This is a genomic window from Billgrantia antri, from assembly GCF_017868935.1.
GTDB classification, from domain to species: domain Bacteria; phylum Pseudomonadota; class Gammaproteobacteria; order Pseudomonadales; family Halomonadaceae; genus Halomonas; species Halomonas antri.
Genome location: NZ_CP053383.1, coordinates 1243176 through 1473861 on the forward strand (window position 1 = coordinate 1243176; position 230686 = coordinate 1473861).

Here is a 230686-nt window from a genome sequence, read left to right on the forward strand (position 1 = left end):
GCTGCTGGGGTTCTGGCTGGGCTAGGCATGCCGACGCATCGCTTGCGTTCGTGCTTCGGTCGGGCAGGACCCAGGCCCGGCGCTTGCCGGACCTGGCGCTCGGTTTACATCAGTTCCTCACCCGCCAGGGCCAGGCGTGAACGCTCGACGCTGCGTAGCGTCACATGGCCGGCGTGTGGCCAGTTGCTGAAGCGTTCCACCACCGCCGCCATGCCGCAGGTATTGGCGGTGAGATAGGGCGTGTCGATCTGGCCGACGTTGCCCAGGCAGACGATCTTGGTGTTGCGCCCGGCCCGGGTGAGCAGGGTCTTGAGCTGCTTGGGCGTGAAGTTCTGCGCCTCGTCGATGATCAGGAAGGTGTCGTTCAGGGTGCGACCGCGCATGAAGCCGGGAGCGCGAATCTGCACGCGGGAGCCGATCAGGCTGCGCGTGGCGTCCTGACTCCAGCTGGTGCTGCCGTCGTGTTCGTCGCGCAGCAGATTATCCATGTTGTCGTGGAACGCGCCCATCCACGGCGACATCTTCTCCTCCTCGGTACCGGGCAGGAAACCGATATCCTCGCTCATGGAGATCGGCGCCCTGGTGAAGACGATGCGCTCGAAGCGCTTGGCATCCAGGGTTTGCTGGAAGGCCGCCGCCAGCGTCATGTAGGTCTTGCCGGTGCCGGCACTGCCGGCAATGGTGACCAGGTCGATGTCGTCGTCCATCAACAGGTTGAGGGCAAAGTTCTGGCGGCTGTCGTGGGCGTGCACGCCCCACACGCCGTCCTTGTGGCGATAATTGGTCAACAGCTGCAGCCGCGCCTGATTGGGGCCCAGTTCGCGCACGATGGCCTCGAAGCTGGCACCGTTCTCGCTGTCGGACACCAGCATGCCCAGGTGCCAGCCGTTGGGAATCTTGCCTTCCAGGCGGTAGAAAGTGTGATGGTCGACGCGCTCTACCTCGACGTTGACGTCCATCTGATCCCAGGGACCGCTACCGCCCTCCGCATCGGGATAGATGCGTACCCCTTCCAGCATGACGTCGCTGTCGCTGAAGGCGCGGTCGGTCAGGTAGTCCTCCACCGGCACGTGCAAGGCGGCGGCCTTCACCCGCAGGTTGATGTCTTTGGTGACCAGTATCACCGAGGCATCGGGGCGCTCGTCGCGCAGCCGGCAGGTCTCGGCGAGCAGCACGTTGTCGGGGCTCTCGGCCAGGTTTTCCAGCGGTTCGAGCTCGGGGTAGCAGAGGAAGCGCAGCTTGCCGAGGGTGGTGCCATCGGCGCGGGGAATCGGAATGCCTCGCTGAATTTCGTCGAAGGTGACCTGATTGGTGAGGTCGGAAAGGGTACGGCTGACCTGGCGGGCGGTGCGAGCGATCTCGCGCAGGCCATTCTTGTGCTTGTCGAGTTCCTCGAGCACGGTCATGGGAATGACCACCTCGTGTTCCTCGAACTGATACAAAGCAGCGGGGTCGTGGATAAGGACGTTGGTATCCAGCACGTATAACCGCTTGGCTTTCTTGTCGAGTCGTACCATCGGGGCAGCGCTCCTGAGTTGACGGCACCTACAACACTGGCCTTCATATCATTCCGTGGTATGACAGTCCCGGCTCGCTGGCGGCCAGTGTCACTTGGATTGGTATGGCTCCCTTTGACTTCGTTATACCTAGCATGGGGGGTTAACGCGCCGACTTCCATCGAAATACTTCAACGCAAACCACAGGGTGAAGCTGGTAAGGTGGATGACCGGCCCATCGAGAAACTCATGCGGTGGCGGGAAAGACGTTGGAGAAACAACACTTCATCGGCGCAATGGAAGCAAACGGGCACCTCCAGCGTTGATTGCGCAGATAGCGATGCATTGCATATCGGCGTAATCTGCAGGAAAACAACAATGACCCGATAGGGGCGTTGCCCGTGTGAGCGTGACCGATGTGAAGGCAGGGAAGGTCGCGGAAGTGGGAAATGCCCGTGGGCCAGCGAAAGTAGGGGTGCGCAGGATGGATCCGGTCGTAGCGGTACTGATTGTGGCGGGAGTGGCGTTGCTGCTCGCGCTGGTGTGCATGGTGGCTTTCATGAAGAGCCGCCAAGCGCGTAACGAACTCGAAGAAGCGCCAGTGGCGACGCCCCACGTGGTGCAAGAGCCCCCCGTCGTCCGTACGGAGGAAACGCCTCGGCCGGAAGCGGGAGGGCAAGCGGAGCCGGATGCGCCGGAGCCGATGCATCGCTTCAAGGTCGCCTCGGGCGATGAGATCAAGCAGTGCCTGTTCGTGATTCTGGACTGGCCGGGGCTGGACACCAACCGCCGCCTTGCTCGCCTGCTCAGGGAGTACAACGCCGGCTACGACGCCAAGCTGGGCGTCTACACGATTCGCGACCCGCTTGCCGGCTACAAGCTCACCATTGCCAACTCGTCGCCGCCTGGCACCCTGCCGCCCATCCATGAAGGTGACGATCAACCCACTGTGCCTGGTGTCTCCATCCTGATCCACTTCATCAACAAGCGTAGCGTGGCGCGCAACCCGGAGACGCTGATCCATATCACCCAGGCCGTTGCCGCCATCGGCGGGCATATTCTCGACGCCGAGCGCAATGCCGTCAGCAATGAGGAGTTCGAGCAGTTGCGACAGCATGCGGGGATGTCACCGGCCGTTTCCAGTGCACGGCACACCTCGTAAGGTGGGGCGAGCGGCAACAGAAGCCGCCTCGATGCCGCATCTCGCTCGGCCTTGTTCTAGACTGATGAGTGATCCGTGCCAGGCCGTTTACTAGCCGTGATGCTGCCAGGGAGGCCATGATGTTCGATTTGGAAACGCCGCGTCTACGGCTTCGCCCGCTGGCGACCGGCGATGTACCGGAATTGGCCGCGATGCTGGCCGATCCTGAGGTGATGCGCTATTCATTGCGCGGCGTTTGCGATGAGATGGCGACCCGCGTCTTTCTCGACTGGTGTTTCGACTGTTATATCAACCATCGTACGGGGCCGCTGGCACTCGTCGACAAGGACGAGCGGAACTTCGTCGGCTTCTGCGGCGTATCCCCTGAACGCGTGAAGGGCACCGCGGAGTTGAGCCTTGGCTATCGGCTCGCCAGGCGCTACTGGGGCCAGGGGCTGGCGACTGAAGCCGCGACCGCCGTGCTCGGTCATGCCTTCGAAGACCGACGTTTCGACTCGGTCGTCGCCATCGTCGAACCCGAGCACAAGGCCTCGTTGCGAGTGGCGGAGAAGGTCGGCTTCGAACGCTTCGAAGCGTCCGAGTTCCATCAGCGTCCGGTGTGCCTGTCGCGGATGCGGCGATCGCAATGGCAACAGCGTTCGAACGTCGTTGCCAGCGAAGCGGGCGTCGACTGACTCACGGCCCTCACCGGCTCAAAGCACCCACAGGCAAATGGCATGGACTTGACGACCTTATGGCTTTTCATTCCGGCATGCTTCGCGCTGAACCTGGCTCCGGGTCCTAACAACCTGCTTTCCATGAGCAACGCCAAGCGCTACGGCGTGAATACGGCCTGCCTGGCGGGGATCGGCCGCCTGTCGGCATTTCTGGTGATGATTGCGCTGGCGGCATCCGGACTTGCCACGCTGCTGTATGCCTCGGAAAAGCTGTTTCTTGCCATCAAGCTGCTGGGGGCCGCTTACCTGTTCTGGCTGGCCTACCAGCTATGGTTCGCCGCACCGGGTGACGAACGGGAGTTCGAGGAGCGGCAGCGCAGCTTGCTGGGGCTGGCGCGTCAGGAGTTTCTGCTGGCGGCCGGCAACCCCAAGGCGATCCTCATCTTCACCGCTTTCTTGCCGCAGTTCGTCGATCCGGCCGGCCACGTGGTGCTGCAGTTCACTGTTCTGGGCGCTCTGTTCCTGCTGCTCGAATGGGTCGCGATTGTCGGCTATGCCTATGTCGGTGCCTTTCTGCGTCACTTGTTTTCACGCCCCGCCATGAGGCGGCTGTTCAACCGTGGCTGCGCCAGCTTGCTCGCCAGCGCCGGGGTTGGGTTGCTGGTCGCACGAAGGCAGTGAGATGCGGCGGTGAGTCGTTGCCGCTAGTTCGCTACCTCGTACCATATCCAGAGACCGAACAGCGCCAAGCCCAACACGCCCAGCGAGCGAGAGTGGCGCTGCCAGAGGCGTAGTGCAGCATCGCCCGTGATGGCGACAAGCGCGGCCAGGCCGAAGTAGCGAATGCCGCGACCGAGCATGGCGGCCAGCAGGAACAACGGAAAGGGGTAGCTGCTGGCGCCGGCTCCCAGCATGGCGATCTGGAATGGCAGGGGAACCAGGCCGATGGTTAGCACCGCCATGAAGCCCTCCTCCTGCAGCCGGGAGCGAAAAGCCTCGTAGCTCTCCTGGTTGCCGAAGAAGCCGATCAGTTGGTCACCCCATTGTTCCATCACGGAAGCGCCCAGCAGATAGCCGAGCGAGGCGGCCGTCAGGTTACCGGCCAGCGCCACGGCGGCGATCGTCCACCTGCGTTTGGGATGGCATAGCATCCACGGAATCAGGATGACCTCGATGGGGATCGGGATCAGCAGGGTCTCGAGCATCGACAGGGCAAACAACAGCGTCAGCGCGTGGCGCGACCGGTCCAGGCGGTCCAGCCAGTCCTTGGCCGAGGTGGTGTGGAAGCGTGGCATTACCGATGGTGTCCTTACGCATGGGCAAAGCTAGAGCATAGGCGATTGCGCGACATTTGACAGCGCTCTACCACAAGTGTGTCAAAGGGAATTGTTCAAATTGATTAAGTTATAGTTTTTATATTGTTAATTTTTTATTTTATTTTTCTTGATTTAAATTTAATAAAACAGGGTTTAACGGTTTCTTTGAAACTCAAGTAAATTTTTCTCTAATAATAGTCGATATTGACCAAGATCAAGTCGTGCGCCTCTTGCCAACAATCGTTGCTCAAAGTGAAACGGCACAAGCCGATAAGTAGTGGCTGGCTGAGAGCTGCGGCAGGAGCCGTCATGAAAGCCAGGGAACCACCGTGGAGGACCACGGCATTACGCAGAGGAGCAGGAAATGCAACGACTTGTAAAGAATCTAACCGTCAAGGCCAGTCTGACTGGGGTGTTGGGGCTTTTTGCCCTGTTGATTGGCCTAGTCTCTTTCCTGGGCTACCAGGCCAGTAGTTTGGGCAGTGCTTCTCTTCAAGAACTCAATGTCGTCAACGTACAGCAGTTGAATGAACTCAATCGGGCGCAGGTGAATGTCGCCGATACCCAGCTGAGCTTGCTCAATCATCTGGACGCCTTGAACGAGGGTAACCGGGCGCTGGCCGAGCGCTACCTGGAAATGGCGGCACGCTTCCTGGTAAACGCGGAAGGACGGTTCGCTGCCTTTGTCGCCGCCCCCAAGACCGAGCAGGGGCGACCCTATGCGGATGCCCTCGAGAGCGTGTTCATTCGCCTCGTGGACCAAGGGCTGAAACCCCAGCTGGCCGCGTTGCAACAGGGTGATGAGCGCGGCTACCGCGTGGCCAAGCGTGAGGGCGACGCGATCAACCAGGAATTCATCGAGGCCAACCGGGAATTCGTCAGTTATGCCAGCGAGCGAGGGGCGACCCTGAGGGAGCACTTCATTGCGACCAAAAGTGTCTATGAGATCATCGGCCTGTCGGCCTTGCTGCTGGTGGCACTCTGCGTGGCTGCCGTTCGCATCGGCATGGTACGCGTCATTATTCGACCGCTTCAGGAGGCGGTGGAACACTTCGAGCAAATGGCGAAGGGCGATCTTTCCCGGACGATTGCCGACCGTGGACGCAGCGAGATCGGCCAGCTGTTTGCCGCCATGCAGCACATGCAGGCGGGGCTGCAGCAAACCGTCTCGACGGTACGCGACAGTAGCGGCTCGATCCATGTCGGCGCACGGGAAATCGCCAGCGGTAATGCCGATCTCTCCTCTCGCACGGAAGAGCAGGCGGCTTCGCTCCAGGAAACCGCCGCCAGCATGGAGCAACTGACGGCCACCGTGCGCCAGAATGCCGAGAACGCCCGCCAGGGCAGTACCCTGGCCAAGGAGGCATCGGCGACCGCGGGCCGCGGTGGCGAGGTCGTGGAGGAGGTCGTCGGCACCATGCACGGCATTACCGAGAGCTCGCGCAAGGTGGCGGACATCATCGGCGTGATCGACTCGATCGCCTTCCAGACCAACATCCTGGCACTGAACGCCTCGGTGGAAGCGGCGCGTGCCGGCGAGCAGGGGCGAGGCTTCGCGGTGGTGGCCAGCGAGGTACGCAACCTGGCAAGCCGCAGCGCCGATGCCGCAGGAGAGATCAAGCGGCTGATCGAAGCGTCTGCCGAGCAGGTGAACCGGGGCGCGTCCCTTGTCGAGAACGCCGGAAGCACGATGCAGGAGATCCTCACCTCGGTGCGGCGCGTCAGCGACATCATGGATGAGATCTCCGCGGCCTCCCAGGAGCAGAGTTCGGGCATCGAGCAGGTCAACATGGCGGTATCGCAGATGGATGAAGTGACCCAGCAGAATGCCGCCCTGGTCGAGCAGGCCTCGGCGGCGGCGGCTTCGCTCGAGGCCCAGGCCGCCCAGTTGGAAGAGGCCGTGGCCATCTTCCAGTTGGCCAGGGAGGAGAGCAGACAGTCGGCGCCGGGCAGCACCGTCGCGGCGCTCTCCTACACAGCGACGACCTCGTCAGAGGTGGCGCTGCCCACCCGGCGACCGGTACGGTCTGCGGCGAAGGCTGAGCCTGAGTGGGCCGAGTTCTGAGCCACTCCCTCCTCAAAAGCCGGGGCGCGAATGCGCCCCGGTTTCATTGCTCCAATGCCCTACCTGGCGACCCTCACCGTGCCTGGCGCCAGAGCTTGGTGCGGCTTAAGGTAAGCTGAGCGCGGCCCAACCGCAGGCCGCTATTCGGGAGCAGCGCCATGAAGCCACGCATCAGCATGATCACTCTCGGCGTTCGCGATCTCGCGGCGTCGATCCGGTTCTACGAGCAGGGGCTGGGTCTACCCCGCATGGAGTCGCCGCCCGAAGTGGCCTTCTTCACCCTCAACGGCACCTGGCTGGGGCTCTACGGCCGCGAGGCGCTGGCCGAGGACGCCGGGGTCTCAGCCGAGGGCAGCGGCTTCGCCGGCATTGCCCTGGCGCACAACCTGGCCTCCGAGGCCGAGGTGGACGAACTCTTGGAACAGGCGGTGGCCGCCGGCGCCACGCTGGTCAAACCGGGGCAGAAGGTCTTCTGGGGCGGCTACTCCGGCTATTTCGCCGACCCGGATGGCTATCTCTGGGAAGTCGCCCACAACCCCTTCGCCTGGGTCGGGCCCAAGGATGAATGACGCCCGCTACCTGAACGGTAGTTTCTTTGCGCATGCCTGGCTGTAGACTAGGCGGCTGATTAGCTTACGGTACCCACCCATGACACAACGACGCCCCGCCTCGATTCTCGGCACGGTGGGCAGCCTGCTGCGCGAGGCCTGGAAGGTCTACTGGACCCTGCTCAAGGTGATGGTGCCGGCGCTGCTGATCGTCAAGGCACTCGAGATGCTGGGCATGACCGAGCTGCTCGGTCACTGGCTCGCGCCGTTGATGGCGCCGCTGGGGCTACCCGAGCCGTTGAGCCTGGTGTGGGCTGCCACGCTGCTGACGAACATCTACACCGGCCTGGTGATCTTCTTCGAGGTCACCCGGGACACACCCTTGAGCGTGGCGCAGGTGACGGTGCTGGGTGCGCTGATGGCCGTGGGCCACTCGCTGCCGATCGAAGGCGCAGTTGCGCGCATGGCCGGCGTGCCCTGGTGGTTGACCGTGCTGCTGCGCATGGGCGGTGCCTGGCTGCTGGGCTGGCTGCTGCATCTGAGTTATTCGCTGGGCGGCTGGCTGCAGCACGCCAACCGCGTGGTCTGGGAACCTTCAGCCCGGGAGGCGACGCTGACGGCCTGGCTGCAGGGCCAGGTGATGACGCTGGCGACCATCTTCTTGGTGATCCTGGCGCTAATGGCGTTGCTGAAGCTGCTGCGCTGGCTGAGAGTCGAGCGGCTGATCCACAAGCTGCTCTATCCGTTGCTACGGCTGCTGGGGATCGGCCCGGCGGGTGCCAACATCACCGTCATCGGCATCACCCTGGGACTCACCTTCGGCGCCGGCCTGCTGTTGCGCGAGGCGCGCTCGGGCCAGCTGACCCCGCGGGACATCGTGCTCACGCTCTGCTTCCTCGGCCTGTGTCACAGCCTGATCGAGGATACCCTGCTGATCATGCTGATGGGGGCCGATCTCTCCGGCCTGCTGTGGGCACGGCTCGGCTTCGCGCTGGTGGTCATTGCCCTGCTGGCCAGGCTGCCGTGGTTGAGCCGCGTGGAGCTGCCATCTTGGATGTTCTCTTCGCGGGCGGTGACGGGGGGCGAGCCGCGCAGCGAAGGGTAGGGTGGTCCCCACTGCCCATGGGGCAGGCGCTGCCCAGTGGGTGAATACTTACTGGGGCGGAAGCCGGTCCATGAACGGGAGCCAGCGAAGGACCAGGTGCATCCCCGCGCAAACGCTAGCGTGTTAATCTTTCGTACGAGAGTTTCTTCCTGGGCCGAATGGAGAAGGCATGAAGCTGTTGCGTGGGTTCCTGTGGCTGCTCGGTTTTCAACTGCTCGGTCACGCCATCGTCGAACTGCTGTCGCTGCCCGTCTCCCACGCCATGGCGGGCCTGCTGCTGCTATTGGCTTGGCTGCTGGCGAAGCGGCGCCTGAACGAGAGCGTGGCTACGGCGAGCCAGGCGCTGATACCGCTGCTTGCCATGCTGATCATGCCCGGTGTGGTGGGCGTATTCTTCGTGATCGATGAGTTCGCCGGCCAATGGACCGCAATCATGGCCGCCCTCGGGGTGGGCACTTTCCTCAGCGTGCTGACCACGCTGTGGCTGATGCGCCGCTTCATGCCTCAGGAAGCCGCGGGCGCGGAAGAGCGGGAGCGCAAGCCATGAGCGACCTGCACGCTTCCCTGCTGAACACGCCGATACTCGCCATCGCACTGACGCTGGCCGCCTACCTCGGCGGCATTTATTTGTTCGAACGAATGGGCCGGCCGAGCTGGTGCCCGGCGGTGCTGATCGGCGCTGTCATTACGGCGGCCAGCCTGTGGCTGCTGCGCTATGAATACGTCGACTACCAGCGCAACGTTGCCTGGCTGACCCTGCTGTTGGGACCCGCCACAGTGGCGCTGGCGGTGCCGCTTTACCAGCAGCGCCAGCACATCTTTGCCTTGTGGAAGCCGATCCTCTGCTGCGTGCCGCTCGCTGCCGTTCTGGCGGCGCTCTATGCCGTGCTGATCGCCTGGCTGCTGGGCGCACCCCCGCTGGTATTGGCCTCGCTGGCGCCGAAGTCGGTCACCGCACCCCTGGCCATGGGCATCATGGAGCAGATCGGCGGCTCGCTGTCGCTGATGCTCGGTGGCTTGCTGATCACCGGCGTGCTCACCACCATCTTCGTCTCGCTACTGGCCCGCCTGCTCAAGATCACCGACAAGCGTATTCTCGGCTTCGCCCTTGGTGTGAACGGCCACGCCATCGGCATCGTGCGCGCCTTCGAACTCGGCCCCACCGCCGGCGCTTTCGCCTCCCTCGGCATGAGCCTGACAGGTGTGTTCACCGCACTGCTGCTGCCACTGGTGTGGCGGCTGCTGGTGTAAGGGCATAAGGAAAGCCTTGCTGACCGGCATGGTGAAGTACACCGCTGGGCAGCGTTTCACTACACATGGAAGGAGGAGTAAACATGGCAAATCGAATTCATATCTTCGGCGCGTCAGGCGTCGGGAGTACCAGCTTGGGTTCGCTGGTGGCGTCACGACTTCAAGTTCCGCACCTGGACGTTGACGACTACTACTGGAAGCGCACCGATCCCCCTTTCACCCAGAAGAACTCTCCGGAACAGCGTGTAGCTTCGATTATTGCCGATATGCAAGGCCACGATAGCTGGGTGTTGTCCGGTTCTCTCGTCAGTTGGGGCAAGGCGCTCGAAGGCCTGTTCACCCTGGCTGTATTCTTGCGCCTCGACCCTGCGATACGAATGGAAAGACTGCGCGAGCGTGAGCGTCAACGATACGGCAGTCGAGTGCTTCCAACGGGTGACATGTATGAACAGCACTTGGAGTTTCTCGAATGGGCAGCAAGTTACGATACGGCTTCTCCACCGATTCGCAGCGTGGCGCTACACGAAGAGTGGATCGAACAACTGCCGTGCTCGACTCTCAGGTTGAACTCAGCCCAGCCACCTGAAGAGCTGGCCGATGCGGTGCTCGAGCAATCGCTAGCTGAGTCGTAATTTCGCCGGAGGAGCGATGAAAAGCGAAAAGGAAAAGATGCTGGCCGGTGAGCTTTACGACCCACGGGACCCGCAGCTGCTCGAAGAGCGTCACCGCGCCCGTATATTGACCAAGGCCTTCAACGACTCCCGCGACGACCAGGGGCAGGAGCGCAAGCGGCTGCTGGGCGAGCTGTTCGGGGCCATGGGCAAGGGCACCTTCATCGAGCCGCCATTTTACTGCGACTACGGCGGCAACATCGTCTTGGGAGAACGGGTCTTCTTCAACTTCAACTGTGTGATCCTCGACGTGGCAGCCGTCACCATCGGCCACCACGTAATGTTCGGTCCTAATGTACAAATCTATACCGCCACCCACCCGCTCGATGCCGAGCAGCGCCGCAGCGGCCTGGAAGCTGCCAAGCCCATCACCATTGGCGACGACGTGTGGATCGGCGGCGGGGCGATCCTCTGCCCCGGCGTCACCATCGGCGCCCGCTCGGTCATCGGCGCCGGTAGCGTGGTGACCAAGGACATCCCCGAGGATGCGTTCGCCGCCGGCAATCCATGCCGAGTGATTCGCTCGCTCGGGGATGATACGTCCCGCTGAAACCACTCAATGCCCCGACACGGACGGCAACTTGCAAGGCTGACTGGCGGAACTCAGAAGAACGTTCTATGAAGGGGTGGGTGGTAAGTTTAACGGCCTTTAGAGGTAAGTAAGTACTGACTGGGTAGGCTAGGTCCCGATAGAGAGAATAATGACAATGTACGATACGAATTCGAAAGTCGATTCGCTCCTGAACAAGCCGGAATGGCACGAAGAAAGAAAAGCGCTGAGAGACATACTGCTTGGCTGTGGGCTGACCGAAGCGGTGAAGTGGGGCAAGCTCTGCTACTCGTGTCAGGGCGGCAACGTGGCCTTGATCTTCGGCCTGAAGCATTACTGTGCCCTCGGTTTCTTCAAGGGCAGCCTGTTGAACGACCCGCAACGGCTACTCGTCGCACCGGGCGAGCATTCCCAGGCGATGCGGCAGATTCGCTTCACCCAGGTGCGTGACATCACCGAGCGGGCCGGCACGCTGAAGGCCTACCTCCTTGAGGCCATCGAGCTCGAGAAGGCCGGCGCCAAGGTGGATTTCAGCGAGAAGCGTGAGCTGACGTATCCGGAAGAGCTTCGCTCGGCGCTGGAAAGAGACCCGGTACTGAAAGCCGCTTTCGAGGCGCTTACCCCGGGGCGGCAGAGGGGCTACATCCTCCATGTCGGCGGGGCCAAGCACTCCAGTACCCGCTCATCGCGAATCGAAAAGTGCCTACCCGATATCCTTGCCGGCAAGGGGCTGAACGGCCGCTGAGCTGGTAGCGCCTGCTCATTCGGAGCCAAACATCATGAAGACGCAGTACTACACGGCGACCAGCCTCGACGGCTTCATCGCCACCGAAGACGATTCCCTGGATTGGCTCTTTCCCCTGGGAGACATCAACGATACGAGCTATTCCGCCTTCTTTGCAGAGGTCGGGGCACTGGCCATGGGCTCCACCACCTATGAGTGGATGCTGCGACATTCGGAGAAAGTCGCTGAGGCAACCGGTTCGCCATGGCCCTATACGCAGCCAACCTGGGTCTTCTCGAGCCGCAAGCTGCCGAGCATCGAAGGTGCGGATATCCGCTTCGTGCAGGGTAGCGTCGCTCCCGTTCATGCCGAGATGGTGCAAGCGGCTGGCGGAAAGAACCTCTGGGTCGTGGGCGGTGGCGATCTGGCCGGCCAATTCCATGATGCCGGTCTGCTGGATGAAATCCTCGTCCAGGTGGGCTCGGTTACCCTGGGCAGCGGCAAGCCGCTGTTTCCACGCCGCATCACCAATCCGCCGCTGGAGCTGGTCTCCGTCCGCCAGGTGGGCACAGGCTTTGCGGAGCTGTGCTACAGGGTGCCGTGAGGCAGAGGAACGCTGCTCTTCAGGCCATCAACGCCCGGCTCTGCTCCAACTGGCGCTGGGCTTCGGCCAGAGTGTGGGCTTTGCCACTCCAAGGCAGACGTTCCCCTGCGTGGTGGAGGTGGTACTCGACCAGGCATCGGTCCTCGTCGTCCAGGATCTCGTAGCGGTGGATCTGGTCGCCGAACTCGTTGCACCACCAGTTGTCGGGGAGTTTTGTCCAGTTCATGGCGTCACCTCCACTGGCGCATCAACGCCAGGATTCTCCAGTTCACCACAGCGCGCTTGCGCTTGGCTTTGATCTCGTCTGCTCAGGCCAAAGCGTCTCTGCATCCATTAGGCACTGCCGGTATTGTCGCCATGCAGATACATTAAGCACATATTTTGTAACATTCTGTTTCGTTCAGCCTAGTAGAAAGATTATCGGCTTGCCCATACCAATCTTGAGCATTTGTTTGCGAGACCTTGGAAGGGCAAGATGGCGCTGGCCTGGCGCTGACACAATGGCTCGCGCCGTTGCTGCAGAGCCTTGGCAATGCAGCCGTCTCGCTTCGCTTGCCTGCGGCTTTTCTGCGTGACTAGCCTGAGCATGAGAACTGCCTAGTTATTTTTTACTAATTACTCGGTTCTTTCGCACAGGGGAGTGTCATGTCGGCGCGCGTCGGTTACACGGTGACGAGCCAGTGGAACGATGGCTTCGTCTTCGAGGTCTCGGTGACCAACGAGGGGACGTTGCCCATCGAGGATTACCGGGTGGGGTTCGACCTGCCGGGTTCGGTGACGGATGTCTGGGGTGGCCGCCTGACCGCTCACGAAGGTCAGCGCTACGAGGTCATGGACGATGACCCGAATAACGACATCGCCCCGGGCGAGACGGTCAGCTTCAAGATCAAGAGCGTCGACGGCAGTTCGCAGATGCCGTCCCACTTCAGCGTCAACGACCAGCCGGTGGTCGTCGAATCGCCCGACATCGATGCCCCCGACAGTGTCGACGAGGCGTTCATCGACGGCGTGGCCACGGTCGAGCCCGGCATCTCGGCGGAAGAACTGGCCACCCTGCTCAACGGCGCTCCGAAGCGGGCCAGCGTGCGCCTGGCCGAGGGGGAGTACGTCTTCGACGATTCGGTGAGCGTCACGCGTTCGGATGTCTCGCTGATAGGCGCCGGTAGCGGCAGGACGACGCTTACCTTCAGCGACACGGCGCTGGAGCGCGACGGCGCCCATGGGCTGCTGTTCGAAGGGAAGGGCACGGCCAGCGCCGGCCGGCTTCAGGCGGATGCCGCGGAGGGCAGCGACACGCTGACCCTTGCCAGCGGCCATGGCCTGGCCGCCGGCGACATGGTGCGCATCTGGCAGGACAACGACGCCGAGTACTTCGAGGAGATCGGCAACACCACATGGCAGGGCAGCCAGTACGCGCCGCTGCGCACCAGCATGGCGCGAGTCGTCGAGCGCGACGGCAGCACCGTCACCCTCGACCGCGGCGTGCACTTCGATTTCGACGGTGGCGAAGCCAGGATCCAGCGCGTCGATGCCCTGGAGAACGTCACCCTGGAAGGCGTCTCCATCGGCTACCAGCTCGGCACCCCCGAGGCAGGCACCTTCACCAACACGCTGTCGTCGCACCTGGGCTACCACGCCGTCGAGTTCAACGGCACGGTCGGGGCGCGCGTCGCCGATGTCGAGGTGATCGACGGACCCTCGGTCGCCTTCGTCGCCAATCGTTCCGTCGACATGCGCGCCGAGAACCTCCATGCCGAAGGTGCCTTCAACAAGGGCAGCGGCGGCAACGGCTATGCCTACGAGCTGTTCGAAAGCTACGACGGCACCTTCACCGACCTGAGCGACAGCGGCATGCGCCACGGCGTGCTGTTCGCCTCCTGGCGCTCCTCCGTGGGCAACGACATCCACGTCGAGTACACCGACCGCGACATCAACTTCCACGGCGGCCAGGATCATGACAACACGGTGCGGGTCTCGCAATCCGTGCGCGACCCGGCGACCGATAACATGTCGCCTACCCTGTGGATCAACCAGGGCGGGGAGAGCTTTGGCGCGCCGACCGATTCCACCGCCAACCAGGTGACGTTCGACTACGTGGTCGGGTCCCGGCGCAACGACGTGGTGCCGGGCTCCGACGATGGCGTCTACCTGGACGGGGCCAGGGGACACGACACCCTGCTAGGCGGCGCCGGCGACGACATCCTGCGCGGTGGCCCGGGCAACGACCGTCTCGAGGGGGGAGTGGGCCACGACACGGCGCTGATGATGGGCGACTACGCGACCTACGATTCCCAATCCATGCCGGACGGCGGCCTGTTCCTGGACGGTTGGGGCGACGATGACCTGCTGATCGACGTCGAGCGTGCCGTGTTCGGCGACGGCACCGTGCTCGACGTCGAATCGCGTACGGTCATGTCCGGTTCGGCACCGTCGATACCCACTGCCGACGAGATCCTCGTCGACGACCCCATCCACTTTCCCGACGATGACGCACCGTCGGAGCAGCCGGACTCGCCGCCGGCGAACGACATTGCCGCCTCGGTACGTTTCGAAAGCGTCAGCCGCTGGGACAGCGGCTACGTAATGGCCGTCGAGATCACCAACGATGGCGACTCGAGCCTCGACGACCCGCGCATCGACTTCACGCTGCCTGGCGAGATCACCCAGTTCTACGGGGCGAATCTACTGGCGCGTGAAGGTGACAGCTACTCCCTGGCCCTGGCGGGCGACGATACCCTGACGCCGGGCGAGACCCAGCGCTTCTCCTTCAAGGCCCATGCGCCCGAGAGCCACCTCCCCCAGGGGCTGCGTCTCGACGGCCAGGCGCTCGACGTGGACCTGGATCAGCTCGTCGCGGGTGATGAGAGCGAAGCCGAACTCGGTAGCCAGACAAGCCTCACCAGCAACCTCACCAGTACATGGTCGAGCGGCTACACCGCCGAGGTGATCGTCGAGAACACCTCCCACCTGGCCATCGAAAGCCCCTCGGTCAGCTTCGACCTGCCTGGCGAGATCGATACGTTGTGGAACGGCACGGCGACCCGCGACGGCTCTCGCTACACCGTCTCCGACGACAACCCGACCACGTTGCAGCCCGGCGAAAGCTGGCGCTTCTCCTACAAGGCCTACGACACCAGCCAGGCGCTGCCGGCGAATGCCGTGGTGGAAGGCACACCGCAGGTACCGGAGAGCGACCCGACCTCGGTGACGAGCAATATCATCAGCGAATGGTCGGGCGGCTACACCACCGAAGTACTGGTCGAGAACACGTCCAGCGATGCCATTGCCGATCCCGTCGTCGATTTCTCGCTGCCCGCCGACATCGACACGCTGTGGAACGGCATGCTGGAGCGTGACGGCGAGCGCTACCGTGTCTCCGATGACGATGCCGCCGTGCTTCAGCCCGGCGAGGTATGGCGCTTCAGTTACCGTGTCTACGACGAGCAGCAGCACCTACCGGGCGACGTCGTGGTGGAAGGTCAGGCCGAACCGGCCAAGCTCGACCCCTCGGAGGTCGAGCAGGAAGTCGATAGCGACGGCAACCCAATCACCGGCGAACCCGGCAGTACCCTGACCGGCACCGACAGCGACGACACCCTGAACGGCCTGCGCGGCGATGACTACCTCACCGGCGGCGCAGGCAACGACCGCCTGGTGGGCGGCAGCGGGGCCGATACGCTGACCGGCGGTGCGGGTGCCGACATCTTCGCGTACCTTTCCACGTGGGATTCAACCCCACAACGCCAGGACACCCTGCTCGATTTCAACCGCCTCGAAGGTGACCGGATCGACTTCTCAGCGATCGACGCCAACAGCGAATTGGAGGGCACCCAAGCCTTTACCTGGCGCGGCGAAGAAGGCTTCAGCGGCAACGGCGGCGAGCTGCGAAATTCGGGAAATTACCTTCAGGCGGACGTCAACGGCGACGGTGTCGTCGATCTGCAGCTCGCCGTGCTGGGGGTCAACGCGCTCGAGGATAGCGATGTCATTTTCCAGAACTGAAGGTACGCTTCGCTCTCGGGGAGCGGTGCTTGAATCGCTCATGTCCTCCGCTCATGGCGCCAGCACGTAGTTTCCCGGAGCATTGGCCAGGGGCGGGTACTGCTGGCTGCCCATGGCGTGCGGCGCCACCTGTTCGCTGGAGTGTGCCGCCAGCCACTGATGCCAGGCCGGCCACCATGAGCCTTCCTGCTCGGGCGTGATCTGTTGCCAGGTTTCCGGATCCAGGTACGCCTTGCCACGCCGTGGCGTATCCATCCGGAAACGACGCCCGGGGTGCCCCGGCTCGCTGACGATCCCGGCATTGTGGCCGCCGCTGGTCAGCACGAAGGTCACCTCATCGGCATCCGCCAGCAAGTGGATCTTGTAGACGGATTTCCAGGGAGCCACATGATCGGCAGTCGTGCTGACGACGAACAGCGGCGCGCGAATGTCCTGGACTACTACCGGCCGATCATCCACTCGATAGTGACCGTTGGCCAGGTCGTTGTTGAGGAACAGCTGGCGCAGGTATTCCGAGTGCATGCGGTAGGGCATGCGGGTCAGGTCCGCATTCCAGGCCATGAGGGCGTTCATGGGCTGACGTCCGCCCAGCAGGTAGTCGTGTACGATTCGCGACCAGATCAGGTCGTTGGAGCGCAGGATCTGGAAAGCGCCGGCCATCTGGAAACCGTCGAGATAGCCCTGGTCCCACATCATGTTTTCCAGGTATGCCACCTGGCTTTCGCCGATGAACAGCATTAGTTCGCCGGCCTCGGTGAAGTCCACCTGGGTCGCCAGGGTAGTAAGAGTTGCCAGCCTGTCGTCACCGTCCCGCGCCATGGCGGCCGCGGCGATGGAGAGCAGCGTACCTCCCAGGCAGTAACCCACACCGTGCACCTTGCTGCTGCCAGTAATAGTGGAGACCACGTCCAGCGCCGCCATCGGCCCCAGCCGGCGGTAATCCTCCATGCCCAGGTTGTGCTCCTCCGAGCCCGGGTTGCGCCACGAGATCATGAACACGGTATGACCTTGACCCACCAAGTATTTGACCAATGATTGGGCGGGCGTAAGATCGAGAATGTAGTACTTCATGATCCAGGCGGGCACGATCAGCAAAGGTTCCGCATAGACCTGTTTCGTCGTCGGTGCGTACTGGATCAGTTCGATGAGTCGGTTTCGGTAGACCACCTTGCCGGGGGTGATCGCCAGGTTCTTTCCAACACGGAATGCTTCGGCGCCGACCGGCGGCTTACCGGACACGGCCCGTTCCCAGTCCTCGATGAAGTGCTGCCAGCCGACCGCCAGGTTGTGCCCGCCGGTCGCAAGGGTAGCCGCGACGACCTCCGGGTTCAGCCACGGGGAGTTGGAGGGCGAGTAGCGGTCAAGCACCTGGCGGGTGATGAAGTTCACTACCCGTTCGCTGTCGGACGAGAGGCCGTCAATGTCGCTGGTGGCGTTGTGCCACCACTGCTGGGTCAGCAGGAAGGACTGGTAGATCAGGTTGAACGGCCAGCGCTGCCACTCCTCGCCGCTGAAGCGCTGGTCCTGCTCCAAGGGTTCGATACAGGCAGTGGCGCCGGGTTCGAGAGCCTGACGACTGATGTAGTGGCCGAAGCGTGTCAGCTTGCGAGTGAACTTCTCGCCCAGCTCCAGTTGCTTGCCCGGTGAGAGCATCAGGTGGGCCAGCCACTCGAAATAGACGCTGGCCAAACCGGCCGGAGTGATACCGGCGGTCAGCCTGGCCAGGTTGGCCTTGAAGGCTCGATCCAGCGCATGGGTGGAGTAGAACCCCGGATTGGGGCGCTCCGTGGTAGCAGGAAGTCGTTCACAGGGAGCAACATCGGGATTGGGCGGGTTGGGTGAATCCGGCGACATGGCATGGCCTCCATGATCGAGGCAGGGTGACCGCGGGCGATCGCCGTCGCGGTGGTCCGGTAAGCTCAAGCACCAGTATTGCAGGCTTCGTCGCTTTGGCCATTGACATTCATCAAACTTGCCTGGGATCAAGATCCTCGGCCTACCCCCGTCCTATTCTGGCTTCGTGGGCTATGATCAGGTGAATCTCATTAAGCGCTTGGGCGGTGGATTGAGATGGACAAGAAGCAGCGGATCAATCTCGCGTATGCGGTCGCCGCCGTCCTGCTTTGGCTGGCTTTTTTAAACTGGTTCGAGAACTGGCGTCATGTGGAACCCATACCGTATTCGGAATTCGTACAGCTGCTGGATGAAGGCAAGATCACTGACGTCGTGGTGGGACCTGAGCGCATCGTTGGCCAGTTCACTCAACCGCAGCCCGATGGCCGTACTTCTTTCATCACCTATCGGGTAGACCCGCCGCTCGCGGACATGCTGACCCAGCACGGCATCCAATACGACGGCGAACTCGAAAGCACCTTTTTCAGAAACCTGATGTCCTGGGTGCTGCCCATCGGCATCTTCTACCTGATCTGGATGTTCTTTTTCCGCCGCTTCGCCGAGAAGCAGGGCCTGGGCGGGTTGATGTCCGTTGGCAAGTCCAAGGCCAAGGTCTATGTAGAAACCGACACCAAGGTCACCTTCGACGACGTTGCCGGTGTCGATGAAGCCAAGGAGGAACTCAAGGAGATCGTTGCCTTCCTGCGCGATCCCAAGACCTACGGCCGCCTGGGCGCCCATATCCCCAAGGGGATTCTGCTGGTCGGCCCGCCCGGTACCGGCAAGACCCTGCTGGCGCGGGCCGTTGCCGGCGAGGCCGGGGTGCCGTTCTTCTCCATCTCTGGCTCGGAGTTTGTGGAAATGTTCGTCGGTGTCGGAGCCGCCAGGGTTCGGGATCTGTTCGCACAGGCGGCCAGCACCAAGCCCTGCATCATCTTCATCGATGAGCTGGATGCGCTCGGCAGGGCACGCGGTCCCGGGCTTACGGGCGGGTACGATGAGAAGGAGCAGACCCTGAACCAGCTACTCTCCGAGCTCGATGGGTTCGATCCCTCCGAGGGCATCGTGCTGCTGGCGGCAACCAACCGGCCGGAGATCCTGGATCCTGCCCTGCTGCGGGCCGGGCGCTTCGATCGGCAAGTGTTGGTCGACCGACCCGAGCGTAGCGGGCGTCTCGCCATTCTTAAGGTGCACATAAAGAAGATCTGTGAGCTGAACGCCGATGTCGATCTCGACCAGCTGGCGGCGCTGACTCCCGGCTTTACCGGGGCCGATCTCGCCAACCTGGTGAACGAGGCAGCACTGCTGGCGACCCGGCGGGAGGCCGACACCGTGACCATGGCAGACTTCACCAATGCCATCGAGCGCATCGTCGCGGGGCTCGAGAAGAAGAGCCGCTTGTTGAACCCGCATGAGCGCGCGGTGGTGGCGCATCATGAAATGGGGCATGCCTTGGTGGCGGCGGCGTTACCCGACATGGATCCCGTCCACAAGGTTTCGATCATACCGCGCGGGGTGGGGGCACTCGGCTATACGATCCAGCGGCCGACCGAGGATCGCTTCCTGCAGACCACCAGCGAGCTCAGAAACCGAATGGTCGTGCTCATGGGCGGCCGGGCCGCCGAGCAACTCATTTTTGGTGAAATTTCCACCGGCGCAGCCGATGACCTGGCCAAGGTCACCGACATCGCACGGCGCATGGTAACCCGCTTCGGCATGGTGGATTCGGTCGGGCAGGTAGTCTATGAAGAAGACCGGCAAGCCTTCTTGGGAAACGATTTCTACGGCACGGCGCACCCCAAGGACTATGCCGAAGCGACCGGGCGCGAGATCGATCTAGCGGTGCGCGACCTGGTGGCAGAAGCCTATACCCAGGCATCTCAGATACTGGAGCGGCGCCGAGATGAGCTGACCGCCGGCGCCACCAAGCTGCTGGAGCGCGAGACGCTGACCGCCGAGGAATTCCCCGCCATGAAACCGTCCGGGACGGTGCTCTCTTCCTGACGTTACGCGATGGATGGCGGCAGAACGTGAGATGCTCATGAGCCGATGGATCGTTCTCCTCGTTGCGCTTGCCGCCTTGGCGGCTGCGGGGCTTTTCTACTGGCAGATGCCTGTGTCCGCCACGGCGTATGAAGTGAAAGAGGGCCCGTTGACTCAGCAGGTGGTGGCCAGCGGCCGGGTGGTGGCCTCGTCGCGTGCGCAGATCGGCAGCGAGATCGTGGGCCGGGTGACCGAGCGCCTGGTACGCGAAGGGCAGCAGGTCGAGCCCGGCGACATCCTGGTGGTGCTCGATTCATCGGAACTCGCCGAGCGCGTGCAGGAGGCCCGTGCGGCACTCCGCCAGCTGGAGAGCGCGCGCCGGCCCCAGGCCGAGGCCGGTCTTGCCGATGCCAGGGCGCATTTCGAGCAGGCCCGGCGCGAACATGAGCGTGCGCGACGCCTGGTGGAGAGCAATATGGTCTCGCGCCAGGCGGTGGAGCAGGCCGAAGAGCGCGAAGCCGCGGCCCGGGTCGCCCTGGAGCGTTCGCGCCTCGACGTGGAAGCGCTGGCACCGGGCGGTGCGGAAGAAGCGCTGCTGCGAGCACGGCTGGCCGCCGCCGAGGCCGCCCTGAAGCGTGCCGTCATCCACTCTCCGGTCACAGGCACGGTACTGACCCGTAATGTGGAGCCGGGGGATGTGGTGCAGCCCGGCAGGGTACTGCTGGAGATCGCTCGCACCGGGCAGCGTGAACTGCGGGTGCCGTTCGACGAGCGACACCTCGGCCAGCTGGCTGTGGGGCAGCGTGCCCGCTGCGTCACCGACGCCTATCCCGACCAACCGTTCGATGCCACGATCAGCCTGATCGCGCCGATCGTCGACGCCGCCCGCGGCACCGTGGACGTCAGGCTGGTCATGGAGGAGGAACCCTGGTTTCTGCGCGAGGACATGACGGTATCGGTCAATGTCGAAACTGCGCGCCGTGAGCGGGCGCTGGTGGTGCCCAACGATGCCCTGTTCGGGGTCGAGGGCGCTGCTGCCCGAGTGTACGGGGTCGAGGCGGGCCGTGTTGCACCCCGTAGCGTGACCCTGGGGCTGAAGGGGCTGCTTCATTCCGAGATCACCGCAGGGCTGACGGCGGGGGAGATCGTGCTGACCGATCCTGACCTCAGCCCGGGGCAGCGTATCCGGCCACACATAACCGACCAGCCGGAGCAGGGGGCGCCCGCCTCGTCCCGGGAGCCTTTTTCCTTCATTCGGTGACGCTCATGTGGATTGAAGGGTTCATCGCCTGGAGCCTGCTGCGTGATGGCCATGCCCAGACCGCTCTGATGCTGGTCGGCATCATGGTGGGGGCAGCCGTGGTGGTCTTCATCAGTGCCCTCATCACCGGGCTTCAGGCCAACATCATCGAGCGCACCCTGGGCACGCAGGCCCACATTCGCCTGCTGCCGCCCGAGGAGTTCAATCGCGTACTGCCATTGCAAGAGCCAGCGTCGATCGCCCTGGTGCTGGAGGACCGCAGACCGCAGCGTTTGCGCTCCATCGACAATTGGCAGGCGCTGGTGCCTGTGCTCGATCGCTGGCCGGGGGTGACGGCGGTATCGCCGGTCATCAGCGGTCCGGCGCTGGCGGTGCGCGGCAGCGCCAATCGCTCGGTCTCGATCATCGGGGCCGACGCGGAGCGGCTGCGGGCCATACTGCCCATTGCCGACCACATGGTCGAAGGCGTGTTCCGGCTGCGTCCCGGAGAGATCCTGATCGGCCGGGAGCTGGCCGATGACCTGGGCCTGCAGAGCGGTGACCGGATGCGCCTCGACACCGCCGGGGAGCGCACCGTGGTCATGACCGTTGCGGGTGTCTTCGAGCTGGGGGTCCGCGAAATCGACAATCGACTCATTTACCTCGACCTGGACGAGGCTCGCAGCCTCCTCGACCTGCCCGGGGGCGTGACGGGGCTCGAACTCACCGTAGCGGAAGTGTTCGCTGCCGATCGGCTGGCGCTTCGCCTCGGGGCGCTGACCGGACAGCGCGCGGAGAGCTGGATGGAGACGAATGCGCAGCTGCTCAATGCACTGCGCTCCCAGACCCTCTCCACGACCATGATTCGCAGCTTCGTCAGCCTTTCGGTGGCATTCGGCATCGCCAGCGTGCTGGCGGTCAGCGTGGTGCAGCGAACCCGTGAGATCGGCATTCTGCGGGCAATGGGCCTCGGCCGGGGGCGAATCCTGCGCGTGTTTCTGATCCAGGGTGCGCTGCTGGGGCTGGTCGGCGGGGGATTGGGGGCGCTGTTCGGCTCGCTGCTGGTGCTGGCCTTCGACGTGTTCGGTCCCCGCCTGTTCGTGATCGGCTTCAACCCATGGCTCATTCCGGCGGCCATGGCGCTGGCCGGTATGGCGGGCCTCGCTGCTGCCGCCTGGCCCGCCAGCCGCGCGGCCCGACTCGACCCCGCGGTGGCCATTCGCCATGTCTGAGAGCCATGCTATGGAGAGCCACGTAGTTCAGGGCAACGAGGTGCTGCGGCTGGCCGGCGTGTGCAAGGCCTATGACGTAGGCACCCCGGTGGAGAACGAAGTGCTGCATGCGATCGACCTGCGCCTCGATCGCGGCACCTTTGCCAGCCTCACCGGACCCTCCGGCTCGGGCAAGAGCACGCTGCTCAACCTCATCGGCCTGCTCGACACGCCGACATCGGGGGAGCTGTTCGTACTCGAGCGGCCGACCAGCGCCATGGACGACCAGGAACGCACCGACCTGCGCGGCGGCACGATCGGCCTGGTCTTCCAGTTCCATCACCTGATCCAGGCCTTCAGCGTGCTGGACAACGTGCTGATGCCGCTGATGATCCGGCAAGGTAGACCGACAGCCGCCATTATCGACAGGGCCAGGGAGCTGCTGGCTGCGGTAGGGCTCGCTGCCTTTGCGTCCCGGCGTCCCAACGAACTCTCGGGCGGCCAGCAGCAGCGCGTGGCGATTGCCCGGGCCCTGGTCAGTGAGCCGGTGCTGCTGCTCGCCGACGAACCCACCGGCAACCTCGATACCGCCAGCGCCGATGAAGTGTTCGAGCTGTTTCGTCGCTTCCATGCCGAGCACGATTGTGCGGTGTTGATCGTCAGTCACGATCCGCGAATTTCGGCGCGCTGCGACCGGGTTATCGAACTTGTGGATGGGCGTATCGTGCGTGATGCTCACAATAGATATTGAAACAAGCTCTTCCCGAGCCTGACTGGTAACTAAGTGCTGGTTGGGGTTTCGCTTCGCCTTGCGGATGTGAAATCGATGCCAGGTAAACGTTCATACTGTTCGAGATGAGGATAAACGCACCGTCCTGGGTGTTCCTGTTCTTCACCATGCTGCGCGTCACAGTGTATCTCCATAGTCGATACCGCACCGCCCGTTGGCCCGGCATCGAGATGGGAGCGGAATGAGTTACCCGGCACGACCGCCGGCAGGTTCGAGTATGAACGACCGCGCTCTTGCATCATTCATGTAGGCCACGTTGAGTCGCACCCAGGGGGAGTCGTCATCCTCCGGTAGAAATAGGTGCCCAGGCGAAAGCGTAATCCCCTTTCGCTGTGCATATAGAACGAGCTGGGTTGAGGAGCGAATCGCTGGATGACGCACCCAAACGAACATGCCGCCAGCCGGCTCGATGAAACTCTCCCAGCCTGCCCTTTTCAATAGGGTCAGGGTAGCGGCCATTTGCCCGGAGAGTTTTGTCCTGAGGCGCTCCGTCAGTTTCCTGTAGCTGCCGTTCTGGAGCATGGTCGTGACGACCTGCTCGGCGAAGCGTGACGCAGAAATACTGGTCAGCATCTTGATATCGACGAGGGGTTTCAGCAAAGAGCGCCTTGCGGTGATATAGCCAACTCGCAAAGAGGATGAAAGACTTTTGGAGAAACTGCCCAGATAAATGACCCGATCCAATCCATCCAGTGCTGCGAGACGAATGCTGGGATCGTGCTGGAAATCGGCGTAGATGTCGTCTTCCACAATCTGAAAATCATGGGCCTCGGCCAGCTGCAGGATGCGATGGGCGACCGCGGGTGACAAGACGGAGCCCGTAGGATTCTGGAAGACGCTATTGACGAAAAATAGCCTTGGCTGGTGCTGGGCCAAAAGCGCTTCCATTCGCTCGATATCCGGGCCATCCGCCAGGCGTGGCACACCGATGACCTTGATGCGCTGCAAGCGCAGCAGCCCGAGCAGGTTGTAATAGCCCGGCGATTCGACGAATACCACATCGCCGGGTGCGAGCAGCAAACGCACCACCAGATCCAGCGAATGGCTGCCGCCGCCGGTCATCAGCATCTGATCGGCATCTGCCCCGATGCCCAGAAGCCGCATGCGCTCCTGGATCAAGCCGCGCAGATCCAGCGAGCCCAGTGGCGTACTGTAATCGAAAATTCCGGAGCGGCTTTGGCGTGCCACCTGGCGAATGGCATAGGTCAGGTCATCGCTTTCACGCCAGTGGTTGGGCAACCAGCCGCATCCGAGCTTCAGGTGATTCTCGTCAGCCTGGAAGAGGCTCCACATGTCGTTCGTGACGTCTTCCAGTTGGCTCGACTGCGGCTTCACCTTGGCCAGGGCGGTTGGGGCCGTAGCCGCGACATAGAATCCAGATCCTGGTCGGGAACGTACCAGCCCATGGGCCACCAGCCGTTCGTAGGCATCGATCACGACATTGCGGCTGATTCCATGCTCCGCTGCCAAGTGCCGTATCGAAGGCAAGCGACTACCGCCGCCCCCGCCGTTACTTTCGATCCACTCCTTGAAGCTCTCGACTAGCTGTTCCACGAGGGGCCGGTTCGAATGCTTGTCCAATTCCAACTTAATCATCGGTACGCCCCGCGAAAACCGTACAAGAAAAGCCAGGAACAGTTTATCGATAACTCACGAAACCGTACCTTTCCATGCATGGCGCATAGATGCAATTGTCTTCACGCGGTGGCTCTTTCAAGTCCGCGCTCTTTCCCCTATCCATAACGAGACCCAATCCATGCGCCGTTTCCAGCCCATTCGACTCGCCTTCGCACTCTGCATGATCACGACGGCAGTCAATTTACAGGCGCCCCTTTACGATGCCCTGGCAGCGCGTAGCGGTGCTGGTGTCGGCGCCACGACCGTTGCGTTTGCCTGCTATGTCGTCGGCATTCTGCCGGTGCTGCTGGGTTTCAATGGCTTGGCCGATCGGGTAGGGCGCAAGACGTTGATCATGGCGGCTTTGATGCTGTGCCTGGCTGCCACGAGCTTGACCCTCGCCGTGCCAGGCTTGGTGGCCCTGGGTGTCGCTCGCTTCATGATGGGCATCAGCACCGCAATGACCTCGGCAGTGGCGCCCGCCTACATGCTCGCGCTGTTCGCTGGGAAGGATAGCCGAACTCCAGCCAACTGGGTCACGGCCAGCACGGCGCTGGGGTTCGGGCTCGGTGCGGCCGTTACCAGTGTGTTCGTGCTTCATACACCGAGCCTGACACCACCCAGCCTGTGGCTCTACCTAGGCGCCGCTGCGTTGGCCCTGCTGCTGGTGCTGACACTCAAGGACGATTCCCCACGGCAGGCTGGCGCCGAGATGTTGCGCTTGCCGGACTATCCCCCCGGAGCCTTCGGCTATGCGCTTTCGATTCTGCTGGCATGGGCTACCGTGGGGCTGGTCATTGCGATCCTTCCTTCCACCCTGACCCGGCATGGCCTATCGGGCTGGGCCGGCTTCGCCACCTTCGGCGTCTGCAGCTGTGGTGTGCTCTTCCAGCCATGGGCAAGGAAGCTGGCGCCGCAGATGTCCACGCAAGTGGGGCTAGTCATCTTGCCCTTGGCATATGCACTGATCGCCTGGGGCGCCTTGCAGGGAGACCTGGTGGCCGTACTGCTGGGTACCGTCGCGGCAAGTAGCGCCTGCTACGGTTTCATCTATCTGGGCGGGCTGAGTGGCGTTCTAGACTTGGCGAAGGAGCACCCGTCGCGGGCGAGCGCCGGCTACTTCCTGATGGCATATCTCGGCTTCAGCATTCCCGTTATCACGACAGGAGTCTTGGTCGATGCTTTCGGTCATGCCGCTGCGCTGGGAATCTTTGGTTTGGCACTGCTTGGCGGCGTAGCCGTGACGCTGGGCATACTCCAGCGCGGACGAATTTTTAGCCAAAGGGCGCTCCAACAACGTGAGGCAAGTAAGTAAGTACTGACTGGGGCGCACTTTGCCACGCTGAGAAAATCGGCGGCGGTGAATTCGTGACTTTTCTTGGATAAATTATTCTTCGGCTTGCTTGTGCTGGTGGCAAGCATGAACGAAGCATGCAATATTCATCACTCTTGAACCAATCTGAAGACAATACTCGATAAGGACTGACATGCTTACCTGCTATCTGCGTTATGTTATCGATCCCTACAAGCTGAATGAATTCGAGCATTACGCCAAACTGTGGATACCGCTGGTCGAGAAGTTCGGCGGGCAGCATCAAGGCTACTTTTTGCCCTCGGAGGGGGCCAATAACATCGCCCTCGCGCTCTTCACTTTCCCCAGCATGTCTGCCTACGAGGAGTATCGGGTAGCGTCGTTTGCCGATCCCGATTGCCAGGCCGCCTTCCGCTATGCCGAAGAGACGCGCTGCATCCTCAGCTACGAAAGAAGCTTCTTCCGCCCGGTGTTTGGTTCCTAGCGTCATCCAACCGACAGACACGGAACGTAACCTCAGCATGGTCTACTGTCGAACACCAGATGCTACGGAGAGGAACAAAATGGCAGTCGTTACGACAATCGAGTTCCCCGGCGTTAACCAGACATCCTACGAGACGTTAGGAGCGAGTCTTGCCGTTAATGGAGCTCCCGAGGGTATCCTCCATCATGCCTGCGGTCCCGTTTCCGGCGGGTGGCGCATCGTAGATGTCTGGCGCTCGGCAGAAGACTTCGACAGGTTCGTGGATGAGACGCTGTTACCCGCCGCGCGTGCGCTGGGAATTCCTGAGCCAGTCAGGCGAGAGTGCTTCCCGGCGCATCATGCCGGGCAAGTCGTCTCGTAACGGGCCAGGCAACCTTTTACCGGCTTCGCTGACCTAGGGTGGCATCGATGAAAAACGCCAGGGCTTTCTGGAACAAGAGTGCTGCGCGCTACGCCAAGAGTCCCATTCGTAACGAGAGCGCGTACCAGCACAAGCTCGCCATCACCCAGGAGTACTTTCGCCCGGATTCGGCCGTGCTGGAGTTCGGTTGCGGCACGGGGAGCACGGCGATCATTCATGCGCCTCACGTCAAGCATATCGTCGCCATCGATATCTCCGACCAGATGCTGGAGATCGCCGAGCAGAAGGCCCGTGACGCCGGTATCGAGAACATCGCCTTCCGACAAGGCACCCTGGAGACGGTGGCGCTGGAAGAAGGAAGCTTCGATGCCGTGCTGGGGCTCAACATCCTGCACCTGCTCGAGGACCTGGAGGCGACGTTGGCCAAAGTACACAGCCTGCTCAAGCCCGGCGGCGTGTTCGTCTCCAGCACCGTCCTGATCGGCGATATCAACCTCTTGCTGCGCATGGTGATTCCGCCCATGCAGATGCTGGGGTTCGCTCCCTACGTGAATCGCTTCGGCAAGCAGGCGCTGGTCGACAAGCTGGTCGCTGCAGGATTCACCATCGAGCGGGAGTGGCAGCCGGGAAAGGCAACAGTGTTCATCGTGGCCAGGAAGGGCGAATAGTCACCTCGGCAGCTCAGCTAGCATTGATGACCGCCAAGGAAAGCGTCCCTGGCTCGCTCATCCAGGCTTCACCGTTGTGCCGTGTCGAGCGGAGATGCCTGAGGGCAAGTGTGAACGACTACAGTAAAAGGACACAGTCGTCTTACGCGAGGTGACATGGAGGGATCGCTCCTTCTCTGGACGACACGATTGCTGACGCTGCTTGCGTTGGTGGTGAGCGTGCTGCCGCTGATACCCAGCGGGGAGTGGTGGATACGGCTGTGGGAATACCCTCGGCTGCAGCTGGCCTGTGCGCTGGTGCTCCCCCTGGGGCTGCTGGCAATCCATGCCTGGCGGTATCGGCCGCGGGCGGAGCATGGTTTTTGGCTGGTGGCGCTCCTTGCCATAGGGGGGTGGCAGGTGTCGCACATCCTGCCGTTTACCTCGCTCTGGCCGGCCGAGGTACCCGCCGCCAAGAACGAACCGGATGAGGCCAGGGCGACGTTCAAGTTGCTCACCGCGAATGTCACCTACAACAATGACCGCTACGGCGAGCTGCTCGACAGGGTCTGGCGCGAGAATCCGGATATCCTGCTGCTGATCGAGGTCGATCGCGCCTGGGCCGAGGCGCTGGCACCGCTCGACGAACACTATTCGCATCGCGTCGGGGAGGTGCGCGGCGAAGGGCTGGGCATTGTGCTCTGGTCACGCTTCCCGCTACTCGAGCAGGAGATCAAGCACCTGGTCTCCGATCGCCGGCCATCGGTCTTCGCTACCTTGGAGCTGCCGGAAGCAGGGCCGGTACGCTACGTTGGCATCCATCCCGTTCCGCCGGGGCTGCGCGACCGGATTACCCGCAACGACGAATCGAGCGAGCGTCGCGACAGCCGGGTTCGCGACGCGGAGCTGATGCTTGTCGCCCGACATGTCGAAGAAGACCCCGATAACCGCTGGATCGTCACCGGCGACTTCAACGACGTCGCCTGGTCCGACACCACCCGGCTGTTCTCCAGCCTGAGCGACCTGAAGGATCCACGCCGCGGCCGTGCGCTACTGAACACTTACCCTGCTGAGCTACCGCTATTGCGATACCCGATCGACCACCTGTTCGTTTCCGACGGCTTCCATCTGGTCGATATGGACCGGGTAAGGATGCCCGGCTCCGACCATTTTGCAATCTCCGCCACCTTATCCGTGGCACACAAGGACCGACAGAAGCCGGAGGCTTCCGCCGAAGAGCAGCAAGAAGCCAGCGAGATGATCGAAGAAGGGGATGAGGATGCCGACGAGCATGGCGTCAGCTCGGACTAGCAAGCCCCGGCATGCGGCTTATTTCCGGCGGGCCTAACCTCTGACACCTGAAACCGCAGGCGTAAGAGAAAGCTTACATGGTGTAAGCCTTCGCCCTTGCCGACACGATCAAGGTCAAAATTCGGGTTCGTTACGTGGCATTACACGCGGCAACACGATAGCGTGATAGCAAAGCGGGCTGAAGCGAAGACCCGTACCCAAGATCACGCAGGCGGACGAACCCTTGGATGTTTCGATTCTATTTGAAGCCGTAAGGCCGCTGTGGTGGTTGCTTCCCGTGGCAATCACCCTGAGCGTGCTCAAGTCCCGCTGGTTCAAGGGCCTGTTCGGTGAGGCCTTCGTCAAGCTGATCGCCTGGGTGCGGCTGCCGGCGGATGAGTACCGGGGCGTTCACAACGTCACGCTCCCCACGCCCGACGGCACCACTCAGATCGATCACGTACTGGTTTCCCGCTACGGCATCTTCGTCATCGAAACCAAGCACATGACGGGCTGGATCTTCGGCAGCGAGCAGCAGGCCCAGTGGACCCAGAAGCTCTACCGCAAGACCTTCAAGTTCCAGAACCCGCTGCGCCAGAACTACAAGCACGTAAAGGCGCTGGAAGCCCTGCTCGACGTGCCGTTGGAAGCCATCCACTCCGTAGTGGTCTTCTCGGGCAGCGCCGTCTTCAAGACCAGCATGCCGGACAACGTCACTATCGGTGGCGGCTATGTGCGCTACATCAAGTCGTTCCGCGAGCCTGTGCTGAACGATTTTCAGGTTCAGGAAGCGTTGGAAAGAATCGAAACCGGCCGATTGGCACCTAGCCGCGAGACGCACCGCCAGCACGTTAAGCAGCTCAAAGCCCGTTTCGAATCCAGCTCCGACCGAGCTTGCCCGAAGTGCGGCAGCGCCATGGTGCTACGCACCTCCAAACGCGGCGCGAACGCCGGTAATCAGTTCTGGGGATGCTCCGCCTATCCCAAGTGTCGAGAGGTGCAGGATGTGGCGTAGGGCTGGGTAACTGCATCGCGCGGTTTTTGCTCAAGATTCGACTATGCAAGCCGATGACTCATATAGCAAGCCAAAGTAAATAAATGGCTCAAATCGGATTCCAACGTCATCCGATGAAAGCCTGCCGGTGGCTTGTGACTGCCAGGGAAGGGGGCTGATGAGCGGCATCCCCTGGCGGTAGCGTGCCTGAAATCAGGGACAGCATCACTTCCTCGTGGGATAGCACCACTGGCAACCGGCCTGGACGCTTGGCGTGGGAGAATTCACCGATCTCTCCCAAGGGCTGCTCGAGGACATGGCGATAGAGGAAGACGATAGCATTCAGCGCCTGGTTCTGAGTGGCGGCTGCTACATGGCGTTCTACCGCAAGGTGTTCCAGGAAGGCACGTACCTCGGATCTTCCCATGCAGGCAGGTTGCCGCACGCAATGGAAGCGAATGAAGTAGCGTATCCAGTAGCAGTAGGTTTTCTCGGTGCGTGGACTATAGCGCTTGACCCGCATGGTAGCCTTCACCCGGTCCATCAGCTTTGGCGGTCTGGCCTGCGTATCCATAGGCAGCTCCCTCATAATATGGATATACATACAGTATTATTGGCTCCGGAAAAACATGCAAGCGCGTGAATTCTGTATAGGTGGCCGAGCTATACTTAGGTTTCGTGGAATCAATAGGTTAGGGGAGCGAGAACGTGCGGGATAAGATTGTTGAACGCGCACACGTGTTCATCCAATATCAGGACGCGCAGTCCACTCACTGTTAGGCAACGAGATCGCCATGTCGGAAGAACATCAACCGGTTGAAGTATACCGCGCTGCAGCGGACGCTCTTTACGTTGTCAGCGGAATGGTTCTTTTCGCTTTCGCGCGACATGAATGCGATACGAAAAACATCATCATTAGAAACTTCGTTGCTCGATCCGCTCGAACCCTCAAAAGCGTCTTTTTGCTATGGGACAATCAGGATTATCAAAATGCGTGGGCTATACATCGAGTCCTTGTAGATAGGATGTTTCATCTACATAGCCTCGGAGAAAAAGATGAGTTTGAAGTTTTTGATGGCTGGTCGTTTTATGAGCAGTACAAAGCGCAGAACCGGGTGAAAAGTGATGAGCTATTCAAAGACCAAGCCGTGGGCTGGGTATACAACCTGTCCGAGAAACAAAAGGAGCGAATAAGAGCTCTCGAGAAAAACAAGCCGGTTTGGAAGCGACCAAAAGCTGCAGCAGTAGCAAAAGACATGGGAATGCAGTTTCTGTATAAATACGGCTATGACTACGCCTCCACGCATGTTCATCCTATGGCGAACGACGGCCAGCAAGACTTTTTTACCATAACGGGTCTGGAGCCAGCACAGAAGTTTCCCTCTACTATAACTGTAATATCAAATACGCTACTGACCGCGTCCATGATCCTACAAGACGCCATGAACTACAGCTCATTCAATTGGCGGAGGATCGTGTGGGACTGTATAAGCGAAATAAGGTCGGTTATGGAGGTGGGCGGAGCCCCATACCAAGACTCGCTTTTGAAACTGGCCGAGATGTCTCACGGGCAAGGTCTTTGCGAGCCAAGTGGCGCCTAACAATCGCAGGCAAAGCGACGGCGCATCCGTTGCTCCTTCGTCACAACGGATACGCCGCGCCTGCTGCGGGCGTTATTCATTTAAGGAGTAGAATTTGAATAAGGTAGTTTATATTCCGGCTTATTTTGAGCCCGTTGGAAAAAACAAAACTGTTAAAGTTCCTACTGGAGAAAAAAAGAAAGGTTTCTTTGGTGGAGAAAAATACGTTACCAAAAAAGAAACTCAGTGGGAGCAAACTGGCTGGTCTGACTGCCGAATTGATGGAGAGCGTTTAGCCAATGACTTGGCAGAGGTTGTTGATGGACTAAATAGCGAAGGGTATGAAGTCGTATCTGTAACTCCTGTTACCTCTGGTGCTTATGACTGGAAGTACCAGGTTCAATCTGGCGGTGCAGCCGATAACGGCTACGGTGGCTATGGTTATGGTTATGGATATAGCTTCACCAACAGCCTGATTGTTACAGCCAAAAAAAGTGCATAGCAAAGCCAGCCAGAGGGACTGCCAAACCGCCACTTCGCTCTGGTTTGTCAGCCCCTGCTGGCGGCGTTATAGTTTTTGCTGACCGAACAAACAGATAGGTAAATGTAAATATGTTCATTTTGAAAAAAGTGGTGATTAACAAGTACAAGAGCTACTCAAGCAAACAGGTTGTCGAGTTGGAAGATGACATAACGACTCTTGTCGGTAAAAATGAAAGTGGAAAAACAGCTTTCTTGGAGGCTCTAGCAAAGCTGAATTACTTTACTGACGATGAAGACTTCAAGTTCGATGAAGTGCAAGACTACCCAAGGAATGAACTAAAGAGATATCAAAGAGCTGGAGAAGACGTTGAGCCTATCGTTTGTACTTTTCAATTGGACCAAGAAACCATTGATGAAATCAGTGGCGACCTTGGAGAAGGGGTATTAACTACTGATAGCTTCTCCGTTTCAACCAAATATAAGAATGGACGAACGTGGTATCACATTAATTGTGATGAAAAGAAATATCTTGAAAAACTTCAAAACGAACTGGGGTTCGGCGAGGTAACAAAAACGAAAATTCTTGAGCTGGGTTCTGTAAAAGCTGTTGTTGATGCGGAGCCAGGCGAGAACGAAGAACTAGCCTCTGTCATCACCCATCTAAATAACAATGTTGTCAGTGAGGCATATGACTGGGGGCGAAAACTGTTAGATGCATACGTATATAGGAATTATATAGCTCCTCGTCTGCCGCGATTCTGGTACTTCGATGAATACCACGAGCTTCCGTCAAGGGTCAGTGTTGATGCCATTCGGCAGAATACCATTAAAGGAGATTTAACCAGAAAGCAACTTGATACGGCAAAAGCGCTTTTTGAACTAGCTGTGATCGACGTGGAAGAACTGGCCAACGCTTCTAGCTTCGAATCCTTTATCGCAGAATTAGAAGCCACATCAAATGAAATTACCGACCAAATCTTCGAGTATTGGTCAACGAATAGTAACTTGGAAATAGAATTCAAGATAGAATCTATTCACCGGCACAATCAACAACCCGAAAAGATTCTTGATATTCGTGTAAAGAACAAGCGTCATAGAATAACTTTGCCGCTAAAGAATCGAAGCAAAGGCTTCAACTGGTTCTTTTCATTTATTGTATGGTTCAGCAAAATTCAAGACGAGCAGGATAAAAACTTTGTATTGTTACTAGACGAACCTGGTCTGAATCTTCATGCGTCTGCGCAAGCCGATCTGTTACGATTCATTAGCGATTTGTCTGACAACTATCAGATCGTGTATTCAACTCACTCACCGTTCATGGTTAAATCTGACGCGCTGCATCAGGTGAGAACTGTTTACGACTCAGAAGAAGGCAGCATTATTTCCGACGCTATACAAGAAAAAGATCCTGATACGCTTTTTCCTCTCCAAGCTGCACTTGGTTACGATATTGCACAGAACCTGTTTGTGTCAAAAAATAACCTGCTGGTAGAAGGTCCGTCTGACCTAAATTACCTAACCTACATGTCTAATTTGTTGGAAAACGAAGGACGTGAGGGCTTGCGCAATGATGTTACCATTGTTCCTGTTGGTGGCCTGGACAAAGTAGTTTCGTTTATATCGTTGCTTCGTGGTTCTAAGCTAAATATTTCTTGCCTTCTTGATTCGTTTAATAACGCGAAAGGTGCGCAAAGGCTGGATGGATTAATTCAGTCGAAGATTATAAAAGAAAAGCATGTCCGGTTTTTTGATGAGTTTGCTGGCGATAATTTCGACAAGGCTGACATTGAAGACTTGTTCGAAAAGCATGAATACCTCGAAATCTTTGGGGAAGCTTTCCCTGATCATAAAGGCGTTGAGGTTTCTGACCTAGACGAAAAGAGATCAACAATACTAACTCAGTTGAAAGCATTGCTTGGTGGAAAAGGATTCAATCACTACAAGCCGTCCCAACATCTGCTGAGCATGGGGCGTAGCGCTGATTCCTTTTCGAAAGAAACGCTAAACCGTTTCGAGTCCATGTTCAAGGAAATTAACAAGCTTTATTGATGCTGTATACATAATCAAAGCTATAACAAATCGCTGCACCGGACAAGCCGGTGAGCGTGGCGTTAGGCCTAAGGAAGACTAACATGATTAAGTTACATTTATGTATATAAATCGAAGCTCAATCTGACAATATTCAAAAGAAGTTTTGATTTGATCTTACACAAGATCATAAAAGCAGTCCGACAAAACGAAAACTTTGTTGGGCGGCAGTGAGGTTAAAACAATCTATCCATACATCTAAATATTGATATATAAAGTCTCGTAAATCATGCTTTCAATAAAAGACATAAGATATTAAGACACCTGATGCTTCATTAACTCATTGAGATAGTAGAAGGCATACAATTCACAATATCTGAGACGGTTTGACGAAGGTTTGGGGATAAGTTACGGATACTGGACAACACTTTCCCCTTCAATAAGTACAGGAGTTATCATGGGCGATTGTTTTAAGAAAAAGGTTCGGAATGGAGAAGTTAAATCGCCGGTTCAAAGAGGGTTTAAATTAAACAATTGGCAAAAAGCATGGGACGAAACGGTAGATTTCTCCGACAGATGTGAGCAACTTTTCAACGCAGGTAAAGTCTTTCACTCCATTCTCGATGAATTAAGAGTCGCATTGACCGAGTTATATGCAAAAAGCCCGAAGGTGAAAAATGAAAAGCTATTGATGGCATACATTGCCATGTCAAACAGAGATCGGGAGATATTAAGTAAATCAAACAAAGCAAGACCGGTAGATGGCAAAAATATATTCAGTAGAACTATTTCAAACAACGCCGTAAATAATGAGATTACATTGCAGGAAGTTGCTGACGGTTGTGTTGATGGCTTGCAAAAAGCCATTTTTTACTGTGTCAATCGAATAAAGAAACAAGAAAACTTTAGTTCGCCATATGGCGAGATGGAAATTGTTGATTTCATAACGGCAGAAGCCAATATATCTCAGATTTATCATATGTGTGAGAATTACTGGCAGGCGATTCTTTGGGGGGATTATTCATTCAACATAACCGATGAAGACAACAAGTTATATAACGTCCAACAGTTACAAACAGCTTTTGAAATCAGCTATGAAGCCAGCCAAATGAGTCGATCTCGCTTGTCCGCTCAATCCGCGTTGATTACCTCAAGAAATAATATTTCACGCTTCTTCGACGATGACTCGTATCTTTGTATAAAGAAAAGCGGACGAAAAAAGCAGCTAAAAAAAGCATCAATCAAAGACGCTGATGACATGATTCGCTATTTCAACTCGAACTTCAGAGCACAAGAACTATTTTTAATCTATGAATTTCCAGAAGAATTTTTAAAGTCTGTAAAATCTGGTTTCTGTATAAAAGAAACACTCAATGTTTTTCGACTTCTTGTGCTTCTTTCACATACATATTCTGAGAAGTATCCAGAGAATGATGGCTTCCAGAATATCAACAAGCTGAACGAATTTTGTCCGAAATTTAAGAAAATCGAATTCATCAAGGGTGTTTCAAGTGCAACAGGTTACACCTGCAAGAAAACTAAGCAAATTTTAGAGTTTTTAGAGTTTGACGGAACGGTGAGCCGTGACTTGTGGTGTCACCCAGTTATTTCAATCGATGATAAATATGCCATTTTAACAAGTTCATTAGTAACACCGTCAATTGTTCGCGTTGTCGAGCATTGGCTTGTTGAACTCGAAATAGAAATGCAAGACAAAGGTTTACAATTCGAACAGACTATTATTGATGAAGTTAATGCGAGCGTAGCCCAAAACCAGTTTGTTGATGATTACAACGAATGTGCATCAAAACGATTCAAGCTTAAAAATGGTGAGGAGGAAATTGACCTTTTATTTCGTATCGGAAACTTAATTGTTCTGGGTGAAGCGAAATCAATTGTCACCACTGATTCACCAATATCACAATACCGAACGATAGAAACATTAAGGAAAGCATCCGATCAAGCAAAGAGAAAATCTCAATTCGTATTGGATAATACAGAAGAAATTTTTGAGCGACTTGGCTGGGAATATACTGCTCAAGAAGAATACAAGGTTACCTGTTGTATTTTGAACAGCAGTAGAATCTTTGCTGGCTTGACCATTGATGACGTTCCTGTCTGCGATAAAGGCATATTGACCAGATACTTTTCTGACAATCTATTTCCTATTATCAGCAGATTAAACGATGATAACACAGGAGAAATACATTTCGCTTGGTATGAGCTTTACAGTAATTCTAATGAACTTGTAATGAACTTGGAAAAGTACCTTCGATCTCCTCCGCAGATTACAGAGATTAGTGATGATTTTGAGTATAAGTCAATTTCTATTCCATGCCGTGACGAGGACTCGTATAAACTTCAATACACAAGGCTAGTTCCAAAGGATACACCAATCATGGAAAGAATTAACAAGCGAAGCGTATTTCCAATACATACGGTAGATGACATTGAAAAACATATCGACGAAATGGATATTCTTATGTAAATGGTGCAAAAAAGGTAATATTCAAGGGTTGAAATTTGCAGGATAACTAAATTAGAAAATAAAAATCTATTGTGCTAAGTCCACCCCTTTTCTACCACCAATCAAACATAAAGTCTAAGGCATTTAATAATTCCCGAATTATCCCGTCAGGAGCCGTTTAAACAATGCCATGCTAATGGCAGCTTTGGGGAAGTCTGTCCTATCAGATCAATCTCTCATCCAATGTCTGTAAGATGAAGTTTGAATTCACCCAATTTATGGGTGGCGATAAATCTGAGTGTTTTATTACTCATTTCTATCTGCCCGTCTTTAGCAAATTCTCCGATATTGTTGGTTTTCTGCGCATCAATTTTTCTATTAAAGACAAAGTAGAAATTCTTAAAGAGTACAAGTTTCCTTTAGGCTTGGCACAAATATCTTTAACCTTAGTAGTCGTGGCGTTCGTGTTATATGGTGCTTTCAGGTCATAATCAGAACTCAGACCAAGGTCTAACCGATAGCGCCACAAAAAACTTTTGCTTTTGGTTTGAGTTCATTATTTATTGTCAGCTACTTACTAAATTTGGTTCGTTCAAAAAAATAAACAAAGGCCTAACAAGTTGCTGCATTTCGTTCCGGCCTGCTGCCTCCACCGGACACGCTGCGCGTGCCGATGAGCAAGGCGTTAGGCATTACAGGAAAGGTCAATGGGATACAAAATATCTAGCTTAAATTCACTTCCTTTGGTTCCTGGTATTGACCTTTATGTATTCATATTGGGGAGAAGCGTGTGGGCCGGGGGTTGGAGAAAAGAATTAGAGCATAATTTTAATAAGCTGGCTAATGAGCTAGGCCCTTCGGCCGCAATTGTAGCAGGCCATGATGGAGTTGATCTGATTCATGAATTAGTAAAAGTGGCCGAAAGTAATGAAAACTTGTCGTCCGCCTTAAATTTAGAGCAACAGAAAGGAACCTCCTTGCTGTTGCTAGGAGCTCATTAGAATGTTTTTACAACTGAGGATTTGGCTCTGGTAGTTCATGAAGATAATATTGAAAGGTTGTTTGAAAGTATGGAGCCATTCCTGAATGAGCTATGTGACTTTGCCATAGATAGAAATGAAAAATTCCTGTCGAAATTCGAAGAGAAAAACAACTAACTGAGGAGGTTCTCGCCGTGGTCGATCTTAGGCCGAATCTTTTCGGTATCGGTATTAACATAAACGGTGCGATTGAGAAGTTCCGCAGTTGGAGACAGAAAAATGCCTAACAAGGCGCTCGTTCGGACGCAAACTACACTGCACGTAGTTTGCGCCGCTCAGCTTGTTCGTTAAGTGCAATAAGTCCTGGTAGAGGAAAATGATGCTCGTATTTTTTTTGTGGAAAAATGGGTGCTGGTAATTCGACCAAAGCTGCCCAGGTTGCAAAAGATAGGGGGGCTTAATTGCTGAAGATGATTGGCTTGAGTCACTCTATACTGGTGAGGTTAAGAGCCTGAAAGAGTACGTAAAATACTCAAAACGTATTAAGCCTATTGTCAAAAAAATTGCGCAAGGTATTATAGTTTCTGGCGGTACAGTCGTAATTTATTTCCCTGCAAACACTACAACTCAGCGGGCGTGGTTTAAAAGTATTTATTCTGAGGTCGGCGCGAAGCATGAGTTAATATATCTGGATCAGTCGGATGATGTTTGCCTAGCTCGTATAGCGCAGAGAAGGTTGGAAAATCCAGAAAGGCAGCGTACAGATACCGAAGAAATGTTTTATCAAGTTACAAAATACTTTGAGGAGCCGTCTGAAAGTGAAGGATTCAACATCGTTCTGAGCGGTGGCCCCGCTTAACAGGGGCGTTCAGTTTCTGGGCTGAGCCACGTCTGGTGTGGATGGGGCTGAAACTCTTATCTTTTCGGAGGTCAATGTGGTCTTGGAATCGACGATCAAGTGTCCAAACTGTGGCCACCAGAAAACGGAAACCATGCCTACGGACTCATGCCAGTATTTTTACGAGTGTGAGTCTTGCCATGCTTTACTGAAGCCTAAGCATGGAGACTGCTGTGTCTTTTGTTCATACGGCACAGTTCCGTGCCCACCGATTCAACAAGGGGCAGGGTGTTGTGCTCCTGGCCCATGACAAGTCGCAGCAGTACGCGGCCTAAATCGACCACGGCTCAGCTTCAACATTAGACACCACCACCCCCTGTCGATTTCAGCCAGCTCCGTTCGACGTTAGATTGCCACCCATAGCAATCACCCACAGAAGGGAGCCGATCATGAAGCACATGGCGAAGAACACGATCTGCCTTTGGTACGATGGCGCCGCTGAGGAAGCCGCAAAATTCTATGCCGAGACCTTTCCCGATTCCTCGCTCGATGCGGTGCACCGCGCGCCTGGGGACTACCCAGCAGGGGAGGAGGGAAGCGTTCTGACGGTCGAGTTCACCGTACTGGGCGTGGCGTGCCTGGGGCTGAACGGCGGGCCTATGTTCAAGCACAGCGAGGCGTTCTCGTTCCAGGTGGCGACCGAGGACCAGGAGGAGACGGATCGCTACTGGAACGCCATCGTCGGCAATGGCGGCGAGGAGAGCCAATGCGGCTGGTGCAGGGACAAGTGGGGCATCTCGTGGCAGATTACGCCGATCGCGCTGACGAAAGCCTTTACCAGCCCCGACCGCGCTGCCGCCAAGCGGGCGTTCGAAGCCATGATGACGATGCGGAAAATCGACATCGCCACGATCGAGGCCGCCTTTCGCGGTTGAGATGAGAAGGGGTTTACCCCGCCGCCGACGCTATCCAGCGTCGGCGGGTGATCAGCCATTGTTCCTCGGTGGTGTCCAAGCCGGTGCTTCGTCCACGGTTCGCCGTGCGTCCTCCTGCATGGCGTGCCCCAACGACTCCTCGAGCTTCATGAACAGCTCCCCGTAGCGCGGGCTGAAGTGAATGCCTTCTTCGATATTGCGCCAGGCGTCGAACAGTTGGTCTTCGTGGGCTTTTTCACTGGCAATGAAGGAGTCGGTCATCCGGCGGGCGCGTTGAGGGTGGACGCCCATGGCGGTGAGGGCCTCGCCACCGAGTTCCAGGGCGGAGTAATAGGTCTCGCTCACCACGTCGTCGGCGCCGGCTTCACGCAACTCGTAACCATGGCCGCGGTCGAAGGCGCGGGCCAGTATCCAGACCTCGGGGTAAAGCTGTTTGACGTGGCGCACCAGGCTCACGGCCCGCTCGCGGTCGTCGATGGCGACGACCAGCAGGCGCGCCTCGGCAATGCCGGCGGTTTCCAGCAGTTCGACGCGGGTGGCGTCGCCGAAGTAGCTTTTCAGTTGGATCCGGCGCAGGTTTTCGATCTGATCCAGGGCATGGTCCAGGGCGACGCTGGGAATGTTGTTGGCGCGTAGCAAGCGACAGACGATCTGACCGAAGCGGCCGACCCCTGCCACGATCACTGGGGCCTGCTCTTCTATCTCATCCGGCTTCGCTTCTTCATTGGATGCCTTCTGATAGCGCGGCAGCACCATCCGGTCATAAACAATGAACAACAGCGGCGTCAGGAACATGGACAGGGCCACCACCAGTGAAAGCACCTGGGCGGTGTCCGCCGGAATCACGCGGTTCTGGGTGCTGTAGGTCAGCAGGACAAACCCGAACTCCCCGGCCTGGGCCAGCCCGAGCGTGAACAGCCAGCCTTCGCTGTCGCGGATGCCGAATGCGAAGGCCAGGCCAACCAGAATCAGCGCCTTGCCCACTATAACCGCCAGGGCGAGAAGAAGGACCGTATCCCAGGCATCCGCCAGCACCCCGAAGTTGATCCCCGCGCCCACGGTAATGAAAAACAGTCCCAGCAACAGCCCCTTGAACGGTTCGATATTGGCTTCCAGCTCGTGCCGGAATTCGCTGTTGGCGAGGACCACACCGGCCAGGAAAGCGCCGAGCGCCGGCGACAGGTTCACCAGGCTCATGAGCGCCGCGATGCCGATAACCAGCATCAGGGAGGTGGCGGTGAACACTTCCCGCATGCCGGACTGCACCACGTAGCGGAACAGCGGCCGGCTCAGGTAATAGCCGCAGACAATCACCAGCACGATCGCGCCAACAACCACCAGTCCATGCGCCCAGCCCGGCAGGTTCTCAACCAGGCTGAGGCTGCTGTGTCCATGCTCTGTGCCGGTGCCGGAAATTCCCGGCACGGCCAGCAGCGGGATGATGGCCAGCATGGGAATCACCGCAATGTCCTGGAAAAGCAGCACTGAGAAGGCGCTTCGGCCGCCTTCGGTCTTGACCAGACCCTTTTCGTTCAATGTCTGCAGGACGATCGCCGTTGAGGAGAGGGAGAAGAGAAACCCCACCGCCACGGCTGTTTGCCAGGGTAGGCCCAGGGACCAGGCAAAACAGGTGGCGGCGGCTGCGGTCAGTGTGACCTGCAGGCCGCCGAGACCGAGCAGGCGGACCCGCATGGCCCAGAGGGTTTTGGGGTCAAGCTCCATGCCCACCAGGAACAGCATCATAACCACGCCGAACTCGGCAAAATGCTGAACGGTGGCGGTCTCCTGGCCCACCAGTCCAGTCACTGGCCCTATGACTACACCGGCCACCAGGTAACCGAGTACCGACCCCAGCCCGAACCGCTTGGCCAGTGGCACCGCGATTACCGCCGCCACCAGGTAGATAAACGCCTGAACAAAGTAGTCTGTCATCGGTGTAGTCAATCATGTCCGTGGGCCGAAAGTCAGATATTCGGTCCGTCACCGACATGAGTCAAAGCCGCCGACGCTTTTCCCAGCGTCGGCGGCTTTTTCTTTTTCTATGGCGGAAATCTCAGGCCTCGATCCACACCTCGTCGCCCTTGAAGCTCACCTTCCAGGTGCGCAGCCGCACGCTGTCGTCTTCCAGGCACTGGCCGTCTTCCAGGCGGAAGTGCTGCTTGTAGATCGGCGAGGCGACGACGGGTTGGCCCTTGAGGTCGCCGACGATGCCGCGGGCGATCACGTTGGCGTTGGAGAAAGGGTCATGGTGGTCGATGGCGTAGAGTTCTTGTGCTTGGCCCGGAATGTAGAAGATCGCCACCTGGGCGGGGCCTTCCGGCGTTTCCACCCAGGCGGCGACGCCGGAGTAGGGCACCAGGTCGGCGCGGGTGCATAGGATCTGCCAGGTCTGGGTCATGGTCTTCGCCGCAATTGCTGAGCTCATTCAGGGTGTCTCCATTTTCTTATCTGTCACTGGCGAGCGAGATGAAGCGGCGGCGCGCTGGGCGCCGCCATTCCATTCACGCAGGCCGCAGCTGGCCGCGCTCGGTGGTGTAGATGATGTCCGGATCCGGGCGCGCGTCGTTGACGAAGCTGCGGAAGCGCTTGAGCTTCTCCGGATCGCTGATGGCGTTGGCCCATTCGCATTCGTAGGTGTCGACCACGGCCTGCATCTGCCGCTCCAGCTCTTCGCCGATGCCGAGGCTGTCCTCGAGAATGACGTTCTTGAGGTAGTCCAGGCCGCCTTCCAGGTTCTCGCGCCATACCGAGGTGCGCTGCAGGCGGTCGGCGGTGCGGATGTAGAACATCAGGAAGCGGTCGATGTAGCGGAACAGCTCCTCGTCGCTGAGGTCGGTGGCGAACAGTTCGGCGTGGCGCGGGCGCATGCCGCCGTTGCCGCATACGTACAGGTTCCAGCCGTTCTCGGTGGCGATGACGCCGACGTCCTTGCTCTGGGCTTCGGCGCACTCGCGGGTGCAGCCGGAAACGGCGAACTTGAGCTTGTGCGGCGCGCGCAGCCCTTTGTAGCGGTGCTCCAACTGGATCGCCATGCCTACGCTGTCCTGCACGCCATAGCGGCACCAGGTGCTACCGACGCAGGACTTCACGGTACGGGTCGACTTGCCGTAGGCGTGGCCGGTCTCGAAGCCGGCCTCGATCAGTTCGCCCCAGATCGCCGGCAGGTCCTCCAGGCGGGCGCCGAACAGGTCGATGCGCTGGCCGCCGGTCACCTTGGTGTAGAGTTCGTACTTCTGCGCCACCTGGCCCAGCACCACCAGCTTGTCGGGGGTGATCTCGCCGCCCGGCACGCGGGGAACGACGGAGTAGGTGCCGTTCTTCTGCATGTTGGCCATGAAGGTGTCGTTGGTGTCCTGCAGCGGGATGTGGGCTGCATCGGTGATCGGCTCGTTGAAGCAGGAGGCGAGTATCGAGGCCACCGCCGGCTTGCAGATATCGCAGCCGAGTTTGTGGGTCTCGGGGTTGCCGTGCTTCTCCATCAGCTCGCTGAAGGTCTTGATGCCCTCCACCCGCACGATGTCGTAGAGCTCCTGGCGGGTATGGGCGAAGTGCTCGCAGATCGACTTGTCGACCTCCACGCCGCGGCTCTCGAGTTCGTGATCGACCAGGTTCTTGAGCAGGGCGGCACAGCCGCCGCAGCCGGTGCTGGCACGGGTCTCGCCCTTCACTGCGCCGAGATCCACGGCGCCGGCGTCGATCGAGGCGCACACGTCGCCCTTGGTGACGTTGTGGCACGAGCAGATGGTGGCGGTTTCCGGCAGCGCGTCCGGCCCCAGCGCGGGGGCGGCTTCGCCACCGGCCGGCAGGATCAGCGCGGCCGGGTCCTCGGGCAGCTCGATGCGGTTGGCGTAGTACTGCAGCAGGGTGTCGTAGTAGCTGTTGTCCCCCACCAGCATGGCGCCCACCACGCGCTTGCCGTCGCTGGAGACCACCAGCTTGCGGTACTGCTGCTTGATGGGGTCGAGGAAGCGGTACTGCCGTGCGCCGGGGGTGCGGTCGCCGTGGGCATCGCCGATGGAGCCCACGTCGACGCCCATCAGCTTGAGCTTGGTGCTCATGTCGGCGCCGCGGAAGGTCTCGCTGCCTTCGAGGAGCGTAGACGCCGCGACCTTGGCCATCTGGTAGCCGGGGGCGACCAGGCCGAAGATGCTGTTGTTCCACAACGCCACTTCACCGACGGCGAGTATCGCCGGGTCGCTGGTCAGGCAGTTGTCGTCGATCACCACGCCGCCGCGCTCGCCGATCTCCAGGCCGCTGTCGCGGGCCAGCTCGTCGCGGGGGCGAATGCCGGCGGAGAATACGATCAGGTCGGTCTCCAGTACCTTCTCGTCCTGGAACACCATGCGGTGGCGGCTGGCCTCGCCGTCGACGATCTCCTGGGTGGCGCGGCCGGTGAGCACCTGCACGCCGAGCGCCTCGATCTTCTCGCGCAGCAGTTCGCCGCCCTCGCTGTCGACCTGCATCGGCATCAGGCGCGGAGCGAATTCCACCACCGCAGTGTCGAGATCGAGCCCGCGCAGGGCGTTGGCCGCTTCCAGGCCGAGCAGGCCGCCGCCCACCACCACGCCGGTGGTGGCGGTTTCGGCAGCGGCCCGGATGGCGTCGAGGTCTTCCAGGGTGCGGTAGACCAGGCAGCCCTCGCGGTCGTTGCCGGGAATCGGCGGCACGAAGGGGAAGGAGCCGGTGGCCAGCACCAGGCGGTCGTAGGCGTAGCGGCCCTTCGGCGTGACGACTTCGCCCGCCTCGCGGTCGATGGCGGTCACCGCTTCGTGCAGGCGCAGTTCGATGCCGTGCTCGGCATAGTAATCGGCGGTGGAGAGCGCCAGCGAGGCGGCGTCGCGGCCGCTGAAGTACTCGGAGAGGTGCACGCGGTCGTAGGCCAGGTGGCGCTCCTCGCCGAACACGGTAATGGCGTAGCGCTCGGTGGCGCCCTGTTCGACCAGTTGCTCGACCAGGTGGTGGCCGACCATGCCGTTGCCGATGACGATCAGTTGCGGTTTCACGGGCGTGTTCATGCGGCCTCCTTTGCGGGGCGTTGCGGTGATTCGTTCAGGGCGTCGTCGAGCAGAACCTGGGCGTCGGCGGCACCGAGCAGCAGCGCGGTGCGGCAGGCGGTGAGGTCGACCCCGGCCAGGGCCTGCTCGAAGTACCAGGGGCCGGAGGCGGTGTCGCCGTAGAGCACGGCGCCCTCCAGGCGGCCGCCTCTCAGCAGCAGGCGGCGGTAGTCGCCCTGCTGGGGATCGCGGTAGCTGAGCACCTCATGGTCGGGCTCGGGCTCGGTGGGCCCGAAGGCGTAGAGCGCCACACCGCTGACCTTGAGCTTGGTGGCGGTGGGCGCTTCGACGTACCCGGTGCTGGGCTTGCCACAGAGGCAATCGGCCAGCACTTCGACCTGGCGCCAGATCGGCTCGACCAGGCCGTAGAGGTTGCCGCGGTGCTCGCAGCATTCGCCGAGGGCGTGGATCGCCGGGTCGGAAGTGGTCAGCCACTCGTCGACGATCACGCCACGCTGAGTGTCGAGCTCGGCGGCGCGGGCCAGCGCGGTGTTGGGCACGATGCCGATGGCCACCACCACGCAGTCGGCGGCGAGCCGGGTGCCGTCGGCGAGCCGGGCGGCGCACACGCGGCCGTCGCTGCCGGCTTCCAGGCTTTCGAGCTGGGCGTCGGTGTGAATGTCGAGCCCACGGCCGCGCAGCTCGCTTTCCAGCAGGCGGGCGGCGGTGAGGTCGAGCTGACGGTTCATCAAGCGGTCGTCGCGCTGCAGCAGGCTGACCTGCATGCCGCGCTTGCCCTGTCCACGTTTACGTAAGCCTTCCGCCGCCTCCAGGCCGAGCAGGCCGCCGCCGATCACCACGGCGCTGCCGCCTTGCGCGGCGGCACGAGCCAGGGCGTCGGCGTCGTGCAGGTCGCGGAACACGTGAACGCCGGGAAGTTCGAGCCCCGGCACCGGCGGGCGAGCCGGGTTCGAACCGGTGGCCAGCACCAGGCGGTCGTAGTCGAGCGTGCGGCCGGCGTCGGTGGTAAGCGTGCGGGCGTCGCGGTCGATGGCCTCGACCCGCTCGCCGAGGATGAGCTCGATGTCCTGCTCGGCGTACCACTCGGCGCTGCGCAGGGTCAGGGCCTCGCGCTGCATCTCGCCGGCCAGCAGCGGGGAGAGCAGGATGCGGTTGTAGGCCGGCGCGGTTTCGGCGCCGATCACGGTGATCCTGGCGGGGCGCTCGGGCCGGGCGAGGAGCGCCTCGACCAGCCGATGGCCGGCCATGCCGTTGCCGACGATGACCAGGTGCTCGACGGTGGATGTCTCGGGATGTCGCCGTGGCATGCGAACACCTCCTCTCGCTGCGCTTGTCGAAATGACGGGCCTATAACGCAACGACGCCTCGGCGCTTCCCCTGTCGATTCGATGAGCGAACCGGGGAGCACAGAGACGTCGTTGTCGCTTTCCTTGTGGGCGATCGCCTTTGATCGCCGCTATGTCCTGCAAGTATCAAGATTCCGGCCAGGAGGCGCCTTGCGAGGGTTTTTCTCTATTGTGACAGCAGGTTGGAAGATGGCTCGCAGGTCGTGCCTCAGGCCGGAGGCATCTCAGCCGCCACCGGCCGTGCACATCAGTGGTGCGTTGCGGCATCGAAATGCACAGGGCTGTAGCACGCCGCCAGCAGCGCCGGATCGAAGCGGCTGCCCTGGGCTTCCAGCTGGCGCACGATGGGCTGGGCGAAGTGCAGGGCGGCCTGCGGCGTCGGGCGCAGCATGTCCGCGCCGTAGAGATGCTGGTGAATGGGCGCCGTATCGCTGTCGAGCGTAGCGAGGTGGCGAATCGAACGGTCGAGGTAGGGCGGCAGGGCCAGCCACTCACGTGCCTGGCGGCGATGATCCGGCGAGGCGGCCAGCCAATCGCTGGCTGCTACCAGGGCTCGCAGCAGGGCGGCCAGGGTGGCCGGGTAGCGCTGCGCCCAGGAGCGGGTCACGCCGAGTACCTTCTCCGGATGGTCGTGCCACAGCTGGGCGCCGGTGGCGACCAGCCGGCCCACGCCGCAGTGGCGGGCCAGGGTGCCCCAGGGTTCGCCGGCGCAGAAGCCGTCGATCTGGCCGTCGCGCAGGGCTTCCACCATGCGCGGCGGCGGCAGGGCGACCAGCTCGACGTCGCGGTCGGGGGCGATGTCGCCCAGGGTGAGCCATTCGCGCAGTTGGTAGTGCTGGCAGGAATAGGGATACACCATGGCCAGGCGCGGGCGCCTGCCGCTGCCCGCTCCGCGCAGCCAGTTGCCCAGCGCCAGGGCGCTGTCGGCCGGGTCGCTGCCGAGCGTGGCACCGCTGGCCTGGCACAGCGATGCGGAGAGCGTAACGGTGTTGCCGTTGCGCGAGAGCAGCAGCGGTGCCAGCGTCTCGCAGGGCGCGCGGCCCAGCCCCAGGCTCATGGCCAGCGGCATGGGGGCGAGCATCTGGGCGCCGTCGAGCAGGCCGGCGGCGACCTTGTCGCGCAGGGTGGCCCAGGCGTTTTCCCGCGACAGGCTGACGTCCAGCCCCTGGGCGGCGAAGCAGCCGCGTTCGCGGGCGACGATCAGCAGAGCGGCATCGAGCAGCGGTACGAAGCCGAGGGTGAGGCGCTCGAGTTCGGGGCTGGCGGCGTGGTGTTGCGGTTGACTCATGAGCGGGTTCCCCGTTTGTCGTCGGCGTGCCCTTCGGGCGATAGCGGGTTCAGGCGGGCGAGAATGTCGATGACGCTGTCGGCGACCTCGGCGATGCGCTGGCCGCGGTCCATGGCGAGCTTGCGCAGCATGCGGTAGGCCTGCTCCTCGTCGCAGCCCTGATGCTTCATCAACAGGCCCTTGGCGCGCTCGATGCACTTGCGCTCGGCCAGTTGGTTGCGGGCCTTGTCGAGTTCCTGGCGCATGCTGTGAAAGGCGTCGAAGCGGGCGATGGCGACCTCGACGATGGCCTTGACCCGCTCGGGCACCAGGCCATCGACGACATAAGCGCTGACCCCTGCCTTGAGCGCGGCCTGCAGCATGTCGGAGTCGTGCTGGTCGGCAAAGAACACCACCGGACGCGGGTTCTCGCGGTTGAGCAGCGCCATGCTCTCCAGCGTGTCGCGGTCGGGGCTCTCCATGTCGATGATTACCACGTCGGGCTGGTGGCGCCCGACCATCTCGTTGAGGCTGGCCGGGTTCGAGAGCCGGCAGATGACCCGGTGTCCCTCGGCCATCAGCGCTTCCTCGACCATGGCGGCACGTACCACCTCGTCGTCGACCAGCAGAATGTTCAGGGGGGATGGTGATGGCATAGGGTCTCGCTCATGAACGGCGTGCCGGGGACTCTTTGCTAGTGCTAAGCAAGAAACGTTCCATGTCGCGAAACGACCCACGTGGCGCAGTGTTCGGCGCAACGTCAGCCGGCAGCGAGCGCAGCTGGACGCCCGTTCGGCACCAGCCTGGTGCAAGGGCGCTTTGGGGCGGGAGGGTGATGGTGCAGGGCAGCATGCCGGTGTGCCGTGACGAGGGACCATCTGGCTGATTGACGCCCGTTCTTCGCCGGATGGCACGCTTTCTGCTTGATACATGTCAATACCTCTACCGGGCGCCATGCGGTGCCCCACGCGGCAACGACGCCCGCCAACCGCCTCCCTTATGGGACCGGCCGTTGGCGGGCGTCGTCGTTTCGCCAGGAACCCGACAGGAGATCGACATGCGCGAGGCCCGAACCACTTGCCCCTACTGCGGCGTCGGCTGTGGCGTGCTGGCCGTCGTCGAGGACGAGCGGATCGTCGAGGTGCAGGGCGACCCCGAGCACCCGGCCAACTTCGGCCGGCTGTGCGTGAAAGGGTCGGCGCTGCACGAGACGCTGGGACACGGCGGCCGGCTGACAAGACCCAGCGTCGATGGCGTCGAGACGGACTGGGACACGGCGCTCGGCGCAGTGGCCGAACGGCTCACGGCGGTGCGCGACAGCCACGGCGCGCAGGCAGTCGCCGCCTACCTTTCCGGCCAGCTGCTCACCGAGGACTATTACGTCGCCAACAAGCTGTTCAAGGGCTTTCTCGGCACGCCCCACCTGGATACCAATTCGCGGCTGTGCATGGCCTCGGCGGTGGCGGCGCACAAGCGCGCCTTCGGCGCCGATGCCGTGCCGTGCAGCTACGAGGATCTCGAGGAGGCCGAGCTGGTGGTGCTGGTGGGCTCCAACCTGGCCTGGAACCATCCGGTACTCTACCAGCGGCTGAAGGTGGCCAAGCAGCGCAACCCGCTGCTGCGGGTGGTGGTGATCGACCCGCGGGTGACCGATACCTGCGAAATCGCCGACCTTTACCTTGGGCTCGCGCCGGGCAGCGATGCGCGCCTGTTCACCGGATTGCTGGCGTGGATGGCAGCGCACGACAAGCTCGACCGGGTCTACCTGGAAGCCCATACTCAGGGCTTCGAGGAGGCGCTAGCCGCGGCGCGGGAGCAGGATGCCGCCGTGGAGGCCATCGCCGCCGACTGCGATGTCGATGCCGAGCGCCTGGAGACCTTCTTCTACTGGTTCGCCAGCCACCTGCACGTGGTCACCCTGTTCTCCCAGGGGGTGAACCAGTCGAGCAGCGGCACCGACAAGGGCAACGCCATCATCAACTGCCACCTGGCGGGCGGCAAGATCGGTCTGCCGGGGGCGGGGCCGTTCTCGATCACCGGCCAGCCCAACGCCATGGGCGGGCGCGAGGTGGGCGGGCTGGCCAACCAGCTGGCTGCCCACATGGACTACGACACGCCCGGCGCGCGGGACCGGGTCACGCGCTTCTGGGCCACCGAGTGGCTGGTGCCGTGCCTGCCCGAGGCGCCCGGCCACAAGGCGGTGGCGCTGTTCGAGGCGATCGAGCGCGGCGAAGTACAGGCGCTATGGATCATGGCCACCAATCCGGCGTTGAGCCTGCCGCGGGCCGACCGGGTGCGCGAGGCGCTGGAGAAATGCCCGCTGGTGATCGTTTCCGAATGCATGGCCAACGCCGACCTGCTGCCCTATGCCGACATCGTGCTGCCGGCCTCGAGCTGGTCGGAGAAGGACGGCACCGTGACCAACTCGGAGCGTCGCATCTCGCGCCAGCGCGGTATCCTGCCGCCGCCGGGAGAGGCGCGGCACGACTGGTGGATCGTCTGCCAGGTGGCCAGGCGGCTGGGCTTCGGCGAGGCCTTCGCCTATACCCATCCCAGCGAGATTTTCGACGAGCATGCCCGGCTCTCGGGCTTCGAGAACGGCGAGGGCCCGGGGGAGAGCCGCCGGCTGTTCGATATCTCCGGTCTGGCCGGGCTCGACCGCGCCGCCTACGACGCCTTGGCGCCGATCCAGTGGCCGGTCAATGCCGCCGCTCCCCATGGCACCGCCCGGCTGTTCACCGATGGCCGCTTCGCCACGCCGGATGGCCGCGCTCGACTGCTGCCGGTGCGTCCGCGCCCGCCGGCCCAGTCGCTCGACGCGGCCCGCCCGCTGCGGCTCAATACCGGGCGCGTGCGCGATCAGTGGCACACCATGACCCGCACCGGTCGGGCGCCGCGGCTGATGAATCACCGCGCCGAGCCGTTCATCGAACTCACCCCGGAAGACGCCGCCGCACTTGGCGTGGAAGAGCATGGCCTGGCACGCCTGGCGGGGGCGGGCGGCGAGTATATCGGCCGGGTGCGGCTATCGCGCGGGCAGCGCCGAGGCGAGGTGTTCGTGCCGATGCACTGGAGCGGCCACTTCAGCGGCACGGCGCGTATGGGGGCGCTGCTCGAGGCGCATCTCGATCCGCTCTCCGGCCAGCCGGAATCGAAGCACGGCGCGGTGGCGCTGGCGCCGTTTCAACCAGCTTGGGAGGCCACCCTGCTGGTAGCCGACGATCTGGAAGTGGCGGAGTCGAGCTGGTGCGACGAGAGCCGCTACTGGGCGCGAATTCCGCTGCACGGCTGCCAGCGCTGGCAGCTGGCCGGCGGTGAGCCGCCCGGGGGTGAAAAGGAAGCACCGCGTGACTGGCTGACCTGGCTTGAGGCGTCGCTGCCGGTGGCGCCGACGCTGTGGTGCACCGACCCCGCCAGCGGACGGCTGCGCGCTGCCGGGGTGGATGCCGCGGGCCGCCTGCGCTGGTGGCTGATGGTGGGGGCGCCGGTGGAGCTGCCCAACCTGAGCTGGCTCGATGCCCGCTTCGAGGAGGCCGGTGCCGGCACGGGGCTATCGGCGCAGCATCGCCGCCGCCTGCTGGCCGGCTGCGACGACGGCGCCGCCAACCAGGGGCCGGTAGTGTGTAGCTGCCATCAGGTGGGTCAACGCGCTATCCTAGAGGCGATCCGTGAAGGCGACGACAGCGTCGAGGCGCTGGGCGCCAGGCTGGCCTGCGGCACCCAATGCGGAAGTTGCGTTCCCGAGCTGAAATCGTTGATCGAAGAGGAGAAGGCGCATGCGAGCGCTGAGCCAATTGAAGTCACTGCTGTCGCCTGAGCTGTTGCGTCGGGCGCAGCGGCCCCGGGCGCTAGGGCAGGCGGCCTTCTCGCGGCTGCATGGCCTGGGCCACATCGTGCGCTCGCCGTTCGGCCGCTCCACGCGGGTCAAGGCGCCCACCCTGACCCTGGACGGCGAGTGCCGCGCCGGGCGGGTTTACCTGGTGGGAGCGGGTAGCGGCGACGTCGAGCTGCTCACTCTCAAGGCCGCTCGCCTGCTGCAGCAGGCCGAGGCGGTGGTCTACGACCGCCTGGTGGGCGACGACGTGCTGGCGCTGATTCCCGCCGGCCACGAGCGCTACTACGTGGGCAAGGCGCGTGGCCACCACAGCGTGCCCCAGGCCGAGATCGGTGCCTTGCTGGTGAAGCTGGCGCGGGAGGGCAAGTCGGTAGTGCGGCTCAAGGGCGGCGACCCCGGCGTGTTCGGGCGCATGGGCGAGGAGCTCGCTGCGCTGGCCGAGGCCGGCGTCGAGGCCGAGATCGTGCCCGGCATTACCGCCGCCTCGGCCGCGGCGGCGGGCATGGGCATTCCGCTGACCGATCGCGCCCACGCCCAGCAGCTGCGCTTCGTCACCGCCCAGCTGTGCCGCAAGGACGGCGAGCCCGACTGGGCCGAGCTGGCGCGCCAGGATGAAACGCTGATCTTCTACATGGGCCTGACCAAGGTCGAGGCCATCTGTGCCGGGCTGCGCCGCAATGGGCTGCCCGACGACTGGCCGATCATGCTGGTGGCCAACGCCAGCCTGCCCGAGCAGGCCTCGCTGGTGGGTACCCTGGCCGACATGCCGGAGAAGCTGGCCGCCTCGCCGCTGCCTTCGCCCTGCCTGATCGTGGTGGGCAGCGTGGTGCGCATGGTCGCCACCAGCCCGGCCGCCGCGCAATCCGCTCGTGCCGAGATTTCCCCGCCCCGCTGAGACGAACTGCACCAAGGCTGGGCGTCAGCGCCACCCCATGCACCGCCGTGGCCTCTATCCGCCGTGGGATAGAGGCCGCGCTGCCTGCTGCGGCAAGCATGGCAGCGGAAGGCATGGCGTGAAGCCCCCGCGACACGCGCTTTTTTCCGATCTGTAATAAAGAGTTGGCACGCCACGTGCTTGTTCTTGGGCAGGGCCTGCTGCATGCGCAGGCTGGCCGGCAGGATCAACGACGATCGCCGCCGGCCTTGGCCCCATGACAACGCGACGAATACAGGCAAGGGCGCCTGAAGCTGCACGCCGGCTTCAGGCGCCTTTGCGTTCGTCACCTCAGACACGAGACGAGAGGCGCCAAGCGCGTAGAGAACACCATGTCCTATCTGCTTCCTTCGGAATTCGCGACAAAGATGGTCGACGCCGGCGAGTCCAAGCTCCACATGGCCACGCGGGACGTCCTGATTCGCGCCTTCATGGCGGGCGCCATCCTGGCACTGGCCGCGGTATTCGCCGTGACCATCACGGTGCAGACCGGTATGCCGATCCTCGGGGCTGCGCTGTTCCCGGTCGGCTTCTGCATGCTCTACCTGATGGGCTTCGACCTGCTGACCGGGGTCTTCGTGCTCACCCCGCTGGCCTGGCTCGACCGGCGCCCCGGCGTCACCATCGAGAGAATCCTTATCCACTGGGGCAAGGTCTTCTGCGGCAATCTGGGGGGCGCCCTGACCGTGGCGGTGCTGATGGCGATCGTCTTCACCTACGGCTTCGCCACGCCGCCGGACGAGGTGGGGCAGAAGATCGCCGGAATCGGCCATGCCCGCACCGTGGGTTACAAGGAGTTCGGCGCGGCGGGCATGCTGACCATCCTGATTCGCGGCATCCTGTGCAACTGGATGGTCTCACTCGGCGTGGTCGGGGCGATGATCTCGACTACGGTGGGCGGCAAGGTGATCGCCATGTGGATGCCGATCATGGTGTTCTTCTTCATGGGCTTCGAGCACTCCATCGTCAACATGTTCCTGTTCCCGTCGGCGCTGATGATGGGCGGTGACTTCTCGATTGCGGATTACCTGATCTGGAACGAGATCCCCGTGGTGGTGGGCAATCTGATCGGCGGGCTCTCGCTGACCGGCCTGACGCTGTATGCCACCCATGTGCGCACCGCGCCGCTGCGTGACATCTGAGATGTCGGCGTTCGAACCCGGCAACTCGTTGCGGGTCTCGCTGGGCCAGTGCTCGGAGCCGGGGCGCAAGGCGGTCAACCAGGACTTCCACGGCGCCTACGTGCCGCGTGAGCCGCAGTTGTCGAGCAAGGGTGTCGTGGTGGCGCTGGCCGACGGGATCAGCACCAGCGCGGTGAGCCGGGTCGCCAGCGAAACGGCGGTCAGGAGCTTCATCGAGGACTACTACTGTACCGCCGAGAGCTGGACGGTGAAGACCGCGGCCCAGCGGGTGCTGATGGCGACCAACGCCTGGCTGCATGCCCAGACCCGGCGCAGCGAGTATCGCTGGGACAAGGACCGTGGCTACGTCTGTACCTTCACCGCGCTGGTGCTGAAGTCGCGCACTGCGCATGTCTTCCATGTCGGCGATGCGCGGCTCTACCGCCTGCAGGACGACAACCTCGAGCCGCTGACCAGCGAGCACCGCGCCTGGCTGGCACCCGACAGGTGCTACCTCAGCCGGGCAATGGGTATCGGCGAGCAGCTCGAGATCGACTACCTGGCGCTGCCCGTCGAGGCGGGGGACGGCTTCCTGCTGGTGACCGACGGCGTGTACGAGCACCTGAGCGAAGCGCGCATGCGTCAGCTCCTGGCCGAGCACGAGGCAGACCTGGACGCCGCCGCTCGCGCCCTGGTGCAGGCGGCCTTCGAGGCGGGCAGCGACGACAACCTCACGGCGCAGGTGGTGAGGGTGGATGAGGTGCCGCTGGGTCATGCCCGCGAAGCCTGGTCGGGGGAGGTGGAACTGCCGTTTCCGCCGCAGCTCGAACCGAGAATGTGCTTGGACGGCTATCGGGTCGTGCGCCAGCTCCACGCCAGCGCCCGCAGTCACGCCTACCTGGCCGTGGACGAGGAGAGCTCGCACAAGGTGGTCATCAAGACCCTGGCGACCGAGCTGCGCGAGGATCCGCGGCACGTGGAGCGGTTCCTGCTCGAGGAGTGGATCGCCCAGCGCATCGACAACCCCCACGTGGTCAAGGCGCACCGGCCGGGGCGCCGACGCCGCTATCTCTACAGCGTGACGGAGTACATCGAGGGCCGCACATTGGCCCAGTGGCTGCGCGACCAGCCGCGGCTGGAGCTGGAGACGGTGCGCAGGCTGGTCGAGCAGATTGCCCGTGGCCTGCGCGCCTTCCATCGCCTCGAGATGGTGCACCAGGACCTTCGGCCGCACAACGTCATGGTCGATGCCACGGGCCACGCCACCCTGATCGACTTCGGCTCGGTACGTGTGGCGGGAATCACTGAAAGCCGACCGGGTTTGGTGGAAGAGCCGCTGGGTACGGTGTCCTACACGGCGCCGGAATGTTTTCTCGGCGAGCCGGCGACGCCGCGCTCGGACCTGTACTCGCTGGCGGTTATCGCCTACCAGGCGCTGACCGGGACGCTGCCGTACGGCACCGAGGTGGCCAAGGCCAGAACTCGGGCGGCACAGCATCGCCTGGCATACCGGCCCGCACGGGCGGCCAACCGCGAGCTGCCCGCCTGGGTCGACGAGGTGCTCAGGAAAGCCCTGCATCCCCAGCCCACACGACGCTTCGAGGCGCTGTCCGAATTCATCCATGAAATGCGCCAGCCCAGTCCCGTATTCCTGAAAAAGTCCCGCCCACCGCTGATCGAGCGAAACCCCGTGCTGTTCTGGAAAGGCGTGGCCGCGCTACTTTCGCTGCTAGTGCTCGTGCTGCTGCTCGAGTGAGCCGCGGCCTCGGCATCTGCTAGGCTGATGCTGCAAGCACCTGGAATGGTGCCAAGCCAGGCAAGGAGCCGACATGGCCGACAGGGAAAGTGCCACCAACTCGATATCGCATTTCACACGTCGTGCATTGATCGTCATCGGGCTCGTCGGGCTGGTGTCGGTGCTGCTCTATTTCGCCAACCAGTTGCTCGGCGTGCTGCTGCTGGTGTTCGCCAGCGTGCTGGTCGCGGTGGCCATCGACGGGATGGTGCGGCTGTGCCGGCGTTATCTGCCGCTGTCGCGACCCTGGGCGCTGGTGCTGGTCGCCATTCTGATCGTGCTGATCCTGGTGGGGCTGGGGGCGTTGGTCGGGCCGCCGCTGATGACTCAGCTCTCGCAGCTGACCCAGGAGTTGCCGCAGGCGTTTCAGCAGCTCGTCGACATGGCTCGCGAACTGCCCGGGGTCGAGCAGGCGCTGGGTGGGGTCGACGAGCCGGCCCGCTCGCTGGCACAGCCGTTGCTGAATCGTGCGACAAGCGCCTTGTCGACCACCTTCGATGCGATTACCAGCTTCCTGCTGGTGCTGCTGGTGGGCTTTTATCTCGTGGTCGACCCGGCCGAGTATGCCCGCAACCTGCTGATGCTGTGTCCGCCGGCCCGACGCGCGCGGCTGGGACAGGTGCTGGGCATGCAGGGACAGGCATTGAGACTATGGCTGATCAGCCGGCTGATCTCGATGGTGTTCATCGGCGTGCTGGTGGCGCTGGGCCTCGCTGTCATGGGGGTTCCGATGGCCGGTGCCTTGGGGCTGATCGCCGGGCTCTTCACCTTCATCCCTTATCTGGGGCCGATCCTGGGGGTTATTCCCACCGTGCTTATCGCCTTCCTCCAGTCGCCACAGCTGGGGGGGTACGCCGTGCTGCTCTATTTGGTCATCGAGACGTTGGAGTCCAACGTCGTGACACCGCTGGCGGCCAAGGGCATGGTGCGCTTGCCGCCTGCCTACACCGTGGTGGTGCAGCTCGCCGGCGGGGCCGTGGCGGGGGTCGCCGGCGTCATGCTCGCCACGCCGCTCGCGGTGGCGGTCGCGGTCGCGGTGCAGATGCTCTATGTGGAGGACCTGCTGGGAGATGAGGTAGAGGTGCTGGGGCAGGGCAAGTGAACTTCAGACGTTGCCCTCAGGGGGGCCGTCGCGCCCCTGTCGTCGACTCCTGGCATTCTGAATGGCAGCCTCGCGCACGGCCTGCTGCACGATCACCCGCAGCTCGTCGTCGTCCCAGGGCTTGGTGAGGAACTTGTAGATCCCTCCTTCGTTGACGGCCGTGGTGATGGTCTGAAGGTCGGTATAGCCCGACAGGAGGATTTGCAGGGTTTGCGGGTAGAGGGCCTTCACGCGCTTGAGGAATTCCGTGCCGTTCATTTCGGGCATGCGCTGGTCGCTGATCACCAGCACCACCTCCTGTGTGGCCAACAGGTCGAAGGCATCCCGTGCGCTGCCGGCGGTCAGGATATGATAGCCGTCGCGGCGCAGGGTACGCTTCAGCGCCTGCAGGACATTGGGTTCGTCATCGACCAGCAGGATGGTCGGGGCGATGACGCCATGGTCGTCGGGGCGCAGGTCCTTCGTCGCGGCATGGTGGTCCTGGAGAAACGGGAGAAGCTCCTCGAAGGGCATGGGGCGAGCGAAGTAGAAGCCCTGGAAGAGATCGCACAGGTGCTTGCTGAGATAGGCATAGTGCGCCTGCGTCTCGACGCCCTCGGCGACCACCTTGAGCTGCAGTTGGTTGGCCATGGCGATGATGCCTTGCACGATGGCGGCATCGCGATGATCGCTGATCACCTCGCTGATGAAGGAGCGGTCGATCTTGATCTTGTCGATGGGCAGGTGCTTCAGGTAGCTCAGGCTGGAAAAGCCGGTACCGAAGTCGTCGATGGCCACGGCGATTCCATGACGGCGCAACGTCGTCAGGGTCTCGATGGCCTTGTCGGTGCCCTCCATCAGGATGTTTTCGGTCAGCTCCAGTTCCAGCAGTGCCGGCGGCAGATCGACCTCTTCCAGGATTTTCAGAATGCCCTCGGCAAAGCCGCTACGGTGGAACTGCATGGGCGAAATGTTGACCGCGATCGGATACTTGCCGATGTCATGGTCGTTGAGGCGGCGATTGTCGCGGCAGGCCGTGCGAACCACCCATTCGTTGATGGCAATGATCTGTCCGGTGTCCTCGGCCAGCCCGATGAATTCGGCCGGCGGGATGAAGCCGCGCTGGGGGTGGCGCCAGCGTATCAATGCCTCGCACCCCACGATGCGGCCGCTGGTACCGTGGATCTGTGGCTGATAGAGCAGCTCGAACTGCTGCTCGTCGATGGCGCGCTGCAGTGCGCTGCGCAGCTCCACGCGCTGGCTGACCCGGGTGTTGAGTTCTAGCGAGAACCAGTCATAGGTGTTGCGGCCCCGTCGCTTCGCCTGGTACATGGCGAGGTCGGCCTGCTGGATCATCCGGGCGGGTGGCCCCTCGCCGTCGTACACGGCGATGCCGATGCTGGCGGTGAAGTGCAGCTCATGCTCGCCGAAGTGGTAGGGACTGGCAATGGTCGTCAACAGGCGCTCGGCGACGCCGGCCACGTCGTCCGGCTCGGGCAGCAGCACGACGAAGGCATCGCCGCCGAGGCGTGCCACGGTGTCTCTACGGCGCACCTGCTGAACCAACCTGGCGGCGACTTCGACGAGCACACGGTCGCCCAGCTCATGGCCGAGGCTGTCGTTGATCGACTGGAAATCGTCCAGGTCGATATAGAGCAGGGCGGAGCGGCGAGTGTGCCCCGGCGGCAGGAAGCAGCTCTGCTGCAGGCGTCTCTCCAGCAGCGAGCGGTTGGCCAGGCCGGTCAGGGCATCGTGATCGGCATGGTAGGCCAGCCGTGACTCGTACTCCCGCTGGGTCGAGATATCGTTGAGGATGCCGATGAAATGGGTGACGTCCTGATTCTCGTCGAGTACCGGCGAAATGTGCAGGTCGTTCCAGAAGGGGGTGCCGTCCTTGCGGTAATTGCACAGGGTAACGTGGATGTCGCGCTGCGCCTCGAGCTCGTCGCGGATCTGCTGGCGGGCGCAGGGATCGGGTTGCTCACCCTGGAGGAAACGGCAGTTGCGTCCCAGGACCTCGTCGCGGGAGTACCCGGTGATACGCTCGAAGGCGGCATTGACGTAGACGATGGGCTGGTCGGGCGCGAGCGCATCGGCGATGACCACGCCGTTGACGCTGGACTCGATGCTGCGCTCGAGAATCCTCAGCCGGTTGTCGGCTCGCTTGCGCTGGCCGATGTCCTGGAAGTAGATCGCCAGGCCCTCGTCGGAAGGGTAGGCGTGAACTTCCAGCCACAGGTCGAGTTCGTCGTAGTACGCCTCGAAGGCGACCGACACCGACTCGGACATCGCCCGGCGGTACTCCTCTTCGAATCGGGTGCCCTGCGCCCCGGGGAAGGCGTCCCAGAGCACCTGGTCGAGGAGTTCCCCCTCGGTTTTCCCGATGATGCGCTCCGCCGCCGGATTGAGATATGTGAACCGCCACTCTCGGTCCAGCATGAGGAAGCCGTCGGTGATACTGTCGAGCAGCCCGGTCAGACGCGCCTCGAGATACGCCACTCTCTGTCGACAGCGATCCAACAGATCCTGCCGGGAGTCACTCATCGGCTTCTTCCTCCCGGTAGACCAGCAGGGTGTAGCGCGTATTCTCGGCGTCCTCGAGCCGGATCAGCTTGTCGATCAGGTGTGTATCGAGCCGCTTGCCCTCGTGCAGCAGCAGCATGCCGCTGGTGGAGTGAATATCCTCGGCCAGGACCATGCCGGGCTCGAGCTTGCGCGTTTCCAGGGCCAGCACCGGCCGACCTTGACTTTCGAGGTCCGGCGCCTTGTCGCGGCACAGCGTGACGAAAGCCTGGCACAGGCTCGGGTCATAGACGCGTCCGGCAAACTTTTGTAGCAGCTCCAGCGCCTGGGGGCGCATGACCTGGCGCGGCAGGATCATGCCGCGCTGCAGCTCGATGAAATCGACGGCTAGCCCGAGCAGGCGGGAACCAAGGGGAATGGCCTCGCCCTTGAGACGGTCGGGAAATCCGCTGCCGTTCCAGCGTTCACGGTGGTGACGGATGATTTTTGCCGCTCCCTCCATGTGCTCCAGCGCCATCAGCAGGTTTTCGCCTGTGGCCGGATAAAGACGGTAACTCTCGCGTTGCTGAACCGAGAGCCGTTCGGCGGGCGTGGCGAGCAGGCGGTCGTTCCAGGCCAACTTGCCCAGGTTGTAGAGGGCAGCCGCCAACTGCAGGTCATGCTGCTGTGCTTCGTCGAGACCAAGCTCCTTGGCGAAGGCCTGGACCAGGACGCCAACCTTGGCATTGGTCTGGAAGCGTGGCGGAAGGCGCTGGTTGATCAGCGACGAGAAGACTTTGGTGGCCGTCACGTAGCTCTTGCGCAGTTCGCGGAAGGCGACCTCCAGCATGTCGGCAGTCTGCTTGAGCTCTTGAGTGCGCGCCTCGACACGCTGCTCCAGCGAGGCGTTGAGTTCGGCGAGCTCCCGGTTCTGATCCTGCGTCAGCGCTTCGAGGCGCTTCTGTTCGCGTTCAGTATGTTGATACTGGAGTGCCTGGCGCAGGGTGAGGCGCAGCCCTTCGTCGTCCCAGGGTTTGGACAGGTAGCCGTAGATGCGGCCCTCATTGATGGCGCGGACGGTGGCGGCCAGGTCGCACTGACCGGTCAGCAGCAGACGCAGACACTCCGGCCACTGCTGCTGTACGCGGGACAGCAGTTCGACCCCATCCATGCCCGGCATCATGGCGTCGCTAAGCACCAGGTCGATAGGCTCGCGTTCGAGTATCGCCAGGGCCGCAAGGCCATCCCCGGCGGTATGAAGGACGTATCCCTCATGACGCAGCATGCGTGACAAGGCGGAGAGCACGTTGGGTTCGTCGTCGACCAGTAGCACACTGGCGGGTACGGCTTGTTGTGCCACGTCTTCCATGCGGCTTCCTCCCTTCTTGCCGGTGATACGATGTACCGAAGCGCTCTTGACGGGATTATCGGCAGAGAGGAAGGAAGCTTGAGCGTAGCGGGTGCATTATTCCGCCAGATGGGCCAGCACCGTATCGACGCTGCTCTTGTCGACCACGCCGCGCTCGGTGTCGATACCCACGTAGGTCGCCACGCCATCCTCGGCGATCAGCGCGAAGCGCAGGCTGCGAGTCCCCATACAGGCACCGCTGGCATCCTTCTCCATGCCCAGGGCGCGGGTCAGTTCGGCATTGCCGTCGGCCAGCATCAGGATCGCCTCGGCGTTCTGGTCCTTCTGCCAGGCACGCATGACGAAGGCGTCGTTGACCGCCATGCAGGCCAGGGTGTCGGCTTTCTCCAATACCTTGTCGGCCTTGATCACGAACCCGGGCATGTGGGTGTTGGAACAGCCCGGGGTGAAGGCGCCGGGAACGCCGAACAGTACTACACGCTTGCCGGCAAAGAGTTCGCCGGTCGAGATGTCCTCTGGTCCGTCGGGGCCGTTGGTCTTGAGAGTGACGTCGGGAATCTTGTCGCCTACGGAAATGGGCATGGGCCCTCCTGATGCTGTCTTCGATGGGGACACTGTAGTGCATTTCGACGCTTGAATGCGTTGCCGAATGTAGCGACGTTCAACTGCCCTGGTAGGCGTCGAAGACTTCCTGGCCGGTCATGTCGTGGGTCTCGTTGGCGAAGCGGTAGTACTCAGGCTTCTGGTCGATGAAGATCTGGCTGTCGAAGTGCCACGCTTCGCCGCCGTCGACCAAGCCTACAGGAATGGCGTAATGGTTGCCGGTCTTGAGGCGGTAGAAGAGGTGCGTGCCGCAACGCCGGCAGAAGCCGCGTTCGGCCCACTCCGACGAGGCATAGACAGTGATGTTGTCCTCGCCTTCGATCTCGACGTCGCTGACCGACTCCAGTGCCAGCAGCGGGCCACCGCCCCAGGTGCGACACATGTCGCAGTGGCAGGCGCCGACGTTCTGCTTGTTGACCGCCACGGCGACTTTTACCGCGCCGCACAGGCAACTGCCGCGTGCATTCATCCCATCCTGCATGTCGCTCCTCCTCTCGTCATGGGTATGGGCGCTGCGATGCCGCCCAAATCAGTAGTGTAGTCGCTGACGCCGGCCTTTTATCGTATTCGCCTGATCAATCTCTCGTGGCCACGGCGTACTCCCGGATCAACTCTCGCAGCGCCGCGGCAGCTGCCGATAGCGGATGCCGATGGCGCATGACGAGGCCCAGCGGGCGGCTGACGTCAGGTGCCGTCAACGGCCGGTAGTCGATGCCGTCGGTGGCGATCTGGCGGAAGCTCAGCCGCGGCAGCACGCTGATGCCCAGCCCGGCAGCGACCATGCGGCCCACGGTGGCGATCTGGCTGGCGTCGCACAGGATGTCGAGCGGGGCGCCCACCTCGGTCATGATGCGGTCGATGTCCTGGCGCGAGCTGGAAAGGCGGTTGATGCCGATGAAAGGGTGTCCCGCGAGCTGTGCCCAGCGCACGCTGGGCTGCTCGAGCAGCGGATGGCCGCTGGGGCAGACCGCCACGTAGCGATCCACCAGCACCGGTTCGAAGGCCAGCTCCTCGGTGTCGTGGGGAGCCACCGACAATCCCAGGTCGGCGCGCCCCTCGCGCACCAGTTGGCTGACTTGCTCGGCCAGCACGTCGTGAAGGCTCAGGTTGATGCGCGGGTAGCGGGCATGAAAGGAGGTGATGATGCCGGGCAGCAGCCCTGCTGCCAGAGTGGGCAGCGCGGCTACGGTAACCTTGCCGCGCTGTTTGGAGAAGCGCTCCTCGAGGTCGTCGAAGGCTTCTGACCAGTCATGCAGCAGTCGCACTGCTACCGGTAGGAAGGCTTCGCCCTCGGGCGTCAGGCTGAGCTGGCGCGTGGTGCGCGAGAACAGCGCGCCGCCGACGGCTTCTTCCAGCTTGCGCAGGGCAATGGAGATTGCCGGCTGCGAAAGGTGGATGCGCTCGCTGGCCTCGGCCAGGTTGCTCGATTGCGCGACGGCGACGAAGGCGCGCAGCTGTTTGATGCTGGGTTTCATTTAGAAAGTAAAACACAATTTAAAAACTATTCAATATACAAAATAAAAGTATCGCACCATGCTGCGGCATAGGGGCTATCCCTACGCAACACGACAAAAACAAGCCCGCAAGCCGGGCCAAGGAGCCACTCATGAAGCCAACCATGAAGACCCTGTTCACTGCCATGGCGGCCAGCGCCACGCTGCTGTCTGCCGCTGCCGTACAGGCCCAGGAGCGCCTGCTGATCGGTTCGACCTCCAGTTCGTCGAGTCACTACGGCTATTTCGTTGCCGTCAACCAGATCATCAACAACCAGGTCGAGGGTGTCAGCGCCTCGGTGGCGGAGACCGGCGCCACCGTCGACAACCTGCGCCGCCTGAGCCGCAACCAGATCGACATGGGCCTTGTGACCACCAATACCGGCTACCACGCCTATGCAGGGCAGCAGGATTTCGAGGGCCGCCCGGTCGACAGCCGCCTGCTGTGGGTCTATACCGTGGCGCCCCAGAACGTGGTGATTCGCGAGGACGCCGATGTCTCCTCTCTCGAGGGGCTCGACGGCGTGCGCTTCAACCCGGGCATCACCGGTTCGGCCACCGAGAGCACCACCGAAGCGGTATTCGAGACCCTGGGCATTGCGCCTGACTACGTGCGCGGCTCGACTACCGACGTGGTCGACTCCATCAAGGACGGCCGCATCATGGGCTACGTCAAATCCGGGGTCGGCAACAAGCTCGACGGCTCGACCATGGACATCGCTACCTTTACCCCGGTCGAGGTGTTGTCGCTCTCCGACGAGCAGGCCGAGACCCTGCGCGCCGAGATGCCCGACCTGGCCGTGGTCGACATTCCCGAAGGCGCGGGCGAGGGCGTCCCGGCCTATACCACCTGGGCCTTCGGCGTTGCCGTGCACGCCCACCCGGACCTCGACGAGGAGACTGCCTACCAGATCGTCAAGGCGGTGATGGAGAACCCCGAGCCGCAGGCCAATGCCTTCTCGGCGGTACGTGACGAGGATCTGGCGCAGATGACCCTGGATGTCGGCACCGTGCCGCTGCATGCCGGCGCGGCGCGTTACTTCGAGGAGCAGGGTCTGGACATCCCCGACGCCCTGCGGCCCGTCGAGTAACGCCAGGAGGCGATTGCCATGCGCGAGAACCTGACCAAGCTGCTGGCCCTCGCATTGGGCGGGCTGATTCTCTATACCTCGGCGACCGGCCCCTTCGAGAGCCTGGTCCAGCGGGCCATCTTTCTGGCGCTGGTTATCCTGCTGGGGCTGACGCTCTATCCGCTCGGGGGAGGGCGGCGCTGGCGGCCGCTGGGGCTGGCCGTCGACCTCGCGCTGGCGCTCGGCACGGTGCTGGCCTGCGGCTACGTGGCGATGAACCATGAGCGGATCCTCGTCGAGCTGCCCTGGGCCACGCCGCGAGACATGCTGTTCACCGCCGTGCTGGTGGTGACTGTGCTGGAGCTCTCACGGCGTGCCATCGGCGCGATCTTCCCACTGCTGGTGCTGGCGGGGCTGGCCTATGCCTGGCTCGGGGCGGCGATCCCCGGGCCGCTGGGGCATCGCGGCTTCGATATGTTCTTCATCACCGAGACGCTCTACCTGGGTGATCTTGGCGTGTGGGGCATGCTGGTCGGCGTGGCGGCCACCACCATCGCCGCCTTCGTGCTGTTCGGCTGCCTGCTGCTGCACACCGGTGGCGGCCAGACCTTCATGGATCTGGCGCTGCGCATCAGCGGTCGTTCGCCGGGCGGCGCCGCCAAGGTCGCCACCGTGGCCTCGGGACTGTTCGGCATGGTCAGTGGCAGCGCCGTGGCCAACGTGGCCACCACCGGCAACTTCACCATCCCGATGATGAAGCGGCTCAACTATCCGGCGCCCTTCGCCTCGGGAGTGGAAGCGGTGGCCTCCACCGGCGGCCAGATAGCGCCGCCGATCCTCGGCGCGGCGGCCTTCATCATGGCCGAGATCCTGGGCGAGAGTTACCTGCGCATCGCGCTGGCCGCGCTGCTGCCGGCCATCCTGTTCTATCTCGGCGTGTTCCTGACCATCCACCTGGTGGCGCGGCGGCGCAACCTGCAGGTGGTACCCGACGACGAGCTGCCGAGCTGGCCGGCGGTGCTGCGCCCAGAGCGCATCGTACCGATCCTGGCGGCGCTGGGTGGACTCTTCTACGGCGTGCTGTCGGGACGCTCGATCCAGATGTCGGCCTTCTACGGCATCCTGATGACGGTGCTGACCTTCGTGCCCTTCGCCCTGCTGGCGCGTACGCCGCTGCGCGAGATCGCCGGCAAGCTGTTCGCTGGGCTGATCGATGCCGGCAAGGGCATGGTGATCATCGGCGTGCTGCTGGCCGGCGCGCAGATGCTGGTGGCGATGATCGGCATGACCGGCATTGGCGTGACGCTGGCCAGCCTGATCGTCGACGTGGGCGGGCAGTCGCTGTTCCTGGTGGCCTTCATCGTCGGCGGCGTGTGCCTGATCCTGGGCATGGGCATTCCCACCACGGCGGCCTATGTCCTGGTCGCCTCGGTGCTGGCACCGGCGCTGACCACCATCGGCGTCGAGCCGCTGATCGCCCACCTGTTCGTGTTCTACTTCGCCACGCTGTCGGTGATCACGCCGCCGGTGTGCGTGGCGGTGTTCGTCGCGGCGGGCATCGCCGGTACCAACTGGCTGCCGGCGGCAGGCGAGGCGGTACGCCTGGCGGCGGCGATCTACGTGATTCCCTTCCTGTTGCTGATCTATCCGGCCCTGGCCGGCTTCGGCAGTGCCCTTGATGTCGTGCTGGCCTGCTCCCAGGGCGTGGTGTTCGTGGTCGCCTTCGCCGCGCTGATGTCGCGGGTGGCGATGACCGGTAACCGGCTGATGGACGTGGTGGGGCTCGTGCTGGTGGTGGGCCTGGCGCTGATACCCGGCTGGCTGACCACGGCCGGGGCGCTACTGCTATTGGTGGCACTCTTCGCCCGGCGCCGCCAACGCTTGCCCATGGAGCCATCTGGCGAGAAGTCGTCAGGCACCCGGGATATGCCGGCCAAGGAGACTCATTCATGACCTTCCTGTTGGGAAGCGGGGCCGGGTTCTCCGGCGACCGCACCGATGCGGCCATTCCGGTAGTGGCCGAGCTGATCCGTCGTGGGCAGCCTGCGGCGCTGATCTTCGAGACCTTGGGCGAGCGCACCCTGGCGGCGGCCCACCGCGCCATGCGCGACGATCCCATGGCAGGCTTCGAGCCGCTCCTGGAAGAACTGCTCGAGCCGGTGCTCGACGACTGCCTGCGCCATGGTATCGCCATTCTCGGCAACTTCGGCGCGGCCAACCCGGAGGGCGCCTGCCGCCTAGTGGCCGAACTGGCCGCCCGCACGGAGCGGGGCGGGGCGAGAATCGGCCGGGTGCAGGGCGACGACATCCGCGCGCGCCTCGGTGAACTGGAGCTGCAGCGCTGGGAAGCGGAGAACCGCGACTTGCCCGGCGAGGAGGCGCTGATCTCGGCCAACGTCTATCTGGGAGCGGGGCCCCTGGTCGAGGCGCTCGAGCTCGGCGCCGAGGTGGTAGTCAGCGGAAGGGTGGCCGACCCGGCGCTGTTCCTGGCACCGCTGGTGCATCACTTCGGCTGGGCGTGGAACGACTGGGACCGCCTGGCCGCCGGCATGATGGCGGGTCACCTGGGCGAGTGCGGTGCCCAGGTCACCGGGGGGTACTTCGCCGATCCGGGCGTCAAGGACGTTCGCGGCCTGGCCACGGTGGGCTACCCCATCATCGAAGTGGAGGAGGATGGCAGTCTGGTGGTGACCAAGCCCGCCGGCACCGGCGGCATGGTCACCGCACGCACGGTCAAGGAGCAGTTGCTCTACGAGGTGCACGACCCCGCCAACTACCTGACCCCCGACGTGGTGGTGGACCTCTCCGCAGTGACGGTTCGCGAGATCGGACCCGATCGGGTGGCGGTGAGCGGCATTCGCGGCAAGCCGGCGCCACAGCGGCTCAAGACCACCGTCTGCTACGAGGGTGGCTGGCAGGGCGAGGCGGAGATCTCCTACGCCGGGCCCAATGCCCTGGCCCGGGCGCAACTGGCCGCCGAGGTGCTGCGCGAACGGCTGGCTTTTCGTGCCCCGTCGGAGTTGCGCTCGCGGCTTGACATCGTCGGCCATGCCAGCGTCTTCGACAGCGATGCCGGCGACCTGCAGCGCTCGGTGCAGGGCAATGCCAGCGGCGACTATCGTCTGCGCCTGGCTGCAGAGCATGCCGAACGCCGCTGGGTGGAGCGTGCCACCCAGGAGCTGCTGGCGCTCTATTGCGCCGGTCCGGCCGGTGGCGGCGGGGTGCGCCGCCAGTTTCAGCGGCGCGTGTGTACGGCGTCCTACCTGGTCAAACGTAGCGACGTGAACGCCTTCGCCACGCTGTTCGATGCCAGCCTTTTCGAGACGAAGATGGCCAACGAGAGGAGGGCCGCTCATGCCAACTGAGGCCAATCGGGTGATGCCAAGTGCCGCAGCAGGGCGAGAGGTGCCGCTGCACCGCCTGGCCCATGCCCGCGCCGGCGACAAGGGGGATCGTCTCAACCTGGCGCTGTTCGCCTACGAGCCGCAGCATTACCAGGCGCTGGTGGCGCAGGTGACCGAGGAGCGGGTGCTGGCGCTATTCGCTCATCGCGGGGCCAGTCGCGTTCGACGCTACCTGATGCCGGGGCTGTGCGGCATGAATCTGGTGATCGACGACGTGCTGCAGGGCGGGGTCAATGGTGCCCTGAACCTGGACGGCCACGGCAAGACGCTGTCGTTCTTGCTGCTGGGCATGAGCGTTATGATCGGCAAGGCGTGACGAGACGGCTCACGATGCCTCCTCCGAATCGTCGGCGATGAACGCCTGGCGGTGGTAGTCGGCGGCCAACTCGGCCTCGGCCAGGCCTGCGATACCGGGCTTGGGGATCTCACCGCCGGCCAGCACGTCGAGTACCGCCCGCACGCCACGCGACAAGGCGATGAGGTGGTAGCCTCCCTCCAGCACGAATACCAGCCGCCCCTGGCAATGGCGGCGAGCGATATCCCGTACCACGCCGGTCATGGCCGCGAAGCCCTCGAAGGAGACATTCAGGGCCAGGTCGAAGGCATGCGGATCGAATCCGGCCGAGACCAGGACCAGGTCCGGCTCGAACCATTCGGCTGCTGGTACGAGGATGTCGTTGAAGGCCTTCATGTAGGCTTGATCACCAGCTCCTGCCGGTAAAGGGACGTTCACCGTGGTGCCTTCCCCCAGGCCGACTCCGGTGTCTTCCAACTGCCCCGAGCCCGGATAGAAGGGCGACGCACGATGAATGTCGAAGAACAGCACATCGGGGTCGGCGTAGAAGATGTCCTGGGTGCCATTGCCATGGTGGGCGTCCCAATCCACGATCAGGACTCGCTGGCAGCTGTATGCCGCCTGAGCGTGAGCGGCGGCGACCGCCACGTTGTTGAACAGGCAGAAGCCCCGGGCGCGAACCGGTTCGGCATGATGGCCGGGAGGGCGCACCAGGGCAAAGGCGCTCTCTGCACGGTCGTCCAGCACCGCTTCCACGGCGGCGACGGCGGTGCCGGCCGCCACTTCGGCTGCCTCGATGCTGCCGGGGGAAACGGCCGTGGTGTCGACGTCGAGCCAGGCATGCTTGCCGCGTAGCTCGAAGATATGGTTGAGATACGTGCTGGTGTGAACTCGCCCCAGCTGCTCTCGTGTGGCGACCCTACCGCACTCGAAGTGCAGGCCCGGTATCGGTTCCAGCTCGAGCAGATGACGAATGGCGGTCAACCGGCCGGCGTGCTCCGGGTAGGACCAGGGCTTGTTCAATGAGGAGAGCAGTTGGCGAATGCGACGTTCCATGCGCCCGGGCGGGAAGGGCGCCTTGGCGTCGGGCTGGTGGGACAGGACGCGCTCGTCATAGAACGCTATGACGCTATTGGGCTCGGCCACATGCTGCTCCCTGAGACAACGCTCGGCTTGTGTTCCAGCATAGCGCCTCTGGGAAGGCCGTCCACGTAGAGGCAGCACCGCCTCAAGACGATGGCGCCTGCCCGGGTTCGCATGACGTCGTCACGGGAACCCGGGCAGGCGCCTTCGTTCGGTCGGCTAGCCTAGGAGGCACTCAGCGCAGTGACAGTGCACCGGCATTGGTGTCTTCGCCCACCGCGTCGGTGTAGGCCTTGGCCTCCTCGGCTTCGACCTCGGTCGAGAAGCGCACGACCAGGGCGCACAGCGAGGCGATCACCACGGCGATGCCCAGATAAAACAGCCCCTGCTGGTAGGAGATCGTCTCCGAGCGGAACAGGAAGCCGGCTGCCACGGCGCCGGCGTTGCCACCGGCGCCGACGATGCCGGCTACCGCGCCCAGCGCCTTCTTGTTGATGAAGGGCACCACACCGAAGGTCGCCCCTTCGGCCATCTGCACGAACAGGCTGAACACCAGCATGATGCCGATGGCATACGACAGCACGTGCATCTGCGAGAAGAACATCAGCGCGATGCCTTCGCAGAGCATGGCGATGAACAGCCAGCGTACCCGCCCCTTGAGCCCGCCAGTGCGGGCGAACAGGTCGGAGAAGATACCCCCCAGGGTGCGCGCGAAGATGTTCATCAGCCCGAACAGGCCGGCGATCATGCCCGCGGTGGCCAGGGTCAGGTCGAAGTTGTCGAAGAAGTAGATGGCGGCGATGTTGTTGATCGTCAGTTCGACGCCGAAGCAGGCGGCATACACCACGAACAGTGCCCACACGCGGATGTCCTTGGCCGCGGCCTTGAAGCTAGCGCCCATGCCGTGTTCACCGTTGGCTTCGGCAAGCTCGCCACGGGCGCGAAGCTCGGCGAAGTTGCCGTCGGGGGCATCCTGGGTAAAGCGGTAGTAGGCGATACCGGCGAAGAACAGCACCACCCCCGGGACCATCATCGCCAGGCGCCAGCCGAGCGCCTCGTTGACGCCGAGCATCAGGATGCCGGTGAAGATCAGCGGCATCAGGATCTGCGTGGTACCTCCACCCAGGTTGCCCCAGCCGGCCGAGGTGGCGTTGGCGGTGCCGACCACGTTGGGCGCGAACATCACCGAAGTGTGGTACTGGGTGATAACGAAAGAGGCACCGATGGCGCCGATGGCCAGGCGCGCCAGGAAGAAGGTTTCGAAGCTCGAGGCCAGGCCGATGCCCATGACCGGCAGCGAACCCAGGCACAGCAGCCAGGTATAGGCCTTGCGCGGCCCGATGCGGTCGCACAGCACTCCCATTACCAGGCGCACCAGGATGGTGATCGCCACCGAGGCAATGATGGTATTGCCGATCTGGGTCTTGGTCAGGCCCAGGTCGTCGCGCACGACGGCCATCAGTGGGGCGATGCCGAACCAGCCAAAGAAACAGAGATGGAAGGCGAGCCAGGAGAAGTGGAAGGCGCGCATCTGGGGGGTGCGCAGGTTCAGGAGGCGAATACGGTTCGCCTTGTTGCGAATTTCCATGGGCTTTGACCTCGTACGGATTGCCGATACGTGTTTTCGCCCTTCTCCGTTGAAGGTCAGGTCTGACGCACTCGTACTTCCTCAGGAAGTCTGGTCCACGCCTACCCAGCATTGACTTATGTCAAGCAACCTATTTGCCATATCACTGGCATGTTCTTTTAGAACAATGGGTTGTGGTTTGATGGGGGAGGAAGAGAGTGGCCGGGAGCGCGTGTCGACGTGATAAGAATGGTGCAGTGCCGCAGAGCGATGCCCCCTGCTGGTGCCAATAGGGGGCTCTCTCCGTTCACGCCGATTCAGTACATGGCCAGCTGCGTGGGGGATCGGTCGCAGCTAAGGAAGGCCGAGTTTTCCAACCACTCGGGATCGGGGTAATAGGCAAACAGGTAGTGATCCTCCTTGATGCTGTCGATCAGGGGATAGGTCACTTCCTGGCGCACGGCGGGGCAACCGTGGCTGCGGCCCAGTCGTCCGGTTTTCTGGATGAAGGACTCGCTGACGTAATCGGCGCCATGAATCACGATGGCGCGCTGGTAGGCCTGGTCGTTGACGCCGGCTTCCAGCCCCTCCAGGCGTAGCGAATAGCCGTTGCTGCCGTAGTAGCTGTTCATGGTGCGAAACAGCCCCAGGCTCGACTGGTAGCTCTCGGGCGTGTTTGAGAACCGCGTGGCTTCGGCATCACCCGAACCGCGGCCATGGGAAACCAGCTCTTCGAACAGCAGCCGTTCTCGTGCCAGGTCGAAGACCCATAGGCGCGGCTCGCTCGAGGGGCGCGAGAAGTCGATGACCGCCAGCCGCTCGGCGTCGGGCTCGGCGCAGGCCAAGGCGCTGGCGGCAAGCTTAAGCACCTGGGGGTCGGCATCCGGCGCGAGGCGGGTCAGGGTCTGGCTCAGCAGCGGCTGGGGAGAGGAGAGCCCGGCCTGGGCGAGGAAATCGCCGGCCTGGGCGGAGGGCAGGGCAGCCAGCAGGGAGGCCGCTAGGGTCGATAGCGAAAGTGGCAGTGTGAGGTGAAAACGCATCGAGCATGCCTGTAACGTGGATTCCACATGTCGTGCATGCGGAAACGCGAAAATTTTAAATAAGGTAAGTAAGGTAGATGGGCCGGCTGGTTTGCCGCCATGTACCAGGCACTATTATGGGGAGAGTGGCCAGGAAGGCCAAACCAGCCATCAACGGAGCAGGAGCCATAGATGCGGCTAATTACATGGATGGGGATCTGGGGAATACTGCTGCTTGGGGCTGGGCCGCTGGCCTGGGCCGAGCAGGAGGCGACAGGGCGGGGGGCCGATGCCGGTGGCATCACCGGTGAGCTGGTCCGGCAGGTCGCCGAGCAGGACCCGCGCATGCAGGCTTTTTATGCGCTACGTGACTATCGTCCTGCCTGGCAGGATGCCGACGCGGTGGCTGCGTTCACTTCGGCGCTACATACCCTCGAAAGTGATGGGCTTCATCCTCAGGATTATCGCCCGGATGAGTTGAGGAATCGGCATCGAGCGGTCTATGAGGACGGTGCCGATGTCGAGGCGCAGGCGCAATATGACCTGTTTGCCACGCGACAGCTGCTGATGGCGCTCGATCATCTGCAGCGCGGCAAGGTCGACCCCGAAGCGCTCGATACCGGCTGGGAAGTGCCAGTTTCGCCTCCCGATTTCTCCCTTGCGACTGTATCCGGTGCCGTGGACCAGCAGAGATTCGAGGCGCTGATCGGCGAAGTGCGGCCGGGTTTCGTTCCCTACCAGCGGCTGCGGTCGGGGCTGGCGCGCTATCGCAATATCGAGAAACTGGGCGGCTGGCCGCGCCTGCCGGAGCGGCAGCAGGCGTTGCGTCCGGGGGACGTCGACGAAGATGTCCCGCTGTTGCGCGAGCGCCTGGCGGTCATCAGTGAACTCGAAATACTGATCGCCGATAACGATGTCTTTCCTGGTGGCGAGCTCGTGGCGCCTGACCCGCGACGCTACGATGCCAGCCTCGAGGCCGCGGTAAAGCGCTTCCAGCGTCGGCACCTGCTGGAGGCGGACGGGATCGTCGGGCGCCAGACCCTGGCTGCACTCAACGTTCCGGTGGAGCGCCGTATCGACCAGATCCGCCTCAACATGGAACGCGCCCGCTGGCTGTTGCACGGCTTGCCGGAGTCCTTCGTGCTGGTCGATATTGCCGGCTACCGGCTCAGTTATTATCGCCCTGACGGCCAGATCTGGCGTTCGCGCATCGTGGTGGGGCGGCCCTATCGGCGTACGCCCTCGCTACGCTCGGAAATCACCCACTTGACGGTGAACCCCACCTGGACGATACCGCCCACCATCAAGCGCGAGGACGTATTACCCAAGGTGCGGCAGGATCTCGGCTATCTGTGGCGCGAGCGGATCCAGGTGCTGAGCCCGTCGGGCACGCCCCTCGACCCTTGGGAGATCGACTGGGACAATCCCGGCAACATCGTCCTGCGCCAGGCCCCGGGGCCGCAGAACGCCCTGGGACAACTCGTCATCCGCTTTCCCAACGACCATATGGTCTATCTCCACGATACCCCGGCCCAGGATCTCTTTTCTCGCGAACAGCGTGCCTTCAGCTCCGGCTGCATCCGTGTCGAGAACATTCGCGAGCTGGGCCAGCTGCTGCTAGACGATACCCACAGCGATCACGACGTGGAGGGGCGAATAGATAGCGGCGAGACGCAGAACGTACGCCTGGCCAATCGCATGCCGGTCATCATCCACTATTGGACGGTGAACCCCGGCGAGGATGGAGAACTCTCGTTCCGTCCCGACATCTACGAACGCGACGACGAGCTGCTGCGAGCGCTGGATCGCCCGCTGGTGCTGTGAGAGAACGAAAGGGGAAGGCCCCGGCCACTTCCTGTGGCCGGGGCCGAGGCTAAGCCAGGGGGGCCCCGCAGCGCGGACAGATCTCAGTGGAGCGTTCACCGGCCTCGACGACGGTGGCGGAAGCCTCAGCGGTTTCCGGCTTGCCGAGGGCGAAACGCTCCGGGTCGAGCGGCACCAGCTTGCCGCGCTCCCAGCGCAGGCCGATATCCTTGAGCATGCGTGGGTCGCAGTCGCGCAGCAGGGCATCGCGCTGACGATTGGCGTAGAAGCTGCGTACGGCGCGAAGCAGGCGACGGGTTGTGCGTAGTGCTGCCATGATCTCGGTCTCCTTGAGTCAGGGAGGCCGGGAACTTGAGCGCGACGGGCGAGAAATGGGAGTTCAGGCTTGGCCGCGACAAGTGCCGCGGCCAGCGTCCTTCAAGTGTCGTCGTTTCGACGGCCGGCACACGGCAGCAGCAAACGGGTACGCATCGCGCAATTGTTTACGCGATGTTGCCAGTTTGCCTTGTTGCCAATGGATAGCCAGCGCATGAGGAACGCGTCTCGATTGAGAGGGTTGAATTGTGCCGCATCGGCGATGCGACTCTTTTCTTATAGTCAAGCGCTCAACAAGCGTCAACCGATAAGTCGAGCAAGTAGATCAGGCTTTGTACGAAAAGTCGGCGAGCAATGGCCAGACAAGGCAAAAATCGGCAAAAAGACGGAGTTTACGTGGTGTAAATGAGTACTTTGAGCCGATTTTTAACGCAGTATGGGCGAGCGCAGACAGTTTTCGTAAAGCCTAGCGGTAGCCTTCGGCCTGCAGCCTAAACAGCCGAGCATAGCGGCCGTTCTGCGTCATCAGGCTGTCGTGGTCGCCGCGCTCGATGACCTCGCCGCCGTCGATCACCAGGATCTGGTCGGCGGCACGCACCGTGGAGAAGCGGTGCGAGATGAGAATGGTCATCTTGTCGCGACGATGCTCGCGGAAGTCGGCATAGACGGCGGCCTCGGCGGCGGCGTCCATGGCTGCGGTGGGTTCGTCGAGCACCAGAATGTCGGCGCTCTCGCGCATGTAGGCCCGCGCCAGGGCGATCTTCTGCCACTGGCCGCCGGAGAGCTCCTGCCCCCCCTTGAACCAGCGACCCAGCTGGGTGTGGTAGCCGCCGGGCATATCGCGGATGAATTCATCGGCCAGCCCGCGCTCGGCCGCTTCGTGCCAGCGTGCCTCGTCGGCGAAGGCCTCGACATCGCCGGCACCCAGGTTTTCCCCCACCTTGAGCTGGTAGCGCACGAAGTCCTGGAAGATCACGCCGATGCGTCGCCGCAGGGTGTGGACGTCCCACTCGCGCAGGTCGCTGCCGTCGAGCAGGATGCGGCCTTCACTGGGCTCGTAGAGGCGGGTGAGCAACTTGATCAGGGTGGTCTTGCCGGAACCGTTGGCACCCACCAGCGCCAGGCTGTGGCCCGGTGTGAGGTGCAGTGATACGTCGTGCAGCGCCGCTGTCTCGGCACCGGGATAGGTGAAGCCCACGCCTTCGAAGCGAATGCCCTCACCGGGCCTAACGCCGCGGGTGCGGGTACCGCCTTCGGCAGCCACCGGCTGCTCCAGGTACTCGTAGAGATTCGACAGGTAGAGGTTGTCCTCGTACATGCCGCTGATCGAGGTGAGGCTGGCCGACAGCGCCGCCTGGCCCTGCTTGAACACCATCAGGTACATGGTCATCTCGCCCAGGGTCAGCGTACCCGAGATCGTTTCCACCACCACCCAGGCATAGGCGCCATAGAACGCCAGCGTGCCCAGCAGGCCGAGCAGGAAGCCCCAGCTCTCGCGGCGAATCGTCAGGCGCCGGTCCTCGCCGTAAAGCATGTCGAAGATGCGCCGGTAGCGCTCGAGCAGCAACGGCTCCAGCCCGAACAGCTTGACCTCCTTGATGCTGTCCTCCCGGGCCAGCACGGTCTCCAGATACATCTGCATGCGGGTCTGGGGCGAGCGCCAGCGGAACAGGCGGAAGGCATCGCCGGAGAACTTGGCTTCCGAAACGAATACCGGCAGCGCGCCGAGCACCAGAATCCCGATCGCCCAGGGCGAGAACTGCACCAGCAGCACTCCGAAGCTGGCCAGTGAGATGCCGTTCTGCGCGAGCGAAAAGGTCTTGTTGACCAGCCCCAGCGGTCGGGTCGATGCCTCGCGCCGGGCGCGGGTGAGCTTGTCGTAGAACTCGCTGTCTTCGAACTGGGCAAGCGACAGCGTGCCGGCCTTCTCGAGGATCATCACGTTGACCTTCTGACCGAGCAGTGCGCGCAACAGCGACTGCTGGGCCGAGAGGCCGCGCTGAGCCAGGGCGATGACGGCGATCACTCCGGCTTCCGCCAGCACGTAGCGCATCACCGGCCAGGTCGACTCGAAGCTCGGCGAGGTGCCGGTATCGCGGTGGTGGGCCATGGCAGCGACCACCGAGTCGACGATCAGTTGGCCGACCCAGGCGGCCACCGCCGGCAACACGCCGGCGATCAGGGTGCAGGCCGCGAGCCCCAGGGTGAGCATGTGTGAGGTTTGCCATACCAGCGCCAAGGCACGGCGGCTGTAACGGAACACGCCGAAGAAGGCCGTCAGGCGTTGACCGCCGGGAGGCGGTGGGGCGGGCGAAGTGCGGCGCATGGGCGGTGTGGGGAGAGAGCTCCGGTTCAAGGAACGACGCCCTGCTCGGAAGCAGGGCGTCGCATGTCATGCTGGCGGCTGATCGAGATGCGATCAGTCGTCGTCGCTTTCGGCGTCGGCTGAGGTCTGAGCCACCACCGGGCCGGTCTGGCCGGAGCGCAGTGTGGCAAGCAGCGGCTCCGCTTCGCGCTGGAAGGCCACCAGACGCTCGCCCTCGAGGCTCTGGCTCTCTGGCAGCTCGACCTTCATGGCATCGACAGCGTTGTTGTTGACGATGACCTCGTAATGCAGGTGAGGCCCGGTGCTGCGGCCGGTGTTGCCGGACAGCGCGATGCGTTCCCCCATCGAGACGCGGTCGCCGCGATTCACCATTGCACGCGAGAGATGGAGGTAGCGCGTGCGGTAGCCGTTGTCGTGGCGAACCACGATGTAGCGACCCGCCATGGGGTGGTTGCCTACCTTCTCGACGCGACCGTCAGCCGGGGCGACGACCGGTGTGCCGATGGGCATGGCCCAGTCGGTGCCGCGATGCGGACTGACGCGCCCGGTGACCGGATGCAGGCGGCGCGGGTTGAAACTGGAGCTCAAGCGGTAGCTGCCCTCGAAGGGATAGCGGCTGAAGGCCGGGTCGAGGCTCTGCCCGTCGGGCGTATAGAAGTTGTTGTCTTCGCTGTTGCGTACCAGCGTGAGGTCCATGCGGGCGCCCTGGTACTCGATGGCGAGCACACGGGAGTCGAAGCTGGTGCCGTCAATGATGTCGGATTCGATCAGCACCTGGAACTCATCGCCACGGCGTGTGTCGCGGCGAAAATCGAGCTTCTTCTCCAGCAGGCGCGATATCTGGGCCACTTCGGTGCTGGATAGGCCGGTGGCCTGGGCGGAGCGGGCAAAGCTGCCGCTGACGCTGCCGGCGAACAGCCGCTGGGTGGCCTCGCCGGCACGCTCGATGGTGGCGACATCGAAACCGTCTCCGTCGCGCTCGAGCATGTAGCCTTCGCGAGCATTCTTCATGATTCGCAGGGCCAGCAGCCGATCCTGCTCGTCGAGCTGATACTCGAAGGTGTTGCCGACTCGCCAATGGGTCAGCAGACGCTGGTCCGGCATGTCCTCGAGCATGCGCATGGCTTCGCTGTAGCCAAGCCCGAGTTCGTTCTGGGCCAGAACGGCGAAGGTATCGCCCTGCTGTACGGTATAGGTGCGCCATTCCGGCACGTGGGGTTCGGCGGCGGCGATCTCATCATCGAAGTGGATCGGGCCATCATCGAACAGTGCCAGCTCCTCGTCCGGGTAGTCTTCGTAGGAGGTCGCGTCGGCGGCCAGCGCCTCGTCGTCGGTATGCGTGTCGTCGAGCATGCCACTGGCCAGGGTGCCGATCACCATGGCCATGTGCAGCGCACCGGAATCCAGTTCCGTTGCCAGTTCGATGCCGCTGTCATCGCCGGTCGTGGCGGGGCGGGCGGTAGCGGCATCGAACTCGGCAGCGACGGGGGGTGACTCTTGCCCCGCCTGGGCCACGGTGACCCCGGAGAGATCGACGATCTCGCTGGGCTGCAACTGGGAGAGGGGGATGTAGTCTCGGGTGGCGTCGATGGCCTGAGTGGCGATCTCTATGGCATCGGCGACGGAGTAGCGTTCGCTGTTGAGAGCGGGGAGGCCGGGATGAGCCTCGGGCGAGAGAGGGAAGAGAACGGTTTCGGGAACCTGCCCCTCTCGCTGGGTATTCTCGACGAGGGTAACGATTTTTTGAGCGCCCAGCACGGTCACCATGGTGGCGACGGGTAGCAGCAGTAACTTATGCGTGCGGGGCAGCGAATGGAGGATTCGCAACATGGGCATTGGCCATAAAAAAAGATGACAAGAATATAAAAAGCCTGGGGAACCTTAACCCATGATATATGGCCTGCCTAGACTGTACGTACGTACAGCAAGACGCGCCTGGAGCGGCTCATGTGAGGCCCCAGGCGGTCGGAACATTGCCGAACACTGTTCAGTAAAGTCATTGAACGCGAATAAACGATAGGAAACAACCCCTGTTCGGTAAATAGGCGCCAGGGTCAGCCCGTGAAGCTGCCGTTGCGATAGTCGCGCAGGGCTTGTTCGATCTCGTGCGTGTGGTTCATCACGAAAGGCCCGTAATGTGCGATCGGCTCGCGGTGAGGTGTACCGGCGAGCAGCAGGCACTGCGCACCTTCCCGGCTGGCGAGAGCCAGTGTGTCGCCACTTCCCAGCCGCGCCAGTTGGCCGGCCGCGACGCTCTCGCCGGCGATCTGCAGGTTGCCCTCGAAGACGTAAACCGCCAGCGTCTCGCTGCCTGCCTCGAGCATCAGCTCGCCGCCAGCCTCGATAAGCGCATGGGCAATGGCACCCTCTCCCGCCAAGTGTTCCAGCGGGCCGCAAATTCGCTCGCCCGCTACGGATGACCAGCTCCCGCCCAAGGCGATCAATACCGCCTGTTGCAACTCCAGGCGTGGCATTTCGTCGCTGCGCACGTCGCGATAGCGTGGCTCGCTCATCTTGTCTCGCGCCGGAAGGTTGAGCCACAGCTGAAAGCCGTGCAGGCCCTGGCTGTCGGTCAGCGGCATTTCGGAATGCACGATGCCACGGCCGGTGTGCATCCACTGGGCATCGCCGGCCTGGATGGTGCTGCTGTGGCCCAGGTGATCCTCATGGGTGATACCGCCATGGAGGATGTAGGTCAGCGTTTGCATACCGCGATGCGGATGCGGCGGAAAGCCGCCGATATAGTCGTCGGGTCGGTCGGAGCCGAGCTCGTCGAGCATCAAGAAGGGGTCGAGTTCGCCGTCGAAGCGGTGAATGCGCTGAATGTGTACGCCGTCGCCATCCTGGCTGGGGTGGCTCTGGATCAGGCCTTCGACGTGGCGAAAGTTGGGGCTGGCGACCATGGTCTGCGGTCTCCCTCAATGGTTCTGTCTAGGTGGATATGTGTGGCATTCTAGACCGGATTTTTCGAAAATTAAGCGCAACGTTTTGCAGCTTTCATTCGAGGAAGTCGAATATGTCTCGTGTCACCCTGGCCCAGTGGCAGATGCTTGCGGCAGTCGTCGACCATGGGGGGTTCGCGCGTGCCGCCGAGGCAGTCCACAAGAGCCCCTCCACCCTCAACCACGCCGTTCACAAGCTGGAGCAACAGCTTGGCGTGCAGGTGCTCGAACCGGTTGGGCGTCAGGTGCGCTTGACCGAAGCCGGGGAGATGCTGCTGCGCCGGGCTCGACAACTGATCGAAAGTGCCGAAGCGTTGGAGGATGTTGCCGGTCGCCTGTCCGAAGGGCTCGAGGCCGAGGTGGTGTTGTCAGTCGACCAGATCTTTCCCACCGGCGCCCTGGCGGTGGCGCTGAGTCGATTCTCCACCGCGTACCCCCATGTGCGTGTTCAACTTCACGAGACGGTGCTCAATGGCGGTATCGAGATGCTTTACGACGGCCGTGCCGACCTGGCCATTTCCGGTCTGGCGGCACAGGGCTTTCTCGGCGAGCCGCTGGTGACGATCCGCTTCATCGCGGTAGCGCATCGCGACCATGAGCTGCACGCGCTGGAGCGCGAACTCGACCTGCGCGACCTGCAGCGTCACCGCCAACTGGTGGTGCGCGACTCGGCGCTGCGCCAGTCGATGGATGCCGGGTGGCTGAAGGCAGAGCAGCGCTGGACGGTGAGCCATCTCGAGACCTCCATCGACATGATCCGTCGCGGGCTGGGGTTCGCCTGGCTGCCCGAGACGCGCATTCATGACGACCTGAATAGCGGTGTACTGCATCCGCTGCCTTTGTCTGCCGGTGGCATCCGCGAGGTACCCATGCAGATGATCTTCCGCGATCGTGACCGGGCGGGCCCCGCAACCCATGCCATGGCCCTGGCGCTCAAGGACGCCGTGGCGAGTGAATGTCCGAGCGATGCGTGATCTTTCGTTTTTTTCGATGTGAGGGGCGGAAAAACTGCGCTTGAGCATCAAGCAAATCGGTTTAACCTGCTACGGAAACACTGCACAAATGTCTGCGCGAGCGAATCGCTGCGTTGCGCGGTGCGCGGAATCCTCACCTATACCCCATAGGCTCCGGTTCCTGTGCTCCGTGCGCCTTGCGCTTCATCTCGCTCGTCGATTTGTTCAGAGCTTCCTTAGTCAGACATTTCTGAATCCGGAGGACATGATGGGTCTGCTGATCGACGGCAAGTGGCACGACCAGTGGTACGACACCAAGAAGCACGGCGGCGAGTTCGTGCGAGAGTCCGCCAAGCTGCGTGACTGGGTCACTCGTGACGGCAGCCCGGGGCCCGAAGGGCAGCGGGCGGTACCGGCGGAGGCGGGGCGCTTCCATCTGTATGTCTCGCTGGCCTGCCCCTGGGCCCACCGCACCCTGATCATGCGCAAGCTCAAGGGGCTGGAAGACCTGATCGGCGTTTCATGGGTCAGTCCACTGATGCTCGACCAGGGCTGGAGCTACCATGAGCACGAGGGGGCGTGCGGCGATCCGGTCAATGGCGTCGAGTACCATCGCGAACTCTACACCCTGACCGACCCGCACTATACCGGACGAGTCACGGTGCCGGTGCTGTGGGACAAGCGGAAGGGGCGGATCGTCAACAACGAGTCTGCCGAACTGGTACGCATCCTCAACGAGGCCTTCGACGAGGTGACTGGCAACCGGCTCGACTTCTATCCTGAGGATCTGCGCGAAACCATCGACACGGTCAACGATGACGTCTACGAGCATATCAATAACGGCGTCTATAAAGCGGGCTTCGCCACCGAGCAGGAGGTCTACGAGAAGCACGTGACGGCGCTGTTCGAAGCGCTCGACCGCGTCGAGGCGCGCCTGGCCGATAACCGCTACCTGGCCGGCGAGTGGTTCACCGAGGCCGACGTGCGCCTGTTCACCACCCTGGTGCGCTTCGATGCCGTCTATTACAGCCACTTCAAGTGCAACTTCAGGCGCATCGAGGACTACCCGAATTTGTCGCACTACCTGCGCGAGCTGTATCAGTGGCCGGGCGTGGCCGAGACGGTAAGCCTGGACCACATCAAGCGCCACTACTACTACAGCCATGACACCATCAATCCGACCCGCATCGTGCCCAAGGGGCCGCTGCTCGACTTCACGCGGCCGCACGACCGTGAGCGGCTGCCGGGGCAGGGGATTCGCCGGAAACGCTGACCGAGTTCGCCGCTCCTGATAGGAGCGGCGGAGCCGCACAGTGGAGCTCGCTCAGTAGGCGGCTTCGGGCTGATAGAACTCCTCGACGTTGTCGCCGGTGATCAGGTCGGCGGCGAGGATTACCCGCGACGGTACGCCGTGATACATGTCGCCCAGCCGCTCGCCCTTCACTCCGTGCACGGCCAGGGCGATGGCGGAGGCGATCATGTTGGGCGGGTAGGTCACCGTGCCGCTAACCACCGGATGGTCGTTGCGGATCATCTCGATGACCTGCTGCGAGCCGCCCCCGCCGACGATCAGCTTGACGTCGTCGCGCTCATTCTCTTCCACTGCATGCAGTGCCGAGACCAGCACGTCGTCGTCGCCGGCCCAGATCGCATCGACTTGCGGATTGCTGCCGAGCAGGTCCTCGGTCACGCTCAGGGCCTTCTGCGGATTCCAGTCGGTGGCCTGGGAATCGAGAATGTTGATGTCGGGATAGTCGGCCATCACCGCATTGAAGGCCTCGACGCGCTGAGAGTTGATCGGAATGGGCGGGCCTTCAAGCACCAGAATATTGCCTTCTCCGCCGAGTTCCTCGGCCATGTAGCGGGCCGCCACTTCACCCAGCCCCGGGTTGTCGCCGGCGAGGAAGACGTCCTGGCTCGGCTCTTCCAGCTCGCGATCGACCACCACCGTGTAGATGCCCGACTCGTAGGCTTCGGTGATCACTTGCTGCAACGTGGCGGGATTGTGGGGCAGGATCACCAGGGCATCGAGGTCGCGGATCATCAGATCCTCGACGTTCGAGACCTGGGCGGTTCCCGAACTGGCCGAGAGTACCGTGAAGCTGACGTCATCGTGCTTCTCGGCCAGTTCCTCGGTGGCATGCTGCGCCCACCACAGCAAGCCGGCGGTCCAGCCGTGGTCGGCGGAGGGTACGGTCACGCCGATGTGATACTCCTCCGCGCTGGCCGCCAGCGGGGTGGCCACCAGGGCGGCCGTCAGCGCGGTTTGCTTGAGAACGCGTGTTATCGTCATTGTTGTCACTCCCGTTGCATCGTGGTCGAACGAATGGGCTGGCATACCCAGCGATGACGGCACGGCGCTCTCATCCGCCGGCCATCGGCTCCAGTCAGCCGGTGCGTCGGTACTGCAGCAGCACCGCCAGCAGGATCACGGCTCCCTTGACCAGGCCCTGCAGGTAGGGCGAGACCCCGGTCAGGTTGAGCATGTTGTTGATGATGCCCAGTATCAGCGCACCGATTACCGTGCCCCACACCGAGCCGCGCCCGCCGGACAGGGCCGTGCCGCCTATCACCACCGCGGCGATGGCGTCGAGTTCGTAGAAATAGCCGGCGTCGCTGGGGCTGACCGAGTTGAGCCGCGAACTCAGCATGATGGCAGAGAGACCCACGCAGATCCCGGCGATCACGAAGGTGCTGAGCACCACCCGTTCGACGCGAATGCCGGCATAGCGGGCCACCTGCGGGTTGGCGCCCACGGCACACACATGACGCCCAAAGGGCGTGTGGAACAGCAGGACATGGGCGACGGCGGCGAGACCGAAGAAGGTCCATACCGGAATCGGCAGGCCGAGGACATAACCGCCGCCTATCTCGGAGAAGAGCGGGTTGGGGGTCGTCACTTCGCCGGCATCGGTGAGGTAGAGCGCCAGCGAGCGAAAAATCGACATGCTGGCCAGCGTCACCACGAAGGCGGCCATTCGCCCTCGGGTGACCAGCAGGCCGTTGAACAGGCCGAACAGCGAGCCGGCCACCAGCGCGGCCAGCATGCCGAGGAGCACGCCCTGGATGGGGTCGGCAATGGCATTGACGACATAGAGCAGCAGCACCCCCACCAGGGCCACCATGGAGCCCACCGAGAGGTCGATGCCGCCAGCGATGATCACGAAGGTCATGCCGATGGCGATGATCCCGGTATAGGAGACCTGGCGCAGCACGTTGGAAATGTTGCGCGCGTCGAAGAAGTACTCGCTGGCCAGCGACGAGAGTATGAAGAGGATGATCAGCGCCAGCAGCGGCGCCAGGATGGTGGCGTTGAGCGGCAGCCGACGCAGTCGCTGCAGGCCCAGCTGACCCATCGGCTTGGAGTTCGAAGCGTCGTTCATGTCAATGCACCTCGGCACCTGCCTGGCCGCGCTGGCGTGCACCGGCGGCATAGAGCATGATGTCCCGTTCGTTGATCTCTTCGTCGTCGAGTTCGGCAGCGATGCGCCCCTCGCGTATCACCAGCACCCTGTCGCACAGGCCGATGATCTCCTCCAGCTCCGAGGAGATGACCATCACCGCCTTGCCCTGATCGGCCAGCGAGCGGATCAGCCGATAGATCTGCTGCTTGGTGTTGATGTCGATGCCGCGGGTGGGCTCGTCGAGGATCAATACCTCGGGGTCGATGTCCAGCAGCTTGGCGAGGTACACCTTCTGCTGGTTGCCGCCGCTGAGTAGCTGCACCGGGTCGCTGAGCCGTGCCGCCTTGATCGCCAGGCGCTGCTGATACTCCTCGGCACGGCGGCGCTCCGCGCGGTGGCGTATCAGTCCGCGCACGTAGCGCGGCAGGCTCAGCGCGGTGATGTTCTCCATCACGTTGAATGGCAGCACCAGGCCCTTGCCCTGGCGGTCTTCCGACAGGTAGGCCAGGCCATTGGCATGCGCGGTACGCGGCGAGTCGATGGCCAGCGGCCTGCCGTCGACCTCTATCTTGCCCGTGCTCTTGCGCCGCAGACCCATGATCGTCTCGGCGATCTCGGTGCGCCCCGAACCGACCAGCCCGGCAAGCCCCAGCACCTCGCCGCGGTGCAGGGTAAAGTCGATGTCGTGAAGCAGGCCGGCGACGCCGAGATCGCGCACCCGCAGGGCTGCCTCGCCCGGTGTGCCGCGCTTGTCGGGAAAGAGCTGCGACAGTTCGCGTCCCACCATCTTGCACGCCATCTCCTCCTCGCTGAGCTCGCCGGCCGGGCACAGCTCGATCTGCTGTCCGTCGCGCAGGATCAGCAGCCGATCGCAGAGCTGCCTGACCTCCTTGAGCTTGTGCGAGATGAACAAGACCGCGACGCCCTTGGCGACCAGCGCGCGCACCACGTCGAACAGCACCGCGACCTCGCGGTCGGTCAGCACCGTGGTGGGCTCGTCGAGGATCACGATGCGCGCATCGTGGACCAGCACCCGGGCCACTTCGACCATCTGGCGCTCGGCCACGCTGAGCCGCTCGATAGGCAGGTCGGGGTCGAGCTCCACCGCCAGCGAATGCAGCACCTCGCGGGTGCGCTGACGCATTCGGGCGCGGTCGAGCAGGGCGCCTCGGCGCAGCTCCTGGCCGAGGAACACGTTCTCGTAGACCCGCAGGGTCGAGACCAGGTTGAACTCCTGGGGGATCATCGCCACGCCATGGCGGCGTGCCGTGATCGGGTCGAGGGCGCTGAAGGTCTGTCCATCGAGGATCACCCGGCCGGCGCTGGGCGTATACACGCCGCTGACGATCTTGAGCAGGGTCGACTTGCCTGCACCGTTCTCGCCGAGGATGCCCACTACTTCGCCCGGGGCGAGATCGAAGGCGATATTCTCGAGCACCGTGACCGGGCCGAAGGCCTTGCTGATGCCTTCCAGGCGCAGGACGGGATGGCTCATGGCTGGTTTCCCTCGTCCTGCAGCGGAGTCCAGGCGCCCGCGGCGCGACTCGAGGCGAGTGTGGCAGCGATGAAACGCATGCCGTCGACCCCATCGTCCACGCTTGGCAGCCACGTCATCTCGGTGCCTTCGAGGTCATCGGCGAGCGCCTGATAGAGGTTGGCAAACGCCTCGAGAAAGCCTTCTGGGTGGCCGCCGGGGATACGAATGCCGCGGGCGACGTCGGCGCCGAGGCGGTCGTCACGGCGCGTCAGGCGCTGGGCCGGGCCGTCGAGCGGGGCGAAGTGGAGTTCGTTGGGCGACTCCTGGGCCCAGCGCAGGCTGGCCTTCTCGCCCACCACGCGGATGCTGAGTCCATTCTCGAACCCGGGAGAGGTTTGGCTGGCCCACAGCATGCCCCGGGCACCGCCGGCGAAGCGCAGCAGGGCGTGCACGTTATCGTCGAGCTCGCGCCCCGCCACGGCGGTGAACAGCTCGGCGCTGACCTCGCTGACGCGCTGGCCGCTGATGAACTGGGCCAGGTGAAAGGCGTGTACGCCGATATCGCCCAGGCAACCCGCCGACCCGGCCCTGGCCGGGTCCAGGCGCCAGGCGGCCTGGCGGTTGTCCGCCCCGGGGGCTTCGCTGAGCCACTCCTGGACGTACTCCACGTGCACGCTGCGAAGGCGGCCCAGCTCGCCGCGCGCCACCAGCTCGCGGGCATATTGTACCAGCGGGTAGCCGACGTAGTTGTGCATCAGCACGAAGCGCCTGCCGCTGCGCTTCACCGCCTCGGCCAGTTGCTGTGCCTCGTCGACGCCGAGCGTCATCGGCTTCTCGCAGATCACATGCTTGCCCGCCTCCAGGCAGGCCAGCGCCATCGGGAAGTGCAGGTGGTTGGGCGTCACGATGGCGACGACTTCAGCGCCGTCCTCACGCTCGGCTTCGCCGGCGAGCAGGGCCTGATAGTCGGCATAGCAGCGAGCATCGTTCACCCCCAACTCGCGGGCCGTGGCGCGGTTGCGTTCGGGCTGCGACGAGAAACTGCCGGCGACCAGCTCGAAGCGATCGTCCATGCGCGCGGCGATGCGGTGCACGCCGCCGATCAGCGCGCCCTGGCCGCCGCCGACCATGGCCAGCCGCAGGCGCCGTGGCGTTTCCCGGGGTATGGAATTCATATCCGCTCTCCTCGAGGTCAGTCGAGCCCCAGCAGGGCACGATTGGCTTGACGATCGGTGCCGGCATCGGCGAAGTCGTCGAAGGCGCGATCGGTCACCCGGATGATGTGCTCGGCGACGAAGCGGGCGCCCTCGGCGGCACCCTGCTCGGGGTGCTTGAGGGCACACTCCCACTCGATCACCGCCCAGCCTGCGAAGTCGTACTGCGCCAGGCGCGAGAAGATGCCCTTGAAATCCACCTGGCCGTCGCCCAGCGAGCGGAAGCGCCCGGCGCGTTCGACCCAGGAGCTGTAGCCGCCGTAGACGCCCTGCTGGGCGGTGGGATTAAACTCGGCATCCTTGACGTGGAACATGCGGATGCGGCGGTGATAGCGGTCGAGGAACGCCAGGTAGTCGAGCTGCTGCAGCACCAGGTGCGACGGGTCGTAGAGGATGCAGCAGCGTGGATGCTCGTCGACTTCGGCGAGAAAGCGCTCGAAGGTGCTGCCGTCGTGCAGGTCTTCGCCTGGGTGGATCTCGAAGCACAGGTCGACGCCTTCGCTGTCGCAGACGTCGAGAATTGGCCGCCAGCGCCTGGCCAGTTCGGCAAATCCCTCTTCCACCAGACCGGCGGGACGCTGGGGGAAGGGATAGAGGAAGGGCCACAGCAGCGCGCCGGAGAAGGTGCCCAGCGCGCTCAGCCCCAGGTTGGCGCTGGCCCGGGCGGCGAGCTTGAGCTGCTCCACGGCCCAGGCCTGGCGAGCAACGGGATCGCCGTGCAGCTCGGCCGGCGCAAAGCCATCGAACAGGCTGTCGTAGACCGGATGCACTGCCACCAATTGCCCCTGCAGGTGGGCGGAGAGCTCGGTGATGGCCAGGCCGTACTCGGCCAGCACGGCCTGGATTTCTTGGCAGTATTCCGGGCTCTCGGCGGCGCGTTCCAGATCGAACAGGCGCTTGTCCCAGGTGGGGATCTGGACCCCCTCGAAACCGAACCTGGAGGCCCAGCGGGCAATGTCACGCAGGTTGTCGAAGGGCGGCTCGTCGCCGGCATACTGGGCCAGGAACAGCGCCGGCCCCTTGATGGTCTTCATCGAGCACCTCGTTTGTCGGTCTTGTCGGGCGCGGGCGGAAGCCCGCCTGAAGAGGCCTGAAAATGTAATGGATTACATTGCAGCAGCAAGGACACCAAGGGTCAAGGCGCGGCCAAGGGGCATCGAAGCGCTGGGCAGTGGCCGGGTAATGAGTGGGAATGCGCTGGCAGCGGGCTTCGTTGTCAGGTTTTGCTTGGCGAAAGCGAGACTTTTCTTAGACTAAAAGGTGATGGGCGAGCGGCTCCTGCTGGCCCAAGCATTACCTCACCGTGTGAGTTCGACCAGTGAGAGACGGTGTAACGCTTTACATGTCAAGGAGAGGAAACTCACAATAAGGCGAACGAATCCTCTCCAGGCGAACGCTTTCCATGCCCACCATCAAGGATGTCGCCAAGGCCGCGGGCTGTTCCACGGCCACCGTGTCGCGGGCGCTGGCCAGCCCCGAGAAGGTCACGGAGGCCACGCGGCAGCGCGTGGCGCGGGCCATTGCCGAGGTTGGCTACGCTCCCAACGTGGCGGCACGCAACCTGCGCCGCGCCGAGTCGCGAACGATCGTCACCCTGCTGCCTGATATCTCAAACCCTTTCTTCTCCGAGATCATCAACGGCATGGAGGAGGTGGCCCACCAGGCCGGCTATCAGCTGCTGGTCGGCGACTGCGAGCGCGATCCAGCCAGGGCGGAGGCCTACTTCAGCCTGCTGCCGACCAACCAGGCCGACGGCATCATCCTGCTGACCTCCGACATTCCCCATGCGCTGGTCAGGCGTGCCGTCAGCCGGGCGAATGCTCCGCTGGTCATGGCCTGTGAGTTCTTTGCGGATATCGACCTGCCGACGGTTGCCATTGACAATTACCAGGCTGCGGCCCACGCCATCGATTACCTGGCCTCGCTGGGCCACGAGCATATCGCCTCGGTCTCAGGTCCCGTCGGCAACCCTATCTGTCGCGAGCGCACCCGCGGCTATCGCGATACGCTGGCCGCCCGGGGGCTTTCGGGTTCGGCGCGGGTGGTGGAGGGCGATTTCGGCTTTCGTTCCGGCTATCAGCAGGGGTTGGCATTGCTCGAAGGTACCGACCGGCCCAGCGCGATCTTCTGTCATAGCGACGAGATGGCCATCGGCGTGCTCAAGGCGGCACGCCAGCTCGGTATTGGCGTGCCCGAGGCCCTCTCGGTGGTGGGCTTCGATAACATCGGCTTCAGCGAGTACTGCGAGCCGGAGCTGACCACCGTCAGCCAGCCCCGCCACGAGATCGGCCAGCAGGCGATGCGCATGCTGTTGAGCCTCCTGGCGGGGGAGAGTGTGGTGCGCCGGCAGACGCTGAGCACGCAGCTCATCGTGCGCAAGAGCACCGGACGGTCAGCCACCTGAACGGAGAGACTACTTGCCGCGCTGCTTCGCCAGCCAGCGGTCCAGAGCATTGGCGAATTCGCGCCGGTCGGTGTCGCTGTAGCCTTTGGGGCCGCCGGTGTGTTCGCCGCTGGAGCGCATCGTCTCCATGAAGTCGCGTAGCTGAACCTTGGCGCGGATGTTGTTCTTGTCGAGCATCTCGCCGCGAGTGGTCATCACCGCGGCGCCCTTGTCGATGGCCTCCATGGCCAGCGGCAGGTCGGAGCTGATCAGCAGATCGCCCTTCTCGAGGCGTTCCACTATCTCGTTGTCGGCAGCATCGAAGCCATGGCTCACCGACAGCGACTTGACCCATTTAGAGGGCGGCAGGGGAATCGCATGATTGGCGACGAACCAGGCCGGGGTGGTGGTGCGCTCGGCGGCGCGGACGATGATCTCGCGGGCGACCTTGGGGCAGGCGTCGGCATCGACCCATAAGGTGGGCATTCGGGCAGGCTCCTCGCGAAAATTGATTCGGGTGTGATCGTAGCGTTGAAAGTACTGGTCATGGAACCAGTATCGATGGTAGCATGCGCGCTCCTCGCATGTGTTGACCCCGCCATCATGACGATTCGCTCCGTATGCCACGCATACGAGAGGCAATCACCGAGACCGACAGCGAACGCTGCAACGTCCGAGATGTGAAGATGGAGCGCCACAGGATGCCGCCAACCGGGCGACATCGGCGCAAAAAGGTCGCCACAGCGGTTCCCGCCCGATGGCGTGAACCGGATGCCAGGTGCGACCGGCATCCCACGATTACGTGATCCGTCCTGTCCAGGCCGTGTTGGGCCAGCGATGACAGGGCCACCGACCAGCCATGGGCTTGCGTCGGGGATGCCTCAATGTGATTTGCCGGCGAGTGCCGGCCTACCAAGGTGTGATTGATGACCTCGACTTCTGTCGCCTCGCCGAGCTTCGGCGATCTTGCTCTGCTGCCTGCCGTTCTCGCTGCCGTTGAAACACTGGGTTACGAAACTCCTTCACCGATTCAGGCGCAGACCATTCCGGCACTGCTGGAAGGGCGTGACATGCTGGGCCAGGCCCAGACCGGTACCGGCAAGACCGCAGCCTTTGCCTTGCCGCTACTGTCGCGTCTCGAAATGACCCGGCGTGAGCCCCAGGTGCTGGTGTTGGCGCCGACCCGTGAGCTGGCCCAGCAGGTGGCCGTCTCCTTTACCAAGTACGGCCAGAACCTGCAGGGCCTGGAAGTGGCGACCCTGTGCGGTGGTCAGGAATATCGTGAACAGCTGGGCGCACTCAAGCGTGGCGCCCAGGTGGTGGTCGGCACGCCGGGCCGGGTGATCGATCACCTCGACCGCGGCAGTCTCAAGCTCGACGGCCTCTCCGCACTGGTACTGGACGAAGCCGACGAGATGCTGCGCATGGGCTTCATCGACGACGTCAAGCGCGTGGTCGCCGATACGCCCAAGGAAGCCCAGCGGGTATTCTTCTCCGCCACGTTGCCGACCGAAATCGAGCGCATCGTCAACCGCTACCTGGTCGATCCGGTCAAGGTCGCCATCGAGTCGCGCACCACCACCGGCGAGAACATCGAGCAGCGCCTGGTGCGCGTCGACGGCGGCGCCAAGCTGGAGGCGCTGGCACGCATCCTCGAGGTCGAGCCGGTGGATGCCGCCATCGTCTTCGTGCGTACCCGTGCCGCCTGCACCACCTTGATGGAGCAGCTCTCCGCCCGTGGCGTGAACGTGGCCAGTCTCTCCGGCGACCTGGACCAGAGCCTGCGCGAGCGCACCATCCAGCGCCTCAAGCGCGGCAAGGTCGACGTGCTGATCGCTACCGACGTGGCCGCCCGTGGCCTCGACGTGCCGCGTATCACCCACGTCTTCAACTACGACCTGCCCCAGGACAGCGAAGCCTATACCCATCGCATCGGGCGTACCGGCCGGGCTGGGCGTACCGGCATTTCGATCACCTTCGTGGGCTTCCGTGAAGGCCGCAAGGTGGGCTGGATCGAGCAGGCCACCGGTCAGCGTATGACCGAAATGGCGGTGCCCGACGAGGCCGCCATCCGTGCTCACCGTGACGAGGTTTTCCACCAGCGCATTATCGGTACCCTGACCGCCGGCGCCGACGAGCAGCGCGCCCTGGTCGAGCGACTGGTGGCGGAAGGTCACGACCCGGTCGAGCTGGCCTGTGCCTTTGCCGCCCTGGCGCGTGCCGACGAGGCGCCCATCGGCCGCCTGCAGGCGCCGCGCAAGGAGCGTGCCGACCGTGGTGAGCGTACTGCCTCGCGTGACGGCAAGCCGCCGCGTCGCGACCGCGGCCCCAGCGAGGGAATGACCCGCTACCGCGTTGCCGTGGGCCACAAGGACGGCGTCAAGCCGGGCCAACTGGTCGGTGCCTTGGCCAACGAGGGCGGCATCGAAGGTTCGCGGATCGGCCGCATCGACATCCGCAACGCCTTCTCGGTGGTGGAGCTGCCCAGCTCGCTGCCGCCCAGCATCCTGGCCAAGATGGCTCGCGCCCGCGTCGCCGGTCGTCCGCTGGAGATCAGCGAGGATGGCGGTGCTCCCGAGCGTGCCCCGCGCCGTCGCCGCGAGGATGGCGACGCGCCGGTGCGTCGTCGCACCAGCGCCTAAGCGCTGCGTTCGTCGCTAGCGGCGAACGCTGAAATCGCTGAAGAAGACAAGACCCAGGCCGGGAAACCGGTCTGGGCTTTTTTCATGGCGGCTTGCCAATTGCCATACTACCATACTAGTCTGTTCAGGGCGGCAACGCTCAGCGAACAAGAGACAACGGAGAACGGTGCTCATGACAACTCCCCTGCAGGCCATGTGGCTGGAAGCGCGAGACGAAGGCTCGGTTCGCGAGCGGCTCTACCGGGTGCTGCGCCAGTCCATCATCCGCATGGTGCTGGCCCCGGGGCAGGCGCTATCGGAAAAGGAGTTGGCCGATGCCTTCGACGTGAGTCGCCAGCCGGTGCGCGAGGCCTTCATCCGGCTGTCCGAGGCGGGGCTGGTCGAGGTGCGTCCGCAGCGTGGCACCTACGTGGTGAGAATCTCGCAGCAGGCCGTACTCGAAGCCCGCTTCGTGCGTGAGGCGATCGAGGTGGCGGTGGCGCGTGAGGCCGCCACGCTGGGCGTGGCCGAGCGCACCCTGGAGGAGCTGCGCGAGCTGATCGAACGCCAGCGGCGCTGCAGCGTTTCCAGCGATTACGACCGCTTCTTCCAGCTCGACGAGGCCTTTCATCGCGCGCTGTCGCTGGGGGTGGGGCATACCGCCGCCTGGCGCGTCACCGAGGAGGTCAAGGCACAGCTCGACCGGGTGCGCTACCTGAGCATTCCCGATTCGACTCCCATCGCCAAGCTGACCGACCAGCACTCGATGATCGTGGAGGCCATTGGCCGCCGCGACCCCGAGGCGGCGAGTCAGGCCATGAGCGTGCATCAGCGCGAAATCCTGCAATCGCTGCCGGAGCTGATGCGCCGCTTCCCCGAAATGTTCGACGGTGCGCCCAGCGCGGTCGCCGTTGGTAGCAAGTAGCAGTCACGCAGCAACACGCCAAGCACGAGACGCAATAACCACAACACACGTCAGGAGGCTCATATGAAAAGCACCGCCATCGCAGCGGCCGTCACTCTGGCCGCCACCGCCAACCTGGCCCATGCGGCCTACCAGTTGAATCTCTCTTCGGCGCTCAGCGCCCAGGACCCCATCGTCCAGGCCATGGAGGAGGCCAGCCAGACCATCGCTGAACGCTCCGATGGCGAGCTCACCGTGCGTGTCTTCCCCAACAGTCAGCTCGGCTCCGATGAGGACGTGGTCGAGCAGATCCGCAGCGGAGCGAATGTCGCAGTGCTTATCGACGCCGGCCGCCTATCCGAGTACCAGCCGGAGCTGGGCATCCTCAGTGCGCCCTATCTGGTCGAGGATCACAGCGATTACGACCGCATCACCTCGTCGGAGCTGTATCAGGGCTGGGTCGATAGCCTGGCCGAGAGCAGCGGCTTGCGCCTGCTCAACTACAACTGGTTCCAGGGCTCGCGCCACATGCTCACGCAAGAGCTGGTCGAGACTCCCGAGGACCTGAACGGCATACGCGTGCGCACCATCAATTCACCCGTATGGCTGCGCACCATCGAGTCGATGGGGGCCACACCGACGCCGCTGCCCTGGTCGGAGGTCTATTCCGCGCTGCAACTTGGCGCCATCGACGGCGCCGAGGCGCAGCTCACCGCCGCCGAGGGCCAGAACCTGCACGAGGTCATCACCCACATCGCCCTGACCGGCCATATCCACCTGATGACCGGCCTCGCCACGTCCGAGCAGTGGTATCAGGAACTGCCGGACGAGCTGCGCACCATCCTCGACGAGGAGCTGCGCAACGCCGGCGAGGCGGCCAGCCAGGCCACCGTCGACGCCCAGAGCGCCGTGCGTGAGCGCATGGAGGCGGAAGGCGTGACCTTCACCGAGGTGGACGTCGAGCTGTTCCGCGAGCGGGTCGCCGGTGTCTACGAAGAGCTCGGCTACGACCAGTACCGCGATCAGCTGACCGCGGAAGAGTGAGCCTGGTCGCCCTTGTCGCCCCGGCGACAAGGGCGGTCGTCTCGCATGCTGTTCCATGGAATCGGCCGGGCGCGTTCCGGCTCCGAGGATCTCGACATGTGGTACTGGTACGACCGATTCGAGGCGTGGCTCGCCGTGGCGCTGCTGGGGGGCACTTCCTTGACCCTGCTGGTGAGCTCGACGGCACGCGCCATTGGCCAGCCCTTCGCCGGTGGGGCCGAGCTGGCCCAGCTGCTGTTCATCTGGACCGCCGTGCTGGGCGCCGACATTACCCTGCGGCATGGCGGTCAGGTACGCATCGACGCCCTGACGGTACGCCTGCCGCTGCCGCTGCAGCGCCTGACAAGCGGGCTGTGCCTGGTACTGATGCTGGGTTTCCTGGCCCTGCTGGTGTGGCATGGCTTGCCGTTGGCCCTGTCCAACTGGCAACGCCCGATGGGCGTGGCCGGACTGAGCTACGGCTATATCACCCTGGCGCTGCCGGTGGGGGCGGCACTGATGATCGTCTCGCTCATGCGGCGCATCCTGGCCAAGGGCATAGTGCCGAGCCTGATAGCGGATGAAGCCATCGTGGAGGAGGCATCATGACGGCCGCACTCCTGCTGGGCCTGGGGCTGGTGCTGATGGCGATCGGCATGCCCGTGGCCTTCGCCATCGGTATCGCCGGCTTCACCTACTTCTTCCTGCCCGAGGCCTTCCTGCCGATCAACATCGGGCCGCAGCGCATCGTTTCGGCGACCCAGTCGTTTCCGCTGCTGGCGGTACCGCTGTTCATCTTCATCGGACACCTGATGAACGCCAGCGGTATCACCCCGCGACTGATGCGTCTCTCCACGCTGCTGGCCGGCTGGATGAGCGGCGGGCTGGCCCAGGCGAGCATCGTGCTCAGTACGCTGATGGGCGGTGTGTCGGGCTCGGCGGTGGCCGATGCCGCGATGCAGTCGCGGGTGCTGGGGCAGGGCATGATCAAGGGCGGATACAGCCCCGGGTTCACCGGTGCGGTGCTCTCCATCGGTGGGCTGATTACCGCCACCATTCCTCCCAGCATCGGCCTGATCCTCTACGGCTACCTGGGCGAGGTATCGATCGGGCGGTTGTTCATCGCCGGTGTGGTGCCGGGCTTCCTGCTGATGGTGGCGCTGATGGTGACCACCTACTTCGTGGCCAGGCGGCGCGGCTATACGCCGGTACGCGAGGGGCTGCCTGCCGGCCGTGAGGTACTCGCGGCTGCGCGCAGCAGTATCTGGGCGTTGCTGTTTCCGGTGTGGCTGTTGGTGGGCATTCGCTACGGCCTGTTTACGCCCACCGAGGCGGGGGCCTTCGCCGTGGCCTATGCGCTGGTGGTGGGCTGCGCGATCCACCGCGAGATGGGGTTGCGCGAGATCGTTGCGGCGATGCATGCCAGCGTGCGCGACATCGGCATGATCATGCTGATCATCATGTTCTCGGGGATCATCGGCTACGTGGTCTCCTTCGAGCGGGTGCCGCAGACCATCGCCGAGATGACGCTGGGCGTATTTTCCAGCCAGGCGGCGCTGCTGCTGACACTGGCCGTGCTGCTGGTACTGCTCGGCATGCTGCTCGAGGCCACCGTGGTGGTGATGCTGCTCACGCCGATCCTGGTGCCGGTGGTCAAGGCTGCCGGCATCGATCCCGTGCACTTCGGCCTGCTGATGATGACCCTGGTGACCTTCGGCGGCATGACTCCGCCGGTGGGCATCTCGATGTACACCGTGTGCGGCATCCTGCGCTGCTCCTTCTTCGATTACAGCCGCGAGCTGGTGCCCTTCGCCCTGGCGGTCTTCGTGGTGGTGCTGGGCATCATCTTCTTCCCCGACATCGTGCTGTTCCTGCCCAACCTGCTGATGGGTTGAAGTTCGAACGAGCCAAGATAAATGGAGGGTTCAATGGCCTTCACCGACAACATCGCGTTCATGGGGCCGGATTTTCTGCTCGAGAACGAGCCGGCGCGACGGCTCTACCACGAGCATGCCGCGGCCATGCCGATCTGCGACTACCACTCGCACTTGAGCCCGGAGGAGATCGCCGGCGACGTGTGCTTCGACAACCTCACCCAGCTGTGGCTCAAGGGCGACCATTACAAGTGGCGGGCGATGCGCATCGCCGGCATCGATGAGCAGCGCATCACAGGCGATGCCAGCGACCGCGAGCGCTTCCAGGCCTGGGCGGAGACGGTGCCGCACTGCCTCGGCAACCCTCTCTATCACTGGACCCACCTGGAGCTGCGCCATCCGCTGGGCATCGAGGATACGCTGCTCTCGCCGGCCACCGCCGAGGAAATCTGGACCGCCGCCCGCGAGCGCCTGGCTACTCCCCGGCTGAGCGCCCAGGGCATCCTCGAGCGCTTCCATGTGCGCACCGTCTGCACCACCGACGACCCAGTCGACGATCTCGCGCTGCACCATCGGCACGTTGAGAGCGGGGCGACGCCCGCCATGCTGCCGACGTTCCGCGCCGATGCCGTGCTCAAGATCGCTGACCACGGTTTCGCCGATTACCTCGGCGAGCTTGAGGCGGCCAGCGGGGTGGACATCCGCGGCTACGACGACCTGCTCGCCGCGCTGTACCAGCGCCTCGAGCACTTCGCTGCCCATGGCTGCTGCCTCTCCGACCACAGCCTTGAAAAGCCGGTGTTCGTCACGCCGCCGAGCACGGCCGAACTCGACCGGCTGATCGAGCGCCGCCGCCAGGGCAGGGCGCTCAGCAGCGACGAGAGCGCCGCCTTCACCAGCGCGGTGCTGCTATGGCTGGGGCGCGAGTACGCCCGCCGCGGCTGGGTGATGCAGCTGCATCTCGGCGCGCTGCGTAGCCTGAGCCAGCGCGGCCTGGCCGAAATCGGCGCCAACAGCGGCTTCGACGCCATCGGCGACGTGACCTACGCCGAGCCGCTGGCGGCGATTCTGGATGCGCTGGACCGCGACCGGGCATTGCCGCGCACGGTGGTCTACAACCTCAACCCCCGCGACAACGAGATGCTGGCTAGCCTGGTTGGTTCGTTCGCCAGTGACGGCATTCCCGGCAAGCTACAGTTCGGCGCCGCCTGGTGGTTCAACGACCAGCGCGATGGCATCGAGCGCCAGCTCGTCACCCAGATGAACTTCGGCCTGTTGCGCCATTTCGTCGGCATGCTTACCGATTCACGCAGCCTGCTGTCGTTCTCCCGCCACGACTACTTCCGCCGCATCTTCTGCCAGATGCTCGGCGCGCAGATCCAGCGCGGCGAGCTGCCCGGCGATCTCGATCGCATCGGTGAGCTGGTGCGAGCGGTGTGCTACGACAACGTGCAGCGCTATCTCTTCGAGCGATGAGCCGAGCGCTATGCCAGGCCCCTAGGACCAAGCCCTGATGCCGAGCTCCTAATCCCAAGCCCTTATTCCATGACAGCGACGGAACACTCATGAAAATCAGCGACGCCTATGTGATCGTCACCTCGCCGGGGCGTAACTTCGTCACCCTCAAGATCGTCACCGAGTCGGGTACCTACGGCATCGGCGACGCCACCCTCAACGGCCGTGAGATGGCAGTAGTGGCCTATCTCGAGGAGCATGTCATTCCCGCCTTGATCGGGCGTGATGCCAGCCGCATCGAGGATATCTGGCACTACCTCTATCGCGGGGCGTACTGGCGCCGGGGGCCGGTGACCATGGCGGCGGTGTCGGCGGTTGACCTGGCGCTGTGGGACATCAAGGCCAAGGCGGCCGGCATGCCGCTCTATCAGCTGCTCGGCGGCAGGAGCCGCGAGCGGGTGATGACCTACGCCCACTGCACCGGACGCGACATCGAGGGCTGTCTCGCCGAGGTGGAGAAGCACGTCAAGCTCGGCTATCGGGCGGTACGGGTGCAGGCCGGCGTACCCGGCATTCCTACCATCTACGGCGTAGCCAAGAACGCGGGCGAGCGCTACGAGCCGGCGGATGCCGAGCTGCCCGCCGAGCACGTGTGGAGCACCGAGAAGTACCTCAACCACGTGCCCAAGCTGTTCGCCGCGGTGCGGGAGCGCTTCGGCGACGAACTGCACGTGCTGCACGACGTGCACCATCGCCTCACGCCCATCGAGGCGGCACGCCTGGGCAAGGCGGTGGAGCCCTATCACCTGTTCTGGCTGGAGGACTGCGTGCCGGCCGAGAACCAGGAGAGCTTCCGCCTGATTCGCCAGCACACTACCACGCCGCTGGCGGTGGGGGAGGTGTTCAACTCGATCCACGACTACCGCGAGCTGCTCGAGAACCAGTGGATCGATTACATCCGCACGCCGCTCTCCCACGGCGGCGGCATCACTCACGTGCGTCGCATCGCCGACCTGGCCGGGCTCTATCACGTGCGCACCGGCTTCCATGGGCCGACCGATCTCTCGCCGGTGTGCCTGGGCGCGGCTATCCACTTCGACACCTGGGTGCCCAACTTCGGCATCCAGGAGCATATGCCCCATACGTCCGAGACCGACGCCGTTTTTCCCCACGACTACCGCTTCGAGGATGGCCATTTCCTCGTCGGCGAGGCGCCGGGCCATGGCGTCGACATCGACGAGGCCTTGGCCAAGCAATATCCCTATAAGCGCGCCAGCCTGCCGGTCAACCGGCTGGAGGACGGCACTCTGTGGCACTGGTAAGGAGAAAGCACCGATGAAAGCCTTTCAGGTAAACGCGCCGTTGGATTACACCATCGCCGAGGTCGAGGTGCCCCGTGCCGCTGTCGGCGAGGTACTGGTGAAGGTGGCCTTCGCCGGCATCTGCGGGTCCGATATGCACATCATCCATGGCGACAACGCCTTCGTGCGTTTTCCGCGCATCACCGGGCACGAGTTCGCCGGCACGGTCGAGGCGCTCGGGGAGGGCGCCGAAGGCATCGAGATCGGCGACAGGGTGTGCATCGACCCGGTGATCAGCTGCGGCAAGTGCTATCCGTGCCGTATCGGCCGCCCCAACGTGTGCAGCGCGCTGCAGGTGATCGGCGTGCACCGTGATGGCGGCTTCGAAGAGTGGGTCAACGTGCCCGTCGGCAACGTTCATCGCCTGCCCGAGGGGCTGGGGCTGGAAGCCGGTGCGCTGGTGGAGCCTTACTCGATTGCTGCCAACGTGCTGGAGCGGATGCAGCCGCTGCGCGGCGACCGCCTGCTGGTCTATGGCGCCGGCGTAATCGGCCTGACAATCCTGCAGATGGCCCGTGCTCAGGGCATCGAGGACATCACCGTAGTCGATCTGATCGACGAGCGCTTGACCACGGCTCGCGAACTCGGCGCCACGCGCACCTGGCACGGCAAGGAGGATATCGAGGGCGCGGTGAGCGAGCTGACTGGCGGAGAGGGCATCCCGCTGATAGCCGATGCCGCCTGCGTGCCGGCATTGCTGCCGCAAATGCTGCGCATCGCCTCGCCGGCGGGGCGTATCGGCCTGCTCGGCTTCAATCCCACTCCCAGCGACCTGGTACAGCTGGAAGTAATCAAGAAGGAGCTGACGCTGGTCGGCTCGCGGCTCAACAACCGCAAGTTTCCGGATGTGCTCGACCGCATGGCCTCCGGACGTCTCGATCCGTTGGCGCTGGTCAGCCATCGCCTGCCCTTCGACGAGATGCCGGGAGCCATCGACATGCTCGATCACCATCCCGAAAGGGCTCGCAAGGTGCTTATCGACATAAGCGTCGATATCGGTACCTGAGCCAGTATGACGCGACAGCCGCATCGCAATGATGCGATGCACATAACAGCAACAACAGCCAGTACAGCAAAGACAGGAGTTACGCCATGATCAAACGACTCGTCACAGGCGCCGTCCTCGGCACGGCGCTGATCGCAAGCCAGGCCACCCTGGCCGCCGACGTTACGCTGAAATTCGGTCACTTGGCCAATGAGCAGAACATCTGGCACCAGGCCGCCGTGAAGTTCAAGGAGGAGGTAGAAGCCAACTCCGATGGCCGCATCGAGGTACAGCTCTACCCCAACGAGCAGCTCGGCGCCGAGATGGATGTAATCAACAGCATTCAGCTCGGCACCGCCGACATGACCATCACCGGCGAGAGCCTGCAGAACTGGGCGCCCAAGGCGGCGATGATGGCGGTGCCCTACGCCTTCCGCGATTCCGAGCATTTGCGTCAGGCAGTCGAGGGCGAGATCGGCGAGCAGATCGAGGCGCAGATCACCGAACGTACCAACCTGGTGCCGCTTGCATGGTTCGAGCGCGGGCCGCGCCACCTGACCTCCAACCGTCCCATCACTCAGCCGGATGAGCTGGATGGCATGCGTCTGCGGGTACCCAACGTACCGTTGTTCGTCGACACCTGGGAGGCGCTGGGTGCGCGGCCCACGCCGATGGCCTTCAGCGAGGTATTCACCGCTTTGCAGCAGAACGTGATCGATGGGCAGGAGAATCCGTTGAGCCTGATCGAGAGCGCCAGCTTCTATGAGGTGCAGGACTACGTGAACCTGACCGGCCATGTGCGTAGCTGGATCTATGTAGTGATCGGCCGCAACCAGCTCGAGAGCATGCCCGAAGAGCTGCAGCAGGTCGTGCGCGATGCGGCCCAGGAGATGCAGACCTACCAGGCCGAGCTGTTCGAAGAGGATCAGCAGCGCCTGGAGCAGGCTCTTCAGGAGCGCGGCATGGAACTTGTCGAGGTCGACACCGAGGCGTTTGCCGACAAGGCGCGCCCGGCCGTCGAGGAAGCGTTGTCCGAAGAGCAGCGCGTCCTGTTCGACGCAATCCAGGACCTGTAAACCCTAGGGGCGTGGCGGTGAGCCACGCCCGTTTTCCATGCTTGACGGGGGCACGCTCTCCCAGAGGTTGATTATGGATTCCCCTGAAGGACAGTCGCAGGCGGAGGCTCCGGACTCGCGGCAGGTGCCTAGCCTGGATGCAATGAGTGAGGTCCCGAAGCTCGGGGGAGCGATCGGGCGCGTGATAGGGTGGATTGATACGCTGTTCATCGTCCTGGCCAACCTGGCGCTGGTGGCGATTGCTGCCACGGTAATGCTGCAGATATCCGGCCGCCTGTTCCTGCCTTATTCGCCGGCCTGGACCGAGGAGCTCTCGCGCTACCTGTTCATCTACATGGTGGCGCTTTCGTCCGGGGTCGCAATTCGACGCAATCGGCATGTCAACGTCGAGCTCTTCCATCATCGGCTGGGGCTGCAGGCACGTGCGGGTTATCAAGCCTTGATCAGCCTGATGATCGGTGCCTTCGCCGGCATTCTGCTGCCCTATGCCTGGCTATATGCCCAGAATGGGGCATGGCAGACATCGCCCACCCTGAAGGTCCCGATGCTTTACATCTTCTTCTCCACCGTCGTGCTCTATGCACTGGTGCTGTTCTATAGCGTTGTCGGCGTCATCGAGGGACTGATGGCCATGCAGCGCAAGCCGGAGACTGGCTCATGGAAGTGATCGTGCTTTTCAGTGTCTTTCTGGTATTGCTGGTCGTGGGCATGCCGATCGCTTTCGCACTGGGTATTTCCTCGCTCGCCTATCTGCTGCTCGAAGGCATTTCGCTCACGATCGTGCCGCAACGGATGTATGCCGGCATCGATACCTTCGTTCTTCTGTGCATCCCGGGGTTCGTGCTGGCGGGCAACCTGATGAACGTGGGTAACATCACCGAACATATCGTACGCTTCTGCAATGCCTTGATGGGCCACATTCGCGGTGGCCTGGGGCTGGCCAATGTCGGCGGCTCGATGATCTTCGGCGGTATCTCGGGCACGGCCGTGGCCGATGCCGCCAGTATCGGCTCGGTGATGATTCCGGGGATGGCCAAGTCGGGTTACGACAAGCCGTTCGCTGCCGCAGTGACGGCGGCATCCTCAACCATTGGCCCGATTATTCCGCCGAGCGTGCCGATGATCATCGTCGGCTCGCTGGCCGGCGTTTCGGTCGGTCGAATGTTCCTGGCAGGTGCCGTTCCCGGGCTGCTGCTGGGGGTGGCAATGATGATCACCGTCTACCTACTGTCGGTGCGGCGGAGGTATCCCAAGGAGCGCCGTGCCAGCCTGCGCGAGCTGCTGCGCGAGGGGCGTACCGCCTTCTGGGCGTTGTTGATGACCGCGATCATCCTCTACGGCATCATCGGCGGCTTCTTCACGCCCACCGAGGCTTCCATCGTCGCCAGCCTCTATGCGCTGGTGGTGGGGATGTATGTCTACAAGGGGCTGACCTGGCGCAAGCTGCCGGCGATTCTCACCGACACGGTGCTGACCTCGTCTGGCCTGTTGCTGTTGGTGGGCCTGGCCAACCTGTTCGGCTGGATTTTGACCAGTCAGCAAATCCCGCAAATGGTAGCCGCCGGGATCCTGACGATCAGCGAGAATCCAATCATCGTCATCCTGATTCTCAACCTGATCCTTTTGTTCGTTGGCGCCTTCATGGAGACGATCGCTGCGTTGATCATCCTGTTCCCGGCGCTGCTGGGCGTGGCCACCGGCATCGGTATGGACCCGATTCATTTTGCCGTCATGGCGGTGCTCAACCTGATGATCGGCCTGACGACGCCGCCCGTAGGCGTGTGTCTGTTCGTCGTCTCGGGCATCGGCAATCTTCAGATGCTCAGTGTTGCTCGTGCCATCGTGCCGTTTCTGGCGTGCAATCTGATCGTGTTGCTGCTTGTCTCTTACGTCCCGGCTTTCTCGCTCTGGCTGCCCAACCTGCTGATGGGCAAGTAGGCGCCCAGACCTGGCGGACCTGTATTCAGTGACGAAAAGGATGAATCATGTCTACAACTCGCTTCGCGGCTGCCGCTCAAGAAGGACAAGTATCGATCGTGCACCTTGGCCTGGGCGCGTTTCATCGTGCCCACCAGGCGGTCTACCTGGAGCGCTATCGGCAGCGTAGCGGCGACGCCACCTGGGGGGTGAGCAGTGCCAACCTGCGCGGCGGCGTAGCACTGGTCGATGCGCTGCGCAACGCCGGCTATCACTATCATGTCGCCGAATACGCCGACCGCGACCATGTCACCCTGCGCGCGATCGGCGTGATCGAGGAAGCGCTGTTCAGCGGCCGCGATGAAGGCGGCCAGTGGGGGAGGGACCTCGAGGTGCTGCTGGCGCGCCTGGCGTCGCCCGAGACGCGCCTCGTCACCCTGACGGTGACCGAGAAGGGGTATTTTCTCAATCCCAGCGAGGGCCGCCTGTTGCGCGACGACCCGCTGATCGCCCATGACATCGACCACCCGCATTCGCCTCGCACGGCACCGGGAATCCTGGTCGAGGCACTGGCCCGGCGGCGCGCAGCGGGAACTCCTGCATTCACGGTGCTGTGCTGCGACAACATGCCCGACAACGGGCGGCGCACGCGAGCGGCCGTGGTACAGCTCGCCGCCTGTCGCGACGCCGAGCTGGCCGAGTGGATCGAGCGGGAGGTGGCGTTCCCCTGCAGCATGGTCGACCGCATCGTGCCGGCCATGACCGCGGACGACCATGTGCGGCTGGCCGAGCTGGGCGTCGACGACCCCAACGCGGTGGTGGGCGAGGCCTTCTCGCAATGGGTGGTCGAGGATGACTTCCCCCTCGGCCGGCCTGCCTGGGAAGCCGAGGGCGTAGAGATGGTCGCCGACGTGGCGCCGTTCGAGACCATGAAGCTGCGCATGCTCAATGGCAGCCATTCCCTGCTCGCCTACCTGGGTGCGCTGGAGGGGATCGAGACGGTGTTCGACGCCGTGAGCCGCGATGACCTGCATGATCTGCTGCGCCGCTATATGCTGGAGGAGGCGGCGCCGACACTCAGCATGCCCGCAGGGACTGACCTTGACGCCTATGCTGATTCGCTGCTGGCGCGCTTCGCCAACGACAGCCTGCGTCATCGCCTGCAGCAGATCGCCATGGATGGCTCGCAGAAGCTGCCCCAGCGCTGGCTTCACGGCGCCCTGGCACGACTCGAAGCGGGAGGTGAGGTGCCGTGCACCGCACTCGGCGTGGCGGCATGGATCCGCTATACCTTGGGAGTCGATCTGCACGGCAATGTCTACCCCGTCGATGACCCCATGGCGAAAACCTTTAGACTGCTGCACGAGGCCCATGGTGAGGATCCTGAGAATCTGGTGCCCGCCTTCTTCGGACTCGACGCCGTGATTCCCCCGGCGCTTGCCGAACATGCCGGCTTCGTGGCGTCGGTAGTGTCAGCCTACCGCTGCCTGGCTACCCAGGGCCTCGACGCCGCGCTCGCGCAGCTCGATGCTCCCACCTGATACCGCGAGGACCGTCATGGAACACACCTGGCGCTGGTTCGGCCCCAGCGATCCGATCACACTCGACGAGATTCGCCAGACCGGTGCTACCGGCATCGTCACGGCGCTTCACGAAATACCCAACGGCACGGCCTGGCCGGCGGATGATATCGCCGAGCGCAAGGCAATGATCGAGGCCGCGGGGCTCTCCTGGTCGGTGGTCGAGAGCGTGCCGGTGCACGAGTCAATCAAGCAGGGCACGCCCGAACGCGAGCGATACATCGCGGCCTACCAAGAGACCCTGCGCCACCTGGGCGACTGCGGCATCGACACCGTCTGCTACAACTTCATGCCGGTGCTCGACTGGACCCGCACCGATCTCGCCTGGCGTCTGCCGGACGGCGGCCTGGCGTTGCGTTTCGACCAGGCCGCGCTGGCTGCCTTCGACCTCTACCTGCTTGGGCGGCGCGGCGCCAAGGCGGAATACAGCGATGCCGAACAAGCCGAGGCCAGGCGTTACATGGAAGGGCTGGATGAGGTGTCGCGCCAGCGACTGGTCAACAACGTCATCGCCGGCCTGCCCGGGGCCGAGGAACACTACACCCTGGCGCGCTTCCGCGAGGTGCTGGCCGAGTACGACGGCATCGACGCCGCGTGCCTGCGCGAGAACCTGGGGTATTTTTTGCGCGCCATCGTGCCGGTGGCCGAGGAGGCCGGGGTGCGACTCGCCATTCATCCGGACGACCCGCCGCGCCCTCTGTTCGGCTTGCCACGGGTGGTCTCCACCCCCGAGGATGCCCAGTGGATTCTCGATGCGGCGCCCAGCGAGGCCAACGGCCTGACTCTGTGCACCGGCTCCTACGGCGTGCGGGTGGATATCGACCTGGCCGAGATGGCGCGGCGCTTCGGCCCGCGTATCTACTTCGCCCACCTGCGCTCGACCCGGCGCGAGGCGCCGGACCCGCGTACCTTCCACGAGGCGCATCACCTCGGCGGCGACGTCGACATGGTGACGGTGATCCAGGCGCTGGTGGAGGAGGAGCGGCGCCGCGAGCGCGAAGGCGGCCCACGCCTGCCGCTGCGGCCCGACCACGGCCACCACATTCTCGACGACCAGCGCCGCGACACCCGCCCCGGCTATCCGCTCTACGGACGCCTGAAAGGGCTGGCCGAGCTACGTGGGGTGGAGCTGGCAGTGCGGCGGTTGACGTGATGGTTCATGAACCAGGCAGCCCCATGCGAAAGGCGGCCAGTCCGAGATGAGGCACTGCCTCGAGCAGAAAGCCGAGGTTGTAGGCGATAATGCTTTGGTCCTTGGTGACCCAACTTCCCGTTGAAGTCGATAGGACAAGATGTTCACGGCGCAGCAACGCTCACCGTGTGCCGTTCTGCGATGTGGCAGAGAGGGCCGCTTCGCGCCAATCGTTGCCATCTTCAGGGCAGACATCTCCCAGCTCACAGGCACTGCCATCGTAGAGCCTCAACATGGCATGGGGCTCGCCCTGTTGTGCGGCCATGTGATACCACTCCAGGGCGGCTTGGGTCATACCCAGGTGACGTAGGCGGTGAGCTTCACCGAGATAATACATCGCCTCCACATCGCCAGCGTTCGCGGCGATTTCCAGGTACGGCATGCTCGTCGTACGCTGATGGGCATTGTAAAGCCGCATCCCTTCATCCTTGGCGGCTTGCGCTTCCTCATTCAAAGCCCAAGCTGCTGACGTTGCGATAGGCGAAATCGCCAAGGCTACCAACGCCGCCGCGGCTTTGCGTCTGCTTATCGACATCAGTAGCCAAATTTGTCCGGAAAATAGGAGAGTGGCGGCTCACGATTGAGCCATTCTTCCATCATTCGCTCGCCTTCTTCACGTTGCTCAGGAGTGACCTTGTCTCCGTAAATCCGAAGGGCTCGTTCAGAAGTAGTGCCGGATACCTCTTCACTGATAGCGAGAAGAATAGCCCAGCCTTTAGCGGGATCCTTCTCTGTTTGACAAATTTCACGCTCTTCAGCATCAGGGACGATATAACAAGCTGCTTGCCAGCGTCTGCCGTTAATATGACCGGCCTCAGAGGCTTGCACCATCCATTCCCAGGCTTCTTCACGACGCCCAAGATTGTTCAATACAGATGAAAGATCATTCATGGCCGGGGCATAACCGGCTTCGGCGGCCCTGCGATGCCATTCCGCTGCAGCTTCCAGGCGTTCGGTCTCCGTGGCGTACTTATCCTCATCGTCTCGCGCTAAATGGCCGAGCCAGTTCATGGAGTCCAAGTTGCCGGCTTCGGCGGATCGCAGGAGCCATTCCATAGCCTCGTCATGCCGGTCGATGTAGGTATAGATATCGTAGAGCGCCCCCATGGCATCGGCGTCACCCGCCTCTGCCTTGGGCAGCGTGACAGCGAGGGCCGCTTCGCGCCAATCGTTGCCCTCTTCAGGGCAGACATCGCCCAGCTCACAGGCACTGCCATCATAGAGCCTCAACATGGCATAGGGTTCGCCTTCTTGCGCAGCCTTGTGATACCACTCCAGGGCGGCGAGTGAAAGTCCTCGACTTAACAGCCGGTTCGCCTCGCCCAGATAGTACATGGATTCAACATCACCCTGATCAGCAGCATGTTCCAGATATGGCTGCATTTTTATCCACTGATGAATGCCCCATAGCCGCATGCCCTCATCCTTGGCGGCTTGAGCCTCATCATCTAACGCCCAGGCCGTGGGGATTGCCAGCAGTGAAAACGCCAAGGCTGCCAATGCAATCATAAAAGGACGGCTCATTGGCCCACTCCCTGTTCTAGTAGGAGACTGATGTAGCACAATTGATTACCCCAAGACCTTTGGATGATCGCTGGTAATCTTCTCTAGCGAGCATCGCATCTTCGTTATTTGTTCCAGAGATTCTAACCATAAATCTATCCAATCGATGTCGGTTGTTGAGGTAGGCTACATCGCCGTAATTACTGGCAGGGCGGCCATCTTCTGTCATACGCACCACCGCCTTGGTAAAGAGGTATTGTGCAGGAGTGGGGGCCACGTGACTGAAGCGACACTGTGCGCCGTAGACACTCATCGTCACGCCCTCCACGATCCAGCCCAGGCAGTTTGAGATAGCGATCTGCTGGAAATCCAATGCCTGCCGTGCATTGAAGCTCTGGCTGCCGCCACGCCCTCTACCCTGCCCATCAACCTCAAAAGCTCTTGGCTCGCTAATCAGCAAATGCAATAGCGCCCCCAAGGCTTCGGGAGAGAGCTGCTGTACCCACCTGCGCAGCTCGTCTTTCCGCGGGTCATTGACCAACACATACGCAATCGGCCCCGCTTTCTGTCCGCCGGTCATGGCCCGGTAGATTCGCTCGATGCCGGTTCTGCCACGTGCAGCCAGCAGCCCCACATTGAGCAGGGTCGTGGTCGCGATGTAGGCCAGCCAGTTCATGCTTTCATAGGCTTCCTCATCGATCCACTCCGGCTTTTCGAAGTTGTTGTCCACCAGGGCGCGGTGGAGCATGACCAGCCAGAGATCCAGGCTATCGGGGTCGAGTTCGATGGCGAGGCCACCGCCAGCGCCCCTGCCTAAGACGAAACGTCCCGACACCTTGAACACGAACTTACCGTTCTTCATGCCCAGCACGAACCCGAGTTTGCCACCGATGCCCGCTGCTGCTTCGACATCGATCTGAGCAACGCCGATACTGCGCCAGCCGCTCAGCGATTGGCTGGGGCGATGCATACCCAGGCTGGCCATGGCAGCACGCTGGGGGAGAATGCGCAGCAAGTTCTGGGGCGGCTCCCAATGCAGCTCGCAGCGTGTCTCGATGCCGAGGCGCGCCCCGGCGAAGGCTTCCAGTGTGGCGCCTGTCGCTTCCCGCTTGACCCAGTCGATGCCGGAAACGCTGAGCCCATCCTTGTCGAAGGAAAACCCCATTTCGGTGGCGAGTGCCAGACTGGCGCCGGCGAAGCCCTTGGCGACGGCGTCGAGTACAATGGCGTAGCGTCCCAGTTCGCGCTGTTCGCCGCGTTCGGTGAGCGTAGCGACAACCGGGCGAGCTTGCTCCTTGCTGGGGAGTACGAGCTGGCCCAATGGGAGTTCGCCACGAGCCAGACTGAAGGTGCCCTTGGCTTCCCAACTGTAGGTCAGTTCGACCGAGGGGCTCCATTCACCGTCGGGTTCCAGCGTCCAGTGGCCGGGCTGCTCCCGCTCGAGGACGATTTCGTTTCGGCCTTTGCCTTTTAGTTCACCTTTATTTTCCGCCTTCAATTCGGCATCGAAGAAGGTCAGGCTGGGGGAGTGCTCGGTAACGTCCCAAGGGGTGTCGCGCTCACCCTCTTGGCGGGCTTCGTTTAGCTCATGTCGTGCCATGCCCACAAGCCGAAGCATCTGCGCTTGGGCACTGGCATCGAACAAGCGAAGCTCCTCGCGGCTGGGGCCAGTAAAGAGGATCTTTTGCAGTGCCTCGCCCCAGGCTTGTTTGCCGGCATCATCCAGCGAGGCGACCTCATGGCCTTGCTCTTCCAGATAAGCGAAGAAGCGCTCGGGCTGAAAGAATCCCATGGGCTCGTCGTGCCAATCCAGCCGATGCGCTATCGCCTGGCAACCTCGCCCTTGTAGCCATTGTGAGAGCGCTCTCTCAGGGGCGTCCCACAGTCGTGCCGGCAGCACCCCGTCAGCTCTAAGCGTGCGCTCGAGCCGCCAGCGCTCGTTGCCGGTCATGGTAGGGACCATCTGCAACAGGCTGATGTGGCTAAGGGACTTCTGTCCCTGCGGTGAGCTGAATTCGCGCAGCGGGAAGTCGTTCTGTACCAGAAGCTCTATCTTGCGTTTTTGGTAGCCCAGGGCATGCCGGTCGTCTTCGATATCGGTATGCCAGACCAACATGCGGCCTGGCTCCATCTCTTCCACGGCCAGCCGAGCGCGCTCATGAAGGTCATTCAGGGTTTCCTGCAGGGCCTCATAGCGCTGCCTCTCCTGCTCGAAGAGGAAAACGGGCAGTTGGGTTTGCCCACCCGTACCGGACTCCCATTCGCGCAGCTTGTTTTCAACTGCCTGGTGCAGTTCGAGGCTCTCCTTGAGCGTACGGCAGTAAGCATCGAAGGCTTCCACACCATTGCGCAGTTGGCGCAGCTGTGGGTTGGGAGAGGAGAGGGCCAATTCGGGTGTAGCGATGCCGAGTGATGCAAGCGTGAGGATACTGTGCAGGTAATCGTTGTACTTGCTTTCTTGTTGCTCGCTCAATTGCTGCACGTAGCCGACGAAGCGACACTCGTTGGCCGCCTCACGGGGCGGCATCGACTCGCATAGCTGGATGAAGCGCTGGTACTCCGCCAGTACGTCTTGCAGGGAGAAGGGCGTGGCTTCACCTTGCCCGCCAGGATTGAAGTGATACTCCCGTTGGGCCTGGGCGCGCTGCGAGCGGTAGGCTTCCAGCGCGGATGCGATCTCGCCTTCCCAAGGACCGAAGTAGCCCTCATCTTCCAGGCTATAGCCTTGCTCCCTGGCACGCTCAAGGCCCTGTTGGTAAAGCTGCCTCAGTTGGCGTTCCAGCCGGGCGACTTCTTGAGCGTCTCTGCTGATACGGCGATTCAAGAACTCCAGCACACCCGGAGTACTGAATTGATACAAGTGATCCCACATGGTGCGCTGATGCGCAATGCGCGCTTCCAGTGAGGCCTCGTCGTCTTGCGTCAACTCGGCGAGCCGTTCGAAGGTTTCCCGGTAGCGCTGCCGTTCGCTCTCATCGAGAAAGTTCTCGGCTCGGGCCGGCAGCAGGCATTCCAGCCCGGCCTCTTCGGTGAGCTTGCGCAGACGCTCGGCCGGGTCTTCTTCCTGTACCCATTTGCTCAGCGTTTCGCTGGCTTCCAGCAAGATGTCGGAAACCTCTTCGGTCAGCAGCCAGAAAGTGCGGGTGCCCGGCAGGTACAGAATGTCGGCCCAGCACTGCTCCTCGCAGACGTGCTGTGCTGTCGACTCGATGCTGCCGCCCTCTGACTCCAGTAGCTCGAATCGGTTGATGACATGTGGATTTTCAGGGCTGCCGGGGCGTGCTCCTGTGCTCATACCAGGCTCTCCAAAGCTTGTACTTTTTTGCGCATCGGCAGGTCGGCGCGCAGTTCCTGTTCGACAGACGAGGAAAAAGACTCGCTCTCTTGGCAGATCAAGGGCAGCAGACGCTGGAGGTAATGCGCTTGCTTGATGCCCGCCGCCTCGATCTGCCCCAGCCGCTCCAGCCACGCCGGCGGTAGCGCCGAAAGCGGCGTCTCGGTCGCCCGGCTGAGCCACCAGGCGCGTGGACTCTCCTTGAGGGCCTGTTCCAGCGCTTGGGTCAGCGGCGGTGCCTTGGACTCGTTAACGGTGTCGCCCGTGGTCTCGCTAGCAACATCGACGAGCTGCCACGCCTGCCAGTGCGGCAGCAGCGTGGGCGTGACGACCTGCCCCAACGGCCCGATGAGTTGGGCGTAGGCGGTGTCGCTGACGGCGGCGAGCAGTGCCGTCCAGGCCGCGCCATCCTGAAGGTTCACCAGCGACTGGCCGCCGTGGGGGTCGTCGAGCACGAACAGGCGGCGCAGGTGATCGGCCAGATCATCGGAAGAGGTCGCTTGTGTTGGCTGAAAGGCCCAGCCGAAGCGCTGCCCCGTGCATAGCGAACGGATGGCCTGCCAGGCCTCGCTGCCTGGCGTGAGTTCGACCAGCCAGGGGCTGGCGTCCAGCAGCGGCGCCAGAGGCGTGCCGGCGAACAGGGTCAGGAAGTCGTTCCAGCCGGGCTGGCCCACGAGGGCGGCGCAGCGTTCCGGGGCACGGCGCTGGTCGAGCACCGCATAAAGGGGGCGGCGGCCATCGAAACCGGCCGCCGGGCTCTCGACCGGGTGGCTGCGCTCGCCGATTCGGTTCAACCAGCCAGGCATGGGCAATCCCCCCGGCTGCAGGTGGTCTCGCTCAGCTTGCCGCACAGCGGCAGCAGCGTCGCCTCGGAGAGCTGATAGTCTTTGAGCTTGGGCAGCGAGGTAGGCGGTATTGCCTCATGAATTTCCGCCACCGCCCGGCCCGGCAACAGCGGCGTCTCGACGGCCTGGCCGCTGCCGGAGCCGGGGCTGCCGCCGGCGTTGACCTTGACCGTGGGCCCGACCAGGGTCACGCCGCCGCCGTCGAGCTTGAGGAAGCTGCCGCCGGCGTTGAGCGTCATTTCGCTGCCGGCTTCCAGCACCACCTTGTGGCCGGCCTTGATGTGCAGTTCGCGGCCGCATTCGCTGAGCCAGGCCTGGCCGGCCTTGATGTGCAGCGTGCCCTGCACCGTGAGGTGCTGGTTGCCGTCGGTCTGCTCGTGCCGGTTGCCGCGCACGGTGTGGTGATCGTCGCCGTCAATCTCACCAATGCGGTCGTGATGCACGGTGAGGAAGCTGTCGTGGCCGATCTCCTCGGTGCGGTCGTTATTGGTGAGCAGTTCCAGGTCCTTCTGGGCGTGCAGCCAGATCTGCTCCTCGCCAGCCTCGTCCTCGAAGCGAAGTTCGTTGAACCCTTCGCCCTTGTGGCTCTGGGTGCGGATGACGGTACGGGTCTTGTGTGCCGGCAGTTCGTAGGGCGGGGTATTCACCGCGTGGTAGGTGCGTCCGGTGATCAGCGGCTGATCCGGATCGCCCTCGAGGAAGCTGACCACCACCTCATGGCCGATCCGCGGAATGGCGATACTGCCGTAGCCGCCGCCGGCCCAGCCCTGGCTGACGCGCACCCAGGCGCTGGCCGTTTCATTCGGCTCGGCGTAGCGATCCCAGGGGAACTGCACCTTGACCCGGCCGTGCTCGTCGCAATAAATCTCCTCGCCCTCGGGGCCGACGACGAAGGCGACCTGCGGGCCGTCGACTCTTGGCTTGGCGTTGGGTTTGGGACGCCAGGCCTGGTCAGCGGGTATCAGCACCAGTTCGTTGTCGAACTTGGTCATCTGGCCAAGGCCCGCCGCATCACCCTGAGTGACACCATCCTCTTCCAGCGCCTGGGGCTGGCTGCCGGTGTGCGTGACCGACACTACCTGCCAGTCGACGTTGAGCTCGTCGAGATCGTGGTCGGTGAGGGTGAAGCGCGTGCCCGGGGCGAGCTCGGGCAGGTCGCTTTCGGCGGCGCAGGTCAGGGCGTCGCTTCTCAGGTGCTCCAGGCGAATGCGGGTGAAGGCCTCGCCGGAGGCGTCGGCCTTGTAGCGGCCGGGGTAGTCGTAGTGTTCGTAGTCGTCTCTTTGGGCGTGTTCTTCCAGGCCGTCCGCGGCGTGTTCATGGAGTTGGGCGTAGGCGGGGTTCTTGAACGAGGTGTCCTTGAGCGTGACCGAAGCCGGGGCGACCCGAGCGAGCTGTTCGAGCTTGCGCACGTGGCGGCTCGGCGGGGTGCCGCCGGCGCGGCCGTGGTAGGTGCGGCTGCCCAGGTGGGCCAGCACCTGGGGCGCGTCGGCGAATACCAGGCGGTGGGTGCCACCGGGAGCATCTTCAAACTCATGAAAGTAGAACAGCCCCTCCTCGGCGGCCAGGCGCTGGATGAAGTCGAGGTCGCTCTCGCGGTACTGGGTCAGGTACTCGCGTTCGACCGGTTCACGGGTGGCGGCGAAGGCCACGTCGGTGAGGCCGCGCTCGTCGCACAGGGTGTTGATGACCGTGAGCGGCGAGACCTGCTGGAAGATGCGCGAGTTGTGGCGCAGGCCCAGGCGCCAGACGGCCGGGCGCGCGACCAGCGAGTAGATCGTGCGCCGGTGGCCGCGGTCGCCGCGACCGAACTCGCTGACGATGGCGTGCACCCGGCGCAGCACCTCGCCGTCCTGCCATATCGTCAGGCTCACCGGGCGGTCGAGGATGTCACTCGCGGCGAGGCTGCCGTCACGGCTGGCGAAGCGTAGCGTGAGGGTGAAGGGCGCGGAGAGCGCCTCCTCCAGGGTGAAGTCGACCACCGCCAGGTCGGCCGAGTCAGCCCCGGCGAGCGCGAGGGTGAATTGGAGTCCGGTTTCAGCGGCCATGCTTCCCTCCTGGAAGACGAATATGCGGTGAGCCACCGCCACGGCGAAAGATGCCGCGACGGTAGGTTACGTGCCGTATCCGACAAGACAAGAGCGAAACGGCACGAAGGGACGAACGCTGACAACCCGTGTCGGCGATCTCTTACACGCCGCGACGCCAGCGCTCGATGAAGAACGCTGGCGTCGCGAGGCGAATCGCCCCCGCCCGGCGAGCGGTCGGGCAGGGGCGAGGGCGAGCCGATCAGGACTCGATCGGGGCGCGCCAGTCGTCGGAACCGGAGGTGCCGGCGACGGTGTGTTCCCAGTCGATCTTGCGGTAGGCCAGGGAGACGTCCATCAGCTGAGTGAACTCGGCCTTGGTCACGTCCTGGGCGTGGGGCATGCGCAGGTTGATGTCGACGATGGTGGCGTCGGTCAGGGTGGTGGTGAAGAAATGCTCCTGCTTGCCCTCCACGGAAGTGCGGTACCACTTCAGCTCGACGTTGGGCAGCATCTCGCCGGAAGCCAGGGCGTTGTACATCAGCGGTACGGCCTTGTTCAGGGCCACGGTGAAGACGAACGGCTTGTGAGCGCGCTGGCCGGAAGGCTGGCCGGACTGCGGGTCGGTGGGCACGGTGACGACGTGCTTGAACTCCTGGACCAGCATCTCGTCCTCGTGGCCTTCCACGTAGATGTTGCCCACGGAGTCCGGGGTGAAGGCACCGGCGGTGATGTTGCCCTGGGTCTGGCCTTCGATGCTGATATAGCAGGGAGTCGGCATGGTCTGCTCCTTGACGATGTGAATGAAATGTCCCGATGGACGGTTCATAAGGAGCAGGAGGTGTGCCGCTTTTTGCCAACTCATTTTGAATCAATCAATTAGACATTTCTCAAGACGAGATGCTAATTAACATTAGGCAAGAAGTTGCCCGGGGCGGGCAAGATCTTGCCCGGCGGGCAATAAATTGCCTAATTCGAATTGGGTTCTTGGGAAGGAAAAGGCGGCCGTAGGCCGCCATAGGTTTTAGAAAGACGCTGCGGCAGAGCGCTACACTTCGCGCTCGCCATCCACCAGCCGCGAGATCTTCCACGGGTTGCCGTCACGCAGCACCTCGGGCAGCAAGCCCTCAGGCAGCGCCTGGTAGCACACCGGGCGCAGGAAGCGGAAGATCGCCGCGCTGCCCACCGAGGTGGTGCGGCTGTCGGAGGTGGCCGGGTAGGGCCCGCCGTGGACCATGGCGTGGCATACCTCGACGCCCGTCGGCCAGCCATTGGCGAGGATCCTGCCGGCCTTGCGCTCGAGAGTCGGCAGCAGCGCCTTGGCCGCGTCGAGGTCGCCGTCGTCCATCTGCAGCGTGGCGGTAAGCTGGCCTTCGAGCTGGCTCGCCACGCGCTTCACTTCCGCCAGGTCAGCGCACTCGATCACCAGCGAGGTGGCGCCGAACACTTCTTCCTGCAGCTCAGGATCGTTGAGGAAGTCACCCGCCGCGGTGACGAACAGCCCCGCCTGGCACGGGTGGGCGGATTCACCGGCCTGGCCGCGGGCGATTTCGCGTACCTTGCCGTTGCTCGAAAGCCGGCCCACGCCCTGCTGGTAGGCGTCGTGGATGCCCGGGGTGAGCATGGTCTGGGCGGCGCTGCCCTTGAGCGCATCGCCCGCGGCCTCGACGAAGGCGTCGAGTTCGGGGCCCTTCACCGCAATCACCAGCCCGGGGTTGGTGCAGAATTGCCCGGCGCCCATGTTGAGCGAGGCGACGAAGCCCTCGGCGATCTGCGCCCCACGGGCACGTAACGCCTCCGGCAGCAGGAACACCGGGTTGATCGAACTCATCTCGGCGTAGACCGGGATCGGCTGCGGGCGGGCCTGGGCGGTCTTCATCAGCGCGGTGCCGCCGCCGCGGGAGCCGGTGAAGCCGACGGCTTGAATGCGCGGGTCGGCCACCAGCGCCTGGCCGATCTCGCGGCCCGAACCGAACAGCAGCGAGAACACGCCCTCCGGCAGGCCACTCTTCTCGACGGCACGCTGCATGGCACGACCCACCAGCTCCGAGGTGCCGGGATGGGCGGAGTGGCCCTTGACCACCACCGGGCAGCCGGCGGCCAGCGCCGAGGCGGTATCGCCGCCGGCCACGGAGAAGGCCAGCGGGAAGTTCGAGGCGCCGAACACGGCGACGGGGCCGAGCGGAATGTGACGCTGGCGCAGGTCGGCGCGGGGCATCGGCTGGCGCTCCGGCAGGGCCGGGTCGAGGCGCAGGTCGAGCCACTCGCCGGCGCGCACCACCGAGGCGAACAGGCGCAGCTGGCCGCAGGTACGGCCGCGCTCGCCTTCGAGGCGCGCCCGGGGCAGGCCGGTCTCGGCCATGGCGCGCTCGATCAGTTCGTCGCCGATGGCCTCGATCTCGGAGGCCGCGGTCTCGAGAAAGGCGGCGCGCGCTTCGAGGGTGGTCTCGCGGTAGCTGGCAAAGGCCTTCTCGGCGAGTTCGCAGGCGCGCTCGACCTCGGCGGTCGTGCCGCCGCCATAGGTGGGCGCGAGGGTCTCGCCGGTGGCGGGATTGACGGCGTTGATGGGCTGGGAACTGCCGCTGACGGCTTCGCGGCCGATCAGCATCTTGCCTTCCAGGGACATGTCGAACTCCTTGCTGCTCTCAGAGCGATTTCACTTCGATGGCTGGCTGGTCTGCCTCGAAGCGTAGTGGATTGCGCAGGGGGCGACCGAATTCGCTCAGCGCGATCTCGAAGCGGTCGCCGTCGCGGGTCTGGATGCCGTCGGCAAAGCTCAGGGTGGCGGTGCCGAAGAAGTGCACGTGCACGTCACCGGCACGGCGAAAGCCCGCATACTTGAAGTGGTGATGCTCCAGGTTGGCCAGGCTGTGGGCCATGTTGGCCTCGCCGGTGAGGAAGGGCTTCTCCCAGACCGTCTCGTTGCCGCGCACGATGCGGCTGGTGCCTTCCAGATGTTTGGGCAACTCACCGATCAGAAGCTCCGGACCGAAACTACAGGCGCGCAGCTTGGAGTGGGCCAGCCACAGGTAGTTGAAACGCTCGGTCACATGATCGGAGAACTCGTTGCCGATGGCGTAGCCGACCCGCCAGGGCTGGCCGTCGTCGCCGATCACGTAGAGCCCGGCCAGCTCCGGCTCCTCGCCGGCATCCTCGGCAAAGGGCGGCACGGGAATCTCCGTCTCGGGCGCGACGACACAGCTGCCATCGCCCTTGTAGAACCACTCCGGCTGGGCGCCAACGCTGCCCGCAGCGGGCTTGCCGCCTTCCACGCCGAGCTTGAACATGCGCATGGAGTCGGTGAGCTCCGCTTCACTCACCTGTGTTTTCGCATGCATCGCCGAGCGCGTATCGGCGCTGCCCAGATGAGTGAGGCCGGTGCCGGTCACCAGGCAGTGCGCCGGGTCGGGGTGGGTCAGCGGCGGCAGCAGGCGTTTCTTGTCGACCAGTCGCTGGTAGTCGAGGCGGGTCTCGGTGAGTGCCGACTCGACGGTGGCGGCCAACGATTGCCCCGCGCTGATGGCGCGGCGGGCCAGTGTGTAGGTGTCGCTGTCGAGCAGGCGCACTTCACGGTCGCTTTCGACCCGGGCCGCGTGGATACGGCCATGGTGCTCGCATTGAATCAGGCGCATGGCGTGATTCCTCGTATTGGACATTGGTTAGAGTGGCCAGATCGCCAGCTGCGGCCATAGCAGCAGGGCGGCCAGCACGCAGAGCTGGATGAGCATGAACGGCAGCACCGAGACATAGATGTCCTTGAGGCTGATCTCGGGCGGCGCCACGCTCTTGAGATAGAACGCCGCCGGGCCGAAGGGCGGCGACAGGAACGAGACCTGCATGTTCACGGCGAACAGGATGCCGAACCAGATCGGGTCGAAGCCCAGCTCGGTGACGATGGGCAGGAAGATCGGCAGGGCGAGCATGGCGATGCCGATCCAGTCGAGGAACAGGCCGAGCACCAGCATGATGCCCATCATCACCAGGATGATGACGATCGGTGCCACCTCGAGGCCCAGGATCAGGCCCGAGACGAAACGGTTGCCGCCCATCAGGTTGTAGACGCCGACCAGGGCGGCGGCGCCGATGCCGATCCAGATGATCATGCCGCAGGTGTTGAGCGTCTGGCCCAGACTGTGATGCAGCATGGAGAGCGAGAATTCGCGGCGCACTATGATCGCCAGGATGACACCGAACACGCCCATGGCCGCCGCTTCGGTGACCGAGGCGATACCGCCGTAGATGGTGCCGAGCACCAGGAAGGCGATCAGCCCGGGGAGCAATATTGCCTTGGCGGCGTCGAGCCTGCCGGTGAAGGGGTTGTCCTGGCTCTCCTCGGTCAACGGCGGTCCCATGTCGGGATTCTTGAGGCAGCGCACCAGTACGTAGGCGATGTAGGAGCCCATCAGAATGACGGCAGGCGTGATCGCCGCGGTGAATAGCTCGGCGATCGAGACGCTGGCGATCAGGCCGTAGATGATCAGCACGATCGACGGCGGCATCATGGTGCCCAGCGCGCCGCCGGCACATACCACGCCGATCGACAGGCGCTTGTCGTAGCCCAGGCGCAGCATTTGCGGCAACGCCAGGATGCCCAGCAGCACGATCTCGCCGCCGATGATTCCGGACAGCGCGGCGAGGAAGAACGCCACCACGATGGTCTGCACCGCCACGCCACCGGGCAGGCGGCCGGCGAACACACGCATGGCGTTGAACAGATCCTTGGCGATGCCGGAGCGGTCGAGCAGCGAGGCCATAAGCACGAACATCGGCACCGCAACCAGCGAGTACTCGGTGATGAAGCCGTAGACGCGGCTGGTGACCAGCGGCAGCGCGGTTTCGCCGAACCAGCCGAAGGTGAAGGCCATCGCCACCAGGCCGGTGATAAAGGCCAGCGGCAGGCCTGTCACCAGCAGCGCGAAGATGGCCCCGACCATCAGCAGGGTAGCGGTCGAGATATCCATCAGCGCACCTCCCGGCCGGGGCGAGCCCGCAACGACTGGATCAAGTGCAACAATGCCTGCAGTGTCATCAGCGCCAGGGCGAACAGGATCATGCCCTTGACCAGGGCCGGAAATGGGGGGTTCCAGGAGGTGCCGGAGCGCTCCAGGCGCCATTCGCCGAGCGGACTGTGAGACGCTGTCCAGAACATGGTGAAGGCGGCGTAGCTCATGGCCAGGCAGAAACCCAGCGTCACCAGGTCGTTGAAGCGATCCATCCAGCCCCTGAGGCGCGGGCCGACGTTGTCGTAGAGCACCTTGACCCGGATGTGGCTATTGCGTGCCATGGCGGCAGGGCCGCCCAGGGCGAAGCTGATCGCGATGAGGAATACCACGCTCTCATGGACCCAGGAGGTGGGGGAATTGAACCCATAGCGCAGGAAGACCTCGACTACGCTGATGGCCATGGCCAGCAGGATCATCCAGGCGGCGCCCCGGGCGCCTCTCGACACCAGCCGATCAAGACCGTTGCGCTCGGGCGAGACATCCTCGACATGCTCTACGATGTCGGCGAGTTCCTGTTCGGGCAGGGGCTTGGGGTCATGCTGTTGCTGCGACATGGCGTATCTCTAGTGGCGCTGCGGGCCGCCAGACGCCTGGCGGCCCGCAGCGGTTGCCGGTGTGTGGTTCAGAGCAGGTTGCGCGAGCGCAGGAAGGCGGTGGCGGAGTCGTAGACCTTCTGGGTCATCTCGTTCTCGCCGGCCCACTCCTGCCATTCCGCTTCCGCAGCGGCGCTGAACTTGCGACGCTCCTCGGCGGGCAGGTCGTAGGGGTGAACGTCCGGGTCTTCCTGCAGGCGCTGCAGGGTCTCGATGTCCTGGGCCTTGAGCCGTGCGATCAGGTCGTAGGCCATGCCGTCGAAGGCGGTCTCGAGGGTCGTCTGCAGCTCTTCCGGCAGCTCATCCCAGATCTGCTTGTTGATCGACACGGCGATCATCGGCATCGAGTGGAAGCCGGGGTAGAGCGGGTAGGGCGCGAAGGCGTGCAGGCCCATGGCGTCGTTGTTGGAGAGCACGGTGGAGTCGGCGGCATCGATGACCTTCTTCTCCAGCGCGGTATAGACTTCGGAGCCGGGCAGGTTGACGGGGCTTGCCCCGATGCGCTCGAAGACGTTATAGACCATGCCCTGCGGGGCGCGGATCTTGAGGCCTTCGAAGTCCTCCAAGGACTCGATCGGCACGGTGGAGGGCACCGACTCCAGCGGGAAGGTGGCTGCACCGATCAGGTGCACGCCGTAGGGTTCGACCAGTTCGTTGTAGAGGTCTTCGCCGCCGCCGTGCTTCATGTACTCGAGAAAATCGTAAGGGTTCTGCCAGGCGCCGACCAGGTTACCCAGCATGCCGAAGGCGGGGTCGCGCCCCGAGAAGTAGCTGGGGTCGGTCATGTGGCCCTGCAGGATGCCGGAACTCACCGCATCCAGCGTCTCGGTCGGGCCGACCACGGCATTGATCGGCATGACCTCGATCTCGACGCGGCCATCGGTCATGCGGGAGATGCGCTCGGCCCACTCCTGCTTGATCTTGAAGCTGGGCTCGCCGGAGGTCTCGGAGGCCTGGAAGGTCCACTCGTACTCGGCGGCGTGGGCCGTGGAGAGGCCCAGCAGCAGAGCCGAGCCGATGAGGATATGACGGGGTGCGAGATTGAGCATACGGGCTCCAAGGGTTGTTAATTGTTACTTTCCGCCTATATGTTGAACATATGTCGTTCATGTTCAACATAGACTTTAGTCGTGACTACCTCAGGCGGGACGTAGCGTCTCGCCATCCGAATCAAAGGAATTGGCAATGCAAGAGATCGAAATCGGCCTGGTAGGAGTGGGCAAGATCGTCCGCGACCAGCACCTCCCGGCCCTCACCGAAAGCCGCGACTTTCACTTGGCTGCCACCGCGGATCCCCATTCCCGGCACGCGCCGGTACACGGCTACGCCGCCCTGGGTGAGATGCTCGAGGCGCATCCCGAACTGGAAGCGGTGGCCATCTGCACGCCGACGCACCTGCGCTATGCTCAGGCGCGCATCGCGCTGGAACAGGGCAGGAGCGTATTGCTGGAGAAGCCGCCCGGGGCGACCCTGAGCGAGGTGGAGGATCTGGTCGAACTGGCCGAGCGGCAGGGTTGCACGCTGTTCGCCGCCTGGCACTCGCGCTTTGCCCCGGCCGTGGAGCAGGCTCGTGAGTGGCTGCGGGAGCGGCGCATCCAGAGGGTCGAGATCGACTGGCGGGAGGACGTGCGGGTATGGCACCCGGGCCAGGCGTGGATCTGGGAGCCGGCCGGGATGGGGGTGTTCGATCCCGGCATCAATGCGCTGTCGATTGCCACCGAGATACTGCCTCGCGCCTTTTTCCTGCGCGATGCGCGGCTGTGGGTACCGAGCAACTGCCAGGCGCCGATCGCCGCGGCGCTGACCTTCAACGATACCGAGGGCGCGCCGATCGTGGCCGACTTCGATTTTCGCCAGCCGAGCCCGCCGATATGGAGCATTCACGTCGAGACCGAGGTGGGGCGGCTCAGCCTGCTGCAGGGCGGTTGCCGGCTGGAGCTCGACGGCGAGTGCCTGCTTGATGCCGAGGAGCGCGAGTACCCCGGCCTCTATGCCCGGTTCGCCGAGCTGATCCGGGAGCGTCGCAGCGACGTCGACCTGGCCCCGCTGCGGCATGTGGCGGATGCCTGCCTTGCTGCCTGGCGCGAGCCGACGGAGCCCTTCATCGAATGAGTTGGAAATGGGTTAGATCAGTCCTTGCTGGCGCTGATGGGCTACCAGCTCCCTTATCATGCTCGTCAGCGTCGCCGCGCCCGGGGAGAGCCGGCGGCGCCTCAGGCTCACAAGGCCGAACGGCTGCACACTGAGCCGCTGATGGAAAGGCAGGACGCGAAAGCGCGTCGGGGCGCATAGCAGGTCGGCCACCTGGCGCGTGGTGGCCGTGATCGTATCCGATCGATCGATCAGCGCCAGTGCCACCAGGATGTCGGTGGTATCGACGACCTGCGCCGGTGGGGCGATGGCGTGATAGAGAAACAGCGCGTCGACCCGTTGGCGCATCAGCGCCCCCTGGGGCTGAAGTGCCCACGGATAGGCGGCCATGGCCTCCAGCGTCAGCGGTTCAGCTCCCGACAGCGGGTGACCCTCACGGCACACGAAGCAGATCTCCTCCTCGCCGATCTCCTCGAACACGAACGGGTCGGTCGGGAACCCGGCCGGGATTCGCGTTATGGCGAAATCCAGCTCGCCCTCCAACAGCCTCGGCACCAGTCGCTTGCTGACGTCGACCTCGACGCTGACCTTGAGCCTGGGGTGGGTGCGGTGCACCCGCTCGATGGCGCTGGCCAGCAGGGTAACCGCCGGTGCCATTACCGTGCCGATGGCCACCTTGCCGGCATTGCCCTCGAGCAGGGCATTGAGTTCTTTGCCGGTGTTGCGAAGATCCGACAGCATGGCTTGCGCATGCCGTACCAGCACCTCTCCATACCAGTTAGGCACGAGCCCGCGTGAGTGGCGATCGAACAGCTTGACGCCCAGTTGGGCTTCGATGTCGCCGAGGAGTTTAGAAGCGGCCGGCTGACTGATGCCCAACTGCGCGGCCGCGCGATGCAGGTTGCGCTGCTCGTCGAGCGCCAGGAAGAGCTGGAAATGGCGCAACTTTAGTCGTGCTTGCAGGAACCAGTCGTCATCCAGCGTGCGCATGGTGCCTCTCCGTTCTCTTTTTTGATAACAGTTTATATATCAAAAATAACAAGTTTGCGTATTGGTTGGTTATGTCAGGCCTGGCTACTGTAGCGGCTGTATCCGCGGCGAATGCGTCGCACCGACAACAACAATTCCAGGATCAAGGAGATAGATCATGCCACTGACGTACGCTTCGGCGCGCGGTGCCGGCTTGCATCTGCCGCTGAGTGCGGCGGCTGCCGTACTGTTGCTGGGCGTGGCCGAGGTTCATGGCAGCGCCGAGTCGCCTTCCGACGACGCGCACGGTGTCGAAAAATCGGTGTTTGGCCAGTTGCCCGACGGTCGCCAGGTTGATGTATATCGCTTTACCAATGCCAATGGCATCGAGATGCGTGTCATCAACTATGGCGGCATCATCCTCTCGCTGAAGACTCCCGATGTGCAGGGCGAACTCGACGATATCGTGCTGGGCTTCGATGCGCTGGACGAGTACCTCTCCGACGAATATCGCCAGGCCAACCCCTACTTCGGTGCCCTGATCGGGCGCTACGGCAATCGCATCGCCGACGGCCAGTTCTCTCTCGACGGGAAAACCCATACGTTGGCGAGCAACGATGGAGACAACCATCTTCATGGCGGTCAGCAGGGATTCGACAGGGTGCTGTGGCAGGCCGAGCCGTTCGAGAACGACGAAGGGGCCGGCCTCGTCCTGCGCTATACCAGCGAGGACGACGAGGAGGGCTATCCGGGGCGGCTGGAAACCGAGGTGACCTACACCTTGACCGACACTGATGAGTTGCTCGTCGACTACCGGGCAACTACCGACAAGGCGACGCCGGTCAACCTCACCCAGCACAGCTACTTCAACCTCGAGGGCGAGGGCAGCGGCAGCATTCTCGATCACCATTTGATGATCAACGCCGAAGCCTTCACTCCGGTGGACGACACCTTGATTCCCACCGGCGAGATTCGCCCGGTCGAAGGCACACCATTCGATTTCACCCAACCGACGCCGATCGGCGAGCGCATCAAGCAGGACAACGAGCAACTGACCTTCGGCAAGGGCTACGACCATAACTTCGTTCTTGCCGAGCAGGCTGCTTCTCCCAGTGAGCCCGTGCTGGCCGCCAGGGTGTGGGAGCCCGACAGCGGACGCCTGCTGGAGATCGCCACCACCGAGCCGGCAATCCAGTTCTATTCGGGAAACTTCCTGGCCGGCGACCTGACGGGCAAGCGGGGCCAGGCCTACGAGCATCGCTCCGGGTTCGCGCTGGAGACCCAGCACTACCCCGACTCCCCCAACCAGATCGACTTTCCGTCGACGATTCTCGAGCCGGGGGAGACCTATCGCACGCGCACGATCTACCGGTTCTCCGCCCAGGAAGAAGCCCCGGGCACATGATCCAAGAGTCTGAACATCAACAACAACACATGCAGAGACTTAGGAGTACGTCATGACTTTCACCACTACCTTCACTCGTCTGGCCCTGAGTGCCGGCCTGGCGCTCGGAACCGTCGGCGCGGCTCAGGCGGCCGAAGAGGACGTCAAGATAGGCTTCATCGTCAAGAAGCCTGAGCAGGCCTGGTTCATCAACGAGCAGGAGGCCGCCACTCAGGCCGGAGAAGAGCTGGGCTTCAGCGTCGTCCGACTGGGCGGCGAGGATGGCCAGGAGGTGCTGAGTGCCATCGACAACCTCAACTCCCAGGGTGCCCAGGGCTTCGTCATCTGCCCGCCCGACGTGCGCCTGGGCCCCGCTATCATGAACCGTGCCAACCAGTACGGCATGAAGGTGGTCACGGTAGACGACCGCTTCGTGGGCAGCGACGGCGAGCCCATGGAGGAGGTTCCGCACCTGGGCATGTCCGGCTACAAGATTGGCCAGCAGGTCGGCGAGGCGATTGCCGCCGAGATGGAGGCCCGCGGCTGGGATCCTCAGGAGGTCGCCGCGCTGCGCATCACCAACTATGAGCTACCCACCGCCAAGGAGCGCACCGACGGTGCCACCGACGCGTTGTTGGAGTGGGGATTCCCGGAAGACAACATCTTCGACGCACCCCAGCAGAACACCGATACCAGCAGCGCCTTCTCGGCCGCCTCGCCGGTCATCTCACAGCGCGGCGAGTTCGAGCACTGGATCATCTACGCCCTCAACGAGGAGAGCGTGCTGGGCGGCGTGCGCGCCACCGAGCAGTACGGCCTGGGTGCCGAAGACGTGATCGGCGTGGGCATCAACGGCTCGGGTGCCGCCTTCGCCGAGTTCTCACGCAGCAACCCGACGGGCTTCCACGGCACCGTTGCGGTGAGTTCCACCCAGCACGGGCGCCAGACGGCGGAGGATCTCTATCGCTGGATCACAGAAGGTGAAGAGCCGCCGGCCAACACCGAAACCTCCGGCACCCTGATGACGCGCGACAACTGGCAGGAAGTGCGCGCCGAACTCGGACTGTGAACATGACCGAACCCTATCTTCGATTCGACGGCATCAGCGTGGTCTTCCCCGGCGTGCGGGCGCTCGACAGGGTCAGCTTCGGTGTGCACGCCGGCCAGGTACATGCGCTGATGGGCGAGAACGGTGCCGGCAAGTCGACGCTGCTCAAGGTGCTCAGCGGGGTCAACCGCGTCACTGAAGGAGCGCTGTGGATCGACGGCGAGCGTCATGTGTTCGCCAACGCCCGCGAGGCGCTCGGCCAGGGTATCGCCATCATCTACCAGGAGTTGACGCTGGCGCCAAACATGTCGGTGGCCGAGAACCTGCTTCTCGGCCAGCTTCCGGTCAGCCGTGGCTTCATCGACCGACGCCAGCTGCGCGAGCGGGCATTGCGCATCCTCGAAGAACTCGGCGAGGGGAGCATCCACCCCTCGACCAAGGTGCGGGATCTCTCCATCGGCCAGCAGCAGATGATAGAGATCGGCCGCGCGCTGCTGCGCGATGCGCGCATCATCGCCTTCGACGAGCCGACCAGCAGCCTGTCGGTGCAGGAGACGCGCCAGCTCGAGCGCATCGTCGCCCGGCTGCGTGACGAGGGCCGCGTGGTGCTCTACGTCACCCATCGCATGGAGGAGGTCTTCAAGATGTGCGATGCGGTCACCGTATTCCGCGACGGCAAGCACATTCGTACCCACCAGAGCCTAGAAACGCTCGATCACGACACCCTGGTCAGCGAGATGGTCGGCCGCGACATCGAGGATGTCTACGGCTACCGCGAGCGTAAGCAGGGCGAGGTGATGCTCGAGATCGACGCCATCGAGGGTCGAGGGCTCAGGGCGCCCGTGAGCTTCGCGGTCAAGCGCGGCGAAGTGTTCGGTCTGTTCGGCCTGGTGGGGGCGGGGCGCAGCGAATTGATGCGACTGGTATGCGGCGTCGAGACCGCCCAGGCGGGCGAGGTGCGCCTCCAGGGTGTGGCTCGGCGCTTTGCCAGCACTGGCGAGGCCATCCGCCGGGGCATCGCCATGTGCCCGGAGGATCGCAAGTCGCAGGGCATCTTTCCCGTCGCCAGCGTGGCCGACAACCTCAACGTAAGCTGCCGGCGCTTCTTCAAGCGCTGGGGGCTGCTGCGCGACCCGCGCCGAGAACGTGCCAACGCCGAGGAGTACATCAAGCGGCTGAGTATCAAGACGCCGGGGCCGCGTACGCCCATCGGCACGCTCTCCGGCGGCAACCAGCAGAAGGTGATTCTGGCGCGCTGGCTATCCGAGAAGATCGACTTGTTCGTGATGGACGAGCCGACACGCGGTATCGACGTGGGCGCTCGGCGGGACATCTACAACCTGCTCTTCGAGCTGACCGAGCAGGGCAAGAGCGTCGTCGTGATCTCCAGCGATCTGGCTGAGGTGAGCTCCATCTGTGACCGCATCGGCGTGATGCGCGACGGCGCACTGATTGACATCGTGCCCCGCCAGGAGGCCACCCAGGAGCGTCTGCTGGGGTTGGCGCTGCCTGCCTGAGACTGTCTACAAGTGCATCGTCAAGCGCAACGACAAATACATGACAAGAGGCATCTGAGGGATACGACATGACTACCCAAAAACTCGCAGGGGCAGACCGCAGTGCGACGGCTGCGTCCCCGCGCCGAGGGCTGCCCAAGCCCCTGCGCACCCTGCTCGACACGTCCGGATTGATCGCCATCTTCATGATCCTGTTCATCGCACTGGCGATTTTCATCCCGGGCTTCTTCACCGGACGCAACATGGTGGGCCTGCTGCTCTCCATCACCCTGATCGGCACCATCGCCACCACCATGATGATGGTGCTGGCGCTGGGCGAGGTCGATCTTTCGGTAGCCTCCATCGTCGCTTTCGCCGGCGTCGTCGCCGCCGTGGTCACCTCGGCTTCCGGCAGCGTGGTGATCGGCGTACTCGGCGGCGTACTCGCCGGGGGCGCGGTAGGGGCCTTCAACGGCTTCGTGGTGGCGAAGTTCGGTATCAATTCGTTGATCGCCACCCTCGCCGCCATGGAGTTCGTGCGCGGCCTGGCCTACATCACCTCCGGCGGCGACGCGGTGATGATCACCGTGCCCGAGTTCTTCGACCTCGGCAGCGCCTCCTTCCTCGGCCTGACCCTGCCGGTATGGACCATGATCGCCTGCTTCGTGATCTTCGGCGTACTGCTCAACATGACCGCGTTCGGGCGCAACGTGCTGGCCACCGGCGGCAACCCCGAGGCGGCGGCGCTGGCCGGGGTCAACGTGCGCCGGCTCAAGGTAATCGTCTTCGGCCTGCAGGGCGTGGTGGCCGGCATTGCCGGGGTGCTGCTCACCTCGCGCATGGGACTGGGCGATCCCAATACCTCGATGGGGTTGGAGCTCGCCGTCATCTCGGCCTGTGTGCTGGGCGGCGTGGCCCTCTCCGGCGGCGTGGCAACCATCACCGGCGTGCTGGTGGGCGTTCTCATCATGGGCTGCGTGCAGAACGCCATGGGCCTGCTCAACGTTCCCACTTTCTATCAGTACCTAGTACGCGGCGCGATCCTGCTGCTGGCGGTAATGTTCGACCGCTGGAAGCAGACCCGACGCCAGCGTGCGTGATCCTTCGGTTCCAGGAGACCTCGTATGACCGACCGCAAGCGTCCCTTGCGCAGCGCCGAGTGGTTCGGCACCGCCGACAAGAACGGCTTCATGTACCGCAGCTGGATGAAGAACCAGGGCATTCCGGACCACGAGTTCGAAGGCAAGCCGATCATCGGCATCTGCAACACCTGGTCGGAACTCACGCCCTGCAACGCGCACTTCCGCAAGCTGGCCGAACACGTCAAGAAGGGCGTGCTGGAAGCGGGCGGCTATCCGGTGGAGTTCCCGGTGTTCTCCAACGGCGAGTCGCTGCTGCGCCCCACGGCCATGTTCACCCGCAACCTGGCGAGCATGGACGTGGAGGAATCGATCCGCGGCAACCCGCTGGATGCGGTGGTGCTGCTGGTGGGCTGCGACAAGACTACGCCGGCACTGTTGATGGGCGCGGCGAGCTGCGACATCCCCACCATCGTGGTGACCGGCGGGCCGATGCTCAACGGCAAGCATGAGGGCAGGGACATCGGTTCCGGCACCGTGGTCTGGCAACTCTCCGAGCAGGTCAAGGCGGGCAAGATCTCGATTCATGATTTCATGGCCGCCGAGGCCGGCATGTCCCGTTCGGCGGGCACCTGTAACACCATGGGCACGGCCTCGACCATGGCCTGCATGGCCGAGTCGTTGGGCACCTCGTTGCCGCACAACGCGGCGATTCCCGCGGTAGACGCGCGGCGCTACGTGCTGGCGCATCTCTCCGGTAACCGCATCGTCGAGATGGTCGACGAGGATCTCACGCTCTCCAAGATCCTGACCAAGCAGGCCTTCGAGAACGCCATTCGCACCAACGCCGCCATCGGCGGCTCGACTAACGCGGTGATCCATCTCAAGGCGATTGCCGGGCGAGTCGGGGTCGAGCTCGATCTCGACGACTGGAGCCGGGTCGGCCGTGGTACGCCGACCATCGTCGATCTGCAGCCCTCCGGACGCTTCCTGATGGAGGAGTTCTACTATGCTGGCGGACTGCCCGCGGTGCTGCGCCGGCTGGGCGAGGCCGGCCGCCTGCCGCACAAGGAGGCGCTCACGGTCAACGGCAAGACGCTGTGGGAGAACGTCAAGGATGCGCCGCTCTACAACGACGAGGTCATCCGTCCATTGGACAATCCCCTGCGCGAGGATGGCGGCATGTGCGTACTGCACGGCAACCTGGCGCCGCGCGGGGCGGTGCTCAAGCCCTCGGCTGCTAGTCCCGAACTGATGACCCATCGTGGCCGGGCGGTGGTGTTCGAGGACTTCGACGACTACAAGGCACGCATCAACGACCCCGAGCTCGAGGTCGACGCCGATAGCATACTGGTGATGAAGAACTGCGGACCTCGTGGTTATCACGGCATGGCCGAGGTCGGCAACATGGGCCTGCCGGCGAAGCTGCTCGAGCAGGGCGTGACCGACATGGTGCGTATCTCCGATGCGCGTATGAGCGGCACCGCCTACGGCACCGTGGTGCTGCACGTGGCCCCCGAGGCGGCGGCCGGTGGGCCGCTCGCCGCGGTGCGCAACGGCGACTGGATCGAACTCGACTGCGATGCCGGCAGGCTGCATCTGGACATCAGCGACGCTGAACTCGAGGCACGCCTGGCCGAGAGCGATCCCACCGCCAAGTCGCGGCATATCGCCAGCGATGGCGGCTATCGCCAGCTTTACATTGAACACGTGCTGCAGGCCGATGAGGGGTGCGACTTCGATTTCCTGCGGGGCTCGCGTGGCGCCGAAGTGCCGAGACATTCGCATTGAACCGGTTGGGAGGCGAACGGCGCATGGTCGACGGCTCGATGATCCAGTGCGCCTGGTCGGGGCGGGCCCGGCTGGGGGAAGGGCCGCTGTGGTGCCCCGAGCGGGGAGAGGCCGGTCAGCTGCTGTTCGTCGATATCCTGGGTCGCAGCCTGCATGAACACGACTTCGCCAGCGGTAGAACCCGCCACTGGACGCTCGACGAGGCGTGCTGCTGGCTGGTGCCGCGCGATGACGGCGATGGCTTCATTGCCGGGCTCGCCTCGCGGCTGGTGCACCTGCGTCTCGACGAGGACGGGCCGAATATCGTCGGCGGATGGACCACGCCCGACGAGCCGGAGGGCAACCGCTTCAACGATGCGGCTGTGGATGACCGGGGACGGCTCTGGTTCGGCTCGATGAAGGAGAGAGAGGGCGAGAAGGGTGAGACGGGCCGGGGTGCCCTCTATTGCCTCGACGGGACGAAGCTGCGCCGGGTCGATGATGGCTACGGTGTCGCCAACGGTCCTGCCATAAGCCCCGATGGCAGGACGCTCTACCACAGCGATACGGCGGCCGGCCTCGTCTATGCCTTTGATCTTTCGCTTGATGGGCTTTCCGGCAAGCGTGAACACCTGCGCTTCAACGGTACTCAGGGCCTTCCTGATGGCATGACCTGCGATGCGGAGGGCGGCCTGTGGATCGCCCACTGGGGCGGCGGGCGGGTCAGCCGCTTCCTGCCCGAGGGAACACTGAGCGAGACCTTGATCCTGCCCGCCTCGCGGGTGACATCCTGCACCTTTGGCGGACCCGAGCTGGATCAGCTCTTCATCACCACTGCGGCTGATGGCCGCGATCAGGAAGCGCTGGCGGGCAGCCTGTTCCGCGTGAAGCCTGGCGTTCGCGGTCTGCCCTCGCCGGCCTTCAAGGCGTAGCGGTGGGTGCCACCTCGAGCCAGCTGCCCAACGTCCCATCTCCCGGCTCGATGCCCAGTGCCTCGGCGGTACCCTGCAGTACCTCGCGGGCAGCCAGGAAGGCCTCGCGGGGCCGGCGGGCGCGAATCGCCTCCATCACCTGGCGGTGACGCTCGAAGCTGGCCTCGGGGTCGGCGGTACTGTCGTTTGAAGTTTCCACCAGCAGATGGATCGATGGGCGCAGGATATGCGAGAGCTGCGCCCAGACGATGTTATGGCTGGCCTTGAAGATGGCCACGTGGAAGGCGACGTCATGGTCGCTGTAGCGCTGCTTCTCTTCGGCACTCTCGGCATGCAGGTGACGACTCATGCCCTCCAGTGCCTCCTCGATGGCGACCAGATCAAGCGCCTTGGCGCGCCGCGCCGCCGTCATCGCCACGTAGGGTTCGACGTCGAGCCGGAAGGCCAGGATCTCGCGCTGGATGCGCGGGTTGGGCGAGGCGTAGCGGGTCATCCACTCGGTCACCGAGGGATCGAGGATGTTCCACTCCTCGTAGTCGCGCACCTTGGAGCCGTGGCCGGAGATCCGCGCAATGATGCCGACATCGACAAGCTGACGCAGGTCGCTCCTCACCGCCGAGCGATTGATCGCAAACTGCTCGCAGAGGTCGATCTCCTTGGGCACGAAGTCACCGGGCTGGTAGCGACCGGAAAAGATGGCTTCGGCAAGGTACTCCACCACGCTGGGGCGGGCGGGCTTTACGGGGCGCTTGGGCAGTGTCGCGGTCATGGCAGCTCATGTCGATGATTTGCCACATAAAGTGCCATATGTTCAACATATGGGCAATGCGGCCTAGGTCGCAATGCCAGGGCGCCACGCCCTGCCACTGCGACCTAGGGGGCCCTGTTCTTGATCTCAGCGCTGATGAGCCCGCCACTGGCGTATCCCGAAGGTCCAAGGCGGCAGCTTGTCGGAGCGGTCGACCCGATTGACCAGTGCGCCCAGCGCCGGCGTGGCGATGGTGACGCTGTCGCCGATATGGTGGGTGAAGCCCTGGCCCTCGCCGTCGCGGTCCTGAATCGGCGAGAACATGGTACCAAGGAACAGCATGAAACCGTCCGGATACTGGTGATGCGCACCGACGGTCTGGCGCACCAGGTCCAGTGGGTCGCGGCTGATCTCACGCATGTCGCTCTCGCCTTCGAGCAGGAAGCCGTCGTCCTCGCCCTCGATGCGCAGTGTCACATGGGCCTGGCGCACGCTGTCCAGCGTGAAGCGTTCGTCGAACAGGCGAATGAACGGACCGATGGCGCAGGAGGCGTTGTTGTCCTTGGCCTTGCCCAGCAGCAGGGCGCTGCGGCCCTCGACGTCGCGCAGGTTGACATCGTTGCCGAGCGTGGCGCCCTTGGGCGCGCCCAGGGCATCCACCGCCAGCACGATTTCCGGCTCGGGGTTGTTCCATTGCGACGCCGGATGCAGGCCGACGCGGGCGCCGAAACCCACCGATGAGAACGGCTGCGACTTGGTGAACACTTCGGCATCCGGGCCGAGGCCCACCTCCATGTACTGGGACCAGGCGCCACGTGCCTGCAGCGCCGCTTTGAGCGCCATGGCCTCGTCGGAGCCCGGTGTGATGCGCGACAGGTCCTGGCCGATCACCTCGTTGAGCTCGGCGCGCAACTGGCTGGCCTTGGCAGCGTCGCCGCCGGCCTGCTCCTCGATCACTCGCTCCAACAGGCTCACGGCGAAGGTCACGCCGCAGGCCTTGATCGCCTGCACGTCGCAGGGTGCGAGCAGGTAAGGAGTGATTTGTGGTTCGGCCAGCGAGTTCTGCAGCAGGGTGGCGACGGGGCCCAGCGATTCGCCTTCGGCTCGCCGCACGAAGGCGGCGGCATCGTCGCGATCGAGCAGGTCGGCCATGCAGTCGCACTGGGCGGAGATATCGATCACCTCGCCCTGGCGTACCACTACCAGGGCGGGGCCGGCCGTGCTCGGCCCGCCGTCAGCGCGCCATACGCGGCCCACCAGCAGGGCCTGCTCCACGTCGTGGGGAAGATAAACGTTCGTCTCGTTGTCGTTCACGTCTCATGCCTCGCGTTTGCCATCGACCAACCGTGACACACCCCAGGGGTTGCCGTCACGCAGCACCTCGGGCAGCAAGCCTTGCGGCAGCGCCTGGTAGCACACCGGGCGCAGGAAGCGGAAGATCGCCGCGCTGCCCACCGAGGTGGTGCGGCTGTCGGAGGTGGCCGGGTAGGGCCCGCCGTGGACCATGGCGTGGCATACCTCGACGCCCGTCGGCCAGCCATTGGCCAGAATGCGCCCCGCCTTGCGCTCGAGAGTCGGCAGCAGCGCCTTGGCTGCGTCGAGGTCGCCGTCGTCCATCTGCAGCGTGGCGGTCAGCTGGCCTTCCAGCTGGCTTGCCACGCGCTTCACTTCCGCCAGGTCAGCGCACTCGATCACCAGCGAGGTAGCACCGAACACCTCCTCCTGCAGCTCAGGATCGTTGAGGAAGTCACCCGCCGCGGTGACGAACAGCCCCGCCTGGCACGGGTGGGCGGATTCACCGGCCTGGCCGCGGGCGATTTCGCGTACCTTGCCGTTGCTCGAAAGCCGGCCCACGCCCTGCTGGTAGGCGTCGTGGATGCCCGGGGTGAGCATGGTCTGGGCGGCGCTGCCCTTGAGCGCATCGCCCGCGGCCTCGACGAAGGCGTCGAGTTCGGGGCCCTTCACCGCAATCACCAGCCCGGGGTTGGTGCAGAATTGCCCGGCGCCCATGTTGAGCGAGGCGACGAAGCCCTCGGCGATCTGCGCCCCACGGGCACGTAACGCCTCCGGCAGCAGGAACACCGGGTTGATCGAACTCATCTCGGCGTAGACCGGGATCGGCTGCGGGCGGGCCTGGGCGGTCTTCATCAGCGCGGTGCCGCCGCCGCGGGAGCCGGTGAAGCCGACGGCTTGAATGCGCGGGTCGGCCACCAGCGCCTGGCCGATCTCGCGGCCCGAACCGAACAGCAGCGAGAACACGCCCTCCGGCAGGCCACTCTTCTCGACGGCACGCTGCATGGCACGACCCACCAGCTCCGAGGTGCCGGGATGGGCGGAGTGGCCCTTGACCACCACCGGGCAGCCGGCGGCCAGCGCCGAGGCGGTATCGCCGCCGGCCACGGAGAAGGCCAGCGGGAAGTTCGAGGCGCCGAACACGGCGACGGGGCCGAGCGGAATGTGACGCTGGCGCAGGTCGGCGCGGGGCATCGGCTGGCGCTCCGGCAGGGCCGGGTCGAGGCGCAGGTCGAGCCACTCGCCGGCGCGCACCACCGAGGCGAACAGGCGCAGCTGGCCGCAGGTACGGCCGCGCTCGCCTTCGAGGCGCGCCCGGGGCAGGCCGGTCTCGGCCATGGCGCGCTCGATCAGTTCGTCGCCGATGGCCTCGATCTCGGAGGCCGCGGTCTCGAGAAAGGCGGCGCGCGCTTCGAGGGTGGTCTCGCGGTAGCTGGCAAAGGCCTTCTCGGCGAGTTCGCAGGCGCGCTCGACCTCGGCGGTCGTGCCGCCGCCATAGGTGGGCGCGAGGGACTCGCCGGTGGCGGGATTGACGGCGTTGATGGGCTGGGAACTGCCGCTGACGGCTTCGCGGCCGATCAGCATCTTGCCTTCCAGGGACATGTTGGGCTCCTGCGGGGATTGTCGATGAATGACTCGTACCGACGGGCGCATTCCACGACGCCCATCTTTATCCTGCGGGAGAGAAAGGGTAAGTTCAATCTCTGAACTTATGTCTCGACTACGACTTTGGTCGGTCGCGCTGCCAGCGGGAGCAGCGGGTCAGCTGAGGTCGCTGGGGCCATGGATGATGCTGGCCAGCACCTGGGCTGCGGCGCCGCGGGCGGCGATGAAGGTGGAGTCCTCGATCACTCGCAACGGGACCTGCTGGGTCGTTCCCAACAGCCGGTTCTGATTGGCCTTGAAGTAGTCGAGAGCGGGCGACAGCAGTGCTTCGCCCAGCCGGGTCAGCGAGCCGCCCAGCACGATCTCGGAGGGGTTCTGGGTATGGTGAAGGTTGAGCAGCAGGATGCCCAGCGCCTCGCCGGCCCGGCGCAGCGTAACCTGCACGTCGGGCTCGTTCAGGCGTGGCAACAGGGCCTCGATGAGATCCTCCTCCTCGGCGATGCCCAGTGCCGCGCGGATCGACCAGCCGCTGACCAGGGTCTCGGCGCAGCCGCGGTTGCCGCAGTGGCAGTAGAGACCGCCGGGCTGCAGCACGGTATGACCGATTTCGCCGGCCAGACCCTGAACGCCGCGAGTCACCAGGGGAAGGTGGCTGCCCTCGACCATGCCACTGCCAATCCCGGTGCCGGCGCTGACGTACATCAGCGATTCGGGAATATTGCCGGTGCGGAAATAGAGCTCGCCGAAGGCGGCCGACTTGGCTTCGTTGTCCATCACCCAGGTGCCTTCCAGGCGGGGCAGGTGAGGGCGCAGCAGGTCGAGAAAGCGAATGTCGCGCCAGCCCAGGTTGGGCGCCAGGCGTAGTACGGCTTTGCCTGGCGCGATGGGGCCTGGCAGGGCGACCCCCAGGCCCAGGCAGTGGCGACCCTTCACCGATGCCGTGTGCATCAGCCCGCGCAGCAGTTCCGCGAGCAGCTCGGCGGTAACCTCCGGGGTGGTCGGCACGAGGTGCTCGTGATGCGATTCGAGCACCTGGCCGGAGAGGGTGCAGGCGACCAGGCGCAAGCCGTGCACGCCCACTTCGGCACCGAACAGCACATGGTTGTCGTCGTTGAGATGCAGGGCGCGACCCGGGCGGCCGCCGCTGCTCTTCAGCAGCTCGCCCTCGCGCAGCCAGCCCTGGTTCAGCAGCGACTGCACGCCGGCGCCGACGGTGGCTTTGGTGAGCTGGGCCTGGGTGGCGATGTCAGCCCGGGTGAGTCCGGGAGTGCGGCGTACCAGTTCGAGAATGGCGCTGCGATTGAGCCGCTTGAGGAAGTGGAGGTCGCCCGCCTTGTGCTGCTGGTAGCTGGTTGACATAGATGAACGAGGCCTTGCAGTCCCTACGCCAGGAGCGTAACGGAAGAAACGAATGAAGTCGGACGCCTGTGATCGCGCTCCGATGATGCCACTCCACGCCGAGACGCGCGAGGGCTACTCTCCCCTTGTCGGCTCGAAGCGGTGGTAATAGTTGGTTCCAAGACTAAACGAATCGCTTCCTCCCGGCCATGCTGCCGCAGGGCCGCAGGTCTTTTTCGGCTGGAGGCGGATGCGTCTGATTTGGCTGGTTAAAAGAACAAATACTACCAACGTATCATTGCCGTGTTTGGGAGGCTTGTTCAGTCTCTAGTTAGTAAATAGAAAAAACTAAGTGGAGAAAGCATGAGCAACGACGCGGCACGCTACCCCAGCCTCGAGCAGCGGGTGGTCTTCATTACCGGCGGCGGTAGCGGCATCGGCGCCGAGCTGACCCGAGCCTTTCATCGGCAGGGAGCCCGAGTCGCTTTCGTCGACATCGACGATGCCGCCAGCCAGGCCTTGGTGGAGACACTGGAGGCGGAAACGGGACGACCGCCGCGCTACCGCCGCTGCGACATACGCGATGTCGAGGCTCTGCAGGGTGTGATCGCCGATGTGGGACGCGAGCTGGGGCCGATCCATACACTGGTCAACAACGCCGCCAACGACGATCGCCATACCTGGCAGGAGGTCGACGTCGCCTACTGGGACGAGCGCATGTCGCTCAACCTGCGGCCGATGTTCTTCGCCGCCCAGGCGGCGGCGCACCAGATGATGGAGGCCGGCGGCGGCGCGATCATCAACTTCGGCTCGATCAGCGTGCAGATGGCCATTCCCGAACTGTCGAGCTACGTCACCGCCAAGGCGGCGGTGCATGGCCTGACCCGCAGCCTGGCGCGCGATCTTGGCCGCTACAACATTCGCGTCAATACGCTGGTGCCCGGCTCGGTCATGACCGAGCGCCAGTTGCAGAAGTGGATCGGCCCCGAGGAGGAGGCGTCGATCCAGGCTCATCAGTGCCTAAAGCTGCGACTTGAGCCATGCCACATCGCGCCGGCCGTGCTGTTCCTGGCCAGCACCGAGAGCGCGGCGATCACCGGCCAGGAACTCGCCGTCGACGGGGGCTGGGGCTGAGCCGCCAAAGCCATTCGATAAACACTGTGCATTCATTCGCTTACAACACAACAAGGAGCTCGCCATGCACATTCTTCCACCGCATCTGCCCAAGGCGGAACATGCCAAACGGACCCTGGCTGCGTCGGTAGCCATCGCATCCGGCCTCGCCGCGTTTGCTGCGGCGGCCGACACCACTGTGCGGGTGCTCAGGGTCGAGATCAGCGACGTCGAGAAGCAGTACTACGAAGACGTAGTCACCGAGTACGAGGCGGAGAATCCAGAGGTCGACGTGGTCTTTGAATACATCGCCAACGAAGCCTACAAGACGCGCCTGCCGACCTTGCTGCAGTCCGACCAGCGCCCCGACATCTTCTACAGCTGGGGTGGCGAAGGGCTGCGCGACCAGGTCGAGGCCGGCTTCGTGCGCGATCTCACCGATGAGATGCAGGACGGTTGGCAGGATCTCTACCCCGAGTCGGCTGTGCGAGCCTTCACGCTGGACGAGCGCATCTATGGTGCACCGCTCTACGCCACCGTGGTGGGCTTCTGGGCCAACACCGCGCTGACCGAGCAGGCCGGGGTCGATATCGAGGCCATCGAGACCTGGGAAGATCTGCAGCGGGCAGTGACGACCCTGCGCGAAAGCGGCATCACACCGGCGGTGGTGGGCGGCCAGGATGGCTGGCCGATGCATTTCTACTGGGGCTATCTGGCCACGCGGCTGGCCGGCGGCGAAGGGATCGAGGCGGCCAAGCAGGGCGAGAACGGCGGCTTCGAGGGTGAGCCCTTCGTGCGTGCCGGCGAGCTGTTGCAGTCGTTCGTTGAACTGGAACCGTTCCAGTCGGGCTTCATGGCGACCACCTACGAGCGTGCCAGCGCCATGTTCGGCGACGGCGAAGCGGCCCTGCACCTAATGGGCGACTGGGACTACATCCCCTCCAAGGAGCGCTCCATGAGCGGCGAGGGCGTGCCCGATGAGGACCTCGAGTTCATCCGCTTTCCCCGGGTGGAGGGGGGCGCCGGCAACGATGACAGCTTCGGCGGCATGAACGGTTTCGCCGTGACCCGCGACGCCTCCGACGAGGCGGTTGACTTCCTGCGCTTCCTGCTCAATGAGGAGAACCAGCGCGAAGCCGCCCGTTTGGGCATTTTCGTGCCGGTAGCCCATGGTTCCGAGGAGGCGCTCGACACGCCCTACGCACGCAAGGTGGCAGAGATCCTCAGCGAGTCCAACTTCCACCAGGTCTTCCTCGACCAGGCGCTGGGCACTTCGGTCGGCGCCACGGTCAACGATATCAGCGGCGACCTGGCCCAGGGCGCGACCACGCCCGAGGAGGCGGCCGCCCGGGTCGAGGAGGCCTGGCAGTTCCGCTGAACCGGTTCGCTGAATCATGCGACGCCCGGCGCCGCACTCTCGCCGTGCCGGGCCATATCCCCTTGAACGGTATCTGCCATGACTACCATGACCCGACCCGCCGTGCACAGGAGAAGCAACGCCGACCGCTTGCGGCAGGGACTGGCCAGCGGCAAGTTCACCGCCGTGCTGATCCTGCTGCCGCCGGCGCTGATCCTGTTCTCGCTGTTCGTGATCCTGCCGCTGGCCGATGCGGCCTACTACAGCGCCTTCTCGTGGAACGGCTACGGCTCGCCGAGCGATTTCGTCGGCACCCAGAATTACGCGCGCCTGCTCGACCATTCGGTGTTCCATACTGCGTTGTGGAATACCGCCAAGCTGATTCTCGTCTCGCTGATCATCCAGATGCCGCTGGCCCTGGGCCTGGCGCTGCTGGTGTATCGCAAGACGCCGACCAATACGCTGTTCCGGCTAGTGTTCTTCCTACCTTATATCCTTGCCGAAGTGGCAGCAGGGTTGATCTGGAGCTTCGTCTTCGACGGCGACTACGGCATCACTGCCTTCATGTTCCAGGCCTTGGGGCAGGAGTCGGTCTACGTGCTGGCCGACCGCCAGTGGGCCTTCCCGGCAATCATGACGGTGATCGTGTGGAAGTACTTCGGCTTCCACATGATGATCTACATCGCTGCGCTGCAGAGCGTGCCCAAGGACCTGATCGAGGCGGCCAAGCTCGAAGGGGCCAAGCCGCGCCAGGTGGCGCTGTTCGTGCAGATCCCGATGATCAAGCACGCCATCGTGGTGAGCGGTTTCTTTGCCATCATCGGCTCGCTGCAGATCTTCGATATCATCATTCCGATGACCAACGGTGGGCCCTCGAACTCGACCCATACCATCGTCACCTATCTCTATACCTTCGGTCTGTCGCGGCTCAACATCGGCTTCGGTAGCGCTGCCGCCGTGGTGCTGTTCGTGCTCGCCATCGGCATCGCACTGTTCTACCAGCGGGCCACGGCGAAGGAGGAGCGTCCATGAACAGTGCGACCTTCCGCAATACGCTGCGCGTGATCGTGTTGATCCTGGTGGCCAGCCTGGTCATTGGACCGCTGCTGGCTTCCTTCTTCGGTGGCTTCAAGAGCAACGCCGAGCTGCGCACCAATCCGCTGGGCCTGCCGGATACCTGGAACGCGGAGAACTACGTTGCGATCTTCCTCGACGGCGCTTTCTGGCGCTACCTGGGCAACTCGTTATTGATCTCGTCGATGACGGTATTGCTGACCCTGGTGGTGGGTGCGGCGGCGGCCTACGTGTTCTCGCAGATCCGCTTCTTCGGCTCGAAGATGATCCTCTCCTACCTGCTGCTGGGGCTGATGTTTCCCTTCGCCGCGGCGATCCTGCCGCTGTTCATCAAGGTGCGCGATCTGGGCCTGCTGGATACCTACTGGGCGGTCATCCTACCGCAGACGGCCTTCGGCCTGTCGTTGGCGATCCTGCTATTCAAGGCGTTCTTCGATCAGCTGCCTCGAGAGCTGTTCGAGGCCGCCTACGTCGACGGCTGCAGCTACCTGCGCTTCTTCTGGTCGTTCACCCTGCCGCTGTCGACGCCGATCCTGGCCACCGTGGGGGTATTCGTCTTCGTGCAGAGCTGGAACAACTTCCTGCTGCCGCTGGTGGTGCTCAACGACCGCTCCATCTACACCTGGCCGCTCGGCATGATGCAGTTCCAGGGCGAATACCTGACCCAGTGGAACATGATCCTGGCGTTCGTGACGCTGACCATCACGCCGGCGGTGATCTTCTTCCTCGCCGCGCAGAAATACATCGTGGCCGGACTGACCGGCGGCTCCGTCAAGGGATGACACCGATGACCGATACCCTCCGCAACCCGATTCTTCCCGGCTTCAACCCCGACCCCTCGATCTGCCGTGTGGGCGAGGACTACTACATCGCCACCTCCACCTTCGAGTGGTACCCCGGGGTGCAGATCCACCATTCGCGGGACCTGGCCAACTGGCGGCTGCTCAGCCGGCCGCTGGCCCGCGCCGCCCAGCTCGACATGCGCGGCAATCCCGACTCCTGCGGCATCTGGGCACCGTGCCTTTCCTATGCCGACGGCCTGTTCTGGCTGATCTACACCGACATGAAGCGCTACGAGGGCAACTTCAAGGACGGCCACAACTACCTGGTCACCGCACCCAGCATCGAGGGGCCGTGGAGCGATCCGGTGTATCTCAACTCCAGCGGCTTCGATCCCTCGCTGTTCCACGATGACGACGGCCGCAAGTGGTTGGTCAATCTCAAGTGGGACTATCGCCGGCGCGAGGGCGGCGACCGCTTCGGCGGAATCCTGCTGCAGGAGTACGACGTCGAGCGCAGGCAGTTGGTCGGCCCGATCCGCAACATCTTCGCCGGCACTGAGATGAAGCTTACCGAGGGGCCGCATCTTTATCGCCGCGACGGCTGGTACCACCTGCTGGTGGCCGAGGGCGGCACCGGCTACGACCACGCCGTGACCATGGCCCGCTCGCGCGAGATCGCCGGCCCCTATGAGGTGCACCCGGACAACCCGGTGCTGACCAGCCGCCAGGAGCCGGACAACCCGCTGCAGCGCGCCGGCCATGCCGATCTGGTCGATACGCCGGACGGCGAGACCTTCATGGTGCACCTGTGCGGGCGGCCGCTGCCCGGCACGCGCCGCTCGCCGCTGGGGCGCGAGACGGCCATCCAGCGGGTCGAATGGGGCGCGGACGGCTGGCTGCGCCTGGCCCATGGCGGCAATACCCCGGCGCTTGAGGTCGCCATGCCCGGCACAATGTCCGATGTCGAGCAGCGCGCTCCGGCCACCGAGGAAAGCGACGAATTCAAGCCTGGCCAGCTGCCGGCGGCGTTCCAGTGGCTGCGCAGCCCTGAGCCCGAGCGGCTGTTCTCGCTCGACGCGCGGCCCGGCTACCTGCGCCTGTTCGGCCGCGAGTCGGTGGGCTCCTGGTTCGAGCAAGCGCTGGTGGCCAGGCGCCAGGACTGCTGGCACTGCAGCGCCGAGACCGAGCTCGAGTTCGAGCCGGACGACATCCAGCAGTTCGCCGGGCTGATCGCCTACTACAACCGCTTCAAGTTCCACTATCTCGCCGTGAGCCTGAACGAGGAGGGCGACAGGGTGCTCAGCGTGATGAGCTGCCACGACGAGTGGCCCAGCGGGCAGCTCGACATCGCCGAGCCCGGCGTGGAGCTCGAGCCCGGCCTGCCGGTGCGCCTCGGCCTCGACATCCGCGAGCGCGAGCTGCAGTTCCGCTTCGCCCAGGGCGGCGGCGAGTGGCGTTCGATCGGCCCGGTGCTGGACGCCGGCTTGCTATCGGACGAGGGCAGCGGTCGTGCCCATGGCTACTTCACCGGCAACTTCCTGGGTATGGCGGCCCATGACATCAGCGGACGCGCCATGCCGGCGGACTTCGCCGGGTTCCGCTACCGCCGCAACGAACGCTGATCCAATTTCTGCGCACAAGACACACAACAGGTGCCAAGAAGAGACATGCTATGGCTGACGTAACCCTGGTCGACATCGAGAAGACCTTCCGTGGCAAGACCACGGTTATCCCCAACCTCAACCTGCGCATCGAGGACGGCTCCTTCACCGTGCTGGTGGGCCCCTCCGGCTGCGGCAAGTCGACCCTGTTGCGCATGATCGCCGGGCTCGAGACGGTGACCCGCGGCGCGATTTCCATCGGCGGGCGCGACGTCACCACCGCCGAACCCAGCGAGCGCAACATCGCCATGGTGTTCCAGTCCTATGCGCTCTATCCGCACATGACGGTGGCCCGCAATATCGACTTCGGCATGCGCCTGGCCAAGGTGCCCGTCGAGGAGCGCAAAGCCAAGGTGGCCGAGGCGGCGCGCCTGCTCAACCTCGAGGAGCTGCTCGAGCGCAAGCCGGCCGAGCTCTCCGGCGGCCAGCGCCAGCGCGTGGCCATCGGGCGCGCCATCGTACGCAATCCCGGCGTGTTCCTGTTCGACGAGCCGCTCTCAAACCTCGACGCGGCGCTGCGCAACCGCATGCGCGTGGAGCTGGCCGAGCTGCACCAGCGGCTCGACGCCACCATGGTCTACGTCACCCACGACCAGGTCGAGGCGATGACCCTGGCCGACTGCATCGTGGTGATGAACGCCGGCCAGATCGAGCAGGTCGGCACGCCGATGAACCTCTATCAGCGGCCCGAGACGCTGTTCGTGGCCGGCTTCATCGGCTCACCCAAGATGAACCTCATCGAAGGCGAGGTGGCCAAGGCCTATGGCGCCACCACGCTCGGCATTCGCCCGGAGCATCTAGAAGTGAGTCGAGAGGCGGGGGAGTGGCAGGCCCGGGTGAGGGTGGTCGAGATGCTCGGCGCCGACGCCTTCGCCTACGTCGACAGCGACGCCACCGGCCCGCTGACCGTGCGCCTGCCCGGCGATGCGGCGGTGCGCAGCGGCGATGTGCTCCATCTGACGCCGCGCCACGAGCTGCTGCATGGCTTCGATGCCGATGGCCAGCGCCTGCCGGATGAGGCATTGGCCCGATTCCAGGCCAGTATCGCCTGAGCCGCATGTGAGCGAGGAGTCATGACGATCACTCTCGACAATGGAATTTTGCGGCTGGTGGTCAATCCAACGGTCGGCGGTGCCGTGGTGCGCTTCGACAGGCTCGGGGAGCGTGGCCCCGAGCCGCTGATGCGTCCGGGCGGCGACACTGAACGCGACCCCAACCGGCTGGCCATGTACCCACTGGTGCCGTGGTCGAATCGCATCGGCGGGGGAGGTTTCAGCTGGCGTGGGCAGGATTATCGACTGGCGGCCAATCTGCCCGGCGAGCCCCTGCCGATCCACGGCGACGGCTGGCAGCAGGCATGGCGGGTGGAAGAGCAGGGCGACACGCGGCTGAGACTCGGCCTGTATTCCTCGCACCAGCCGCCGTTCGACTACCGCGCGGAGCTGAGTTATCGCCTGGCGGACGACACGCTCGAGGTGGCCCTCGCCGTGACCCACCTGGGAGAAGCGCCGGCACCCTATGGCCTGGGCCTGCATCCCTGGTTTCCGCGCAGCGCCGGGGTGCGTCTCGGTGCTGCCGCCGAAGGGGTGTGGGAGGTCGATGCCGAACAGCTACCCACCGTATGGCGCCGGCTCGAGGCGCCCGGGCAGTGGAACTTCTCGCGAGGCAGAGGGCTGCCTTGTGACAGGATCGACAACCTCTTTACCGGCTGGAATGGTCGGGCCGTGCTGAGCTGGCCCGAGCGTAGCCTGACGCTGGAAGTGCGTGCCGATACCTCGCGCTACCTGGTTTTTTCGCCGGGCGAGCAGGCGGATTTCTTCTGCTTCGAGCCGGTGACTCACGACGTCGATGCCCACCGTGGCGATCCGCAGCGCCAAGGCCTGGTCGAGCTGGATACAGGGGAGTGCTTCTCGGTGCGCTGCCGTTTCCGCTGTCTCGTCAGCTAAATCCACCCCGTTGATACCAAGGAGCTACCCACGCGTCACGCCACGATCACTTAGTTCAGAGCTATTACCAACAACAAGCAACGCCATCATTCACAGGAGCGAAAAATGCATAGAACAATGAAAACGCCGCGTCATTCAGCACATGCCCTGGCCCGCTTGGGGCTGATCGGGCTCGGTTGCCTCGCCTTCGGCACGGTCCAGGCCCAGGATCTACTCTCGCAGATCGATTTCACCGGCTATGCCCGTTCGGGTATCGGCAATACCGCAGGCGGCGGCGATCAGGCCTGCTTTCGGGCCAATGGCGCGGGGGCCAAGTACCGGCTGGGCAACGAGTGCGAGACCTATGCCGAGCTGGGCCTGGGGGCCACGCTCTATGAGGAAGGGGACAAGTCGTTCTATTTCAACAGCATGGTGGGCTATTTCTCGAATCAGGTGAACGACTCCGAGGATACCGACGTATCCCTTCGACAGTTGTACGTGCAGGGCAACAATGTGGTCGACGCCTTGCCCGGCGCCAGCCTGTGGGCGGGCAAGCGCTTCTACCGCCGCCACGACGTGCACATCAACGACTTCTTCTACTGGGACTCCACCGGCCCAGGCGGTGGTATCGAGAACATCGACGTGGGCACCGGCAAGCTGCACCTGGCGTGGATGCGCGCGACGGGTAGCGACGATACCGAATACCCCGACGCCGACAATCGAATCTCCAACGACACCCTCGATCTTCGCTGGTCCGATATCCCCGTCAACCCCGATGGCACGCTGGTGCTGGGCTACAACTACGGACGCGCTCAACTGAGCGATGCCCAGGAGGCCTACTACGGCGACAGCGAGGCCGAAAGGGGCCACATGTTCACCCTCCAGCACGAACAGAGCAACTGGTTCGGCGGCTCCAACAAGCTGGCGCTGCAGTACGCCACCGACGGCATCATCAATGCCGGCAGCGGCCAAGGACGCATGAATGCCGGGCTCACTGCGGATGTGCCCGGCGGTGAAATGTGGCGCGTGATCAATCACGGCAATGTGTGGCTCGCGCCTGACAAGCTCGACCTGCTTTATGCCGCCATCTACGAGGACAAGCGCTTTGATGATGACTCGGGGGCGACCTGGATCTCGGCCGGCGTGCTTCCGACCTACTACTGGACGAACAATCTGAGCACCGCCCTTGAGCTCGGCCATGACTATATCGATCCCGAGAACGGCGACGACAGCCGCCGCTTGACCAAACTGACCCTGGCCCAGCAGTGGTCGGCGGGCGTGGGCGGTTTCGCACGCCCGGTGATCCGCGCGTTCGTCACCTATGCGGACTGGAACGGGGATGCCTTCCAGGCCGATCGCACCAGCCGCTCCATCGATGCGGGGGCGGCGGGTGACGCCATCGACATCGACGACAACGATGGCCTCACCTTCGGCCTGCAGATGGACGTGTGGTGGTAAGCCGAACCCCGACATGCTTCATCGCGGGGCTTCCTCGCCTTGGCGCCCGTAAGGGCGCCCCTTTTCCGGAGTATTCGTCATGCAGGAGCGCAAGGTAATGAGTCGTTCGGCCTATATCTTCATGATCTGCTGTATTGCCGCCATCGGCGGCTTCTTGTTCGGCTTCGACAGTGGCGTGATCAACGGCACCGTCGACGGCCTGCAGGCCGCGTTCGGTTCCGACAGTGTGGGAACTGGCTTCAATGTTGCCTCGATGCTGCTCGGCTGTGCCGTGGGTGCCTTCTTCGCCGGGCGCCTGGCGGACCGCTTCGGTCGCCGCACGCTGCTGATCGTGGCCGCGGTCTTCTTCCTCGTCAGCGCCTGGGGCTCGGGTATTGCCGACGGCTCGCTGGAGTTCGTGATCTATCGGGTGCTGGGTGGCATGGCGGTAGGGGCGGCCAGCGTAATGACCCCGGCCTATATCAGCGAGGTGGCGCCTGCCGCCTATCGTGGTCGGCTCGCCACCATCCAGCAGGTGGCGATCATCTCCGGGCTGTTCGTGGCCTTCCTCAGTAACTATGTGCTGGCATATGTGTCGGGCTCGGCGATGGCCGAGCTGTGGCTGGGCTTCGCCACCTGGCGCTGGATGTTCTGGATCGAGCTGCTGCCGGCGGCGGTGTTCCTGCTGGCGCTGCTGTTCATTCCCGAGAGCCCGCGCTACCTGATCAGCAGCGGCAAACAGGGTGAGGCGCGCCGCGTGCTGGGGCTGGTGATGCCCGAGGGCGAGGTGAGCGCCAAGCTGGCGGAGATCGATGCCACCCTGGCCCGTGACCACAAGCCGCGGCTGCTCGACGTGCTCGACCGTGCCACCGGCAGGGTCCACGGCATCGTCTGGGTGGGTATCGGGTTGGCCGTGTTCCAGCAACTGGTAGGCATCAACGTGGTGTTCTACTACGGTGCCGTGCTATGGCAGTCGGTGGGCTTCTCCGAGGGCGATGCGCTGCTAATCAACGTCATCTCGGGAGCGGTCAGCATCGGCGCCTGCCTGTTCGCCATCGCCCTGATCGACAGGATCGGACGCAAGCCGCTGCTGTGGGCCGGCTCGGTGGGCATGGCCCTGACCCTGGCCTGCATGGCTTATGCCTTCTCCACGGCGAGCCTGATGGAAGGCAGCCTGCGCCTCGGCGATGACATGGGTGTGTTTGCGCTACTGTCGGCCAACGCCTATGTATTTTTCTTCAACGTCTCCTGGGGCCCGGTGATGTGGGTCATGCTCGGAGAAATGTTTCCCAACCAGATGCGCGGTTCGGGCCTCGCCATCGCCGGGCTGTTCCAGTGGCTGGCCAACTTCGGCATTACCATGACCTTCCCCATCATGCTGGCCTCCATCGGTTTGGCCGGGGCCTACGGCTTCTACGCCATCTGTGCGGTGATATCGGTATTCTTCGTGCTGCGCCTGGTCAATGAGACCCGGGGCAAGGAGCTCGAGGAGATGGCCTATGAATGACGTTACCGGTATTCGTCGTGTATGACTGTCATACGACAACCGACAATCAGATCGAGACCGCCGTCTCGCAAGAGGATCGCGACATGACCGATCGCAAGATCACGCCCGGCCAGCTGCGCTCGCGCTGGTGGTTCGACAACCCCGAGCACCCGGGCACCACGGCGCTGTGCATCGAGCGCTACATGAACTACGGCATCACCCTGGAGGAGCTCGCCAGTGGCAAGCCGATCATCGGCATCTGCCAGTCGGGCTCCGACCTGACGCCATGCAACCGCCACCACATCGAGCTGGTGAAACGGGTCAAGGACGGCATTCGTGCCGCCGGCGGGGTGCCGTTCGAGTTCCCGCTGCACCCGATCCACGAGAACGCGCGGCGGCCCACCGCCGCGCTTGACCGCAACCTGGCCTACCTGGGCCTGGTCGAAGTGCTGCACGGTTACCCGCTCGACGGCGTGGTGCTCACCACCGGCTGCGACAAGACCACCCCGGCGAGCCTGATGGCCGCCGCCACGGTCAACATTCCCGCCATCGTGCTCTCCGGCGGGCCGATGCTCAACGGCTGGCGCGGCGCCGACCGGGTAGGCTCCGGCACCATCATCTGGGAGCTGCGCAAGCGGCTCGCCGCGGGCGACATCGACTACGCCGAGTTCCTCGCCCAGGCCACCGACTCGGCGCCCTCGGTGGGGCACTGCAACACCATGGGCACCGCCTCGACCATGAACTCCATGGCCGAGGCGCTGGGCATGAGCCTGCCCGGCTCGGCGATGATTCCCGCGCCCTACAAGGAGCGCGCGATGGTGGCCTACGACACCGGGTCGCGCATCGTCGACATGGTGTGGGCCGACCTGCGTCCCAGCGACATCCTTACCCGCGAGGCGTTCGAGAACGCCATCGTGGTGTGCTCGGCGCTGGGGGGCTCCTCCAACGCGCCGATCCATATAAACGCCATCGCCCGTCACTCCGGCATCGAGCTGAGCAACGACGACTGGCAGGCGCTGGGCCACGCCGTTCCGCTGCTGGCCAACGTGATGCCCGCCGGGGCCTATCTCTCCGAGGAGTTTCACCGCGCCGGCGGCGTGCCGGCGGTGGTTCATGAGCTGCTCGGTGCCGGCAAGCTCCACGGTGAAGTCCTCACCGTCAACGGCCGCACGCTGGTCGACAACTGCGCCGGCTGCGAGACTCAGGATCCCGAGGTGATTCGCCGCTATGACAACCCGCTGGTCGAGCAGGCCGGCTTCATCAACCTCAAGGGCAACCTGTTCGACTCGGCATTGATGAAGACCAGCGTGATCTCAGCCGACTTTCGCGCACGCTTTCTCTCCAACCCCGACGACCCCAATGCCTTCGAGGGCAAGGTGGTGGTATTCGACGGCTCGGAGGACTACCACGCGCGCATCGACGACCCAGCGCTCGGAATCGACGAGACCACTATCCTGGTGATGCGCGGGGCTGGCCCGGTGGGTCACCCCGGTGGCGCCGAGGTGGTCAACATGCAACCGCCCGAGGCGCTGATCAAGCGCGGCATCGAGTCGCTGCCGTGCTTGGGCGACGGGCGCCAGTCGGGCACCTCAGGTTCTCCGTCGATCCTGAATGCCACGCCCGAGGCGGCCACTGGCGGCGGCCTGGCGCTGCTCGAGGATGGCGACCGGCTGCGCGTCGACCTCAATCGCGGCGAAGTGCGCCTGCTGATCGAGGAGGACGAGATCGAGGCGCGCCGTGAGCGGCTCGAGCAGCAGGGAGGCTATCGCTACCCCGGCCACCAGACCCCATGGCAGGAGATCCAGCGCACCTTGGTGGAACCGCTAGATCGAGGCATGACGCTGGAAGGGGCTACGAAATACCGCGACGTGGCACGCCAGAGTCCGCCGCGCGACAATCACTGAGGTCATGGAAGCCGTGGAATACGAGAGAGGAAACATGCCAGAGGGCAGCATTGAAGTGGCGGTCGAGCTCGACATGAGCCTGGGCGAGAGCCCGGTGTGGTCGGTGGCGCGCCAGACGCTGTATTGGGCCGATATCAACAACGGTCATGTCTACGCCTGGCGTCCGCAGGAGGGTGGTGCTCCCGCACGCATCGAGCTGGGCGAGAAGGTGGGCTGCGTGGCGATCGACGCCGCGGGCCTGGTGGCCGCTACCGCGTCGGGTATCCTGCGTCTGCCCGAAAGCGGCGAGCCCGAGCGGTTGGCCGACAATCCTGAATGGGAGCAGGCGGGGCACGGCAACCGCTTCAACGACGGCCGCTGCGACGCCACCGGGCGGCTGTGGGCGGGCACCATCGACGCCGACGAATCGAGCCCCAGCGCGGCGCTCTACTGTCTCGACCGGGGTGAGCTGACGCCGCGGCTGACGGGCATCGGCATCTCCAACGGCCTGGCCTTCAGCCCCGACCGGCGATGGCTCTACCACACGGACTCGCTGACGCGACGCATCCTGCGCTACCCCTTCGACCTCGACAGCGGCACGCTGGGCGAGGGAGAAACCTGGGTCGACCTGGAAAGGCTGGGCCTGCCTGGCGTGCCCGACGGCGCGGCGGTGGACAGCGAGGGTTGCTACTGGAGCGCCCTCTACGACGGCGGGCGTATCGTACGCTTCTCGCCCGAGGGTGAGCCTGTGGCGGAGCATGAGGTGCCGTGCCCGCACCCGACCATGGTGGCCTTCGGTGGGCCCGATCTGCGCACGCTCTACATCACCACCGCGACCCAGCACCTGGACGCCGAGGGCAGGGCGCGCTGGCCGCAGGCCGGCAGCCTGCTGCAGATGAGAACGGGGGTGGAGGGGCTCTCCGAGCCCGGCTTCTGCCAAGCCTAGCCGTTTGCCAGCCGCCGCCCCAGCGCCTGCATGAAGCGAGTGCCCGCCGCGAGCTGATCGATCTCGATGTACTCGTCGGGCTGGTGCGCCTGGCGGATGCTGCCGGGGCCGCAGATCACGGTGGGCAGCGCCACGCGCTGGAACTGGCCGGCCTCGGTGGCGTAGGCCACCGCGCCGCTGGGTTGCTCGCCGAGCAGCTCGCGACACAGGTCGAGCACTTGGGCATTGTTGTCGTCGGCCAGCGCCGGCACGGTGACGTTGAGCGCTTCGGTAACGATGCCCGTCTCGGGCGCGCGTCGCTGCATCTCGGCCTCGAGCTCCTCGGCATAGGCGTTGACGCGGCCGATCAGCTCCTCGAAGCGGTCGCTGGGCAGATGGCGGATCTCCCATTCGAAGGTGCATTCCCGCGCCATGATGTTGATTGCGGTACCGCCGGCGATCTTGCCCACGTGCAGGCTGGAGTGGGCGACGTTGAAGGCCTCGTCGACGCGGCCCTCGGCGCGCAGCTCGCTCATCACGTCCTCGATCTTCGTCACCAGCCGTGCGGCCACATGGATCGCCGAAACCCCCTGGTCGACCTGGCTGGAGTGCGAAGCGCGGCCGGTCACCGTGGTGCGCAGGTTGGTGGCGCCCTTGTGGGCCACTACCGGCTGCATCATCGTCGGTTCGCCGACGATCACTGCCGCGGGGCGCGGGTGGTCGGCCATCAACCGCTCAATCATGCGCGGCGCACCGATGCAGCCCACTTCCTCGTCGTAGGAGAGCGCCAGGTAGATCGGTTTGTCCAGGCCGCGCTTCAGCCACTCGGGCAGTTCAACCAGGGCGCAGGCGATGAAGCCCTTCATGTCGCAGGTGCCGCGACCGTAGAGCTTGTCGTCGCCCTTGTCCACCAGGGTGAACGGATCGGTCGACCACGGCTGGCCGTCCACCGGCACCACGTCGGTATGCCCCGAGAGCACCACGCCGCCTTCCACCTCCGGCCCGATGCGCGCCAGCAGGTTGGCTTTCTTGCCGTCGTCGCTCTCCACCCGCCAATGCTCGACCCCGTGCTCGTCGAGGTAGCCCTCGACGAAGGCGATCAGTTCGAGGTTGGAATCGCGGGAAACGGTGGCAAAGCCCACCAGGCGTTCGAGCATTTCGGCGGCGGTCATGGGGCGCTCCTGACATTTACTGTGCTTAGCCTAACACGCCTGTGTCGGCCTCAGGCTTGGTATGTCGAAAGCCTGTCTCAATCGAATTCTATGATGTTATTTAAATTTACTATTGTCTTGGTGTGAAAAATCAAGTCTCTCTCTTTCGGTTCCACTGATATACCTATTGTCACGCTACAGCCACATTGCACGACAGCACGTCACCGAAGGGAGAGCGTCATGGATCAGAAAGTCGACAGCAGAGCCGGCAAATGCCCCGTCATGCATGGGTCACGTACCAAGCGCGGAGATACCGGAAACTCCAATCAGGACTGGTGGCCCAACCAGCTGAACCTGGGCATTCTTCACCAGCATGCGCCGAAGTCCAACCCATTGGGCGAAGCCTTCGACTACGCCGAGGCGTTCAAGTCCCTCGATCTTTCTGCCGTCAAGCAAGACCTCGAAGCGCTGATGACCGACTCCCAGGAGTGGTGGCCGGCGGACTACGGCCATTACGGCCCGCTCTTCATTCGCATGGCCTGGCACAGCGCCGGCAGCTATCGGGTGGGCGACGGTCGTGGCGGCGCCGGTACCGGCACCCAGCGCTTCGCGCCGCTCAACAGCTGGCCCGACAACGGCAACCTGGACAAGGCACGCCGCCTGTTGTGGCCGATCAAGCGCAAGTACGGCAACAAGCTCTCCTGGGCCGACCTCTACATCCTGGCGGGCAACGTCGCCCTGGAATCCATGGGCTTCAAGACCTTCGGCTTCGCCGGCGGGCGTGAGGACGTCTACCAGCCGGAAGAGGACATCTACTGGGGCGCCGAGGACGAGTGGCTGGCCGACAGCGGGCATGCCAAGAGTCGCTACTCGGGCGAGCGTGATCTCGAGAACCCGCTGGCCGCGGTACAGATGGGCCTCATCTACGTCAATCCGGAAGGGCCGGACGGCAACCCGGATCCGCTGGCCTCGGCCCGGGACATCCGCGAAACCTTCGCCCGCATGGCGATGAACGACTACGAGACCGTGGCACTGACCGCCGGCGGCCACACCTTCGGCAAGACCCACGGCGCCGGCGACCCGGTCAACGTGGGTCCCGAGCCCGAGGCCGCGCCGATGGAGGAGATGGGCTTCGGCTGGAAGAGTAGCTACAAGAGCGGCAAGGGCCGCGACACCATCACCAGCGGTCTGGAAGGGGCCTGGACGCCGACACCGACGAAGTGGGACATGAGCTACTTCGACGTGCTGTTCGGCTACGAGTGGGAGCTGACCACCAGCCCGGCGGGGGCCAAGCAGTGGGTACCCAGGAACCTAGCCGAGAAGGACATGGCGCCGGACGCCGAGAATGCGAACAAGCGCGTCGGCATCATGATGTCCACCGCCGACATGGCCATGCGCGAGGACCCGGAGTATCGCAGGATCTCCCAGCACTTCCACAACAACCCGGACGAGTTCGCCGATGCCTTCGCCCGCGCCTGGTTCAAGCTGACCCATCGCGACATGGGGCCCAAGGCGCGCTACCTGGGCCCCGAAGTGCCGGCGGAAGAGCTGATCTGGCAGGATCCGGTGCCGGCTGTGGACCATGCGCTGATCGATGATCAGGACATCGCCGCCCTAAAGAGCAGGATGCTCGGCTCGGGTCTCAGCGTCGCAGAGCTGGTTTACACCGCCTGGTCGTCGGCTGCCACCTTCCGCGGCTCCGACATGCGCGGCGGAGCCAACGGCGCGCGCATCCGCCTGGCGCCGCAGAAGGACTGGGAGGCCAACCAGCCCGAGCAGTTAGCCAAGGTACTGAAGACGCTGGAGAGTATTCAGAACGACTTCAACGCCACCCAATCGGGCAACAAGAAGGTATCGCTTGCCGACCTGATCGTGCTGGGCGGTGCCGCTGCCATCGAGAAGGCCGCCAGAGACGCCGGTCATGCCATGGAGGTGCCGTTCGCTCCGGGCCGCACCGATGCCACTGAGGAGCAGACCGACGCCGAGTCGTTCGAGTGGCTGCGCCCCGAGGCCGATGGCTTCCGCAACTATCGCCGCACGCGTTTCACCGTCTCCGACGAGGAGATGCTGGTCGACAAGGCGCAGCTGCTGGGCCTGAGCGCGCCGGAGATGAGCGTGCTGGTGGGCGGGCTGCGCGTACTCGAGGCCAACTACGGCAACGCGCGCCACGGCGTGTTCACCGATCGCCCCGGCACCCTGACCAACGACTTCTTCGTCAATCTGGTCGACATGAGCACGCAGTGGCAGCCGGCTTCGGCGGAGGCCGACGTGTTCGAGGGTCGCGACCGCAAGACTGGCGAAGTGAAGTGGACCGGCACCCGGGTCGATCTGGTGTTCGGCTCCAACTCGCAGCTGCGCGCCATCGCCGAGGTCTACGCCCAGGACGACGCCAAGGAGAAGTTCGTCAATGACTTCGTCGCCGCCTGGAACAAGGTGATGAACGCCGACCGCTTCGACCTGGCGTGATACGCCAGGTTAGTTAGGAGACAAAGGCGCCCCGGCAACGGGGCGCTTTTTTCGGCTGCCATAAACATTTATTCAACGTATATTGCCGAGCCACCCTCAAGAAGGCCGCTGCCATGCCGAAGAACAGTACATGACGATACTGGCTAACCTTCTCCTCGATCCGCGCTCTCTGGAAGCCGTGCAGGGGGAACATCACCTCCCTCTGGTGCTGGTCTCCTGGGCGATTGCGCTGGCTGCTTCCTATGCCGGCCTGGATCTCATCAAGCTGGTCAGTAAAGCCCAGCAGGCGAGATGGCGTCGGCTTTGGCTCTTCGCCGGGGCAGGCATCATGGGGCTGGGCGTGTGGAGCATGCACTTTACCGGTATGCATGCCTACAAGCTCGATTTTGCCGTACACCATGATCCGATCCTGACGCTGTTATCCATCGTGCCGGCCGTGGGGGGAAGCCTGGTAGCCGTGGCGCTGCTTGCACGTGAGGAGCCGAGTCATACAGAGCTGCTGCTGGCCGGCACCGGCTTGGGGCTGGGAATCGGCATGATGCATTACACCGGTATGGCTGCCATGCATATGCCGGCGTCGCTATATCATGAATTCTGGCTGTTCCTCCTGTCGCTATTCGTGGCCGTGGGTCTCGGCGTCGCTAGCGCCTACGCCTATCGCCTATGCCGTCAGGAGTGGGGCATGCGACGCGCCAAGACCTGCGCCTTCATCAGTGCCATGTTCGTCTCACTCGCCATCTGCAGCATGCACTACGTGGCCATGCGGGCTGCCTGGTTCGTTCCCCACCCAGGTGCGGCTCCGCTGCCGCCAACGGCGGAATCGCATTGGTTGATCTATCTCATTGGCAGCTGTGTGGTTCTGGTCGCCCTACTGACGGTCGTGGCAGCGCAAGCCCAGCGGCGGCTTCACGTCAGCGAGCAGCACGAGCACATGACGCGACGCCGTCTTCTGGAGGTGCTGTCTGCGCTGCATGACGGCGTCGCGGTGCTGGACGAACAGGCTCGCATTCGGCTGAGTAACGCCGCGCTCGAGAAAATGCTTGGCTGGGATATCGAACGGGCCGTGGGGCAGTCGGCGTGGAAGCTCGTCTTCGCCCCCAATAGCGAGGCATTCAAGGGGCCTCTGCTCAGGACGCTGGAGAAAAAGGGAGAATGGAGCGGCTTGATCGAGGCTCAGCACTGCAGGGGAAAGCGCTTTCCGGCATGGCTCAGCGTCAGCCGTGTGACCTATGCCGACAGCGAGGAGCGAGACTATGTTGCGTTGCTCTCCGATCGCTCCGCCGAGCATATGGCGCAGCAGCGAATTCGCTATCTGGCCTATCACGATACCCTGACCGAACTCCCTAACCGACGAGCGCTTCAGGAACGCTTGACCAAGGATAAGCAGTACCAGAACGCTGATGCGACACTATCGCTGCTGGCATTGTTCGATATCGATCGTTTCAAGATACTCAACGATAGCCTGGGTCAGGACATCGGCGATGAATTGCTGCGCCAGCTTGCGACTCGCTTGCGTCGCTGGGCGGCTGAGGACATTTATGTGGCGCGCCTGGACGGCAACGAATTCGCCCTCCTGGCGCAGTTGAGCGCTGCTCAAGAGACAGCTGCCGAAGGTGAGGCTCGCGCGCTTACCGAGCGTGTGCTCGTGTCTCTCACCACCGAGTACCAGCTGCATGGTCACACCTATCTTTGCCGTCTCAGCGTCGGCATGCTGGTTTTCGACCTACACCATGGCACCATGCCGGCTCACCTGTTCAAGCGTGCCGGCCTGGCTCTCCTCGAGGCCAAACGGCAGCGTGATGGGACCCCTCAGCTATTCCGCCCGGAGCTGGAGCAGGAACGGGAGATGAGGCTTACCCTCGAGCGTGAGCTTCGCCACGCCATCGACAAAGGTGAGCTGAGCCTGTATCTCCAACCCCAGGTGGATGCCCTCCAGCGCATCATTGGCGCTGAAGCACTGGTTCGCTGGCAGCACCCGGTGCGCGGGTTCATTTCACCCAGCGAGTTCATCCCTCTGGCCGAAGAGAGCGGCTTGATCCTGCCACTCGGATACTGGGTGCTACAGGAAGGGTGTCGCCTGCTTGGGGAGTGGCGCCAGCGGCCTGACTGCTGTGATCTCAAGCTATCCCTCAACGTCAGCGTGCGGCAGTTTCAGCAGCCGGATTTCGTCGACCAGGTACTCTCTGCCATCTATCGTCATGACGTGGCACCGGGCCGCCTGACACTTGAGTTGACCGAATCCCTGCTGCTCAAGGACCCGGAAGGCACCATCGAAAAGATGGGGTTGTTGCGTCGTATCGGTGTCAGCTTCGCTCTGGACGATTTCGGCACCGGTTACTCCTCGCTGGTCTACCTCAAGTCGCTGCCGCTGGATACGCTGAAGATCGATATTGCCTTCGTCCGTGGCCTGAGCCATGACACCCAATCTACTCCCATCGCCGCCGCCATTGTGGCCTTGGGCCGAAGCCTCGAGCTTGCCGTCATTGCCGAAGGTGTCGAGACGGAGATGCAGCGTGCCGTGCTTGCCGGTTTGGGATGCTTTATGTACCAGGGTTATCTGTTCGGCCGGCCGATGCCCGCCGCAGATTTTCCACCGATGCTGGAGTCTTTAACTGACGAGACGCCACCGGTCACGCAGTATTAAATTTTAGTTCGCAAATAACGCCCATCATGGACGATGCGGCGTCAGAATAACCGCTGTTGTCGTGGCAGGGCCGGCTTTAAGGAAAAGCCCGGTGGAGCATTAGATGTCTGTCACCAGGAAATCGACAACGGCTATGATCTCGTCTCGATACTTAACAAGATCATGCACGGCTTTGCCGAGACGTTTCCGTTCGATGCCCGCCAGCTCCTGGATAATGGCGATGTAGCTCCCACCGTCGAATTGGCAGGCCGCCTATCGACGTCTCTTCGAGCGGCTAGGCACTCACCAACCTCCCGCTCAGTAGCGGCTTTCGGGTCTCAATGCCTCCTCGACGGGCCTCACCTCGATGGTGCCGAGTCGCGCTGACGGCCAGCCGGCAGCAATCTCCAGGGCTTCCTCTTCTGACGCGACCTCGATCAGGAAGAAGCCGCCTAGCTGCTCCTTGGTCTCGGCAAAGGGCCCATCGGTCATGGTGAGTTCGTCATTACGAACTCTCAGGGTGTGAGCCTTGGTGGCGCTCTGCAAGGCGTTGGTCTGGATCAGTTTGCCTCGTTCCTGCAGGTCGGCCACATAACCCAGGGTTTCCTGCAGTAGCTCATGCCACTGGGCTTCCGTCATTTCGCTGAATATTCGCTCTTCCTCATAGGCGAGACAGAGGTACTTCATGAGGGACCCTCGCGTTTGGAATGCTGTCCTGGAGAAGATGGCGCACGGGATGGGCTGGCGCAATGGACCGTGAAGGGCGACGAGACGTCACAGGCTGACCAGCCTGGCCCGGCTGGTGCCGTTGCCCAGCGGTTCCACCTGGATCTGTACCGGGATGCGCTCGTGCATCTCCTGCACGTGGGAGATCACGCCGACGCGGCGGCCCAGCACCTGCAGGCCGTCAAGCGCTTCCATGGCGAGTGCCAGCGACTGCGGGTCGAGGCTGCCGAAGCCTTCGTCGATGAACAGCGATTCGATGGTGAGCTCGCCCGAAGCCATGGAGGCGAGCCCCAGGGCCAGCGCCAGCGAGACGAGGAAGGTCTCGCCGCCGGAGAGCGAGTGTACCGAGCGGCGCTCGTCGCCCATGTCGTGGTCCACCACCAGCAGGCCGAGTTCGCTGCCGCCGCGTATCAGTCGATAGCGCCGGCTGAGGCCGCTGAGGTGGGCGTTGGCGTGCTCCAGTAACTGGTCGAGATTGTAGGCCTGGGCGATACGGCGAAATGTCTTGCCGTCGGCAGAGCCGATCAGCTCGCTGATACGCCCCCAGCGCACATGCTCGCTACGGGCCGCTTCCAGCTCGGCCTGGCCCTCCTGCTGGCGCGCGCGGCGGCGGTCGTCGTCGCGCAGGGCATGAACGGCGTCGTCACGCGCCTGCTGGGCTTGCTCCAACTGCGGCGCTAGGGCCTCACGCTCGGCGGCAAGCGCTTCATGGCGGCTGCTGATCCTCGCTTCGGTGGCTTCGCTCAGTAGCGCCTCGGCGCTATCGTTTGTGTCGCTCAGCGCCAGGGCGCGGCGGTGCTCGACCAGCGCATGGCGCCGCTCGGCGAGACTCGCCTCGGTGCGCTGGCGGGCTTCGTCGGCGTCGGCAAGCTCGCGCTCCTCGCGCTCGGCTTCAGCCTGGGGCTGTGCCAGCAGCCGGGCCAGGGTGGCGTCGTCCAGCTGCGGATGGGCCTGGCGCCAGTCGGCCAGCTCACGCTCCAGCGAGGCGCCCTCCTGGACGAGCTGCTCGATGCGCTTGGCCTCGTGGCTTGCCTGCTGGGACAGGCGTGCCTGCTCCCGCTCGGCACCATGGCAACGCTCGATGGCCTGTTCGCGCTGCTGACGGGCCGACTCCTGTCGCGCCTCCAACTGTTGCTGCCAGGCATCGACGGAACGGTGGTCGCCGAGCAGGGCCTGGAGAGTAGTAGCCACCTTGCTGCGCTGCTGGCGCAGGGGAGGCAGCCGTTCGGCTTGCTTGTTCAGCTCAGCTTCGAGCGCGGCCCGCCTGGTCTCGAGCTGGGCCAGCTCGAGCTCGCCCTGGCGCAGGGCATGCTCGAGCGGAGCCAGCTCGGCTTCGGCGCGGGCCAGTGCCTGGAGCGTGCGTTCGCCATGCTCGCGCTCGCCATCGCACTCGTGGCGCTGGTACGTCAGCCAGGCGTCGCGCTCGGCGGTGTCGATGGCGTTGAGTTCGGTGTGGAGCGGATGCTCGGCCAGGGCTTGCTGCGCCTGAGCCAGGCGACCATCGGCCTGGCCCAGTTCCTGGCGACAGCGGGCCAGCGCCGCCATGACGGCGCGGTACTCGCCCTCGAGGTCGCTGCGTTCCCGCTGGGCCTGCTCGAAGGTCTGCCTGGCCTCGGCCAGTTGCTCCTCCTCCTGCGCCTGCTGCGCAGCGAGCTGCGCTGCCTCGGGCGTGGCTGGGGGCTGATGGCGGAAGGGATGCTCCAGCCCACCGCATACCGGGCAGGGCTCGCCCTCATGAAGGGTCTCACGCAGGCGTGCCACACTCTCGCTGCGGGCGGCGCGGCTGCGTTCTATGAAGTCGCGCAGCGTGGCGTAGTGGCGCTCCCGCTCGTCGAGCCGCTCCCGCGCGGCCTTGCCCTGGGTAGCCAACTCGGCCTGACGTTTTTCATCCAGAGCCAGGCGTTCGCCCAGCTGGCGCTGGGCCTGCTCGGCGCGCTGGGCCTCCTGCCAACGACTTTCCAGCTCGCCCAGGTCGAGGCTGCGGCGGGCGGCCCGGTCGTGGGCCTGCTGGTTCGCCTGGCGTGCGGCCTCGAGCCGTTCATGGCTGCCCATCAATTGGCGCAGCGCAGCCTGCCACTCGTCCCGTTTACGCTTGTGTTCGAGATGCCTGGCGTCGGCTTGCCGGCGCTGCTCGGCCAGTCGTTCGGCCTGCTGGGTGCAGTCGCGATGCTGCGCCTCGAGTTCGCCCAGCTGTTGGTCGAGAGTCGCCAGTGACTGGGTATGCTCACGGGCCTGGCGCAGGGCGGGTTCGGCCTGCTGGCGCTCATGGGTGGCTGCGCGCAATTGCTGCGTGGCCTGGTCCCGCGTCTGTTCGGCAGCCCCCTGGGCGGCCTGAGCCTGCTCGAGGGCCTTGAGGGTCTGGCGGTGGGCGTCCTCCAGCGCGGCGATCTCATGGGGCAGCGCGGTCTGACGCAGCAGGCGGTGGCGCTGGGGCGCGAGCAGGCGGCGGCATTCGCGGTCGGTTCGAGCGTCGGCAAGCGAGTGCCAGTGCGCTTCGGTGTCACGCTGCTGCCGTAGCCCATCGGCGTAGGCCTGGCGCAGCCGGTCATCGATGGCGTGCCACTGCTGGCGAGCCTCCAGGCTCTGGTTCTGCCGCTGCAGGGCGGCCAGTTCGGTCTCGGCATGCTTGACGGCCTGTTCCAGCACGGCGCGCGCCTCGGGCTCGGCGGGCAGGTCGTCGGCGAGCCGGGCTTGCAGGGCATCGACGCGCTTCCTGGCTTCGCTGGCACGGCGGTAGGCTGCGATGGAGATTCGCGAGTATTCGGCGGTGCCGGTCAGGCGCTCCAGTAGGTCGCTGCGCTCGTTGTCGTCGGCCTTGAGAAAGGCGGCGAACTCGCTCTGGGCCAGCAGCACGGCGCGGGTGAACTGGTCGAAGGTGAGCCCCAGGCGTTCCGGCAGCAGGCGGTCGAATTCGCGCTTCTGGGCGGTGAGCAGGCGCTCGTCGTCCAGGTCGGTGAGCGACTGCTCCACCGCCTGCAGGCGGCCGCCCACCTTCTCACGGGCGCGACGCACGGCCCAGCGTGCACGATAGCGGCGGCCGTCGCGACCGAGGAAATCGACCTCGGCATGGCCGCTCGCCGTGCCGCGGCGCAGCAGGGTGCGCGGGTCGGCGGTACTCACCGTCTCGCCTTCGACATCGGGCAGCGGGGCGTCGCGGCCGGGGGCCTGGCGTAGCCGTGGCGTGTTGCCGTAGAGCGCCAGGCACAGGGCATCGAGCAGTGTGCTCTTGCCGGCCCCGGTGGGGCCGGTGATGGCGAACAGGCCGGCATCGCTGAGCGGGGGAACGGAGAAATCGAGCTCCAGCGGGCCGGGCAGGGAAGCCAGGTTGGCCAGGCGCAGGGCAAGGATCTTCATGCCGTCTCCTCCCCCTGGGCATCGAGCACGTCCTGCAGCAGCCGGTCGAAATCGGCCAGTACATCGGCCTCGGGCGTCTCGCCCCAGCGCGCTTGCCAGGTACGTTCGAACAGCTTTCTCGGGCCCAACTGTTCCAGGTCGATCCGCTCCGGCGCCCCTTCGTCCTCGAGCTGGGGGAGGCGGCGCTCCAGGCGCAGTAGCCGCAGCGCCTTGCCCTCCAGTGCGGTTTCCACCTGGGCGCGCAGGTCGGGTACCGGCGAGGTGAGGGAAACACGCACTTCCAGCCAGGGCCAGCGCTCACGTGGCTGGGTCGGGTCGTCGGACAGTGCCTCGAGCTCGGCGAGTACCCGGTCCAGCGGGGCGGGGCCGATGCGATGCATGGCCACCGGGCGCGGCACGGGAATCGCTTCCATGGCGGCGAGGGTTTCGCCTTCCAGCACCGCTTCCACGACCTGGTGGGGGTAGGCCACCTCGCTGAAATCCAGCGGCAGGGGGCTGCCACTGTAGCGGATGCGAGCGTCGCCGACCTGCTGGGCGCGGTGCAGGTGGCCCAGCGCCACGTAGGCGATGTCGGCGGGAAACAGGCCGGCCGAAATCGACTCCTCGCCGCCGATGACAATGGGCCGTTCGCTCGCCTCGGACACCGCGGCACCGTGCAGGTGAGCGTGGCTCATGGCCACCAGTGCCTGGCCGGGCCGGCGGCGCTCGCGAGCCGCCTCGATCAGCTGCTCGTGAACCCGGGAGATTCCGGTGACGTAGTCGTTGCGATCAGGGGAGGTGTCGCCTTCCGCTGCGACGCCGAAGGCCTGTCCATGAACACGGCCGGTGATCTCGGCGGGGCGCAGGAAGGGCAGCGCCAGGCACCAGGCACGGGTTTCACCGGTTGTATCAGTGAGCGGCACCAGCAGGCGCTCGGCATCGAGTGTGCCATCGTCGAGCCAGCTCACCCGGCCCAGGGCGTGGGTGCGCAGGCGGCGCATCAGCGGGGCCGGCAGCTCGATGCGATTGCCGCTGTCGTGGTTGCCGGCGATCAGCACGATGTCCAGCAGCGGCAGGCGCTCGTGGGCGCTGACGATAAAATCGTAGAGCAGTTCCTGGGCGCGCAGAGAGGGATTGACCACGTCGAAGACGTCACCGGCGACGAGCAGCGCGTCGGCGTTACGGCCGACGAGGGTGTCGAGCAGCCAGTCGAGGAAGGCGCGGTGCTCGGCGTGGCGCTCCTGGCCGTGGAAGGTCTGGCCCAGGTGCCAGTCGGCGGTGTGAAGGAGTCTCATCGTATCCCTTGCGGCGGTGGCTTCCGGCTATCCTGAGGCGATAGTCTACGCGAGACCTAAGGACGAAACAGGAGGCCATGGATGCCCGACGCCAACTTGCACGACTGGAACCTTACCCCCGAGCAGGCCATTGCGCTGCAGAAGCGCATGGCCGGGCGCATCGTGCGGGAGGATCGGCTGGCACCGGTGCGCCATATCGCCGGCATCGACATCGGTTTCGAGCAGGGCGGCGAGGTCACCCGGGCGGCGGCGGTGGTACTGGCCTGGCCCGGTGATCCCCTCATCGGGTTGGAAATAGTGGAGCAGGTAGTGCACCGCGAGCCCACCCGCATGCCCTACATTCCCGGGCTGCTCTCCTTCCGTGAGATCCCGGCGGCGCTGGCGGCTTTCGGCAAGCTCACGACGCGGCCCGAGCTGGTGATGGTCGACGGTCAGGGTATCGCTCACCCGCGGCGTCTCGGGGTGGCCTCGCACCTGGGGTTGTGGCTCGACCTGCCAACCATCGGCGTGGCCAAGTCGCGGCTGTGTGGCGTACACGACGAAGTGCCCGAGCCGCGCGGCGAGTGGACGCCGCTGCGCCATCGCGGCGAGACGATCGGCGCGGTGCTGCGAACGCGGGTAGGCATCAAACCAGTCTACGTTTCGCTGGGACATCGCATCTCGCTGGAGACATCGCTCGACTGGGTGGTGAAGTGCCTGGGGCGTACCAAGCTGCCGGAGCCGACCCGGCTGGCCGACCGGCTCGCCTCACGCCGTGGGCCCATGCCGCGCCCGGCGGATTGAGGTCGCGGTCGTCGGTTTGACGCCTTGCCCGGGGCCGGCTCGGGTATACTGGCCGTCCACTATCTATCGAGCCTCACGATGCCTGAATCCCTGACGCCCGCCTGCGCCGCGACCCGTGCCTGGGTCGAGCGCTTCGTCGTCGCCCACAATGTCTGTCCCTTCGCTCGCCGTGAACTGGTGAATGATACCGTCCGCTTCGTCGAGGTGTCGGCCAAGGAGTGGGAGCCCGCTCTCGAGGCGCTGATCGACGAATGCCGCCGTCTCGATGAAACACCCGCCATCGAGACCACTCTCATGGTGCTGCGCCCGGGTCTGGAGGATTTCGACGACTACCTCGATTTCCTCGCCGTGGCCGAGGCGCTGCTGGTCGAGCAGGGCTACGAGGGGGTCTTTCAGCTCGCCAGCTTTCATCCCGACTACTGCTTCGAAGGCGCGGCGACAGATGATCCGGGCAACTTCACCAATCGCTCGCCCTGGCCGATGTTGCATCTGCTGCGCGAAGCGGGGCTGGAGCGTGCCTTGTCGCACTACCCCGACCCCGAGGCGATTCCCGAGCGCAACGTCGAGGCGATGCGCCAGCTCGGCACCGAGCAGTTGGTCGATGAACTGGCGATCCTGCGCGCTTCCGTCGACAAGCGCTAGACGATATCCAGCGCTACCTTCTTGCTCGGGGCGGAAAACGCCTCGTCGAGGCGGGCCAGGGTGGCGTCATCGAGTTCGACCTCGAGCGCACCGGCATTCTGCTCGACGTGCTGCGGCTGTACCGCCTTGGGAATGGCGATAGCGTCGCGCCGTCCCTCGATGGGGCGAATCGCCCAGGCCAGCAGCAACTGGGCGGGGGTGATACCGAGCCCATCGGCCACTTCACGTACCACCGGATGACCGAACAGGTCACGGCGCAGCTTGCCGGCCTGGGCCAGCGGGCAGTAGGCCATCAGCGGCATGCCGAGACGCTGCATCAGCGGGCGCAGGGAGTGCTCGATGCCGCGTGAGCCCAGATGGTAAAGAACCTGATTGACGGCACAGGCATCGCCACCGGGCAACGCTGTCAGCGCGTCGAGCTCGTCGACATCGAAGTTGGAAACGCCGTAGCGGCGAATCTTGCCCTGTTCGCGTAGCCGCTCGAAGACCTCCAGGGTTTCTTCCAGCGGGATATTCCCGGGCCAGTGCAGCAGGTAGAGGTCGAGATAATCGGTGCCGAGCCGCTTCAGGCTGCGCTCGCAGGCGGCGATGGCGCTGTCGCGGCCGGCGTTCCATGGATAGACCTTGGATACCAGGAAGGCCTGGTCGCGACGGTCGGTCAGCGCCTCGCCGACCACCTCCTCGGCGCCGCCGTCGGCGTACATCTCGGCGGTATCGATCAGCGTCAGACCCAGCTCCAGGCCGTGCTGCAAGGCCCGCACCTCGTCGCGACGGGGGGCCAGTCCTTCGCCCATGTACCAGGTGCCCTGGCCGATGGCCGGCAGCTCCTGCGCAGACTCATGCGCGGTGGCTGGTAGCAGGATGTGGGGAGTCGATGCGTCGAGCATGGATTGGCGCCTTTTTTTGGAAAATATTTTCAAAATTATTCGACAAAGAGATGGCGAAGACAAGTCGATGCGCTATGGTGAGGGGGGCAACGTTTATCCACGTTGCCGACCAATCCTTTGGCCAGTTCTCTTATCGCAAGGAGTCGACCCACATGAGCATCAAGAAAACCGGTAGCGCTGTCTGGGAGGGTAGCCTGAAAGAGGGCAAGGGTCAGGTCTCGACCGAGAGCGGCGTGATCAAGGATGTTCCCTACAGCTTCGCCAAGCGCTTCGAGGGCGAGTCCGGCTCCAACCCCGAGGAGTTGATCGGTGCGGCGCATGCCAGCTGTTACTCCATGGCGCTGTCGATGATCATGGGCGAAGCCGGCTTGACCCCGGAGCGTATATCGACCGAGGCAGCCGTTAGCCTCGAGCAGGACTCCGGAGGCTTCAGCATCACCAAGATCCATCTCACCACCCGGGTGCGCAGCCCAGGCACCGACGATGCCGCCTTCCAGGAAGCCGCTGGCAAGGCCAAAGAGGGCTGCCCGGTATCCAAGCTGTTCAAGGCAGAGATAACGCTGGACGCCGCGCTGGAAAATTGAGCGACCGCTCGGCTTGCCTGGCGGCCACCTTCGGGTGGCCGCTTCAGGTTGAATCCGTGGCTTGGGTTGAATGCATGGTCTGCCGTGCTGCATCGACCAGGGCACGCACCAATCGCTGCTGGGGTAGGTTGAAGACCAGCCACTCCGGATGCCATTGCACCCCGATCAGGAAATCGTGCTCACGCGATTCGATGCCCTGAACCAGGCCGTCGCGATCGCGGGCGACGATTTCGATACCGCGTCCCGCCTCCTGTACGGCCTGGTGATGCAGGCTGTTGATGCGACACCAGCTCACCTTGAGGATACGGTGCAGTTGGGTGTCGGCCACGATATCCACCGTCTTGCGCGGCAGCACGGTACGCCGTCGCTTGAGGCCCTCGTGGGTGGTGTAGATGTCGGGGTCCAGCGTGCCGCCGAGGTGGACGTTGAGCATCTGGGCGCCGCGGCAGATACCCAGTACCGGTTTTCCCTGTGGGATGAAGCGTTCCATCAGTTCGAGCTCGAGTTCGTCGCGCTGGGGATCGAGACGCACGTCGAGCTGCATCTCGCCACCATAGAGGTGCGCCTGGATGTCGTCGCCGCCGCCGATGATCAGCCCATCGAGGGCCGCGGGCTGCGGACGGGAAGGGGAGAGGCGAAGCGGTCGACCGCCGTGTCGCCATACGGCGAACCAGTCGAACCACCAGGCGATGCGGCTCTTGTCATCCGACGTGGTGATACCGATGAGCGGGCGCGTCATGAGGGAGAGCGGACCTCCTTGATCCAGTTTCGTAGCCTGCCGACCATGCGGGTCATGAGCGACTGCGTATGCAGGTTGACGTAGCGGCTGGCGCGTCCGTTGAGCTCCTTGCGATCGGCGGCGAGGCGTTCCACCGCCACCCAGCGATTCCACTCCACGACGGCCCCCCAGCCCCGCTGGGATAGCTGAGCGTTGGGCAAACGATAATGGTAGGTGGGACGTGGCTTGATCAGGTTGTTGCGGAACAACTCGTCAGGGTAATCCGGGCGCAAGTGGGCGAACAGGGGGTAGAGATCGAGTTCGCGGTTACGCGTGGGATTGAAGCTGATGTAGTCGGCGATCAGCGTGTCCAGGTCGGGGGCGTAGTCGGGATCGAGCACCTTTAGCGCGTAGTGCTTGGGAAACGGGTTGGCATGCGGCAACACCTCCCGCGTAATGTCGATGTTGATCTCCTTGCGCAGCCAGGCCGCCATGAGCAGGAAGGCACGGAAGTGGCGCAGGATGGATTCTGGTTCCAGGCTGGCCGCCTCGGGATTGAGATGCAGGCCGAAGCCGTACAGCAGGCTGGCATCGGTGCCCTTGGCACCATGGGCGTGAAGCGCGGCGAACAGCGCGTCGAGTTCACCCAACTCGTTCCAGGGGACCGGCGGACAGACGATCTCGGTCGGCACCAGGCCGGTGACGACATCGCCGATCAGTTCGCGGGTCTTGTTATGGAATTCCAGGCGCATCTGGTGGCGTTGGCGTTCCCACTCGGTGTCGTGGCGTGGCAAGGCCTCCAGCAGCCTGGCATCGGGGTGGGCATACTGGGTATCGAGTTCGATGACGAAGTCGCCCCAGCGGGTGGCCTCGACGCGCAGCCGATGGGGGCTGACCAGCTTCAGCTCGCCACCGAAGAGGTCGCGTACCAGCTCACCTGTCTGCTGAGGAGGAAGGCCGGCAAACTCGATTTCTGCGCCAACCCGTCGGGTCCTACCCTGGACATTCAGAGGCTCGGGTGGTGATTGCGGCAGCATGAAGGCATCCTGTGCGACTCGAGAGTCTGAACGCCAGCCTAGCACAGTGCGGCGGCAAGTCCGCACGGGAGCGCTGCCGGTCGGCTGTTGTCCCAGGCACATGGCCAAAGGAACGAGGGAGTGTGGATCGATGCCAGGAGCTTATTCCCAACGCGGTGACTGCATGCCCCGGCGGGGGGCGATGCGCCTCGGGCTGTTGCTGGTCATGCTGCTGTCGCTGGCCTGGGCGGGCCCCATGCACGCCCAGGTGTCGCTCGGCGGTTTGGGGCAGGAGGAACAGAGCCAGGACACGAGCCATGATGCCGAGACGTTCCAGCGATCGCTCGAGGAAGTGATCGCCACGCTGGAGGATGACCAGCGCCGTGACGCCCTGCTCGATGAGCTGCGTGGGATACGTCAGGCCCACGCCGAGAGCGCCGCCGAGGATTCCATCCAGCGCCAGGGACTGCTCGGCGCCTTGGCCGAGACCTTCACCGAGCTGGGGGATCAGGCCGAGGCCGGCGAGTCGCCCATCGATGACTGGCAGCGTCAACTGGAGCAGGGCTGGGCGGGGCTCCGGGAACTGGTGGTGGAGACCGGCACCGGCGAGATCGCACGCTTCGCCGTTCACAGCGCCGTGCTGCTGGGCATCTGGGCCGGCGTGCTGGTCGCCTTGATCGCCCTGGGCAGGCTGCTATTCGAGCGGCGCGGGTTGCCTCTCGATCTGCCGCGGGAGCCGAGAGGCTGGTTGCTGGCGCTGCACTTTCTGCGGCGCATGTTGCCCTGGGCGCTCGCTTTCGTCTTGGTGATGGGTCTGGTCCAGGTGTTGCCGCCCAGTCCGGGGCGTACCTTGACCCTTATCTTTGCCTACCTTGCGCTATGCGGTCGTACCCTGTCGGTAGTCGTTGAGTGCGTGGTGTCGGTCTTCACCCGTGGACACCGTTTCCCCGCGGTACTGATACTGCAGCGGCGGGGACTGCGCCTGCTGTTCGTGATCGGGGCGCTGATTGCGCTCGGCGATGCGCTCAACGCAGAGCGGCTTTCCCTGATCGTGGGGGAGGAGCCGGCGGCGCTGGGCTCGGTGATCGCCAATATGCTCGCGGCGCTGCTCAGCATCCGCTTCATTCTCAAGTTCAAGCGTCCGATCAAGCACCTGATCCGCAACCGTACCTGGCGCGTACGTCGTGAAGGTGGCACCGGCGTCGAACTGGCGCGCATCGTCGGCGAGCTCTGGCATGTGCCGGCACTGCTGATCGTGGTGGTTTCGCTGCTGGCGATCTTCGTTACCGTCGGGGATGTGGGGGCCGCGCTGGGACGCTCGATCATTTCGGCGGCGCTGCTGGTGCTGACCCTGGTAGTGACCGGCCTGATCCAGCGTCACAACGAGCGGCACAGCCGGCGTCGTCGAATCAGCGAGTATCGCCGCCGCCTCGAACGCTTCGGTTATGCACTCTCCCATGTGGTGGCGTGGATCGTCTTTGCCGAGCTGTCGCTGCAGGTGTGGGGTGGCTCGCTGTTCGGTCTGGGACGCGAAGGCGTGGCCGGCGTGCGCATTGGCCAGGCCTTGATGGCATTGGGTTTCACGGTGCTGCTGGCCTGGCTGGCGTGGATATTCGCCGACACCGCCATCCAGCGTGCGCTGCTCTCCTCCGCCCGCTCGCGGGGAAGGCGGGTCAACCAGGCGCGGGCCCAGACCATCACGCCGATGATCCGCAACGTGATCTTCGCCACCATCGTGTTGATCGCCGCCATCGTCGGGTTGGCCAATCTGGGGGTGAACGTTACGCCGTTGCTGGCAGGTGCCGGCGTCATCGGCCTGGCCGTGGGCTTTGGCGCCCAGACCCTGGTGCAGGATCTGATCACCGGTATCTTCATCATCGTCGAGGACTCGCTGGCGGTGGACGACTTCGTCCAGATCAACGGCCACATGGGCACCGTCGAGGGGTTGACCCTGCGTACGGTGCGGCTGCGCGATCTCGACGGCATCCTGCACATCATCACATTCAGCGCCATCCAGTCGATCCACAACATGTCGCGTCACTTCGGCATCGCGCTGATGCGCATTCGCATCCCGCACACCATGAAGATCGACGATGCCATCAGCCTGATGCAGGAGACCGCGCAGGAGCTGCGCCAGGATCCGATGATGCGGCACTACATCTGGTCACCGCTGGAGATGCAGGGAATCGACCGCTTCGATGAGGGTGCCGCGGTGCTGCGCATGCGCTTTCGCACCGCGCCGGTAATGCAATGGGACGTGGCGCGTGCTTTCAACCTGCTGCTCAAGCAGCGCATGGAGGCCCAGGGGCTCGATCTCGGAATGCCGCGCCTCAGCGTGAGCATGGAGGGACAGCCTGGCGATACCATGAGCGAGGCGCCCGCAGGCAGTGACGGCACGGCTCCGCCTCGCGATGCCAAGGGGCGAGCGCCGGGCGAGGCCGGCATCGCCGACCCTGCAGGTGCGACCCACCCGCAGCGTGCCTCGCCGGACGCTTCCTGAGGGATAGCGCGGGCGCGTTGCCCGTCAGCGATACGGCCCGAGATGGAAAGCGGGCCGGTTTTCCCCGTACCATGAACAACATACGGCCTGTCAGTGGCCTCCGGTACAAGGAGCCGCGCCGACGTGATCACCGTCGAACGCAAGGATAGCTTCCATCTCAAGGTTTCCCGTGTCCTGCAGGAGGAGACGTCGCATCGGCTGGACCTCTTCCTGTTCGTACCGGGGGAGCTCGGCCTCAACGAGCATGTCATCTCAGAAGACGCCTTCTATTACAGTGCGATTCACGTCAAGCGGACCTACTACAGTGACAAGCATCACCTGCCGCTGGTACTGAGTCGCCTGGCCGGTCGTGGCCGCCTCAGCACAGGGCGTTATCGACTGAGCCTGAGCCTTTATGCCTACCAGTATGTGGTGGCGCTCGAGCGTGCCACTCAGTCGCTGCTCGACACCGCGCGAGGCGTGCAGCAGGCGGAGCGTCGCACCGAAAGCAACGAACGGGCCGAGTCGCAGGCCGGCGAGTCGAAGGGGGATGGCACCGGTGAAGCGCAAGCGCGCAACCCGGGCACCGGTCTGGAGGAGCGCCTCGAGGAGTTGTGCGAGCTGGCCCAGGGCATCCTGCGCCGCCTGCGCCGCAACCAGCCGAGCGACGAGGGGCTGTTGAAATATTACGCCAATATCGACAACTACCTCTCCTGGTTTACCGAGCAGCGCCTGCTGGCGCTGGTGGCGTATCTGCCGCGAGGGCGCGACTATCGCACCATTCGTGAGCGGCTGCTGGCGATCTGCGAGGTCGAGAGCGCACATCGCGAGCGGGCGGAGTACAACGCCAGCCGGGTGGTTCGCGACCCGACGCGCATGTCCAACAAGATGCGCCTGCTGCGACGACTCATCGAGTACCCGGTCACCCTCAAGCAACAGACCCAGGAACTGGGCGGCGCAGAACAGAAGGCGGTCAAGGGACTCGCGACCGGTGTGGTGATGATTTTCGTTTCGCTGGGCCTGCTCCAGGCCCGCGACACCGTGGGAAACATCACCGCTCTGTTCGTCCTCGCTATGGCGGTGCTCTACGCCATACGCGAGGTGTTCAAGGATGACTTGCGCAACACTCTATGGCGCTGGCTGCGCAAGGGGCGGCCCAAGTGGCGGCGGCAGTATTTCGACGCCACCAGCAACGCCCTGGTCGGGCGCCAGCTGGAGTGGTTCGACTACAAGCGTTTCGGCAAGCTCGATGAGCAGATCCAGCGGGTGCGCAAGCGCAACGTGGCTCAGCGCGAGGAGGTGGTGCTGCACTACCGTTCCAGTTCGCGGATGTCGCCCACCCGCTTTCTCAGCGGTTACGAGAAGACCCGTGAGACGGTTTCGCTCGACCTGTCGCAATTGACCCGGCTGATGGACAAGGGCAGTCATCGCGTCTACCAGCTCAAGGACGGCCAGGTCTCACGTGAGTCGGTCGAGAAGCGTCACCTGTTCAATCTGGTGATACGTGAAGAGGTGGCCAATGCCGAGCCGATCCTGCAGCGCTGGAAGATCGTCATGAGCCGTTCGCGGATCGTCGACGTGGTCAAGGTGCACCAGGAAGGGGGAAGGCTCGTACAGGGGAAGGCGGAGGGAGAAGAGGCGCCTGTTCTTTAACGCGTTCTAATGTCGATGTTGTTCCAGGTCAAGTCGGCTGCGGATTGGGTTTGGTAGGGTCGAGTGAAGCGGCGAATTGTGACGCCCGCCAAGTCGAACTAGATTTCAAGTTAGGTCGGCTGCAACCCAGATCGCTCTCTTACGGAGGTGCTGCCATGCAAGCTGTCGATGTCATGACTCCCAACGTGATAACCGTACCGCCCGACGCTGACGTTCGGGAAATTGCGCGCCTCCTGCTCGAGAACAACATCAGTGCCGTACCCGTTGTGGATGCCGAGGACAAGGTTCTCGGCATCGTCAGCGAGGGCGACCTGATGCGGCGGGTAGAGAACGGTAGCGAGGCGCCCAAGTCGTGGTGGCTGAAGACCTTCTTCACGGGGGGCAACAGTGCCAGCGAGTACGTCAAGACCCACGCGCGCAAGGCGCACGAGATCATGACCCGCGATCTCATCACCATTGGCGAGGACGAGCCGCTGCATCGCGTGGCCAAGCTGCTGGAGAAGCACCACATCAAGCGGGTGCCGGTCGTCCGCGACGGCAAGCTGGTGGGTATCGTCAGTCGCGCCAATTTGCTGCGAGGCTTCTCGGCCACGGCGCCCGATGCGGAGACACCGGTCACCAGCGACGACCGTCAGATTCGCGATGCCATTCTCAAGGAGGTGGACGAAAACACCGGGGTCTGGGTCGATCGTATCAACGTCATCGTTACCGAGGGTGTGGTGCAGATCTGGGGTCTGGTCGAGAGTCAGGAAGAAAAAATGGCCGTCCAGGTTGCTGCCGAGAATACCCCCGGGGTAAAGACCGTGGAGAACAACCTGGGCATGATACCTCGCGGCGTGGGGCACTTCTGACACGAAAGACAAGCAAGGATGAATCAGGCGGGGCGGCCAGGTAGCCGTCCCGCCTGCGTTCGGGGGCGCTGCGAAATCAACCTATCCGCACGAGCGCCGTTTCCAGGTTAGCCAGGCTGCGTTCGACATCGTGCAGCTTGTCGAGCCCGAACAGGCCGATACGGAAGGCGCGATAATCGTCGCCTTCGTCGCACATCAGCGGCACGCCGCCAGCGACCTGGAGGCCGGCGTCGGCGAACTTGGCCACGATGTCGGCATCGTTGGTGTAGCAGACCACCACGCCCGGTGCCTCGAAGCCGGGCGCGGCCACGCTGCGGTAGCCGAAGCGCGTCAGCAGTTCACGCGCACCGCGGCCCAGCACCCACTGCTCCTCGCACACCTTGTCGAAGCCGTATTCCGCGGTCTCGTGCATGATGTCGCGCAGCCGGGCCAGACCGTCGGTGGGCATGGTGGCGTGATAGGCGTGCCCGCCGTTCTCGTAGGTTTCCATGATCGAGAGCCACTTGCGCAGGTCGCAGGCGAAGCTGGTGCTGACGGTCTGCTCGATGCGCTCCCGCGCCCGCTCGGAGAGCATCACCATGCCGCAGCAAGGCAGGCCGCTCCAGCCCTTCTGCGGCGCGCTGAGCAGCACATCTACGCCGAGCCCGGCCATGTCCACCCACAGCGTGCCCGAGGCGATACAGTCGAGTACGAACAGGCCGCCAACCTCGTGGACCGCGGTTGCGACACGGCGCAGGTAGTCGTCCGGCAGCAGCAGGCCGGCCGAGGTTTCGACGTGCGGGGCGAACACCACCCCGGGACGCTCCTCGCGGATGGTGCGCTCGACGTCCTCGATGGAAGCCGGCGCGAAGGGCGATTGAGCATCCTGCGGTGCCAGGCGGTGGGCCTTGAGCACCGTGGTCGAGGCGGCGATGGCGCCCATTTCGAGAATCTGCGACCAGCGATAGCTGAACTGGCCGTTGCGAATCACCAGACAGTGTTGGTTGGTGGCGAACTGGCGGGCTGCGGCCTCCATGCCGAAGGTGCCGCTACCGGGCACGATGACGGTGCTATGCGCCCGATAGACTCGCTTGAGCGTCGCCGAGATATCTCGCATGACCCCTTGGAAGCGCTGGGACATGTGGTTGAGCGAACGGTCGGTATAGACCACCGAGTACTCGAGCAGGCCATCGGGGTCGACATCGGGCAACAGGCCGGGCATGGGTTTCTCCCTTGAGGTGCTTGGCTAATGAAACGTAGCCAAAGAGGATATGCCGTTTAGCGGCAACGAACCAGCGCAGGGGCGCTGCGACAAGGGGAAGGAAGGGCCGGGAAGCTAGGGGTGGACCGCAGGCTTGGGCCCGATGGCCTGCGGCGGCACCCGAGGCGACTCACTTGTGGCAGAAGTAGACCCTGGCCGGCGGAATGTTGATGGGTTCGAAGGCGCTCTCCACACGCGAGAAGGTCTGGTGCAGGTCGGAAGAGACCTTGGGCGAGAACTGGTAGATCAGCATGCAGCCTCCAGGGGCCAGTGCTGCCTGGCTGCCGGCGAGAATGCGCTCCCGGCAGTCGGCCGGCATGGTGCTGAACGGAAGGCCCGCCACCACATAATCGGCCGCAGGCAGGCCCAGCCGTTCCAGCTCGGCTTCGATCGTCTCGGCCGAGCCGGCGATCACCTTGAGCCGAGGATCGAACATCGTGCGGTTGAGGTAATCGACAAAGTCGCCGTTGGTCTCGATGACCACCAGGGTGGCGTCTGGGTGCAAGCGGTTGAGGATCTCCTGGGTGATGGTGCCCACGCCGGGTCCGTATTCGACGATGACTCTTGCTCGCTGCCAATCGACTGGCTCCAGCAGGCGGCGAATCAGGAAGGAGGAACTGGGGATGATCGAGCCCAGCATGCGGGGATGCTTGAAGAAGTTGAGGGCAAACAGCGACAGTTGAGTCCGTCGCTCGGGGCCTGCCACGACCGAGGGTCGCTCTTGAACCGCCATGGGCATTCCTCCTTCAGATTTTGCTGAACATGCCTCCACTCTAGGCCAGCCGGCGCCAGCGTGAAAGGTCACCCTACTCTGCGCGAGCGAATAGCCGAGTCGATGCTTGCTCGGCTGGTGCAGAGCATCACTCTGATCTCTACGCAGCTTTTGGTTACCATAGAGGTGTCTGGATCGGCGTAGCGAGCGATTGAAAGGCAGCGCTGCCGAGGTTTCCTGCAACACCCCACGCCTGTGCCGACCCGACGGGGCGCAGTCGTGCTCGACGCTGGACGCCCCTCATCGCGGGCATGAATCGGAGCATTGCGTGAACGACTTTATGATCATAGGCGGCGGGGTCATCGGCATGCTGACCGCCTGCCAACTGGCCGAGGCCGGCCACGGCGTGACCCTGGTGGAGCGGGGCCGCTGCGGCCAGGAGGCTTCCTGGGCGGGCGGCGGCATTGTCTCGCCACTCTACCCGTGGCGCTACAGCGAGCCCGTATCCCAGCTTGCCCAGGGTGCCACGCACCGCTACGCCGAACTGGCCGAAAGGCTGCTCGAGTCCACCGGCATCGATATCGAGTACCGCCAGAAAGGGCTGCTCTACCTGCGGGTGGACGACGCCGAGCGAGCTTCCGCCTGGGCGCAACGCCAGGGTTGGCCGCTGGAGAAGGTGGATGCCTCCTTCATCTATGCGCGTGAGCCCTGGCTCTGCGAGGGGGTGAGCGAAGGCCTGTGGATGCCGACCCTGGGCAGCGTGCGCAATCCGCGGCTGTGCCGGGCGCTGCGTGCCCGGCTGGAGGCGTTGCCCCGCGCGACCCTGGTGGAGAATACCGCGGTGGAGCGCCTCGTCGTCGAGCGGGGACGCGCCTGTGGTGTGGAGACTGCGCAAGGGCGCCTCGCTGCCGGGCATGTGATCCTCTGCGGTGGTGCCTGGAGCGGTGTGCTGCTGGCCGAGCATGGCGTGGCGCTGCCGGTGCGACCGGTCAAGGGTCAGATGATGCTCTTCTCCACGCCGCCGATGCCCGGTGGCCGCCAACTGCTCGAGCGGGTGGTGCTGGCCGACGGGCGCTACCTGATCCCGCGCGGCGACGGGCGGGTGCTGGTCGGTTCCACCCTGGAACAGACCGATTTCGACAAGCGCACCACCGCGGAGGCGCGCGAGTCCTTGTGGCAGAGTGCCGTCGCCATGCTGCCGAGGCTGGCCGAGTGCGAGGTCGAACACCACTGGGCCGGGCTGCGCCCGGGCGCGCCTGACGGCATCCCCTTCATCGGTGCCGTACCCGGCATCGAGGGGCTCTACCTCAATGCCGGGCACTACCGTAACGGCCTGGTATTGGCGCCGGCGGCAACCCGACTGCTGGTCGACCTGCTGCTGGCGAGAGAGCCGGTCATCGATCCCACGCCGTATCGGACCGACCGTCGCCGGGTACGCTCAGCTGCGCTGGGCAGCCTGGATCGCCGTCAGGGCGATGGTGTAGACGATATCGTCGACCAGCGCCCCGCGTGAGAGGTCGTTGACCGGCTTGTTGAGCCCCTGCAGCATCGGGCCCACGCTGACCACTCGGGCGCTGCGCTGTACCGCCTTGTAGGTGGTGTTGCCGGTGTTGAGGTCGGGGAAGACGAACACCGTGGCGCGCCCGGCCACCGGGGAGTCGGGTGCCTTCTGTCGCCCCACGCTCTCGATCGCCGCGGCGTCGTACTGCAACGGGCCGTCGATCAGCAGGTCCGGCGCCATCTCGCGGGCCAGCCGTGTGGCCTGGCGCACCTTGTCGACGTCGGCGCCGCTGCCCGATTCGCCAGTGGAATAGCTGATCATGGCCACCCGCGGCTCGATCCCGAAGGCCTGGGCGGAACGCGCGCTCTGGATGGCGATCTCGGCCAGCGCTTCGGCGTCCGGGTCGGGATTCACCGCGCAGTCGCCATAGACCACCACTTGCTCCGGCAGCAGCATGAAGAAGATCGATGATACCTGGCGATAGCCGGGTGCCGTCTTGATCAACTGGAAGGCGGGACGCACGGTATTGGCGGTGGTATGGATGGCGCCCGACACCAGCCCGTCGACCTCGTCGAGTTGTAGCATCATGGTGCCCAGTACCACATTGTCCTGCAGCTGGTCTTCGGCCGTCAGCTCATTCACCTTGCCGCGGCGGCGTTCCACCATCGGCGCCACGTAGCGGTGGCGGATCCGCTCGGGATCGAGGATCTCGAGCCCCTCCGGCAGTTCGATACCACGGTTGCGCGCCACCTCCTCGACCTCCTCACGGCGGGCCAGCAGCACACAATCGGCGATGCCGCGACGCTGGCAAATGGCTGCGGCCTCCACGGTACGCGGCTCGCTTCCCTCGGGCAGGATAATGCGTCGGTTGGCGCGTTGGGCCAGCTTGACCAGTTGATGGCGAAACGCCGAGGGTGACAGCCGCCGGGTAAAGCCGCGACTGAGATGGTCCTTGAGCCACTGCAGGTCCAGGTGACCAGCAACGAAACGCGTTACCTGTTCGGCACGCTCCAGGTCGTCCATGGGAATGTCGTTACCCATCCGGCCCAGGTTCTTGGCCGTGGTAAAGCTGTCGGTATCCACCGCCAGCACCGGCATGCCGGTCTTCAGCGCCGGACGGCACATCTCGATCATGTTGTCGTTGGGCATGAAGCCGTTGGTCAGCAGTACGCCAGCCATAGGTACGCCGTTCATGGTGGCAAGCGCCGAGGCCAGCACGATGTCGTCGCGGTCGCCGGAGGTGACGATCAGGCTCCCCGGACGGAAGACATGCAGTGCATTGGCGGCGCTGCGAGCGCACAGGCTGGTGGAGAGCACCCGGCGATGGGCGGCTTCGCCCTCGTTGAGAAAGCGCGCACCGAGCGCCCTGGCCACGTCGACCACCCGCGGCGCGGTCAGGGCCGGGTTGTAAGGCACCACGCCGATCAGATGAAAGCGGTCGGTGGCCAGCGCCGGCGAGTGACGGCGCAGCTCGGTGAGAAAGGCATCGTCGAGGATGACGCTGCTGGTCCCAGGCGCGAGCGCCGGTTCCTCGGCACCGGGCAGGTTCTGCATGCGCATCAGAATGCAGCCCAGGGTGCGAGCCGAACCGACGCCGCCGAAGGCTCGGGCATGCAGGTCGAGCTGTTCGGCCAAGGCCTCGGGAGCCGCGGCATCGCCGCTGCCGACCAGAACGATCCGTGCATTGAGGGCATGCGCCAGTTGGGTGTTGAGCTGGGTCGCGTAGGTGCCATGGGCGGTAGGCACCACCCCCTCCACCACGATCAGGTCCGGTGCGCCTCCGTCGTGGCTGCTTGCTGCTTCGTCGAACAGCTCGATGACCTGCTCCATCAGCACGTCGAGGCGATCCTGGCGTAACAGCCGCTCCATGTCGGGCTGGGGGATGGGGGCCGGTGGGCGCAGTCTGAGGGTGCTGCCGACCAGAGCGGTGGAGCGGTCGGGGCCGGGGCCGTTGAGCTCGTCCTGGCGGAACGGCTTGAAGAAGCCGGTCTTGAGGCCGATGGTATCGAGGGCCTGCATCAGGCCGAGGCTGGCCGAGGTCAGGCCGACGCCGACGCCGGTCGGCACCATCAGCAGGACCTGGGTTGTCGGGCGTGCATCGTGCGGCGTCATGCGCTGGCCTCTTGCAGTTGCTGGCGGGTTTCGGTGGCGATCTGTCCCTCTTCGTCGGTGGGAATGACCCACAGCTGGCGGCCACCGGCGTCGATGCGGCCCTCGCGTCCGCGGATCGTCTCGCTGTTCACGGTGCGATTGAGCTGCAGGCCGAAGTGCGGCAGCAGCGAAATCACCCGTTCACGAACGCGGGCCGAGTTCTCGCCGATGCCGCCGGTGAACACCAGACCGTCGAGGCGGGGCAGGGCGCAGGAGAGGGCCGCCAGCGATTTGGCGATGCGGTAGCAGAACACCTCGATGGCCAGTGCCGCGCCGGGATGTCCATGCGCCTCGGCCGCCTCCAGCTCGCGCATGTCGTTGGTCAGACCCGAGAGCCCCAGCAGGCCGCTTTCACGGTTGAGCACCTCGTCGATGCGCTCGAGCGGCCAGCCCAACTGCCGCGCCAGGTGCGCATGCAGGCCGGGATCTACGTCGCCGCTGCGGGTACCCATTGCCACGCCCTCCAGCGGGGTCAGTCCCATGCTGGTGTCGAAGCTCTGGCCTTGCCAGATGGCGCAGGTCGAGCACCCGTTGCCCAGGTGGGCAGTGAGCCAGCCGCCGCCCTCCAGCCCGCTCAGCGTGTCGGCACGTTGACTGACGTAGGCGTGACTGGTGCCGTGGAAGCCGTAGCGGCGGATGCCATGATCGTGGTAGAGCGCCTCTGGCAGGGCGTAGCGGTAGGCCCGTGGTGGCAGCGTCTGGTGAAAGGCGGTATCGAACACCGCCACCTGGGGCAGACCGGGGAACAGCCGGCGCGTGGCCTTGACGCCTGCCAGGTTGGCAGGATTGTGCAGCGGGGCCAGCGCCGCCGTCCGCTCGATGGCGGCGACCACGTCGTCGTCGATCAGGGCGGCGCGGGTAAAGTGCTCGCCGCCGTGCACGATACGATGCCCCACCGCGATCGGCCGCTGTCCCTCCAGGCGATGGAGAATGGCTTCCAATGCCCGGGTGTGGTCGGCATCCCCGAGTGCCTGGGAGAAGGCATCTCCGCGGCTGTCGATGCCCTTGAGCCGGGCGTCGCTGCTGCCCAGTCGCTCGGCCAGCCCGGCCAGACGTGGCTGCCCCGGCGCGGACGGCACCAAGGCATATTTGATCGACGACGAACCACAATTGATGACCAGGACCGAGGCGTTCATCGAGACTCCGCGGGAGATGAGTGTAGTGGCAGGATAGACTTAAGACTTTAGTCTATCATCCTGGCGTCGCCACCGGCCCTGCTCCAGGTCAAGCAGGAAGTTTGTTAGCAGTCTATCGAAAATGCTGGCATGCTGAGGGCGTCTCTACCGCTGGAAACCACCATGACGACCGACACCGCGACGCTTGGTGCCGCTGCGCTGCTGCCGCGCCATCTCGCCGTTCTCCTGCTGGCCTCAGTCGCCACTCTGTTCGCCGGCAACCATGTTGCGGCCCGCCTGGCCTTCGATGAGGGTACCGGACTGTTGCTCGCCGTACTGGTGCGTTCCGCCGTGGCGCTCAGCGTGCTGGCAGTGCTGTTCCTCCTGCAGCGCAAGCGCTTCGCCTTCCCGAACGACGCGGGTCGCTGGCAACTGCTGGCGGGGCTGATGGTGGCCATTCAGAGCCTGTGTCTCTATTCGGCGGTGGCGCGGATCCCGGTCGTCGTGGCGCTGCTGTTGATGAATACCTTTCCCATACAACTGGCACTGTTGACCTGGGCGCTGGGAGGCCCGCGCCCGACGCTGCGCGCTGCGCTCATCATGGCGGCGATCCTGGTCGGGCTGGTGGTGGTGCTGGACGTGCCCGCCTGGCTGGCTTCGCCTGAAGCGCTCGGGCCTGATTGGTTGCCCGGCGTGGCTTTCGGGCTAGGGGCGGCAGCGGCTTTTTCCTGCGCCCTGTGGATCACGGAGCACCATCTGGGCGAGGTGGGCAGCACCCTGCGCAGCCTGTTGACCATGCTCACGGTCTTCGTCGTGATGATCGTGGCCGGCACCCTGCAGCTGGTACCGGGCGGCATGGCACTGCCGGCCAGCAGCACCGGCTGGGGAGCGCTGGTGGCGTTGGCGCTGCTTTACAGCGTGGCCTTCTCGGTGCTGTTCATCAGCGTGCCGCGACTGGAAATGGCACGCAACGCGCCGGTGATGAACGTGGAGCCGGTGGCTTCGCTGCTGCTGGGCTATCTGGTGCTGGGGCAGATGCTCTCGGCCACGCAGCTGGTCGGCGGAGCGATCGTGCTCGGGGGCATCGTGGTGTTGAGCCTGTCGCCGCGCTGAGCCTGCTTGCTGCCTGTCTCACCACGCGTCGATTCGTCTTGCACGCTCCCGGACTCTGTACCAGACTGAAAGCCGGTGTATGGAAACACTGTTTCTTAATGGAGGTGCGATATGAAAGCGCTTGCCGTTTCCAGCGCTGCGGTGCTGGCCGTTGCCTTCGCTGCCACGGCCCAGGCCCAGCAGTATCAGATGCCGATGTACCCTCAAACCTATGCCGGCGCCGATGCCATGTTCTGGGAGCTCGATCCCGACCGGGGCTCTTCGGCGGATTCCGTGGGGCTGCGCGTCAATGGCGGGATGAAGTTCAACGACTATCTCGCCGCCGAGGCTCACCTCGGCACTGGCGGCTCCGACGGTGCGGTCGATCTGGAGTATCTCGTTGGTGCCTACGCCAAGGGCATCCTGCCGGTTTCACAGGAGTTCCGCCTCTACGGCCTGGCGGGCTTCACCGAGGTGGATTTCGACGCCGACAGCGAGAGCGGTTTCTCGTACGGTGGTGGCGCCGAATTCGATGTGGCGCCCAACCTGGCCGTTGGCGCCGACTACATGCGCTACCTGGACGAGTCTGCCTACACCTTCGATGCCGCCAGCATCGGGGTTCGCTACCGCTTCTGAGGCGGCCTCGGCATGGCGACAGCTTGGCCCCCATGAGATGCCATGGGGGCCATTTCGTTAGCGGCTCAATCAGCCCCGGGCCACTCTCCATTCTCCTTCCAGCTCGCCAGCAGCCTGGGCAGGTGTTTGAGGTCTGCATTTTCCACGACCTCGACCTGAAGGCCCTGCAGACGCTGCAGCTCGGTAAGCCGCTGTCTGGCCTTGTCGAATTCCCCACAGGCCAGAAGCACTCGCGTGGCGGTGAGCCCCGCCGAGTGATTTAGCATTTCGTGTAGCCGCTTCAAGCCCTGTTCCAGGCAGGTCTCCGCGCCAGGGCGGGCGATGAGGCTTTCGACGAATAGTAGCTGATTGCGCTCGACCGCCAGGCAATTGGGTATCACCGGCCTGTCGTTGCGATCGACGTTCAGGTCGAGAAGATGGGCGCCGCTGCAAACCCTGGAGAGCCGCGCTTCATGAGCGCAGAGCCACACGTATTCCGTGAGCCAGCCCCCCCCAAGGTAATCAGCGCCTTCAAGCGAAGTAACGGAGAGCTGGCAGGGAGCTTGATTGTCCCATTCGAGCAGGCCGGCTTCGTTCAGCGCGGTCAAGGCATCGGTGGCCGGGAAGCGAGGGGTGGCATGCAAGCGCTGATTATCCGCTCCGGGCCTAAGCCGAGGTGGCGCATGCGGGTCTGGCTTCGCCAACACCCCGCCCTCGCCATGCACCATATCGTGCAGCTCACCGAGCAGGACGGCCAGGCGATCGGCATGATGCGCAAGATAACGCGTCAGGGACTTGCGCTGCAGGCAGGCCTGGCGCCACTCCTCGCTATCGGAGAGTGACCGGACTCGCTTGCGCCCGTTGGCCAGCAGATAGCGGTCGACGTCCAGCACCGGTTCGATGGCTGTGACGTCGGGAGCGGAGGCCGAGGTTTCGAAGGCCATGCGATAGAGCGCCCCGGTGGGAACGTCCACATACAGCCAGTCGGCGGAGCAGCGCCGCATGGCCTGTTGAAACAGCAAGGCGACAAGCGTACTGCAGCCACCTGCATCCAGGGTCACCGAGAGGCTGGGGGTGTCGAGCTGCTGTCGATATAGGGTCTCGGCCAGTTCGCCGGCGTAGCAGGCGCAGCGGTCGGGTTCGTCGGCGGGCAGGCGAGGATGTGTCTCGATCACGGTCTCGGCGGGCAGCTCGTGACGCAGCAGGATCGCCAGTCGCTCGGTTGCCTGAGGAGGGGATTGGCAGGGCACCAACACGACTCGCTGTGGGCGAAGCTGCAGAATCGGTATCAGGCTGACCTCTGGGCGCTCGGTCACCAGCGCGACGTGAAGGTGTGGCATGGGCTTGCTCCCTCCGCACTTGGTCCTTGCGATTCCTACAGGCTACATCCCAGCGTTCCATGCTGTCGCCTGTGGCGACAAAAAAACACGCCGGCCCGTGGCCGGCGTGATGGTCCTGCGACGGCATCGCGGTGCTTACACCTCCTTGTAGAGTTCGGCGCCTTGTTGGCGGAATTTCTCCGCCTGCTCCTCCATGCCCTGCATCACCGCCTCGGCATCGCCGTCCAGGCCGTGCTCGGCGGCGTAGTCGCGCACCTCCTGGGTGATCTTCATGGAGCAGAACTTAGGCCCGCACATGGAGCAAAAGTGGGCCACCTTGGCCGAGTCCTTGGGCAGGGTCTCGTCGTGGTACTCGCGGGCGGTATCCGGGTCGAGGCCGAGGTTGAACTGATCTTCCCAGCGGAACTCGAAGCGCGCCTTGGACAGCGCGTTGTCGCGGCGCTGGGCGGCCGGGTGGCCCTTGGCCAGGTCGGCGGCGTGGGCGGCAATCTTGTAGGTAATGATGCCGGTCTTGACGTCGTCCTTGTTGGGCAGGCCGAGGTGCTCCTTGGGCGTGACGTAGCACAGCATGGCGCAGCCGTACCAGCCGATCATCGCCGCGCCGATGCCGGAGGTGATGTGGTCGTAGCCCGGGGCGATGTCGGTGACCAGCGGGCCGAGGGTGTAGAAAGGGGCCTCGTCGCAGTACTCGAGCTGCTTGTCCATGTTCTCCTTGACCAGGTGCATGGGCACGTGACCAGGTCCCTCGATCATCACCTGTACGTCGTGCTTCCAGGCGATGCGGGTCAGCTCGCCCAGGGTCTTGAGCTCGGCCATCTGCGCCTCGTCATTGGCATCGGCCACCGAGCCGGGGCGCAGGCCGTCACCCAGCGAGAAGGCGACGTCGTAGCGCTTGCAGATCTCGCAGATCTCCTCGAAGTGGGTGTAGAGGAAGCTCTCCTGATGGTGGAACAGGCACCACTTGGCCATGATCGAGCCGCCGCGGGAGACGATGCCGGTGACGCGCTTGGCGGTCAGCGGCACGTAGCGCAGCAGCACGCCGGCGTGGATGGTGAAGTAGTCCACGCCCTGTTCGGCCTGTTCGATCAGGGTGTCGCGGAAAACCTCCCAGGTGAGATTCTCGGCCACGCCGTTGACCTTCTCCAGGGCCTGATAGATCGGTACCGTGCCGATCGGCACCGGGGCGTTGCGGATGATCCACTCGCGGGTCTCGTGGATGTTCTGCCCGGTGGAGAGATCCATGATGGTGTCGGCGCCCCAGCGGATGCCCCAGGTCATCTTGTCGACCTCCTCTTCGATGGAGGAGGTCACCGCCGAGTTGCCCAGATTGCCGTTGATCTTCACCAGGAAGTTGCGGCCGATGATCATCGGCTCGGACTCGGGGTGGTTGATATTGCAGGGGATGATGGCACGGCCCGCGGCCACTTCCTGGCGCACGAATTCCGGGGTGATTTCCTCGGGCAGCTTGGCGCCGAAGCCCTGACCGGCATGCTGGTGACCCAGGATGCGCTCGACCTCCGCTGTGCCCAAGGCTTGCCTGCGCTGATTTTCACGGATGGCGATGAACTCCATCTCCGGCGTGACGATGCCCTGGCGCGCGTAGTGCAACTGGGTGACGTTCTTGCCTTCCTTCGCGCGGCGCGGTGTGCGGGTCAGGTCGAAGCGCAGTGGGGCGAGCATGGGGTCGCTGGCACGGCGCTGGCCGTACTCGCTGGTCGGGCCGTCGAGGAACTCCGTATCACCGCGTTCCTCGATCCAGGCGCGGCGCAGCTCGGGAAGGCCGCGACGCAGGTCGATGTCGGCACGTGGGTCGGTATAGGGGCCGGAGGTATCGTAGACCAGCAGCGGCGGGTTTTCTTCGTCGGCACCGGAGGTCTTGGTCGGCGACAGCGAGATCTCGCGGAAGGGCACGCGGATGTCGGGACGCGAGCCCTCGACGTAGATCTTGCGTGAGCCGGGCAGCGGCTGGACGGCGGCCTCGTCGACCTTGGCGGTCTCGGCGAGAAAATGGGCGGTCTTGCTCATCGTTTGTTCTCCCTAGGGGTAACGCGTTTCAGGGTGTCAGGGAGGACAGGTGGGAAGTGACAGGGGCAGGGAGTCCGGTCTTGCCGAGCCTGCATGTCGCTTGATCCCTACGCTGGTCCTAGCCAGTTCAGGTTCAACGGGATCCATGCTCGGACGCGTGCGTCGCATGATCTCAGCCGTCTTCAACGGCACCCCGTCAAGCGTTTGGTGGTCGGGTGATCGCACGATCACCAGCCTACTGGGACCCACTGGGCTGACCAGAACCAGCGGGTGGATGGCGATGGGGCCAGGGGGCGATCAAAGCGCCCGATCCAGCCCCATCTGCCAGAAATCGATCTCGAGCCGGGTGGCATCGCGGAACACCTCGACGAGCTCGCCGAAGCGCGCCGGAGTGACGTCGGCCAGGCGTGCATCGAGCCATTCGAGCTCGGCACGCATGGCGTCCTGGAACTCCTCGCCCTCGTACATGGCGATCCAGGCGTCATAGGGGTTGGCGTTGCCGCGTACGGTCGCGTCCTGGGCGTTGAGCCAGTTGGCGATCTCGCCGTAACCCACCAGGCAGGGGGCCAGCGCAACATGAAGATCGAGCAGGTCGCCGCGGTTGCCGGTATCCAGCACGTATCGGGTATAGGCCATGGTGGCCCGCGCCTCGGGCAGCGCGGCCAGCTGCGCCTCGGAGATGTCCCACTCGCGGCAAAAACCGACATGAAGACCGAGCTCCACGTCGAGGATGGCCTTGAGCCCCTCATGGGCCTGGCGCAGGTCGGCCAGGGTGCGGCTCTTGTAGGCGGCCAGCGCGTAGGCGCGTGCGAAGTGGATCAGGAACAGGTAGTCCTGCTGCAAGTAGTGGCGGAAGGCGTCTTCTTCCAGGGTGCCGTTACCCAGGTCGCGCACGAAGTCGTGCTCGACATAGGCGCGCCAGTCGTCGTGGCAGGCGTCGGTCAGGTCGGTGAAGCGATAGCCCATCTTGCCTCCGGTGGTAAAGCGGATCCGGAGCGTGGGCGAAAGGAGAGTGGGCAGGGCAGATAAGGGAGTGCTGGTACCTGGCCACCGCTTGATTCCTACGCCGGTACGAGCCGGATCAGGTTCAACGGGCCCCGCCGTGACGACGCATCTGCAGCAGACATGTCGTATGGCGATCTCAGCCGGTTCCACCGGCACCCCGTCAAGCGTTGTGGCCAGTCTAGCAGGATGATGCCGTCTTGCCAGTCACCGCAGCGAAATGCGTCTTCAATAGAGGCGGTAACGCTTGTGATTTGGCACGCCCAGCTGCTCCTCGATCACTTTGCGGTAACGCTTGTACTCCCACTGGTATTGGGCCGGATCCAGGGCGATTGCGGCTTCCACGCAGGCGTTGACGCCGGTGGCCGACTGCGTCTCGTCGTCAGCGTAGACTCGCTCGTCGGCGGCGAGGAAGTGGATGGCGAAGCCCCGGCCGGGAAGGCGTCGCGCCACACCGGTGACCACCCTGGCATCGGTGCGTGCGACCAGCTTGGGCAGCAGGGTCGCGGTGTAGGCCAGGCGGTGATAGAAGGGGGCGAATACGCCGCTGCCCCAGTCGGGCTCCTGGTCCGGCAGGATACCGACGGCCTCACTGCGCTTTAGCGCCTTGAGCAGTGCGGCGACGCCGCGCGGGTTGGTCGGTACCAGGCTGGCGCCCATGCGCTCGCGCCCCTGACGGATCACCGGGTCGAGTTCGGCGATCTTGGGGGGCTCGTACATGGCGGTAAAGGGGAAGTGACTGGAGAGCCAGAAGTTGAGTACCTCCCAGTTGCCGAAGTGTGGGGCCAAGACGATGACGCCGCGCCCTTCGGCACGCGCATCGTCAAGCAGCTCGCGGCCATGGACCTCCAGGATGGCACGTTCGACCCGCTGCGGTTCACCCATCCAGGCGAAGCCGAGTTCGAGCATGGTGGCGGTGGAGTGGGTCAGACTCTCCTTGGCCAGGCGCTTGCGCTCGATGTCACTGCAGTCGGGATAGACCTCGGCGAGGTTGGTTTCAGTGACCTCGCGCTCGCGATGGCTGAAACGGTGGACCAGCGGGCCAGCGGTGCGGGCCAGCCGCCAGAGCATGGCGGGACGACGGCGGGCCAGGGTGCGCCACAGCGTGGCGATGGCGCGGCCCTGCAGTGTGGCGGTGGATGACTGCGGCTCGCTCATGGACTCAGATCAACCAGGCATCCACGTTATCGGGAGCGCGGTGCTCCTGCAGGCGCTTGATGCCCTTGACGCAGCGAAACACCAGCCAGACGATCACCACCAACCAGGTTACGAAGCCGATCAGTATCAGCATCAGCAGGCCGGAAATCGCGAAATAGAGCACCGCGAGCCAGAAGGTGCGAATCTGGTAGCGGTAGTGCTCGTCGAACCAATGGGGGCCCTGGCCGCGATAGACATAGGCGATCACCACGCCGATCAGCATGGTCAGGCCGCCGGTGACGATGCCTGCCAGGAACAGGGCATAGACGACAATGGGCAGGGTGGTATCGGGCGTACCACCCGAATCGATGACGCTGCGGCTCTCGGGACTATCGTTCATGAGGCATCCAGTCGATCTTGGTTTGCGACAATGATACCGGCCGTGGGCGACATTGCCAGGGAGGCGATTATTCGAGCGGCTCCTTCAGCGGGCGGCTGATCTCCAGCAGGTTGCCGTCGGGATCGCGCAGGTAGAGCGACTCGATGAGTCCGTTGGCGCCCTGGCGGGTGACCGGGCCAAGCTCCACGTCGACCTCCAGCGCCGCCAGGTGCCGCTGGACCTCGTCCAAGGGCAACAGGCTACGCAGGCACAGATCGAGACTGCCCGGCGTCGGAGTAGCGGCGCGCGGCTCGATATCGGTGGCCGTCCAGTGCAGGCGCAGGGCGATGTCGCCGAGCATCAGGTCGACTCGCTCGCGATCGCGATAGCGCACCTCGAGCCCGAGCACACGGGAATAGAAGTCCACGGCACGGGAAATGTCGGTCACGGTGATGACCAGGTGGTCCAGACCTGACAGCATTGCCGGCCTCCTCGTTGTAATGCGGTTTCTGTAAGCTATGGTTCGCCAGGCCCAAAAGGATACGACGATGCCGACCTGCCCGCTATGCACATCCGTGGATTCGCGACGTTTTCATCGCGACGCGAGGCGCGATTACTACCGCTGTGGCAACTGCGGGCTGGCGTTCGTGCCGCCGGAGCAGCGCCTTTCGCCCGAGCAGGAGAAAGCGGTCTACGATCAGCACGAGAACCACCCAGACGACCCCGGCTATCGTCGCTTCCTGGCGCGGCTGCTCGAGCCCCTGCGCAGCCGCTTGGCACCGGGCGCCCGCGGGCTCGACTTCGGTGCCGGCCCCGGTCCGACGCTGTCGCTGATGTTCGAAGAGGCGGGCCACCCGATGGCGATCTACGACCCCTTCTACGCGCCGCAACCCGCCGTGCTCGAGCGTCGCTACGACTTCATTACCGCCACCGAGGTGGTGGAACATCTATTCGAGCCCGGGCGTGAACTCGAGCGTCTGGTGGCCATGCTGCCTGAAGGGGGCTGGCTCGGGTTGATGACCAAGCGCGTGATCGACGAGACGGCCTTCGCCAGCTGGCACTACATTCTCGATCCTACCCACGTGTGCTTCTTCAGCGAGGCGAGCTTCGAATGGCTGGCGCAGCGGCTCGGCATGCGCGTCGAGTTTCCCGCCGCGGATGTAGCGCTCCTTCAGAAGCGTAGAGCCTGAGAGTTTTTGGCAGGCTTTGCTGTTTTTGGCGGCTGCTATGGCGTTTTTTTCTGATTCGTTACAGCGGCCCGGAATAAGCATTTGACACCGGCGCTGTCGGGCGTATGATTCGCGCCGCCCCGATCGCGCATGGGAGCTTTTTTTCTCTGCCGCGCTGAGGCTGTGGGCAGCGTTCCATGCCATTTTCTGTCATCTTTCTTCCTTTGTTCATCTGCTGTCGAGAGGCGCGTGCATGTCTCGCCAACTGCTGGCCATGGCCCTGGCTCCCTTGCTGGGTCTTTTCATTCTGGGCATCGGTAACGGCTTCCTGGCCACCCTGATTACCCTGCGCCTGGATGCGGCCGGTGAGTCACCGGTGGTGATCGGTTGGGTCTCGTCCGCCTATTTCATCGGCCTGGCACTGGGCGCGATGTTCAACGACCGGCTGTTGCTGCGCATCGGCCACATTCGTGCCTACGGCAGCTTCGCCTCGCTGGTGGCGGTCACGGTGCTGCTGCAGGCGCTGATCTTCGACCCCTGGGCCTGGTTCGGCTTACGCATGATCGGCGGCTGGGCCACCGTGGGGGTCTATCTGGTCATCGAAAGCTGGCTGCTCACCTCCGGCGACCAGAAGGTGCGCGGCAGGCTGCTCGCTCTCTACATGATCTCGCTGTATGCCGCCGGTGTCCTCGGCCAACTGCTTCTCGGTGTTACCGATGCCATGGGCGAGGCCGCGCCGTTCATGGTGATCGGCATGCTGGCATCGCTGTCGGTGTTGCCGATGGCAATGATCCCCCGGGTGTCGCCGTTGATCGATCATGCCGAGCCGCTGTCGCCGATGCGCCTGATCACGCTCACTCCCACCGGGGTGATGGGCAGTTTCGGCTCGGGCCTGGCGGTGGCCGCCGTCTACACGCTGCTGCCGCTCTACCTCCAGCGCATCGGTCTTACGGTGGCGCAAGTCGGTCAAATGATGGCGGTGGTGGTGCTCGGTGCCATGCTGCTGCAGTATCCCATCGGGCGCTGGTCCGACCGCCACGATCGCCAGATCGTGCTGATCATGATCGGGGCCTTCTGTAGCCTGATCTCCGCCGGCATGCTGCTGCTGCCGCTGAACACCTGGGTGCTAGCCGCGCTGCTGTTCCTGCTAGGTGGCGGTGTCTTTGCGCTTTATCCGGTGGCGGTCAGCCATGCTGCCGACCGTGCCCCTGCCGGTGCCCTGGTGCGCATGAGTCAGGGGCTGCTGTTGATCAATGCCATTGGTTCGACGGTGAGCCCGCCGCTGATCTCGCCGGCCATGGCGTGGATTGGCGACGCCGGGTTGTTCTGGGCCTTCGGTGGACTGGGTCTGTTCCTGGTGGGCTTCTTCGCCTGGCGGCGCAGCGTGCGTCCGGCACCGGTGCCGGTGGCGCCCTTCGCGCCCAGCACGCCGATGTCATCGGCGGGTGCCGAGCTTACCGTGACCGAGGAACTGGTCCAGGGCGCCATCGAGCACGAGCACATGGAGGATCTCTCCGATCTGGTGCCCGATGTGGAAGTGGCCGAACCCGTAGTCGGTCCGCCGCCGCCTGATGAGCCGCATATCGTCTTCTACCATGGGGAAGACGAGGAAGAGCCTCGGCCCGAGCAGGAAGAGGAGCCGGCGCCGCTCGCCGACGACTCCCGCCGCTGATGGGGTTTCTCCCAGGCTGATTGCACGCTGATGGCGTCTCTCGCAAGCGCCGATGTTCTGCATCGGGCGCTTTGCGTTGTGGTGCGACCTAGGGATAATGGTTAACGAAAAATAGTGAATCTACTATCGTCGTTATCATTTTCCTGAGGTAGTGCCATGTTTCCTTTTGCCGCCCCCGTTCGTGATCTTCGCTTCGTGCTCGAGGAGCTGCTCGAGTATCGCTCGCTCGCGCTACCTGGCTTCGACGAGGCCAGCCCCGACCTCGTCGAGGCGGTGCTGGAGGAAGCCGCCAAGCTGGCCGGAGAGGTGTGGGCGCCGCTCAACGCCAGCGGCGATCGTCAGGGCTGCGTACGCCGAGAAGACGGTGGCGTGACCCTGCCGGACGGTTTTGCCGAGGCCTATCAGGCCTATGTCGAAGGCGGCTGGAACGGCATCGGGGTGTCCCAAGTATTGGGCGGGCAGGGGCTTCCCGAAGTGGTGGCGAGCAGCGTGCAGGAGATGCTGCACGGCGCCAACATGGCGCTGGGGCTGTGCCCGATGCTCACCGCCGGGGCCATCGAGGCGCTGGCGCACCACGGCAGCGATGCGCTCAAGGAAATCTACCTGCCCAGGCTGGTCGAAGGCAGCTGGACCGGCACCATGAACCTCACCGAGCCCCAGGCCGGCTCCGATCTCTCCAAGGTGCGTACCCGCGCCGTTCCCGAAGGTGGCCACTACCGCCTGTTTGGCCAGAAGATCTTCATCACCTGGGGCGAGCACGACGCCAGCGAGAACATCATCCACCTGGTACTGGCGCGCAAGCCCGATGCTCCCGAGGGCAACAAGGGGATCTCGCTGTTCCTGGTGCCGAAGTTCCTCGTCAACGAGGATGGCTCGCTGGGCGAGCGCAACGACGTTACCTGCGCCTCCATCGAGCACAAGCTGGGCATCCACGGCTCACCCACCTGCACCCTCAGCTTCGGCGAGGGCGACGGCGCCATCGGCTACCTGGTGGGCGTGGAGGGGCGCGGCCTCAATCACATGTTCACCATGATGAACGAGGCCCGCCACAAGGTCGGCGTGCAGGGCATCGGCGTGGCCGAACGCGCCTGCCAGCACGCTTTCACCTACGCCCTCGACCGCGTGCAAGGCAAGGCGCGTGGCAGCGAGGCCACCATCAGCGAGCACCTCGACGTACGCCGCATGCTGCTTTCAATGCGCGCTCGTACCGACGCGTTGCGGGCGCTGGCGCTTTACTGTGCGGCCCAGCTCGACGTGGCCCGCCATGCGACCGATGCCGCCGAGCGCGAGGCTGCCCAGGCGCGGGTCGACGTGCTGATCCCGGTGGTCAAGGCGTTCTCCACCGACCAGGCCGTGGACATCGCTTCGCTGGGCGTGCAGGTGCACGGTGGTATGGGCTATATCGAAGAGACCGGCGCTGCCCAACTGCTGCGCGATGCCCGTATCGCGCCGATCTACGAAGGTACCAACGGTATCCAGGCCCTCGACCTGGCCGGCCGCAAGCTCTCCCGTGACGGCGGGGCAGCGCTGAGCGGGCTGGTCGACGAGGTCGAGGCCACCGTCAGCGAACTGCGCGAGAGCGGCGAGCTGGCTGCATTGGGCGACAGCCTGGCTGCTGGTGCCGCCGACCTGCGCGCCGCAATAGCCATCGTCCTGGAACAGGGCGGTAATTCCGAGCGGGGTGCGGAAGCCATCCAGGCCTACGCCACGCCCTTCCTCAGCCTGGCCGGCCATGTGCTGTGCGCCTGGCAGATGGGGCGTGCCGCGCTCAAGGCCAGCGTCGCCTTGGCGGGTGGTAGCGATGATCCGTTCTACCCAGCCAAGCTGGCGGCTGCCGATTTCGCTCTGCGCCAGTGGTTGCCGGTGGGCCGCGCCAATCGCAGCGTGATCGAGGCCGGGATGGCCAGTCTGGCCGCCTTCAACGTCACTTCCTGAAGCAAAGACAGCGACCGGCCGACTCACCGGCCGCTGTCACCTGGAATTAGCACACAATAACGACACCACACTCGGAGCCCACCATGAACGACAGCATCTTCGAACAGGACCTGCCCAAGACGCAGGCCAACTTCGTCCCGCTATCGCCGCTCACTTTCATCGAGCGTAGCGCGTCTATCTATCCCGACTACCCGGCGGTGGTCCACGGCGACATCCGCCGCAGCTGGAGCGAGACCTGGACGCGCTGTCGCCGGCTCGCCTCGGCGCTCGAGAAGCGCGGCATCAAGCACGGCGAGACGGTGGCCGCGATGTTGCCCAATGTACCGGCCATGTTCGAGGCGCATTTCGGCGTGCCGCTGGCCGGCTGCGTACTCAACACGCTCAACATCCGTCTCGATGCCGAGGCCATCGCCTACATGCTCGAGCACGGCGAAGCCCAGGCCGTGCTGGTCGACCCGGAATTCGCCGGGGTGATCGAGGATGCCGTTTCGCGGCTGGCGATCAAGCCGCTGGTGATCGACGTCGACGACGTGCTGTACGAGGGCGAGAAGCGCCGGATCGGTGAACTGGAGTACGAAGCCCTGCTGGCCGAGGGCGATCCGGACTACGCCTATCAGCTCCCCGAAGATGAATGGCAGGCGATCTCGCTCAATTACACCTCGGGCACGACCGGCAAGCCCAAGGGGGTGGTCTACCATCACCGTGGCGCCTACCTCAACGCGGTGAGCAACATCCTCGAGTGGGCCATGCCGCACCATCCGGTCTATCTCTGGACCCTGCCGATGTTTCACTGCAACGGCTGGTGCTTCCCCTGGACCATCGCCGCCAACGCCGGCACCAGCGTGTGCCTGCGCAAGGTCGACCCCAAGCGGATCATGGACCTGATCGCCGATGAAAAGGTGACCCACTTCAGTGGTGCGCCCATCGTGCTCAACGGTCTGGTCAACCTGCCGCCGGAGCAGAAGCGCGAGTTCGATCACCCGGTGAAGGTCACCACCGCCGGCGCCGCGCCACCGGCCTCGGTGATCGCCGGGGTCGAGAAACTCGGCATCGAGGTGACTCATGTCTACGGTCTCACCGAGGTCTACGGGCCGGTGACCGTATGCGCCTGGCGCGAGGCGTGGGACGAGCTGCCGCTGGAGCAGCGGGCCAGGATCAAGGCACGCCAGGGCGTGCGCTACCACATGCTCGAAGCGCTTTGCGTGGCCGATCCCAATACCCTCGAGCCGGTGCCCAAGGATGGCGAGACCATCGGCGAGATTCTCATGCGCGGCAACAACGTGATGAAGGGCTATCTCAAGAACGAGGCGGCCACCGAGCAGGCGCTGGAGGGCGGCTGGTACCACACCGGCGACCTCGCCGTATGGCACCCGGACGGCTACATCGAGATCAAGGACCGCTCCAAGGACATCATCATCTCAGGCGGCGAGAACATCTCTACCATCGAGGTGGAGGATGCCATCTACTCGCACCCGGCGGTGGAGGAGGCCGCGGTGGTGGCCAAGCCTGACGAGAAGTGGGGCGAAACGCCCTGCGCCTTCGTCAAGCTCAAGGTGGGCTACGGCGAGGTCTCCGAAGCCGACATCATCGAGCACTGCCGCCAGCACCTGGCACGCTTCAAGGTGCCCAAGACGGTGATCTTCACTGAGTTGCCCAAGACCTCCACCGGCAAGATCCAGAAATTCGTCCTGCGCGAAGAAGCGCGCAAGCATTGAAGGGGAGCAACACCATGACACAACAGGCTATCGGCGTGGTCGGTGCCGGCACCATGGGGCAGGGCATCGCCCAGGTCCTGGTCGCGAGCGGTTTCCCCGTGCAGCTCTACGACGTGGCCGACGATCAGCTCGGCCGCGCCCAGGCCGCCATCGACAAGGGGCTGAGCAAGCTCGTGGCCAAGGAGAAGCTCGGCGAGGCCCAGAAGGGCGAGGCCATGGCGCGCCTGGAGCTGACCACCTCGCTGGAGGCATTGCGCGGCTGCGAGGTGATCGTCGAGGCTGCCCCCGAGCAGCCGGCACTGAAGGAGAAGCTGTTCCGTGACCTGAGTCGCCTGACTCACGATGCGATACTCGCCTCCAATACCTCGTCGCTGTCGCTGACCCGGCTCGCTGCGGTGTGCGAGCGCCCGGAGCGCGTCGTCGGCATGCACTTCTTCAACCCGGTGCCGGTGTTGAAGCTGGTCGAGGTGATCCGCGCCGAGCAGACCAGTGACGCCACCGTGGTGCGCATCGAGGAGCTGGCCAGGGCGCTGGGCAAGACCCCGGTGGCCATCGCCGATTCGCCCGGCTTCGCCGTCAACCGCCTGCTGGTGCCGATGATCAACGAGGCCGCCTTCCTGCTGCAGGAGGGAGCGGCCAGCGCCGAGGACATCGACCAGTCGATGCAGCTCGGTGCCGCCCATCCCATGGGGCCGCTGGCGCTTGCCGACCTGATCGGCCTGGACGTCTGCCTGGCGATCATGGAAGTGCTGCAGGAGGGCTTCGGCGACCCGAAATATCGCCCTTGTCCGCTTCTCCGGCGCATGGTGGCAGCCGGCTATCTGGGGCGGAAAGCAGGACGCGGCTTCCACGTCTACCAGTAAGCGACGATTCACTACTGCGCTCGACCAAGTAAGGATTGCCGACCAACCAAGCGTTCGCTAGGGTTGGTCGGTATCGTCCAGACAACAAGCAAGGAGCCCCACATGAGCGAGAAGCTGATCGAGGTGGTCGACAACGCCGGCGTCGTGCGCCTGACCATCAACCGCCCCAAGGCGCTGAACGCCCTCAACAGTGCCGTACTCACCGAGCTGGAAGCGGTGCTCACCGAGCTCGAACAGCGCAACGACCTGCGCGCGGTAATGATCACCGGGGCGGGCGAGAAATCCTTCGTCGCCGGCGCCGACATCACCGAGATGCGCGAGAAGACGCCGGAAGAGGCCCGCGCCTTCGCCAGCCAGGCCCTGCGCACCATCAAGCGACTGGAAACCCTCCCGGTGCCGGTGGTCGCCCTGGTCAACGGGTTTTGTCTTGGCGGCGGCTGCGAACTGGCGCTGGCCTGCGACTGGGCCGTCGCCAGCGACAACGCCATCTTCGGCCAGCCCGAGGTCCTGCTCGGGGTGATTCCCGGCTTCGGCGGCACCCAGCGCCTGCCGCGCCGGGTCGGACCGGCCATGGCGATCGACCTGGTTACCACCGGGCGCAAGATCGATGCCCACGAGGCCCTGCGTATTGGCCTGGTCAACCGCGTGATGCCTCAGGCCGAACTCGAGGCCTACGCCGATGAGTTGGTCAAGCAGCTTTCCGGCAATGGCCCGCTGGCGGTACGTGCCGCCAAGCAGGCCGTGCACGACGGGATGGATCAGGACCTCGACAGTGCCCTGGCGCTGGAGACTGCTCTGTTCGCGTTCTGCTTCGCCGGCGAGGAGCAGACGGAGGGCATGGGCGCCTTCGTCGAGAAGCGCAAGCCGAACTTCTGAGGATGCTCGAGCAGTTCTAACAAGGACGGCGGCGAGATATCTCGCCGCCGTCCTTGGTTTGCAGAGCGCCTCTCTCAGGTATGGTGATGCGTGCAGCTAACCCGTGGATTGAACGACTCGAGGTGAACGTTGCCGTCATCATTGAACCAGACATGCTGATCGTAGTGCGGCTCGAAGCCGTGGGCTTCGTCGATCGGCGTGGCGGGGTCGTCGGCCATGGCGTCCCATGTGCGGCCGGCAAAAACGGGGGGCTCGCTGTTGCCGGCGGCGTACCAGGCCTTCTGGAAGACCAAGTTCTCGACTCCCACTAGCTTCATTGTCCCGTCTTCCTGTGGCTCATAGAGCAGGATGGCCGGCTCATGGAAGTCGATATGCAGGCCGTTGCCATCGACACGAGGTTCGATTGCCGTAATGCCGAGCAGGTCGGGGCGCATGTAATGCAAGCCCATGCCTCCCAGTTCGGCGGCCAGCCCTTCTGTTGCCGCGCTTACGCACCTGCCGGAAGGGTCCTGCACGTAGCCCTCCGCCAAGGCGACATTTATGTCCTCGAAGCGTTGTGTGGCCACGCGTATTGCGCCGACCAATGCTGCCCTGTCGATTTGATCGATCGGCTCTGCTGCTGATACTGCTGATCCTTGGGTTAGTGCTGCAATCGTCACGGCCACGCTTCCTCCAAGTACCAGGCTTGGAAGAATGGCGCTCTTGTATCTTGTTATCATCGCCCTTGTCCTCACATGAACGACCGCGCCAAGGGTGCGGTTCGCTATGGGAGCATAGCAAGAGCGTCGGCCCCGAAGAGGTTGATTTCACTCTGCGAAGCGCGGCTCAGGCCGGTCTCATGCTACCTCGCGCCGCCGCCAGCGCAGCATTCCGGTGGCGATGGCTGTACCCGCCAGGGTGATGGCCATGCCCACCATGACCTGCAGGCTGAGCCGCTCGCCCAGCAGCAGGTAGCCCCATAGCAGGGCGCTGACCGGCACCAGGAAAGTCACCGTGGAGGTGGCGGTGGCGCCGGCGCTCGAGATCAGGCCGAAGTAGAGCAGGAAGGCCAGCGTGGTGCTGAAGATGGCCAGCCCCAGGCCATTGGCCCAGGCCAGGTCGCTGATCGGTTCGCTGGGCCACAGCCACAGGCCGGGGATCAGCAGGATCAGCGCCGACATGGCGGTGCTGCCCGCCGCCAGTACCCGCACCGGCAGGTGCGACAGATAGGTCTTGGAGTAGTTGGTCGCCACGCCGTAGCAGAAGGTGGCACCCACGGCGGCCAGGATGAACCAGCCGTCGCCACCCAGGGCGAAGTCCAGCCGGTTGGCCGAGAGCACGTAGACCCCGAAGAAGGCCAGCGCCAGGCCGAGATACTGCTGGCGCTGTACCGGCGTGGTGAAGAACAGTGCCCCGAGTAGCGCAGTAAAGATGGGCGTGGTGGCATTGATCAACGATGTGAAGCCCGCCTCGAGTCGCACCGTGGCCAGCGCCAGCAGGCTGAAGGGCAGTACGTGATTGGCCAGCCCCAGCAGCAGCAGGCCGCCCTTGTTCTCCCACACCAGCTTGAGGTAGCGCAGGCTGAGCAGCAGGGGAAGCAGCAGCAGCGCGCCGATGCCCATGCGTACCAGGATCAGCGGCACCGGGCCGAACTCGGGCACCGCTACGCGCATGAAGATGAACGACATGCCCCATAGCGTCGAGAGCAGGATCAGGCGAAGGGAATCGGCCGGTGACATGCGACATCCTTGGCAGACGGTGGGCTAAGCAAAGGAAGCCTAAACCATGTCGCGGCTCTATGAACAGGCTGTTTTCCATCAAGATTATTGATGGCATATATCAGCAGGTGCGTTGCTCAGGACCGCCTCCCACGACGACCCAGCCCTCGCCATCCACGCTAACCGGCACCGAGTCTAGCGCGCAGCCGAGGCCCAGGCCGCCGGTACCCTCGCCGCTGCGGGCCGAGAAGGTGGCGTCGTGATTGGTGCAGCGAAGCTGCTCTCCATCCTGGCTGAGCACCCTCTTGCCGCGCTGGTCGAGGGGTAGATACTGGTGGGGGCAGGCATTGACGTAGCCGAGCAGTGCATCGTCAAGGCGAACCAACAGCAGCGGGAAGCTGCCTTTCTCCCCCGTCAGGGTCAGGCTGTGCGTGCCGCCGTGGGAAACCTCCTCGAGCCTTACCAGGCGCGTGCCAAGCACCGGTGCGCTACGATACTGCTGCCATGCCTGAGTCATGCCGATTTTCCTGTCTGACTGCGGACTGCCATTGTCGCCAAACACGGTCCGCCTGTCAGCGTTGAGCGGGATTGTGGTGTTGAGTGCCGGCTCGGCTGCATGCGCCTTGACGGCGATTTAAATGGACGTACTACAGAGGAGCTGAGCGTGAAGATTGCCGAACTCAATGTCTATCCGGTCAAGTCGCTGAGTGGGATTTCGCTGGAACGAGCGACCCTGGGCGTGCATGGCCTGGCCTACGATCGTCACTGGATGGTGGTCGATCAGGTGGGGCGCTTCGTCACCCAGCGGCAGATACCGGGCATGGCACGGATCACGGTCCGACTCGAGGACGACTGGCTGGTGCTCGAGCATCCCGAGGCGCAGCCGTTGGCGATCGCTTTGGCGCGCCACGACGGACCCCGGCTGACCGCCTATGTGTGGGACGATGCCTGCCAGGCCCTGGATGAAGGTGAGGAGGCAAGCCGTTGGCTCACCGCCGTGCTGGGCGATTTGCGCGGCAGCGCGCTGCGCCTGGTGCGCTTCGATGACGACCATCAACGCCCCGTCGCGGCCCGCTACCTTCAAGGCGAGGCGGCGCATACCGCATTTGCCGATGGTTTTCCCTACCTGATAGCCTCGCGAGCCTCTCTCGATGCCCTCAATCACGAATTGCAGCAGAAGGGACTCGTGCCTCTGCCCATGAACCGCTTCCGGCCCAATATCGTTGTCGAGGGTGCTTCCGCATTTGCCGAAGATGGCTGGCGCGAAGTCACCGCCTCGGAGGGCCACTATCGCTTCGGTTTGCGCAAGCCTTGCCAGCGCTGCAAGATCACTACCATCGACCAGGCCAACGGCATTATCGATGTCCCCGGTGAGCCGCTCCAGACCCTGATCCAGATGAAGACCCAGCCGTTGCGGCCCGGGGCGTACTTCGGCCAGAACGCCACGCTGCTGGACGGAGCGGAACAGCGCCTTGCCGTGGGGGATTGGCTCGAAGCGATCCCGACATCACTGGTCGCTGAGTGTTAAAACTTGTAGAGGTTATTTTTCCACCGCTTTCATCTCTCTCCTCCTGAACTAACGTAATAACCATAATTGCATTGGTTCAGGAGGAAGCATGCAGACACACCAAGAATCGCCAGGAAGGCCAAACGTGGCGGGTTTTTTCGATCCCCGCACCTTCAGCGTCCAGTACGTGGTAACCGACACGGCGACAGGACGCTGCGCCATCATTGACCCGGTACTCGACTTCGAAGAGAAATCGGGCGCGACTGCCACCAGAAATGCCGATGCCCTGTTGAGCTACGTGGAAGAGCATGGGCTCGAGGTGGAATGGATACTCGATACCCATCCGCATGCCGATCATTTCTCGGCAGCACAGTATCTCAAGGCCAAAACCGGGGCGCCGACAGCGATCGGCTCATATGTCACGAAGGTTCAGGCGCTATGGAGCGAGCTCTACCACTGGCCGGGTTTTCCTGCCGATGGGAGGCAGTGGGACCGGCTATTTACGGAAGGCGATACCTTCCGTATTGGCGAACTGGAAGGACGTGTCATGTATTCGCCGGGCCACACCATGGCGTCGGTCACCTACGTCATCGGCGATACCGCCTTCATACACGATACGCTCTTCCAACCTGACTCGGGCACGGCCCGGGCCGACTTTCCGGGGGGCAACGCCCGCAAGCTCTGGCAGTCCATCCAGGAAATCTTCGCCCTGCCGGACGATACGCGGCTGTTCACTGGCCACGACTACATGCCGGACGGGCGCGAGCCGGAGTGGGAAAGCACGGTGCGTGAACAGAAGGCATCGAATACCCACGTGGCCGAGGGGCAAACCGAGGAGGCTTTCGTCTCGCTGCGCAATGAGCGCGATGCCCAACTACCCATGCCGAAGCTGATCCTGCAATCGCTGCAGGTAAACATCTTGGGTGGTCGCCTCCCCGAACCCGAGGCCAATGGCCGTCGCTATCTCAAGATACCCCTCGATGCGCTCCCGGGAGCCGCCTGGGAGTAGTCGTACGCTACACTGGCACAGGAGGCTAGTTTTATGGACATCAAGCCATTGGATGAGCGACTCAGCGTGATGGCTCAGCCAACCGAGGAGGATCTCGAGAGGCTTGCCGAGCGGGGCTACAGAACCGTCATCTCCAACCGACCACGGGGCGAAGATGACGCCCAGCCAGATCCACAGGGGCTCAGGACCAAAGCGGAGGCGCTTGGCATGAGCTGGAAGGAGGTACCCGTCAAGCCTCGCGAGTATTCGCAGCAGGACATTGATTCCTTTACCCGTGCGCTTGACGATGCTCCGTCCCCGATAGTGGGCTTCTGCCGTACGGGTATGCGTGTGGCCCATTTGTGGGCACTGTCCAAGGCGCCTCACTGGTCGCTTTCGGAATTGCATGCTTCAGCCGAAGCGGCAGGCTACGACCTGAGCCCCTTGCGCGAAGATTTGGCGCGGCGGCAAGCATAACGGCAAGGATAGGAAAGGAATCGAGGAAGACGTAAAAGGAGGAATTAGCATGTTGCCTACGACTACTTCACGCGTGGAGCAGAATACCGCAGCAGAAGCGAATGAGCGCATTCGGCTCCGCATGGAAGACAGCATCTATTATTTCGCCGAGCATCCTCACGAGATAGGCAGCCGGCTACGTGAACTAGATGCCGAGTGGGACATCGAACGTACCCTCGAGGCCAATGCCGCAACGCTGGGGCTGGCGGGAGTAGCGATGGGAGCCTTCGTCGACAAGCGCTGGCTGTTGTTTCCGGCGGCCATCTCGGGCTTTCTTCTGCAGCATGCCCTGCAGGGGTGGTGCCCGCCCATCGTGCTGTTTCGCAAGCAGGGGGTGCGCACCTCGACCGAGATCGATCGGGAACGTTATGCGCTCAAGGCGTTGCGCGGCGATTTCGTCCTGACGGATGAAACCGAAGGGCTCAGCCACGACGAGAAAGTACAGCGTGTGTTGGCGACGCTCCATTGAGCGAACACAAGTGGACAAAAAAGAAGCCCGCCGGAAGGCGGGCAGAAGCAAGGGACTCACGACTGCTGTGCAAGAACCGGCGTGAGTACGTTCAAGGTAGCGCTATTTCAGCGGTGAGAATGTCATCCATTTTCCTTCTGTTTTGTAGGAAATTGACTACATGGCTTGTAAGCCGGTGGCCCAGGGGCTACCGCCGCCAGCTAGCTGGATGCCTCGACTGGCTACGCTACGCTTTTCACTATGCCCAATGGCAAAGGGAGTGCCACGATGAGCATCACGCTCAAACGAGCCTATGAAGCGCCTTCCTCCCGTGATGGCTATCGTGTGCTTGTCGATCGCCTCTGGCCCCGGGGTGTCTCGAAGGAAGGTGCCAGGATCGATGCCTGGCCGAAGGAGGCGGCGCCAAGCGATGAACTGCGCAAGGCATATCACGATGGCAAGCTCGGCTGGGGAGAGTTTCGCCGCCGCTATCTGGCGGAACTCAAGTCGCAGCGTGACACTCTGCGCGAGCTGGCGGAGCGTGCACGGAAGGGCAACATGACCCTGGTGTTCAGCTCGAAGGACGAGCGGCACAACAACGCCGTGGTGCTCAAGCAGTACCTGCATATGCTGCGACGCTAGACAGCGTACCGAAGCGTTGTGATTTTTACGGCTTTTTTAGGCTGGGCTGTGCTTTCATACCGTGGCGTTCGGTAGAGAGATAACGGATCAGCCAATGCGTATCGCCGCTCAGGGTGCGAATGGATTAGGCTTACGGTTCAGGTATCAGTGGCGCAACTGGTCGCCGGTGCTGAAGGTGATATCCGTCCTGTGGGCAGTATTGGCCATCTTCATGGCCGTTCCTTGGATCGTCCTGGTCGTCGAACACGATCCCGATGCCCGTGCCTTCGGGTTGTCGATACTGCTGGTATTGTCAGCGGTCGCCTTGGTGTGGCTGTCCACGTTGCGGACGCGAATCGAACTCAAACCGTGGCAGATGTTCGTGCTGACCACCCTGAGCTGGGTCACCGTCAGCGGCTTTGCCAGCCTGCCGCTGGTGTTGGGGGCGCCGCAGTTATCACCGACTAACGCCGTGTTCGAGTCGGTTTCGGCGATCACTACGACCGGCTCCACCGTGCTGACGGAAATCGATGCGCTCTCCGACGGCCTTAAGCTGTGGCGGGGCATCATGCAGTGGCTGGGCGGTATTGGCATCATCGTCATGGGCATCGCCATTCTGCCCTTCCTCAAGGTCGGCGGGATGCGCCTGTTCCACACCGAGTCGTCCGATTGGTCAGACAAAGTCATGCCACGCACGGGAGGCATCGCCAAGGCGACCTTGGGCATCTATTGCGGCTTCACTCTGGTTGCCATGCTGGCCTATTGGCTGGGAGGCATGACGCTGCTGGATGCGGTGGTCCATGCCATGACGTCGCTTGCCACCGGCGGTTTCGCCAATACCGATGCCTCCTTCGGCGCCTATGCCGGCCAGCCTCACCTGCTGTGGTTGGGGTCGTTGTTCATGCTGCTTGGGGCGCTGCCCTTCGTACTCTATATCCGCGTGCTGCGCGGCGCGCGCATGGCGCTGTGGCGCGACCAGCAGGTACAGGGCCTGCTTTTGCTGCTGGCGCTGGTCATCCTGGTGCTCTCGCTGTGGCTGATGCGGCAGGGCACGCCGGCGTTCGAGGCGTTCACTCATGTCACCTTCAATGTCATCTCTGTGGTGACCACCACCGGCTACGCTTCCGACGACTACAGCCTATGGGGACCGTTAGCCTACGTGGCGTTTTTCTATCTGACCTTCGTCGGCGGCTGCAGTGGTTCTACCAGCGGAGGCATGAAGATCTTTCGCTTCCAGGTGGCCACCATTCTATTGCGCAACCAATTGCGCTTCCTGGTTCACTCGCAAGGGGTGTTCGCCTCGCGCTACAACGGCCAGCCGCTCACCGATGACATTACCCGCGGCGTGGTGGCGTTCTCGTTCTTCTTCTTCCTCACCATCGCCGGGCTGGCGCTGGGGCTGGCGCTGATGGGGCTGGATTTCACCACGGCGCTTTCGGGAGCGGCAACGGCGGTAGCCAATGTCGGTCCAGGGCTGGGTGACATTATCGGCCCTGCCGGCAACTTTGCCTCGTTACCTGATGCCGCCAAATGGTTGCTGTGCTTGGGTATGCTGCTTGGAAGACTGGAAATCCTTACGGTGTTGGTACTGCTGACGCCGATGTTCTGGCGCAAATAGACAGGAGTGGTGCCGGTGTCTCACCCTCTGCCGCAGGACGAGCTCCGCCTCGATCCGGTAGGCCCTCGGAGGCCGCAACTGCTGGTGGCCCTGGGCGGGCGTAGCGAAGAAGACACCGCTCTGGTAAGGGCGGCGCACCGTCATGCGCAGCGTGACGGCATTGGCTGGCGGGCCGTGCACGTTGACAACGGCCGCGGCGGGCCCAAACAGCGGCTGGCGCTGGACCAGGTGCTGGCGCTGGTGAGTCGGCTGGGCGGCGAAGTACGCATTCTGCAGGGGGCGGGACGCGCACGCGAACTGCACGACTATGCGGTGGAGCAGGGCGTTGCCACGTTGATGGTGGGACGCACGCGTCCATCAGGCTGGCGCATCTGGCGTCGCCCGCTGGTGGAGCGGTTGCTGCACTACGGAGGGGCCTATGACCTGGTCGTCGTTGCCGAGGCCCGCCAGCGGCGTCGCTTCCGCCCCGTTCGTCGGCGACAACCGCTGGGGTGGCGCGAAGGCTGGGTCGTGGCCGGTAGCTTTCTCGTTGCCGTGGCCGTGGCGTGGGCGCTAGAGTTGTGGCTGGAACTGGCCAACCTGTCGCTGATCTTCCTTGCCGCGGTGCTGGCCAGTGCCACCTTGGCGGGAACCCGCGCCGCCATGATCACCGCCGCCCTCGGGTTTCTTGCGTTCAACTTCCTGTTTACCCGGCCACGGTTCTCCCTGGCAATGGTCGAACGCGAACAACTGCTGACCGTGATCTTCTTCCTGCTGGTAGCGGTAGTGGTAGGGCAGCTCGCGGGCAGCGGCCGCCATCGCTTGATGGCGCTGCGCAGCAGTCGCGAGCAGAGCCACAGATTGCTGACCTTTTCCCGTGCACTATCGGTTGCCACCGACCGCGAGCAGGTGCGTGACGTCGGCATCACTACGCTTGAGCGCTGGCTGGGTGTACCGGTGGTGTTTCTCGACGAGAACGAAGAAGGCACCGGCCTGGCGGTGCGCAGTGCAGTACCGGCCAATGCCCGGCTTGGCACGCAGGAGGAGGCCTCCGCGATATGGAGCTGGCGGCAGCGCAAGCCGAGCGGCGCCGGCACGGCCACCCATAGCGCGCTGCGCTGGCGCTTCATTCCCCTGGTCGAACAGCAACGCGTGCTGGGCATCGTAGGGCTCGAGCTCGCCGTGCGCGAGCGCCCGCTCGGCCCCGACCAGGAGACGCTGGTCTCCACCTTGACGCGCCAGCTCGGCATGGCGCTGGAGCGCACGCGGCTGGTGGCCGAGCTGGGTGCCTCGCGGCTGTCGGAGGAGAACGAGCGGCTGCGCTCGGCGCTCCTGTCGTCGGTATCCCACGACTTGCGCACGCCGCTTGCCTCGATCATCGGTTCGGCCAGTTCGCTGAAAGAGCTCGAGCCGCAGCTCAGCCGTGACGACCGACGCGAGCTGCTCGACGGCATCCTGACCGAGAGCGAACGCCTCGACCGCTATATCCAGAACCTGCTCGACATGACCCGGCTGGGTCATGGCAGCCTCAAGCTCGAGCGTGACTGGGTCTCGTTCGACGACCTGGTGACCGCCGCACTGAAGCGGCTGGGCACCACGCTGGAAACGGTGAGCATCGAGCGCGAGGGGGCCGAAGGGCTGCCGCTGCTCTATGTCCATCCGGCACTGATCGAGCAAGCGCTGGTCAACGTCATCGACAACGCCGTGCGCTTCTCCCCGACGAACGGTCGAGTGACAATCCGCGCCGGGCTCGACGAGGCTCGTGAGTGGCTGGAGGTCCATATCACCGACGAAGGGCCGGGGATACCCCCGGCACAGCGCGGTGCTGTGTTCGACATGTTCTTCACCGGCGGGGAAGGCGATCGCGGACCCCACGGCAGCGGCCTGGGCCTGGCCATCTGCCGTGGCATGCTGGGCGCCCACGGGGGGAGCGTCGAAGCGCTGCCCGGTCCCGATGGCAGGGGCACGACCATTGTCATGCGTCTGCCGCTGGCAGCGCAGGAGGAGCGTAGCCGCGATGACGACTGAACGCAGCCGCATCCTCGTCATCGATGACGAACCACAGATTCGACGTTTCCTGCGTATCAGCCTGGTGTCGCAGAATTTCGCCGTGAGCGAGGCGGCCACGGGCAAGGAGGGGCTTTCGCTCGCCGTTTCCCAGGCGCCGGACCTGGTGCTGCTGGACCTGGGCCTGCCGGACATGGACGGCCAGCGCGTGCTCGACGAACTGCGCCGAGCGAGCCAGGTGCCCGTGATCGTGGTATCGGTGCGTGAGCAGGAGGCGGAGAAGGTGCGCGCGCTGGATTCCGGCGCCAATGACTATGTCACCAAGCCGTTCGGCATCCAGGAGCTGCTGGCGCGGATTCGCGCGCTGCTGCGACAGCAGGGCTCGGCAGGAAGCGGCCCGGGTACGCTACGCCTGCGGCGAGCGGGGCTCGAGATCGACCTCGCGGCGCGCAGCGTGATCCTCGCGGGTGACGTCGTGCATCTCACGCCCAAGGAGTACGCCGTTCTTGAGCGCCTGTGTCGTCATGCCGGGCGGGTCGTGACCCAGAGCCAGTTATTGCGCGAGGTCTGGGGGCCGACTCATGTCGATGATACGCATTACCTGCGTATCGTGGTGAGCAAGCTACGCCACAAGCTGGGCGACGATCCGCAAGGCCCCCGGCTGCTGCAGACCGAGGCGGGCGTCGGGTATCGATTGCTGGTCGATACGGCCGAGGCTGAATCGTGAGCCGGGCACCGGACTTGGCCGGCGCCCGGTATCACCTTATAACGTCATGAACAGTGAGGGTTCCTGATCGGTGAACTGGTAGACGTTCCAGTCATCCCGCTTCGGCCCGGGCATGCCGGGGGTGCCGATGGGCATGCCGGCCAGGCCGATGCCGTCGATCTCCGGAAGCTCCTGGAACAGCCGCTCCACCGCCTCGAAGGGCACATGTCCTTCGATGGCGTAGTCTCCTATCAGGATGGTGTGGCAGGAGCCCAGGCCGTAGGGCAGGCCGGCCTCCTGCTTGATCTTGCCCATGTCTTCATCGTCGACGATGGTGACCGAGACCCCGCGCTCCTCGAGCTGGCGCGCATACTCGTCGCAGCAGCCGCACTGCGGGTTCTTGTACAGGGTGGCCTCCTCGGGCAGGGCGGCGTGAACGGCCGAGGCGGTACCGATCAGCAGGCTGGCGGTGAGCAGCAGGGAAGTGGCGCGACGGTTCATGAGCGTGCTCCGGTAGAGGGCTTGGTCGAGGTAAAGAGATACTTGAGCAGGGCGGCAATGCCGAGGCCCAGCAGAGTGAGTACGGCCAGTGGCATTAGCCAACCCAGCCAGCTCATATGGCCCATCAGGGCCAGGCAGTCGGTTGTCATGGCGAGTCTCCTTGAGAACGCTTTACGTTTGGTAGTGCGCGGGCTGCGCCTGGAGGGCGCCCGTTTACGTTCTCAGGCTCGCGGAGGCCGCCGCGGTGGCGGCATTCGGTGGTCGGCCATGGCCAAGGCCGGGGCGATGGCCGGGAAGGGGGGCTCGACGGCACTCAGGCTGCCGAGGTGGGGCACCATCGTACAGGCCGAGCAGCGCGTGTCGTCCGCGGTGTCGTCGTCGAGCTGCTGCACGGATGAGGCGACGCCGCAGTCGGCTTGATGCGACTCCATGGCCGCGTGAGTCGACAGGCTGCTCAGCGCCAGCAGCAGGGCGAGCAGAAGCGCCAGGAAGCGTGCTCCCGGAGTGCGTCTGCTGTGGGTCGGCCTGGCGACATCCGTCATGGATAGTCCTCGCAATGGTGCCTGCTCATTGAAACCGATCCTGTGGCCTCCTTCAATGATCCAGCGCAAGGTGCCGGATCATTCGTCCCGGTGGTGGCCGTGGCGATGCATCAGCAGGTGCATGCCCAGGCACAGCAGCATCGGCAGCAACAGCCAGGCGCCGCCGGCGGTCTCGCCGCGCCACAGGAGCAGCAGGAAGGCGCTCCCCATCAGCACCAGGCAAAGCGGCATCATCCAGGCGTGGACCCCCCGCGAGCGGGTGCCCCGCGGCCCTTCCGCCGAGCGTGGCCCATCGTGGTCGTGATCCTCCTGCAGGGGAGGAGTGGAGCGAAGACGGTTCATGGCGTATCTCCCTTGTGGACGCGCGCGTAACGGCGCTTGAGCAGCAGCGAATTGCCGATCACCGACAGCGAGCTGGCGGTCATGGCGATCACGCCGATCATGGGGTGGAGCAAGCCGGCGGCGGCCATGGGAATGGCGGCCACGTTGTAGCCGCTGGCCCAGAGCAGGTTCTGCACGATCTTGCCGAAGGTGGCGCGTGAAAGATGCATGGCCTCTACCACACCGCTGAGCTCGCCGCGCACCAGCGTCACGTCGGCGGCCTCGATGGCTACGTCGGCCCCCGCGCCGATGGCGATGCCGACATTGGCCTGCTTGAGCGCCGCGGCGTCGTTGATGCCGTCGCCCACCATGGCCACATGGTTGCCGTGCTTCTTCTGCAGGGCACGGATGGCCTCGACCTTGCCCTCCGGCAGCACGCCGGCCTGGACCTCGTCGATGCCGACCTCGTCGGCCACGGCCCTGGCGGCACGCTCGTTGTCGCCGGTGATCATCACCACGTGCAGGCCGAGCGAATGCATGCCTCGAATGGCTTCGATTGACTCCTCCTTGAGCGTGTCGGCCACCGCCACGATGCCCGTGGCCCGGCCATCGGCGGCGACGATGACGGCGGTGCGCCCCTTGGCTTCGAGCCGCCGCATCGCCTCGTCCAGCGCCTCCAGTCCCTCGATGCCCTGCTCCTCGAGCAGCCGGCGGTTGCCGATCAGTACCTGCTTGCCATCGACCCTGCCGGAGACACCGCGGGCGCCGGTGGAACGGAACTCGGTGACTTCGCCGGGCTTGATACCGCGCGCGACGGACCCGTCGACGATGGCGCGGGCGATGGGATGCTCCGAGGCATTCTCCACGCTGGCCGCCAGCACCAGCAGTTGCGCTTCCTCGACCCCCTCGGCGGCGACCACCTCGGTCAGCTTCGGCTCGCCCCGGGTGATGGTTCCGGTCTTGTCGAGCACCATGACCTTGATGTCCTTGAAGGTCTGGATTGCCTCGCCGGAACGGATCAGGATGCCGCGCTCGGCGCCGATGCCGGAGCCCACCATCAGCGCCGTCGGCGTGGCCAGCCCCAGGGCACAGGGGCAGGCGATAACCAGTACGGCGATGGCGGCGATGAGCGCCAGCACCGGTGTGTCGGCGTCCGGGTTGACCCAGGGCAGGAAGCTGGCGCCCCAGTCGAGGATCGGGCGCAGGACATCGGGGAACAGCAGCCAGGCGGCCAGGCTCGCCAGCGAGATCAGCAGCACTGCCGGCACGAAGCGCCCGGTCATGCGGTCGGCGAACTCCTGGATGGGCACCCGCGAGCCCTGCGCCTGATCGATCAGGCGCACCACCTGGGAGAGGAAGGTGTCGCCACCGACCCGGGTGGCCCTTACTCGCAGCCGCCCCTCCTTGTTGATGGTGGCGCCGATCACGCTGTCGCCGGGGCCCTTGTAGACCGGTATCGACTCGCCGGTGGCGATGGACTCGTCGAGATGGCTCTCGCCATCGATCACCTCTCCATCGGTGGGAATCTTGTCGCCCGGGCGAACGATCATGATGTCGCCAGGTTCGAGCTCCTTCACCGGCACCTCCACTTCTTCTCCGTCCCGCTCCACCCGGGCCGTCTTGGCGCCGAGGGTCAGCAGGCGGCGGATGGCCTGCGAGGCGCGTCCCTTGGCCAGCGCCTCGAGATAGCGCCCCAGCAGGTGGAAGGTCATGATGGTCGCCGCCATCTCGATGAACGAGGTCATCGGGTAGACGAAGCCGACCAGGCCGATCAGGTAGGGCGGCAGGCTGCCCATGGAGATCAGCACGTCCATGTTGAAAGTGCCGTTCTTCAGCGAGCGCCAGCTCGAGCGATGGGTGGCCGCACCGCCATGGAGAAAGACGACCGGGAAGGCGAGCAGGGCGACGATGGCCAGGTAGCCGGGGATCGGCTGCCAGAACATGTGCGGCATCATCAGGAGCATGATCAGCGTGGTGGGCACGCCGGCGATCCACAGCCGCTTTCGCGCCTGGCGGAGGTAGCCTTCCTCGATGGCGGCAACGGCCTCGCCATCTTCCTCGGCCTGCCTGCTCACCGCGGCGACGTCGTAGCCGGCACCCTCCACGGCCCGCTTCAAGGCGTCACCGTCGGGGCCGTTCGCTGCGACATCGACGCTGACCCGATGGCTGGCGATATTGGTCTCGATCGTCTCCACGCCGTTCAGGCGCTGGAGGGTCGTGCGCACGATGCCGGCGCAGTGATCACTGCCCATGCCGGGCACGGTCAGGGTAATCCTCGTCGTCGCAGTAGCAGTGGTGCTCATCGCTGACCCTCTTTCGCGAAAGATGGGGCGGCGAGGGCCGCCCGGTGCGAGGAAAGAACCGCCCCCGTTCAATGATGGGCCTCATGATCCTCGGGATCGACGGCCTGGGGTGTGGCCTGCCGCAATTGCTCGCGCTGCTCTTCGGACATCAGGTCATGCATGGCGTTACGCATACGCACCATCTCGGCCATCATATCGCCATGAAGCTCCGCCATCCGGCCATGCAGGGCCTGGATCTCCTCGGGATCGGGGCGCTCGGCGTGCAGGGCGGCCATCAAGTCGTCGCGCAGGTTCATCAGTTGCCCCATGCGCTCGAATTGGGCGGGGCGATGCTCCTGCATCAGCTCGCGATATTCGCTGCGCTGCTCCTGGTCGAGCATGGACAGCATGTTCTTGCCGCCACCGCTCATCATGGGGCAGGGCATCATGCCGCCCATGCTGCCGCCCATCATGCCGGGGCCCATGCCGCCGCCCATCATGCCGGGGCCCATGCCGCCGCCCATCATGCCGGGGCCCATGCCGCCGCCCATCATGCCGGTGCCCATGCCGCCGCCCATCATGCCAGGGCCCATGCCGCCCCCCGTCATGCCCGAGCCAATGGCGTACATCGTGTCTGCGTTCATCTCCTGTGCCGTGCCAACACTTGCCGTCGCACTCAGCGCGAGTGCCAGGCCGAAACAGAAGGGAAGTCGGGATATTTTCATGCCATTCTCCTGGAGAGGTGTGCCCTGGGGCAGCGCTTGTCGCGGGTGCAGGGGACCACACGCCGGCGCCTTGGCGCCGGCTAATTACCGTTGCCGGATGAATGACTCTCAGGATCGAAAGCGCTCAGTCAACAGATAGAGCGGAAGCGGTGAGGGATCGGGACGCGCCCTGGGGACGCCGAGGGCAGAGGCGCGAAGGAAAAGGGGGGGGAGCATCTGGTCGGGCGCCGCAGGAGGAGCGGCTTCCTGACTGTCGTGGCGTTCGCCGCGTAGCGCGACGTCACCTGGCTGGGCCGTCCGCGTGTCGTGATGGCACTTCTCGCCGTGGTCGGTCGCGATGAGAGTGACGCTCGACTCCTCTCCAGCGACGAGGCCGGGGGCCGCCATGACGGGCGACGCCAGGAGCAGTAACGCGAGGCCCAGTAGCATGACCAGCCAGCGCCGAGCCCAGTCACCGGCTAGTGCTGGCAGGAGAGGCGTGATGGCAAGTTTTAGGTCCATGAGACAACTCTAGTAAGGGCCTGGGTACATTCAGCCTAGCCGAACCGATGCGGGCTGGAATTGACGCATATCAAACGACCGGGACGCCGCGTAACGAGACCCGAAATAGCGAGGCAAGGCACCGGCACAGGCTTGCGCCGACGCCTCGTCACGTGATCCGGCATCTTGCTACGCAATGACGCCGCGGCTCAGCGCTGCATCGGCATGCCTTGCTGCAACTGCTGGCGCTGCTCGTCGGTGAGCAAGTCCTGCATGGCATTGTGCAGGCGCACCCGGTCGCCCATCATTTCGCCCTGAAGCTCGGCCATGCGCCCGTGCAGTTCCTGGATGGCCTCGGGATCGGGCCTAGCCTCTTGCATCTGTGCCATTGCCGACTCGCGCAGTTCCATCATCTGGTTCATGCGCTCGGTCTGTGCCTCGCGATGCCGTTCCACCAGGGCACTCATATCCTCGCGTTGATCGGGTTCGAGGAATTGCCACATTCCCCCCGGCCCTGCGCCATGGCAGGGGCCGAAGCTCTGCCCGCCCATCATGCCGGGCCCCATGCCCATACCGGGGCCGTAGCCCTGCCCGCTCATCATGCCGGGCCCCATGCCCATACCGGGGCCGTAGCCCTGGCCACCCATCATGCCGGACCCCATGCCCATGCCGGATCCGTAGCCCTGGCTGCCCATCATGCCGGGCCCCATGTCCATGCCGGGGCCGTAGCCGTAGCCCTGGCCCTGGCCGCCCATCATGCCGGGCCCCATGCCCATGCCGGGGCCGTAGCCGTAGCCCTGGCCACCCATCATGCCGGGCCCCATGCCCATGCCGGGGCCGTAGCCCTGTCCGCCCATCATGCCGGGCCCCATGCCCATGCCGGGGCCGTAGCCCTGGCCGCCCATCATGCCCTGGGCCGCAACCGAGCCGGTGAAGATCATAGTGGCAAGGCCGAGAGTGGCGGCGATTCCGCGAAGTTTCATGATGCCTCCTGGTGATGTGCACCATCTGCTTGGTGGAGCCGGCACGGATGCGCGCCGGTGGTCTTTCCACAGCATAGAAAGCCGGGCGTAATCGGAAATTGACGTGCATCATCAAAGCGGCTGCCCTGCCGCGGTGGCCAAGGCAATTCCAAGAGGAGGTTTTCGTGCCACGGATGTAAGGAATGGGCACGGTGGCTGTCTTAACCTTTCGCGGACGAATAGACTAGGACGCCGATACCTTCATTCCTTGAGGATGGATAAGCGAGTGAATACCGACATGACGCATCATGCCAAGGCCGGCCGGCGCTTCGGAACGCTGTGGCGAATGAGCGGGCTGCTCCCGCTGCTGCTGGCCATGCTGTGGACATTGCCGCTGATGGCCGCCGTGGACGAAGAGGCTGAGACCGAGTGGCCAAAAGGGCACTATCCCCTTCCTGAGCAAGGTGATGTGGTCGGCGAGGACTACATCGTCGAGGCGAAAGCCGAGGAGACGCTGCTCGACATCGCTCGCGACAACAACGTCGGATACCAGGAGATCCGCCGGGCCAACCCCGATGTCAGCGTCTGGATGCCGGGAGAGGGCACCGAGGTGATGATTCCGGGTCGCTTCATTCTGCCGCCGGTGGACCGCGAGGGAATCGTGATCAATGTCGCCGAACTCCGGCTCTACTACTACCCCCCGGCGGGAGAAGGCGAGACCCCGCGGGTGGAGACCTACCCGATCGGCATCGGGCGCGAGGGCTTCGACACTCCGCTGGGCAAGACCAAGACCACCATGAATCTCAAGGATCCGGCCTGGTATCCGCCCCAGTCGGTGCGCCAGGAAGCCGCCGAGCGTGGCGAGGAGGCACCTGCCGTGGTGCCGCCGGGGCCCGACAACCCGCTGGGGCGCCACGCCATCATGCTCGATATTGACGGTTACCTGATCCATGGCACCAACAAGCCCGATGGCATCGGTATGCGCGCCAGCCGTGGCTGCATCCGCATGTTCCCCGAGGACGTTGCGTCGATCTTCGACCGCGTCCCCGTCGGTACCCAGGTTCATCTGATCAATCAGCCGATCAAGGCCGGCTGGGACGGGAACATGCCCTATGTCCAGGTCTACGAGCCGCTGGAGGAACAGGAAGCCGGCATGGCCGCGTTCATGGAGACCCTGGCCATGCTCGAAGGCAGCGACGACGAGGCCGGCACGCCGTTGAACTACGAGCTGCTGCGCGAACTGCTCGAGAACCCCAGCGGCAAGGTCGTCGCGCTGACACCGTCGCCCGAACCCGAACCCGAGGAGAAGTCCGAGGAACAGGAGAGCTTGCTGTGGGAGGAGCTGGCGGTCTAGCCAGACATCCTTCGTTTCAGCTTGCATTCAGAGTGATGCGTTAGCATTGTGCTTCCCCTAGGCGAATCGAGACATAACCATGTACAAGTCGCTTTTTGCAGCCCTGGTCACCCTCTGGTCGGCCAACGCCCTGGCAGCTCCCGGTCACCAGGCCAACGGTACGCAACCGGCCAACGAGGCAAAGGTGGATCGCGTCATCCAGGTCGAGGCGGAAGAGATGATATTCGGTCCCGAAGCATTGACTATCGCATCGGGCGAAACGGTGAAGTTCGAGATCCATAACAGCGGGGCCCTCGCGCACGAGTTCGTCATCGGCGACCGGGCGGCTCAGGAGGAGCACCGTCGCATGATGCAGGAAATGGGTGGCCACGGTCACGGGCATGGTGATCATGGCGGCCACGACATGGCCGAGGGCGAGCACGGCGGCAACATGCCTGCCGTGACCATCGCTCCCGGCGAGACCGCCACGCTCGTCTGGACGGCGCCCGAGGGGGCCAGTCAGCTGGAGTATGCCTGCAACATCCCCGGGCACTACGAAGCCGGCATGGTGGGGCAGATCGACCTCGAGGGATGACAGTGCATGAAGCTGTTACTTCTCGAAGATGACGACCTGCTGGCGGAGAGCTTGTCGGAAACTCTGGAAGACAATGGCTACCGTGTCGACTCGGCGGCGTCGGTTCGCGCCGCCGAGTCGTTGATGGCGACCGAGGACTACGCCCTGGCGATTCTCGACCTGGGGCTGCCGGACGGCTCCGGGCTCGACCTGATCGCGCGCTGGCGTGGTGAAGGGCGGCGCCTGCCGATTCTCGCCCTCACGGCGCGGGACACCTGGGAAGACAAGGTCGATGGCCTGCGTCGCGGGGCCGATGATTACCTGACCAAGCCGTTCCATGAAGCCGAACTGTTGGCCCGATTGCATGCGCTCTTGAGGCGGCAGACCGGTCGCCTGAGCCCCATCCTCAGCGTCAACGGCATACAGCTCGACGAGAACACACGGCAGGTCAGTGTCGATGGCGAAGCTTGGCAGAGCCTCACCGCAACGGAGTTCCGCCTACTTCGCTACCTGATGCACCATCCCGGCCGGGTCTTGTCCAAGGCGCAACTGCTCGATCAGCTCTACTCCCTGGAGCAGGATGCTCCCGCTCCGAATCTGGTGGAGGTCTACATCGCCAAGCTTCGGCGTCGGTTGGGCAAGAACGCCATCCAGACTCGGCGTGGCCAGGGCTATGTCCTTGCGTCGCGTTGACCGGCGCAGCCTGCGCTTCCGCCTGCTGACCTGGCTCGGGGGCGTGGCCTTCATCGTGGTGGGCCTGACCTGGCTGATGCACGGCATTCTGCTGCACGATCTGGCGCGGAGCTTTCTCGGCGAGCGGCTGCGCCAGGAGGCGGAGCATACGCTGCTCCAGTTTCGCCAAGGGCAGCTCTCGACGCCGCTGTGGCGCGCGGAGAGCCCTGCCTTCCAGGTCTTCCATCACCTCTACGTGCTGGAGCTGGACGGCGAGATCAGCACTTCGCACCCACGCTGGCTCGAAGCGCTCGTGCCTTTTCTCGAAGGCGAGGACGACACCCTGGACGTGGTGGCCTGGGGAGGGCGCCATCTGCTGGTGTACCGTGCGCGCTTCGAATTCGACGGCCGCTCGGGCGTGCTGCTGATCGGCGAAGACTTCGGCCAGGTCGAGGATGGACTGGAAGCGCTTCACTGGTGGGTGGGTGGCATTGCCGGTCTGCTGCTGGTCCTGCTCATCGGCCTCAACATGATGGCGGTCAATCGTGCGCTGCGCCCGCTCTCGAGGCTGCGTAGTCAGCTCGACGAACTGCGTGCCGGGGCGCGTGACAGGCTGCATCTCGACACGCCTTCCGAACTCGATGGTCTGGTGGAGCAGCTCAATCGTCTCATGGATGAACACGCACGACGGCTCCAGCGTTCGCGAGAATCCCTGGCCAATCTGTCTCATGCGCTCAAGACGCCGCTGACCGCGGTCATGCAGACGCTACGCGGCTCCCGTCCCATCGACTCGGAGCGCAGGGAGAAGATGCATCAGCGGTTGGAAGGCATGCATGCGCAGCTCGACACCGAGCTGAAGCGCTCGCGCATTGCCGGCCCCAATGCAGGGCAGCATGCGAATATCCGGCTTGAAGCCGAGCAACTCGTCGAGATGTTCATGAACCTCTACCCTCATCGGAATTTCCAGCTCGAAATCGAGGCCTCGGTACCCACCAACGTCAACGTAGAACGTCAGGATTTCATCGAGATGTTGGGCATTCTTCTGGACAACGCCGCCAAGTGGGCCAGCCACGAGGTCCGTTGCCGAGTGAGGCGAGACTCAAACGCCTTGCTGTCTATCCTGGTCGAGGACGACGGATGCGGTGTCGAATCAAGTGATTTGGGCCGACTGGGGCGGCGTGGCACTCGGCTCGACGAGGGCAAGCCCGGCCACGGGCTGGGCCTTGCCATCCTGCGGCAAATTATCGAACGCTATGCCGGCCAGGTGAATTTCGAGCCTTCTCCCGAGGGAGGGCTACGAGTCGAGGTCATGCTTCCGCTGAACGAAGCGGGCTGACCGTTCAGCCTGCTTTCAGCTATTCACCGCATCATGGCGCCTGGAGTCCCCCTGACAGGAGCCATGCATGGCAACCAAGAACATCACCGATCTCTCCCTTTCCCGACGACAATTGCTCAAGGGCGGGGCCGCCCTGGGCTTTGGCGCGGCGGCCATGGGGCTGGCACCGGCCTGGGCCGACCCTTGGGGGCAGAGCAATGCTTACCCCCAGGGGGCAGTGGAAGGCAACGACATCGCCCTGGCCATTCGTCGAGAAACGCTGGCGATCAACGGGCGCAACGCGCGCCCGATCACCATCAACGGGACGAGTCCCGGCCCTTTGATCCGGCTGCGGGAGGGACAGGATGCGACGCTGCGCGTCACCAACCTGCTGGACGAGCCGACTTCCATCCACTGGCATGGCCTGATCCTGCCTCCTGCGGTCGACGGGGCACCGGGGATCAGCTTCGCCGGCATCGCCCCGGGGGAGACCTTCACTTATCGCTTCCCCGTGGTGCAGAACGGTACCTATTGGTACCACAGCCACTCCGGCCTGCAGGAGCAGCTGGGCCACGCGGGACCGATCATCATCGACGCCGCCGAGCGCGAGCCGTTCCGCTTCGACCGTGAGCATGTGGTGTTGCTGACCGACTGGACCTACGAAGAACCGGCCACGGTCTTTCGCAACCTGAAGACCGCCGAGGGCTACTACAACCTGCAGGAACGGACCATCGCGGACTTCCTCGCCGAGGTACGCGAGAACGGCTTTCGCGAGACGGCCCGCACGCGCGCGATGTGGGCACGCATGCGTATGAGCTCGCGCGACATCGCCGATGTCACCGGCAGCACCTACACCTACCTGGTCAACGGCCAGGCGCCGGAGCAGAACTGGACGGCACTGTTCAAGCCGGGCGAGCGGCTGCGGCTGAGATTCATCAACGGCTCGGCGATGACCTACTTCGACGTGCGCATCCCAGGGCTGAAGATGACGGTGGTGGCTGCCGACGGCCAGCCCGTGCAGCCCGTGCCGGTCGACGAGTTCCGCATTGCCGTCGCCGAGACCTACGATGTCATCGTCACTCCCGAGGCGGACACGGCGTATACGCTGTTTGCCGAATCCATGGACCGCAGCGGCTTCGCCCGCGCGACCCTGGCGCCGCGCCTGGGGATGGAGGCCGGTATTCCCGAACGGCGCAGGATCGCCGACCGGGGCATGGAGGCGATGGGCGCGCATGGCATGGATCACGGCGACATGGCAGGCATGGACCACTCGAACATGGCGGGCATGGACCATTCGAACATGGCGGGCATGGACCACTCGAACATGGCGGGCATGGACCACTCGAACATGGCGGGCATGGACCATTCGAACATGACGGGCATGGACCATTCGAACATGACGGGCATGGACCATTCCGGCATGCAGCACGGCACGTCGCCTGGCACCTCCGAGGGCGGCTTGCTGCTGGCGGGGGCTGCCCAGCCCGGCTCGCAGTATGACCAGGCAGGGATCGGTATCGACCCGGAGGAGCGACGCATCCTGGTGTATCGCGACCTCAAGGCGTTCCGCCCCTGGCCGGACCGCCGTGAGCCGGAGCGCGAGATGGAGATCCACCTGACCGGCAACATGGAGCGCTACATGTGGTCGTTCGACGGTAAGACATTCAGCCAGATCGACGGCCCCATACAATTCCGCAAGGACGAGCGGCTGCGTCTGATTCTGGTCAACGACACCATGATGGAGCACCCCATCCATTTGCACGGCATGTGGATGGAACTGGAAAACGGGGCGGGGGAGCTCATACCTCGCAAGCACACCATCAACGTCAAGCCGGGTGAGCGGGTCTCGGCACTGATTACCGCCGACGCCGAGGGCAGCTGGGCCTTCCATTGCCATCTGCTTTACCACATGGACGCCGGTATGTTCCGGGTCGTCAGGGTCTCGTAAGGAGTTCGCATGAAAACCAGAAAGACACTGCCTGTCGCCGGCGCCACCCTTGCCCTGCTGGCAACCGTCGGGGCTCATGCCAAGGAAGGCTACGACGCTCCGCACGACTGGCCCTCTCCGATGGCGAAGCATCATGTCGGGACGGCGGTCTTCGATCGGCTCGAATACGTCTTTCCCGACAAGGAGGACGAAGCCCTGGTGTGGGATTTCGAGGCCTGGTACGGCGGCGATATCAGTCGCTTCTATCTCAAGAGCGAAGGTGAAAATGCCCAGGGTGACGGCGTGGGCGCCGAGTTCGAGGCCCTCGACCTGCGCTACAGCCACCTGATCGCGGATTTCTGGGAGCTCCAGGGTGGCATCGGTTACCAGGGCAACGTTGGTACGAACGACCATCCCGAGCGTTTCTATGGGGTCATTGGCCTGCAGGGAACGGCGCCCTATCGGATCGAGACCAGTCTCGACCTCAAGGTCAGCGAAGACGGTGACGCCTGGGTTCAGGTGGAAGCCGAGCACGACGTGCGTCTTACCCAGCGCTGGTACCTGCAGCCCCGTGCGGAGCTGGTGGCAGCAGGCAGCGCAGTGGAGGAGTTTCATATGGGTAGCGGTGTGAATACGTTGAATGCCGGCTTGCGGCTTCGCTACGAAATCACCCGCAAGCTTGCCCCCTATGTCGGCGCCTATTGGGAGAAAAGCTACGGCGAGACCGCCGACATGGCACGTGCCCATGGCGAGCCGACCGAAGACACCGGCCTCGTCGCTGGCGTTCGGCTGCTTTTCTGAGATGAGCGGTGCAGTAGTCCCTGCTGCACCCGAGCCGTGTCAGCGTGTCTCGAAATTGTTCAGAACACGCCGGTGCTTGATCTGCATCAACGCAGTCCGCATGCTCCATCGCCATACTGGGTCTATCGACACGCCGTTGTCGGCGTGTCGCTGGGCCACACTGGCGCAAGGCACATCCTGATGAACCTGTACGGATTGCGCAGATCGCTGTTTACCCGCTTGCCGGGGATTCTACTACTCTGGCTGTTGGCATGGTCGGTGGCAGTGGCTTATACCTGCTCGCCCCAGGTGCAAGTGGGCGAGGCGATAAGTCAGGTAATTCTTGCCGAGGCAGATGAGTCTCCGGCCCAGCATCCGGAGAGCTGCGACGATCACTCGCCCGGTATCACTGCCAATCTCGGCAAATTGCCGGTAGATGACCTTCGCAACCTGCCTACTTCCGTGGGTCTTGCCTACGGCCTATTTGCCATCTCACTCCTTCTGGTTCCGGTAGGGGGCGGGCCGATTCTGGCCGGCCTCCCATCGCACTCTACTCCCCCCGTTTATCTCGCCACCGCTCGGCTGCGTATCTGAAGACACTTGTTCTCAGCGTTGCAAATACACACGCGGTCCATTGAGTTGGCTGTACTTCACCATGCGAGGTGAACCATGGAACAAGACAAACACTCTGCCGATTGTGGCGGTAAGCCACCCATACGCTTCTGGCTGCCGCTGGGACTCTTTCTCGCCTTCGTGGTGTATCTGTTATGGGCCGAGCACAGGGTCCACTTCGTGCAGTTTCTGCCGTTTCTCATCCTGCTGGCCTGTCCGATGATGCACCTATTCATGCATGGAGGGCATGGCCGGCACGGCAAGGGAGGGGACGAGACATGAATGCCGGAGAAAGCGCTTATGGGCTGTGGATGCTAGTCATCCTGAACTCGGTGGTCTTCGTCTTCTTCGCTTTCAGCTTCATCAAGCCCCGCAGCGAGGCGGACTGGCGAAGCCTGGGCGCCTTCTCGGCCTTCGTGGTAGCACTGTTTGTGGAAATGTACGGCTTTCCACTAACCATCTACTTCCTGGCCGGCTGGCTGGCCAGGCGCTTCCCTGATCTCGATCCCTTTTCCCATGAAAGCGGTCACTTGCTGCAAACACTGCTGAGTGTAGAGGGAGATCCCCATTTTAACCTCCTACATATCGCCAGTAATCTCATCATCGTGGCGGGATTCCTCATTCTGGCGTCTGCCTGGCGTGTGCTTCATCAAGCCCAGCAGCGTGGCGAACTCGCCATGACCGGCTGGTATGCGCGCTGTCGCCATCCTCAATATGCCGCTTTTATCCTGATCATGCTCGGCTTCCTATTGCAGTGGCCCACATTAGTGACTGTCGTCATGTTTCCGATACTGGTCGTGGTCTATGTGCGTCTCGCTCGTCATGAAGAACACATGGCGCTGGTGGAATTTGGTGAGGTATATCGAGCTTATATCGAGCGCACTCCAAGGTTCATTCCCCGGCTATCTCCCAAACTCACTACCCATTTACGAAGAGAGTGATTGCACACTTACCATCACGACAGACCGGTCAAGTCTGAGTGCGAAGAAAACTAAGCAGAAGAGGTGAATTTGTCATGAGTAATAAAGATCATCGCCTAGGGGTATCCGAGATCAACCTGGTGACCCGTCACCTTAAGCTGGAACCCAACGATGAGGTGGCGATCCGAGCGGCTGTCGCCGACATCGATCAGCTCTATGGGCTAGACGGCGTATCTTTTGACGAGAAAAAGTGGAGGCTTGATTTGGCCTATGACGCATCGAGAGTTTGCCTCGATTGCGTCGAGGATATCCTAATGAAACATGCTGTCGAGATCAGCCATGACTGGTGGACGCGCTTCAAGGAAGAGCATTACCGCTTCGTCGACCAGAATGTGAAGGATAATGCCAATCATGAGCCCTGGAGCTGCCATCAATCCCTGCCCGGCAGTGGGAAGAAAAAATAGCAAGGCAGAGTTGGCCCCGGCGGATCCCGTAGCCGATGAGGGAGAGAATGGCGGCGACGGCAATCAGCACGAACAGAACGGAAGCGACAAGCGACAATCCGTGCAGGGCCCTTCTCTTGAACGCTCTGTGTTGGTAGATGAGCCAAACCACGCCATCAGCAACAGCGAGAATGCCAACGGTACAGCGAGAACCGCAGCCACACCCAGACCTCGGTTTGTTGTCGCTGCGTCGTAGAGCTTGCATCGCTTGAAGTGGCTGGCGGGGGTGTCATGGCAGGCGCCGAAAAATCAGCCAGGCACCCAGGTACAATGGCATGCCTATCACCACGAGAGCGAGTGCATGCGGCCACAGGATTTCCATGCCCACACCCTTGAGGAAGATACCCAGGGTGATCTCCAGATAGTGGCGCAAGGGGCTGGCCACCGACAGCTGCTGGAGCAGGTTCGGCATGCTCTCCACCGGCACCATGGTGCCGGACAGGAACATCAGCGGGAAAAGGCCGAAGAAGGTAAGCAGCAGGGCCTGCTGCAGGGTTCGCGAAACCGCCGCCACCAGGACGCCGAGGCCGATGGCGCTGAGCAGAAACAGCGCGGTCAGGGCGAGGAACAGCGGCAGGCTGCCTCTGACCGGCACGCCGAACCAGCCGACCAGCGCCAGGCTGGGGAGTACGGCGACCAGGCCGATCAGCAGGGTGGGCACGGTCTTGGCGATGAACAGTTCGCCACGCCGAATGGGGGTGACCATGAGCTGCTCGATGGTGCCAACCTCCTTCTCGCGAACGATGGAGGCGGCGGGATGGACGACACCGGTCATCAACCCCGCCAGGGCGATCATCGCCAGCACCGTGAAGTTGACGTTGGTCTGGTCCGGGTTGTACCAGGTGCGCAGCTGCGCGGTTACCGTCGCGCGCGGTCGCTCGTCGAGTGTGCTCTGGCGCATCCGGAAGGCCTCTACCGTCTGCAGCGCATATCCCCGGGCAACGGCCGCCGTATTGGCGTTGCTGCCATCGACCAGGAACTGCAGAGCCTGACCACCGCCGCGGTAGAGTTCGCGCTCGAAATCGACGGGGATGATCAGTACCGCCAGTGCTTCGCCCCGCTCCAGGTACGGTTCGGCCGCCGCAACATCACGCAGGTGCGCCGCCAGGCGGAAGTTGCCGCCTGCGATGAAGTCATCGACCAGGCGGCGGCTGGCCGGGCTCCCGTCGGCATCGACCACTGCCAGCGGCAGGTCGCGCATCTCCATGCCCAGGGCGTAGGCGCAGATCACCACTTCGATGGTGTAAAGCCAGAAGATCAGGAACAGCACCACGGGATCGCGGAAGAACTGGATCAGCTCCTTATGCAACAGGCTGCGCAGTCGCATCAGGCCACCTTCTTCTTCAGCCGCCAGACCGCCAAGGCGAAGACCAGCAGTGTGTAGACGGCGACGATGGCGATGCTCGGCCACAGGACCTCGAGTCCGACCCCCTTGAGTACCACGCCACGGGAGATGTCGACGAAATAGCGTCCCGGAAAGGCCAGGGTGTAGAGCTGCACCACATAGGGCATGGTGAAGATCGGAAACAGCATGCCCGAGAACAGCAAGGAGGGCATCAGGGTCACGATCAGCACGGCCAGCAGGGCGACCAGTTGGGTACGGGTCACGGCCGACACCAGCAGGCCGATCCCCAGGGTACAGAGCACGTACAGCAGCGATATCGTCAGCAGGAACGCGACGCTGCCCCGGAACGGCACGCCGAACCAGAGAAAGCCGACGCCGATCACCATCGCCATCTGCACGAAGGCGATGATCGCGTAGGGCATCAGCTTGCCGGCGAGAAACTCGACGGAGGAGAGAGGCGAGGCATAGATCTGCGCAATGGTGCCGGTCTCCTTCTCCCGCACCAGGGCGAGCGCGGTGAGCAGAGGCGGGAAGGCCATCAGGATCACCGCATAGAGGCCGGGCACCACGGTGTGCACGCTGCTGAGCGAGGGGTTGTACCAGACGCGGGTTTCCAGGTGCAGGGCCGACGATGGCGCTGCATGGCCAAAGCTGCCGGTGATGGCCAGTGCATGACCGCCGACCAGCGTCGCCGTGGCTGAATAGGTGCCGTCCACCTGCAGTTGGACCGGGCTCGGCTCGTGGCGGGCGAGGGCGCGTTCGAAGCCCGGGGGAATCACCAGCGCCAAGCGGATCTCGCCGTGCTGCAGGGCGCGTTCCATCGCCTGCGGGTCACTCAATTCGCGCTCCAACCGGAAGGTCTCGCTCGCCGTGAACGCCTCGCTGAGCTGTCGGCTGGTGGGCGTACGGTCCTGATCCAGTACCCCCATCGGGATGTCGTCGACATCGAGCGTGATCGCATAGCCGAACAGCAGCAGCATGACCAGCGGCATGATCAGCGCGACGCCGACGGTGATCGGGTCGCGCAGCACCTCTTTCGCCTCCTTGGTCGCCACGGCGGCGATGCGCTTGGGGTTCATGACGCCAGCTCCCGCTGCGTGCGCTCGAGATGGCCGAGGAAGACCGCTTCCATGCCGGCGTCGGCCGGCAGCCGCAGCGCCTGACGCAGCTGCTCGAGGGTGCCAAGGGCGACCAGACGCCCCTGGTGCATCAACCCCAGGCGGTGGCAATAGCTCGCCTCTTCCAGATAGTGGGTGGTAACGAACACCGTCATGCCGCCGCTGGCCAGGGTCTGGATCAGCTGCCAGAAGCGCTGGCGGTTGAGCGGATCGACGCCGGAGGTGGGCTCGTCCAGAAACAGCACCGCCGGGCCGTGCAGGATGCTGCAGGCCAGCGCCAGGCGCTGGCGTACCGCCGCCGACAGCTCGCTGACGCGGCGCGTCTCCATCCCGGTCAGGGCCGTCATGCCGCTGGCCCATTCGATTGCCTGGCGTCGGCGCATGCCGCCAAGGCCGTAGGCCCCGGCGAAGAAGCGCAGGTTCTCGGCCACCGTGAGATCCGGGTAGAGCGAGAAGCGCTGCGACATGTAGCCGATGCGGCCGCGCAGGGCCTGTGCCTGGGCGGTCACCGAGAGGCCGGCGACGAAGGCCTCGCCGTCGCTGGGCATCAGCAGACCGCAGAAGACCCGGATCAGGGTGGTCTTGCCGGCGCCGTTGGGGCCCAGCCAGCCGATCACCTCGCCCGGCGACACACTGACCGAGACCCGGTCGACGGCGGTGAAGTCGCCGAACCGCACGCTGAGCCGCTCCGCTCGTACCTCGCCACCCTGCGTCTCCGTGACGGCCGGTGTCACCGGCGGCGGCGCAGCCGGCGCCTGTGCTGTGCTCAGTGCGATGAAGGCCTCTTCCAGCCCCGGCGCGGCGGAAGCCAGGGTGGCGAGCCCGCGTAGCCGCGCCAGGATGGCCGGCGGCAGGTCGGCACCGGCATGCAGCTGGATGCGCAACCTGTCCGCCAACCACTGCAGGTTCAGCACCTCGGGGACGTCGCGCAGGATGGCCTGCACGGCGGCGCTCATGGCGGTCCGCACGTCGTAGATCCGCCCCTGGACCCGGGCACGCAACTGCGCCGGGCTGTCCACCGCCAGCACCCAGCCCTGGTCGAGAAAGGCGAGTCGATCGCAGTATTCCGCTTCGTCCATGTAGGGGGTGCTCACGACGACGGTACTGCCATCGTCCCGGTAGCGCCGCAGCAGTCGCCACAGATCGCGGCGCGATACCGGGTCGACGCCGAGGCTGAGCTCGTCGAGTAGCAGCAGGGGCGGGGCATGGATCAGGTTGGCGCACAGCGACAGCTTCTTGCGCATGCCGCCGGAGAGCTTGCCGGCCGGGCGGTCGAGAACGTCCTGCAGCCCGGCCATGGCGAGCAGCTCCCGGCTGCGACGGCGGAAACCGTCGGGGGCGACGTCGCGGATACGGGCGGCGAACTGCAGGTTCTCGAGGACGCTGAGCCGGTCGTAGAGCGTGAACTCCTGTGACATGTAGCCAACCCGGGCATTCACCTCGGCCGCCTGGCGCACCGTGTCGAAGCCGAGTACCTCCGCTTGCCCCTCGCTGGGATCCAGGATCGCCGCCAGCAGTTGCATGAGCGTGGTCTTGCCGGCGCCGTCCGGGCCCAGCAGCCCGAAGATTTCGCCCTGCCGGACGTCCAGCTCGACCCCCGTGAGCACCTGCCGACTGGCGAAGCGCCGCCCCAGCCCGGTGGTGCGGATCGCCGCGGTCATGGTGGCACGACCAGGGTGTCGGGCCACGGCGCCTCGTCCTGCCAGCGGATCCAGGCATCGGCCGGCATGCCCGGCTTGAGAGTGCCGTCGGGGTTGGCGAGCCGCAGGGTCACCCCGAAGACGGTGCGCGCCCGCTCGTCGGGAAGATGGACATCGCGGGGGGTGAACTGGGCGCGGTCGTCGACCGCGCTGACCTCGGCCTCGAAGTGGCGGTCCGGGAAGGCGTTGACCCGTATCCGGGCCGGGGCGCCGAGGCGGATCCGTCCCAGCGCCTGTTCGGCGACGTAGAGCTTCAGCCGGGGCCGGTCCAGATCGACCAGGATGCCCAGCGGCTGCCCGGGCACCACTACCTCACCAACCTCCACTGCCTTGACCAGCACGGTGGCGTCGATGGGGCTGCGCAGCACGGTCTTGTCGAGCTGGAACGCGAGCTGCGCCTGCTGTTGCTCGAGCGCCTGCAGGTTGGCGGCTGCCTCCGCAAGCTGTACCGTCAGCACCTCGACTTCGCCGGCCGCCTCGCGCCGGCGATCCTCGCTGCGCTCCAGTTGCTGTGTGGGGATCGTGCCGGTGCGACGCAGGGTTCGCGCGCGTTCCAGCTCGGTCTCAGCATTGCCGAGATGATGACGCGCCGTGTCGAGCAGGCGCTCGAACCGCACCACCGTTTGTTCCCCGGCGACCCGGCGCGCCTCGAGTTCGGCCTGTTGCAGACGAAGGAGTCGATCGTCCAGGCGCAGCAGCACATCGTCCCTGGTGACGGCCCGACCCTCGGCCAGATGGCTCACCACTACGCGTCCGGGGATCTCGGCGGCCAGGCGAATCTCGGTGGCTTCGATACGGCCGCTGCCGTAGAGCAGGCCGGGCGGGAGCTCCGCCGGCCGCAGCGCCAGGAAGCCTAGATAGCCCCCAACGGCCAGCAGCATGACTGCCACGATCGTCCACAGCGAGTGTCGCATTGCCGCTCCCATTGTCTCTACACCTCATCCTCCTTCATCTCGGGTGAGGTGTCGGCTGGAGAACGCTCCGGTGGCCAGTCCCGCTGCCGGAATGACAAGTTCATGGCACTTTTAGAGATCTCTGGAGCGGTTGGTCTGGTGAAAAAGGCGCATCGCTTCATGCTGCTCCAACTGCAGCAACTTACCGATCAACTCGCGTGTCTCGGGAATCTCGGCGCGCCCCTCGAGATAGCGATAGAAATCAATGGCTTGATTGTGTAAGTCGAAAACTTCCTGACAGATCTCATCGAAGCTCATTTCCGCATAAGGTGCACTGCACGACTGGTGCGGCTTAATGGGCTGGTAGGAAATGTAGTCATAGAGCCAGGTATTCAACGCCTTCGGATCGGCCTGCTTCTCGAAGGCGGCGACGACCTTTTCCAGTACCGCCTCGTGGTCCGCCAGATAGGTCAGCAGCCACTTGGCACGTTCTTCATCCTGCTTCGTCGAGCAGTGCTTTAGGCACCGGGCCAGGTGTTCGTGCAGTGCGCGTGTCCACTCCACCACGTCTTGGAAGGTTGAAACGTACATGATTCGTTCTCTCTGTATGGAAGGCGCTTCTAAATCTGGCCCAAAGGCCAGGCAGAATCCGAAGCAGGCGAGTTGGCAGACCAGGCTCGCTCAATATCGGGCATGCCTTTCGCTTGCGGGTTGATTAAAGGCGGATACGCTGGGTGAGAAGATAGAGGGCCACACTAGGCAGGCTTGGGGGATGTCGCGGTATGTTGAGGTCAAGCCCTAGAATGAGGGGGAAAGTCTCTACGGTGGCGACGGAGATTGCATTGCCGTTTTCGACTTGTTGGCGATCGTTACGCGCCATTCCTTGAGACAGGGTGAGTTTATCATGGCCATGGTGGCAAGACGGCTCTCCACCGCGCCACGCCTCGGTAGCCATGGAGACGGCTTCCGTCACCGCGTGATCCGCGGCCAACGCTCCGAGCCCGTCGCCATCGGCAAGTGCTGAGTTGCCGAGCAATACCGCCAATAATACGATCAGCAGGGTTCCTGCTCGCCTTGTGTGGGTGCGGGGTGCTTCCAAGATTAGGCGGTTAGGGTGCATGGCGTATGGGTACCTGACGCCGAGAGATAAATTCAACATAGCTCACTGTGAGCATATGCCGTTTGATCGATATCAAATAATGAGGGTGCGACCAACAAGTATGACGCTTGTTGCTTGGCTGCGAGCGGCGTGGAACACTGGCAAAAGTCGTCATCAAGTGCCGCCCCCTATCTGTTCTGGAGCCTGGTTATGGTGGGAGAACGACAACACAGCGGCAAGTCGAACCGGCTAGTGGCGCTCCCGGAGTTCAATGTGGCGTTGTTTGCGTTTCTGTTGAACTATCCTTGGGAATTCCTGCAAGTACCGTTCTACGTCACCATGTCGGAGATGGCGCATTGGGATGCTGTTCTCTTCTGCACCCGGGCGACTCTGGGCGATATGCTCATTACCTTGGTGGCTTTTGGGGTCGTGGCGGGGATCCGCCGACATCGACACTGGCTGCTTCGCCCCGATGCGCGGACTACTTTGGGCTTCGTCGCTGTGGGTATCGCGATTACGGTAGGTTTGGAGTGGTATGCCACCGAGCTTCAGCAGCGTTGGCAATATGCTGAGGGAATGCCCACGCTGCCGCTACTAGGGACCGGGTTGGCTCCTCTGTTGCAATGGCTGCTCCTGCCGCCACTGATCCTGTGGTTGGCACGCCGACAGATGCTTGGAGAGCGCTATCTACAATGTGCCGGCTAGTAGGGCGATCCGGATGACTGGGTAGGGGAGTTACCGAATCATTCCTCTGACGTAGTACCTTGTCTACCGAAAAGCGGTAGGGAGAGGCAGAAGGTCGAGGTGCCATTCTGCGAACTGACCGCGACGTCTCCACCATGAGCCTGGATGATCGAGCGAGTGATGGCGAGTCCGAGCCCAGCACCCTCACCATGGTGGCTGCGGATGTTGTCGGCGCGATGGAAGCGCTCGAACAGCCGTGGGAGCTGGTCGGGGGGGATGGTGTCGCCAGTGTTGCGTACCGTGAGTAGGGCCACATCGGCACGCGGTTCGATCTCGATTGCAATGTTGCCACCGGCGGGGGTGTGGCGGAGCGCATTGGAAAGCAGGTTGGCGACAGCCCGGCGTAGCATCAGGCGGTCGCCGGTAACGGTAGCTGAACCGGTGGCCTGCATCTCGACCTGCTTCTCTTCGGCAAGGGCTTCGTAGAATTCCAGCAGGGCGGCCACCTCCTGCTGCAGGTGAACCGACTCGGCAGGATTGGGCAGAAGCCCGTGGTCGGCCTTGGCCAGGAACAGCATGTCGGCAATCATTCGGGCCAGACGCTCCAGCTCCTCCAGGTTGGAATGCAGGATATCCCGATATTCCTCTGCGCTGCGTGGCCGGGACAGCACGACCTGAGTCTCGGTGAGCAGGTTCGACACCGGGGTGCGTAGCTCATGGGCGATGTCCGCCGAGAACTCGCTGAGCCGTTGAAAGTCGGCCTCGAGCCTGTTCAGCATACCGTTGAACGCGTTGGCCAGCTTGAGCATTTCCGGAGGCGTGGCTTGCAGATCGAGCCGTTCACCCAGGCGTTCGGCGGAAAGCCGGCTGGCGGTGGCAGTGATCCGCTTGAGTGGAGCCAGGCCTTGGCGGGCGACTAGCCAGCCGAACAAGGCTGTCAGCAGGGCGGCCAGCGCAATGCCTGTCCAGAGATACCGACGGATGTCTTCGAGAAAGTGCGCATGGTGCGTGATATCCAGCCCCAGCAGGACGTGTACGGGAGCAGGTACGGGTAGGGGGAGGTGTAATTGGACTTCATGTCCAATGAATTCATAGCCCGCCACGCTCCAGCGGGCGCTAGGTGAGCTAACGTCGCCATTCTTCACCGGCGCGAGAAATTCCGGCTGGTAAGCGTATAGTACTTGCCCTTCTTCATCGTGGATGGAGACCGACAGCGTGGCATGGCTCGTCAGCACGTCATCGAGATACCGGGGCAGCGCAACCAGTGCGTCGGGGCTATCGACCCGGTCGAGCAGGTTGTCGATCATATTCAGCTTTGCTGTCAATTCCATCTGATCGATATCGTCGAAGTGGCCCCGAATCAGGTGCTCGAGCGAGAGCCCAAGCAGCAGCAGCAGGCCTGCTACCAGCAGCGAGAAGAGTGTGGCGAGTCGAGTCGTCAGGGAGAGCGGAAAGAGAGTCATTGGCTATTCCCTGACTCCAGTACGTATCCCATGCCGCGTACGGTCCGGATCAGCTTGTCGGGATAGGGGCCATCGACCTTGGCGCGCAGCCGCCTGACGGCAACGTCGATGACGTTGGTATCGCTGTCGAAGTTCATGTCCCACACCAGTGAGGCGATCAGTGAGCGAGGCAGGACTTCTCCTTGGCGGCGAATCAAGAGCTCGAGGAGAGCGAATTCCTTGGCGGTGAGCTCGATACGCTCGCCGGCTCGGGTGACTCGCCGTCGCAGCAGATCGAGCTCAAGGTCAGCGGCGCGGAACACTTCCGGCTCGCGTGCCTTGCCGCGCCGAAGCAATGAGCGGATCCGTGCCAGCAGCTCCGAGAAGGCGAACGGTTTGATCAGATAGTCGTCGGCCCCAAGCTCGAGCCCGCGCACCCGGTCGTCGACGTCGTCCCGGGCCGTCAGAAAGAGCACAGGTACGTCCTGTCCGGATCGGCGCACCATCTGCAGAATGCTCCAGCCGTCCAGTCCCGGCAGCATCACGTCGAGAAGCAATAGGTCATAGTCTTCGTTCTGGGCCAGGTGCAGTCCATCCAGGCCATCACGCGCCAGATCGACGACAAAACCGGCTTCTCGCAGCCCCTGCGCCAGATAGTCACCGGTTTTTGGCTCATCCTCTACGATCAATATCTTCATAAAGCCTCCGTCCTGCTCCGGTCGAAAATGACAAAAATGTCATTTTCGAGTCAGCTTCCTGTCCTCTACGGCTACGTACTATGCCCACATGAATAAGCAACAAGGGAGGTGAGTAGGCAGGGTCGTTACTCTATCACGTCTGCAGTTTGTGGTAATAGTCCTGTTGGCTGGAAAGCAGTTCTAGCAAAGTTTTCCATTAAAAGTGAGGTGTATCATGTTTAAGAAAATTGCTCTTGCCGCTGCCGTTATCAGCATGTTCTCAGTGCCAGCCTTTGCCAATTTTGGTGCGGCAAATGGGAATGTTCTCCAGGAGGGTAGTACAGCCAGTACGATCATTAACTCTGGGCAACCTCATGATTATCAGATAAATCTGGATCAGCCAGCAACGGTCAGGGTCGCAAGCAGCCACTTTCCGGGTACGCATTCCATACTGCCGATGAAAGCCAAGTTGGTCGATGCTCAGGGTAACACGGTGAAGGAGGTGAGATCTTCCGGAAGCGATTTTGAAATTAAAGAAGCTTTGTCGGCTGGCCAGTATCGTTTGATCGTGTCAGGGAGTTCAGCTCCCGGCGGGGATAGCTGGGACGTTCATCGCTATAGCTTGCATGTCGCCTTTCAATAATCTGGTGACAGAACATTGAAAAATATGACTGGCCGGCGCGAGTCGGCCAGTTGGGTAAACAATGTCGAGTAATTTGATTAACGCTTGGCAAAACATAATGGAGCGTTGTTCTTGCAGCAGCGCTCTGGCGAGCGCGGGGTGGCTCATGGGAATTCGATTACCAATGGTGCTCGCAGTGATGCTGAGCACAGCGTTTTTGTTGCCTCTCCCGGCGTTGTCGGGGCCGGTATTGTCGCTCAGTGAAGCGGAGCGACTTGCCCGTAGCAATGATCCTGCCGCGCTGCGCTATCAGGAGTTGGCTGAGGCTCGCCGCGAGGCAGCCATCTCAGCCAGCCAGCTCCCCGACCCGTCGCTGATCATGGAAGTTATGGACGTGGCCCGGGATGGTTTTTCTCTCGAAGACGACACCATGACTCAACTTCGCGTTGGAGTAAGACAGATGTTTCCCCGAGGCGACAGCCGCCGACTGGCCAGTGAGCGCGAATCGGCCATGGCCCAGGCAGAAGCGGCGCGTAGCAGCAATGCGGAACGGGTTGCCGTACGTGCCGTGCGGCGTGCGTATCTGATGCTCTTCGAACAGCGCGCCATCCTCGACGTGCTGGAGAAGAGCCAACCCTTGTTCGAGGACTTGCATGACATCACCGAACGCGAGTTCGCTTCGGGTTTCGCCGACCAGCAGGACCTGCTGCGCGCCGAGCTGGAGCTGAGCCGACTGCATGACCGCGTATTAAGTGTCCAGGCGCTGGAATCGGCGGCCCTGGCTCAGCTTGCCCGCTGGGTTGGCCAGGAAGCCATCTCGCGCCCCTTGCCCCTCGACCTGCCCGAGCTGGCCGAACCGACAGGAACGTTGCTGGCACATCCACTGCTGAGTGCCGAACAGGCCGTTATCGATGCTGGCATCCATGACGTCGAGCTGGCGCGTCAAGGCTACAAGCCGCAGTGGACGCTCGAGCTGACCTACGGTACGCCAACGGAGCGGGGCATGGGCATGCCGGACCGCATGTCGGCGATGGTCATGGTCGACCTCCCGCTCTTTACACGCCAGCGCCAGGATCGTGATCTATCGGCCAGCGTGCATCGACGTGAGGCCGCACAGTATGCCTGGGATGAGCAGGCCCGCGAGCTGCAGCGCCAACTGGGGGAGACTCAAGCCAGGTGGCAGCAACTGAACGAACGTGAGCGTCGTTATGCGGAGCATCTCCTCCCGCAGGCCCGTGAGAACGCCGAAGCCGCCGAACATGGATATCGCAACCGTACGACAGATTTCAATTCGCTCGTGCGCGCTCGCCTCACTGAGTTGGAAACGCGCATTGAGGCAGTGCGCATCGGCACGCAGCGTCGCCTTGAGCAGGTGGATCTGCTCTATGTGTTGGGAGAAAACGCATGAAGACATTGGCGGTCATCGCCCTGCTTGGTATGGGGGCGGCAGCGGGAGCTGCTGCCATGAACTACTGGCAGGATTCGTCGACGCATGGCATTGCCGCGGCTGAAGCGTCCAGCGAAGGGCGCGAAATCCTCTATTATCGCCATCCTCATAACCCTTCGGTCACGTCTCCCGAGCCGCGTAAGGACGAAATGGGCATGGACTTCATAGCGATCTACGCGGGCGGCGCTGACGCGGCGACCCCCGGTACGGTTAGCATCAGCCCAGCGGTACAGCAGAACATGAACGTGCGCATCGGCTCGGTAGCGCGCGGTGACCTGGTTCGGCAGATCGAGACGGTAGGCTTCGTCGACTACGACGAGTCGAGCCTGAGTCACGTGCACCTGCGCACCCAGGGCTGGATCGAGGACCTCAGCGTACGTACCACGGGCGAGCGGGTCGAGGCGGGCCAACTGCTGTTCCGTGTCTACTCTCCGGAACTCGTCAATGCCCAGGAAGAGCTGTTGCACATCGTGCGACGAGGCGGTAACGCCGCGCCGGCGCGTGAGCGCCTGAGAGCGTTGGGCGTCGGCGCCGCCGAGATAACCGAGATCGAGCGAGCGGGCGAGCCGCGCCGGCTGGTGTCGGTGCGGGCCGACCAGGGCGGTGTCGTGGAGGCCCTCAACGTACGCGAGGGTATGTTTGTCACGCCGGGTACCGAGGTCATGACCATAGCCGATCTCTCGCGTGTGTGGGTCATCGCCGATCTGTTCGAGCACCAAGTGGATGCCGTATCGCGCGGCGATGCCGCCCAGGTGCAACTGCCCTTCCGCCCCGGTGAGCTCTTGACGGGCAGGGTCGACTACATCTATCCGAGCCTGAGCAGCCCGACCCGAACCGTGCAGGTGCGCCTGGCCTTCGACAACCCTGGAGAGCGGCTGAAGCCGGGCATGTACGCTGATGTCTACCTGGCGCCACGCCCGCTGCAGGGAGTGCTGTACCTGCCCGCCGAGGCCGTGATTCGCACCGGCAGACAGGATCGCGTCATCCTGGCGCTGGGCGAAGGGCGCTTCCAGGCCCGCGAAGTGCAGGTTGGACGTCGTGCCAACGGCGACCTCGAGATCATCGAAGGCCTCAAGGAGGGAGAGCGTGTCGTACTCTCCGGCCACTTCCTGCTCGACTCCGAGGCGGCAGCCAGCGCCGAGCTCGGCCGCATGAACGAAGCGGTGGAGGAGGGCACCGGCGAGGAGGTCTGGGCCGCCGGCCGCCTGCTCGCCATCGATGCCGAGTCCCGCCAGCTGCATGTCGACCACGCGCCGATTCCGCAGCTCGGCTGGCCCGCCATGAGCATGGACTTTGCCGCGGCCGACGACCTCGAACTCGATGGGCTGCGCGACGATATGGCGATGCGCTTCCGCATGCGTGAGCGAGAGGAATTCGTCTATGAGATCACCGCCATCGAACCCCTGGCTCACGACCACTGAGGAGTCGCAACATGATCGAAAGGATCATCGAGTGGTCGTTGCAGAATCGTCTGCTGGTGCTCTTGGCGACTGCCATCTTCGTTGTCTGGGGAGTTTTCATGGGCCGACAGATGCCCTTGGATGCGATCCCGGACCTGTCCGACGTCCAGGTGATCGTCAAGACCAGCTATCCCGGCCAGGCACCCCAGGTGATTGAGGATCAGGTGACCTACCCGCTGTCGACGGCGATGCTGGCCGTGCCCAAGGCGAGGGACGTCCGTGGTTTCTCCATGTTCGGCGACTCCTATGTCTACGTGCTATTCGAGGACGGCACCGACCCCTACTGGGCCCGCTCCCGCGTGCTGGAGTACCTGAGCCAGGTGGCACCCAGCATGCCGGAGGGCGCACAGCCTGCCCTGGGGCCCGATGCGACGGGAGTTGGCTGGGTCTACCAGTACGCCCTGGTCGACCGCAGCGGAGAGCTCGACCTGGCGGACCTGCGCTCGCTGCAGGATTGGTTCCTCAAGTACGAGCTGCAATCCGTGGCCGGGGTCTCCGAGGTCGCCACGCTGGGCGGAATGGTCAGGCAGTACCAGGTGGTGTTGGACCCCAATCGGGCGCGAGCCTACGGTTTGACCCTGGCGGGGATTCGCTCCGCCATCTCGGGGGCGAACCGTGAAGCGGGCGGTTCCGTGATCGAGATGAGCGAAGCGGAGTATATGGTCCGTTCGCGGGGGTATCTGACCGGCATCGAGGAACTCCGTCTGGTGCCCGTCGGCCTGGGCAACGACGGCACGCCGGTGTTGCTCGAAGACGTGGCCGAGATCCGCGTCGGCCCCGCGGCCCGGCGCGGCATCGCCGAGCTGAATGGCGAGGGAGAAGTCGTGGGTGCCTTGGTCGTCATGCGCCATGGCGAGAATGCGCTGGCCACCATCGAGCGCGTGAAGGCGCGCCTTGATGAGCTGCGCGCGAGCCTGCCGCAAGGCGTCGAGATCGTGGAGACCTACGATCGTTCGGTACTGATCCAGGAGTCCGTGGACAACCTGACGGTCAAGCTGCTGCAGGAATTTGCGATCATCGCGCTGGTCTGTGTCGTCTTCCTGCTGCACTTTCGCTCGGCCCTGGTGGCCATCGTGGCCTTGCCGATTGGCATCCTGGCGGCATTGATGATCATGCAGGCCAAGGGCATCAACGCCAATATCATGTCGCTCGGGGGCATCGCCGTGACGATCGGTGCCATGGTGGATGCCGCCATCGTCATGGTGGAGAACCTGCACAAGCGGCTGGAAAAGGCTCCGCCGGGCGAGGACCGCTGGCACACCGTGGCCGAGGCGGCCAAGGAGACGGGCCGGCCGATCTTCTTCGCGCTGCTGATCATCGTGGCCAGCTTCCTGCCCCTTTTCACCTTGCAAGGCCAGGAAGGGCGCATGTTTTCCCCGCTCGCCTTTACCGGTACCTATGCCATGGCGGCAGCGGCCGGGCTGGGTATCACCCTGGTGCCGGTGCTGATGGGCTACCTGGTGCGTGGGCGGATTCGCCCCGAAGCCGCGCATCCGCTCAGCCGCATGTTGATTGCCATCTACCGACCGGGGCTGGATGCGCTGTTGCGCTACCCCTGGGCAACCGTCGTGGCCGCCATACTTCTGGCCGCCAGCGTGATCTATCCGGCCGGTAAGCTGGGCAGCGAGTTCATGCCTCAACTGGACGAAGGCGATCTCATGTACATGCCGTCGCTGGAGCCCGGTGCCTCTATCGGAAAAGTGCGTGAATTCGTGCAGCAGACGAACCGCCTGATCATGTCGGTGCCGGAGGTCGAACGCGTCTTCGGCAAGGCGGGGCGCGCCGACACCGCGACCGACCCGGCGCCGATCGGCATGCTGGAGACCGTTATCCGTTTCAAGCCTCGTGACCAGTGGCGCGAGGGGATGACCAAGGACGACATCATCCGCGAGCTGGACGAGACGGTCAGCTTTCCGGGGGTAGCGAACGTCTGGGTACCGCCGATCAAGACACGCATCGACATGCTCTCGACCGGCATTCGCTCGCCGGTAGGCATCAAGGTGGCCGGCTCCGATCTGGGGGAGATCGAACGCATCGGTCGCGAGATTGAACGGGTGCTGCAGAATGTGCCGGGTACGGCATCGGCTTATGCCGATCGCACTGCGGGCGGGCGTTACGTCGAAGTGGATATCGACCGACGTGCCGCCGCACGCCATGGCGTCAATGTCAGTGACTTGCAGGCCATCATCCAGACCGCAGTCGGGGGGATGAACGTCAGCGAAACCGTCGAGGGCCTCGAGCGCTATCCCATCAATTTGCGCTACCCCCAGGACTGGCGCGACTCTCTCGAGCGCTTGCGCGACCTGCCGGTGATCACCTCGACCGGGGCCTACCTGCCGCTTCAGGCGCTGGCGCAGGTCGATATCGTCGACGGACCCGCCATGATTCGAACGGAGAACGCCCGACTCAATGGCTGGGTGGTGGTCGACATCCGCGGGCGCGATATCGGCAGCTACGTGGACGAGGCGCGCCAGAAAGTGATGGAACAGGTCACGTTGCCGGCGGGGTATTCGGTGACCTGGTCAGGGCAGTACGAGTACATGGAGCGAGCCAAGGAGCGGCTTCAGTGGGTGGTTCCGGTGACCATCGTGCTGATCTTCCTGCTGCTCTACCTGTGCTTCCGCAATGCCGCCGAGACTTTCATGCTGATGGGATCGCTGCCTTTCGCCGCCGTCGGTGGAGTGTGGCTGCTGCACTGGCTGGCCTACGACGTCTCGGTGGCCGTAGCGGCAGGCTTCATCCTGCTGATCGGGCTGGCGGCGGAGTTCGCCGTGGTGATGCTGATGTATGTCAAAGGGGCGGTGGAGCAGCGCCAGCCTCGCTCTCGTGGTGAACTACGCGAAGCAATTATCGAAGGTGCCGTCATGCGCGTGCGCCCCAAGGCCATGACGTCACTGACAGTCGTGCTGGGTCTGAGCCCGCTGCTGCTGGATTCCGGCCCCGGCTCCGAGGCCATGCAGCGGATTGCTACCCCTGTCGTTGGCGGCATGATCTCCGCTCCACTGGTATCGCTGCTGCTCATTCCCGTTCTCTATTGGCTCTGGCAACGCAGGCGGTTTCCCGAAACCGTTCCACACAAAGCCGAGCGCACTGCCATGACTCTTGAAGGAAGCCACTAAGATGAAAAACTTCATGCGGTATACGACCGTCGCAACGAGCCTGCTCCTGGCCGGGCTGGCCGTCGCGAGCGATGAACATGGGCATGGCGACATGGCGATGAATGGGCAGCAGGTGATGCGCACAGCGGAGGGCGTCGGTACGGTACAGTCGGTGGCCGATGATGGCGCCAGCGTCACGTTGGCTCATGAGCCTATTGCCGAGCTGCGCTGGCCGGCCATGACCATGGCGATCGCCTTGGCGGACCCAGTGCTGGCCGGGCAGGTCAAGGTGGAGGATCGGGTACGCTTCGTGCTGCGCCAGGTTGGCGAGACCGCTTACGAGATCGTCTCGCTCGAGGCCGTCGACTGAGTCGTCGCTGCGCATGCCTCGGTAGCGTCAGCAAGAAAGCCGCACCGCTCTCCGGGGAGAGCGGTGCGGCTCATTCAGGCAACGACCCGACCAGACCCAGCGCCACACAGAGGCGCACCAGCTCGGCGAGACTACCGGCACCCAATTCCTTCATCGCTCGTAGCCGATAAACTTCAACGGTCTTGGCACTGACGTCGAGCCGCGCTGCGATTTCCCGGCTGGTCAGACCTTCGGCGACGAGTACCACTATTTCGCGTTCCTTGGGGCGCAGAGCGTCATAACGCTCGCGCAGGGCATCGAGCCGCTCGCGTATCACCCGCTGGTGCTGATGCTCGGCCAGTGCTTGCTGTACGGCGTCGATCAGTTGCTGGTGATTGAACGGCTTCTCGATGAAATCGAAGGCGCCGGATTTGAGCGCGGCGACGGCCATGGGCACGTCGCCGTGGCCGGTCATGAAGATCACCGGCACGGTGGTGCCGCGCTCGTTGAGCCGTTGCTGCACCTGCAGGCCGGAGAGCCCCGGCATGCGTACGTCCAGCAGCACGGCGTCGAAGGCGTCCGGATTGGCGGCGAGGAACGCCTCGCCATCGGCGAAGGCGCAGGTAGCCAGACCCACGGAGTCGAGCAGCCAGGCCAGCGAGTCGCGCAGTGCCTCGTCGTCGTCGACCACGGCGATACAAGGAGGGGTAGGCTCGGTCACGGCTGGCTCCGGGGCGGTACGCGGCGATGGGCCGGTGGCGGTTCGGTTGGCAGTGTACCCGCAAAGGTGGCGCCCTCGGAACCGTCGGCCAGTTCCAGGCTGCCGCCCATGGCTTCCATCAATGAGCGACTGATGGCGAGCCC

197 protein-coding genes, 1 pseudogene and 2 riboswitches (2 of these 200 only partly in view) are annotated in these 230686 nt (G+C 63.7%); of the genes and pseudogenes, 115 read left to right on the top strand and 83 right to left on the bottom strand.

What is annotated here, in order from left to right; translation table 11 throughout:
- Positions 1 to 25, top strand: the final stretch of a protein-coding gene (locus HNO53_RS05975; protein ID WP_209476976.1) for a complex I subunit 5 family protein. It extends 1769 nt beyond the left edge of the window; only the last 25 of its 1794 coding nucleotides appear in the window; the start codon falls outside the window, past its left edge; it ends in the stop codon at positions 23 to 25.
- A 79-nt stretch (positions 26 to 104) separates the two neighbouring features.
- Here the strand turns inward: HNO53_RS05975 and HNO53_RS05980 are convergent, their stop codons facing one another.
- Positions 105 to 1517, bottom strand: a complete 1413-nt coding sequence (locus HNO53_RS05980; protein ID WP_209476978.1) for a PhoH family protein — start codon at positions 1515 to 1517, stop codon at positions 105 to 107.
- Positions 1518 to 1980: 463 nt separating this feature from the next.
- Here HNO53_RS05980 and HNO53_RS05985 point away from each other — a divergent pair, with 463 nt between their 5' ends.
- From HNO53_RS05985 to HNO53_RS05995, 3 genes are all read left to right on the top strand, one after another.
- A complete protein-coding gene (locus HNO53_RS05985; protein WP_209476980.1) occupies positions 1981 to 2658 on the top strand; it encodes a cell division protein ZipA C-terminal FtsZ-binding domain-containing protein in 678 nt (225 codons plus the stop codon).
- Positions 2659 to 2726: 68 nt separating this feature from the next.
- On the top strand, positions 2727 to 3332 hold the full coding sequence (locus tag HNO53_RS05990) for a GNAT family N-acetyltransferase (protein WP_242597551.1): 606 nt from the start codon (positions 2727 to 2729) through the stop codon (positions 3330 to 3332).
- 42 nt (positions 3333 to 3374) lie between these two features.
- Positions 3375 to 3995, top strand: coding sequence for a LysE family translocator (locus HNO53_RS05995; RefSeq protein WP_209476981.1), 621 nt, complete (start codon positions 3375 to 3377; stop codon positions 3993 to 3995).
- A gap of 23 nt (positions 3996 to 4018) precedes the next feature.
- On the opposite strand, the gene HNO53_RS06000 is transcribed toward HNO53_RS05995, so the two are convergent.
- Positions 4019 to 4609, bottom strand: a complete 591-nt coding sequence (locus HNO53_RS06000; RefSeq protein WP_209476982.1) for a YqaA family protein — start codon at positions 4607 to 4609, stop codon at positions 4019 to 4021.
- A gap of 385 nt (positions 4610 to 4994) precedes the next feature.
- Between HNO53_RS06000 and HNO53_RS21570 the strand changes: the two genes are divergently transcribed.
- The 9 genes from HNO53_RS21570 (at position 4995) to HNO53_RS06045 (ending at position 12148) form a co-directional block, all read left to right on the top strand.
- Positions 4995 to 6695: a methyl-accepting chemotaxis protein gene (locus HNO53_RS21570; protein ID WP_209476983.1), complete on the top strand. Its 1701-nt coding sequence runs from the start codon at positions 4995 to 4997 to the stop codon at positions 6693 to 6695.
- A 158-nt stretch (positions 6696 to 6853) separates the two neighbouring features.
- Complete coding sequence (locus HNO53_RS06010; protein WP_209476984.1) at positions 6854 to 7264, top strand: VOC family protein; 411 nt, start codon at positions 6854 to 6856, stop codon at positions 7262 to 7264.
- Positions 7265 to 7343: 79 nt separating this feature from the next.
- The gene (locus tag HNO53_RS06015; RefSeq protein WP_209476985.1) at positions 7344 to 8348 is read left to right on the top strand and encodes a nucleoside recognition domain-containing protein; all 1005 of its coding nucleotides are present in this window, start codon (positions 7344 to 7346) and stop codon (positions 8346 to 8348) included.
- Between the two features lie 169 nt (positions 8349 to 8517).
- Positions 8518 to 8895 (top strand): CidA/LrgA family protein, encoded by a 378-nt coding sequence (locus HNO53_RS06020; protein ID WP_209476986.1) that lies wholly within the window; start codon positions 8518 to 8520, stop codon positions 8893 to 8895.
- Positions 8892 to 9599: an LrgB family protein gene (locus tag HNO53_RS06025; protein ID WP_209476987.1), complete on the top strand. Its 708-nt coding sequence runs from the start codon at positions 8892 to 8894 to the stop codon at positions 9597 to 9599. The genes HNO53_RS06020 and HNO53_RS06025 overlap by 4 nt, the downstream gene beginning before the upstream one ends.
- Before the next feature lie 83 nt (positions 9600 to 9682).
- Complete coding sequence (locus HNO53_RS06030; RefSeq protein ID WP_209476988.1) at positions 9683 to 10231, top strand: AAA family ATPase; 549 nt, start codon at positions 9683 to 9685, stop codon at positions 10229 to 10231.
- A gap of 16 nt (positions 10232 to 10247) precedes the next feature.
- A complete protein-coding gene (locus tag HNO53_RS06035; protein ID WP_209476990.1) occupies positions 10248 to 10820 on the top strand; it encodes a sugar O-acetyltransferase in 573 nt (190 codons plus the stop codon).
- A 151-nt stretch (positions 10821 to 10971) separates the two neighbouring features.
- Positions 10972 to 11565, top strand: a complete 594-nt coding sequence (locus HNO53_RS06040; protein WP_242597552.1) for a YdeI/OmpD-associated family protein — start codon at positions 10972 to 10974, stop codon at positions 11563 to 11565.
- Positions 11566 to 11599: 34 nt separating this feature from the next.
- Positions 11600 to 12148, top strand: coding sequence for a dihydrofolate reductase family protein (locus HNO53_RS06045; protein ID WP_209476992.1), 549 nt, complete (start codon positions 11600 to 11602; stop codon positions 12146 to 12148).
- 19 nt (positions 12149 to 12167) lie between these two features.
- Here HNO53_RS06045 and HNO53_RS06050 read toward each other — a convergent pair whose 3' ends face one another.
- Positions 12168 to 12374: a hypothetical protein gene (locus tag HNO53_RS06050; RefSeq protein WP_209476993.1), complete on the bottom strand. Its 207-nt coding sequence runs from the start codon at positions 12372 to 12374 to the stop codon at positions 12168 to 12170.
- Between the two features lie 419 nt (positions 12375 to 12793).
- Here HNO53_RS06050 and HNO53_RS06055 point away from each other — a divergent pair, with 419 nt between their 5' ends.
- Positions 12794 to 16150, top strand: coding sequence for a cellulose binding domain-containing protein (locus HNO53_RS06055; protein WP_209476995.1), 3357 nt, complete (start codon positions 12794 to 12796; stop codon positions 16148 to 16150).
- Between the two features lie 51 nt (positions 16151 to 16201).
- On the opposite strand, the gene HNO53_RS06060 is transcribed toward HNO53_RS06055, so the two are convergent.
- On the bottom strand, positions 16202 to 18004 hold the full coding sequence (locus HNO53_RS06060; protein ID WP_242597553.1) for a PHA/PHB synthase family protein: 1803 nt from the start codon (positions 18002 to 18004) through the stop codon (positions 16202 to 16204).
- 216 nt (positions 18005 to 18220) lie between these two features.
- Between HNO53_RS06060 and ftsH the strand changes: the two genes are divergently transcribed.
- Genes ftsH through HNO53_RS06080 form a run of 4 tightly spaced genes read left to right on the top strand, consistent with a single transcriptional unit; the run spans position 18221 to position 23228 of the window.
- Positions 18221 to 20047 carry an ATP-dependent zinc metalloprotease FtsH gene (gene ftsH / locus HNO53_RS06065; RefSeq protein WP_209476997.1) on the top strand — a complete coding sequence of 609 codons (1827 nt, stop codon included), beginning with the start codon at positions 18221 to 18223 and terminating at the stop codon, positions 20045 to 20047.
- Between the two features lie 37 nt (positions 20048 to 20084).
- Positions 20085 to 21287 (top strand): efflux RND transporter periplasmic adaptor subunit, encoded by a 1203-nt coding sequence (locus HNO53_RS06070; RefSeq protein WP_209476999.1) that lies wholly within the window; start codon positions 20085 to 20087, stop codon positions 21285 to 21287.
- Between the two features lie 5 nt (positions 21288 to 21292).
- Positions 21293 to 22498, top strand: a complete 1206-nt coding sequence (locus HNO53_RS06075) for an ABC transporter permease (RefSeq protein ID WP_209477001.1) — start codon at positions 21293 to 21295, stop codon at positions 22496 to 22498.
- 10 nt (positions 22499 to 22508) lie between these two features.
- Positions 22509 to 23228: an ABC transporter ATP-binding protein gene (locus tag HNO53_RS06080; RefSeq protein ID WP_209477003.1), complete on the top strand. Its 720-nt coding sequence runs from the start codon at positions 22509 to 22511 to the stop codon at positions 23226 to 23228.
- A 225-nt stretch (positions 23229 to 23453) separates the two neighbouring features.
- Here the strand turns inward: HNO53_RS06080 and HNO53_RS06085 are convergent, their stop codons facing one another.
- The gene (locus tag HNO53_RS06085; protein ID WP_209478537.1) at positions 23454 to 24860 is read right to left on the bottom strand and encodes an aminotransferase-like domain-containing protein; all 1407 of its coding nucleotides are present in this window, start codon (positions 24858 to 24860) and stop codon (positions 23454 to 23456) included.
- 163 nt (positions 24861 to 25023) lie between these two features.
- Between HNO53_RS06085 and HNO53_RS06090 the strand changes: the two genes are divergently transcribed.
- The 5 genes from HNO53_RS06090 to HNO53_RS06110 all read left to right on the top strand — a co-directional run bounded on the left by HNO53_RS06090 (position 25024) and on the right by HNO53_RS06110 (position 29993).
- Positions 25024 to 26199, top strand: a complete 1176-nt coding sequence (locus tag HNO53_RS06090; protein ID WP_209477005.1) for an MFS transporter — start codon at positions 25024 to 25026, stop codon at positions 26197 to 26199.
- Positions 26200 to 26371: 172 nt separating this feature from the next.
- Positions 26372 to 26680, top strand: coding sequence for an NIPSNAP family protein (locus tag HNO53_RS06095; RefSeq protein WP_209477006.1), 309 nt, complete (start codon positions 26372 to 26374; stop codon positions 26678 to 26680).
- Between the two features lie 408 nt (positions 26681 to 27088).
- Positions 27089 to 27709, top strand: coding sequence for a class I SAM-dependent methyltransferase (locus tag HNO53_RS06100; protein ID WP_209477008.1), 621 nt, complete (start codon positions 27089 to 27091; stop codon positions 27707 to 27709).
- A gap of 156 nt (positions 27710 to 27865) precedes the next feature.
- On the top strand, positions 27866 to 28999 hold the full coding sequence (locus tag HNO53_RS06105; RefSeq protein ID WP_209477010.1) for an endonuclease/exonuclease/phosphatase family protein: 1134 nt from the start codon (positions 27866 to 27868) through the stop codon (positions 28997 to 28999).
- Positions 29000 to 29276: 277 nt separating this feature from the next.
- Entirely contained in the window at positions 29277 to 29993 is a 717-nt protein-coding gene (locus HNO53_RS06110) for a nuclease-related domain-containing protein (protein WP_242597554.1), read from the top strand.
- A 106-nt stretch (positions 29994 to 30099) separates the two neighbouring features.
- Here HNO53_RS06110 and HNO53_RS06115 read toward each other — a convergent pair whose 3' ends face one another.
- The gene (locus HNO53_RS06115; RefSeq protein ID WP_209477014.1) at positions 30100 to 30546 is read right to left on the bottom strand and encodes a site-specific integrase; all 447 of its coding nucleotides are present in this window, start codon (positions 30544 to 30546) and stop codon (positions 30100 to 30102) included.
- Between the two features lie 220 nt (positions 30547 to 30766).
- On the opposite strand from HNO53_RS06115, the gene HNO53_RS06120 reads away from it, so the two are divergent.
- From HNO53_RS06120 to HNO53_RS06150, 8 genes are all read left to right on the top strand, one after another.
- Positions 30767 to 31573, top strand: coding sequence for a DUF5677 domain-containing protein (locus tag HNO53_RS06120; RefSeq protein WP_209477016.1), 807 nt, complete (start codon positions 30767 to 30769; stop codon positions 31571 to 31573).
- A 94-nt stretch (positions 31574 to 31667) separates the two neighbouring features.
- Positions 31668 to 32054, top strand: a complete 387-nt coding sequence (locus HNO53_RS06125; protein WP_209477018.1) for a hypothetical protein — start codon at positions 31668 to 31670, stop codon at positions 32052 to 32054.
- 110 nt (positions 32055 to 32164) lie between these two features.
- Positions 32165 to 34084: an AAA family ATPase gene (locus HNO53_RS06130; protein WP_209477020.1), complete on the top strand. Its 1920-nt coding sequence runs from the start codon at positions 32165 to 32167 to the stop codon at positions 34082 to 34084.
- Between the two features lie 436 nt (positions 34085 to 34520).
- Positions 34521 to 36551: a PTS sugar transporter subunit IIB gene (locus HNO53_RS06135; protein WP_209477021.1), complete on the top strand. Its 2031-nt coding sequence runs from the start codon at positions 34521 to 34523 to the stop codon at positions 36549 to 36551.
- Positions 36552 to 37237: 686 nt separating this feature from the next.
- Positions 37238 to 37531: a hypothetical protein gene (locus HNO53_RS06140; RefSeq protein ID WP_209477023.1), complete on the top strand. Its 294-nt coding sequence runs from the start codon at positions 37238 to 37240 to the stop codon at positions 37529 to 37531.
- A gap of 490 nt (positions 37532 to 38021) precedes the next feature.
- Positions 38022 to 38369, top strand: coding sequence for a P-loop nucleotide/nucleoside kinase family protein (locus HNO53_RS06145; RefSeq protein ID WP_242597620.1), 348 nt, complete (start codon positions 38022 to 38024; stop codon positions 38367 to 38369).
- 76 nt (positions 38370 to 38445) lie between these two features.
- The gene (locus HNO53_RS21575) at positions 38446 to 38658 is read left to right on the top strand and encodes a GDCCVxC domain-containing (seleno)protein (protein WP_275951360.1); all 213 of its coding nucleotides are present in this window, start codon (positions 38446 to 38448) and stop codon (positions 38656 to 38658) included.
- A gap of 139 nt (positions 38659 to 38797) precedes the next feature.
- Positions 38798 to 39283 (top strand): VOC family protein, encoded by a 486-nt coding sequence (locus HNO53_RS06150; RefSeq protein WP_209477025.1) that lies wholly within the window; start codon positions 38798 to 38800, stop codon positions 39281 to 39283.
- Positions 39284 to 39334: 51 nt separating this feature from the next.
- On the opposite strand, the gene HNO53_RS06155 is transcribed toward HNO53_RS06150, so the two are convergent.
- The 6 genes from HNO53_RS06155 to HNO53_RS06180 all read right to left on the bottom strand — a co-directional run bounded on the left by HNO53_RS06155 (position 39335) and on the right by HNO53_RS06180 (position 47567).
- Positions 39335 to 41215 carry a monovalent cation:proton antiporter-2 (CPA2) family protein gene (locus HNO53_RS06155; protein WP_209477027.1) on the bottom strand — a complete coding sequence of 627 codons (1881 nt, stop codon included), beginning with the start codon at positions 41213 to 41215 and terminating at the stop codon, positions 39335 to 39337.
- Between the two features lie 121 nt (positions 41216 to 41336).
- Positions 41337 to 41708: a nitrite reductase small subunit NirD gene (gene nirD / locus HNO53_RS06160; RefSeq protein WP_209477029.1), complete on the bottom strand. Its 372-nt coding sequence runs from the start codon at positions 41706 to 41708 to the stop codon at positions 41337 to 41339.
- 76 nt (positions 41709 to 41784) lie between these two features.
- Entirely contained in the window at positions 41785 to 44298 is a 2514-nt protein-coding gene (nirB, locus tag HNO53_RS06165) for a nitrite reductase large subunit NirB (protein ID WP_209477031.1), read from the bottom strand.
- Positions 44295 to 45605, bottom strand: a complete 1311-nt coding sequence (locus tag HNO53_RS06170) for an NAD(P)/FAD-dependent oxidoreductase (RefSeq protein ID WP_209477032.1) — start codon at positions 45603 to 45605, stop codon at positions 44295 to 44297. The genes nirB and HNO53_RS06170 overlap by 4 nt, the downstream gene beginning before the upstream one ends.
- A gap of 286 nt (positions 45606 to 45891) precedes the next feature.
- A complete protein-coding gene (locus HNO53_RS06175) occupies positions 45892 to 46932 on the bottom strand; it encodes a CmpA/NrtA family ABC transporter substrate-binding protein (RefSeq protein WP_209477034.1) in 1041 nt (346 codons plus the stop codon).
- Complete coding sequence (locus HNO53_RS06180; RefSeq protein WP_209477036.1) at positions 46929 to 47567, bottom strand: ANTAR domain-containing response regulator; 639 nt, start codon at positions 47565 to 47567, stop codon at positions 46929 to 46931. Before HNO53_RS06180 ends, HNO53_RS06175 begins: the two co-directional genes overlap by 4 nt.
- Before the next feature lie 401 nt (positions 47568 to 47968).
- On the opposite strand from HNO53_RS06180, the gene HNO53_RS06185 reads away from it, so the two are divergent.
- From HNO53_RS06185 to HNO53_RS06205, 5 genes are all read left to right on the top strand, one after another.
- Positions 47969 to 50728: a nitrate reductase gene (locus HNO53_RS06185; protein WP_209477038.1), complete on the top strand. Its 2760-nt coding sequence runs from the start codon at positions 47969 to 47971 to the stop codon at positions 50726 to 50728.
- Positions 50688 to 51641 (top strand): uroporphyrinogen-III C-methyltransferase, encoded by a 954-nt coding sequence (gene cobA / locus HNO53_RS06190; protein WP_209477039.1) that lies wholly within the window; start codon positions 50688 to 50690, stop codon positions 51639 to 51641. Before HNO53_RS06185 ends, cobA begins: the two co-directional genes overlap by 41 nt.
- Before the next feature lie 371 nt (positions 51642 to 52012).
- Entirely contained in the window at positions 52013 to 52822 is an 810-nt protein-coding gene (locus tag HNO53_RS06195) for a formate/nitrite transporter family protein (RefSeq protein ID WP_209477042.1), read from the top strand.
- Position 52823: 1 nt separating this feature from the next.
- Complete coding sequence (locus HNO53_RS06200; protein WP_209477044.1) at positions 52824 to 54557, top strand: bifunctional protein-serine/threonine kinase/phosphatase; 1734 nt, start codon at positions 52824 to 52826, stop codon at positions 54555 to 54557.
- A 73-nt stretch (positions 54558 to 54630) separates the two neighbouring features.
- Positions 54631 to 55698 (top strand): AI-2E family transporter, encoded by a 1068-nt coding sequence (locus HNO53_RS06205; RefSeq protein ID WP_209477046.1) that lies wholly within the window; start codon positions 54631 to 54633, stop codon positions 55696 to 55698.
- A gap of 3 nt (positions 55699 to 55701) precedes the next feature.
- Here HNO53_RS06205 and HNO53_RS06210 read toward each other — a convergent pair whose 3' ends face one another.
- The 5 genes from HNO53_RS06210 to HNO53_RS06230 form a co-directional block, all read right to left on the bottom strand.
- The gene (locus tag HNO53_RS06210; protein ID WP_209477048.1) at positions 55702 to 58221 is read right to left on the bottom strand and encodes an EAL domain-containing protein; all 2520 of its coding nucleotides are present in this window, start codon (positions 58219 to 58221) and stop codon (positions 55702 to 55704) included.
- Entirely contained in the window at positions 58214 to 59548 is a 1335-nt protein-coding gene (gene nosR / locus HNO53_RS06215; RefSeq protein WP_209477050.1) for a response regulator c-di-GMP phosphodiesterase, NosR family, read from the bottom strand. Before nosR ends, HNO53_RS06210 begins: the two co-directional genes overlap by 8 nt.
- A 96-nt stretch (positions 59549 to 59644) precedes the next feature.
- Complete coding sequence (locus HNO53_RS06220) at positions 59645 to 60130, bottom strand: peroxiredoxin (RefSeq protein WP_209477051.1); 486 nt, start codon at positions 60128 to 60130, stop codon at positions 59645 to 59647.
- 79 nt (positions 60131 to 60209) lie between these two features.
- The gene (locus HNO53_RS06225; protein ID WP_209477053.1) at positions 60210 to 60632 is read right to left on the bottom strand and encodes a GFA family protein; all 423 of its coding nucleotides are present in this window, start codon (positions 60630 to 60632) and stop codon (positions 60210 to 60212) included.
- A 94-nt stretch (positions 60633 to 60726) separates the two neighbouring features.
- Positions 60727 to 61626 (bottom strand): LysR family transcriptional regulator, encoded by a 900-nt coding sequence (locus HNO53_RS06230; RefSeq protein WP_209477055.1) that lies wholly within the window; start codon positions 61624 to 61626, stop codon positions 60727 to 60729.
- Positions 61627 to 61757: 131 nt separating this feature from the next.
- Between HNO53_RS06230 and HNO53_RS06235 the strand changes: the two genes are divergently transcribed.
- Genes HNO53_RS06235 through HNO53_RS06250 form a run of 4 tightly spaced genes read left to right on the top strand, consistent with a single transcriptional unit; the run spans position 61758 to position 66434 of the window.
- Positions 61758 to 62735 (top strand): TAXI family TRAP transporter solute-binding subunit, encoded by a 978-nt coding sequence (locus HNO53_RS06235; protein ID WP_242597555.1) that lies wholly within the window; start codon positions 61758 to 61760, stop codon positions 62733 to 62735.
- Positions 62736 to 62753: 18 nt separating this feature from the next.
- Positions 62754 to 64667, top strand: coding sequence for a TRAP transporter permease (locus HNO53_RS06240; protein ID WP_209477057.1), 1914 nt, complete (start codon positions 62754 to 62756; stop codon positions 64665 to 64667).
- Positions 64664 to 66079, top strand: coding sequence for an acyclic terpene utilization AtuA family protein (locus HNO53_RS06245; protein ID WP_209477059.1), 1416 nt, complete (start codon positions 64664 to 64666; stop codon positions 66077 to 66079). Before HNO53_RS06240 ends, HNO53_RS06245 begins: the two co-directional genes overlap by 4 nt.
- Positions 66069 to 66434, top strand: a complete 366-nt coding sequence (locus HNO53_RS06250) for an AtuA-related protein (RefSeq protein WP_242597556.1) — start codon at positions 66069 to 66071, stop codon at positions 66432 to 66434. Before HNO53_RS06245 ends, HNO53_RS06250 begins: the two co-directional genes overlap by 11 nt.
- Positions 66435 to 66443: 9 nt before the next feature.
- On the opposite strand, the gene HNO53_RS06255 is transcribed toward HNO53_RS06250, so the two are convergent.
- The 3 genes from HNO53_RS06255 to HNO53_RS06265 all read right to left on the bottom strand — a co-directional run bounded on the left by HNO53_RS06255 (position 66444) and on the right by HNO53_RS06265 (position 70103).
- Positions 66444 to 67559, bottom strand: a complete 1116-nt coding sequence (locus HNO53_RS06255; protein WP_242597557.1) for a histone deacetylase family protein — start codon at positions 67557 to 67559, stop codon at positions 66444 to 66446.
- 172 nt (positions 67560 to 67731) lie between these two features.
- Positions 67732 to 69084, bottom strand: a complete 1353-nt coding sequence (locus tag HNO53_RS06260; RefSeq protein ID WP_209477061.1) for an MFS transporter — start codon at positions 69082 to 69084, stop codon at positions 67732 to 67734.
- 296 nt (positions 69085 to 69380) lie between these two features.
- The gene (locus tag HNO53_RS06265) at positions 69381 to 70103 is read right to left on the bottom strand and encodes a murein L,D-transpeptidase catalytic domain family protein (RefSeq protein ID WP_209477062.1); all 723 of its coding nucleotides are present in this window, start codon (positions 70101 to 70103) and stop codon (positions 69381 to 69383) included.
- Between the two features lie 171 nt (positions 70104 to 70274).
- Between HNO53_RS06265 and HNO53_RS06270 the strand changes: the two genes are divergently transcribed.
- Positions 70275 to 71906 (top strand): L,D-transpeptidase family protein, encoded by a 1632-nt coding sequence (locus tag HNO53_RS06270; protein WP_242597558.1) that lies wholly within the window; start codon positions 70275 to 70277, stop codon positions 71904 to 71906.
- A gap of 49 nt (positions 71907 to 71955) precedes the next feature.
- Here the strand turns inward: HNO53_RS06270 and HNO53_RS06275 are convergent, their stop codons facing one another.
- The 4 genes from HNO53_RS06275 to HNO53_RS06290 form a co-directional block, all read right to left on the bottom strand.
- Positions 71956 to 72222 (bottom strand): hypothetical protein, encoded by a 267-nt coding sequence (locus HNO53_RS06275; RefSeq protein ID WP_209477064.1) that lies wholly within the window; start codon positions 72220 to 72222, stop codon positions 71956 to 71958.
- Positions 72223 to 72687: 465 nt separating this feature from the next.
- Positions 72688 to 74547 carry an ABC transporter ATP-binding protein gene (locus HNO53_RS06280; RefSeq protein WP_209478542.1) on the bottom strand — a complete coding sequence of 620 codons (1860 nt, stop codon included), beginning with the start codon at positions 74545 to 74547 and terminating at the stop codon, positions 72688 to 72690.
- Between the two features lie 93 nt (positions 74548 to 74640).
- Positions 74641 to 76377, bottom strand: coding sequence for a peptidoglycan DD-metalloendopeptidase family protein (locus tag HNO53_RS06285; RefSeq protein WP_209477066.1), 1737 nt, complete (start codon positions 76375 to 76377; stop codon positions 74641 to 74643).
- Between the two features lie 224 nt (positions 76378 to 76601).
- On the bottom strand, positions 76602 to 77450 hold the full coding sequence (locus tag HNO53_RS06290; protein WP_209477068.1) for a pirin family protein: 849 nt from the start codon (positions 77448 to 77450) through the stop codon (positions 76602 to 76604).
- 113 nt (positions 77451 to 77563) lie between these two features.
- On the opposite strand from HNO53_RS06290, the gene HNO53_RS06295 reads away from it, so the two are divergent.
- Positions 77564 to 78463 (top strand): LysR family transcriptional regulator, encoded by a 900-nt coding sequence (locus HNO53_RS06295; RefSeq protein WP_209477070.1) that lies wholly within the window; start codon positions 77564 to 77566, stop codon positions 78461 to 78463.
- Between the two features lie 247 nt (positions 78464 to 78710).
- Positions 78711 to 79715: a glutathione S-transferase family protein gene (locus HNO53_RS06300; RefSeq protein WP_209477072.1), complete on the top strand. Its 1005-nt coding sequence runs from the start codon at positions 78711 to 78713 to the stop codon at positions 79713 to 79715.
- A gap of 51 nt (positions 79716 to 79766) precedes the next feature.
- Here HNO53_RS06300 and HNO53_RS06305 read toward each other — a convergent pair whose 3' ends face one another.
- The 5 genes from HNO53_RS06305 to HNO53_RS06325 all read right to left on the bottom strand — a co-directional run bounded on the left by HNO53_RS06305 (position 79767) and on the right by HNO53_RS06325 (position 85571).
- On the bottom strand, positions 79767 to 80735 hold the full coding sequence (locus HNO53_RS06305; protein WP_209477074.1) for a substrate-binding domain-containing protein: 969 nt from the start codon (positions 80733 to 80735) through the stop codon (positions 79767 to 79769).
- Positions 80736 to 80829: 94 nt separating this feature from the next.
- Entirely contained in the window at positions 80830 to 81825 is a 996-nt protein-coding gene (locus HNO53_RS06310) for an ABC transporter permease (protein ID WP_209477076.1), read from the bottom strand.
- 1 nt (position 81826) lies between these two features.
- The gene (locus HNO53_RS06315) at positions 81827 to 83341 is read right to left on the bottom strand and encodes a sugar ABC transporter ATP-binding protein (RefSeq protein WP_209477077.1); all 1515 of its coding nucleotides are present in this window, start codon (positions 83339 to 83341) and stop codon (positions 81827 to 81829) included.
- Positions 83338 to 84498 (bottom strand): Gfo/Idh/MocA family protein, encoded by a 1161-nt coding sequence (locus HNO53_RS06320; RefSeq protein ID WP_242597559.1) that lies wholly within the window; start codon positions 84496 to 84498, stop codon positions 83338 to 83340. Before HNO53_RS06320 ends, HNO53_RS06315 begins: the two co-directional genes overlap by 4 nt.
- Positions 84499 to 84515: 17 nt before the next feature.
- Positions 84516 to 85571, bottom strand: a complete 1056-nt coding sequence (locus HNO53_RS06325; protein WP_209477079.1) for a sugar phosphate isomerase/epimerase family protein — start codon at positions 85569 to 85571, stop codon at positions 84516 to 84518.
- Between the two features lie 368 nt (positions 85572 to 85939).
- Between HNO53_RS06325 and HNO53_RS06330 the strand changes: the two genes are divergently transcribed.
- Positions 85940 to 86941, top strand: a complete 1002-nt coding sequence (locus HNO53_RS06330; RefSeq protein WP_209477081.1) for a LacI family DNA-binding transcriptional regulator — start codon at positions 85940 to 85942, stop codon at positions 86939 to 86941.
- Between the two features lie 9 nt (positions 86942 to 86950).
- Here HNO53_RS06330 and HNO53_RS06335 read toward each other — a convergent pair whose 3' ends face one another.
- Positions 86951 to 87406 carry a YaiI/YqxD family protein gene (locus HNO53_RS06335; RefSeq protein ID WP_209477083.1) on the bottom strand — a complete coding sequence of 152 codons (456 nt, stop codon included), beginning with the start codon at positions 87404 to 87406 and terminating at the stop codon, positions 86951 to 86953.
- Between the two features lie 440 nt (positions 87407 to 87846).
- Here HNO53_RS06335 and HNO53_RS06340 point away from each other — a divergent pair, with 440 nt between their 5' ends.
- The 13 genes from HNO53_RS06340 (at position 87847) to uxuA (ending at position 102869) form a co-directional block, all read left to right on the top strand.
- Positions 87847 to 89562 carry a DEAD/DEAH box helicase gene (locus HNO53_RS06340; protein WP_209477085.1) on the top strand — a complete coding sequence of 572 codons (1716 nt, stop codon included), beginning with the start codon at positions 87847 to 87849 and terminating at the stop codon, positions 89560 to 89562.
- Between the two features lie 172 nt (positions 89563 to 89734).
- Positions 89735 to 90466 (top strand): GntR family transcriptional regulator, encoded by a 732-nt coding sequence (locus tag HNO53_RS06345; protein WP_209477087.1) that lies wholly within the window; start codon positions 89735 to 89737, stop codon positions 90464 to 90466.
- Positions 90467 to 90529: 63 nt separating this feature from the next.
- Complete coding sequence (locus HNO53_RS06350; protein WP_209477089.1) at positions 90530 to 91489, top strand: C4-dicarboxylate TRAP transporter substrate-binding protein; 960 nt, start codon at positions 90530 to 90532, stop codon at positions 91487 to 91489.
- A gap of 45 nt (positions 91490 to 91534) precedes the next feature.
- Complete coding sequence (locus HNO53_RS06355; RefSeq protein ID WP_242597560.1) at positions 91535 to 92077, top strand: TRAP transporter small permease; 543 nt, start codon at positions 91535 to 91537, stop codon at positions 92075 to 92077.
- Positions 92074 to 93363, top strand: coding sequence for a TRAP transporter large permease (locus HNO53_RS06360; protein ID WP_209477091.1), 1290 nt, complete (start codon positions 92074 to 92076; stop codon positions 93361 to 93363). Before HNO53_RS06355 ends, HNO53_RS06360 begins: the two co-directional genes overlap by 4 nt.
- 33 nt (positions 93364 to 93396) lie before the next feature.
- Positions 93397 to 94818 carry a glucuronate isomerase gene (gene uxaC / locus HNO53_RS06365; RefSeq protein ID WP_209477093.1) on the top strand — a complete coding sequence of 474 codons (1422 nt, stop codon included), beginning with the start codon at positions 93397 to 93399 and terminating at the stop codon, positions 94816 to 94818.
- Between the two features lie 89 nt (positions 94819 to 94907).
- Complete coding sequence (manD, locus tag HNO53_RS06370) at positions 94908 to 96119, top strand: D-mannonate dehydratase ManD (RefSeq protein WP_209477095.1); 1212 nt, start codon at positions 94908 to 94910, stop codon at positions 96117 to 96119.
- Between the two features lie 13 nt (positions 96120 to 96132).
- Complete coding sequence (locus HNO53_RS06375) at positions 96133 to 97164, top strand: zinc-binding alcohol dehydrogenase family protein (RefSeq protein ID WP_209477097.1); 1032 nt, start codon at positions 96133 to 96135, stop codon at positions 97162 to 97164.
- 86 nt (positions 97165 to 97250) lie between these two features.
- Complete coding sequence (locus HNO53_RS06380) at positions 97251 to 98219, top strand: TRAP transporter substrate-binding protein (protein ID WP_209477099.1); 969 nt, start codon at positions 97251 to 97253, stop codon at positions 98217 to 98219.
- A gap of 181 nt (positions 98220 to 98400) precedes the next feature.
- Positions 98401 to 98886, top strand: coding sequence for a TRAP transporter small permease (locus HNO53_RS06385; protein ID WP_338034802.1), 486 nt, complete (start codon positions 98401 to 98403; stop codon positions 98884 to 98886).
- Positions 98877 to 100157, top strand: coding sequence for a TRAP transporter large permease (locus tag HNO53_RS06390; RefSeq protein ID WP_209477102.1), 1281 nt, complete (start codon positions 98877 to 98879; stop codon positions 100155 to 100157). Before HNO53_RS06385 ends, HNO53_RS06390 begins: the two co-directional genes overlap by 10 nt.
- Positions 100158 to 100204: 47 nt before the next feature.
- Positions 100205 to 101677: a mannitol dehydrogenase family protein gene (locus HNO53_RS06395; RefSeq protein WP_209477104.1), complete on the top strand. Its 1473-nt coding sequence runs from the start codon at positions 100205 to 100207 to the stop codon at positions 101675 to 101677.
- 16 nt (positions 101678 to 101693) lie between these two features.
- Complete coding sequence (gene uxuA, locus HNO53_RS06400; RefSeq protein ID WP_209477106.1) at positions 101694 to 102869, top strand: mannonate dehydratase; 1176 nt, start codon at positions 101694 to 101696, stop codon at positions 102867 to 102869.
- A gap of 160 nt (positions 102870 to 103029) precedes the next feature.
- Here uxuA and HNO53_RS06405 read toward each other — a convergent pair whose 3' ends face one another.
- The 11 genes from HNO53_RS06405 to HNO53_RS06455 form a co-directional block, all read right to left on the bottom strand.
- A complete protein-coding gene (locus tag HNO53_RS06405; RefSeq protein ID WP_209477108.1) occupies positions 103030 to 103362 on the bottom strand; it encodes an SEL1-like repeat protein in 333 nt (110 codons plus the stop codon).
- 80 nt (positions 103363 to 103442) lie between these two features.
- Positions 103443 to 104432, bottom strand: a complete 990-nt coding sequence (locus tag HNO53_RS06410; RefSeq protein WP_242597561.1) for a tetratricopeptide repeat protein — start codon at positions 104430 to 104432, stop codon at positions 103443 to 103445.
- Positions 104433 to 104448: 16 nt separating this feature from the next.
- A complete protein-coding gene (locus HNO53_RS06415; protein WP_209477110.1) occupies positions 104449 to 107514 on the bottom strand; it encodes a hypothetical protein in 3066 nt (1021 codons plus the stop codon).
- Between the two features lie 188 nt (positions 107515 to 107702).
- Complete coding sequence (locus tag HNO53_RS06420; protein WP_209477112.1) at positions 107703 to 108551, bottom strand: DUF4123 domain-containing protein; 849 nt, start codon at positions 108549 to 108551, stop codon at positions 107703 to 107705.
- Positions 108536 to 110635: a type VI secretion system Vgr family protein gene (locus tag HNO53_RS06425; RefSeq protein WP_209477114.1), complete on the bottom strand. Its 2100-nt coding sequence runs from the start codon at positions 110633 to 110635 to the stop codon at positions 108536 to 108538. The genes HNO53_RS06420 and HNO53_RS06425 overlap by 16 nt, the downstream gene beginning before the upstream one ends.
- A 241-nt stretch (positions 110636 to 110876) precedes the next feature.
- Positions 110877 to 111395, bottom strand: a complete 519-nt coding sequence (locus HNO53_RS06430; RefSeq protein WP_209477115.1) for an Hcp family type VI secretion system effector — start codon at positions 111393 to 111395, stop codon at positions 110877 to 110879.
- Between the two features lie 267 nt (positions 111396 to 111662).
- A complete protein-coding gene (locus tag HNO53_RS06435; protein WP_209477117.1) occupies positions 111663 to 113240 on the bottom strand; it encodes an aldehyde dehydrogenase (NADP(+)) in 1578 nt (525 codons plus the stop codon).
- 19 nt (positions 113241 to 113259) lie between these two features.
- Entirely contained in the window at positions 113260 to 114246 is a 987-nt protein-coding gene (gene araD1 / locus HNO53_RS06440; RefSeq protein ID WP_209477118.1) for an AraD1 family protein, read from the bottom strand.
- A 27-nt stretch (positions 114247 to 114273) separates the two neighbouring features.
- Positions 114274 to 115575 carry a TRAP transporter large permease gene (locus HNO53_RS06445; protein WP_209477119.1) on the bottom strand — a complete coding sequence of 434 codons (1302 nt, stop codon included), beginning with the start codon at positions 115573 to 115575 and terminating at the stop codon, positions 114274 to 114276.
- Positions 115575 to 116171, bottom strand: a complete 597-nt coding sequence (locus HNO53_RS06450; protein ID WP_209477120.1) for a TRAP transporter small permease subunit — start codon at positions 116169 to 116171, stop codon at positions 115575 to 115577. The genes HNO53_RS06445 and HNO53_RS06450 overlap by 1 nt, the downstream gene beginning before the upstream one ends.
- Positions 116172 to 116239: 68 nt before the next feature.
- Positions 116240 to 117259: a TRAP transporter substrate-binding protein gene (locus tag HNO53_RS06455; protein ID WP_209477121.1), complete on the bottom strand. Its 1020-nt coding sequence runs from the start codon at positions 117257 to 117259 to the stop codon at positions 116240 to 116242.
- Positions 117260 to 117395: 136 nt separating this feature from the next.
- On the opposite strand from HNO53_RS06455, the gene HNO53_RS06460 reads away from it, so the two are divergent.
- Complete coding sequence (locus tag HNO53_RS06460) at positions 117396 to 118322, top strand: Gfo/Idh/MocA family protein (protein WP_209477122.1); 927 nt, start codon at positions 117396 to 117398, stop codon at positions 118320 to 118322.
- 12 nt (positions 118323 to 118334) lie between these two features.
- Here the strand turns inward: HNO53_RS06460 and HNO53_RS06465 are convergent, their stop codons facing one another.
- Entirely contained in the window at positions 118335 to 119291 is a 957-nt protein-coding gene (locus tag HNO53_RS06465) for a LysR family transcriptional regulator (protein ID WP_209477123.1), read from the bottom strand.
- Between the two features lie 157 nt (positions 119292 to 119448).
- On the opposite strand from HNO53_RS06465, the gene HNO53_RS06470 reads away from it, so the two are divergent.
- From HNO53_RS06470 to HNO53_RS06495, 6 genes are all read left to right on the top strand, one after another.
- Positions 119449 to 120675: an aldose epimerase family protein gene (locus tag HNO53_RS06470; RefSeq protein ID WP_209477125.1), complete on the top strand. Its 1227-nt coding sequence runs from the start codon at positions 119449 to 119451 to the stop codon at positions 120673 to 120675.
- A 52-nt stretch (positions 120676 to 120727) separates the two neighbouring features.
- A complete protein-coding gene (locus HNO53_RS06475) occupies positions 120728 to 121723 on the top strand; it encodes an arabinose ABC transporter substrate-binding protein (RefSeq protein ID WP_209477127.1) in 996 nt (331 codons plus the stop codon).
- A gap of 2 nt (positions 121724 to 121725) precedes the next feature.
- The gene (araG, locus tag HNO53_RS06480) at positions 121726 to 123219 is read left to right on the top strand and encodes an L-arabinose ABC transporter ATP-binding protein AraG (protein WP_209477129.1); all 1494 of its coding nucleotides are present in this window, start codon (positions 121726 to 121728) and stop codon (positions 123217 to 123219) included.
- A gap of 68 nt (positions 123220 to 123287) precedes the next feature.
- Positions 123288 to 124298: an L-arabinose ABC transporter permease AraH gene (araH, locus tag HNO53_RS06485; protein ID WP_209477131.1), complete on the top strand. Its 1011-nt coding sequence runs from the start codon at positions 123288 to 123290 to the stop codon at positions 124296 to 124298.
- Between the two features lie 24 nt (positions 124299 to 124322).
- Positions 124323 to 126068 (top strand): IlvD/Edd family dehydratase, encoded by a 1746-nt coding sequence (locus HNO53_RS06490; RefSeq protein ID WP_209477133.1) that lies wholly within the window; start codon positions 124323 to 124325, stop codon positions 126066 to 126068.
- The gene (locus tag HNO53_RS06495) at positions 126065 to 126979 is read left to right on the top strand and encodes an SMP-30/gluconolactonase/LRE family protein (protein WP_242597562.1); all 915 of its coding nucleotides are present in this window, start codon (positions 126065 to 126067) and stop codon (positions 126977 to 126979) included. The genes HNO53_RS06490 and HNO53_RS06495 overlap by 4 nt, the downstream gene beginning before the upstream one ends.
- On the opposite strand, the gene HNO53_RS06500 is transcribed toward HNO53_RS06495, so the two are convergent.
- The 4 genes from HNO53_RS06500 to HNO53_RS06515 form a co-directional block, all read right to left on the bottom strand.
- On the bottom strand, positions 126969 to 127748 hold the full coding sequence (locus HNO53_RS06500; RefSeq protein ID WP_209477135.1) for a FadR/GntR family transcriptional regulator: 780 nt from the start codon (positions 127746 to 127748) through the stop codon (positions 126969 to 126971). The genes HNO53_RS06495 and HNO53_RS06500 overlap by 11 nt on opposite strands.
- 126 nt (positions 127749 to 127874) lie before the next feature.
- Positions 127875 to 129041, bottom strand: a complete 1167-nt coding sequence (locus HNO53_RS06505; RefSeq protein WP_209477137.1) for a fumarylacetoacetate hydrolase family protein — start codon at positions 129039 to 129041, stop codon at positions 127875 to 127877.
- Positions 129042 to 129044: 3 nt separating this feature from the next.
- Positions 129045 to 130622: an aldehyde dehydrogenase (NADP(+)) gene (locus tag HNO53_RS06510; RefSeq protein ID WP_209477139.1), complete on the bottom strand. Its 1578-nt coding sequence runs from the start codon at positions 130620 to 130622 to the stop codon at positions 129045 to 129047.
- Positions 130623 to 130781: 159 nt separating this feature from the next.
- Positions 130782 to 131984, bottom strand: a complete 1203-nt coding sequence (locus HNO53_RS06515; RefSeq protein ID WP_209477141.1) for an ROK family protein — start codon at positions 131982 to 131984, stop codon at positions 130782 to 130784.
- A gap of 342 nt (positions 131985 to 132326) precedes the next feature.
- Between HNO53_RS06515 and HNO53_RS06520 the strand changes: the two genes are divergently transcribed.
- The 11 genes from HNO53_RS06520 (at position 132327) to HNO53_RS06570 (ending at position 145627) form a co-directional block, all read left to right on the top strand.
- On the top strand, positions 132327 to 133097 hold the full coding sequence (locus HNO53_RS06520; RefSeq protein WP_209477143.1) for an SDR family NAD(P)-dependent oxidoreductase: 771 nt from the start codon (positions 132327 to 132329) through the stop codon (positions 133095 to 133097).
- A gap of 64 nt (positions 133098 to 133161) precedes the next feature.
- Positions 133162 to 134454, top strand: coding sequence for an ABC transporter substrate-binding protein (locus HNO53_RS06525; RefSeq protein WP_209477145.1), 1293 nt, complete (start codon positions 133162 to 133164; stop codon positions 134452 to 134454).
- A 78-nt stretch (positions 134455 to 134532) separates the two neighbouring features.
- Positions 134533 to 135465, top strand: a complete 933-nt coding sequence (locus tag HNO53_RS06530) for a carbohydrate ABC transporter permease (RefSeq protein WP_209477146.1) — start codon at positions 134533 to 134535, stop codon at positions 135463 to 135465.
- Positions 135462 to 136289: a carbohydrate ABC transporter permease gene (locus HNO53_RS06535; RefSeq protein ID WP_209477147.1), complete on the top strand. Its 828-nt coding sequence runs from the start codon at positions 135462 to 135464 to the stop codon at positions 136287 to 136289. Before HNO53_RS06530 ends, HNO53_RS06535 begins: the two co-directional genes overlap by 4 nt.
- A 5-nt stretch (positions 136290 to 136294) precedes the next feature.
- Entirely contained in the window at positions 136295 to 137911 is a 1617-nt protein-coding gene (locus HNO53_RS06540) for a glycoside hydrolase family 43 protein (protein ID WP_209477148.1), read from the top strand.
- Positions 137912 to 137961: 50 nt separating this feature from the next.
- Positions 137962 to 139002 (top strand): ABC transporter ATP-binding protein, encoded by a 1041-nt coding sequence (locus tag HNO53_RS06545; RefSeq protein WP_209477149.1) that lies wholly within the window; start codon positions 137962 to 137964, stop codon positions 139000 to 139002.
- Between the two features lie 21 nt (positions 139003 to 139023).
- On the top strand, positions 139024 to 139896 hold the full coding sequence (locus HNO53_RS06550; protein WP_209477150.1) for an aldose 1-epimerase: 873 nt from the start codon (positions 139024 to 139026) through the stop codon (positions 139894 to 139896).
- A 105-nt stretch (positions 139897 to 140001) separates the two neighbouring features.
- Positions 140002 to 141333: a maltoporin gene (gene lamB, locus HNO53_RS06555; RefSeq protein ID WP_242597563.1), complete on the top strand. Its 1332-nt coding sequence runs from the start codon at positions 140002 to 140004 to the stop codon at positions 141331 to 141333.
- A gap of 79 nt (positions 141334 to 141412) precedes the next feature.
- Positions 141413 to 142819, top strand: coding sequence for a sugar porter family MFS transporter (locus tag HNO53_RS06560; RefSeq protein ID WP_209477152.1), 1407 nt, complete (start codon positions 141413 to 141415; stop codon positions 142817 to 142819).
- An 83-nt stretch (positions 142820 to 142902) separates the two neighbouring features.
- On the top strand, positions 142903 to 144702 hold the full coding sequence (locus tag HNO53_RS06565; protein WP_209478548.1) for an IlvD/Edd family dehydratase: 1800 nt from the start codon (positions 142903 to 142905) through the stop codon (positions 144700 to 144702).
- 34 nt (positions 144703 to 144736) lie between these two features.
- Positions 144737 to 145627, top strand: a complete 891-nt coding sequence (locus HNO53_RS06570) for an SMP-30/gluconolactonase/LRE family protein (protein ID WP_209477154.1) — start codon at positions 144737 to 144739, stop codon at positions 145625 to 145627.
- Here HNO53_RS06570 and argE read toward each other — a convergent pair.
- Positions 145624 to 146778 carry an acetylornithine deacetylase gene (argE, locus tag HNO53_RS06575; protein WP_209477156.1) on the bottom strand — a complete coding sequence of 385 codons (1155 nt, stop codon included), beginning with the start codon at positions 146776 to 146778 and terminating at the stop codon, positions 145624 to 145626. The genes HNO53_RS06570 and argE overlap by 4 nt on opposite strands.
- Before the next feature lie 219 nt (positions 146779 to 146997).
- On the opposite strand from argE, the gene katG reads away from it, so the two are divergent.
- Both katG and HNO53_RS06585 read left to right on the top strand, forming a co-directional pair.
- Positions 146998 to 149223, top strand: coding sequence for a catalase/peroxidase HPI (katG, locus tag HNO53_RS06580; RefSeq protein WP_209477158.1), 2226 nt, complete (start codon positions 146998 to 147000; stop codon positions 149221 to 149223).
- A gap of 130 nt (positions 149224 to 149353) precedes the next feature.
- Entirely contained in the window at positions 149354 to 151867 is a 2514-nt protein-coding gene (locus HNO53_RS06585; RefSeq protein ID WP_209477160.1) for an EAL domain-containing protein, read from the top strand.
- Positions 151868 to 151966: 99 nt separating this feature from the next.
- Here the strand turns inward: HNO53_RS06585 and HNO53_RS21665 are convergent.
- From HNO53_RS21665 to HNO53_RS06605, 4 genes and pseudogenes are all read right to left on the bottom strand, one after another.
- Positions 151967 to 152098, bottom strand: a pseudogene (locus tag HNO53_RS21665) (CcdB family protein); the annotation flags it as partial.
- 66 nt (positions 152099 to 152164) lie between these two features.
- Positions 152165 to 152533: a YciI family protein gene (locus tag HNO53_RS06595; protein WP_209477162.1), complete on the bottom strand. Its 369-nt coding sequence runs from the start codon at positions 152531 to 152533 to the stop codon at positions 152165 to 152167.
- An 87-nt stretch (positions 152534 to 152620) separates the two neighbouring features.
- Complete coding sequence (locus HNO53_RS06600; RefSeq protein WP_209477164.1) at positions 152621 to 155926, bottom strand: AAA family ATPase; 3306 nt, start codon at positions 155924 to 155926, stop codon at positions 152621 to 152623.
- Positions 155923 to 157200: an exonuclease SbcCD subunit D gene (locus HNO53_RS06605; RefSeq protein WP_209477166.1), complete on the bottom strand. Its 1278-nt coding sequence runs from the start codon at positions 157198 to 157200 to the stop codon at positions 155923 to 155925. Before HNO53_RS06605 ends, HNO53_RS06600 begins: the two co-directional genes overlap by 4 nt.
- 81 nt (positions 157201 to 157281) lie before the next feature.
- Between HNO53_RS06605 and nfi the strand changes: the two genes are divergently transcribed.
- Together nfi and HNO53_RS06615 are read left to right on the top strand one after the other, a co-directional pair.
- On the top strand, positions 157282 to 157983 hold the full coding sequence (nfi, locus tag HNO53_RS06610) for a deoxyribonuclease V (RefSeq protein WP_209477168.1): 702 nt from the start codon (positions 157282 to 157284) through the stop codon (positions 157981 to 157983).
- 78 nt (positions 157984 to 158061) lie between these two features.
- The gene (locus HNO53_RS06615) at positions 158062 to 158625 is read left to right on the top strand and encodes a DUF1415 domain-containing protein (RefSeq protein WP_209477170.1); all 564 of its coding nucleotides are present in this window, start codon (positions 158062 to 158064) and stop codon (positions 158623 to 158625) included.
- Here HNO53_RS06615 and HNO53_RS06620 read toward each other — a convergent pair.
- Positions 158622 to 159512, bottom strand: a complete 891-nt coding sequence (locus HNO53_RS06620; RefSeq protein WP_209477172.1) for an aldo/keto reductase — start codon at positions 159510 to 159512, stop codon at positions 158622 to 158624. The two genes, HNO53_RS06615 and HNO53_RS06620, sit on opposite strands and share 4 nt — an antisense overlap.
- Before the next feature lie 152 nt (positions 159513 to 159664).
- On the opposite strand from HNO53_RS06620, the gene HNO53_RS06625 reads away from it, so the two are divergent.
- Positions 159665 to 160096 (top strand): OsmC family protein, encoded by a 432-nt coding sequence (locus tag HNO53_RS06625; protein ID WP_209477174.1) that lies wholly within the window; start codon positions 159665 to 159667, stop codon positions 160094 to 160096.
- Positions 160097 to 160139: 43 nt separating this feature from the next.
- Here the strand turns inward: HNO53_RS06625 and HNO53_RS06630 are convergent, their stop codons facing one another.
- Both HNO53_RS06630 and HNO53_RS06635 read right to left on the bottom strand, forming a co-directional pair.
- Complete coding sequence (locus tag HNO53_RS06630; RefSeq protein ID WP_209477176.1) at positions 160140 to 160835, bottom strand: gamma-glutamyl-gamma-aminobutyrate hydrolase family protein; 696 nt, start codon at positions 160833 to 160835, stop codon at positions 160140 to 160142.
- The gene (locus HNO53_RS06635; protein ID WP_209477178.1) at positions 160832 to 161851 is read right to left on the bottom strand and encodes an amidoligase family protein; all 1020 of its coding nucleotides are present in this window, start codon (positions 161849 to 161851) and stop codon (positions 160832 to 160834) included. The genes HNO53_RS06630 and HNO53_RS06635 overlap by 4 nt, the downstream gene beginning before the upstream one ends.
- A 130-nt stretch (positions 161852 to 161981) precedes the next feature.
- Here HNO53_RS06635 and HNO53_RS06640 point away from each other — a divergent pair, with 130 nt between their 5' ends.
- From HNO53_RS06640 to HNO53_RS06650, 3 genes are all read left to right on the top strand, one after another.
- A complete protein-coding gene (locus HNO53_RS06640) occupies positions 161982 to 164330 on the top strand; it encodes a mechanosensitive ion channel family protein (protein WP_242597564.1) in 2349 nt (782 codons plus the stop codon).
- 123 nt (positions 164331 to 164453) lie between these two features.
- Complete coding sequence (locus HNO53_RS06645) at positions 164454 to 165962, top strand: hypothetical protein (RefSeq protein ID WP_209477180.1); 1509 nt, start codon at positions 164454 to 164456, stop codon at positions 165960 to 165962.
- 155 nt (positions 165963 to 166117) lie between these two features.
- Complete coding sequence (locus HNO53_RS06650) at positions 166118 to 166813, top strand: CBS domain-containing protein (protein ID WP_209477182.1); 696 nt, start codon at positions 166118 to 166120, stop codon at positions 166811 to 166813.
- A 76-nt stretch (positions 166814 to 166889) separates the two neighbouring features.
- On the opposite strand, the gene HNO53_RS06655 is transcribed toward HNO53_RS06650, so the two are convergent.
- Together HNO53_RS06655 and HNO53_RS06660 are read right to left on the bottom strand one after the other, a co-directional pair.
- Complete coding sequence (locus HNO53_RS06655) at positions 166890 to 168014, bottom strand: pyridoxal-phosphate-dependent aminotransferase family protein (protein ID WP_209477184.1); 1125 nt, start codon at positions 168012 to 168014, stop codon at positions 166890 to 166892.
- Between the two features lie 169 nt (positions 168015 to 168183).
- Complete coding sequence (locus HNO53_RS06660) at positions 168184 to 168786, bottom strand: class I SAM-dependent methyltransferase (protein ID WP_209477186.1); 603 nt, start codon at positions 168784 to 168786, stop codon at positions 168184 to 168186.
- A 307-nt stretch (positions 168787 to 169093) separates the two neighbouring features.
- Between HNO53_RS06660 and thiO the strand changes: the two genes are divergently transcribed.
- Positions 169094 to 170278 (top strand): glycine oxidase ThiO, encoded by a 1185-nt coding sequence (thiO, locus tag HNO53_RS06665; RefSeq protein WP_209477188.1) that lies wholly within the window; start codon positions 169094 to 169096, stop codon positions 170276 to 170278.
- Here the strand turns inward: thiO and pta are convergent.
- Together pta and HNO53_RS06675 are read right to left on the bottom strand one after the other, a co-directional pair.
- Entirely contained in the window at positions 170204 to 172378 is a 2175-nt protein-coding gene (gene pta / locus HNO53_RS06670) for a phosphate acetyltransferase (RefSeq protein ID WP_209477190.1), read from the bottom strand. The genes thiO and pta overlap by 75 nt on opposite strands.
- Positions 172375 to 173553 carry an acetate/propionate family kinase gene (locus HNO53_RS06675; RefSeq protein WP_209477192.1) on the bottom strand — a complete coding sequence of 393 codons (1179 nt, stop codon included), beginning with the start codon at positions 173551 to 173553 and terminating at the stop codon, positions 172375 to 172377. Before HNO53_RS06675 ends, pta begins: the two co-directional genes overlap by 4 nt.
- A gap of 162 nt (positions 173554 to 173715) precedes the next feature.
- On the opposite strand from HNO53_RS06675, the gene HNO53_RS06680 reads away from it, so the two are divergent.
- Together HNO53_RS06680 and HNO53_RS06685 are read left to right on the top strand one after the other, a co-directional pair.
- Positions 173716 to 174645, top strand: a complete 930-nt coding sequence (locus HNO53_RS06680; protein ID WP_242597565.1) for an EamA family transporter — start codon at positions 173716 to 173718, stop codon at positions 174643 to 174645.
- 111 nt (positions 174646 to 174756) lie between these two features.
- Positions 174757 to 175260: a porin family protein gene (locus tag HNO53_RS06685; RefSeq protein ID WP_209477195.1), complete on the top strand. Its 504-nt coding sequence runs from the start codon at positions 174757 to 174759 to the stop codon at positions 175258 to 175260.
- 65 nt (positions 175261 to 175325) lie between these two features.
- On the opposite strand, the gene HNO53_RS06690 is transcribed toward HNO53_RS06685, so the two are convergent.
- The 6 genes from HNO53_RS06690 to HNO53_RS06715 all read right to left on the bottom strand — a co-directional run bounded on the left by HNO53_RS06690 (position 175326) and on the right by HNO53_RS06715 (position 181603).
- The gene (locus tag HNO53_RS06690; protein WP_209477197.1) at positions 175326 to 176579 is read right to left on the bottom strand and encodes a PDDEXK family nuclease; all 1254 of its coding nucleotides are present in this window, start codon (positions 176577 to 176579) and stop codon (positions 175326 to 175328) included.
- A gap of 135 nt (positions 176580 to 176714) precedes the next feature.
- On the bottom strand, positions 176715 to 178604 hold the full coding sequence (gene thiC, locus HNO53_RS06695; protein WP_209477199.1) for a phosphomethylpyrimidine synthase ThiC: 1890 nt from the start codon (positions 178602 to 178604) through the stop codon (positions 176715 to 176717).
- Between the two features lie 87 nt (positions 178605 to 178691).
- A riboswitch (TPP riboswitch) is annotated at positions 178692 to 178810 on the bottom strand.
- Positions 178811 to 178901: 91 nt separating this feature from the next.
- Positions 178902 to 179570, bottom strand: coding sequence for a thiaminase II (gene tenA, locus HNO53_RS06700; RefSeq protein ID WP_209477201.1), 669 nt, complete (start codon positions 179568 to 179570; stop codon positions 178902 to 178904).
- Between the two features lie 75 nt (positions 179571 to 179645).
- Positions 179646 to 179779, bottom strand: a riboswitch (TPP riboswitch).
- Positions 179780 to 179834: 55 nt separating this feature from the next.
- A complete protein-coding gene (locus HNO53_RS06705) occupies positions 179835 to 180764 on the bottom strand; it encodes a lysophospholipid acyltransferase family protein (RefSeq protein ID WP_209477203.1) in 930 nt (309 codons plus the stop codon).
- A gap of 4 nt (positions 180765 to 180768) precedes the next feature.
- Entirely contained in the window at positions 180769 to 181143 is a 375-nt protein-coding gene (locus tag HNO53_RS06710) for a DUF4870 family protein (RefSeq protein WP_209477205.1), read from the bottom strand.
- Between the two features lie 67 nt (positions 181144 to 181210).
- Positions 181211 to 181603 carry a VOC family protein gene (locus HNO53_RS06715; RefSeq protein WP_209477207.1) on the bottom strand — a complete coding sequence of 131 codons (393 nt, stop codon included), beginning with the start codon at positions 181601 to 181603 and terminating at the stop codon, positions 181211 to 181213.
- A 67-nt stretch (positions 181604 to 181670) separates the two neighbouring features.
- Between HNO53_RS06715 and HNO53_RS06720 the strand changes: the two genes are divergently transcribed.
- From HNO53_RS06720 to HNO53_RS06745, 6 genes are all read left to right on the top strand, one after another.
- The gene (locus HNO53_RS06720) at positions 181671 to 182312 is read left to right on the top strand and encodes a class I SAM-dependent methyltransferase (protein WP_209477208.1); all 642 of its coding nucleotides are present in this window, start codon (positions 181671 to 181673) and stop codon (positions 182310 to 182312) included.
- 232 nt (positions 182313 to 182544) lie between these two features.
- Positions 182545 to 183963, top strand: coding sequence for an MFS transporter (locus HNO53_RS06725; protein ID WP_209477210.1), 1419 nt, complete (start codon positions 182545 to 182547; stop codon positions 183961 to 183963).
- Positions 183964 to 184119: 156 nt separating this feature from the next.
- Positions 184120 to 185898, top strand: coding sequence for an acyl-CoA dehydrogenase (locus tag HNO53_RS06730; protein WP_209477212.1), 1779 nt, complete (start codon positions 184120 to 184122; stop codon positions 185896 to 185898).
- An 83-nt stretch (positions 185899 to 185981) separates the two neighbouring features.
- Positions 185982 to 187613, top strand: coding sequence for an acyl-CoA synthetase (locus HNO53_RS06735; protein ID WP_209477214.1), 1632 nt, complete (start codon positions 185982 to 185984; stop codon positions 187611 to 187613).
- A gap of 14 nt (positions 187614 to 187627) precedes the next feature.
- Positions 187628 to 188476 carry a 3-hydroxybutyryl-CoA dehydrogenase gene (locus HNO53_RS06740; protein WP_209477216.1) on the top strand — a complete coding sequence of 283 codons (849 nt, stop codon included), beginning with the start codon at positions 187628 to 187630 and terminating at the stop codon, positions 188474 to 188476.
- A gap of 102 nt (positions 188477 to 188578) precedes the next feature.
- A complete protein-coding gene (locus HNO53_RS06745) occupies positions 188579 to 189352 on the top strand; it encodes an enoyl-CoA hydratase-related protein (RefSeq protein WP_209477218.1) in 774 nt (257 codons plus the stop codon).
- Between the two features lie 74 nt (positions 189353 to 189426).
- Here the strand turns inward: HNO53_RS06745 and HNO53_RS06750 are convergent, their stop codons facing one another.
- From HNO53_RS06750 to HNO53_RS06760, 3 genes are all read right to left on the bottom strand, one after another.
- Positions 189427 to 190017: a hypothetical protein gene (locus HNO53_RS06750; RefSeq protein WP_209477220.1), complete on the bottom strand. Its 591-nt coding sequence runs from the start codon at positions 190015 to 190017 to the stop codon at positions 189427 to 189429.
- Between the two features lie 171 nt (positions 190018 to 190188).
- Complete coding sequence (locus tag HNO53_RS06755) at positions 190189 to 191070, bottom strand: DMT family transporter (protein WP_209477222.1); 882 nt, start codon at positions 191068 to 191070, stop codon at positions 190189 to 190191.
- 100 nt (positions 191071 to 191170) lie between these two features.
- The gene (locus tag HNO53_RS06760; RefSeq protein ID WP_209477224.1) at positions 191171 to 191566 is read right to left on the bottom strand and encodes a Rieske (2Fe-2S) protein; all 396 of its coding nucleotides are present in this window, start codon (positions 191564 to 191566) and stop codon (positions 191171 to 191173) included.
- 147 nt (positions 191567 to 191713) lie between these two features.
- Here HNO53_RS06760 and HNO53_RS06765 point away from each other — a divergent pair, with 147 nt between their 5' ends.
- The 8 genes from HNO53_RS06765 (at position 191714) to HNO53_RS06805 (ending at position 199460) form a co-directional block, all read left to right on the top strand.
- Positions 191714 to 192577 (top strand): MOSC domain-containing protein, encoded by an 864-nt coding sequence (locus HNO53_RS06765; RefSeq protein WP_242597566.1) that lies wholly within the window; start codon positions 191714 to 191716, stop codon positions 192575 to 192577.
- An 88-nt stretch (positions 192578 to 192665) separates the two neighbouring features.
- Positions 192666 to 193565, top strand: a complete 900-nt coding sequence (locus HNO53_RS06770) for an MBL fold metallo-hydrolase (protein ID WP_209477228.1) — start codon at positions 192666 to 192668, stop codon at positions 193563 to 193565.
- Between the two features lie 33 nt (positions 193566 to 193598).
- On the top strand, positions 193599 to 194021 hold the full coding sequence (locus tag HNO53_RS06775) for a protein tyrosine phosphatase family protein (RefSeq protein WP_209477230.1): 423 nt from the start codon (positions 193599 to 193601) through the stop codon (positions 194019 to 194021).
- Between the two features lie 49 nt (positions 194022 to 194070).
- Entirely contained in the window at positions 194071 to 194529 is a 459-nt protein-coding gene (locus tag HNO53_RS06780) for a hypothetical protein (protein WP_209477232.1), read from the top strand.
- 267 nt (positions 194530 to 194796) lie between these two features.
- The gene (locus HNO53_RS06785) at positions 194797 to 195150 is read left to right on the top strand and encodes a DUF488 domain-containing protein (protein ID WP_209477234.1); all 354 of its coding nucleotides are present in this window, start codon (positions 194797 to 194799) and stop codon (positions 195148 to 195150) included.
- 94 nt (positions 195151 to 195244) lie between these two features.
- Complete coding sequence (gene trkI / locus HNO53_RS06790; RefSeq protein ID WP_209477236.1) at positions 195245 to 196747, top strand: Trk system potassium transporter TrkI; 1503 nt, start codon at positions 195245 to 195247, stop codon at positions 196745 to 196747.
- A 15-nt stretch (positions 196748 to 196762) separates the two neighbouring features.
- Positions 196763 to 198754 (top strand): ATP-binding protein, encoded by a 1992-nt coding sequence (locus HNO53_RS21470; RefSeq protein WP_242597567.1) that lies wholly within the window; start codon positions 196763 to 196765, stop codon positions 198752 to 198754.
- Positions 198744 to 199460 (top strand): response regulator, encoded by a 717-nt coding sequence (locus HNO53_RS06805; RefSeq protein ID WP_209477238.1) that lies wholly within the window; start codon positions 198744 to 198746, stop codon positions 199458 to 199460. Before HNO53_RS21470 ends, HNO53_RS06805 begins: the two co-directional genes overlap by 11 nt.
- A gap of 36 nt (positions 199461 to 199496) precedes the next feature.
- Here the strand turns inward: HNO53_RS06805 and HNO53_RS06810 are convergent, their stop codons facing one another.
- The 7 genes from HNO53_RS06810 to HNO53_RS06840 all read right to left on the bottom strand — a co-directional run bounded on the left by HNO53_RS06810 (position 199497) and on the right by HNO53_RS06840 (position 205273).
- Positions 199497 to 199940: a DUF411 domain-containing protein gene (locus HNO53_RS06810; protein WP_209477240.1), complete on the bottom strand. Its 444-nt coding sequence runs from the start codon at positions 199938 to 199940 to the stop codon at positions 199497 to 199499.
- Positions 199937 to 200089, bottom strand: a complete 153-nt coding sequence (locus tag HNO53_RS06815) for a hypothetical protein (RefSeq protein ID WP_197450159.1) — start codon at positions 200087 to 200089, stop codon at positions 199937 to 199939. The genes HNO53_RS06810 and HNO53_RS06815 overlap by 4 nt, the downstream gene beginning before the upstream one ends.
- A 72-nt stretch (positions 200090 to 200161) precedes the next feature.
- The gene (locus HNO53_RS06820; RefSeq protein ID WP_209477242.1) at positions 200162 to 200482 is read right to left on the bottom strand and encodes a hypothetical protein; all 321 of its coding nucleotides are present in this window, start codon (positions 200480 to 200482) and stop codon (positions 200162 to 200164) included.
- 78 nt (positions 200483 to 200560) lie between these two features.
- Positions 200561 to 200824: a DUF2933 domain-containing protein gene (locus HNO53_RS06825; RefSeq protein ID WP_209477244.1), complete on the bottom strand. Its 264-nt coding sequence runs from the start codon at positions 200822 to 200824 to the stop codon at positions 200561 to 200563.
- The gene (locus HNO53_RS06830) at positions 200821 to 203106 is read right to left on the bottom strand and encodes a heavy metal translocating P-type ATPase (protein ID WP_209477246.1); all 2286 of its coding nucleotides are present in this window, start codon (positions 203104 to 203106) and stop codon (positions 200821 to 200823) included. Before HNO53_RS06830 ends, HNO53_RS06825 begins: the two co-directional genes overlap by 4 nt.
- A gap of 68 nt (positions 203107 to 203174) precedes the next feature.
- Positions 203175 to 203810, bottom strand: coding sequence for a Spy/CpxP family protein refolding chaperone (locus tag HNO53_RS06835; protein ID WP_242597568.1), 636 nt, complete (start codon positions 203808 to 203810; stop codon positions 203175 to 203177).
- 689 nt (positions 203811 to 204499) lie between these two features.
- Entirely contained in the window at positions 204500 to 205273 is a 774-nt protein-coding gene (locus tag HNO53_RS06840; protein ID WP_242597569.1) for a Spy/CpxP family protein refolding chaperone, read from the bottom strand.
- Positions 205274 to 205550: 277 nt separating this feature from the next.
- On the opposite strand from HNO53_RS06840, the gene HNO53_RS06845 reads away from it, so the two are divergent.
- From HNO53_RS06845 to HNO53_RS06885, 9 genes are all read left to right on the top strand, one after another.
- On the top strand, positions 205551 to 206606 hold the full coding sequence (locus HNO53_RS06845) for a L,D-transpeptidase family protein (protein ID WP_420827857.1): 1056 nt from the start codon (positions 205551 to 205553) through the stop codon (positions 206604 to 206606).
- A gap of 79 nt (positions 206607 to 206685) precedes the next feature.
- On the top strand, positions 206686 to 207180 hold the full coding sequence (locus tag HNO53_RS06850; protein ID WP_209477248.1) for a cupredoxin domain-containing protein: 495 nt from the start codon (positions 206686 to 206688) through the stop codon (positions 207178 to 207180).
- 6 nt (positions 207181 to 207186) lie between these two features.
- On the top strand, positions 207187 to 207852 hold the full coding sequence (locus HNO53_RS06855; RefSeq protein WP_209477250.1) for a response regulator transcription factor: 666 nt from the start codon (positions 207187 to 207189) through the stop codon (positions 207850 to 207852).
- The gene (locus tag HNO53_RS06860) at positions 207833 to 209167 is read left to right on the top strand and encodes an ATP-binding protein (protein ID WP_209477252.1); all 1335 of its coding nucleotides are present in this window, start codon (positions 207833 to 207835) and stop codon (positions 209165 to 209167) included. Before HNO53_RS06855 ends, HNO53_RS06860 begins: the two co-directional genes overlap by 20 nt.
- Positions 209168 to 209234: 67 nt before the next feature.
- Entirely contained in the window at positions 209235 to 211094 is a 1860-nt protein-coding gene (locus tag HNO53_RS06865; RefSeq protein WP_209477254.1) for a copper resistance system multicopper oxidase, read from the top strand.
- A gap of 9 nt (positions 211095 to 211103) precedes the next feature.
- On the top strand, positions 211104 to 211874 hold the full coding sequence (locus HNO53_RS06870; protein ID WP_209477256.1) for a copper resistance protein B: 771 nt from the start codon (positions 211104 to 211106) through the stop codon (positions 211872 to 211874).
- A gap of 648 nt (positions 211875 to 212522) precedes the next feature.
- The gene (locus HNO53_RS06875) at positions 212523 to 212747 is read left to right on the top strand and encodes a DUF2933 domain-containing protein (RefSeq protein WP_209477258.1); all 225 of its coding nucleotides are present in this window, start codon (positions 212523 to 212525) and stop codon (positions 212745 to 212747) included.
- On the top strand, positions 212744 to 213406 hold the full coding sequence (locus HNO53_RS06880; RefSeq protein ID WP_209477260.1) for a methyltransferase family protein: 663 nt from the start codon (positions 212744 to 212746) through the stop codon (positions 213404 to 213406). Before HNO53_RS06875 ends, HNO53_RS06880 begins: the two co-directional genes overlap by 4 nt.
- Positions 213407 to 213480: 74 nt before the next feature.
- The gene (locus tag HNO53_RS06885; RefSeq protein WP_209477263.1) at positions 213481 to 213849 is read left to right on the top strand and encodes a cation transporter; all 369 of its coding nucleotides are present in this window, start codon (positions 213481 to 213483) and stop codon (positions 213847 to 213849) included.
- 268 nt (positions 213850 to 214117) lie between these two features.
- Here HNO53_RS06885 and HNO53_RS06890 read toward each other — a convergent pair whose 3' ends face one another.
- From HNO53_RS06890 to HNO53_RS06910, 5 genes are all read right to left on the bottom strand, one after another.
- Positions 214118 to 215215, bottom strand: a complete 1098-nt coding sequence (locus HNO53_RS06890; protein WP_209477265.1) for an ABC transporter permease — start codon at positions 215213 to 215215, stop codon at positions 214118 to 214120.
- Complete coding sequence (locus HNO53_RS06895) at positions 215215 to 216312, bottom strand: ABC transporter permease (RefSeq protein WP_209477267.1); 1098 nt, start codon at positions 216310 to 216312, stop codon at positions 215215 to 215217. Before HNO53_RS06895 ends, HNO53_RS06890 begins: the two co-directional genes overlap by 1 nt.
- Positions 216309 to 218039 (bottom strand): ATP-binding cassette domain-containing protein, encoded by a 1731-nt coding sequence (locus tag HNO53_RS06900; RefSeq protein ID WP_209477269.1) that lies wholly within the window; start codon positions 218037 to 218039, stop codon positions 216309 to 216311. The genes HNO53_RS06895 and HNO53_RS06900 overlap by 4 nt, the downstream gene beginning before the upstream one ends.
- The gene (locus HNO53_RS06905) at positions 218009 to 218965 is read right to left on the bottom strand and encodes an HlyD family secretion protein (protein WP_209477271.1); all 957 of its coding nucleotides are present in this window, start codon (positions 218963 to 218965) and stop codon (positions 218009 to 218011) included. The genes HNO53_RS06900 and HNO53_RS06905 overlap by 31 nt, the downstream gene beginning before the upstream one ends.
- Before the next feature lie 111 nt (positions 218966 to 219076).
- Entirely contained in the window at positions 219077 to 219535 is a 459-nt protein-coding gene (locus tag HNO53_RS06910; protein WP_209477273.1) for an ATPase, read from the bottom strand.
- A gap of 658 nt (positions 219536 to 220193) precedes the next feature.
- Here HNO53_RS06910 and HNO53_RS06915 point away from each other — a divergent pair.
- Positions 220194 to 220748 carry a hypothetical protein gene (locus tag HNO53_RS06915; protein ID WP_209477275.1) on the top strand — a complete coding sequence of 185 codons (555 nt, stop codon included), beginning with the start codon at positions 220194 to 220196 and terminating at the stop codon, positions 220746 to 220748.
- 38 nt (positions 220749 to 220786) lie between these two features.
- On the opposite strand, the gene HNO53_RS06920 is transcribed toward HNO53_RS06915, so the two are convergent.
- On the bottom strand, positions 220787 to 222190 hold the full coding sequence (locus HNO53_RS06920; RefSeq protein ID WP_209477277.1) for a heavy metal sensor histidine kinase: 1404 nt from the start codon (positions 222188 to 222190) through the stop codon (positions 220787 to 220789).
- A complete protein-coding gene (locus tag HNO53_RS06925; RefSeq protein ID WP_209477278.1) occupies positions 222187 to 222867 on the bottom strand; it encodes a heavy metal response regulator transcription factor in 681 nt (226 codons plus the stop codon). The genes HNO53_RS06920 and HNO53_RS06925 overlap by 4 nt, the downstream gene beginning before the upstream one ends.
- 214 nt (positions 222868 to 223081) lie before the next feature.
- Between HNO53_RS06925 and HNO53_RS06930 the strand changes: the two genes are divergently transcribed.
- The 5 genes from HNO53_RS06930 (at position 223082) to HNO53_RS06950 (ending at position 229843) form a co-directional block, all read left to right on the top strand.
- The gene (locus HNO53_RS06930; RefSeq protein WP_209477280.1) at positions 223082 to 223489 is read left to right on the top strand and encodes a hypothetical protein; all 408 of its coding nucleotides are present in this window, start codon (positions 223082 to 223084) and stop codon (positions 223487 to 223489) included.
- A 178-nt stretch (positions 223490 to 223667) separates the two neighbouring features.
- Complete coding sequence (locus HNO53_RS06935) at positions 223668 to 224876, top strand: TolC family protein (RefSeq protein ID WP_209477282.1); 1209 nt, start codon at positions 223668 to 223670, stop codon at positions 224874 to 224876.
- Positions 224873 to 226336, top strand: a complete 1464-nt coding sequence (locus HNO53_RS06940) for an efflux RND transporter periplasmic adaptor subunit (protein ID WP_209477284.1) — start codon at positions 224873 to 224875, stop codon at positions 226334 to 226336. Before HNO53_RS06935 ends, HNO53_RS06940 begins: the two co-directional genes overlap by 4 nt.
- 11 nt (positions 226337 to 226347) lie before the next feature.
- Entirely contained in the window at positions 226348 to 229494 is a 3147-nt protein-coding gene (locus tag HNO53_RS06945) for an efflux RND transporter permease subunit (RefSeq protein ID WP_209477286.1), read from the top strand.
- Between the two features lie 13 nt (positions 229495 to 229507).
- Positions 229508 to 229843: a copper-binding protein gene (locus HNO53_RS06950; RefSeq protein ID WP_209477288.1), complete on the top strand. Its 336-nt coding sequence runs from the start codon at positions 229508 to 229510 to the stop codon at positions 229841 to 229843.
- 70 nt (positions 229844 to 229913) lie between these two features.
- On the opposite strand, the gene HNO53_RS06955 is transcribed toward HNO53_RS06950, so the two are convergent.
- Positions 229914 to 230543 carry a response regulator transcription factor gene (locus HNO53_RS06955; protein ID WP_209477290.1) on the bottom strand — a complete coding sequence of 210 codons (630 nt, stop codon included), beginning with the start codon at positions 230541 to 230543 and terminating at the stop codon, positions 229914 to 229916.
- A protein-coding gene (locus HNO53_RS06960) for a PAS domain-containing sensor histidine kinase (RefSeq protein WP_209477292.1) crosses the window boundary here: on the bottom strand, positions 230540 to 230686 show its final stretch. 1455 nt of this gene lie beyond the right edge of the window; only the last 147 of its 1602 coding nucleotides appear in the window; its start codon lies off the right edge, out of view; it ends in the stop codon at positions 230540 to 230542. Before HNO53_RS06960 ends, HNO53_RS06955 begins: the two co-directional genes overlap by 4 nt.

What these genes read in the sequence shown, in the direction of transcription:
- HNO53_RS05980 (WP_209476978.1), bottom strand. Translation starts at nt 1,517, where the DNA reads ATGGTACGACTCGACAAGAAAGCCAAGCGGTTATACGTGCTGGATACC.
- HNO53_RS05985 (WP_209476980.1), top strand. Translation starts at nt 1,981, where the DNA reads ATGGATCCGGTCGTAGCGGTACTGATTGTGGCGGGAGTGGCGTTGCTG.
- HNO53_RS05995 (WP_209476981.1), top strand. Translation starts at nt 3,375, where the DNA reads ATGGACTTGACGACCTTATGGCTTTTCATTCCGGCATGCTTCGCGCTG.
- HNO53_RS06000 (WP_209476982.1), bottom strand. Translation starts at nt 4,609, where the DNA reads ATGCCACGCTTCCACACCACCTCGGCCAAGGACTGGCTGGACCGCCTG.
- HNO53_RS21570 (WP_209476983.1), top strand. Translation starts at nt 4,995, where the DNA reads ATGCAACGACTTGTAAAGAATCTAACCGTCAAGGCCAGTCTGACTGGG.
- HNO53_RS06010 (WP_209476984.1), top strand. Translation starts at nt 6,854, where the DNA reads ATGAAGCCACGCATCAGCATGATCACTCTCGGCGTTCGCGATCTCGCG.
- HNO53_RS06015 (WP_209476985.1), top strand. Translation starts at nt 7,344, where the DNA reads ATGACACAACGACGCCCCGCCTCGATTCTCGGCACGGTGGGCAGCCTG.
- HNO53_RS06020 (WP_209476986.1), top strand. Translation starts at nt 8,518, where the DNA reads ATGAAGCTGTTGCGTGGGTTCCTGTGGCTGCTCGGTTTTCAACTGCTC.
- HNO53_RS06025 (WP_209476987.1), top strand. Translation starts at nt 8,892, where the DNA reads ATGAGCGACCTGCACGCTTCCCTGCTGAACACGCCGATACTCGCCATC.
- HNO53_RS06030 (WP_209476988.1), top strand. Translation starts at nt 9,683, where the DNA reads ATGGCAAATCGAATTCATATCTTCGGCGCGTCAGGCGTCGGGAGTACC.
- HNO53_RS06035 (WP_209476990.1), top strand. Translation starts at nt 10,248, where the DNA reads ATGAAAAGCGAAAAGGAAAAGATGCTGGCCGGTGAGCTTTACGACCCA.
- HNO53_RS06040 (WP_242597552.1), top strand. Translation starts at nt 10,972, where the DNA reads ATGACAATGTACGATACGAATTCGAAAGTCGATTCGCTCCTGAACAAG.
- HNO53_RS06045 (WP_209476992.1), top strand. Translation starts at nt 11,600, where the DNA reads ATGAAGACGCAGTACTACACGGCGACCAGCCTCGACGGCTTCATCGCC.
- HNO53_RS06050 (WP_209476993.1), bottom strand. Translation starts at nt 12,374, where the DNA reads ATGAACTGGACAAAACTCCCCGACAACTGGTGGTGCAACGAGTTCGGC.
- HNO53_RS06055 (WP_209476995.1), top strand. Translation starts at nt 12,794, where the DNA reads ATGTCGGCGCGCGTCGGTTACACGGTGACGAGCCAGTGGAACGATGGC.
- HNO53_RS06060 (WP_242597553.1), bottom strand. Translation starts at nt 18,004, where the DNA reads ATGTCGCCGGATTCACCCAACCCGCCCAATCCCGATGTTGCTCCCTGT.
- ftsH (WP_209476997.1), top strand. Translation starts at nt 18,221, where the DNA reads ATGGACAAGAAGCAGCGGATCAATCTCGCGTATGCGGTCGCCGCCGTC.
- HNO53_RS06070 (WP_209476999.1), top strand. Translation starts at nt 20,085, where the DNA reads ATGAGCCGATGGATCGTTCTCCTCGTTGCGCTTGCCGCCTTGGCGGCT.
- HNO53_RS06075 (WP_209477001.1), top strand. Translation starts at nt 21,293, where the DNA reads ATGTGGATTGAAGGGTTCATCGCCTGGAGCCTGCTGCGTGATGGCCAT.
- HNO53_RS06080 (WP_209477003.1), top strand. Translation starts at nt 22,509, where the DNA reads ATGGAGAGCCACGTAGTTCAGGGCAACGAGGTGCTGCGGCTGGCCGGC.
- HNO53_RS06090 (WP_209477005.1), top strand. Translation starts at nt 25,024, where the DNA reads ATGCGCCGTTTCCAGCCCATTCGACTCGCCTTCGCACTCTGCATGATC.
- HNO53_RS06095 (WP_209477006.1), top strand. Translation starts at nt 26,372, where the DNA reads ATGCTTACCTGCTATCTGCGTTATGTTATCGATCCCTACAAGCTGAAT.
- HNO53_RS06100 (WP_209477008.1), top strand. Translation starts at nt 27,089, where the DNA reads ATGAAAAACGCCAGGGCTTTCTGGAACAAGAGTGCTGCGCGCTACGCC.
- HNO53_RS06105 (WP_209477010.1), top strand. Translation starts at nt 27,866, where the DNA reads ATGGAGGGATCGCTCCTTCTCTGGACGACACGATTGCTGACGCTGCTT.
- HNO53_RS06115 (WP_209477014.1), bottom strand. Translation starts at nt 30,546, where the DNA reads ATGGATACGCAGGCCAGACCGCCAAAGCTGATGGACCGGGTGAAGGCT.
- HNO53_RS06120 (WP_209477016.1), top strand. Translation starts at nt 30,767, where the DNA reads ATGTCGGAAGAACATCAACCGGTTGAAGTATACCGCGCTGCAGCGGAC.
- HNO53_RS06130 (WP_209477020.1), top strand. Translation starts at nt 32,165, where the DNA reads ATGTTCATTTTGAAAAAAGTGGTGATTAACAAGTACAAGAGCTACTCA.
- HNO53_RS06135 (WP_209477021.1), top strand. Translation starts at nt 34,521, where the DNA reads ATGGGCGATTGTTTTAAGAAAAAGGTTCGGAATGGAGAAGTTAAATCG.
- HNO53_RS06140 (WP_209477023.1), top strand. Translation starts at nt 37,238, where the DNA reads ATGGGATACAAAATATCTAGCTTAAATTCACTTCCTTTGGTTCCTGGT.
- HNO53_RS06150 (WP_209477025.1), top strand. Translation starts at nt 38,798, where the DNA reads ATGAAGCACATGGCGAAGAACACGATCTGCCTTTGGTACGATGGCGCC.
- HNO53_RS06155 (WP_209477027.1), bottom strand. Translation starts at nt 41,215, where the DNA reads ATGACAGACTACTTTGTTCAGGCGTTTATCTACCTGGTGGCGGCGGTA.
- nirD (WP_209477029.1), bottom strand. Translation starts at nt 41,708, where the DNA reads ATGAGCTCAGCAATTGCGGCGAAGACCATGACCCAGACCTGGCAGATC.
- nirB (WP_209477031.1), bottom strand. Translation starts at nt 44,298, where the DNA reads ATGAACACGCCCGTGAAACCGCAACTGATCGTCATCGGCAACGGCATG.
- HNO53_RS06170 (WP_209477032.1), bottom strand. Translation starts at nt 45,605, where the DNA reads ATGCCACGGCGACATCCCGAGACATCCACCGTCGAGCACCTGGTCATC.
- HNO53_RS06175 (WP_209477034.1), bottom strand. Translation starts at nt 46,932, where the DNA reads ATGAGTCAACCGCAACACCACGCCGCCAGCCCCGAACTCGAGCGCCTC.
- HNO53_RS06180 (WP_209477036.1), bottom strand. Translation starts at nt 47,567, where the DNA reads ATGCCATCACCATCCCCCCTGAACATTCTGCTGGTCGACGACGAGGTG.
- HNO53_RS06185 (WP_209477038.1), top strand. Translation starts at nt 47,969, where the DNA reads ATGCGCGAGGCCCGAACCACTTGCCCCTACTGCGGCGTCGGCTGTGGC.
- cobA (WP_209477039.1), top strand. Translation starts at nt 50,688, where the DNA reads ATGCGAGCGCTGAGCCAATTGAAGTCACTGCTGTCGCCTGAGCTGTTG.
- HNO53_RS06195 (WP_209477042.1), top strand. Translation starts at nt 52,013, where the DNA reads ATGTCCTATCTGCTTCCTTCGGAATTCGCGACAAAGATGGTCGACGCC.
- HNO53_RS06200 (WP_209477044.1), top strand. Translation starts at nt 52,824, where the DNA reads ATGTCGGCGTTCGAACCCGGCAACTCGTTGCGGGTCTCGCTGGGCCAG.
- HNO53_RS06205 (WP_209477046.1), top strand. Translation starts at nt 54,631, where the DNA reads ATGGCCGACAGGGAAAGTGCCACCAACTCGATATCGCATTTCACACGT.
- HNO53_RS06210 (WP_209477048.1), bottom strand. Translation starts at nt 58,221, where the DNA reads ATGAGTGACTCCCGGCAGGATCTGTTGGATCGCTGTCGACAGAGAGTG.
- nosR (WP_209477050.1), bottom strand. Translation starts at nt 59,548, where the DNA reads ATGGAAGACGTGGCACAACAAGCCGTACCCGCCAGTGTGCTACTGGTC.
- HNO53_RS06220 (WP_209477051.1), bottom strand. Translation starts at nt 60,130, where the DNA reads ATGCCCATTTCCGTAGGCGACAAGATTCCCGACGTCACTCTCAAGACC.
- HNO53_RS06225 (WP_209477053.1), bottom strand. Translation starts at nt 60,632, where the DNA reads ATGCAGGATGGGATGAATGCACGCGGCAGTTGCCTGTGCGGCGCGGTA.
- HNO53_RS06230 (WP_209477055.1), bottom strand. Translation starts at nt 61,626, where the DNA reads ATGAAACCCAGCATCAAACAGCTGCGCGCCTTCGTCGCCGTCGCGCAA.
- HNO53_RS06235 (WP_242597555.1), top strand. Translation starts at nt 61,758, where the DNA reads ATGAAGCCAACCATGAAGACCCTGTTCACTGCCATGGCGGCCAGCGCC.
- HNO53_RS06240 (WP_209477057.1), top strand. Translation starts at nt 62,754, where the DNA reads ATGCGCGAGAACCTGACCAAGCTGCTGGCCCTCGCATTGGGCGGGCTG.
- HNO53_RS06245 (WP_209477059.1), top strand. Translation starts at nt 64,664, where the DNA reads ATGACCTTCCTGTTGGGAAGCGGGGCCGGGTTCTCCGGCGACCGCACC.
- HNO53_RS06250 (WP_242597556.1), top strand. Translation starts at nt 66,069, where the DNA reads ATGCCAACTGAGGCCAATCGGGTGATGCCAAGTGCCGCAGCAGGGCGA.
- HNO53_RS06260 (WP_209477061.1), bottom strand. Translation starts at nt 69,084, where the DNA reads ATGGAAATTCGCAACAAGGCGAACCGTATTCGCCTCCTGAACCTGCGC.
- HNO53_RS06265 (WP_209477062.1), bottom strand. Translation starts at nt 70,103, where the DNA reads ATGCGTTTTCACCTCACACTGCCACTTTCGCTATCGACCCTAGCGGCC.
- HNO53_RS06270 (WP_242597558.1), top strand. Translation starts at nt 70,275, where the DNA reads ATGCGGCTAATTACATGGATGGGGATCTGGGGAATACTGCTGCTTGGG.
- HNO53_RS06275 (WP_209477064.1), bottom strand. Translation starts at nt 72,222, where the DNA reads ATGGCAGCACTACGCACAACCCGTCGCCTGCTTCGCGCCGTACGCAGC.
- HNO53_RS06280 (WP_209478542.1), bottom strand. Translation starts at nt 74,547, where the DNA reads ATGCGCCGCACTTCGCCCGCCCCACCGCCTCCCGGCGGTCAACGCCTG.
- HNO53_RS06285 (WP_209477066.1), bottom strand. Translation starts at nt 76,377, where the DNA reads ATGTTGCGAATCCTCCATTCGCTGCCCCGCACGCATAAGTTACTGCTG.
- HNO53_RS06290 (WP_209477068.1), bottom strand. Translation starts at nt 77,450, where the DNA reads ATGGTCGCCAGCCCCAACTTTCGCCACGTCGAAGGCCTGATCCAGAGC.
- HNO53_RS06295 (WP_209477070.1), top strand. Translation starts at nt 77,564, where the DNA reads ATGTCTCGTGTCACCCTGGCCCAGTGGCAGATGCTTGCGGCAGTCGTC.
- HNO53_RS06300 (WP_209477072.1), top strand. Translation starts at nt 78,711, where the DNA reads ATGGGTCTGCTGATCGACGGCAAGTGGCACGACCAGTGGTACGACACC.
- HNO53_RS06305 (WP_209477074.1), bottom strand. Translation starts at nt 80,735, where the DNA reads ATGACGATAACACGCGTTCTCAAGCAAACCGCGCTGACGGCCGCCCTG.
- HNO53_RS06310 (WP_209477076.1), bottom strand. Translation starts at nt 81,825, where the DNA reads ATGAACGACGCTTCGAACTCCAAGCCGATGGGTCAGCTGGGCCTGCAG.
- HNO53_RS06315 (WP_209477077.1), bottom strand. Translation starts at nt 83,341, where the DNA reads ATGAGCCATCCCGTCCTGCGCCTGGAAGGCATCAGCAAGGCCTTCGGC.
- HNO53_RS06320 (WP_242597559.1), bottom strand. Translation starts at nt 84,498, where the DNA reads ATGAATTCCATACCCCGGGAAACGCCACGGCGCCTGCGGCTGGCCATG.
- HNO53_RS06325 (WP_209477079.1), bottom strand. Translation starts at nt 85,571, where the DNA reads ATGAAGACCATCAAGGGGCCGGCGCTGTTCCTGGCCCAGTATGCCGGC.
- HNO53_RS06330 (WP_209477081.1), top strand. Translation starts at nt 85,940, where the DNA reads ATGCCCACCATCAAGGATGTCGCCAAGGCCGCGGGCTGTTCCACGGCC.
- HNO53_RS06335 (WP_209477083.1), bottom strand. Translation starts at nt 87,406, where the DNA reads ATGCCCACCTTATGGGTCGATGCCGACGCCTGCCCCAAGGTCGCCCGC.
- HNO53_RS06340 (WP_209477085.1), top strand. Translation starts at nt 87,847, where the DNA reads ATGACCTCGACTTCTGTCGCCTCGCCGAGCTTCGGCGATCTTGCTCTG.
- HNO53_RS06345 (WP_209477087.1), top strand. Translation starts at nt 89,735, where the DNA reads ATGACAACTCCCCTGCAGGCCATGTGGCTGGAAGCGCGAGACGAAGGC.
- HNO53_RS06350 (WP_209477089.1), top strand. Translation starts at nt 90,530, where the DNA reads ATGAAAAGCACCGCCATCGCAGCGGCCGTCACTCTGGCCGCCACCGCC.
- HNO53_RS06355 (WP_242597560.1), top strand. Translation starts at nt 91,535, where the DNA reads ATGCTGTTCCATGGAATCGGCCGGGCGCGTTCCGGCTCCGAGGATCTC.
- HNO53_RS06360 (WP_209477091.1), top strand. Translation starts at nt 92,074, where the DNA reads ATGACGGCCGCACTCCTGCTGGGCCTGGGGCTGGTGCTGATGGCGATC.
- uxaC (WP_209477093.1), top strand. Translation starts at nt 93,397, where the DNA reads ATGGCCTTCACCGACAACATCGCGTTCATGGGGCCGGATTTTCTGCTC.
- manD (WP_209477095.1), top strand. Translation starts at nt 94,908, where the DNA reads ATGAAAATCAGCGACGCCTATGTGATCGTCACCTCGCCGGGGCGTAAC.
- HNO53_RS06375 (WP_209477097.1), top strand. Translation starts at nt 96,133, where the DNA reads ATGAAAGCCTTTCAGGTAAACGCGCCGTTGGATTACACCATCGCCGAG.
- HNO53_RS06380 (WP_209477099.1), top strand. Translation starts at nt 97,251, where the DNA reads ATGATCAAACGACTCGTCACAGGCGCCGTCCTCGGCACGGCGCTGATC.
- HNO53_RS06390 (WP_209477102.1), top strand. Translation starts at nt 98,877, where the DNA reads ATGGAAGTGATCGTGCTTTTCAGTGTCTTTCTGGTATTGCTGGTCGTG.
- HNO53_RS06395 (WP_209477104.1), top strand. Translation starts at nt 100,205, where the DNA reads ATGTCTACAACTCGCTTCGCGGCTGCCGCTCAAGAAGGACAAGTATCG.
- uxuA (WP_209477106.1), top strand. Translation starts at nt 101,694, where the DNA reads ATGGAACACACCTGGCGCTGGTTCGGCCCCAGCGATCCGATCACACTC.
- HNO53_RS06410 (WP_242597561.1), bottom strand. Translation starts at nt 104,432, where the DNA reads ATGAGCCGTCCTTTTATGATTGCATTGGCAGCCTTGGCGTTTTCACTG.
- HNO53_RS06420 (WP_209477112.1), bottom strand. Translation starts at nt 108,551, where the DNA reads ATGCCTGGCTGGTTGAACCGAATCGGCGAGCGCAGCCACCCGGTCGAG.
- HNO53_RS06425 (WP_209477114.1), bottom strand. Translation starts at nt 110,635, where the DNA reads ATGGCCGCTGAAACCGGACTCCAATTCACCCTCGCGCTCGCCGGGGCT.
- HNO53_RS06430 (WP_209477115.1), bottom strand. Translation starts at nt 111,395, where the DNA reads ATGCCGACTCCCTGCTATATCAGCATCGAAGGCCAGACCCAGGGCAAC.
- HNO53_RS06435 (WP_209477117.1), bottom strand. Translation starts at nt 113,240, where the DNA reads ATGTCCCTGGAAGGCAAGATGCTGATCGGCCGCGAAGCCGTCAGCGGC.
- araD1 (WP_209477118.1), bottom strand. Translation starts at nt 114,246, where the DNA reads ATGCGCCTGATTCAATGCGAGCACCATGGCCGTATCCACGCGGCCCGG.
- HNO53_RS06445 (WP_209477119.1), bottom strand. Translation starts at nt 115,575, where the DNA reads ATGGATATCTCGACCGCTACCCTGCTGATGGTCGGGGCCATCTTCGCG.
- HNO53_RS06450 (WP_209477120.1), bottom strand. Translation starts at nt 116,171, where the DNA reads ATGTCGCAGCAACAGCATGACCCCAAGCCCCTGCCCGAACAGGAACTC.
- HNO53_RS06455 (WP_209477121.1), bottom strand. Translation starts at nt 117,259, where the DNA reads ATGCTCAATCTCGCACCCCGTCATATCCTCATCGGCTCGGCTCTGCTG.
- HNO53_RS06460 (WP_209477122.1), top strand. Translation starts at nt 117,396, where the DNA reads ATGCAAGAGATCGAAATCGGCCTGGTAGGAGTGGGCAAGATCGTCCGC.
- HNO53_RS06465 (WP_209477123.1), bottom strand. Translation starts at nt 119,291, where the DNA reads ATGCGCACGCTGGATGACGACTGGTTCCTGCAAGCACGACTAAAGTTG.
- HNO53_RS06470 (WP_209477125.1), top strand. Translation starts at nt 119,449, where the DNA reads ATGCCACTGACGTACGCTTCGGCGCGCGGTGCCGGCTTGCATCTGCCG.
- HNO53_RS06475 (WP_209477127.1), top strand. Translation starts at nt 120,728, where the DNA reads ATGACTTTCACCACTACCTTCACTCGTCTGGCCCTGAGTGCCGGCCTG.
- araG (WP_209477129.1), top strand. Translation starts at nt 121,726, where the DNA reads ATGACCGAACCCTATCTTCGATTCGACGGCATCAGCGTGGTCTTCCCC.
- araH (WP_209477131.1), top strand. Translation starts at nt 123,288, where the DNA reads ATGACTACCCAAAAACTCGCAGGGGCAGACCGCAGTGCGACGGCTGCG.
- HNO53_RS06490 (WP_209477133.1), top strand. Translation starts at nt 124,323, where the DNA reads ATGACCGACCGCAAGCGTCCCTTGCGCAGCGCCGAGTGGTTCGGCACC.
- HNO53_RS06500 (WP_209477135.1), bottom strand. Translation starts at nt 127,748, where the DNA reads ATGACCGCGACACTGCCCAAGCGCCCCGTAAAGCCCGCCCGCCCCAGC.
- HNO53_RS06510 (WP_209477139.1), bottom strand. Translation starts at nt 130,622, where the DNA reads ATGTCCCTGGAAGGCAAGATGCTGATCGGCCGCGAAGCCGTCAGCGGC.
- HNO53_RS06515 (WP_209477141.1), bottom strand. Translation starts at nt 131,984, where the DNA reads ATGTCAACCAGCTACCAGCAGCACAAGGCGGGCGACCTCCACTTCCTC.
- HNO53_RS06520 (WP_209477143.1), top strand. Translation starts at nt 132,327, where the DNA reads ATGAGCAACGACGCGGCACGCTACCCCAGCCTCGAGCAGCGGGTGGTC.
- HNO53_RS06525 (WP_209477145.1), top strand. Translation starts at nt 133,162, where the DNA reads ATGCACATTCTTCCACCGCATCTGCCCAAGGCGGAACATGCCAAACGG.
- HNO53_RS06530 (WP_209477146.1), top strand. Translation starts at nt 134,533, where the DNA reads ATGACTACCATGACCCGACCCGCCGTGCACAGGAGAAGCAACGCCGAC.
- HNO53_RS06535 (WP_209477147.1), top strand. Translation starts at nt 135,462, where the DNA reads ATGAACAGTGCGACCTTCCGCAATACGCTGCGCGTGATCGTGTTGATC.
- HNO53_RS06540 (WP_209477148.1), top strand. Translation starts at nt 136,295, where the DNA reads ATGACCGATACCCTCCGCAACCCGATTCTTCCCGGCTTCAACCCCGAC.
- HNO53_RS06545 (WP_209477149.1), top strand. Translation starts at nt 137,962, where the DNA reads ATGGCTGACGTAACCCTGGTCGACATCGAGAAGACCTTCCGTGGCAAG.
- HNO53_RS06550 (WP_209477150.1), top strand. Translation starts at nt 139,024, where the DNA reads ATGACGATCACTCTCGACAATGGAATTTTGCGGCTGGTGGTCAATCCA.
- lamB (WP_242597563.1), top strand. Translation starts at nt 140,002, where the DNA reads ATGCATAGAACAATGAAAACGCCGCGTCATTCAGCACATGCCCTGGCC.
- HNO53_RS06560 (WP_209477152.1), top strand. Translation starts at nt 141,413, where the DNA reads ATGCAGGAGCGCAAGGTAATGAGTCGTTCGGCCTATATCTTCATGATC.
- HNO53_RS06565 (WP_209478548.1), top strand. Translation starts at nt 142,903, where the DNA reads ATGACCGATCGCAAGATCACGCCCGGCCAGCTGCGCTCGCGCTGGTGG.
- HNO53_RS06570 (WP_209477154.1), top strand. Translation starts at nt 144,737, where the DNA reads ATGCCAGAGGGCAGCATTGAAGTGGCGGTCGAGCTCGACATGAGCCTG.
- argE (WP_209477156.1), bottom strand. Translation starts at nt 146,778, where the DNA reads ATGACCGCCGCCGAAATGCTCGAACGCCTGGTGGGCTTTGCCACCGTT.
- katG (WP_209477158.1), top strand. Translation starts at nt 146,998, where the DNA reads ATGGATCAGAAAGTCGACAGCAGAGCCGGCAAATGCCCCGTCATGCAT.
- HNO53_RS06585 (WP_209477160.1), top strand. Translation starts at nt 149,354, where the DNA reads ATGACGATACTGGCTAACCTTCTCCTCGATCCGCGCTCTCTGGAAGCC.
- HNO53_RS06595 (WP_209477162.1), bottom strand. Translation starts at nt 152,533, where the DNA reads ATGAAGTACCTCTGTCTCGCCTATGAGGAAGAGCGAATATTCAGCGAA.
- HNO53_RS06600 (WP_209477164.1), bottom strand. Translation starts at nt 155,926, where the DNA reads ATGAAGATCCTTGCCCTGCGCCTGGCCAACCTGGCTTCCCTGCCCGGC.
- HNO53_RS06605 (WP_209477166.1), bottom strand. Translation starts at nt 157,200, where the DNA reads ATGAGACTCCTTCACACCGCCGACTGGCACCTGGGCCAGACCTTCCAC.
- nfi (WP_209477168.1), top strand. Translation starts at nt 157,282, where the DNA reads ATGCCCGACGCCAACTTGCACGACTGGAACCTTACCCCCGAGCAGGCC.
- HNO53_RS06615 (WP_209477170.1), top strand. Translation starts at nt 158,062, where the DNA reads ATGCCTGAATCCCTGACGCCCGCCTGCGCCGCGACCCGTGCCTGGGTC.
- HNO53_RS06620 (WP_209477172.1), bottom strand. Translation starts at nt 159,512, where the DNA reads ATGCTCGACGCATCGACTCCCCACATCCTGCTACCAGCCACCGCGCAT.
- HNO53_RS06625 (WP_209477174.1), top strand. Translation starts at nt 159,665, where the DNA reads ATGAGCATCAAGAAAACCGGTAGCGCTGTCTGGGAGGGTAGCCTGAAA.
- HNO53_RS06630 (WP_209477176.1), bottom strand. Translation starts at nt 160,835, where the DNA reads ATGACGCGCCCGCTCATCGGTATCACCACGTCGGATGACAAGAGCCGC.
- HNO53_RS06635 (WP_209477178.1), bottom strand. Translation starts at nt 161,851, where the DNA reads ATGCTGCCGCAATCACCACCCGAGCCTCTGAATGTCCAGGGTAGGACC.
- HNO53_RS06640 (WP_242597564.1), top strand. Translation starts at nt 161,982, where the DNA reads ATGCCAGGAGCTTATTCCCAACGCGGTGACTGCATGCCCCGGCGGGGG.
- HNO53_RS06650 (WP_209477182.1), top strand. Translation starts at nt 166,118, where the DNA reads ATGCAAGCTGTCGATGTCATGACTCCCAACGTGATAACCGTACCGCCC.
- HNO53_RS06655 (WP_209477184.1), bottom strand. Translation starts at nt 168,014, where the DNA reads ATGCCCGGCCTGTTGCCCGATGTCGACCCCGATGGCCTGCTCGAGTAC.
- HNO53_RS06660 (WP_209477186.1), bottom strand. Translation starts at nt 168,786, where the DNA reads ATGGCGGTTCAAGAGCGACCCTCGGTCGTGGCAGGCCCCGAGCGACGG.
- pta (WP_209477190.1), bottom strand. Translation starts at nt 172,378, where the DNA reads ATGACGCCGCACGATGCACGCCCGACAACCCAGGTCCTGCTGATGGTG.
- HNO53_RS06675 (WP_209477192.1), bottom strand. Translation starts at nt 173,553, where the DNA reads ATGAACGCCTCGGTCCTGGTCATCAATTGTGGTTCGTCGTCGATCAAA.
- HNO53_RS06680 (WP_242597565.1), top strand. Translation starts at nt 173,716, where the DNA reads ATGACGACCGACACCGCGACGCTTGGTGCCGCTGCGCTGCTGCCGCGC.
- HNO53_RS06685 (WP_209477195.1), top strand. Translation starts at nt 174,757, where the DNA reads ATGAAAGCGCTTGCCGTTTCCAGCGCTGCGGTGCTGGCCGTTGCCTTC.
- HNO53_RS06690 (WP_209477197.1), bottom strand. Translation starts at nt 176,579, where the DNA reads ATGCCACACCTTCACGTCGCGCTGGTGACCGAGCGCCCAGAGGTCAGC.
- thiC (WP_209477199.1), bottom strand. Translation starts at nt 178,604, where the DNA reads ATGAGCAAGACCGCCCATTTTCTCGCCGAGACCGCCAAGGTCGACGAG.
- tenA (WP_209477201.1), bottom strand. Translation starts at nt 179,570, where the DNA reads ATGGGCTATCGCTTCACCGACCTGACCGACGCCTGCCACGACGACTGG.
- HNO53_RS06705 (WP_209477203.1), bottom strand. Translation starts at nt 180,764, where the DNA reads ATGAGCGAGCCGCAGTCATCCACCGCCACACTGCAGGGCCGCGCCATC.
- HNO53_RS06710 (WP_209477205.1), bottom strand. Translation starts at nt 181,143, where the DNA reads ATGAACGATAGTCCCGAGAGCCGCAGCGTCATCGATTCGGGTGGTACG.
- HNO53_RS06715 (WP_209477207.1), bottom strand. Translation starts at nt 181,603, where the DNA reads ATGCTGTCAGGTCTGGACCACCTGGTCATCACCGTGACCGACATTTCC.
- HNO53_RS06720 (WP_209477208.1), top strand. Translation starts at nt 181,671, where the DNA reads ATGCCGACCTGCCCGCTATGCACATCCGTGGATTCGCGACGTTTTCAT.
- HNO53_RS06725 (WP_209477210.1), top strand. Translation starts at nt 182,545, where the DNA reads ATGTCTCGCCAACTGCTGGCCATGGCCCTGGCTCCCTTGCTGGGTCTT.
- HNO53_RS06730 (WP_209477212.1), top strand. Translation starts at nt 184,120, where the DNA reads ATGTTTCCTTTTGCCGCCCCCGTTCGTGATCTTCGCTTCGTGCTCGAG.
- HNO53_RS06735 (WP_209477214.1), top strand. Translation starts at nt 185,982, where the DNA reads ATGAACGACAGCATCTTCGAACAGGACCTGCCCAAGACGCAGGCCAAC.
- HNO53_RS06740 (WP_209477216.1), top strand. Translation starts at nt 187,628, where the DNA reads ATGACACAACAGGCTATCGGCGTGGTCGGTGCCGGCACCATGGGGCAG.
- HNO53_RS06745 (WP_209477218.1), top strand. Translation starts at nt 188,579, where the DNA reads ATGAGCGAGAAGCTGATCGAGGTGGTCGACAACGCCGGCGTCGTGCGC.
- HNO53_RS06755 (WP_209477222.1), bottom strand. Translation starts at nt 191,070, where the DNA reads ATGTCACCGGCCGATTCCCTTCGCCTGATCCTGCTCTCGACGCTATGG.
- HNO53_RS06760 (WP_209477224.1), bottom strand. Translation starts at nt 191,566, where the DNA reads ATGACTCAGGCATGGCAGCAGTATCGTAGCGCACCGGTGCTTGGCACG.
- HNO53_RS06770 (WP_209477228.1), top strand. Translation starts at nt 192,666, where the DNA reads ATGCAGACACACCAAGAATCGCCAGGAAGGCCAAACGTGGCGGGTTTT.
- HNO53_RS06775 (WP_209477230.1), top strand. Translation starts at nt 193,599, where the DNA reads ATGGACATCAAGCCATTGGATGAGCGACTCAGCGTGATGGCTCAGCCA.
- HNO53_RS06780 (WP_209477232.1), top strand. Translation starts at nt 194,071, where the DNA reads ATGTTGCCTACGACTACTTCACGCGTGGAGCAGAATACCGCAGCAGAA.
- HNO53_RS06785 (WP_209477234.1), top strand. Translation starts at nt 194,797, where the DNA reads ATGAGCATCACGCTCAAACGAGCCTATGAAGCGCCTTCCTCCCGTGAT.
- trkI (WP_209477236.1), top strand. Translation starts at nt 195,245, where the DNA reads ATGCGTATCGCCGCTCAGGGTGCGAATGGATTAGGCTTACGGTTCAGG.
- HNO53_RS06805 (WP_209477238.1), top strand. Translation starts at nt 198,744, where the DNA reads ATGACGACTGAACGCAGCCGCATCCTCGTCATCGATGACGAACCACAG.
- HNO53_RS06810 (WP_209477240.1), bottom strand. Translation starts at nt 199,940, where the DNA reads ATGAACCGTCGCGCCACTTCCCTGCTGCTCACCGCCAGCCTGCTGATC.
- HNO53_RS06815 (WP_197450159.1), bottom strand. Translation starts at nt 200,089, where the DNA reads ATGACAACCGACTGCCTGGCCCTGATGGGCCATATGAGCTGGCTGGGT.
- HNO53_RS06820 (WP_209477242.1), bottom strand. Translation starts at nt 200,482, where the DNA reads ATGACGGATGTCGCCAGGCCGACCCACAGCAGACGCACTCCGGGAGCA.
- HNO53_RS06825 (WP_209477244.1), bottom strand. Translation starts at nt 200,824, where the DNA reads ATGAACCGTCTTCGCTCCACTCCTCCCCTGCAGGAGGATCACGACCAC.
- HNO53_RS06830 (WP_209477246.1), bottom strand. Translation starts at nt 203,106, where the DNA reads ATGAGCACCACTGCTACTGCGACGACGAGGATTACCCTGACCGTGCCC.
- HNO53_RS06835 (WP_242597568.1), bottom strand. Translation starts at nt 203,810, where the DNA reads ATGAAAATATCCCGACTTCCCTTCTGTTTCGGCCTGGCACTCGCGCTG.
- HNO53_RS06840 (WP_242597569.1), bottom strand. Translation starts at nt 205,273, where the DNA reads ATGAAACTTCGCGGAATCGCCGCCACTCTCGGCCTTGCCACTATGATC.
- HNO53_RS06845 (WP_420827857.1), top strand. Translation starts at nt 205,551, where the DNA reads ATGACGCATCATGCCAAGGCCGGCCGGCGCTTCGGAACGCTGTGGCGA.
- HNO53_RS06850 (WP_209477248.1), top strand. Translation starts at nt 206,686, where the DNA reads ATGTACAAGTCGCTTTTTGCAGCCCTGGTCACCCTCTGGTCGGCCAAC.
- HNO53_RS06855 (WP_209477250.1), top strand. Translation starts at nt 207,187, where the DNA reads ATGAAGCTGTTACTTCTCGAAGATGACGACCTGCTGGCGGAGAGCTTG.
- HNO53_RS06860 (WP_209477252.1), top strand. Translation starts at nt 207,833, where the DNA reads ATGTCCTTGCGTCGCGTTGACCGGCGCAGCCTGCGCTTCCGCCTGCTG.
- HNO53_RS06865 (WP_209477254.1), top strand. Translation starts at nt 209,235, where the DNA reads ATGGCAACCAAGAACATCACCGATCTCTCCCTTTCCCGACGACAATTG.
- HNO53_RS06870 (WP_209477256.1), top strand. Translation starts at nt 211,104, where the DNA reads ATGAAAACCAGAAAGACACTGCCTGTCGCCGGCGCCACCCTTGCCCTG.
- HNO53_RS06875 (WP_209477258.1), top strand. Translation starts at nt 212,523, where the DNA reads ATGGAACAAGACAAACACTCTGCCGATTGTGGCGGTAAGCCACCCATA.
- HNO53_RS06880 (WP_209477260.1), top strand. Translation starts at nt 212,744, where the DNA reads ATGAATGCCGGAGAAAGCGCTTATGGGCTGTGGATGCTAGTCATCCTG.
- HNO53_RS06885 (WP_209477263.1), top strand. Translation starts at nt 213,481, where the DNA reads ATGAGTAATAAAGATCATCGCCTAGGGGTATCCGAGATCAACCTGGTG.
- HNO53_RS06890 (WP_209477265.1), bottom strand. Translation starts at nt 215,215, where the DNA reads ATGCGACTGCGCAGCCTGTTGCATAAGGAGCTGATCCAGTTCTTCCGC.
- HNO53_RS06895 (WP_209477267.1), bottom strand. Translation starts at nt 216,312, where the DNA reads ATGAACCCCAAGCGCATCGCCGCCGTGGCGACCAAGGAGGCGAAAGAG.
- HNO53_RS06905 (WP_209477271.1), bottom strand. Translation starts at nt 218,965, where the DNA reads ATGCGACACTCGCTGTGGACGATCGTGGCAGTCATGCTGCTGGCCGTT.
- HNO53_RS06910 (WP_209477273.1), bottom strand. Translation starts at nt 219,535, where the DNA reads ATGTACGTTTCAACCTTCCAAGACGTGGTGGAGTGGACACGCGCACTG.
- HNO53_RS06920 (WP_209477277.1), bottom strand. Translation starts at nt 222,190, where the DNA reads ATGACTCTCTTTCCGCTCTCCCTGACGACTCGACTCGCCACACTCTTC.
- HNO53_RS06925 (WP_209477278.1), bottom strand. Translation starts at nt 222,867, where the DNA reads ATGAAGATATTGATCGTAGAGGATGAGCCAAAAACCGGTGACTATCTG.
- HNO53_RS06930 (WP_209477280.1), top strand. Translation starts at nt 223,082, where the DNA reads ATGTTTAAGAAAATTGCTCTTGCCGCTGCCGTTATCAGCATGTTCTCA.
- HNO53_RS06935 (WP_209477282.1), top strand. Translation starts at nt 223,668, where the DNA reads ATGCTGAGCACAGCGTTTTTGTTGCCTCTCCCGGCGTTGTCGGGGCCG.
- HNO53_RS06940 (WP_209477284.1), top strand. Translation starts at nt 224,873, where the DNA reads ATGAAGACATTGGCGGTCATCGCCCTGCTTGGTATGGGGGCGGCAGCG.
- HNO53_RS06945 (WP_209477286.1), top strand. Translation starts at nt 226,348, where the DNA reads ATGATCGAAAGGATCATCGAGTGGTCGTTGCAGAATCGTCTGCTGGTG.
- HNO53_RS06950 (WP_209477288.1), top strand. Translation starts at nt 229,508, where the DNA reads ATGCGGTATACGACCGTCGCAACGAGCCTGCTCCTGGCCGGGCTGGCC.